The organism is Flammeovirga pacifica (genome assembly GCF_000807855.2).
GTDB lineage: Bacteria > Bacteroidota > Bacteroidia > Cytophagales > Flammeovirgaceae > Flammeovirga > Flammeovirga pacifica.
On sequence record NZ_JRYR02000001.1, the window covers coordinates 380,619 to 580,274 of the forward strand.

Sequence of the window (199,656 nt, forward strand, 5' to 3'; positions counted from 1 at the left end):
GAAAACACAATATCCTTTAAAATCGGAAAGAGAATCACAATCTGGGTTTTACTTTAAGAAAATTGATGGCCTAGAAATAGAAGGTCTTACTTTTAAAAGTGATTCTATATCCACCAAAAAAATAAATACGATTTTAACTGTAAATAGTGTTATCAGTATTGATTCTTGTACCAATGTATCCATCCATAATATTATTGCGGAATCTGATACAATTAAAGAATCCACTTTTGAAATGTATGCTTCTGCTAACCTGAAATTTAGAGGAGTACATCATGTAGTTATTGATTCTGTTTATTTAGAAGGAGCTTTTTCTAACATTGCCTTTACCACCAACGACAGTTCGACCAATGTGGAGGTAAGTGCTTCTACTTTTGAGCACTCTGCTTTTGACTTACTGGGAAGACTTCAATTGGGGGATAAATTCTATATTCACGATTGCGATTTTTTATCGAGAAGACATTTCGGGGCTACCAATCATATTTACTTGCATGGTAATCCAGTAGATTTAAAGTTACCTGAAGGATATTTGGGAGACGTTGTTATTCGTAACAATTACTTTAATGGAGAAAACTCAGCATCCAATACAAAATGTATCTATCTACAGTATTTTGATGATGCAATTATTGAAGATAATGATCTTCTAGGAGGTTATTACGCAATATTTGTCGTTAGTGGAGATTCCGTGGTCATCAATAGAAATAAAATTGTAACTGATGTCTATAAAAACATAGAATGTGGGGGGAATAATAAGTATTACCTAACAAATAATACATTCATATCACATAATGCTAGTTACAATATCCATGATCAGTATACTTACGAAGAATTAGTGATTGCAAATAACACTTTTTACAGACAAGAAATTCCCACGCATACAAGTGCATCATTTTTATACATAGATACTTTCCAAGGGGATTCATTGGCCATTGTCAATAACTTATTTGTGATGGCAGATACCCTAGACAATATCATTAGACTGGAAGATTTTAAACAAAATCTTGATACTTCCACTTTTACAATCGATCATAATGTTGTTGTGAAAAGTAATGATACGGCTCATTTTAATAAGTATTATTATTTCAGAAATATGGAAGTAGGAGACGATAATGATGTAGATTCTTCTTTTGTATCATTAGAGGATTGGCAAAACTTCCATCTCGCATCTGATCAAAATAGTTATGTTACCTCCACACATAACTTCACTTATTTACCTTCTCCAGCAACAGAAAGCCGACTTTTTATAGATTCAGCAGACTTCCATATGAATGATGGCACTACGTTTAGAAAAGGGACGTTCCTCAAAGATCTTCCAACAGATAGAGATGGAGACCCAAGAACGGAATTAGCCGGAGTGGATATCGGGGCAGATCAGTATTATCTAGGAACTCAAGTAGCGTTCGAAACATGTGATGAAGATCTCACCTCACAGATTACAGAAGGTCACAAAAACATTACATCTTACTTATGGTATTTCGGTGACGGAGCAACATCAATAGAAATGACTCCCACCCATACTTATGAGGCCATGGGAGAATATACTGTATCATTGGTTACATGCGATGTGACTAACTATTGTGATAGTGTATCGTTTAAAGTCAATATCGAAGATCAGAACTGTAAATTTGAAGATCCTACTTTCTCTCTCATCGATCAAACCTCATTTGTGGTATACCCCAACCCAACAAAAGGACACATCAATTTTAGTAGTTATGAAATAGCAGGCCCAGTAAATGCTCAACTAGTAGACATGAATGGTGCTATTTTATATGAAGGTTATGAAGAATTAAACCAATTAGGTACAGAAATCAGTCAAGTTTTATCTCAACTACAATCTGGTATTTATGTCCTTAAAATAGAACAGGAAGGAAATAACTACACAAAGAGAATTGTTTTAGGAGAGTAAGCGAGAAGTACTTATCTATGATAATTTCATTATCCTCCTCCATAGTCCAGCGTTTTGGGGTATGGGGGAGGATTTTTTTAGGGGTGAAAGAAAGTAGAGCAATGGAGTTTACATTATGTTTTTCCTCATCCATTATCAGCCCACGACTTAAGTCGTGGGCTGATGATGGATGAGCTTTGACTTCTTTCTCGTGCTTATGATGATGAAATATGAGAATTTAATTGTAGTTTAGAATTTTCGATTCATCATTCAAATTCTAACTAAATGCCTCATCAAAACAGTCAATTATGGTTTCATATTATTTGGACTACAAAAAATAGAGAACCGGTCTTTACAAGAGAAATGCTTGTTCATAAATTAGCTCCTCTCTTAATTCTTATTTCTAAAGAAAACGAAATAGACCTTCTATTTATGAATGGGTATAAAGAGCATTTGCATTGTTTAGTACGTTTAAGAAGTACACAAAGCATTGCTCGAGTAGTACAGAAATTAAAGGGAGTTTCAGGAAGAAGGATTAACGAACAGTGTTGGTTTCCTTTTGAGTTTAATTGGCAAGTAGGATATAGTGCTTTTTCGGTGAGTCCTGATAGAGTACCAACAGTAATTAATTACATCAAAAAACAATGGGATAAACATCAGAAGATGGATTTTTCTTCAGAATTAAATTATTTAGAACAAAATAGCCATCATCATCAGCCCACGACTTAAGTCGTGGGCTGATGATGATGTTTAACTGATTTAGAGCGTCTTTTCAGCTTTGACTTCTTGATAACAGTTCTCAAAATAGGTGATATCGTCCGGAGAATACTCATTAAAGAATTTTTTGATAGCATTCTTGGAAAGTAAACCGTTCCCTTGTTCTAGGTAATTAAATAAAAGAGAATAATGATGTTCTTCCATATCATATTGTGCTTTTACTTTCTCTTTGAAAGCATTGAAATGAAAAGTAAGAGTTAATTCATTAGGGATTAAAACTGTAATCGCGTAGTCAAAACATTCATATAAGAAAAGGCTAAAAGCTGTAGCATCAAAAAAGCGGTAATAAACTGCACTATCAGAAAGTACTTTAACATTTAGATCTTCTGTTTCTACCCAATCAATATAATCAATTATACTGTTAGAATAAGCACTTAAAACTTTACTATAAGCCTCAATATGGTAACGGATAGCAGCAGAAATTGGGAAAGTGCCGTTAGGTAGAGATATCTTTTTAAGACTAAGAATGTGATTAATTAAATAACGGTGAACTCTTCCATTTCCATCAAAAAAAGGGTGGATATTTACAAACCCAAATGCAACGGTAGCAGCAGCTATCATAGAGTCAAAATTACTATCACTTTCAACAAGCGATATTGATTTATATAACCCATTCATAAGGGGGGCTATATCTTCATGTCGAGCAGAAATATGTGAAGGAATGGGTTCGCCTGTTTCATAATCATGTTCACCTATAAAGCCACCTTCAGTACGAAAACCCAATTTATTGAATTTAGACCCCTTCATAATTTCTTGCTGTAATGACAAAAGAAAGGCATCAGTTACAAGGTGTTTTCCTGCTTTACGTAAAACTTTGGCAAATTCTTGTGCTCTTCGATTATTAATTTTTTCGCCTTCAATAATAAAAGAAGACTTTGAATCTTTTAGCAGAAGAGAATAAGCCATCTTTTCAATTAAGATAGTATTCGTATCAGAGGACACAAATAAAGAGGAAATGGAGAAACCTTTATATTTTTCAGTATATTTTACTATTTCATCTGTTTTAGTGGCTAAAGGACAGAAGTCTGATGTTCCAGGTAAGTTATTGATCACTCTATGTCTTTTAGAGACTATTCCTTCAGATAACCCAAACTGAATATTTTCATCTAATGCGTTGACATATTCTTTTCTGTATTTTAAATCGGGAATAGGAAGCGTTTTTTTCGAAGCAAACTCTACTAAAAACCAAATACGTCTTGCTGTTTCACCTGTATGTTTAATTTGAACAAGTTCAATAAGTTGTTCCTCTTCTAATTTTTGGGATAATAATGCGAAGAATAATAAATCAACACCTTCATTCTTTAATGCAAACTGTATATGATAAAATAAGGCTTCTAACATAGTAATGCCTTCGTTATCCTTAGGAAAGCCCTTTACCTTTTTATCATAAAGTGGAATAGGACTTTGCATTGGTAACTCAAATGTTTCAATAACAGCCTTATAGCCAATACTAAACATTCCGTTCTTTTCTTTTGTGAAAAATGGTGCGTTCATACAAGAATCTAGATTTATTTGTTCAAAAGTACAAATAAATGGTGCGTTTTTGTAAAATATAGTAAAAAATGGTGCAACTCCATCACAAGCCCATGACTTAAGTCATGGGCTTGTGATGGTAGTTCAGATAGAATAACATTCATTATTCTACGTGTGCATAAAGAGTGCACTTGTCAATTTTAAGTTTGTATTATCATTAAAGAAAAGGATATCCCATCATCAACCCACGAGTTAAGTCGTGGATTGATGATGGTGGACTAAGTTATGATTACTTATAAAGAAATATATTGATGCTCAAGGATTTGAAATACTTTCACAGGTAAGTGGCTATTTCCCTCAAGCTCAAAGTATTTTTATGAATGATGTGACTTTTGAAGATTTCTTTGAAGGTGATACTGGTACACCTTCTAAAATTGATTCTTTACCTAACCTAACTTTAGAAGAAGAGAAACTATATCGAAAAGTTCGATCAAATAATTATCGTTTAGAACGTGAAAAAATTCCTAATGATCATGTAATTAAAATATTAAGCAAAAAACAGTAAAATGATTATTTTAAAGGCGATTTTTTAAGAATACACAAATTTTGTGTGTTTGACTCATTAACTAAAGTCTAAAAAAATATTACGAAAATTTGAGTTCCCCCACAAAACAAAAAAACCGTCCCTACATTACTGTAAAGACGGTTTCTAGTGGAGTCGGAGGGAATTGAACCTTTTGTGTATTACCGTCTATTATTGTCTTTTTTATACTAAAAACGTAATATCTCTTCAAATTTATTGTAATATTGTTGATGGATATGGATTGCAAAACAAAAATGTTATCCCCAATGTTATCCCCTTTTTTTAATCTCTCTTTTTTATTCATTGGTTATTATGGCAACTGTAAAATTATATTTGAAAGACAAAAATGCTCATAAAGTAACAAAAGTTATTTGTGCAGTGTCTGACGGTAGAGGAGTTTTTATTAAAGTTCCTACTAGTGTGTCTGTAAATCCAAAACACTGGAGTATTAAGAATCAAAGAATCCTATCTGCGAATTCAAATGCAGTTGCTTTAAATCAACAACTTGAAAAATTTAAAAATCGTGTTTTCACTATTTATCTTGAAGCGAAAAATAATGGATTGCAAGCAAACTCAAAATATATAAAGGAACAATTACATCCTAAAGAGAATACAGTTACTAAAGAAGAACAGTTTTGGGATGTTTTCGATAATTATCTTGAATTAAAAACAAACTCTCTTTCAATTTCAAGTATTAAAAAGATAAAATCATTGAGAGTACATTTAAAGGGTTTTGAGGAAAAGAAATATATCACTTTTGATCTTGAAAAAATGGATCAGATGATTTTTGAAAGACTTCAGGATTATATGTATAAAGATGCAGATCTCAATGTTCAAACCACTGCAAAGTATCTTGGTTTGTTTAAGACTTTCTTGAATTGGTGTAAATCAATGAAGATTGTTGATAATGATGATCACAAACAATTTTCTCTAACTCATCAACCAGAAACATTAAAACCAATTTTAGATGATAAGGATATAGATAAGTTAAGAACTGTATCATTAACCAATAACTATTTAGATAATGCGAGAGAGTTACTTATACTTTCTACGTTAACGGGTCTTAGATTTAGTGACTATAGTAAAATTAATTTATCACAGATAAGAATAGATTCTGAAGAAAGAGAATATTTGGTATTAAGACAAACTAAGACTAATGAAAGGATAGAAGTCCCTTTAAATTCAGAATCCTCTCGTATTGTTCATGATCTTATTGATGGTAAAGTTAGAGCGATAAGTAATCAAAAGCTAAACCAGTATGTAAAAGAGGTCTGCAAATTAGCAGGTATAGATGACCTTTTTGAAGTGGATGAATTTAAAGGAACACAAAAAACAACTTATCAGAAACCTAAATATGAATTAATCACAACTCATACAGGAAGAAGAACATTTGCCACTCGTCTTTTATTAAAAGGTGTACCTACTAAAACAGTAATGAAGTTTACAGGTCATAAAGATGAAAGAAGTTTTTCAAAGTATGTAAACATACCTAAAGAAAAAGAAATGGATTTGGTACGTATTGCTTTAGGTTAAAACTAAAAACAATCTTAAAGTTTTAGTTAGAAAAATGTAGTTTAAAGATTATTTAGTCTCATCGCCACCAAGATTATCATTTTGAATCTGATAAATTTTGTCTAAATCTAAATGACTAATATGATCGGGAATTGGATCAGTAGGTAGTGAATCTATTGACATATCTGGGTCTAGAAAATCTTTAATGATATAAAACCCATTATGCTCCAATTGATTTCCATCGTCATCAGTATAACCATATCCTTTATAATTATCTTTTGGATAATCAAGTTCATACTTTTTAATATAACCTTTGATTTCAGTATAGGTTTTATTTAAGAACTCGACTTTATCCTTAATGTTAACTTTATTGTTTAATACATTATAGACATTTTCAAGGACTTTAGGGTCATTTTTTAAGCTTTCTAATGTGAAAATATCTTCACACATGCTTTTTAATCTATATTGGAGTCCATCAAAATATTCACCAATTTCATCATTAAGTTGGGTTATGTCATATATCAGCTTTTTAAGCTGATATATATCGTTGAATTGTCTTTGTAAATCACTCATTAAATCCATCATTTGGATAGATTTCAAAAGTTCTTTGTTATCTTTTGATAATGATGAAGAATCGAGGATAACTTTATATGTTAAATCAGTTGCAGTATTGAAGAAATTTTCGTCTGGTGGTGGGAAATCATCACCATAAAGGACATTTTTGTTTTCTCCAAAAATTATATATTTAAAATTACCTCCAGATTCGATTAAATACCTTAATAGAGCTTCAGTTGGTTTTTTTTTATCTTTTTCAACCGCAGAAATAAAAGATTGAGATACATTTAGTACTTCAGAGATTTCATTCTGAGTGATACTGAGTGCTTTACGGACTTTTTTTATCCTTTCACCATACTGAATATCCATAAATGTTTAAATTTATTTTGAAAAATAGAACCTAGGTTCTATTTTTGAACTTTAACGGTTGTTAATATATAATTAGAGTCTACTGAAAAAGTCAAAAAGCATCAAAAAAGTAGCTTTCAATACAATTAAGAGCTATTTGAATGAAAATTTCACAAAAAAAGTGCAAGGTGTAATCCCTTCATACGCTTATTTTAGGCTGTTTAACAAAAAAAAAGACTTGCACTTGATATTAAAACTAGCATTTAAAAGTCATTATATTCATTGATTATGATATAAATAAGCTGGTTTAAACAGATCTATGACTTTTTCAGTGAGCCATAATTAATACAAAAATAAGACAATCTTTTAATAGTTTATATATTTTTTTAATACAGGTTAAAAATGATAGAAAATCCTTTTGAAGCACTATTTCTAAAGCTAAGCTCTATTGAATCGAATACAAAAATTCTTTCTGAGAAAATAGACTCTTTAAGTCAAGAGTCTAAAGCAAACAATGACATGTTGACTATTCAGCAATTTTCTGAAGAGTATAATCTTTGTAGGTCAACGATTCACAAATTCATGAAAGATGGAAGATTAAAATATCATAAATTTGGTCGGAAGACTTTATTTAAAAGAGAAGATATTGAAAGATGTTTAATAACTAAAGGAAAACATATGTAATACTCTTTATTAAATTTAACCTGTGTATAAATAAAAAAGGTAAAACGACTGCAATCGTAATACCTTCAGATTTTATTTGTACACAGTACAATTATACTAGATGATAAAGTTAAACAATTCACCAGACTTGAACAATATTTCAAGTCTGGAAGATACTGTATTGCCCAAAAATACATTAAAATCAGAGGTGAAATACCCTTTTCCACTTTATGTATTTTCAAAGTATATACAAGAGACTCTATTAGAATTACAGGATGTATTTTCATTTGAGAAGCCATACACAGCGATGACAACACTTGTTGTTTTAAGTGTAATCATTGGAGGAAAAATGAGGGTGATTGTGAAAAATGGTTGGACTACAATTCCAAGTATTTATACAGCTATTATTGGTAACTCAAGTATTGGTAAATCGCCAGCTATCAAAATCATTTTGAAAGTGCTTACTTCTATTAATGAAAAAGAAATAGAAAGGTATGAAGCAAAGAAAGCAGAATGGGAAGCAGCTATTGCAGGAATGAATGAGACAGAGAAAAGGGAATTTATTTTAGAAAATAAAGAACCTACTCGTAAACGTTTAATCACTTCTGATGCTACACAAGAATCGTTATGTCATCTATTAGCTAAAGATTCTTTAGTGCTTTTTAAAGATGAGCTGATAGGTTGGCTAAAAAGCATGAATCAATATCGTCAAGGTGCTGATATTGAGTTTTTCTTGAGTGTATTTAATGGGCTTGTGGGTGAGGTAGATCGTGTAGGTAAGAATTTATATGTGAAAGATCCATTTCTTTCAATAATAGGAGGAATTCAACCTAGCATTTTGCCTCAACTTACAAAGAATGGAAATGGTGATAATGGATTTTTATATCGAATTCTTTTTGTCATGCCAGAGAGTGAGAGTGTGAACTACCTCTCAGAGAAAGAGCTTTCTAGTAATCGTTTAGATACGTTCTACAAGAAAATGGAAGGGTTGTATGATGCCTTACAGGACGAGGAAATGAGATATATTCCTTTATCTCAGGAGGCAAGAACCTACTTCATCAGTAGCTTCAATCATTATTTGAAAGTAGCATCTGAAACAAAGGATGATGCTATTATTTCCGCTTATAAGAAAGTTGGTGATTACATGCCACGTTTTGCATTGTTGCTTGAAGTGCTTCATCAATTATTTGATGATAAACTTGGCGTACATGTGGAGAGTATATCGTTAGCAAGCATGGAAAAAGCTAAATTGCTTTGTGATTATTTCATTGGAACCGCAAATGTAGTATTAGAGCAAACTCATGGTAAATCTACATTACAAGGTAATCATCAATCCTTTTTAGATTTGATACCTGAGAATACGCTTGTAACAACATCTGAACTTCATAAAATCGCAGAACAAGTGGGCATTAAAACGTCCAACGTCAAAAACAGAGTGCTCCCAAAATTACTTGAAAAAGGGATGCTGAAGAAGACAGATAAAAGGGGGGAATATATCAAAAACGTCAGCTAGTGTATACTATGTAGATTATGTATACTAGGGGTGAAAAATACTCATTTCAATATCAAAAACGCAGTTTTTCAAAGGAATGTTAGTCTACATTGTGTGTATACTATGATGTAGACTAACACCCAAAAATTAATTAATTCATTTAATATGACATTTTCAAATCAAAAAACATGGAGTATCCGGCTTGATACTCGAAGGGGAGATCACACCCCAAAGAAAGTGATATGCCCCAATTGTGGGAAGAAAAAATTAGTAAGATATTTCAATTTTGAAACCAATGAATACCTCCAAAATGATGAAGGAAGGTGTGACCGCCAAGAGAAATGTGGTTATCATAAAAAGCCTACTTATTCTAAAAATGATGTGATCTTTCGACCTAAAAAGATTACTGTCAAAGAAGAGTTTGATATCCTAGAGAAGCGGTTACTTTATCAGCAAAAAGGAGAAAGTCAGTTTAGTAATTCAATAATTAACAAATTCGGGACGGGTGCTTATTGGCATGTAAATACTCTCTATAATTTGAGTGCTTACAATTTCAAATCGAATCATTCTTTGGATGATGCAGTGATGTTCTGGCAAATCGATAAGCAGAACCGAATTCGCACTGCTAAAATAATGAAATACGACCAACAATTGAAACGAGTGAAGAGTGGATATTCAACGGATTGGTTACATAGTATTTTAATGAAAGAAGGAAAACTAAACTCAAACTTTCACTTAAAGCAATGCTTCTTTGGAGAACACCTATTGAATCAAGATTTGAATAAAACTATTGCTATTGTAGAGTCTGCAAAAACAACGTTACTGGGGGAACTTTGGAAGCCACAATATACATGGTTATCGACAGAAGGATTGAATGGTTTGACCCTTGATAAAGCAGAAGCATTAATAGGTCGAAAGGTAATTCTAATACCTGATTTTAGTGAACAATCCAGAGAACTATGGAAAGAAAAAGCAAAGGATATCCAATTGAAATACCAAGTGGATATACAGCTCTCAAACATAGGAGAATCATTAAATGACGGATCTGATTTAGCCGATCTAATCCTAAGTGACAAAGAAATAATCAATAGTATCAAACAACGTTTTGGCAACGACTTAATGCTACACCCTAAAAATATAGTAGGACTTTATAAACCACTGTTTAAGAGTGGATATTCATATTCTTTTATGGATATGCAGGATATTTTAAGTGGTTGTAATACAGGTGTATATCCTGTATATCCATGTATGGATAAAGTAATGGTCTCATTAATAGAATGGGGTTGCAAAGAAATAATTAATGATAACAAAATAATATTTTAAAATGAGAAAAATTGAATTAGCAAACTATATAAAATTGGTTGATAGTTATGCTGAATTATTAGAATCAAGACCTTATGGAATGCGTTATAAGGCACTCTACAAAACAGTTCATGTATTGGTTTATTTTCTACCAATTATGAGTATTTGCTCAGGAGTCTGGTTTGTGAAATCAACATTTGATTTACTCTTTCAGCCTATGGTTGCATTAATCACTTCAGGGATTGTGATATTGATTTGGGAGTATGCAAAGTCAGTGAGTATTTCGTCTTTGTTTCAATCCAAATACAGAAAAGAACCTATTGGTCTATTGACAATATTAGCACTGCTATTTAGTTTAGGAAGTATCTATTTTTCATGTAAGGGAATTGATCAATGGTATGTTGAAGTAAAATTGGATACGACTGAAATAACAGCAAACTATGCATCTGAAAAAAGTTCATTGGATAGTATCGCTGATACAAGGAAAAGTTTCTATGAAATAAAGCTTTTGCATTTGGATAAGGCAAGTAAGAAACGCTGGGGACAGATGCTTTCAAAGGAAGAAAATCTAAGGGTTTTACAGTATGAAGATCGTTTAAGACAAATTGATTTAAACCTTCAAAATGATAAAAAGAAGCTAGAAGACACCTATCAAACTAATCTTAAGAAGCTAAGGAATGAAAGTGAAGAACCTAGAATTATTTTGGTGATATTATTCCTTCTCATTGACTTAGGAATTGCATTTGGTTATTGGTTTATCGTCTACTATCAATATCAATCTGTCAATGAACTTTCCACGCTTATTAAAATAAAGCCAGATTGGAAAACAGCTTTGACAACACTACATCAAGAACTACATGACCATGACATAAAACATGGAAATTATAACGATAAAGGCGGTTTGCCTAGTACCGACCCTCTTTCTTCAATCAAAGAAAAAGAAGAAGCACTCTTGTCTGCAATACATAATGGATGCAGAGACATGAGGAAACTATGCAGTTTAGGGTTTAATCCCTCACAAGTTAAACAAGCTCTAAAGGAGCAAAACTAATTTCATTACAAATGGAAAAATTACAAGAACAAGTGATAGCCCTCTATGAAGAAGGGCTGTCCTATCGCAAAATTGGGGCAGAAGTAGGTTTGTCTCACGGAAAAGTAGGAGAGATCATAAGAGGAAGAGCCTCTTTGAAAGGAAATCCTCCTATGGATGGAACAGAACATGAACAGATTCATGATGATTTTGTTCCAACAGAATCGACTTCTAAGAAGTTGAAGAAAAAGTCTAAAAAAGACAAGGAAGCTAAAGCCATGAAAAAACAAATGGCTAAGATGCAAAGCGAGTTACAGTTTTATAAAGATGAGCTTGAAAAGAGTAAATCCAAAACGCAGGAGTTAAATGGTGCCTTAGAATTTCAAGAAAAAGAAGGAAAACTTCAACAAGAAATAATAGAGCACTTTGAAGAAATATTAGCTGTAGATGGAGTATCAATGTGCAATGAAGAGGTGTTGCATGTGTTTAATGAGCTTTGGGATTGGAAAAGGGAGGTCTCAGAAGCACCAAAACTCTTTAAAGCATTCAAAGAAGAGTATTTCCTCGTTGTCAAGCTTTCGGATTACTTTGAACAAGGACTAAGAAAATTTGACGAAAACAACTCTTTAGAGACAGTTAAGTTTAACTTCTCACCAGAAGTAGTAACAGAAATCGAATCATTCATTTAAAACCGAAAAACAATGCTTAATCTTTTTTTAAAGAACCATATCAATCAAGAAGAAGAATTCAACAACGAAGAGTCAATAGTAGATGTTGAAGCAGATCAAACGGAAATCATAGATGACACTTCAGAAGATAAAGAGTCAGAAGAACCACTTTCAGGAGGTTTTACAGATGATTATTACCGATTATTGGAGAAAAAAAGAAGTACAGAAATTTATATAAAATAGTACTAGCTTTTATCCCATTTTTAGAGCAGATTTTCCGCAAGGAGGTCTGCTCTTTTAGTTTTATACAGTTAGTCTACATTGAAGTATACACCGTAATGTAGACTAACTTTTATCTAAAAACTGTAAATACAGCTCAAAATTGAAGGTTTTGAGGAGTTAGTATACAAAATATACATAGTATACAGTATTTTTTTTAAACTTATTTAAAGATCTATTACATGATGAAGGAAATCAAAAATTATAAATCAATGACCTTATCAAAATCAAAACTTTGATGTTCTCCCAATTGTACATACCCCAATTGATTAGTGATCATTTGTGTATTTCCAATTTGAAAATCCATCATATTGCGGTGGCTATGACCGTATATCCAGTATTGAACTGTATTTTCAAGGATAAAATCTGTCTTATCAACACAAAATGCCTGATTTAAAATACTACCATAGAAGTCGGGGTGGTTACATTCTTTACTTGGTAGATGATGTGTAATGACGATCTTATTTTTAGGTTTATTAATTTCAGATTGAAGGAAATTAAAACACTTTTCATGTATGTCATTATACTTTTCAATATCTATTAATTCACCATTATATTTGATACGATGAAAATCATTCATTCTACGTTCGATGATGGTATTATGTGGTGAAACCTTAGACCAAAGCGTAGAAAAAATCAAGCGATAACCATCAATCACTGTAGAGTAGTTATTAACTAAATGAACATTGGGTAGTATATCCATGCAATAATAGTCTAGTGTAATACTTAAATCAAACCCGTTATAATATTCATGGTTGCCAGGAATCAAAAATACACGTTTAAATTGTGTGGATACTTTTTGTATAAAATCCAATTCAGCAAAGTCTTGATCTAAGTAATAGGTATCACCTGCAATAATTAATATATCTCCTTCAACTTCTAACGGATTTTCTTTTATCCATTTTCGGTTTTCCTCAAATTCAAGGTGTAAGTCAGAGCAAATTTGGATTTTCATAACGTAAAATTTAGGACTTAGTCTACATTGAAGTATACACCGTAATGTAGACTAACTTTGACTTAAAAACTCTAAATACAGTTCAAAATTGAATGTTTTGGGAAGTTAGTATACGAAATATATAGTTACCCCAATAGTTTGGACTGTCTAAGCGGAAAAGAAGGATCAACGTATTCTGGTATTCGCAGAGCGTAGAGATACTTTGGATGCCTTGCAGGAAAAATTACAAGCAGATTTTTCATTGAAAGAGGCAGCCATTAGAATGTTTCATGGTGGTTTGAATGATATTCAACAACAAGAAGCCGTAGAAGATTTTGGTAAAGAAGACTCTGCTGTTCGTTTGTTTTTAGCTTCTGATGCTGGTTCTCAAGGGGTCAATCTTCATTATTACTGTAATGTGATGTTCAATTACGACATTCCTTGGTCGTTAATCACTTTAGAGCAGCGTAACGGACGTATTGATCGTTTCGGTCAGCAAAATACACCTTACATTTATTATTTAGTCGCCAATTCTGGTTTGGATGGCGTAAAAGATGATCTTCATATCGTCAATAAATTAACAGACAAAGAAGAAGAGGTACATAGTACTTTGGGAGATGCGGGCTCTGTAATGCATCTCTACAATACAGACAAAGAAGTAGAATATGTTGCAGAAGCGATTACTGACAACAATCAGGCTTTTTTAGAGAAAGAAGAAACGTATGGATATGCACAGGAGGAAGAAGGAGATAGCTTTGATTTAGCAGCTTTCCTTGAGGAAGAAAGTACTCCATTAACGCTTCCTGATGCAAAAGAAGATAACAGAGGGGATGATATCAAATTCTATAAAGATGACGACGAGTATTTCCAACGTCTGATTGGTTATCTAATAGACAAAGAAATGCTTTCGGAAGAAGACATTCATATCGGTTCGGATAATATGATCTCCATAAGAAATACGGAGGCCTTACAAGATATATTGTATGATTTACCAAAAGAAGCGAAGCCATCTGTAGGTGAGTCGTATAAACTTACTACTGATAAAGAGGCAATACAAAGAGGTATTGAGGAAGCGAGAAGGAAAAAAGGAGAATGGCCCAAGTGGCAAGTGTTGTACGACCTACATCCTTTAGTGAAAGTTTTGATGAACCGTTTGGTGGGTAGTATTGATAAGGATTCTGCTTTGGCGATCAAAACCACTAAAGTTAACGAAGGGACATCGCACTATATTTTCCATGGGCAGGTTTCTAATGCGTTAGGGCAGCCCGTACTTTCAGAGTTCTTAGTAGTGTCTATAGGCACTATGGGTAATCTTATAGGTAAACCTATGGCCTTAGAAGATTGGTTAAGACAGCATCCTATCCATGAAGAAACGTATACAAGAGAGATTACAGAAGCAGACTTATCGAAAGTACAAGAGAACTTAGATATGGCTTGTATGATGGCAAAAACTCCTTATCTATTTGAAAAACAGACCAACAGACAGTTTGAGATGGAGGAGCGTATGAAGGAATATCAAGTGAAGTTGGAAGAGTGGAGAGAGAAATCTCATGCCACACTTGAAATGAAATTTGAGGAGACAAGCAGCACCATTTTAAAGCGTAAAAAGGAAAAAATGGATAAAGAGATCAATGCTATCTCTGATGAAACTTCTCAATATTTCAACGATATGGCTACCCTATCCAATGAACCTTATCTAAAATTGTTGGCAGTAGCCTTTCATTAATATTCCACGATTGAAATCGTGGGCTTATGATGTGAGAGGTGCATCAACAGCCCATGAATTCATTCATGGGTGAAGTAAAAGAAATAAACATCCCATCAACAACCCATGATTTCAATCGTGGGCGTATGATGGAGAAAAAATACATTATGCTAAAATTCATTCACAATCACGGAGATTTCTTCACCTCCAACTATTTTGATGATAACCTGATCAGTAAAGTAAAAGCAAAATCAGGGTATGCAGAAGAAGACCTTAAAGAGTTACAAAAAAAGGTAGGTCGCTTAAAAGAAGATTACTTTAACTTTAAGAAAGAGTACATCGGTTTACGCCGACCAAAAGATAAGATTAATGCCACGCACACGTTTCATACCAAGCTATTGAAAGCATTGGGGTATGAAGCTGAACCTAAAGATTACAACGAATTATTTTTATTGAACGATGATCAAGGTATTCCTGTAAGGCATAAGTTGTACAGAGCAGATCATCCACATTTGTTTGTGATGGAAATGCAAGCGATGGTGCAAGAAGGTGATGTGCCTCCTAAAGGGCTTTTCGAGCAAAAATACGTGGACGAAGACCCAGTAAACGACCAAGTGAAGTTGGAGTTTAATCAGCGTTCACAACGATATACTGCAAGCCAATGGGAAAATGTATTTACTGTTCCCGAAGATATTGATATTTCACCTGCCATTATAAACCAAGCCATAGGAGAGTTGTTTTTGTTGGATCAAAAAGAACGCCCTCAATATGTATTGCTCTTGGCAGGAAATCAGGTGTTTTTAATGCGTGATGACAAATGGGGCAGAGGAAGCTATTTACAGTTCGATTTGGAAATGCTTTTTGATGAAGCGACTAACAATAAAGGGTATTATGCCCTGTTGTACTTCATGATTTCCAAAGAGAAATTGGCTCCCGATGCAGACGTTATTCTGATGGATCAATTGGATGAAGAATCCCATAAAAGTGCTTATGCAGTAACAAAAGACCTAAAAGAAGGCGTAATAAAAGCCGTAGAAGGTCTTGCCAATGAAGCCGTATATTATCTCTCAAAAAACACATCATCAGCCCATGATTTCAATCATGGGTCACAAGATGTAGATGCATATCATGGGTCACCACGAATAAATTCGTGGGCTGATGATGGGAATACCAACGTGTCATTAAATGCAGACGACCTCAAAAACGATTGCCTTACCGTAGTCTATCGTTTGTTGTTTATTTTCTTTGCAGAATCTCGCCCAGAGTTAGGCATCCTCCCTATGGACGATGAAGTCTACAAGAAAGGGTATTCTTTAGATATGCTGCGCGATTTGGAGCAAACGCCCTTAAATACCGATGCTCACCGTAACGGCTACTTCTTCCACGATTCTATTGCACAACTTTTTGCTTTATTAAAAGGAGGTTACCGCAAAGAAGATGCTATTAATAAAACGGGCAACAACCGTAGTTTCTCTATGAAACCGTTGGATAGCCCAATGTTTGATGACGGGCATTTTAAAGTATTAGAAGGCGTTCGTTTCCGTAATTATGTATGGCAAGAGATCATACAGCAATTATCTCTTTCTCAGAAGCAGAAAGGAAAGCAGAGAGGTAGAATTTCTTATGCCAACTTGGGTGTAAACCAGTTGGGTAGTGTGTACGAGAGCTTATTGGCCTTTAGAGGTTTCTTTGCAGAAGAAGAAATGATAGAGGTACACAGAGCCAAGAAAGCCAAAGAGACTTCGGAGAAAGTAGTGCGTGAAGATGGTTCTTTCTTAGTGCCTCGTAGCCGTAGGGACGAGTTTAAGGAAACGGAAATCTACCAAGAGGAAAACGGAGAGGACAAAAGAATTTTACAGGGTACATTCTTGTACCGTTTGAGTGGGCGTGACCGACAAAAATCGGCTTCTTTTTATACACCGGAAGTCTTGACCCAAACCACTGTAAAATATACCCTAAAGCCTATTTTAGAACGATTGGAACAAGGGGAGATTCGTGCCAAAGATTTACTAGAAATGAAAGTGCTTGAGCCTGCTATGGGTGCAGCGGCTTTCCATAACGAAGTGATCAATCAATTGGCAGAAGTGTATTTGGAAACAAGGCAGAAGGAGAAGAGAGCCAATGATGATAAAAATTGGAAAGTACCTCCGGGCAACTACCAAGATGAACTCCAAAAGGTGAAAGCCTATATTGCCACCAACAATGTGTATGGCATGGATTTAAACCCTACTGCCGTTGAATTGGGGAAACTGTCGTTATGGCTCAATGTAATTCATAAGGGCATGGAACCGCCTTTCTTTGGGTATCGATTAGGGGCAGGTAATGCCACTGTAGGGGCTTGGTTGCGTGCTTATAAAAAAGACGATATTGAATTTATACCTGTGGGCAATACAGGTAAAAAATGGGAGAAAAAAGAATGGTGGGCCAAAGCACCCCGTAAACTTTCTTTCTTAAAAGGTGAAGGTACAATCAACCGTAAAACAGGAGAGGTGTATCATTTCCTTTTGGCAGATAAGGGCATGTTGGCAGCTGCAGATCATAAAGAATTGTCGAAACGTTTTCCTGAAGCGAGTAAAAAAGCCAAAGAGATGCGTTTGGAATGGTTGCTTCCTGCTAGAGCCGATGAACGCCAACGCTTAGAACGTATCTCTGCCAAAATTGATGCCTTATTGGTGGAATGGTCGGAACAACAAAAAGCTATCAATAGACTAACGGCTTCTACCGAAAAGATTTGGGGAATGCGTGAAAGTCATGAAGAACAAATGGCGTTGGATACCACCGACTACGAACAGAAAGAACGCCTCATACAAACGCGTGACCTGAGCAATTCTCCTTACCACAAAATTAAAAGGGTAATGGACTATTGGTGTGCTTTATGGTATTGGGATCTCAAAGATATTGAAGACCTCCCGACCCGTACACAATGGCTCACCGATATTGAAGCGATTCTTTCTCTAACCCATGATTTAAATCATGGGCTAATGACGGACGACATATCAACAGCCCATGACTTCAATCGTGGGCTAAGATCGAAAGCCTCCCAACGCGATTTCGAAAAACAGGTCCTCGACCAAGCCAAAAAGCTCAAAGCAGGACAGCTGACCATAGGACAGGAACACTCTTCGCTCCGACAAGAACGCATTGCCGAAATGGCGCAACGCTACCATTATTTCCACCCTCAATTGGAGTTTGTAGAAGTATTCCAAGATAGAGGTGGTTTTGATGTGATTGTGGGGAATCCGCCTTGGGTGAAATTAGAATTTGAAGAAAAAGGAGTGATTTCTGAAAAGAATCCAGAAGTATTAATTCGTAAAGTATCTGCTCCACAAGTAAGAAAATTAAAAGAAGGACTCTTAGCTGAAGATCCTCATTTAGCAGGTCTTTTTGATGAAGAATTGTATGAGTATCTCGGAGGTTCAGCCTTTTTAAATGCTTTACAAAACTTCCCATTATTAAAAGGGCAACAAACCAACTTATACAAATGTATTTTAGAAAATGCTTTTGGATTATTGGCACAACAAGGTTTTGCAGGTTTGGTGCATCCCGAAGGAACATATGATGATCCTAAAGGAGGAAAAATGCGTGAGGAGATTTACCAGAGATTGAAGTATCATTTCCAATATAAAAATGAATTATCTCTTTTTGCAGAGGTTGATCATCATATGATATTTGGATCACATGTATATAAAGGGAAATTAGATAATCAAATTGATTTTGAATCAATCAATAATTTATTTCACCCTAGCACAATTGATGCATCTTTTGTTCATTCAGGTAATGGAATATGTGAAGGGTTTAAGGTTAAAGATGATCAAACAGGTAAAATGTCTTGGAATGTAAAACCTCACAAAGACAGAATTATTCAATTCACAGAAAAACAATTAAATATTTTAGCTCAAACTTTTGAAAATTCATCAAATGGTAAACAAGCTAAATTAGTTTCTATTCACTCTAAACAGATCATTAATGTTTTAGAGAAGTTATCCAAGTTTGAAGGGAAAGTAGAAGATGTTCCTTTTGTTGTTTCTGAAGGTTGGCATGAAACCAATGCACAAGATAAAGGATGGATAAAAAGAGAAACAAAATTCCCTAATCTCCAAGAATGTGAATTAATTTATAGTGGCCCACATTTCTTTGTAGCAACTCCATTCTACAAAACACCATATGAAGTTTGTAAACTTAATTCAGATTACGACACCCTAAACCTAGAATCTACCCCAGAAGATTTCGTACCAAGAACCAACTACGTTCCTGCCGAAGACCTAAGACAATTTAGAAGTAGAATTAAAGGCTTGGAGAATGGGAAGGAGTGGATTGATGAGTATAAAGTATGTTTTAGTAAAATGCTTTCAATTGCAGGTGAAAGAACATTACAGCCAGCTATTATTCCACCTAAAGTATCACATATTTTTGGAGCAATTTCAATAATTTTTAAAGATGAGAAAAATATAATTGAATTATCAGGAATAACAGCTTCAAGCTTATTTGATTTCTTTGTTAAAACAATAGGGGCAGGTAATTTAACTGATAATAGATTAAGATCATTTCCTTTAGGAATAGATAAAAAATTCTATCCCCACCTAGCCCTTCGCACCCTCCTCCTCAACAGCCTCACCAAACCCTACGCCGACCTATGGGAACGCAACTACGATCCCACATTGAACAGCATGCAATGGAGTAAAACAGACCACCGCTTACCAAACTTCACCAACTTAAAACAAACATGGGAGTGGGCGACACCATTACGTACTTACTATGCAAGACGTTGGGCATTAGTAGAAATAGACGTCATCACCGCCATGGCATTAGGCCTCACTCTAGAAGAATTACAACTCATCTACAACGTACAATTCCCCGTCCTCCAACAAAACGAAGACGACACATGGTACGACCAAAACGGCAAAATCATCTTCACCTGTAGCAAAGGCCTCACAGGCGTCGGCATGGACCGTAAAGAATGGGAAGCCGTCAAAGACCAACAAGAAGGAACCGTCACGCATACCATTGAGAAATCAGAAATGTATAAAGGGGAGGAAGTGGTGTATTATGCTCCTTTTGAGAAGTGTGACAGGTTGAAGGATTATGAAGTGGCTTGGGGGTATTTTGAGGGGGTGTTTAAGTAAAATGATCGTTGGCCCACGATTGAAATCGTGGGCTGGTGCTGGGTGTTTATTGTTTGATTTATAGTTGAAATCGATAGACATTTAGTGTGAAGAAACGATTTGTGTTTATCAATTTTAACGCTATTTTTTTGGAAATTCACTTAAAAGTGAATTATTTTGAATTCAGATAAGTTATTAAAAGTGGGATATTATACTATTAATGAATTTCAAACGTATGAAAATGTAACCTACTATACTTTACAAGAAGTAGATGAAGAAGGAGAACCAATTGGTGATTCAGAGACAGACCAATTTATTGGGAGTTTTATGGATACCGAGTACCGTTCAAATATTCAAGAACTTTTTAAAAGTATCGAAATTATTGGAGAAGAATATGGGGCACTGGATCGTTTTTTTAGACATGAACAATCTGCCCATGGATTACCACCTCCAACATCGCTATTTTCAACCATTTTAAATGTTTCAGATGCAGAAATACCATTACGTTTGTATTGTCTAAGAGTAACAGAAGAAGTAGTTATCTTATTTAATGGTGGGAATAAAACAGCAGAAAAAGCACAAGATTGTCCCAATGTGGCACCACATTTTAATTTTGCGAATAGAGCTGCAAATAGTATTGATCAATTAATTCTATCAAGAGATATCCAAATCGATGGAAAAGATTTAGAATGCTCTGAAACTATAGAACTATAAAGTAAAACAGATATGCCAAGTAAATACCTTCAAGAATTAATGTCAGACATGCCCAAAGAGAATGAAATCTTTGTGGAACTGTCATTAGGTTTAATCAACCTTATCCATGAGGTTTTGGAGAAAAAAGGTTGGACCCAAAAGGATTTAGCCAAAGCTTTAGGCAAAAGAGAATCAGAAGTAAGCAAATGGCTTACGGGGTCTCATAATTTCACTTTTAGAAGTATTTCAAAGTTAATGGCCGCTTTAGACGAGAAGCTATTAGAAATACCTAAAATGGAAAAAGTATCAAATAATAAAGAAGTAGTATTTACAACAGTAGCATTTACTCCTTCAAAAAAATATTCAAAATCAGGTTTTAGTGTAAGGAAAAGGTCACAAACTACTTTTAGTGATCTCTCTCAAAAAGCATTTGATTTTCAAGCATCATAAAGAACAATGGAGAATAGAAATATACCCTTTCGGTTTGCAAAAATTGAAACAGATGAATTTGCTACCATAGAAGGGAATTTTGATGAAAGTAACGAGACCTTAGGGGTAGAAAATGGATACGATTTTGGTTTTAATGCCGATGATAAAGCGGTTGCTTTCACTTATAAATTAACACTTTTACAAGAACAACAACCTTTTCTTATTCTTAAAGTAACAGGTTTTTTTGAAATCGAGCCTAAAGCATGGGAAAATCAAATTGAACAAAAAGAGCAATATATTTTTCCAGTAAACTTATTACAACATCTACTCACATTAGTGGTAGGAACAACAAGAGGGATTATGCACACCAAGGTATCAGAACAACCTTACAGAGACTTTGTTCTACCTACTGTTAATGTCACTGAAATGATTAATGAAGATTTTGTTTTTGATAAAGAATAAAATTATTATAAAACATCAAGTAAAGATATAAATAGGCAGAAATATGGAATATTACGATTTTCTAAAAGAGAATTATAAAGAGGTTATACCTATTTGCATTTTTATAGCAACAACTACTTGGGGTGTTGCTTATTTTATTTTCAAAAATCAACTGAATACAAAATCAAGTACAATTGAAAACTTAAACACAAAAAATTTAACTTTAAAAGAAGAGCTAGAAAATCTAAAGAATAGTAATGATCAGTCTTCTTTACAAATTAATTATGAATACCCTAAAATTGATTTTAATGGTAAAAATATTTTGTGTAACAGTATTCGAACAGTAAAAAAAAGTGACCCATTATCAGTTTCTGCAATTGTACCAAAAGGTAAAACATTATCGGTTGAAATTACTGGACCAAAATCTCTATGTAAGGGTGATACGGGAGCTTCTTGGGGTTTTTCTAATAGCACAAATTGGTCACTTGATGATTATCATAAAGAGAATGGAGGGAGACAGATGATTGAAGCTCATGAAGGGATTGCGAAATCAAAATTTCACGCATTAAGGGATGGTCAATTTACTATAACTGTATTTGAAGGACAAGAATGTTGGACAAAAGGTTTGTTAGTAAATAATTGATTGAAGAGTTACTCAATGTCAATTGAGTGCAAATTTAACTATTGAAATCAAGAACTATTGATAAGGTGAATTCACCTATTTTTTTATATATTCGTAACACTAAAAAAACATCAACTTAATCAAACTATCATGCTCGTCTTTCATCAAGCAGAAGAAGTTAAAACCTCCATTATAGAATACCTAAAAGCCACTTTTAATTTTTCTGATAGAAAATTGAGGGAGGCTTTTTTAAAATTAATAGAAGATAAAGAAGAAGGACTGATAAAAGGACCTTATATCTCTTTACGTTTACCCTACAGGAAAGAGTTTGATGCAGAAATACCTTTAGATATTAAGCCTAGTTTTCCTCCTTTTAAACATCAATATGAATCTTTTTGTCGATTAACAACAGAGGAGGATAATGTTCCAAAACCCACTGTTTTAACTACGGGTACAGGTTCTGGTAAAACAGAGTCCTTCTTATTTCCTTTATTAGATTACTGCTATAAGAGAAGAGATACTTTTGGCATAAAAGCGATTGTAATGTATCCAATGAATGCATTGGCGACAGATCAGGCACAACGTTTTGCAGAAGAGATATACAAGAACCCTTTAACAAAGGGTAAGATACGCGTAGGTTTATTTATAGGCACTGGAGGAAAGAAAGATAATCTTCCCAAGGAGATGAGTAATGTAAAAGTAATTGAGGATCGTAAGACAATTTTAACGAGTCCTCCAGATATATTACTGACCAACTTTAAAATGTTGGACTTTGCTTTGATGCGTGAAGATTTTGCTTCCATTTGGAAACCTAATTTTGAAACACCAGACTTACTTAGATTCATAGCTTTAGATGAATTACATACTTATGATGGAGCACAAGGGTCAGATGTAGCTAACTTAATCAGAAGATTAAAGTTAAAGTTGAATTTACCTCAGGGGCAATTATGTCCTGTTGGCACATCAGCAACAATTGGTTCTGGTGAAAATTCAAAGCAGTTATTGGCAGAATATGCTACCAAAATCTTTGGTGAAACTTTTTCAGAAGATAGTATTGTAGGTGAAGATAGATATAATGAGGAAGAATTTTTCGGTGATAAGGAATTAAAACAAGGTTTACCAACTGCAAGTTTAAAAGATACATTACTGGCTTCTGATGAAACGTATGACACTTATATCCTTAGGCAGAAACGACTTTGGGGTATAAAACCAAGAGTTAATCCTCAGAAGTTAGGACAAGAGCTTCTAAAGTTTCAGATAGTAAAAGATATTGCAGCAATATGTAATAAAGGTATAAGAACGGTAGATACATTGGTGACTGAATTAGATAGAAGGAATTTGGATTTTTCATCTCTACCTTTCTATGATAACTTTGCGAAATTTTCACCAAAAGAAGGAGTTGTTTTATCATTACTTGCTCTTATTGCAGAAGCAAAAGCAGATAAAGATTTCCGTTTCCCTTTACTTGCTATTCAAGGTCAATTATGGATTAGAGAATTATCAGGAATTGGTAGAATAGTAGATGGTAATTCAAAATTTATCTGGAGAGAAAATTTTAAAGAAGAAGATGAAGAAGGTCGGAAATTACATCCATCGGTATCATTCTTTTGTAGAGATTGTGGACATTCAGGGTGGTTGATGACAAAGCCTGATACTAAAGATGCTTTTAATGCAAGTCCATCAGTTGTAAACAATAAATTTTTTAGAAAAGATAAAGAAGTTTGGCTTGTAGGAACAGAACCATGTACAGAAGAGTATAATCCTACTGATACCAGAGGTTACTTTTTAAATGTGCATACCTTAAAACAAGAAAGGAAAAAAGCAGATGATAACATAGAAATCTATGCTTATCAGAAGCTAAATAATAAAGAAAAATTTGAAAATAGATGTCCTTGCTGTAATGCAAAAGATACCATTGCAACTATCGGAACAAGAGTAAGTACATTATCTTCTATATCTACAGCACAGATTTTATCATCTGATTTAGATAAAAATAAAGAAAGAGATCGTAAGATGCTTTCTTTTGCGAATGGAGTTCAAGATGCAGCTCACCTTGCAGGGTTTGTAGAGGCAAGAAACTTCCGATTTACATTCAGATCAGCCCTCCAAAAGGTAATCAATGATTTAGATGAACAAGGGGAAGAGATAAATATAAAATCTTTATCTGATTCCTTTAAAGAGTATTGGAAAAAGAATGCGGATGATAAAACACCTATTGAAGCTTATCTGTACAAGTTCTTTCCATCGGATAAAATAGGTGATTTTGCTGTTAGAGATTTTAAGCTGAAAGAAGAAAAGTTTGATTACTCTTTCATCAAAGAATATGATCAAAGGGTTGACTGGGAAATTTGTAGTGAGTTTGGGTATAATGCAACCATAGGTAGAACGTTAGAGAAGACACAATCATCAGCTACATACTTTGACATAGATAAGTTAATTACTGCTTTTCAAGTAATGAAGCCTTGGTTGATTGAAAATAGAATGGAGTTACTTGAACAGGAACACTTTTTATTATTCTCTCTTGGTATTCTTCATCGAATGCGTCAAAAAGGTGCAGTAGATCATTCGTTCTTACAAAAGTTTAGAACTACAAAAAGTGATACTTTTAATTTGAATTGGGCTAGGGATGATAGGCACTTTATGAATAAAAACTTCGGGCCAAGTAGTAGAATTCCAAAGCTGATTAGTCCATCTAAAAAGTTTGATGTTTATGATAGCCCAATAACAAAAGGAAGTACTGCCAATTGGTTTCATACTCATTTTAGAAAAAGTATTTCCTCTAGATATGCTGTCTTTACTGATAATGTAGATGCTATCAATGATTTCTATTTAAAGTTTTTCGAAGTATTGACAGAGATTGATCTTTTAGATGTTAAAGAAGCTGATGGGTCTATTTTAAATTATGCTATAAAGCCTTCAGAAATCAAAATCACAAATCAAGTTCAAAATTATGAATGTGATAAGTGTGGGCATGAAATAAAACTCGGAGAAGAAGAGGATGCAGTTTTTGATAATACATCCTGTTTGAAATATAGATGTACGGGTCATTATATAGCTCAAGATGAAGTTCAAGAAGGTTATTATCAGAAAGTATACAATAGAAAAAGATCACCTAGGATATATGCCGCTGAACATACTGGTTTATTAGAGCGATCTAAAAGGGAACAAGTTGAATATTCATTTAAACAGCGTCCGTTTTTTAACTCTATTAATACTTTAATAGCCACATCTACTCTTGAAATGGGTATTGATATTGGAGATCTGAATGTAACGATGAACAGTTCTGTTCCCCCTCTTCCAGCCAATTTCTTACAAAGAGTAGGTCGTGCAGGAAGAAAGACAGGTAGTGCACTCATCTTAAATTTTGCAGGTAGGAAAGCTCATGATAAATATTATTATGAAGAGCCTATGAGTATGATGGCAGGTGAAGTAGGTACACCTGGATGTTATCTTGAAGCAAAAGATATATTAAAACGACATTTTCTTGCCTACTGTATTGATACATGGGTTAATAAAAAGGGAGAGGAAGCAAGAATTCCTAGCAAGATGAGAGTTTTAAAACTCTATACTCTTGATGTAAAGAGTTCGATCTTTTTCGGCAGAAAACTAATTAATTTTATTGCGGAAAATGAAAATGACTTAATAAATACTTTTAGAAGTACTTACCAAAGTAACGTAAGTGGCGAAGAAATTATTTCAGCATTTAATTCTCTTGAAAAACATGTTATTGGTGGTGATAGTAGCTACCTCTCTAAGCAAATTGAATTACATTTTAATAATGTTAGAGAGGAGATTAATCAACTTAACAAAAAGAAAGATGATATAATCGACGATATTAAAAGTAGAAAGTTAGCCAAAACAGATTCCGAATATGAAGAACTTTCAAGGGAGATTTCTAATATCAGAAGGACTATAAAGGAAATTAATGAAAGGTCTGTTATCGAATACATGACCAATGTAGGGTTACTTCCCAATTACGCATTCCCAGAAACGGGTGTGAATCTTAATGCCAATATTACATTTAAACAAAAAAGTAATGAGGTAAAACCTTTACCTCCCGAAAATATTGAGTTGGTAAGACCTGCAAGTAGTGCCATAAAAGAACTTGCTCCAGGTAATGTATTCTATACTCAAGGTCATAAATTAAAAATCACTGGACTGAATGTTTTAAGTTGGAAAGAAGAGGCTGTAGATATGCGTTTCTGCTCGAAGTGTGACCATATAGAAGAAACATATAATGCAAAAAATGAGGCTTGTCCTAAGTGTGGAGATGAATCTTTTGCATCCGTAACAAATACTCATAAATTCCTAAGATTAGAACGTTCAAGGTCTATAAATTGGGAAAAAGATACTCGACTAGATGATTCTTCAGATGATAGAAGTAATGCATTATTTGCATTAACAACCCATTTTAAATTTAAAGAAGATAGTTCGAGAGGAGCTTTTGCATTAAAGAAAATTCCTTTTGGTATAGAGCTATTTGAAGATGTAGAGATTACAACAGTTAATTCGGGTTTACCTATGAATTTAAACGATAAAGGTAGATCTGTAAAAATAAATGAAAAAGAAATTCCAACTTGCGGCTTCATAACATGTAAAAAGTGTGGAAAATCAACTCCTACAACGAAGCATGATTCCAAGCCTGGCAATAAAGAAGCGATTGATTATCATTACGGTTGGTGTTCTGAGAAAAAGAAGCCTTATAAAGGAGAGGTAGATGAGTTATTTGAAGAGGTGTTTTTGTACAGAAGAATGAATACAGAAGCAATAAAAATAATGCTTCCAGTACAAGATTTTGAGACCCTTGAACAAATAGCACTTTTTAAATCAGGATTATTGAGAGGTATTCAAAACTATTATGGAGGAAATCCTTCCCATTTATTCTTACAAGATTATCAAGAATATGATCAGAAAGTTGGAAGGATGGGACAGTTTTTAGTTCTATTTGATACCATTCCCGGAGGAACAGGATATTTAGGAAAACTTTTCCAAACAAAAGTATTCTCTGAAGTTTTAAGAGAAGCTTATAAAGCAATTAAAACATGTAATTGCCAGAATAATGGAAAAGATGGTTGCTACCATTGCGTTTATACTTATAGTAATCAATATGAGCAAGATCAGCTTAGCAGAAAAAATGCAGAGACTTTATTTGGCCGATTAATGTCATCTATTAATGACTGGGATCAATTGAAGGATGGCTTATCCAAAATACAAGATTCAGGTCAAATTGAAGAATCTGAAATGGAAAAGCGTTTTATTTCATTATTGAAAGAATTTGCTTTATCTGATGAGAAGAAAAAAGAAGGGTGGGACTTTCATACAAAAAGAGATAGTGGCTTTAGATATGAGTTAACTGTTAAGGACAATAATAAAGAATTTACTTGGGCAATTGATCCACAAGTTAGTCTGAGTCATACTGATGGAGTTAAAGTATCAAGTAAGCCTGACTTCCAATTTAGATGTATTCAATACCTTGAAGATGGAGTCAACAAACAAGAGGAATTAATTAACTTTCCTAAAATCAATATTTTCACTGATGGCTATCAATATCATGCATCAGATTCTAATAATATTTTTCATAAGGATATTCAGAAAAGAGATGCAATTTTAAGATCAACTTCTAATTATTTTCAAGTATACTCCTTTACTTGGAAAGACCTTGACTTGTTTAAAGATAGTCTTACAGATGCTTTTTTCAATGAGCATCTTTCTTCATTAAATAAACTATCTAAGAAAGTAAAAGATCAGTTTACTTCACCCAATGGGCTAGTCACCAAAAAGAATTCAATTGAACGATTCTTATTTCATCTATCGAACCCTGAAAGAGAATTTATTAAAAAAGAAGTTACCAATGTATTTATGGGATTTACTCCGTTTGTCCAAAATCAGATTTTTACTGAAGCTGAAGTAACTGAATATCTTTTAGGAAAAGATAGGAATGAATTAAAGTCAGAATCTACTAGTCAACCTTTTCTAATTACAAATATAGATACAGGTATTGATGATGTAGAATTAAGGTTGTCAATAGGTTTACCTAAGAAGAATACAAAATCTTATATTGATATAGTTGATGATAAGGTAATTAATATAGGTAAAGAAAACTGGGAGCTGTTTTGGCAATATTACAATACATTCCAGCCAATGTATGATTGTTTAATTGAACGAATCGAAACGGTTAAAGAAGATATCTTGGATGAGTCAATTATTGAAGATTACTCAGAAGAGTATCATAAACTTATTAAGTTTTGCCTTAGTAATAACATAACAGTAATGGAAGAAGGGTATGAGTTTGAAGATGATAATGGAGCTGTTTTATGTGGTGCTGAAATAGTAATTACATCTCCAATAAAAATTGCTCTATTACCTTTTGAAGGAGATGAAGAAATAATGAGAAATCAAGGGTATACAATTACTGAAACTATTGAAGAAACTATCAATCTTCTAAATTAATTAAAGTATCATTAGTCCATGGTTTCAATCATGGAAAATATAAGAAGAACATGAAATTATTTTTATACGATAAATTTTGGGATTCATTTATAGAGTTACCCAAACAAGTTCAGAAAGCAACGAAGACATTTATTGAAAAATTTAGGACCAACCCAAAAGGAGAGTCTCTTCATTTCGAACATATTAAAAATTTAAAAGATAAAAATCTAAGATCTGTTAGAGTTGATCAAACGTATCGAGCTATTGTACATCAGCCCGATAGAGGTGATATCTTTCATTTACTATGGATAGATCATCATGATAAAGCATATCGTTGGGCTGCAAATAAGATGTTTCAATGGAATGAGCACACTAATGCTTATCAAGTATATGAAACGAATGAGGTTAGTGAGTCTTTACCTAAGAATACGAATGATAGTACTCTCAAAGTGGAAGATACTTCTAATTTTATGGAATCTTATTCACAAGAACAGTTATTGAAAATAGGAGTACCAGAAATATTGATTCCAAGTGTTCATCAAATTAATGACCTTGATGATTTGGAGAAAATGCAGTCTCACCTTCCTGAAGATGTATTTGAAAATATCTTTACATTATTTGATGGAGGAGATATTGAATTGCTAATTGAGCAAGTGCAAGAAGGAATGCAAACTGTAGATGTTGGTGAAGATGATCACTCTGCAAATAACCAACGTTTCTTTATGCAAATCACAGCGGAAGATAATTTAGATGAAATTCTGTCTGAAGATTTTAAGAAATGGAAAGTGTTTTTACACCCATCCCAACGTAAGCTAGTCACTTCTGATTATAAAGGCCCAATTAAAGTAACAGGAGGAGCAGGAACAGGTAAAACGGTAGCTGCTATGCATAGAGCAAAGTATTTATTGAATAAGTCTTCTCAGTCAAGAATTCTATTTACAACCTACACAAGAAGCTTAACAGCAAACTTAAAGAAAGATATTAAGACATTAGGGATACAACCTTCTCAACTTAGAATTGAAAATATTGATAGTGTTGCTTCTGATATAGCAAGAGGTGAAGGAATTATACCATCAGATGCAAAAATCATTTATAATAATAGTGATGATTATAAAAAATTGTGGGAGGAAGTATTGGAACAAAATTTATCAAAATATGATGCTGATTTTCTTGCTTCAGAGTATTTAGATGTGGTATTATGGAATAATGTACAGGACGATAAAACCTATTTTAGAACACCTAGAACAGGACGACAAAATCGCCTAAATAGAAAAGAGAGAAAAGATGTTTGGGAAGTCATTGCTGCCTATCAACAATATTCCACTAAAGAAGGTTATTTCTTAAAAGAAGAAGTGATGAATAAGTTAGCAAATCATTATTCTTCAACTGAAATAAAACCATTTGATCATGTATTAGCTGATGAAATACAAGATTTTTCAAATGCAGAACTTCGCTTTCTAAGGAGTATTGTGAAGGAGGAATGTAATGATTTATTCTTAGTAGGAGACCCTCTTCAAAATATATATGGGAAAGCACTAAATTTCTCTAAATGTGGAATAAATATTCGAGGTAATAGATCAAAAAGGTTAAAGGTAAATTACAGAACAACTGAAGAGATTCGAAGAATGGCTGTGAGCTGTATTAAGGGAGTTACTTTTGATAATTTTGAAGGCGAAGAAGAAAAGAAGAATGGTTATGTTTCTTTAATTAAAGGAACTAAACCAACTTATAAAGTATTTAAAACTCCAGAAGAAGAACATAAAGAAATTACTTCACAAATTATTGAGAGTATAAAAAATGGAGAATTAGATTATAAAGAAATTTGTATTTCTGCATACAAAAATGACGACCTAAAGGATTTAAGAAAAGCTCTTCATAAAGAAAGTATTCCTTATTTTGAGCTTGGTAATAATACCGGAGATAAAGAAGGTGTCAATATTTCTACCTTCCATAACATGAAAGGATTAGAGTTTAAAGCAGTTTTTATTACTAAAATTTCAAAAGGAACTTATCCTTATAAGCCTTATAGATTCAATGATTGGGACATTTCTAAGCAAAAGAAAATGATCGCAAATCAAAAATCTTTACTCTATGTAGCTATGACAAGAGCAATTGCATACTTGAATATTAGTGGCGTTGGTGAAAGAATTGAAGAATTATAAAATATGTTCAGCCTACAATGGTATTAAATATATTACGAGTGTTGTATTTTTGTACTATTTTAATAAATCTAAGTATGTTTATTGATTGTTTCCGTATGACATTCGTAAAACACCCGTAAAAACGCACTTTTTACTGGTTTTGCCTCCGTGTTGCTTCCGTTATGATTACGTTATTACATCCGTGAAACAAGCTTAAAACGCAGGTTCTACTTTCGTTTAAATTGTACTTTTCAAATGCAATCTCAATTGGTTATTTAAAGTGCTCAGTTCTAAATTTGAAGATAAATAGCTGAGATCGGATGCTTTTGAGTTTAATCTTGCTTACAAGAAAGATTCAACCGATAAGAATAAGATGAGTTGAAGTATACTTCAAAATACAATTGAAGTATGAAATTGGAAAGGTAGTGAAGCTGGTCAAATAAATGTTATCCCCAATGTTATCCCTCTTAAACAAAAAAAACCGCCCTTACATTACTGTAAACGCGGTTTTTAGTGGAGTCGGAGGGAGTCGAACCCTCGTCCAGAGAAGTACTCTGTCAAGCCTTCTACATGCTTAGTTTCACTTAAATTTTCGAAATATACCCCGCCGGAAACAACCAAGATATATCCTTATCTGCTTAAGCTTCATCATCAACCCACAGTAGATATCAGACTAGATCTATGATTTCGGCACCGTCAAATCTCTGCCCAAAGATCAAGGCGGAGGACGATGTAGCTCGGAAACGCCGTTAGGTCACTTCCATTTAAGCCCATGTGTCTACAACCCTAAGGGAGACTAGGCAGCCATAGCAAAAGAATTGCCAACTGAATTTTGGAACTATCTTTTAAGGCTCTCATCCCATGAGCCTGCATGCTTATACTTGCAAAATAACAACCTGTCAAAACCAGTCGACCCCGTATGGGTGACCATTCCTTCATTTATGAAGGGATTGCAAATATAGAAGAATTTTTTGTATTCAAAAAAAAAGAAGAAAATAATATTAAGATGCAGATGATAGGTAATAACTAATAAATAATATTGGGAGATCAGGTTTGTTTAAATAAGAGGAGATATTAATTAGGAGTGAGGAGTGAGGAGTGAGGAATTAGAAACTAGAAGTTTACACAGTTTGTGGTACACTCCCTTTCATCCCCAACTCCTAATTCCTATCTCCTAACTTCTAATTCCCATCTCAAGTTATTACTTATTAGTTACCATAAAAACTCTCCTTAGCCCCAAATCCAAACTCCTAATTCCTATCTCCTAACTTCTAATTTCCATCCTCAAGTTCTTACCTATTACTTATTAGTTACAATAAAAGCTCTCCTTAGCCCCAAGTTCCAACTCCTAATTCCTATCTCCTAACTTCTAATTCCCATCTCAAGTTCTTACTTATTACTTATTAGTTACGATAAAAACTCTCCTTAGTCCCCAAATCCCAACTCCTAATACCTATCTCCTAATTTCTAATTCCCACCCCCAAGTTCTTACCTATTACTTATTAGTTACGATAAAAACTCACCTTAGCCCCAAATCCAAACTCCTAATTCCTATCTCCTAACTTCTAATTTCCATCCCCAAGTTCTTACTTATTACTTATTAGTTACAATAAAAACTCTCCTTATCCCCCAATCCCCAACCCCTAATTCCTATCTCTTAACTTCTAATTCCCACTCTCAAGTTCTTACCTATTACTTATTAGTTACAATAAAAACTCTCCTTCGCTCCAAGTTCCAACTCCTAATTCCTATCTCCTAATTTCTAATTCCCACCCCCAAGTTTTTACCTATTACTTATTAGTTACCATAAAAACTCTCCTTAGCCCCCAAGTTCCAACTCCTAATTCCTATCTCCTAATTTCTAATTCCCATCTTCAAGTTCTTACCTATTACTTATTAGTTACCATAAAAACTCTCCTTAGCCCCAAGTTCCAACTCCTAATTCCTAATTCCTATCTCCTAACTTCTAATTCCCCCTCCCAAGTTCTTACCTATTACTTATTAGTTACAATAAAAAATTTCCCCAATTAAAATTCTAAACTTCTCGCTTCTTTTTCTTTGCTTTTTATCGAATCCCTGCCTGTTTATGCTTGTTTATTAAAAAACACTGCATGATTTAACGTGTTTTATGTTATATAACAATAAATACTATTAAAAAATACAATTTGATTGCGCGTGTTTGTGCGTGTTGTTACGTTTGTGATGTACTAAAAACACTTATTAATAAGAGAGGCATATTAAACCAACTAAAAACAATTTTTATATGAGAAAACCATAACTATTTAAATGAGAGTGCTCACAGAAATTTATTGCTATAAATTGAGCACTATAATATAAACTAATCTTAGAGATCTAACTTTTATCATTACTGAAAATCATCACTACATTAACTCAGAGCTTTTTTAGAAATTGCTCTTTTCAGTAATCAAAATTAGACCAATAAAAAGGAAATGAGGCCACAAGCCGATTATTGAACATTACTATACTAATCAAACCAATCATGAATAGAATTTTCTTGATGCTGACAAGTTTTATCTTGTTTTCAGCAGGGGCTACCTATGCTCAAGAAAGAACAATCACAGGTACTGTAACAGATGCCAGTGATAAATCTGGACTTCCGGGTGTAAACATTTTAATTAAAGGAACATCACAAGGGGCGGTAACCGACCTTGATGGTAACTTTGCAGTACAAGTAGAAGAAGGCCAAAATACTTTGGTATTTTCTTTTATCGGTTATCAAACTACAGAGTTTAACATTGCAAATTCATCTAATGTAAAAGTAGCATTAGAGCCAGATGCTGAAGAATTAGAAGAGGTTGTTGTTACAGCCTTAGGTATTAAAAGAGAAGAAAGATCTCTTGGTTATGCCGTTTCTGAAGTAAAATCAGATGATCTTGGCGAAAACTCATCTGCCAATTTAATGAACTCATTAAACGGTAAAGTAGCAGGTGTACAAATTACTCCAGTTTCAGGACCTGCATCTTCATCTAACGTGACCATTCGTGGTAATGCAGTGCTTTCTGGTTCTAACCAACCACTATATGTAGTGGATGGAGTGCCAATGAGTAATTCAAATTTCGATAATGCCAGTGACCACGATAATGGTGGTATTGATACTGGTGATGGTCTTTCTTCTATTAACCCTGACGATATCGAATCGATGTCAGTATTGAAAGGACCTGCAGCAACAGCATTGTATGGTACTAGAGCCATTAACGGTGTGATTTTGATAACAACAAAATCAGGTGAAAAAAGAAAAGGTTTAGGTATTGATTTCTCTACAGGAGTTAACTTCGATGTAGTAGGAATTACGCCAACCATGCAAAATCAATATGCACACGGTACTCAAGGAGCCTTCCCTACAGATCCAAAATCATCTGAAGGTAACAGAATGTGGGGTCCGAGATTAACGCCAGGTATGACTACTGATAAATATTATGATGGCGTTGAAAGAACAGTTCAACACTATGATATTTATGATCAGTTTTACAAAAACGGTGTAACATTCAATAATAGTATTGCATTAACGGGCGGTAATGAAACTTCTAATGTTCGTTTCTCATATTCAAATATGAGTAACAGTGGTAACGTAGAAAATTCAACTTTTGATAGACATACATTTAACTTAAGAGGATCTACTAAAATGATCAACGATAAGTTGACATTAGATTCAAGAGTAACTTATACGCATCAGGAAGCCAACAACAGGATGTCTATGGGTAACTCAGTATACAACTACCAAAATGCATTGATGGGTATTCCAAATACTGTCAGCATGGATTGGATGAAAAATTACAAAGATGCAAACGGTCGTCCTGTTGGTCATAACCAAATTAATTCTAACCCATACTGGACAATGAATGAGGTGATGAACAAAGATAGACAAGATCGTATGTTAGGTATGTTAAGTTTGAATTATGAATTTAATGAAAACTTAAACTTAGTTGCTCGTGGTGGTACAGACGTTATCTCATTTAGACAAAACGTTTTAGATCCATTGTATACTCCATTGTATGAGCAAGGTAGAGCTTTCGAAAGAACGAACTTGAACACAGAAAACAACTTCGATTTCTTATTACAATATAGCAAGAAGTTTGGAAACTTTGATTTTAACGCAACAGGTGGTGGTTCATACATGTACCAATTGATGGATGCTACTGATGTAGGTTCTGTAAACTTCGTTTCTGAAGATCAACAACACCCAGGTGCTGGTTCTGAAAGATTTGTAGATTTCCAAAGATATGAAAGAGGTATCGCTTCAGTTTATGCAACTGCATCAATTGGTTATAAAGGCTACTTATTCTTTGATGTATCAGGTAGAAATGACTGGTCTTCTACATTACCTATTAATAATAACTCTTATTTCTATCCATCAGTATCTACTTCGTGGGTATTCTCAGATATGGATTGGAATACTCCTGATTGGTTATCATTTGGTAAGTTAAGAGCATCATGGGCACAAGTAGGTTCTGATACAGATCCATATAGCTTGTTCTTACAATATAATGTAAATGGTATGCAAGGTGGCGGAATGAATAGCGGATATTATTCAATGGGTGGCATTGAAGGTCAAATCATCCCTAACCAAAACTTAAAACCATCTATGTCTAATTCTTATGAATTTGGTTTAGACTTAAGATTATTTGATAACAAATTAGGTATTGATATCGCTTACTACAATCAAGTAGCTACCGATCAAATTCTTCCAGTAGATGTTTCTAATGCATCAGGTTATAATCAAGCTTTGATTAATGCAGGTGAAATTCAAAACAAGGGTGTTGAATTAATGATCAACTATTCTCCTGTACAGACAGATAATTTCCGTTGGGATATGATGGTTACAGCGGCATACAACGAAAACCAAGTAGTTTCTTTAACAGATGGAGTAGAGTCATACTTACTGATGCCAACTTCTGGATCAGTATCAGTACAAGCTATCCCAGGTCAAGCGTATGGTGTAATCATGGGTAAGACATACGAAAGAAACGATGCTGGACAAGTAGTTGTTGACGAAAATGGTCTTCCATTAGTATCTGATGAAGTATCAGAAATTGGTAATTCTATTCAACCTTGGATGGCAGGATGGAGAAACACATTCTCATATAAGAGCTTCTCATTATCAGTATTGATTGATGGTAAGTTTGGAGGTCAGATTTACTCACAAACAAATGCTTCTATGTATGCAAATGGTAAGCATGTGGATACAATTGAAGGAAGACACGAATTTTATTCAGGACAAGGATGGAACCCAGGAAACTTAGTTACTGAAAGTGGTGAGGCATTTACTGGATCTGTTGATCCGGAATTATATTACCGTCAGATGGCACTAATTGATGAGCAATTTATTTATAATGCTTCATTCATTAAGCTAAGAGAAGTTTCTATTTCTTATCGTATTCCTTCACAAAAGTTAGAGAGAACTCCATTTAGAAACTTATCGGTTACTGCCTACGGAAATAACTTAGGTTACTTATGGAGAAATACACCAAATATCGACCCTGAAGCATCATTTACTTCTGGTAACGGTCAAGGTATTGAAATGTTCAACATGCCATTACCAAGAACATTCGGTTTTAAATTAAATGCTAACTTCTAATCTAGATCCAATGAAAAAAATTATTATAAATATATTCGTATTGGCTTTAGTAGCCCTTACTTCTTGTACAGATCGTTTTCAAGAAATGAACGATAATGACTATACAAGTGGTGATATGGACCCTAAGTATCAATTCACTTTTATTCAAGCAAAAATCTTCTCTAACGGTCACGAAGGATATAGAGGTAACTTGATTATGGCAGGACCAATGTCAGGTTTAACTTCAAATCCTCAGTATACTCAAGGACAGGGTTTTAATAGAAGTGATTCATTTACAGAAGCTTCATGGACTTTATTATTCGGTGATATCACTAAAAACATCGAAGATATTAGAGTTCGTTTACAAGCAAAAATGGATAATGAGGGAGAAGAAAATACAGGTAAGCTAGCTCAGGTGGCTATCGTTAAAGTGATTAACTTCTTAAGAATTACAGCACTTTATGGAGATATCCCTTACTCAGAAGCAGGAAAAGGTTATTCAGAAGGGATTTTATATCCTAAATATGATACTCAAGAAGAGATTTTTGAGCAAATGATTGCTGAACTTTTAGAAGCTAGAACCAATTTAGCAGCGGGTAATTTATTCTCAGAGGATTACTATTACGGTGGTAATGCAGATAGCTGGGAGAGGTTGTGTAATTCATTATTGATGAAAATTGGTATTTACATGTCAGCAGGTAATGAATCTAGAGGTCAAGAGGTTTTTGCCGAAGCATATGGTACAGGTAAATATATCTCTGCTCTTTCAGAGTCTGCGATTCTAGAACACAATGAAAGTGATGGCCCTTGGGGACAAACAACAAATGGTTCTGGTGTAGCCAATGAAGGTAGAGTAGGTGGACAATCTTATCAGTTCTTCTCAGATAAGGCGTTGGTATCAATGCAGAAACTTCAAGATCCACGTATCTTCTGGGTAGCTTCACATATCGACAATTCAGGTTCTTCTACAGCAGCATTTGCCAATACATCAGAATATTCTAATTTTGATCCATTTGCTTACAATGATCAAGATGGTGATGAGTTTAAATATGTTCATTACAGAGGAGCAAAAGAAGGAGACCGTCCTGATGGTAACCGTGGTATTTATATGGTTGGTGATAATGTTGGATACTCAGCTTACACTATTACTGAAGTTGATGAATTCGGTAATTCTTATAATAACTTAGGTTATAAATTTAGCGAAGGTGGTCAATATGGTCAATTAGTTGCAGTTAGTCCTGCTACTATATTAAATGCCACATCACCTACTATTGTTTTCGGTTCTGATGAAGCACACTTTATGATTGCTGAAGCGGCACAAAGAGGTTGGGTAAGTGCAGATAAAATGACACATTTTAAAACTGGTGTTGAACAAGCAATTAAAAAGTATCCTACGTTCTTTGGAGGAGGAGATTACGTAACAAGGTTTATCGACTTGTACAAAGATCAATCTAACCCATCATATAACTGGGAAGATGAGGTGCAAAATTATGTAAGCACTGTAGCAAGTAACTTAGGATCAAATGGCGATCCTTTAGAGGCAATTGTTTATCAGCACTGGTTATCTCAAATTGGTAATGGTTACAACTCATTTGCGATCTGGAATAGAACACACTATCCATCTTTTGTGAAGCAAAATATTTCTGGAGAGGATAGATCTATTTCATTACCGGTAATGAATGTGGATCCGTTAAAAGATCAAACTGCTTCTAAGGTAGGTACACAAAATATAGAATTGCATACTGGTGGTATCACAAATGGTAATAGACCTGCTAGATTCCCTTATCCAAATAGAGAATTTACAGTGAATCCAACAAATGCAAATGATGCCGTTAGAAATCAAAATGATAATCCATCATCAGATTTCATCTCAGCAAAACAATTTATGAGCTTTTAATCGATGGTTTGATAAAAGTAATTTGATATAATCAGAGTAGTTCAAAGAATGTTATTCTAAGAATTCAGGTTATGGTCAAGCATTCAAAGGGTACCTTTTTAAGGTGCCCTTTTTGTTTATATCAAGAATAGTATATAATCCTTGAAAGAATCTTAGTGTAATTAAAAAAAATGGGAACAAAATGACCACTAAGGGTAGTTATCGTGTAAACCAATTATTACCAATGAGATATTTCCTGTTAATACCTATTTTATTATTTAGTTGCGAGGAGTATAAAGAAATAAACTCATTTTCATCGCAACATACTAACATCATCAGTGCCTCTGATTGGGATGTAGATTCCCTTTCATTGCACACAAATTACTCACTAGAACCTGGTAGTTACTCCACACAACTTGAATACGGTCCCGGTAAAGTTGATGTCAACTTTTACATTGAAGCAAGTAGTATTGGTGAGATAAAATGGCACAATACAAAACCTGTAGATAAGACGTTGGTTAAAAAGTATTTTGAAGGAAACGAAGATATTTTTTTTCTGACCAATACTACTGTTGGAGAATGGAAGTATAAGGAATACGAAGAAGTGTCTACAGTGGAAACTTTTACCCCAGGTTTTTTGATTGTGGGTGAACATCGTATAAAAACAAAAATATATGAAGACGACCCAACAAGGATTTATTGTACCTATGAGAATAGGACTAACCTTGGAGAAAGAACATATCGTTTTCAAATACAATTTTATTTAACACCTCATTAAATGCTGAAAACTTACTACTTACTTGATAAGTAGGACACCTCAAAAGAAGTGAGTTAATGTAAAATTAATTGATGTAGAATCTTATTTTTCTAAAGTATGCTTTCTTTAACTTTTAGCATGATTAATAATAATTTAAACCTCAAGTTTTTTGTACCTCATTTCTACCATTCCAGAGGCATATTGTTTGCTGGATATCAATTTGAATTTGGAGATTTTTCCAAAAGGAGAGAAGAGAGGGACGCCATTACCCAATACTACTGGAGCGATGAATAGTCTCATTTCATCAATTAACCCATTGTCTTGTAGTAAGGAGTTGATCTTGCCACCACCAATTAACCATATATCTTTATCCGATGGAAAATTCTTTAAAGAACGCACCGTACCCATAACATCTTCAGAGATAAAATCAATGTGATCTTCTTTTAACTTATCTCGATTTTTAGTGATCACATAATTTATTTTTCCTTTATAGGGAAAATCTACACCCATATTTTTGATATGCTGATAGGTGGTGTTGCCCATAATTGTGGTGTCGATACTTTTGTAGAATTCATCATAACCATAGTTTTCATCATTATGGGTGAATTCATCCAACCATTGGACCCCTCCTTTGGCATCAGCAATTTTGCCATCAATACTCATGGCGATATAGGTAATTATTTTTCTCATTTGATTTATTTTGGTTCTATGTTGAGTAAAAGAAACATTAACAATTTAATCATTTAAAGATAGAAATTAAAAATCGAATATTTTTGAACTTTTTCTCTTTTCTATAGTTAATAAAATATTGAATTAAACTACTAGGAAGCTTGTTTTAGTAGTTTTAAACTATAATTATATCAAGAATGTAATTAATAGTAGAAAATACACTAATTATTAAACATTACTGATCAACTTACGTATAAAATTTATATATTATTCTGAGAACTATTAAAAAAACACATATATATGAAGCCATTAAAATTCGGATCAATACAATTAATGCCCATTGCTCAAATAGGAGTAGTTTTAACTTTTGTGTTATTAGGTTTAGCCGCTTTTGCTAAGTATTATGTTCTATCATTAGGAATAGAAATACCACAACGTTATTACATATATGTACCTATATTAATTTTTAGTGGAGTTTGGCCTTTAATGATTAATAGAGGTATACAACCTAATCCCGAATTTGAGACGGAAAATTAGAAATATTAATATTCAAGATATACAAAGTGCTTCATCAATAATTAGGTGAAGCACTTTTTTTTATTTCTTATTTTGATGAGTTAAAGTTAGTAATATAGTTACCATTCCTCTTCATCCACTGTTTCATCATTTTTATAAATTGATGGAAGCATTATTTCTTTGTATACAACAAAAATTCGGAGTAAAATGATGGTCAAAATCGGTATGATTTCAGTCAGTAGTCTACTAAATCCAAAGTGATATAAAACGATATAAATACTTGCTCCCACACTACTTATTGTAGCATATATTTCTTTTTGAAATATTATTGGTATTTCATTTACTAAAATATCTCTAGAAACACCTCCAAATGCACCTGTAATGACTCCTAATATTATACAAATGATGTAAGGGAAATCAAACGTTAATCCTATTTGAACACCTGCCACTGAAAATAGCGCTAAACCTATGGTGTCAAATAACAATAGTGATGTTCTGAACCGGTCCAATTTGTCTTGGAAGATCATTGCACAAACAGCCCCAGCTAATATAAAATAGATATAACTAGGATCCTCCATCCAAAAAATATTCCTTCCTTCTATTAATACATCTCTTAATGTTCCTCCACCAACAGCAGTAACAAAGGCAACAATCAGTATACCAAAGGGATCTAGTTTTTTATTCATGGCCACTAGGGCACCAGAGATTGCAAAAGCAAAAGAACCTACCACGCCGATGTAGTAAATAATTTCGTTCAATGAAGTAGTATTTATGGTTAATTAATAAATGGCATTTCTAAGAATTTTATTTTTATAGAAAAAGCCATTGAAAATTCAGGGTGCAAAAATGAAATAATCTTTTATTTCATCAAATAAGTTACTAAAAGATTTACACAAAATAATTCTTAATATGTTGATTGTTTTTAATCCCCTTCATTAATCAAGATTAATGCTTAATAAATTATGCTATTACATATAAAATTTTGTTAGTTTTGTAAACTCAATGAAGAAGAGATTTGGGAATGACGAATAAGTGAATTCGTCAAACTTAAGTTAGAAAGGACGCAGCATGGCATACATCATATACGATACCGAAACCACAGGTTTACCGAAAAATTTTAATGCACCATTATCAGATTTAGAAAACTGGCCACGAGTAGTACAATTGGCTTGGCAACTTCATGATGATCATGGTAAATTAATTAAAGCACAAAATTTAATTGTACGCCCTGATGGATATACCATTCCATTTAATGCGACAAAGGTACACGGTATTACGACTGAACATGCTTTAGCCGAAGGTCATCCAATTGCAGATGTTTTAGAAGAGTTTAAAGTAGACTTAGCTAAAGCGGATAGGCAAATTGGTCATAACCTTCAGTTTGATATTAATGTAACAGGAGCTGAATATCTAAGGGCAAACATAGAAAGCAGTATCCTAGAAGTGGAGGTGATTGATACCATGAAATCGTCCACTGATTTTTGTGCATTACCAGGTGGTCGTGGTGGTAAGTACAAATCTCCAAGCTTAACAGAACTTCATAATAGATTATTTGGTGTTCCTTTTGCCGATGCCCATGATGCGGCTTATGATGTAGATGCTACAGCACGTTGTTTCTTCGGTTTGATTGAGCATGGGGTAGTTACTCCTATTAATGATGTGGCTGTTGAGGCGGTTATATATGATGCTCCTGAATTAGATGAAGCTAATTTTGCTTTTAAAACAGCTTCTAAAAATAAAGGTAGAGGATCTATAAGTAAAGAAGAAGGTTTAGCTCGTCTAAAAGATGTGCCATTTACTCATCTTCATACCCACACCCAATTTTCTATCTTAAGAGCAACTTGTACCATTGGTGATTTGGTAGCGCGTTCAAAAGAGGAAGGCGTGCAAGCAGTTTGCTTAACCGATCATGGTAATATGTATACTGCTTATCACTTTGTAAGGGATGTATTAAAAGCAGAATTAAAACCAATTGTGGGCTGCGAAGTATATATGGTGAATGATCGAAAGAAAAGAAAATTCACTAGAGATGATCCGGACAGACGCTCCAATCAGGTATTGATTGCTAAAAATAAAGATGGGTATCATAATCTGGCTAAATTATCTTCAGAAGGTTTTATTGAAGGAGCTTACACAGATAGAGATGGTACATATGCTAGAATTGATAAAGAAATACTTTTAGAATACAAAAATGATCTAATCGCTACAACTGGTGGGCTTCAGTCTCCGGTCAATAACTTGATATTAAATGTAGGTGAAGAACAAGCAGAACAGGAGTTTGTTTGGTGGTTAGAGCATTTTAAAGATGATTTTTATATAGAATTATGTCGTCATGGTTTGGAAGAAGAAGACCATGTAAACGATGTATTATTACGCTTTGCTGAAAAATATGATGTAAAATATTTTGCGGCAAATAATGTCTATTACATAGATGAGGAAGGTGCTTCAGCACATGATATTCTCTTGTGTGTAAAAGATGGAGAAAAGCAATCTACTCCAATTGGTCGAGGTCGAGGATTCCGATTTGGTTTCCCTAACCACGAGTTTTATTTTAAGACGGCTGATCAAATGAAAGAATTGTTTTACGATTTACCTGAGGCTATTGAATGTACCCAGGAAGTTGTAGACAAAATAGAATCTTATGTATTAGCTAGAGATGTACTTCTTCCTGCTTTTGATATTCCTGAGGAGTTTAAAAATGAGGAAGATGAGAAAGATGGAGGAAAAAGAGGAGAAAATGCATTCTTAAAACACCTTACTTATGAAGGTGCCAAAAAACGTTATGGAGAAATTTCAGACGATATTCGCGAACGTCTAGATTTTGAATTAAAAACCATTGAGAATACAGGATATCCGGGTTATTTCTTGATTGTACAGGATTTTACAACAGAAGCTCGAAATATGGGTGTATCAGTTGGTCCTGGCCGTGGTTCTGCGGCAGGTTCTGCTGTAGCATATGCTATTGGTATTACCAATGTGGATCCCATCAAATATGATTTACTATTTGAGAGATTCCTTAACCCCGATCGTGTATCCTTACCCGATATTGATATTGACTTTGATGATGAAGGTCGACAAAAAATTATCAACTGGGTAGTAGATAAGTATGGCTTTAATCAGGTATCGCATATTATTACTTATGGTACTATGGCAGCGAAATCATCTATTAAAGATACAGCCAGAGTAATGGACTTGCCTTTAAGTGATGCAGATAGAATTGCAAAATTAGTTCCCGATATGAAGCTGAAAAAGTTATTCGGTATGTCTGATGATCAATTATCAGAAAAGCTGAATAATGAACAAATTGAAATGGCCAATGCCTTAAAATCTATTTCAACAGAAACAGGTTTAGAGGGACAGGTTTTAAATACAGCAAGGGTCTTAGAAGGTTCAGTAAGAAATACAGGTATTCACGCCTGTGGTATTATCATTACACCCGATGATATTACTAAATTTATTCCGGTAACAACAGCAAGGGATGCGGATCTTCTAGTAACACAATTTGATAACTCTGTGGTAGAATCTGCAGGGATGTTGAAAATGGACTTCTTAGGTTTAAGAACCTTATCCATTATCAAAGATGCTATCAAATTAATTAAACAAAGACATGGAGTTGACATCGATCCAGATGATATTCCATTAGATGATAGAAAGACTTACGAATTATATCAAAGAGGAGAAACCAATGGTACTTTCCAATTTGAGTCTGCAGGTATGCAGAAACACCTTCGTTCTCTTAAGCCCGATGTTTTTGGTGATTTAATTGCCATGAACGCCTTGTACCGTCCAGGTCCTTTGGAATACATTCCGAACTTTATTGCTCGTAAGCACGGTGATGAAGAAATTGTGTATGATATTCCTAAAATGGATGAGTACTTAGCCGAGACCTATGGTATTACAGTCTACCAAGAGCAAGTAATGTTACTTTCTCAGTCTTTGGCAGGGTTTACAAAAGGTGAAGCCGATATGCTTCGTAAGGCAATGGGTAAGAAGATCTTTGCATTACTAGAGCAGTTAAAACCTAAGTTTATAGAAGGTGGTACATCCAATGGTCATGATCAAAAAGCACTTGAAAAAGTGTGGACTGACTGGGAAGCCTTTGCCGCTTATGCCTTTAACAAATCTCACTCCACCTGCTATTCTGTAGTAGCATTCCATACAGGTTATCTAAAAGCCAATTACCCTGCAGAGTATATGGCTTCTGTGCTTACTCATAATATGAGTGATATCAAAAAGGTGACTTTTTTTATGGAGGAATGTAGCCGAATGGGTATTAAAGTATTAGGGCCTGATGTAAACGAATCAGAATATAAATTCTCTGTGAACGAAGACGGTGCGATTCGTTTTGGTTTAGGTGCAGTGAAAGGTGTTGGATCAGGACCAATCAATGCTATTATTGAAGGAAGGCAAGAGAAACCGTATGAATCAATTTTTGATTTCATAGAAAGAGTTAACCTAAAAGCAGTCAATAGAAAGGTAATGGAATCTTTGGCCTATGCCGGAGCATTTGATGATTACCAATTTCATAGAGCACAATATTTCCATATCCCAGAAGGAGAGAAGTTCTCAGGTATTGATTTAGTTCTTCGTTATGGTAACCGTGTTCAAGCGGATAAGCTATCTGCTCAAGCCTCATTGTTTGGTGGCTCAGATGGTGGATCTGTACCGCCACCAAGATTACCTGAAGTAGAAGAATGGTCAAAATTGGTAGAACTTCGATTTGAAAAAGAAGTAGTAGGGTTCTTCATTTCTGGGCATCCATTAGATATGTATCGAATGGAACTAGAAAACTTCTGTATTCCGGTTAAAAATATTGATTTACACAAGCAACAGGAAATCAAGGTGGGAGGAATGATCACTGAAGCTAAGATTCTTGAAAGTAAAAATGGTAATAAGTTTGGTATATTTTCAATTGAAGATTACGAACAGATTACCCAAATGGCCATGTTTGGTGAGGCATTTAATAAACACCGTCATTTCTTAAATGAAGGAGACTTTGTTTGCGTGGTTGGCAATGTAAAAGAAAGCTATAGAGATAAAGGGAAGTGGGAGTTGAATCCAAAGAAAATTATGGCACTTTCTTCTGTAAAAGATCATTTCTGTAAAGGCATTGATTTATCTGTAGATGTAACGTCATTAACTGACGATACAATTATGGAATTGGTACATATAGTTGAAGAACACCAAGGTAACAGAGAGATGTCTTTAGAGGTATTTTCTAGAGAAGATAATATGGTCATTAATTTGTTTTCTAAGACCTATAAAGTGGACCCTTCAACAGAGCTATTAAATAAGCTAGATTTGCTTGAAGGAATAGAATATAGAGTGTTTTAACTTTTATTGAAAAAAAATATAATTTATTATATAAAGATTACGATAATGTAATATTTAAGTAATAAGTAGTTATGTAAGAAGAAAGTGTGAATTCACACGAAATATTATTCTAAGTTTTTTACTTTTTTTAATATTTTATATTGTTAATTAATGTTTGTGTAATAATTACGTTTAAATTTGTTGTAATATTCTTATTTTCAAAGAGTTCAAACTATTTGCATACAAAATAGATAGTTTTTATTATTGTATTGTTAATGATACAAAGATTATATCTATTGCAACAAAATTAATTATCATGAGCGAAGTAAAAATCGTCGCGGCTGCTGAAGCTGCTCTTACCAAATTAACGAGTCTAAATAAGAAAGGAGAATACGAAACACAAGTTAATGATCTAACTTGGGTATTAGCTTCATTCAAAAATGACGGTAACCCAGATGGTGTTTTTGAAAAAGTAGCTGAGGCACAAACTGTTTTAGCTAAACTTAAAGCTCAAAAACCAAGAAGTGTAGCAAAAAAACTAATGGATCAGCTTTCTGAAGCATTAGCTTAATACAACTTCTACTGAAAGGAATTTAAAGGTTATCATTTTGATAACCTTTTTGCATTTATAAACATTAGTATTTAGTATATTTGATGTATAATATCAATGATCATTAGACATGAAAAAAGTAATTAAATTTTTTGCAGTAGCAGCCACTGTTTTTATGATGAGCTGTGGAACTGCTACTTCAACTTCTGAGGAAGGATGCTGCGTAAAAGCGAATACAGAATCTTGTGCAACTTGTGAAAAGTGTAGCAATGGAGATAAGTCAGATTGTAAAATGAGCGACGAGACTGCTATGCACAAATGTTGTAAAGAAAAGATTGCTAACGGAGAAAAAGCATGCTGTTCAAAAGCATCATAAGTACCTGCTAGTATTCTAAAAGAATAATTAAAATCCATGTTGTATTGCCGATCAACTTTATGTTGATGAATTGGTGATATAACATGGATTTTCTGTTTTATAATTAAAATTAGTTAGAGAGGATGGAAGGTTTTTATTAAAAACAGCAGCAATAAATTTTATTACGCTTAAGTTATTTTTTATATTGTTGTACAATCCAAATTACTATGTATAAAAATTTATTACTCTTTCTATTTTTTTCTTCGTCTATTTTATTTGGGCAAAACTCTAAATTTGAATTTCATTCTTACGGAAGGGTAGGTGTTTCTTCATCAGTTTATGAAGAAAAAGTAGGCTCTCGGTTAAATTTAAGTCATCAGGGTGCATTGGGTGGTCGTCATGAAGAAAACGACTATATAGAAATGACGGTCGTAGCTAATATTGATGAAATATTTTCTATGGATGAGGATAAGCCCAATATTCGTTTCGTTTTAACAACACAATCTTTCTCTGGAAATAACACTTTTATTGCTAACAACACGGTCATAAATTTTGCAGAAATGTACCTTGAAGTATATGATACTTTGTTTAATATTCCTGTTTCTTTATGGGTAGGAAGTAGGTATTACAGAGATAAGAATATTGATATGGCAGATTATTGGACTTTTAATAACCTAACGGGTCAAGGTTTTGGATTTCAATACGGTAATACAAAAATAGCCTTAGTAAGTTCTTTGGTACTTCAAGATCAGCCTGGAAATCCATATGGAGATGAATTATACGATGATGGTCGACAAAAACATGTTTTGGCCTTACAACATAAGATACCTATCAATGAGAACCAATCCCTACACCTTTTAGGAGAATATCACTTTACAGGTTTAGATTCTTTAAAAAACCCTGCTTTTATAATAGATAGGGTCAGTGATTATGGTTTTGTTGGTGGTGTAATGCATCGCTATCAAAAGGGGAACTTTATTAATAACTCCTCCGCACGTTATGGTACTAGAATCGCCAATGGCCCAGGTGATGATGGTTGGTCATCAAGAACGTTCATCAATTTTGGTAATCCTAACTTAAAAGGGCAATATGATGGTGCTAAAGGATTAAATCTAACAGAGAACTTTGTTTGGGATATTAATCAAAAATGGGGTCTAATGGGATATGCTGCCTATAGATACGCTATTGGTGCTAGTTCTCCGGTATTTGTTGGGGATTCTAGACCAAATGAAAAATGGGATTTTACAATAGGTGTACGACCTCAAATATATTTATCCAATAAAATTCAATTGATATTAGAATATCATTACCAAATGAGAGACTATCAGGAGTATACTAACGGAATCGTTGGTTTTGATCCTGGTTTAGGGGTAATGAATAAATTTACTATTGCTCCCGTCTATGTTCCAACTGGAGAAAGGACGTTAATGGCTAGACCTCACATTCGTTTTGTTTATTCTTTAGCTTTCTATAATGATGTTGTAAAATCAAATGGGTTGTCTCAATTTTATGAAGCAGGAAATCAAGGGGATTTTGGTCAGTATATAGGATTGAAATCTGAATGGTGGTTTTAGAATATTGCCACCGATATATCAAATTATCGATGGCAATAAGGTGTGATTAAAGGCTTACACTTTCACCAATAGTTGGTAGTAATAATTCCTTTCCTTTTTTATCAAACTTTTCGATAGCTGCAGGTTTATCGATTACAATCGGAGGGAATGTATCATAATGATAGCCTAAAATCTTATCACATTCAATAAACTCAGAAGCAATGACTGCATCGTCTACTCCCATAGTGAAATTATCACCAATAGGGAGAATAGCTAAATCCAATTTAGGAGAAGTCATTGGTATTAGTTTCATATCATAAGTTAAAGCAGTATCACCAGCGATATAGATACATCCTTCTTTATTTGAAAGGACAAATCCACCAGGGTTGCCTGCATAAGTACCATCAGGTAAAACACTTGAATGAATTGCAGAAACATATTTAAGGAGGCCAAAATCGAAATTAAATTGTCCGCCATGATTCATCGGATGACCATTTAAGCCTTTTTCCCCATAATAAGATATAATTTCAAAATTAGAGATTAGTGTTGCTTTTGTACGTTCAGCAATGCTTTCTACATCCAGCACATGATCTTGATGGCCATGAGTAATTAGAATATAATCAGCTTCTAAGGCGTCAATATTGATATGGTTTGCTTTTTCGTTAGCAGAAATAAAAGGGTCAACTAAAAGTTTTTTCCCTTCAGTTTCTATCAATAAAGATGCATGTCCGAGATAAGTAACTTTCATAATTTAATAATTGTTAGCTTGAAAATTTTTGAATGGATACGTATGATTTTAAATAAAATATTAAAGAATAACCAAACTATGTAATGGTATTATAATTTATATTTGATATTCGGTTAATAATTTTTATTTTTATAAATATATAAATCAAAGCTTATAAATTAGGACTTCATTATAGTTAAATGATATTTTTTTATATAATGATTGATGAAATATCCTGCTTAAGTTCTCAAATTAAATCTATTTACTCAACATCAAAATGGAATATTATTTTGTTTATGATGCTCTCGACTATTCTTTGATTCTAAAGACCACTAAAAGAGCAATTTTAAAAAAAGAATTCAGTATTACACTTAATAATAATAAAGTAAAATTATTAAGAAGTAATCACCCTGTAATGATATTATCAGGTAGTAATAGTACAAGAAGACCTCTGTTTATATGTCAAAGCCCTCTTTCAGAGGAAGATATTGAAGGGTTATTCGTTAAATATCAATTAGATAAGTTTTATGTCAATATGGAGGAAGAAGTCGTTTAATCTATTTCGATAATTGGCTGAAATGCTTTTATACTAATTTTTACTTCTTGTTCCAAAACTAAGCTATCTGCAATTTCAGGGTTCGTAGTTACTTGAATGACTTCCTTGCCAATAAGCAAGGTGATAATCCCTAATACATCAACACATTTAATGTTGAGTACTTTTGCGTCTAGCCTAAATTTTCCTTGCAGTGGGCTTGGATTAAAATAGAGTAGTGGAGACGTGAGTTCTTTAGATTGACCATTCTCTATGGGTAGAACTTTATTGCAAAGTTTAAAAATCTCTGGAATATCATGACTAATCATTAATGTTGTAAGCTGAAATCGTGCATGAATTTTTAAGAGATAATCTTGCAGTTTACTTCTTAATGATGGATCAAGTGCTGATAAAGGTTCGTCTAGGAGTAAAATTTCAGGCTGTTGAATGACTGCTCTTGCGATGGCTACTCTTTGCTTTTGACCACCCGATAATTGATGAGGAAAGAGGGTTAGTAATTCCTTCAATCCCATGATAGTGATGACCTCTTCAGAATTATCCTCTTTTTGGTTTTTATTGGTAGCGTAGTTTAAGTTTTGCAGCACTGTTAGATGAGGAAATAATGCGAAATCCTGAAATACCATTCCTACTTTCCTTTTCTGTGGAGGAAGTGAGATGTTTTTAGATGTATCTACCCATTTTATTCCATTGACTTCTAAAAAAGTATTGTTTGCATCAATTAACCCAGAGATAATATTGAGAAGTGTAGTTTTCCCAGCTCCTGAAGGGCCAAAAATACCTATAAAGTCTCCTTGCTCAATGTTTACATCAAATGATACATGGAATGATGCCTCTTTAAAGAGATGATTAGCTTTAATTCGTATCATGGTTTTGATTTTTACGTTGAATGATAAACATAAAAAAGAGGATCAAAAAGGAGAAGATCAATAAAGTAATTGAATATTGATTAGCAGCAGTAAAATTCATCATTTCAACTTCATCATAAATGGCAATAGAAGCCACTTGAGTAACTCCAGGAATATTTCCACCTATCATTAATACAACACCAAATTCTCCGACAGTATGAGCAAAAGTCATAATACAACCTGTAAATATCGACTTTTGAATAAATGGTAAACTAATTTTATAAAAGGTCTGAAACTTGGATTTCCCCATTAATGCCGAAGCATGTAAAAGTTGTGGAGGTATTTTTCTAAATCCATTGACAATAGGCTGAAACATGAATGGGAAACTATATATGATAGAACCCACTACTAATCCTTCAAAAGAGAATAAAAGTTTTATACCCAAAGTATCTTTTAGGAAACTCCCAATAGGGTTATTAGGGCTAAAAGCTTGGAGTAAATAGAACCCTATAACAGTGGGGGGAAGAACAAGAGGTAAACTAAAAAGAGATTCAAGAAAAGAACTACTCCAATTAGAAAAACCACTAATTTTATAGCTTAGTGGAATGCAAATCACCAATAAAAATAATGTGGTGATCAATGCTAATTTAAAGGTGATGAGTAGGGGAAGCCAATTCATTTAATATTAGTTCATTAGTTTTAATAAATGCACATGCTTCTTCATTCAGTTGTAAATTTAAACGATGAAGTGAAGTGGAAGAAATAAGAGAAGAAATAGTACCTATAATGGTAGATAAATAAACTCTAGAAAGAACATCTCCTTCTTCAATTTTAATGATTTCACCCTTTATCTGATTTTGTACACTAATATCCTCAAGATAGTCTTTACCAAGAAAGACCTCTGAATCTTTAAAAAAAACTTCAACTTCATCCCCAATTTTGTAATTGACTTTGTTTATTTCGTGGTCAATTATCAAAGCACTGAAAATAACTTCACCAAGTTTGATTTTTAATTGATGAATATTCTCTTTGCCATAAATTTGATCTATTTTTCCTTTAAAACGATTCAATACTTATTCTTTATAACCATTAATTATTTTTTGACCTTCGTCATTCAACATCCAATTTAAAAATTCTTCTGCTATTTCTTCCTGATTATTTTTTATAACTACACCACCTTGCGCAATTGGACGGTAAAGAGAGGGGTTAACTTTTATCCAATGCCCTTTATTTTTCATAGCTTCAGAATTGACAATAAATAAAGAAGTAAACCCTACATCAACGGCTTGATTTACTATATATTGATTGATTTGAGAAATACTTTCCCCAAACACAATCTTATCTTTTATAGTAGATTTAGATAAAGCATCAGCACAAACCGACATTGCCGCAATACCATAAGGTGCTGTTTTGGGGTTAGCAACTCCTATTTTTTCTATTTTTGTATTATTTAGCATGTTGATTTCATTCAAATCATCATGTTTAGTAGACCACAAAACTAAAGTGCCGTAAGTGTATATTTTTGGTGAAGATGTAGTACGATCTTGTTCATATAACAATGTGGGGTATTTCATATCAGCACTAATGAAAACATCATACGGAGCACCATTATTTATTTGATGGGAGAGCTTGCCTGAACTACCAATAATTAATTCACAAGGGATGCCATATTTTTCAGTATAAGTATTTGATAATTCTTTCATCACAAATGCCATGTTAGCAGAAACGGCTATTCTCAATACTTTTTCCTGTGGTTTCTGACAACCAAATAGAAGTAGGAGAATGATGAAAGGTAAAGTGAATAGTCTATTCATATATAATTATTTGATGTTTAGTTGTGGTTATTTTAATATTAACAGTACCCCTTTTTAGGTATTTTGATGGTAAACTTTAGCGTTTATGATAAATTTTTTGCTTCTTAACACTGTCTACAACTTTATTTTTGACGGATTTATGTATTACAAATGTCTACTTACTAATATAGAAAAGCAATTATCATTTAACTGCTATTTCAAATATCCCGAAGCTCCCTTTCAATTTATTTTTGAGGAAGCGATTTTTACTGTCAAAAAAATAAGTAATAAAGTAGTAAATGAAGTGCCCCAAGGAGAGTTATTTATAAAAAGAAATAAGTTCTATTTAAAAGATGAAGCTGGTAATACTATTAAGCTATCATTTAAACATGCTCAAATTAAAGGGGCTTAGTCATCAAAACTCATTAGAAATTCATTTTCTCCCATTATAAAAATGGGAAATCCTTGTTCTTCATAAGCTTCAGCATGCTTAATTTTAGTGGACTTAAAGCCATTTCCAAATTTTTTAAAATCTTGTTTCCCCACAACCAAGTAATCTGTTTGAGGTGAAATCTGATCTGGTAATACATATCCGCCGACGTTTATCACCTTTTGCATGGCAGACTTTCTATTCATCTCACTCAATCTTCCTGTAAAGCACACTGATTTTTTATAAAATCTATGTTTAGGATCGGGTTGACTAGGACTTGCAAAAACATATTCTTTTTTTCTTTTATAGGGTCTTCCAGATCCATAAGAATTATATCCTTGACTACTAGATACAGTGCCAATTTTATGATCAAACTTTTGACTTAATTCTTCTAAAGATTTACACTGATGCTCCTTTAACATCTCAATACATATAATAGCAGAAGCCATTGCGTCACTTTCTGCATTATGGTGATTAAGTTGAATGTTAAAATGATTGGAGAGGTTTGCTAACCCATAACTCGTTAAACCCGGAAAAGCTTTTCTTGACATTACTAAGGAACAAAAGAAGTCAATAGTTGGCAGTGCTGTTCCATAAACATTCAGAGAACTTAAAAGAACGTTCATGTCAAAACCAGCATTATGAGCCACTAATGGATATTTTGTAAGTAAACCGGATAAGTTTCCCCACACATTGTCAAAAGTAGGGGCTTCCAAAGTCATTTCAGGAGTGATTCCATGAATAGAAATATTCTTATCGAAATAATAATTCGGAAAGGGTTGAATTAAATGATGTTGTGTATCTACTATTTCGAGATCTTCAACAACGGCTAATCCAATAGAACAAGAGCTGGTCTTTTTATCGTTGGCTGTTTCAAAATCAATCGCAATAAACCCCATAGAATTTTGATTAAAAATATTTACGTATCAAAAAATTAAAAATACAAATTTAAAACTACCTATATAAATATAATGTTTAGGTATTTTTTTTCATTTTAAAATGATGAAAAGGTTTTATAATGTATAATCCTCAAATTATCATGAAAAGCTATCAATTGTAGTCTTTGTTGAGTAATATTACACTTAATTTAACTGACAAACCATCTATGCGTAAAACTGTATTATTCTTTCTGATTATCATTACTGGATTTTCATTCGTAGTAAAAGCACAAAGTGACATCGACTTATCTGCAAAAGATACGGTTTATAAAAAGCAAATTACTGCTTTTCCATATCCGGCTTATGCACAAGAAACAAGTTGGGAATTTGGTGTGCTTTCTGTGTTTCAGTTTAAAATGCCAGATGCTACTTTTGGAACAAGACCCTCTAATGCAACTTTTATAGGTTTTTACACTTTAGAAAATCAGTTAAGATTAAAATTAGAACATACAATTTTTACAAAGAATGAAGATTGGTTATTTGAAGGTACATGGGAACATTCCAAATATCCTGAAAAGTATTACGGTATAGGAAGTAACAGTTCTGCTGATGATGAACAATTAGTAGACTGGAGTAAAATAGACTTTAGACAACAAATTCTTAAAAAGCTTTCTGATAAAATGTTTTTAGGAGTGCAATTAAGATATGCCAACTATTGGGATATAAGTCTTGGTCCTAAAAAAGATGGAACTCCAGGTGATGTGACTACTCTTCCAGGTTATGAAGGCGGAAGTGTTTCAGGTTTAGGGTCTACATATAAGTGGGATACTAGAGATTTAGTATTATCACCATCAAAAGGTTTTTTCATTGAGGGTAGGTTTGAGGTGTATCACAAATATTTAGGTAGTGATTATGACTTTAATGTATTGACTCTTGATTTAAGAAAATATTTTGATTTAAGTAAAGAAAAAGAAGGAACTTCTGTTTTAGCTTTTCAAGGTCTCACAAAGCAAACATTTGGAGAGTTAACCCCTTTTAGAGAGATGGCATTAATGGGGGGATTAAATATGATGCGTGGGGTTTACGAAGGGAGATATAGGGATCAAAAAATGATTGCTGCACAAACGGAATTTCGTCAATATTTATTTTGGAGAATAGGTATGACTGCTTTTCTTGCTACTGCTAATGTCTTTGATGAATATGGCAATTTTACGGGTCAAGATTTTAAAATTGCCGGAGGTGGTGGTTTAAGGTTTTTGATTAATAAAAAAGACAAAGCATCGATTCGTGTAGATTATGGAATAGGCCCAGAAAAAAGTTCTGGACTGTACTTAACTTTTGGAGAGGCATTTTAATAAAATTCATATTGATAATTTATCCAAAAATCAAGTATAATTTAATAGTTGTTTGAATTTTACAAGAATATTGAAATTATTTGAATTATAATGAAACTAAAAGATAATTAAGGTGTCATTGTGTATTCTTAGATTTATCCATTAAAAAATAAGTAAAATCAATACGTATATAGCCGTTAGCCAACTAATAAAGAGAGTTTTAGATTATTGTGTGAGTAATATACTTTTTTTTAAAAGTGGTATTACAAAATTACTTTTACAATTGATGGTACTATAGTATCAAAAAAGTACAATTTTTACAGTAAAAGGAGTAGTGTATCCTTTACTAATTTTTTTATATCAGTCAAGCAAAATCACACTAAATTTCAATGATTTTTTTTTATTAAAACTTACTTATAAAATGTTTGCTATTATCAATAAAAGGATATTTATTTGTTATAACGGAGGTGCTTAAAGTAATTTGCATTTTACTTTGGTGAAGAGGGAATCAGGTGTAACTCCTGTACTGTACCCGCAGCTGTGATATTATGAGAATGAATTTGTGAAATCCACTGCATATTTTATGTGGGAAGGGTAAAGTTCAATTATAATATAGTTTAGTCAGAAGACCTGCCTTTGTTTTGCTTGTGACCTCCATCGGGTGAATGGGGAGCATCAGAATTTGTCTTTGTATTTCTGTGTTTTATACAAGACATAATTGGATCGCTTATAAAGAATTTAAAGCATTGTGTTGTTGATGAATAACAATTTGCGTTTTCATCAGTTGTATAAAAAAATATCCAAAACAATGAGTTTATTAGATAAACGTGTAGCTTACAAACCATTTGAGTACCCAAAGGCTCAAGAATTCATAGACGCCATTCATCAAACATTCTGGATTCACTCTGAAGTGAACTTTGATGCTGATGTGCAACAATTCAAAACGAACCTAACAGATCAAGAACGTGACGTTATTGGTAACATTTTGAAAACATTCGCACAAACAGAAACTAACGTTCAGGATGATTTTTGGGGGGTGATAGGACAATTCATTCCAAAGCCAGAAATTAAAGCGATGGCTATAACATTTGCTGAAAATGAAGCAAGACATGCATCGGCATATGCACGTTTAAATGAATTATTAGATTTGGATAATTTTGAGGCATTCTTAGAAGACGAAACAGCAATGGAACGTCTAGAGATGCTTTCACAAGTAACTGTGGATAAAAATGGAAATGCAAAGCCTCAAGACTTACTTCAAAGCATTGCAATATTCTCTTGCTTTACAGAAAATGTAAACTTGTTCTCTCAGTTTGCCATATTGTTATCCTACAAAAAATTCAAAAATCAACTGAAGGGTATTGGTAACATCATCAAATGGTCTGCAAAAGACGAAAATTCTCATGCAAGAGCAGGTATGTGGTTATTCAATACTATGCTTGCTGAATATCCAGAGTTAAATACTGAAGAACTTCAAGAGAAAATTTACGAAGCTGCTAAAATTTCTCATGATGTAGAGGTACGTTTACTAAATGGTATTTTTGAAGACGGTGAATTAGAATTTTTACCGATTGAACATTTAGTTCATTTTATGAGAGACCGTTTGAATAAATCGCTTACAGAAATTGGTTTAAAACCAACTTTTGAAGTTGATAAAGAAATATTGAAAAAAATGCAGTGGTTTGATGAAGAGGTATTTGGTTTAGCCCATGACGATTTCTTTGCAGTAAGACCTACTGAATATACAAAGAAGACACAATCAGTTACCGCTGATGATTTATTCTAAATAAAATTGATACTTTAATTCCACACCCTCATATAATAACATGTCTGAAATTACATTAACTACCGAAGCCTCAAACCAAGAAGCGAATCCACATTGGATGACTAAAGAAGGTCTTCAAACTTTGCAAAACGGCTATTTACTTGAAGGCGAAACTGTAAGAGATGCTGTCACAAGAATCGCAAAAGCAGCAGCAAGTCGTTTAAAACGACCTGATTTTGAAAAAAGATTCTTTGATGCGATCTGGAATAACTATTTATGTCCAGCTTCTCCAGTATGGTCTAATATGGGAACAGAAAGGGGACTACCTATCAGTTGTTTTGGTAGTTATATTCCGGATAGTATTGCAGGTATTGGTTCTTCTTTGGGAGAGGTAATGATGATGTCTAAAATTGGTGGTGGTACATCAATAAATATGTCTGATGTAAGACCAAGAGGGGCGAAGATTACAAATAACGGGACTTCAAACGGTGTTTATCCGTTTTTAGAAATGTATGATTCTGTAATTAACGGAACGAATCAAGGTAGTACAAGAAGAGGAATGTTGGCTGCTTACTTAGATGTTGAACATGGTGACATCGATGAGTTTCTTACAATTAAAGACGTAGGAAAAAGTATACAAAACATTTTTATGGGTGTAACTGTTTCTGATGCTTTTATTGATAAGGTAAGAGAAGGAGACAGACGTTCTAGAGAAGTTTGGGCTAAAGTAATTAAGTCTAGAATCGAAAAAGGCATTCCTTATGTTATGTTTAAGGACAATGCTAATAATCAAAGACCAAGGTGGTACAAAGATCAAGGGTTTGAAATTAAAGCTTCAAATTTATGTTCTGAGATTATGCTTCCGTCTAACGATGAAGAGTCGTTTGTATGTTGCTTATCTTCTTTAAACCTAGTACGTTATGACGAGTGGAAAGATACAGATGTTGTTGAGACAGCTATCTTCTTCTTAGATGCCGTAATGGAAGAATTTATTGCAAAAGCTAAAGGCATAGAGCATATGCAACGTGCTGTGAACTTTGCTAAACATCATAGAGCTTTAGGTTTGGGTGTTTTAGGCTGGCATAGCTTCTTACAAAAGAAGAAAATTCCTTTTGTAGGTATTGCAGCTGATTCTTGGACGAGGATTATCTTTAAGCAAATCAAAGAGCAATCTATCAGAGCTTCTGAGAAATTAGCGAATGCTTATGGAGAACCTAAAGTGATGATGGATACGGGACGTAGAAATGCTACTTTGTTAACTGTAGCACCAACGACATCTAATGCATTAATTGCTGGTGGTTATAGTACAGGTATCGAGCCTTTAGCTAGTAACTACTATGTAATGGATTCTGCAAAAGGAGTGTTCTCAAGAAAGAATAAACTACTGGTAGAGTTATTAGAAGAAAAAGGAATGAACGAAGATGAGGTTTGGAAACAAATTTTAGCTGATGGAGGTTCTGTACAAAATATCAAAGGATTATCTGATGAAGAAAAAGAATTGTTCTTGACTTTCAAGGAAATCAATCAGATGCAAATTGTACGTCAAGCTGCCTTACGTCAACAATTCTTAGATCAATCTCAAAGTTTAAACCTTAACTTCCCTCCAAATACACCTGTAAAGGATATCAATGCAGTAATGTTGGAAGCACATGCACTAGGCGTGAAAACATTGTATTATCAAAGATCAGAGAGTATCCTTAGGACGCAAATGAATGTAACCGATGACGGTTGTGTTTCTTGTGAAGGATAATGAAAATAAAATATAAGAAAAAAGCTGTGTAGAAATACACAGCTTTTTTTATACTTATCAAAAATTTGATGGTATTAAATATTAGTAGTTAGTCCTATATAGCGTATTTAAAAATACACTATATCAAATGTTTTAATTTCTTGACAAGTACCCCTATACCCGTGAAGGTATAGGAGACTTGTCTATAAGTATGGCGGGAGAGTTTCCCCGCGCTCAAAAATGAGCCAAACTAATTAAAATCCAATAGTGGAAGTGTTTGGAATATCTCTCATACAGATTAAGATTTATCTTAATGAGTACTTCGTTGCATTTAGTAACGGAGAGAGTCTCTTTTAAATTAGATTGCTACTTATAATTAAGAAAGTTGAAGTGTAAACACTTCTTTTTTTTAGGGAATGTCAGGAAGATAAAACTTCCTGACACTATTAGCGAAACCATAGACAAAAGCTTCACTTATAACCCGCCATATATTTTACTTAATTGTACTTTTATAATATTGCTCTTTTAGATTGGACATAAAGAGTATTAGTAAATAGATTTCATTTCTTTTGTTGCGGCAAATAGTAGTTATTATTTGCTTTTTTCATTTCATTTTACATTACAATAGTACGATAAAGTATTTATTTTTACAAATATTATAAACTCAGTAGGATAGTGGTAAAATAACTAAAATTGCACTATTTGAATATATAGCCTGTTTTAGTGTATAATGTACAATTTCAATCGGTTTCGGATGGTTTCTGGGATGATATTTATATATAAAATAGGGGTGCAATCGGTTGAAAAATGGATGATAATTTCAATTTTATATGCTTATTTCTTTTAAAATTTGTACAATTCAAGTGTGATTTTTTTTTGAAAAAATATTACTTTTTTTGTTTAAGATTGTCTCTGCTAAATATTTACTATATCCTTTGAGGTTGAGGTACTTAAAATATGAAAGAGAAGCTTAGAATAGGGGAGATATATTAAGGTAAATAACAAAGTAGTGGGCATTCATGCTTAAAATAAACTGTAAAACAGATGAGAGATCTACTCATTTAAATCGTCTGGATGATGCTCAATATTATCATGTTCATCATGAGCATAAAAAAACACCATCAAACAAGGTCTGATGGTGTAATAGATTTATGCGAAAAAAGTATGAACTATGTACTTATAGTATATGTTAGCATCTAATATCCTGTATTCTGATTCAAATTTGGATTTGCTGCAACTTGAGATGGAGGAATAGGGAATAAGTATCTTTTTGATCCATCAGAAGGGAGTCCCTTAGATGGTAGCCAGAATTGATACTCATCTCCATTGTCATTCTCTCTTAATTCAAAAGCATCTGAATCATTTTCCATCTGTTTATTCTCCCAAACATCAAGATATTTTCCAAAGCGAATTAAATCTTGTCTTCTTACGCCTTCCCAGCATAATTCCCAACCTCTTTCCATCAGAATGAAATCTAAAACGTTTTGAACATCACCACTAGACAATAGCTGTGCATAATGTGTATTAGCATCAGCAACTGCTGCTCCACTTTTAAAACGTTGTCCATCTGTTCTTAGGGTATTGATTATTTGCATCGCTCCAGCTTCATCACCTTTTCTTGCAAGGGCTTCTGCATGCATTAATAATACATCAGCGTATCTCATAATAGGGAAGTCATTACCAGACCATCCTCCCCAAGAAACACCTACTGCACCAGCATCAGGCTCCCATTTCATAAGTCTAACACCCTGAGTTTTATTGGCATCAAATAGAGGTAATTCTGGCTCATGTTGAACAATGCTACCGTCTACCTTTTCAAACTCTGTATAGAATTGATCTTTTCTCAAATCATCATCATGAAAAGAAGAATAACGATTGGTCATAATAGAGAACCCATTCCATTTAGAAGGAACAGACCATTCCTTCCCTTTTACTTTGTAAGTATCATAATGCACACCCCAGCTATTACCATGATTACCTAGTGGATCATCAGCAGTATAAGTGATACTGAAAACATAGTCAGAATTAGTTTCTTCATTTCCCAGATTAAATGTTTCTAAGTAAGAAGAGTAAACACTATACCCTAACGTTTCCACTTTTGATGTATACTCTATTACTTTATCCAATTGTGCTGATGTAGGTTCGATAACAGTAGATCCATCTTGGAAATAAACACCTGCATTCAAATATATTTTAGCCAATAGGCCATAAGCTGCACCTTGACCCACTTTAGCATAAGCAGGGTTTTCAGGAAGTAAATCTTTTATGGCTTCAAGTTCATCCACAATAAATTGTGTAACTTCTGGTCTAGAAGAAGCAGGAGTATCGCCATCATGTAGAGAAACTAGAACTAAAGGAACATTACCAAACATGTCCATCAAAACGAAATAATAATAGGCTCTAAGGAAGCGAACTTCAGCTTTTGTTTTGATAATATCTTCAGTTTGTTCAAATGAATCTAATGATTCAATCAAACTATTTGCTCTTGCGATACCAGTGTAAGGAGCATTCCATAAACCAGGTAAGTGAGGGTGATTTGCATCCCAAGTATGGGCATTTAATTGAAGCCATTTTCCTCCATCGTACCAGTCACCACCTCTAGTAGGAACAAGTGTTTCATCAGAAGCTACTTGATTGAACCCCCAATAGTTTTCATGATGGTAGAAACTTCTTAAAGAAGCATATACGGGAGCGACTGCTGACGGTAAATTTTCGGGATTTTGGAAATATTCGTCTGTAACAGAACTATGAAGTTCTTCGTCAAGATTAGTACAAGAGGATGCTCCGATTAGTGAAGCCATTGCAAAAAACTTGATCCATTTATTTTTAGTCATGATTGTTTCGTTTTAGTAAAAAGAGAGATTAAAATTCAACTGATAAACCACCAATGAATGTTCTGGCAGCAGGGTAATTGTTGTAATCAATACCTACAGGAGGGACTTGGTTGCCAGCGGCAGGAGAATTCACTTCAGGATCATAACCAGAGTAGTTAGTAATCACGAATAAGTTTTGTCCTGATACATATAAGCGTAAATTCTTAATGTACTTTACCTCAGACATGTTGAAAGTATAACCAAGAGTTAAGTTTGACAGTCTTAAGAAAGAAGCATCCTCAATAAATTTTGAATTGTATTTTGTTGATCTGATGTTCTCATCTACCGCATTTTTCATCACATTATAAGTGGTTTGATCACCATAAAGATCATTTGTTGATGAGAATTCTAATGCTGTATTATTAAAGACTTGATGCCCAAAAGCTCCATTAAAGAAGAAATTAAAATCAAACTTCCCGAAAGTCATAGAGTTATTGATACCTAATGTCCACTTTGGAAGTGCTTGACCAAGAACATGTGATTCTTCAGACTCAATAGCATTTCCACTTTCATCTAATCCTTCGAATTTAGGACCATAAAAAGTACCGTAAGGTAAGCCTGCTTTGATCACTTGAGCAAATTGTCCCACTTGTCCACGACCACCTACAGCACCAGTAAGTATTTGATCATAATCTCCAATATTAACTACTTCGTTTTTGTTATAAGCCGCTACAATACCCGTTTGCCAAGTAAAGTTATCTTTTGAGAGGTTGACTGTATTTAATGAAAGTTCAATACCTTGATTTTTAACTTCCCCAACATTTTTAAGATACCTTTCTACTGAAGCAGGTTGAGATGCTTGTAATTCGAGTAATAAATCTTTGGTATTTTTTTGATAAAGATCTATTGTACCAAAAACTTTTCCTGCAAATAACTCATAGTCTAAACCAATATTGATTTGTGATGTCTCTTCCCACTTTAAGTCCGGATTAGCATAGTTGTTATAAGTAACTCCAGAACCAATGCCTACAGCACCGTAAACTTTATCACCAGATAACGTAGGTAAAGATCTATAGTTTCCAATTTCTTGAGAACCAGTAATACCCCATCCAGCTCTAAGTTTTAAATCACTAATGACATTATTATTACTTAAAAAGGCTTCTTGAGAAATTCTCCAAGCACCCGATACAGAAGGGAAGACACCCCATTTATTATTGTCGCCAAATCGAGAAGATCCATCTGCTCTAAGAGTACCCGTAAAAATGTATTTATCCTTAATACTCACATTCGCTCTACCGATCCAAGAAATAAGTTTATTAGACTCTTTGTTTGATCCAATGATTAAGGCTCCACTTGCTGCATTTAAATTGTATTCAGCAATCTCATCAATTTGAAACCCTGTAGCATTCGTACTATTTGACTCAAACCCAAAAGATTGATAAGTATAACCAGCTAAAGCATTTAGTTTTACATTACCAAAAGTTTTAGAATAGTTTAAAGTACCTTCAAATAGCATATTATGTAGGTTCATATTTCTAACGTCAGCATTTCCATTGCCATCGCCAACCCATTCAATAGTACCTGGTAAATAAGCATTTCTTTTTGCTGAGGTAAGATCGCCCCCTACATTGATTTTACCCTTTAGGCCTTCGATAAATTCGGCTTCAATAAAAGCATTACCTAAAACTCTTTGTGTATTCGTGAAATCTCTAACATTCGTTGCCATAATGTATGGATTCTTCTCTAATAAATTGGCAGAAGAATAGTCTTGCGGCAAGAGTGGAGACATACGAATCATATTGTTGATTACACCTCCATCTAATGCACCACCAACACCATAAGGAAGGTTGTTATTCTTGGTGAATGAACCCATCATATTGGCCCCGAGAGTGACTTTATCAGATAATTTTTGAGTGATATTCATACGACCACCAATTCTTTCCATTCCAGAATTGATCATGATACCGTCCTGATTTAAATAGTTTACAGAGAATCGATATTGCGTATTACTAGTTCCACCAGAAACACCTAAATTATGGTTTTGTGTCATAGCTTGTTGTGTCATGACATCTTGCCAATCTGTATTAGCACCCAAGTCTAAAGGGGTTGTACCCTCTGCAGCAGTTGCTGAACGATATTCATCAGCAGATAGTACACCAAGTTTTTTCGAAATAGTTGATACTCCAAAATAAGCATCATAATTGACCTTGGCAGTCCCTTCTTTACCTTTTTTAGTCGTAATGATAATAACACCATTTGCCCCTCTTGCTCCATAAATAGCTGTTGCTGAAGCATCTTTCAAAATATCAAAAGATTCAATATCGGCAGGGTTGATAGATGCTAAAGGGTTTTTTGGAGCAGAATTAGAGTAAACACCGGCTGTTCCAGGATCAGAAGATCTATTGTCTATAGGAAATCCATCAATTACATAAAGAGGTTCATTGGATGCTGTAAGCGATGTACCACCTCTTACACGAATACTCACACCTGCACCAGGTTCACCAGAAGATGGAGTCATTTGCACACCAGCAATTTTACCTTGAATCAATTGATCTGGAGAAGTCATAACACCTTGATTAAAATCCTCAGCTTTTACCGAAGACATCGCGCCAGTAACATCTTTTTTCTCCATCTGACCGTAACCAACAACCACTACTTCCTGTAATTGTTTGGCATCTTCTTTTAGATTGATCGTAAAAGTAGACTGATTATTTATAGAGATGACTTGATCTAAAAAACCGATATAACTTATCGTTAATGAAGTAGCATTTTCTGGGACAACAATAGAGAAATTTCCCTCAAAGTCGGTAGTAGTACCTTTAGATGTTCCAGTGACAATAACATTTACACCAGGGAGTGGGCCGCTACTTTCATCGAGAATTTTACCAGTTAGTTTTTTTTCTTGAGCATACAAAGTGGACGTAAATGCTATTGTCATTAATAGCATTAGACTGAAGAAACGTAATAATTTTTTCATTAGTAAATGTAGTTTTAAATGGACATGAAACGGACATGTTCAAAAAAATAGTTAGGACATGTTTGTGTAGTATAAAACATGTAGGAGCAGTTCTAGAATAACTCTTAGACAATAATCAATAGCAGAATAGTTAGAATTCATTTCATAGTTGCGCAGTAGATTGCTTTGTGATTGTCTTATACAATTGTAAGTCTTATAAAATTGAATTACAAATTGTTATCTTTTCATATAGGAGGCTTCTGAAGTAGTATTTTTGCATTATTTTTTGATAGATACTTTGTGGTGTTGCGTAAAGTTGCGATACATGTTGCGCAATCGGTTGTTTATTACAGCTAACGATTTTTGTTTTTTATATACATTGAATCACTAAACTGATTGCGCAACGGGTATAGTTAATTTAAAAGTGTATCAAATACTCTTATGTTTATTGTACAAAATGAACATTATAAAAAATGAAAAAAAAATGAAGATTCTTATGAATTTTGATGACTGAAAGGGGATTTCATTCAATATTATATGGTCTTTTATGCAATTTGTGTTTAATTTGCACTGTGCTTATCACGAATGACATAAGAGATCGGGCTCGTAGATGTCATGGCAACCGTTGCTCCCAGCAAAAGGTGCCAAATCCCGCCTCGGAGGTGTCCGAGAAAGATGAGCTATAGCATTCAATTGGGAATGGAAGTCTCAACAATAACTTTTAAGCACGTTTTATCTCTTTAATTAAAAGAGGATGTGAAACGTAACTTCAAATATCAGATGTCGAAAAAACTCCAAGAGTTAGCAAAAGAGCGTGTGCTCATCCTAGATGGTGCCATGGGTACCATGATTCAAAAACATAAACTAGGTGAAGAAGATTATAGAGGAGAAAGATTTAAAGATCACCCTTGTGATGTAAAAGGGAATAATGATATGCTTTCTATCACTCAGCCAGATATTATTCGTGATATTCATAAACAATATTTTAAGGCAGGAGCTGATATCGTTGAGACGAATACTTTTAGTGGTACTACTATCGCTATGGCCGATTATCAAATGGAGCCTGATGTTTATGAATTAAATTATTCATCGGCAAAATTAGCTAAAGAGGCAGCGGCAGAATACACTGAGTTAGAACCTCACAAACCTCGTTTTGTTGCTGGTGCTGTAGGACCAACAAACAGAACAGCATCCATTTCTCCAGATGTAAACGACCCTGGTTACAGAGCCGTTACTTTTGATGATCTTGTAGAAGCTTATTATTTACAAGTACAGGGACTTGCAGAAGGTGGTGCAGATACAATCTTAATCGAAACAGTATTTGATACATTAAACTGTAAAGCGGCTCTTTTTGCAGCAGATAAATATTTTACAGATTTTGAAGAAGGAAATGTAGTTCCTGCTTTTCCAGCAGGGAGAGAAGATGAATTTCCTAACTTATATAAAGGAGAGCGTTTGCCATTGATGGTATCTGGAACAATTACAGATGCATCGGGTAGAACACTTTCAGGACAAGTAGTAGAAGCATTCTGGAACTCAATCAGACATGCAAATCTATTTTCTGTAGGTTTAAACTGTGCTTTAGGAGCAGATTTACTTCGTCCTTACATTCAAGAATTATCTCGTGTAGCTGATGTTAATGTATCAGCTTATCCAAATGCGGGTCTGCCAAATGAATTTGGTGAGTACGATCAAACATCAGATGAGATGAGTAAAATCTTAGAATCATTTGATGGATTAGTCAACATCATTGGTGGGTGTTGTGGTACTACGCCTGACCATATTAATGGTATTGCTGAAACATTCAGCAAAGCTAAGGTGAGAGAAATTCCAACATTGGAGCCTTTCCAACGCTTAAGTGGTTTGGAGCCTGTTACCGTTAAACCTGATAGCATTTTTGTAAACGTTGGAGAAAGAGCTAACGTAACAGGATCTGCAAAATTCCGTCGTCTGATTGAAAACGGCGATTTTGAAGCAGCTATTGCAATTGCAAGACATCAAGTAGAAGGTGGAGCACAGGTGATAGACGTTAACATGGATGAAGGGATGTTGGATTCTAAGGAATGTATGACACGTTTCTTAAACCTTATCGCTTCTGAGCCTGATATTGCCAAGCTTCCTATTATGGTCGATTCATCGAAATGGGAAATCATTGAAGCTGGTTTAAAAACACTACAAGGTAAAGGTATTGTTAACTCTATCTCATTAAAAGAGGGAGAGGAAGACTTTATTCATAAAGCAACCGTAATTAAAAAATATGGAGCTGCTGCTGTAGTAATGGCGTTTGATGAAGATGGTCAAGCCGATAACTTTGAAAGAAGAAAAGAGATTTGTTCTCGTTCATATGATATATTAGTCAATAAAGTAGGTTTCCCTCCACAGGATATCATTTTTGACCCCAATATTTTGGCGGTAGCTACTGGTATTGACGAGCATAATAATTATGCTGTTGATTTCTTTAAAGGAACAAAGTGGATTAAAGACAATTTACCTCACGCATTAGTAAGTGGTGGTGTTTCTAACATCTCATTCTCATTTAGAGGAAATAATGGTGTTAGAGAAGCAATGCACTCTGCATTCTTGTATCATGCAGGTAAGGCAGGTATGGACATGGGTATTGTCAACCCAGGTATGATCGAGGTATACGATGATATACCAAAAGATTTATTAGAACGTGTTGAAGATGTTCTTTTAAACAGAAGAGATGATGCCACAGAACGTTTAGTTGATTTTGCTGAAACTGTAAAATCAAAAGGAAAGAAAAAAGAGGTAGACTTATCTTGGAGAGAAAACTCTGTAGAAGAACGTTTGTCTTATGCATTAGTAAAAGGTTTAGTCGAGTTTATTGATGAAGATGTTGAAGAAGCTCGTCAAAAATTTGATCGCCCAATTCAAGTAATCGAAGGTCCATTAATGGATGGGATGAACGTAGTTGGTGATTTATTTGGTGAAGGTAAAATGTTCCTTCCTCAAGTAGTGAAATCTGCTCGTGTAATGAAAAAGGCTGTTGCTATTCTAATTCCTTTTATTGAAGAAGAAAAAGCAAATAATCCTGAGATGTCTGCTTCTTCATCAGCAGGTAAAATCTTAATGGCTACTGTTAAAGGTGATGTTCATGATATCGGTAAAAATATTGTAAGCGTTGTATTGGCTTGTAATAACTTCGAGATTATTGATCTTGGGGTAATGGTACCAATGGATAAAATCATTAGAACTGCGGTCGAAGAAAAAGTAGATGTTATCGGACTAAGTGGTTTGATTACTCCTTCTTTAGACGAGATGGTGTATGTTGCTGAAGAATTAGAACGTCAGGAGTTAAATATTCCTGTACTAATTGGAGGAGCAACTACTTCAAGAGTACATACAGCTGTAAAAATTGATCCACAATATTCTGGATCGGTAGTACATGTATTGGATGCGTCGAAGTCAGTGCCAATTGCTTCTGCTTATACTTCTGAAAACAAAGAATACCGTCAAGAGGTCATTCAAGAGTTTAAGGATGAATACGCTGCATTAAGAATAACTCACGCAAAACGTCAGGGAGCAAAGAAATTAATTTCTTTAGAAGATGCTCGTAAAAATAAACTAGCGATTGATTGGGAGACTTCATCAATTTCTAAACCTTCGTTTTTAGGAACGAAAGTATATGAAGCATTTGATCTAGAAGAAATAGCGAAATACCTAGATTGGACTCCTTTCTTCCAAACTTGGGAACTTGCAGGACGTTATCCAGCAATTTTAAAAGACGAAATTGTTGGTCAACAAGCAACAGATTTGTTTAAAGACGCTAAAGCGATGTTGCAAAAAATCATTGATGAGAAATTGCTTCAAGCAAATGCAGTCATTGGTTTCTTCCCTGCAAACAGTGTCAATGATGATGATATTGAACTGTATCACTTCGAAGAAACAGATGTAGAATTACCTGATGCAGAACACCATCATTCTATTTTCTATAAAGAAGATCGTTCAAAGAAAACAGAATTACTTTGCCACCTTAGACAGCAAAATAAGAAAGCTGCAGGTAAACCTAATTTCTGTTTGAGTGATTTTGTGGCTCCTAAAGAAACAGGTAGAGAAGATTACGTTGGTGGTTTTGCAGTGACTGCAGGTATTGGTTTGGATAAATTAGTTGCAGAATACGAAGCTGATCATGATGATTATAATAGTATTATGGTCAAAGCTCTTGCGGATAGATTGGCGGAAGCCTTTACCGAATTGATGCACGAAAAAGTAAGGAAAGAGATTTGGGGATATTCAAAAGATGAAATCTTGAATAACGAAGACTTGATTGATGAAAAATATCAAGGTATTCGTCCTGCACCAGGTTACCCTGCTTGTCCTGATCATACAGAAAAAGACAAGTTATTCAAGCTTCTTGATGTAACCAATAATATTGGTGTAGAACTGACAGAAAGTTATGCTATGATGCCTGCTGCTGCAGTTTCAGGTTGGTACTTTGGAAATCAGGAATCAAGATACTTTGGTTTAGGCAAGATCAACGAAGATCAATTAAAAGATTATTCAGAAAGAGTGAACCGACCAGAAAGAGAAATGAAAAGATGGTTGGGTACTGTTCTTCTTTAAAAATAAAATTCAAGAAAAAAGTTTGGGTGTTTATCCAAACTTTTTTCTTTTACTGACATTTGTGTCTATTAAACATTTAGTCTTTTTTATTAGGACTTAATCCATTTAGCTTTTTACTTCTTATATAATTTTTTTATTTTCACTATTATAAATTATGTCTTCTGAAACATCAAGTTGTATCAAAGACATTACATATTGACCACCATATATTTAGACATAAATGAGCAGATTAGTATCACTGGAAAACGCCGTATTATCAGTTAAAATTTCAAGAGACGGAGCTGAATTACATTCAGTATATCATAAACAACATCAACAAGAATATTTATGGCAGGCAGATAAGGAAGTTTGGGGTAGACATGCACCCGTTTTATTTCCTATTGTTGGTCAAGTAGAAGAAGGATATTACGAAGTAGATGGAGTAACATATAAGCTTCCTCAGCATGGTTTTGCAAGAGATATGGAGCATAAGTTGGTTACTCAAGATGAATTGTCTTGTATTTTTGAACTGAGATTTGATCATACAACTATTGAAAAGTACCCTTATAAATTTGTTTTCAGAACAATTTATGAGATTAAAAATAATAAGTTAAGTATCACCTATCAGGTAGATAATCTTGATACAGAAACGATACATTTTTCTGTAGGAGCACACCCTGGTTTTAATACCAATTTTGTGAAAGGAACTTCTTTTGAGGATTATGTTATTGAGTTTTCTGAGCAAGAACCTTTTGAAAGATTACTTTTAGATAATGGTCTTAGAAGTGGGGCAATTGAACATGATGCGTTGAAAGGAGAAAAAATCCTTCCTTTAAAATACAATACTTTTAAAGATGATGCTATCATTATTGATCATTTCAAATCGGAATACCTAGATATTTATACAAAGAAAGATACTTCTAGAAAATTAAGAATTGGATTCAAAGATTGGCCTCTTTTAGGTATTTGGACTCCTGTAAGTAAGAATGCAGACTTTGTTTGTATTGAACCTTGGTACGGTGTAGCTGACTTAAGAGATGACAATCATAATTTTAAAGAAAAATATGCCAATCAAATTTTAGAAACAGGAAAAACTTTTTCTGCTACATTCACTGTTGAGATGATGGATGATGAGTAATATAGAAGAGGCTGTTTGGAGAGAGGTACAATCTGTTAAGGCACATCAAATAGGACCAAAGTATAAAATGAAACCGTCTACCATTTCTGAGATTTTTCAGGAGGTGGCAGGGAATCATTCGAATGCCGAAAAATTCGGCTTAAGAGAAATGATGAAAAACGGTCATGCTTGGGTTTTAGGAAGTATTAAATATGAAGTGAAGCAATGGCCTAAATGGACAGATAATCTTCATATTACTACTTGGGTATTTGATGTTCAAAAGTTATCCTCTCAAAGAAATTTTTTGATTAAAAATGATCAAGACGTGGAGATTATTAAGGGATCTTCGAATTGGTTTGGTATCGATTTAAAGAGAAGAAGACCAATTGTTATTGAAGAATTTATGGAGGAGGTGAAGACAAGAAATGATCTTGTTACCTTAGATAAGCCTTCAAAACTGCAACCTCCTTCATCACAAGATTTTGTGACAGAGCGGACAGTAGTTTATTCTGAACTTGATCCGGTAAATCATGTCAATAATATCAAGTACTTTGATTGGATGCTCGATAGTATTCCTTATTCTTTTAAATCAAAAAAATTGGTAGAAGTTGAAATCAACTACTTGTCTGAAGTGTTGTTAGATCAAAAAGTGAAGATCATTACAGAACAGCAACAGACCAAGAATAGTTATCACCTTATCACTGGAATTTATAGAGAAGACAAACCTGTCTGTATAATACATTCAAAGTGGGAAGTATAAAAAAAGAGATGCAAATACTTAATTTGCATCTCTTTTTTTTGATCAATTAAACCTATTTACAGCTTAGTTCATCCCTCCAGAACTATGTAATTTCCTTGCTTTTCTACCTTGGAACTGTCCACCAAAAGCATAAGAGAATGACACTCTATAAACGGGGCGTTCTTGTAAGTAATAAGTCTGTTCTTGAAAGTCACGACCATAAACATCTTTCGTAAATCCGCTATTGATGATATCATCAATTTTGAAAGAAATATTACCTTTCTTTTTAAGAATAGCTTTTTTTACAGCCAAATTCAAAGCGTATGTAGGCTGAGTAATATTTTGTGCATCATATTGTTGACCTGCATATCTACCCATGATCTGTATTGTAAAGCTTTTGGGCAACATAAATCTTGTATTCAATTTTGCTGTCCAGTTGATAGGATTCGCATCAGTTGGAACGGTAAATTCTTCGTTTTCGTCTTGAATTTCTAAGTAAAAGAAATTTAGATTTGCATCAATATTCCACCATTTTGCAATCTGATAATTGGCAGAAATAGAAGCTCCACCAGTGATTGAAGAACCTAAGTTGGCATAAGTATATACTGTTACATCATCTACAGAATCGTATCTAGAAACATTTCTAATAATGTCCGTACTGTGTCTAACATATAAACTAGTATTTAAACCTAGCTTTCCTTTATTTAAGCCATGGTCAAAACTGATAGAGTTAGTGTAAGAAGGTTGTAGATCTGGATTACCCACAGTTACCGTAGATGAGTTTGAACGTTGTTCTATAGGTAACATATTGAAAATACTTGGGCGATTAATTCTTCTAGAATAGCTTAGCCCTATTGTATTAAAATCACCCATTTTCTTTTGAATATGTAGAGTAGGGAACAAGCTTGCGTAATTGATACTGTACGTTGTGTCTTGACCACTTTCCGTTTTCACTTGACCTTCAATAGTTGCAATCTCACCTCTTAAACCTGCTTTGATAGAGTATGTTCCTAATGCAATGCTATAAGACCCATAAGCAGAATTAATGTATTGATCATAATCATAACTATAGTTATTAACAACACCTCCTAAGCTATTACTAATTTTTGCCGAAGCATCTAATAACTCTCCTTTATAACCAGTTTCTAAAGATGATTTATCATTGATTTTGTGTGAGTAATCCACTTTTAAAGAAGCATAGTTCCAATTGGCATCGGTGTTAACAGAAGAGTTTCTTTGTGTATCATTCTCTAGAGTAGAAGAGGTAGAGAAAGTAGAAGATCCACCATTGTAAAATGCATCACTTTCTAATGTTCCTTTTTTAAATTCTTTTCTATGATTTAAACTAAAAGAAGAACCACTTGCTCTATTATTTTGATCTCCAAATTCTTTCTGCGAGCTAATCACTTGATCGCCTTGTAGATTAGAATTAACGAAATAGTTTTTTTCGCCACCTTTCCAATCCCAAAGTTCAGCATAGAACGTAATAGTATTGGTAGAATCTAAGAAATAATCAGCACCTAGTTTGGTGTTATAATATCTACCATTTCTGATGTTATCGCCTTGTTGATCAAAAGAAGGAATACTTTGATCGGTATAAATTCGCTTTAAATCTTTTTTATTTTCAAATCTATTTTCCCCATAAGAACCTTGACCAAAGAAGTTGAATTTTTTGATACGGTAATTTAAACCTAAATAACCATTGTATTTTTCTCCTGTACCTGCACCAATATTTGCACTACCATTAAGACCTTTCATTTTGTCTTTTTTGGTGATAACATTGATAATGCCTGATAATCCATCAGGGTCATATTTGGCAGATGGGTTCGTGATTACCTCAATTTTTTCGATAGAACCTGCAGGTAAAGTTTGGAATATCTGGGCAGGATCAATTTGTGATGGTTTTCCATCAATAAGTACTCTTACGTTACTTTCTCCTCTTAGGCTGATCGCTCCATCAGAACCTACACTAATTTCTGGGATAGTTTGCAATACTTCAGATACTGAGTTTCCTTCAGCAATCATAGCATCACTTACATTCACTACTTTTTTATCAATAGATCGTTCGATACTAGTTTTTTCTGCACGAACTTCAACCTCTTCTAGTTGTTCAACGTTTTCACCTATTTTGATTTGTCCTAAATCAAAATTGATAGCATTGACATTAATTTCCTTTTTTAAAGTGGTATAACCAATAAATTGTACGACAAGTGTATACTTGCCAAAAGAAACATTCTTGATTTTAAAATTACCTTGATCATCCGTTAGACCACCACCTAAAGAGATATTTTCCTTATTGGTGATAGATACTGTTGCATAACCTACGGGAGAGTTATCTGCTTGATCAATAATTTGACCTTTAATTGTTCCTTTTTTGTCTTCAGGATTATTGTTTGAAAAGGCAAATGAAGGAAGGATAAGAAGTAGAATTAAATTGACACTAATGAATAGAGTTCTCATATAAAATAATGATGATTGAAAGTTATAATGCAAATTTAGAATTTTTAACTGACAATAATCATCACATTAACACATTATTATGAGATGTTTACATTGTCTATAAAAAAAGCAGGTAAAAGTGATTTTACCTGCTTTTTATCCTTTTTATGTAAATCAGAATAATTACATATTTTTAGAATCAACTTTATGATTAAGTCCTGGAGTGACATTCATATTATACCAAGCGAAACCAAAAATATCTGCATACTCCTCTATAATCATACTTGTTGGTTTTCCAGCACCGTGTCCAGCATTAGTGGCAATTCTAATTAAAACAGGGTGTTTACCTGCATCTTTAGCCTGAAGTTCTGCTGCAAACTTAAATGAGTGAGCTGGAACAACACGGTCATCATGATCTGCTGTAGTAATTAATGTAGATGGATAAGCGACACCTTGTTTTACATTATGATAAGGTGAATATCCTTTTAAATACTCAAACATTTCTTTAGAGTCTTCTGCGGTACCGTAATCATATGCCCAACCTGCACCTGCAGTAAACTTGTTGTATCTAAGCATATCTAATACACCAACTGCCGGGAAAGCTACTGCAGCTAAATCAGGACGTTGAGTCATAGTAGCACCTACTAATAATCCGCCATTAGAACCACCACGAATGGCAAGTTTTTCAGTAGAAGTATAACCTTCTTTTTTAAGATATTCTGCTGCAGCGATAAAGTCATCGAATACATTTTGTTTCTTCATTTTTGTACCTGCAAGGTGCCATTTTTCACCGTATTCTCCTCCACCTCTTAAATTAGGGACTGCATATACACCACCATTTTCTAACCAAACTACATTGGCCACAGAAAAGCTAGGTTGTAGACTTACACTAAACCCACCGTAACCGTACAATATAGTTGGGTTTTGTCCATCTTTTTTCAGTCCTTTTTTGTAAGTGATGATCATTGGCACTTTTGTACCATCCTTTGAAGCATAAAAAACCTGCTCAGAAGTATAATCGTTCGGATTGAATTTTACATTTGGACGAATATATTCTTTTGATTCTCCTGTTTTGATATTGTATTCAAAAGTAGTTGAAGGCATTGTGTAAGAAGTGAATGTATAGAACAATGTTTTATCCTCATCTTCACCATAGAATCCGGATGCAGTACCCACACCTGGCAATACCACTTCTTTTTCCTTTTTACCTTTTAAATCGTATTGGTAAACCTTAGAAATAGCATCTTTCATGTACTTAGCAAAAATCTTTTTACCTGAAGTACTAACAGATAATACATTTTCTGTTTCAGGAATTAAATCATTCCAATGTGCTCTTTCAGGAGCGTTTACTTTTGCAACTACAACTTTACCATTTGGAGCATTGTAATTGGTTTCAATCCAAAACTGCTTTTTATCAGAATAAATGATGCTATGGTTGTTATCAAAATTATCGACTAAAGTAATGATAGGAGCATTCTTCTTCGATAGATCTTGAATATATAATTCATTACCAGTAGTGTTTACCGCTGCTGTAATGACTAAATATTGTTGATCATCAGTAACATAAGCCCCTACATATCTTCTTGGAGTTTCGATGCCACCAAAAACAAGTTTATCCTCTTTTTGAGGAGTACCCATTTTATGGTACATTAATTTATGGTGCTGTGTCATACCAGACAGTTGAGAACCGTCTTTTGGTTGATCGTATTTGCTGTAATAGAAACCTTCGTTCTTTTTCCAAGCGATGTTAGAAAATTTGGCATTTTTTACCGGTGCTTCTACAATTTCTTTTGTTTTGGTATCGATTACATAAATGTCTCTCCAATCAGAACCGCCAGTAGAGGTAGCATAAGCAGCCAATTTACCATCAGGTGTAAACTTGATAGTAGAAAGAGACGTTGTACCATCTTCTGAAAAAGAATTTGGATCTAAAAAGATCTCTTCAACTTCTGAATTTGGCTTTTTACGGTACAAAACATATTGATTTTGAAGACCATCATTTTTATAAAAATACAACCATTCTCCATGTTTTCTAGGAGCAGTTATTTTTTCATAGTTCCAAAGTTCAGTTAACCTATCTTGTATTCCTTTTTTAAATGGAATCTTAGATAAAAACTCTTGTGTTACTTCATTTTCTGCAGCTACCCATTCAGCCGTTTCAGAAGATTTGTCATCTTCCAACCATCGGTAAGGGTCTGCTACTTTAGTGCCGAAGTATTCCTCTTCGACAACGTCTTTTTTTGTATCAGGATACTTGTGTTCCATATGTTTGTTGCAAGCAGTAAAAGTGGCTAAACTTGAAAAGAGGAAAGCCGATAGGATATTTTTGTTCATTTTTAAAAAGTATGTGGTTAATTTTGGCATAATTTATAATTGATTTAACAGGTATTCAAAAATCAACTCTTAAAAAAACTATAATTTCGCCTTTCATTAGTATAATATCATTCAGCCGTTTGAAGTTGGCTTGGTATTAAATATTAATGGAATGACTTTTTTAAGCGATTTATTAAAACTAACCAACTAATTCTAATGAAAAATTTATTGATTTGTGCAGTTTCATCTTTAATAGTATTATTTTCTTCAAACATTTTATATGCTCAAGATAAAGGAGGGAATATAGAGTTCTCAGGAAGTATAGGTCCTGCCTTTGGGTCGGATAAAACAAAATTTTATGGTAATGTTGAAATGAATTATTTCATGGCCTCTAATATGACATTAATGGGTGGCTATGAATATATAAACCAGGGGAATTTAATTTTAGGTTCTAGAGTATACATTGTACCTGAATTTCATTTTTCAATGAAAGGCGTACTTGTAAACACCACAGATTTTGCCTTAGGGGGAGGGTATTCTAGGTATATAGACCAGAACCTATCTTTACAGATTAATGGTGATTACTATTTTGGTAGAAATATTTTTGCTTTAAGTTTTGGATTGGGAATTAGACTGTAAGTACTTATTTATCCGTGGTTTATAGTATTTTTTTGGTAAAGTGATGTTAGAACTTACATTAAAGAATTAATTTGTTAAGGTATGGTAACTCTGTGTACTAAGTATGTTATCTTTATGTTGTACTACTAAATAACGAAATATAATAAGTTTTCTTTAAACAGATAGCCTAATAATTATTTCTTTCCTTATAACATCACATATGATGTGTAATTACACCTATTAAATTAATTCACATGTTAAAAAAAATACTAATGCTTCTTTTGGTATCCTTTTCTATGCATACCAATATCTATTCTGCTACAATAAATTGGACTGCTTCAGGCGATGGAAACTGGTCAGATGGTGCTAATTGGTCTTCCGGTTCTGTACCTGATGAAAATGATGATATAACCATTGATTGTGGTTGTACAGTTACTGCCACAAGTGATATCAATATTGGAGGGTCATTAACGGTAACATCAGGGAGTACTTTAGATTTGGATAACCTTTATGATCTTACTCCAAGTCAGAATGATGCTACGATTACAAATTATGGTACTATTCATAATGTTGTTGATCTTAAATCAAATCATGATGATATCGTAGTACATAATTATGGTTTCTTATCAGTCCAAAAGTTAGAAGACAAGCACGATGATCATAGTGCAATTTATAATAATTATACTGGGGGTGAGATAGAAGTGACTGTGAAAATTCATTTCCATGGAACATTTAATAATTTAGGTTTATTAAATGCGGATACCTCTGATAAGTTTGACTTACATGGAGCCACTTTCACAGGTGGAGGTGAAATTATTGCAAATAATATCAAGATTCATAAAGAAGGTACAAGCTATGCTAGAGTCGAGGATATGAAGTTTACTACAAGTAATGGGTGTAATGACGGTGAAACTGTAACATTTAATTTACTTGAGTATGATGACGTAAAAAGTGCAGATAATGGTACTGATGGTTTTAGCTTTGATCAAGATAACGTATTTATATGTGGGACGAATGCAGTTGGAGTAGATTTACCTGTTGAACTAGTATTTTTTAAAGGAAAAATATCCGATTCAAAAAATATACTTTATTGGGAAACGGCATCAGAGGAGAATAACTCACATTTTTCTATAGAACAGTCAACAGATAAACTTTCTTGGAATACAATTGGTGAAGTGAATGGTTCAGGTAATTCAAAATCTACTATTGAATATAGTTTTAATATTGATGAACCTTTACAAGGGGTAATACATTATAGATTAAAACAGGTCGATTTCGATGGTGAATTTGTCTATTTTGGTCCTGTTAGTTTATTGAATTCTCGATCTACCAAAACAAATGAGTTAACTGTTTTTCCTAATCCTGCAACAACTCATTTCAATATATCAAGCCCTTCAATGGAAATTGAGGTCAACCAAGTACAACTATTCAATAGTCATGGAATAAATATTACGAATAAAGTTAATTTTGAATCTATCGGAAAAAATCAAATTTCTGTTGTTTATGATGGTCTAGAAAGGGGTTTTTATTTTATTAATGTGAATGGTACAACTACTAAGATTTTAGTGAACTAGTAGAATTATCTAGAAGGTGTATTACTGATTCTATTTATTATCCCTCAGTCATAACTTTAAAAAGTTGACTGAGGGATAAAATTGTTATTAAAAGCCTAAGAATACTTTACCGATATTATCAATGACATCGGAGGTAGTGACAGATTCAATGCTCATTTGACTACTTGCATAGTCTCCCGCTTTTCCATGAATATATACTCCTAAAATTGCCGCTTCGAAAGGTTTATATTTTTGACCAAGTAAGCCAGTGATGATGCCTAATAAAGCATCTCCACTTCCGCCTTTGGCAAGGCCTGGGTTTCCTGTAGAATTAAAATGGATTTCACCATTCGGTAGACAAACAGCGGTGTTCGCACCTTTTAATATGATGATCACTTTTTTATCCTGAGCCATTTTTGAAGCGGCTTCTAATCGATCAAAAGAATTGATGAAGTGAATATCAGCAAGTCTTTCAAACTCACCAACATGAGGTGTAAGAATAGAATTTTCAGGAATGATATCCCACCATTCTTTATTTTCAGAAAGTAAATTAAGAGCATCAGCATCTAAAACTATTGGTTTATCTGCATCTTCGATTATTGAACGAATCGCTTTTTTGGTTTGCTCATGCTTACCAATACCAGGTCCAATACCAATTGCTGTGTAGGGTTTTAGTAAAGTTGATGCAACAATATGATTTCTAGAAGGATCTGCAATACACATCGCTTCTGGACAAGTAGCTTGCAAAATCTCATAACCACAAGAAGGTACTATTACTGAGGTTTTACCTGTACCTGATCTTAAAGCAGATCGAGTAGCTAATTGAATTGCACCAATCATACCTTTACTTCCTCCAACTAAAAGAACATGACCAAATTTCCCTTTATGGTCAAATCTTTTTCTAGGTTTATATATTTTATGTGCTGACTGAGAAGTTGTAAAATAAAATTTGGAAGTCGTTTCTTGAGCATAGTTCTTATCGAGACCAATTTTCACGATGTGTAATTCACCAACATTTTTTTCGTTTTCTGGGAATAACATCGAAAGCTTAGGTACTTCAAGACTAAGTGTTATATCAGCTTCTATAATACTATTAAAATGTGTAGAATAATGATCGGTGTAAAGTCCAGAAGCAATATCAATGGAGATGACAGGTTTTTTAGATTGATTAATCGTTGTGATAACATCTAAGGTGATCCCTTTTGGAGGTCTAGAAATACCAGAACCAAAAATACAATCAATCACTACAGTGTCTTCCTCTAAGTCGGGAATGTCAGCAACTTCTTTGATATGCGAACAATTGATCTTTTTTGGTAAGTGTTCTAAATTTTCAGTAAAGTCTGCTGATGGAGTATCTCCAAAATGTACCACATATACTTTTACATCAAATTGTTCATTGGATAATAGTCTTGCCATTACCAAACCGTCTCCACCGTTATTACCAATACCGCAAAATATACTAATGTTCCTGTAATCGCTACAGTTTTCGAGATACCAATCAGTTAATTTTGTGGCTGCACGCTCCATTAAATCAATACTTTCAATGGGCTCATGTTTAATAGTGTATTTGTCCCAATCTCTTATTTGTTGTGCTGTATATAGTTTCATGTATAGTTTTTGACAGTTGTAATCAATGTTCTTCCTAGTATAATTTAAAAAGAAAACTTTTAAAATCGTATCAAACGACATTAAAATTTTGTGTATTTGCTGTAGTTTATTTTCTATAGGGAATATTTGATGTAATACATTTAAAATCAACATTAATATTGATCATTATTTATGGAAGTTAAACAAATGTGAATAAATTGTATATGACATTAATTAGGTAGTTCTTGGTCTTAAATAAGTATTAAAAACGATTACCTTTACGTTAAATAAAGGATATGAACTATAAAATTTACTAGATAAAGATGAAAAAGATATTATTTATTGCCCTTCTATTTGTATCACAATTTATTGTAGCTCAAGATAAAGTTGCCGTTTTTGATATGGATGGTACTTTAATTTCTGAATCACCCAATTATGCTTTGGCTGAGTTTGCAAAAGAGTACAGTATGAATCAAATTGAAACTATTGAAGATTTAGTAACTGAACTAACAAAATTAAGTGAGAGCCCTAAGTATAATAAATACTTAAAATCGTTTTTTAAGAAAAATGACATTCGTGTTTACCCTCACATGATGGATGTGGTAGATAGCCTAAAGAAAGAAGGTTATAAACTTGTGATCTGTACAGGATCTGAGGTTCGTTTTGCCAAAGAGGTAAATAAACGTTATTTTAATAATGCTTTTGATGTTGTTATTGGTTCTGAATTTAGAGCTGAAAAACTAAAAGCAAAAAATATCAATATTAACGATAAAGAAGGAAAAGTTGATAATTTAAAATCACAAGGGATTATGCCAACAATAGTTTATGGTAATTCTCATGGCGATTTTGCAATGATGAAATACGCTGGTAACGGTGTACTTGTTATCCATGATGATAAGGAGAACAAGGAATTCGATAAACCAGAAGAATATATTAAAGAATGTAAGCAACTAGGTTTTAAAACACTTTTAATAAGTGATTGGAATTTAGAAAATGAAGAAGCTTGGAAAAAGTAATCCATTTATGTTTCATAAATAAAAACACCTCCATCAATATTTAAATTGATGGAGGTGTTTTTTTATCTATAATAATGGAATTAAAGATTTGAAATCACTGACTTTTGATTTTCAAATTCACTCATCATTTGCTCAACTACCTCAGCAGCACTAGGTACATTCTTAATCTGTGATGAAATTTGTCCAATTTCTATTTCTCCTTCGGCTAAATCACCTTCGAAGATACCGCGTTTAGAACGTCTTTTTCCTAATAATTCTTTTAACTCATCAGTAGAGGCACCTCTTGCTTCAGCTTCAGCTACTCTTGTGTAAAATTCATTCTTTACTAATCTTACTGCAGTAAGGTCTTTTAAAGTGAGTACAGTCTCACCTTCATCTACTTCAACAATTTTATTTTTAAAATTATCGTGGGCAGATGATTCTTTAGTGATGGCAAAACGAGAACCTACTTGTACACCTTCGGCACCTAAAGCAAAAGCAGCCAACATTCCTTTTCCTGTACCGATACCACCAGCCGCAATGACAGGAATATCTAGTTGTTCGGCAATAGGTGGAATAAGACACATTGTAGTAGTTTCTTCTTTACCATTATGTCCTCCAGCTTCAAAACCTTCAGCGACAACAGCATCAACACCTGCATCTTGAGATTTTACGGCAAATTTTAATGAAGAAATAACTTGAGCTACTTTAATGCCATTAGACTTTAAAAAGCCTGTGTATTTTTTTGGACTACCTGCAGAAGTAAATACTACGGGTACTTTTTCGGCAACAATAATTTCCATCAATTTATCTACTTCAGGATAGAAGAGAGGGATATTTACACCAAACGGTTTATCTGTTGCTTGTTTACATTTTTGAACATGCTCTAAAAAAGTTTCAGGATGCATAGATCCAGCTCCAATTAAACCTAATCCACCAGCATTACTTACTGTAGAAGCTAATTTCCAGCCACTACACCAAACCATACCTCCAGAAATAATAGGATATTGAATGTCAAAAAGTTGACAAATTCTATTGTTTTTCATCTTCATATTGATTGTGTTAATAGCGGGAATTTAATCATTTTTTGATCACAGAATAAGGACAATTATCAACATATTCAATTTTAACACCTAAAGGTGATCCATAAATAAATAGAGGGTCTTGATCATGTATTAATTAATCTTTTATCAAGTATTTTTCTGGAATAGGATGTTCTTTGCTCTCATTTGTCCAAAGGATATTCGTTACCCACCAACGTCCATTCAATTCAATCATTTGATAACTCGAAATACCTCTTCCGTTTTCACCTTCAGAGTCTTTTGCCTTAAAGCTTTCAAAGACTTGAGCAATACCTTTGTATTGATCAATTACTCTAGAAATGTGTTTTTCTGAATAACCTTCTTCATAATAAGGATCAGTAATCAATTCTAGAAATTCATTTAAAGTAACCGTTTCAACAAAAGTGGTATCAGTATCTTGCATTCTGATGGAAAATTGAGCAGTTGGAAGAAAAATAGTTCTAATTGCTGCAGTATCCATTTGTTCCCCTTTGCTTATAGAGATCTGTTCGAGTAATTCGTTTAAAACTCCATCAATAGTTTTGAAAGAGTTTTTTATTTGACATGTTCCGTAAAGTGAGGAAAGAAGTAAAGTAATGAGGAATAGGTACCTTTTCATAGTATTGTGTCTTATCTTATTAATTAAGGTAATAGACACAATACAAATGAAATAGGTGGGTTTTAAGTTGTCTGTTAATCAAGTTATTTATAGTGTTATCAATAGTCTTCTACCGACCATTAATAAGAGTTTCTTACTTTTTACAATAGTTTTAATTGTTGATAGTACAAACTTATTGAGGAAGAACGTAATATTGATACGTTCAAAAAAAGAATTGATTTTTTTATGGGAAATAAAAAACACCTCCTACTAAAATGACCATTGACCATAAAATAGGAGGTGTGTATTATGAGTGAATTTTAATCATTCAATTCTCTTTTCCATTGATGATAAAATGAATTTATTTGTTTTTCCATACCGATAGAACTGCTTCTTCCATGCCCTGGGTGGATAAGCATATGAGCAGGCTGTTCATCAATCAGTTTGATAACGGATTTTTTTAAATCTTCAAGGTTTGCTGTTGGTCGATCCCATTTTCCAACTGACGCTTCGAATAAAGTATCACCAGTGTATAGGTCATGCCCAATTTTAAAAGTAACGCCTCCAATAGTATGCCCTGGGCAATGGATCACAGAAATTTGTTCCTTCCCTAAAGGGATAATGGTATTTTCATTTATCTTGATGATTTCCATTTTTGATAAATCATACCTTTTGTGTTTATGAAAGAAACCAAATCCATTTAGATCATCATTCATTAAAACTTCATATTCTATTTCATGAATATATATAGGCACATCAAAGCAATCTAAAGCTTCCATATGATCAATATGAGCATGAGTTAGAAGAATACCAATGACTTCTAATTTTTCTCTTTTAATGTAATCTTGAATTTTATCTTTTTCGTAACCTGGATCTATGATAAAGCATTTGCCCTCTCTATCCAAGATATAACAATTGGTGATAAAATCACCCGAAACAACTAATTTTCTTATAGGATATAATTTCATATTTCTTCCAATGGAAATTAATGGTATAACACTTATTTCAATAATTGATTTTAAGATCAATAGCCATTTTAAGAATATCTTGGATAAGTACTAGATCTAAATCTTGATTTGGATTGATAGGAAGAACTTTCATTTTTTTTCGAGTTCCTGATTCTAATTTATGATGCTGAAGTAATTTTCCATCGACAAAAAGGATGTAGGGCTCTTCCGTTTTTTTATCCTTCCATAAATAACATAAAGGTTTTTTTTCAATACAGAAGCAAGGCATACTATATTTAATTGTTTCCTCTATTTTGGGGTTTGCATCAATTATGATCGATCGAAGGGCTAGATAACAGCTTTTATTGGGTTCTTTCTGTTGGAGGTAGAAATGTTCTTTATCATTCATTTCTAAAAATAAATTTAAATAATTCATTTTAAAAGTAGGATAGAATAAATCTGATAAGGTTAGTTGTTTAAATATTGAAGTATCCTAAATGAGAAAGAATGGAATAATAAAAAAAGCTCATCATTTTATATCAATGATGAGCTTTTGAGTTTTAAAAAGGTTATGATGCTGCACAACATTTAGTGGTTTGACACCTACAATATTTTCTATTATAAATATGTAAAATTATGAGCACCATAGTGGGTAGGTATATAAATTCTTCCATCAGATGTATTAACTGTAATTTCTCGTTGATGAGAATGAAAGCTAAGAGGGACCATGTTATCCACATTGCAGGTTTCATCCAATGGCTACTCGTATTTTTTGTAGACTGGAAAACGGCAATAAATGAGATAAAAAGAAAAATTGGATCAATGACTTTCCACCAAATAGGGAGGTGAGCTCCACAACTTGCTGCACAAGAACCGACAACAAACAAAAAAGGTGTAGCCACACAATGTATCAAACATATAAAACTTGCAATGGCACCAAATTGATCAGAACTATTTTTAATGATTTTCATAAATATATTTTTGCGACACAGTTGCAAAAGTAAATAAAAATTGTCAATAATCAACATTAAATTATCCTAATGGTAAGTGTGATTTATTGAGATTATATGATGTAATCTTCTATTGAGAGTTATTTATCAACTTGTTTATTAGTTCTTTATATCCAAAAGTACAATCAAATAACTACTAGTGACACCTGAATTAAAACAAAAAATTATTCTTGTAAAACGAAATATTGATTATGAAATCACATGATCAACCTTTAAATTAATTTGAAATGAGTTAAAATATAGAATAATGAAAATATTAAACTTCATCACTTTAACTATCACATTGATTTTCTTCTGTTCAAGTGCAAAAATTGAAGAGGATAAGAAATTAACTAAAAAGAAAAAACAACCTAATATTATCTTAATTTATGCTGATGATATGGGAAGAGGAATGTTGAGTTCTTGGGGACAAAAGCATTTTACAACACCCAATATCGATAAATTAGTAGATGGCGGGATGAAGTTCGATCATGCCTATGGAAGTAACTTTTGTGCGCCTGCCCGTGCAAGTATGATTACCGGTATGCATGACTGCCATAAGCAAAATGAATATTATACTTTAACTCGCCCAGGCATTTGGCTTAAAGACGCTAAAGACGTAGATGTCGATAAGATCGAAGAACAAATTCATGAAGTTGCACCAACTAGAGAAAATGAGGTGTATTTAGCTACTGTTGCTAAAAATGCAGGATACAAAACTGCTCAATTTGGGAAACTTGAGTGGGGTTTTGCAACAACACCTGAAAGAATGAAAAATCATGGATGGGATGATCATTATGGTTTTTATGACCACCGTCGATGTCATGGTTTTTACCCACCTTTCCTTTTTGAAAATGGTGAATTGATAGAAATTGAAGGCAATACACATGCAGATTGTGCAGTCACTCCTAAAAAAGAGACTCCAGAAAATTTCAAAATTAGATGGGATTTTACCGGGAAGAAGCAATATTCTGAATATTTAATTTTGGATAAAATGCTTCAATACATGGATGATAATAACCCTAATAAAACGGATCAACCTTTCTTCTTATATTATCCGACACAATTACCTCATGGTCCCGTACAAGTGCCTGAAATTGATAAGGAATTGATTAATGCAGAAGGTTTAACATCCTTAGAAAAGGAATATGCTACTATGGTAAAAATCTTTGATACCACTGTAGGACAAATTTACGACAAGTGTGAAGAATTGGGTATTTTAGAGAATACGATCATTATTTTATCTAGTGATAATGGACATGAAGTACATTATGAACAGGATGGGAGAACTTTTAGAAGGACAACCAGAGATGGAAAGCCAATTGATAACATCACAACTAAATTTTATAGTGACGAAGGAAACGATGTATTTGATGGTAATAATGGCATGGCAGGGTTAAAAAGAGACAATTGGGAAGGTGGTGTAAGAGTACCTTTAGTTTGGTATTGGAAAGGAAAAATAAAATCTGGAAAAACCTCTAATCAGTTGGTAAATAACTATGATATCATGAACACTATAGCTGATATTATTGGTGTTGATCAAGTAGAAGGGAAAGATAGCTTTTCTTATGCCAATACACTTTTAAAGGGAAAAGGAAAAGAGAAAGACTATACTGTGTTTGCTTCAAAAATAGGTCCTGCAATTGTAACTAAAGAAGGTTGGAAATTACGTTATCACATTAAAGATGATGTTTTCCAATTGTACAATATCAATCAGGATTATAGAGAAGAGACGGTATTAAATAATCAATATCCAGATAAGGTTGCTTCTCTAAAATCTATTCTATTAAAAGAATGTGATGGAGATTATAATAATGGTGGATATCCTCAATTTTTTGAACCTGATCCAGTAATTAGAGCAAGGAAAGCCAAAAAGAAACTCAAAAACAAAAAGAATTAGTTGGATAAAAAAAGGTTGTCACATTTAAATGCATGTGACAACCTTTATCTTTAGAAAAGGAGTTTACAAAATATATTTAAACTCACTTTCAGTAATTATCTTTTTAAAGTTATTGGTATTCAATAATTCGAAAATAGCCGCCTTTTTATCGTCACTTTTTTCATAGTAGGATTGACAAATTAGATACCCCATTGTATATCCTAGATTACTCGGTCGATCATGGATTGCACCACCATTATGCATCCAATTAGATAAGTCTGTACTGTAAGCATCATTTTTCAGTTCTTGAATGATAAACTCGAAGTTCTTTTTATTATTTAAATAGTTTAAATTTTGCTGTACCCCAGGACTTGGAGTCTTATTTTCTGATAGGATAGAAACAAGAAAATCACAAACACCTTCCTCTATAATCTTACCTAGCACTTTATTAGCATTTTCATGATCAGAATACGATTGCTGAAAATGCATCAACTCATGTACTAAATCATAAGACATATTATCAAACTCAGTAATAGAATTTTTTTGCCAATCATTCAGATGCTGTAATGGCATACTATCTGATTTTGCAAACATAGTTACACCAATAAATAATCCTAATTCAGTTAAGGTTCCAGAACTATTGATTAAATCAGGGACAATGTAAGTTTTAGGAAATACTGCTTTAGGATATAACTCCGAAAACCTTACCATCATTTCATTAGCGTTGCGTGCTACTTTATCCAATTGATTTTTAGAAATATGTTTTTCAAGATATTGGTAGTAGTCCGAGTTATTTTCAATCATAACTCTTTTCATATTCTCTACATTTTCATAACGAATATGGTAGTAATCTTTTAAGGCATAAGATCCTTCACAAATATAATTTGATAAATACTGATTTGCGTTTTGTTTATCATGTATTGATTGATCAAAATATTTCCAAAACCTGTCAGTAGGAGTGGTCAAAATTTCGAAGTTCTCTATATTTTCGTTTCTCTTCTGAATGATCTGAAGTAAAGAATCGACTTCATTTCTTAAAGTAATATTATTCCCCCCTTTTTCAATGCCTAATTTTTCTAGAATGATAGGGTCATTCATCCCAAAATCAATCGATCTCTTAACAGAGAGCAATGCACTATCTATTTGATTGCCTTCTCCATATTGCCATGCAGAATAGAAAAATAGCTCTGATGATTGATTACTTTCTCCAGCCTTATAATAGAGTTGACCTGCTTTATTATGTTGTCCTATTTCTCTTAATGAATCACATGTAGTTCCAATTTTACCAATATCAATTAACTCACAACTATTATTATTTATTTGATTTTTACAGCCGATGAACAGAAAAAGTAAAGGAATGAGAAGAGATATATTTATTAAGAGTTTCATTATTTACGTATTTATAATTTGATGAATACTAAAATTAACATCAGAGTATTCGATCAATTTACAAAAAAAAGAGCCAAGAAGAATATCTTCTTGGCTCTTAACACTTATAGTTTTGACAAAATTTCTTAGTTGAAAATGAAGTGGAATGGTCCTACGCCAGCCTCTTGATTTTCAAATTTTGGAGTACCTGTTTCAGAATAAATACTGTAGTAACCAGCATTTTCGAAATCAGGAGTGATTGCAACATAAATATCTTTTGTAGCAGGGTTTTGAGCAACACCTGTAAATCCTTCACCAGTAATGATTGTAGATGAAGACTTATCAGCTAAATTCATTTCAACAATTTCAGTTTTTGTTGAAGGCCATGATTCAGCACCAATTACGAATGCTTTTGTACCATTTTCTGAAATGTTTACAAAACCATCGCTACCAATACCTTCATAACTAATTCTTGCAGAAACTTCTGTGTAATCACTGCTTAATTTAATTAGACCTTTGTTTGCTGCTTCAGCAGGTAAAGACCATGTCTCAGAAGCTGAAACCCAAACATTGTTAGCATAATCAAGTACAAAATGCTGAGGTACTGCATTTACATTGATGATTGTTGGTTCTGCATCAAGGTCAGAAACATCATAAACTTCAACATTGAAAGATGCAGAACTAGCTACAAATAATTTTCCATTGTGGAATAGAATTCCTTCTGGACTTAAACCACAGTCAATGCTTTTAGTAACTTCTCCTGTAGATAAATTGATAACTAATATTTTAGGATTAGCGTATGAATAATCTGGTTGTTGTTCACCCCACATCGTTACATATGCAGTGTTACCGTCAAATGCTGTATATCTTGGGTTGTGAACGTTTTCTTTGATTTCGAAATTCATTTTTAATGTTTGAGCATTAGCAATGATAATTCTATCTGAAGCAGCTGCATTGATTACTGTAACAGTACCGTTAGAAGAGAAACCTTCAATTAGCCCTAAAACTTTCTCATTGTTAGCAGACTCAAAAGCACCTTGAGAAACTGTAGTATCTTCATCTACGATACTAACACCAGTAATAGAAGATGTATTCGGCTTACCAAAAGCTCCTGCATTACTTAACTGAAAACCAGATTGTCCAGGTACATAAGGTGCAGCATCTTTATCATCTACACATGAAGTAAATACAAAAGCTACTAACGCAAAAAGGATTGAAAATTTGTAAAATTGTTTCATTTTAGATTTCTATTTTTAAAAAGTGAAATTGGCTTTCATCATATAATTTCGCCCAGGCATAGGGTACTCTTCGTAATTCTGATAAGCCTCGTCTGTTAGATTATTGACTTTAAACGTGATTCTTAAAGCCGTTTTATTAAATTGAATCGATTTGCCTACAGCTGCATTAAATACACTAAAGGCATCAAGATTATAATAATCATTTGATGTTGTACGTTTACCAATTGCCTGATGATCAACATTGATAAACCATTTGTGATAATTCAATGTGACATAGTTTTTAAATTGATTTTTTGGGACATAGATTAATTGTTTTTCTTTATCCATATTCTGAGCATCGGTAAAAGTATAACTTAAACCAACTGCCCATTTTAATCTATGATTCGAATGGTAGTTATCTAATTTTGCAGCAGACTCCACACCAAAAGAACGAGCATTCTTTACATTTTTGGCATAGGTTGGATTACCTGGAACCCATAGAATTTTATTAGAAGTTCTTAAATAGAATCCAGTGACATTTAAGTTAAATCTAAGGCTGTTTGATGTAAGCGTATAATCTCCTCCAAGATCAACATTGTAACCATCTTCAGGCTGTATATTACTGTTGGTTTCACCTCCCCAATAGCGTTCATTAAGAGTAGGAACTCTATAACTTCTACCAACAGAGCTCTTTATGGTTAGCTTATTTTTTTGATTATCAATTGCTAAGTAAGTGAGGTTAGCAGAAGGGGTGAAAGGAGCCACATAGCCAGTTACCCAAGTTTGTCTAATAGTTGCTGAAGCAGAAAGTCGATCATTAAAATCATATCTTATTGCCGCAAACAAAGAGCTTCTTGTTTCGGTTGTATTGGCTGCATAGGCGTAAACATCTGGCCAAATATGATTTACTGTACCACCTAATAGTAAAGTAGCTTTATCACTTAAGGATGTTTCTGCTCTATAATCACCAATAATTCTTTCAGAGGCTATTTTTGATTCTCCATTAAGAAGATAATCATTTACATAAGCTACACTTGCATTATGCGTCCATTTTGTCCCATCAATTTTATAATTTAATACCGCTCTAAAATTCTCATTGGAAAGAGAATCATATCTAGAAGGGTTTAAATTATCACCCATAATTGGCTGTATCTCTCTTTCGTCTTTTGTATACCAAAGATTTAAAGATATTTCTGAATTGGCTGTAGGTCGAAAATGACTTTCATGAAGAACACCAAAATGGTTAAAACCTGCATTGTTTTGTGTTTGTTCTTCTTTTGCATAATCGTTGTAAAAAGTATAATCATTGTCAGCACTTTGATATAAAATGGCAGATTTGTGTCTCCATTTATCATTACCATATTGTGCTTTGAAACCATAAAATTGCTGATTAAAACTACCATAAGCAGTTTGTAATTCAAAACTGTTTTTTTGATTCCATTTGATATTATCCTGAAGTAAAATAGCTCCACCAACAGCCCCTGAACCATATTGTGCACTACTAGAACCGTATTGCACATCAATATCATCAAAGTAAAAAGTATTAATGGTAGACATATCAGTTTGACCTGTTGTCATACTATTTAGGTTGATCCCATGCCAAACAATAGCTGTATTTTCAGGAGAAGAACCACGCATAGATATTGTAGATAACTGCCCCGCTGCTCCATATTCTCTGATGTGCACACCAGCTTTATCCCTTAATAGGTTAGCCAAAGAACCATCGTTAGCCAAAGCCAATTGAGTACTGTCAAAAGACTGTATATGTGTCCCTTGACTATAATATTTCATTGTTTTTGCAGTAATCTCAACTTCTTTTAATTCTCTATCAGGCAATTGAAATTCATCCTGAGCAAATAAAGAAATAGAAGAGAAGAGAAATACTATTGAGATAATTCCCTTAGTCATTATTTTAATTTCTGATAAAAGTATAGTTGATGGTCAGCCAATAATTCTGGATGAAATATTTTGATTAAATCAGCAATAACGATTTCAGGATGTAAGTTGCCTGTCGCCCAATAATCGCTTGCTAATCCACCTCTCATTCTTTTATTATGATTGTAGACTTCTCCATTTTTAAAGGCATCGAACTGACCGTAACGAATGTCTTTATTGATGATATCATTTAAAGAGAAAGTCGAACCTGTATTGATCCAAATTTTAGCATCTTTACCTTTTGCATAAACAGCTTCAAGGTCTAGCTGTAAACTACCTGTCTGATCTGACTCACTCCAAGGGTACGTCGCTTTACTTTGTTCTAAAGCTTTCGCTAAATAAGAAGCACCTCCCGGTACAGACCACATCCCTTTATAAGGTAATCCGGTTAAAACTTTTGGAATTGATGATGCCTTTTTAGCAATGTTAATATAGGAGTTAAAGTCAGTTTCAATCTGATTAAAAAGACTGTCTGCTTTATCTTCTTTATTAAGTAGTGCACCAAATAACTTTACCCATTCTGCTCTCCCTAACATATCATTTTCTTGCCAATCGGTATTGGATAAAATAGGAATGCCAGCTTTTCTTAAAACAGGAAATGAATTAGACGTAACGGTAGAATTACCTACCACCATCACAAGATCTGTTTGAGCCAAGATAATTTTTTCAGAATTATCAGTGATATCGTATCCAACAGTAATAATTTTACCATTATCCATTCTGTCTACGATTTCTTGACTATACATATAAGTTTTATCTACATATCCTTTGATGGCGTCAATAGCTCCTAACTCTTCCATCATTGTGGTTTGAGAGGTAGTAGTCGTGACCATATTTTGAATAGGAACACGTATAACTTGTGAAGTAGTGAATTCTTGTGGTATGGATTGACCCTTTTGTAGAAGAACAAAAGAGGTTTTTTCTTCATTAAACGGATTAATAAGGTGTAAAACTTTATAGTTTTCCTTATAGTCTAAAGAAAAAGTTTTAGCGTATTTAACTTGAAGGGGAGTTGAAGTAACACCTTGAGAAGTACTGTAAGTAGCTGAATTTGATTGTGTTTGACAGCTAAAAATAACTATCGATAATACTCCAATTATTGAGAGTATACTAAAATAACGTTTCATTTGTTTTACTTTACACCCGAAGAATAATTTCTAACAAAAGATATCCTGACTTCTCTTTACTGTGAGCCTTCCCGGTATTACCCAGTGACTTACCACAAACCTATTAAATAGGAAAAGTTACAGTAGCGGGGACTGTTTTGGAGTTACACCAAATTCCCTTTTGTTATTGCAAATATGGAAGAAGAAAAATTAGAAACCAATTTCAATGTAACGTTTATTCAGTGATTGTCATCATTTGTAAAGATGATTTTTTTATAATTTGGTATGAGAAAAATACCATAAAAAAAAGAGGAGAAATAAAATTAATTATTAACTCCTCTTAGTAAATCATTTATTTGATGAGTTGACCGATCTCTTTTTCAGTAATTAAGGGTTTCAAGCCGGTAATTCTTTTGATGATAATTCCATCTTTGACAATAAATTGAGTAGGAAAACCTTCAATATTTAATGTTGTTTTTAATGTCGAAAGGTGTTCATCTGTTACTCTGAAATGTTGAACATTTTTGTCTATGTCAATATTACTAATGCTTTTTTTCCAGTTAGCAATAGATTGATCAAAAGAAAGGTAAACGAATTTAATAGTAGAGTCTTTGTATTTTCTAGTTATTGGAGGGTAATCTTCTTTCAAAGCTTTTTGACAGAACCCACACCAGCTTACCCAAATATTTATTACATATATTCCATCATCAAAACTTTTTGATAGTTCAGTACCTTCAATATTAGTAACTGCTATTTCTTTAGGAAATTCTTTTTGTTCAAAACCCTTTCTAAGTTTCGCCAAACCAGTAAGTTCTTTTATTTGTGATGATGACGGGTATGTGTTTTTAAAGATTTCAACAGATGTATTAAATGAGTCATTACTTAATGTATCATTGTAATAATGGTATTTTGAAAGGTATTCAAAAAGTACTTTTTCTTGAAGTTCTTTATTCTTTATCACATCATTATTGATCTCTTGAAACCTTGCCAAGTTAGTATTTGATGTATGATTGAAACGTCCTTTTTCAATGCTACTAATATTTTCTTCAACAATAGTAATTTGAGTATGAATACTTTCTGCAATGTATTCCGCTAGGACAGGACTTGAATAGATCTCAGTATCATTTAAATCAAAATATTTTAATACAGAAATGAGATGATTTCTATTATTTGTTCTAACCGTATCAGGAAATTTCTCCGTGTAAATAGTATTAGATTCAATCCACAAAGCAATTACATTTCCTTTACTTTCATTGATATAATCTTCAGATAATTTTCCTTTGTAAGCAATTAGGGTATCTGCCATATTGGTAAAAACAGCTTCCAATAATTGATTAGAGGATGTAAAGTCTTTGTGGTTCGCAAGGTTATTGATGATATTCGAACTCTCATCAATCTGTTTCATGAAAGTATAATGATAATTTAAACTATCTGAAATTTCTTCCCTTTGTTTATCGAAATAATAAGGGTCAAAATAGGTCGTTCTTATCTCCTTTAATTCATTTTTTATATCCTTGTGATTTTGATGACTATATGTACTTCTTTTTAATAATTCACGTGTTTGTTTGTATTTCATGAAATCACTTATAGCCACATTCTTACGTTGGTCTTCAGTTCTATTTTTAAAATAACTATTGTATTCTATTCGAATTGAATCACGTTTATCGTATAGACTAGTATAGGACATCTCTTTTTGATTGATTAGTTCGGAGTATTTATTGCTATCGATCGATCTAAACTCCCAATACGCACCATTGTATTCCGCAAAAGGTGATTCCATATCTACCCATAGGGCAACTTTATCGGATAGTCGAAAAGTATTACCTGCATTTAATGAATACCCTTCAGCTGTGCTGAAATTTATAATATCTAAATGTCCCTCATAAGTGGTTTTGGTTTTTGGATCGTCATAAACTAATTGATAGTCTACATCTTGAATATAGTTTTTACCATCTCTATAAACGAGTTGTATTCTGCCTTTTGAGTTTTTTCTATTACGGATATAAGGATAAACATTATAAAAATCATCTTTACTTAATGGAATGAAAAAATCATTACTTTCAATTTTGATGACTTCATAATTCTCACGAATAAATAATTTACCAGACCCTTGAATTTTTGAATTCACACTTTTGTATGTGAGTACATAAATCGATGATCCTTTTTCAGAATAAAGGTCTTCCAATTCATAATCAAATGAGCTATGATTAAATAAAGGTCCATTTTTTATGATATTCCAAGTGTACCCTAATAAGAATTTAGAGCGAATAAGGTTGCTATTTCTGTAAAAGTCTTCAGTTTCTTTAATGTTTCCACCTTTTTCTAATTGTCTTTTTTCTTTTTCATTGAGGTTAGACAAATCCCAAATTTCATCATAATTCCAATTGTGATTTTTATTCTCTCGGAGTTGATCAAATAGTAGATTGTAAATACCAATATAAGCAGTGATTTCGTGTGTTTTTTGATCGAATTCATTAAAATAAATGTCACCACTTCCTTCCAAACCAGAAATAAATGCATCATTCTGATATTTCAATTCAGCATAGTAAAATTCGCCCAGATAGGGAGTTTGTCTAAACTCATTTTTAAATTTCTTGGAGGTATTTTGAATGATTTCTTTTACCGTCGGCATCTTTGATTTGACGACAACTAAATCCAATTCAGTAGCATTAGCTTTAAGCTGAATATCATTGCTCATCATCAAAGAAAGCTTTGAGATAGGAATGAGTTTTTTCTCATAACCTATACAGGATACTTCTAAAGTATCTTTTAAATATTCGGTATTAATTGGGAATCTAAAGAATCCATTTGTATTTGTTGCTGCACCAATAAATTTCCCTTTAACCGCAACATTAGCAAAGGGAATAGGAGAGTTGTTACTTTGGTCTGTTAGTTTTCCTTTTAAGTCTTGAGCAGTTAAAAGAGTACAGGTAAACAAACCTAGTAAGAGCAGATAGATTGATTTCATTTTCTTGTTAGTTAGTCTTTGGTCTACAAATTTACTCCAAAGAAATAGTTGAAAAATTGATCTTTAAGTCATTAGATCAGGAGCAAATATAATAAATTAATTAAGTCGCGCAACAGTAATACCTGTATTCAGTTTACTGTTTTTCAGCCATTCAGCAAGAGGCTTATCTGTTATTACCACTTTGCCTTTTGATTGTGAAGCATGAAGCAGGTAGATTCTTCCATCTTCTTTACGGAGAGCTAATCCAACGTGAGCAACATCTAATCCTTTTACATTACAGACTAAAGCGATGATATCTCCAGATTGGATTTTTGATTCAACTTTTGAAATATCTTTAATATAGATTTGAGATAAAGGAGTTTGGTTAAGATCATCTTCGATTAATCGTATAGCACTAATTGCTGAATCATTTTTTACTAATTGATCATATGCAGTAATATGAGTACTCATAAAATCAATGTTTTTATCATAAGTCTGTCCACCTATTTCTACAGTAATGTCTTTTACAATTCCTTTTGCTTGATTATTTCTTACCCAATCAGTAAAATAATGAAGCCTAGAAGTATACCCTTTCAACTTTCCATTTCGATAGCGAATGTGTTCAAGTATACTTGCATAATGTTCTAATGTTCTATATTTTTCATTCTGATCACCAGTATATAATTTTGTGAGAGCAATCATATTTTCCACAAAAGTGGTACAATCGAAACCAGTAAAATTAATAACCACCGTTTCCTTCTTAATATCTATATCAAGTGTCTTTTCCATGTAGGGCTCTCCAAGAAAAGTTTCTGCTATGCTTGTTATTTTTTGAGAAGGATTTAAACTATCTAAATCAATTTTATTTAAAGAATCAATTTTAGTTTCGAACGCTTTTTTATTGGGAAGACTGCATGTAACTTGACACTTCCCATAAAAAGTGATAAATAAAAGGCAAAATGTGACAAAGAATTGTTTAGACATATTATTTTTTAGCAATTTTGTGGACAAGCTGAATTTACATAAAACTTCAATAAAGCTGACAAATAAGTAGCAACTTCATTAAAGTAGTATAAAGTTAACTTTTGCTTTCTTGAATTCAACGTATAAAATTACATAAGGATGTTTAATAAAACGCTAACAATTTTTATTTCATTCATTTTTTTAGGTTTATCTACTCTTTTCGCTCAAGATATAAGTGATAACCCTGATAATGATAAATATATTGGACAATTTAATGGTGAAGGGAAACGTCATGGATCTGGCACTTACACTTGGGAAGACGGAACTGTTTACCAAGGGAAATGGAGAAATGATCTGATGGAAGGACGAGGAACTTTAAAATTTGCCAATGGAAATAAATATGTAGGTAACTTTTTTAAAGGTCAACCATTTGGAGCAGGTGTATATACTTGGGCCAACGGAGATATTTACCAAGGTGGGTTCTTAGATGGGAAAATGCATGGTAGAGGAGTTTTAGTTACCGTAAATGGAGAACGACATGAAGGTACTTGGAAAAATAATCAAGTAGATGGGGAAGGACAACATTGGTACCCTAATGGAGCACAATATATAGGAGAGTGGAAGTTTGGCAAAAGACATGGTAAAGGAATCATGTTGTACCCTAATGGAGATACCGAACAAGGTGAGTGGAGAGAAGATGAATACATTCCATGTGACTGTGTACGTCAGTCATTATCTGTAGAAGATTCTTATAATGAATCGGAAGCAGTATTTATTGCCAAAGTTTTTGAAGTTGAAACTACGGATGAAGGATATGATAGAGTTGGGTTAGTAGTATCTGAGTATTGGAAAGGAGCTTTATATCCTAAAAGAAAGGTATACATTAGAGCAGGTTATAGTTCATGTGATTTTGTGTTTTTTGAAAATGAAGAATATTTAGTATATGCTCGACCATATGATTTCGATAAGTCATTGTACTATCCAACAAAATGTTCTAGAACAATGAGTCTTCAAATACCATTAGCACAAAGAGATATTGAAACTCTAAGAGCTATGTCTTGTAACTTCGATGAAAATGACAATAGAAAAGTATCTTTTGATTTTACTGATGATCCTGTTTGTGGTTGTGATGGAAAAGATTACAAAAATCCTTATCAAGCCTACAAAGGTTTAGTAGGACATTGGTGGGCTGGAACTTGTGAAGAAAAGAAGATAAGAGATGAAGAACTTCGTAAAAAGAAATACAAGATCAAAGTCGACATCAAAGAGGAGAAGAAAGTAGAGGAGAAAGAACAAAAGAAACAGATGTATAACTATGTCGAAGAAGATTAATTCATAAAAGAAATAATAATTCAGAAAAGATGCTTAACTTCAATTGAGCATCTTTTTTTTATTCAAAAACTAAGCAAATGGGATTATTTAATACCCTAATGGGTAATGTGTCTTCTCACGATATTGAAGACGTAAAAGAACAATTTGGTTTTGTTCTAGCTTCTGACGAAGAATTTGTGAGCGCCTACAAATTAGTAAGAGATCAATGGATTTTTACTAATAAGCGACTTATCGTAGTCGATAAGCAAGGGATCACAGGTAAAAAATCGGAACTTCTATCTATTCCATATAAAAATATAGAACTATTTTCTATGGAAACTAAAGGTAACTTTGATGCAGATTCAGAATTAAAAATCTGGGTAAAAAGACTTCCTGAACCTTTAGAAACTAAATTTGGTAGCGATAAGGATGTAAAAGAGGTGTACCGACTACTTTCGGAAGGTACATTGTAATCTTATAAAAAAGCAAAGCCACTTGAGTTACATAATACCCAAGTGGCTTCATAATTTTAATATCTTTTCTATTTCATGGTTGAAATAGTAAACCTTACAAATTTGTCTTTGATTGCCATGTATTCATTGACAATAATATCTAACTTTTCTTTAAAATAACTGTATTTTTCAAACGTATCGTCAGTAACTATTGTATTGTTGTTCATGGTTAATAATGAATCGTCAAAATCGTCAATCTCAGCAAGTATATTATTAATTTTCCCAACTATTCTTTCATTATTTATTTTGAAAGTGTTGAGTTTTTGTTGCTGGTATTCATCAACTGATCTTGTTAAATACAAGTCAATACGATCGTTTGAAAGCTTTATCTCATTAATGTAAAAAGTAATCTCATTCGTCCAGAATTTGATTTCAGATTTTACATCAGAAATATACTTTAGCAAACTGATGGTCATATTTTTTTATTTTTTGTTATAGTATAAACAAACGACGGTTTAATAAATCAGTTGCTTTCATTAATCTTTATTTTTGATTTTTCGATTCTTTCTAATTTATTTACAATTGTTATCATTTAAAATGCTAAAAAAGGGACTTTTTTTTAACCTTAGGCATTTTTGATTATTTTTTTACCAAGTAGTTAATTTTTCTCATCGTTTAATTTTTATCTATGAATAACTTAAGCACTATCATCTTAGGTTTATGCCTTGCTGTCATTATGTTAGGTATGGGCTTGTCTTTAGTACCTAATGATTTTAAAAGAATAGTAAAGAAACCACTTCCTGTTTTTTTAGGTTTAGTTTTACAAATTATAGGTTTACCATTGGTTGCTTTTGGTATTGCTTATGTTTTAGCATTACCTTCTTTTATTGCTGTCGGATTAATGATTCTAGCGGCCTGTCCGGGTGGACCAACTTCTAACTTAATTACACACTTAGCTAAAGGAGATACAGCATTATCAGTGTCATTAACAGCTATCAGTAGTTTCTTGACAATTTTGACAATACCATTTGTAATCAATTTTGGGACGTCATTTTTTATGAGTCAAGATCAGAATATTATGCTTGATGTACCAGAGACAATCAAAAAAATTATGATTGTAAGTGTTGTACCAATTGTATTAGGAATGACGATTAGAAAGTATCTTCCTAATTTTGCGCATAAAATGGCAAAACCAACAAAAATTGCTTCAGCCGTTATATTAATAATCATGATTGTAGGTATTGTTGTGAAAGAAAGAGATAATGTGATTGAGTATTTTTCTCAAGCAGGAATCGCTACGTTGGCTTTAAATGTTATTACTATGTTGATGGGTTATGGAGTGAGTCGTTTGTTTAAATTAAATAAGGCACAAGCTACATCTATTTCTGTGGAGACAGGTATTCAAAATGGAACAATGGCAATCACGATAGCAATTGGAATTATGAATAGAGTAGATTTATCCATTGCTGCAGGTGTTTACTCATTAATTATGTTCTTCACTTCTGGAGCAATCATTTTTCTCTTTTCGAAAAGAAATGAAAAAGAAGAAGAAGTTTCTACTTTAGAATCTTAAAAATGATTTTTTAAAGGTATCAAATTAGAGTTACTAGGCACTTTATATCAAATAAGTTTTAAATATGATATAAAGTGCCTAGTATTTTTTTTGAAATACATCAAATTTCAAATTAAATCTATTATTTTCGCAGATTGAAATTATGTAGCTTATGGTAGCTATATCAAAAGAATAAAACATTCGATAATGCAAATTCTTAGTGAACAGGAAGTACTCCGTAGAGAGAAAAGACAACAAATAATGGATCTTGGAATTGATCCATATCCAGCGGCAAAATATGACGTAAACGTTTCTGCTAAAGATATTTTAGAAAACTTTGAACGCAGACCAAACGATTATGGTACAATATCTATTGCTGGTCGTCTTATGAGTGTTCGTGAAATGGGTAAAGCCTCTTTTGCAGAACTTCAGGATGCATCTGGAAGAATTCAGGTGTATATTGCTAGAGACGAAATTTGTCCAGGTGAAGACAAGACGATGTACAATAAGGTGTTCAAGAAACTATTGGACCGTGGCGACTTTATTGGAATCGAGGGTTTTGTATTCAAAACTCAAGTTGGTGAAATCAGTATTCATGCTAAAAGCTTGAAGGTTTTATCAAAATCTTTGAAACCTCTTCCTGCTGTTAAGACTACTAAAGACGAGGACGGTAACGAAACTGTTCACGATGCATTTACTGATCCAGAATTAAGATACCGTCAACGTTACGTTGATTTGGTTGTTAATAAAGGCGTTAAAGAAACGTTCTTAAAAAGAACAAAGATCATTAATGCTATGCGTAAATTCTTCAATGATCACGGTCATTTAGAAGTAGATACGCCAGTATTACAAGGTATTCCTGGTGGAGCAGCGGCAAGTCCGTTTATTACTCACCATAATGCTTTGGACATTCCATTGTACTTAAGAATTGCCAATGAGCTTTATTTAAAGCGTTTGATCGTTGGTGGATTCGATGGTGTATATGAGTTCTCTCGTAATTTCCGTAACGAAGGTATGGATAGAACGCATAACCCTGAATTTACAGCTGTTGAAATCTATGTAGCTTACAAAGATTACAACTGGATGATGGAATTTACTGAACAGTGTTTAGAGCATGTTGCTGTTGCTGCAAATGGTACAACGGAGGCTAAAGTTGGAGAGAATGAAATTTCATTCAAAGCACCTTACCGTCGTGTGACTATGGCAGAAGCAATTATGGAACATACAGGTAAAGATATCAATGGTAAATCTGTTGAAGAATTACGTGTTTTCTGTGATGAATTAGGCATCGAGCACGATGAAACAATGGGTAAAGGTAAATTGATTGATGAGATCTTTGGTGAAAAATGTGAGGGGAACTATATCCAACCAACATTTATTACTGATTATCCTGTTGAGATGTCTCCATTGTGTAAGCGTCACCGCGATAATCCTGAATTAACAGAACGTTTTGAGTTAATGGTTAACGGTAAAGAAGTAGCAAATGCTTATTCTGAGTTGAACGACCCAATTGATCAAAGAGAGCGTTTTGAAGAGCAAATGAAGTTAATGGAAGCAGGTGATGACGAAGCAATGTTTATCGACCAAGATTTCCTTAGAGCATTAGAATACGGTATGCCTCCAACATCTGGTTTGGGTATTGGTATTGACCGTCTTGTAATGATGTTAACTAATAATGCCTCTATTCAAGAAGTATTATTCTTCCCTCAAATGCGTCCTGAAAAATGGCCTGAGGCTTCTTCTGAAGAATCATGGACAGCTATTGGTGTTGAAAAGGATTTAATTCCTGTGATGCACAAATTAGGTTTCTATATGATTGAAGATCTTGCAGATAAAGTTGCTGGTAAACTTATGAACGATTTTATCGGTATGAAAAAGAAATTGAAATTAAAGCAGATACCAAACCCTTCTAAAGATTTGGTAGAAAGCTGGATTTCTAAAGCAGCGGCTAAATCAGAGTAATTGATATAAAGATTATTCTTTATTCAGAATATAAAAAAGCGATGGATTTCTTCGGAAGTTCATCGCTTTTTGTTTTTATTTGAGGTAATATTAATTAACTGAATAATCATTCATATATAAAATATAGAATGATATAGACCAATAAACATAAACACATCATATGAAAAACATCTCTGTAATTGGTTCAGGGACAATGGGTAATGGTATTGCTCATGTCTTTGCACAAAGTGGTTACAAAGTATCCTTGGTTGATATTTCGAATGAAGCATTAGAAAAAGCACTAAAAACGATCAATAAGAACCTAGATCGATTGCTTGCAAAGGAGAAGATATCAGAAGAAACCAAAAAAGCTACTCTTGATAATCTATCTACTTACACAGACATGAAAGAGGGGGTAAGTAATGCAGATTTAGTGGTTGAAGCTGCTTCTGAAAATATAGATATCAAATTGTCTATTTTTAAACAGTTGGATGAACTTACTCCAAGTCATACCATTTTAGCTTCAAATACATCCTCTATTTCTATTACAAAAATTGGAGCGGTTACAAAACGTCCAGAACAAGTAATTGGGATGCATTTTATGAACCCAGTACCAATGATGAAATTGGTTGAGGTGATCAATGGTTATTTAACATCAACAGATACAACTGATGCTGTTGTTGAAATGTCTAAATCCATTGGTAAAGTACCTGTACCTGCTAACGATTATGCGGGTTTCGTAGCTAACAGAATTCTAATGCCAATGATTAATGAAGCGATTATATCTCTTCAAAATGGAGTAGCAGGAGTAGAGGAAATAGATACCATAATGAAACTGGGTATGGCTCACCCAATGGGGCCTTTACAATTGGCTGATTTTATTGGCTTGGACGTATGCTTATCTATTATGAGAGTATTACAAGATGGCCTAGGTGATGATAAATATGCACCAAGTCCGTTGCTAGTAAATATGGTAGAGGCAGGGATTTTAGGAGTAAAATCAGGAGAAGGTTTTTATGATTGGGTCGAAGGGAATAATAAATCTTTAGTAGTATCTAAAAGGTTTAAATAGACATGAGATAGACTATAACGTTCAATTTTTTTTCAAAAAAATAGGTGATCAATTCTAAAATTGATCACCTATTTTACATTAGAAAAGCTTATTATTTTTGGCTGGCATTATAGGTATCTAATATTTTACCTAATTTTTGAACATCAAATATCTGCCAATGATTTTCCACCTTTCTTAATTTTATCACAAGATCGTTGACTACATCGGTGTTGTCTAACTGAATTTGTAACGTCAAACTTGCTTGTGTATCAGAAACGTCTCTTGTTTTAATTCCTTTGTAATTTGCACCGTTGCCATTAGCTAAAGCTAAAAGACCGATTACATCGGCACTAACTCCTTCTACTGTATTTGGTAAGCTTATATCACCTGAAAGTATGCCATTTTCAACTTGTTCTTTTACAGCAGAGATAATGGCAGGTTTCATCATTGCTAATAACCCAATAGAAATATCCATTTCGCCGTTATTTTTATCTAATTGATAAGCAACGTATTGATCTACAATGCTTTCTAGAACGGCATCAGTGTCTACATATTTATTAAATTCTTCAACATTTTTATTATCTATTGCATTTTTTATTTCTAAAAAAGTCACTTCCGGAGTATCTTTCATAGAATACATATACATACCACCTCCAAGGATGATAATAAATATTGTAATTAAAGCTATTGCTAGTTTTTTATTCATATCTAGATTAATTGAGGGAAACTATTTTGATGAGAAAATATGCAATAATCCTGCTACAGGTGTGTAGAACAATAATATTTCTGGATTTTCCATCAAAGTATCTACGACCGAAGATACGGAAATATCTAATTCCTTTTGTTTATCAACCTCAGGTTTAACTAATTCTAATTGTTTCTCAAATTCTTTAGGATATTCCTGTTCTTTTGTTAACTCTTTTTTAAGTTGATTAAAACTGTTGAAATGTTGTTTAAAAATGATAGGCCATAATGCTGGGAAAAATTTAAAAGCTCTACCAATATTTTTAGTATTTACTTCTAATAAGTCCATCAAATTATAGGGTTTTTGACCATAAAGTTCAACTGCCTTATCTAATTCAATCTGCATTTGATCATGAATCTTTTCGCTTAATTCATATATTTCCTCTTCCGAGATATCCTCAATATTTTTTTCTCCAATCATTTTATAAGGACTAATTCTTTTTCCTCTCACAAAAGTTAAATTAGCAGGGAAGGCAAAATAGAATAGCCAAGGTTGGATAGGTATCATTGTAGTCATGAAACCAAGCGGTAAAAATGGTATACCCAACTTTTGAACAAAATCATTGATTATAGAAACACTGTAACTAAAGGGGTTGATATATTCTCCATTAACAGTAGCGAAAGGTATAATGTCTGTTTTATACTTGATACTCATTCTAAGAGTAGAAGTAGCCAATCTCTGAAGCGTATATTTATTATCAAACCCTTTACCAATACCAGGAACACCTTCGGGGTATACTAAAACATTACTTGCATTGGTATGCATAGCTGTTTCGTAATTCAGCCAAGTAGCGTCTAAAGCACCTAGTTTTTTCCAGAAATTAGGAAGAATAAAAGGATTCATAAACTTACTTCTAGATAGGGCAGGGGCTGTAATCGCTCTAACAGAATTTTTTAGATTAAAATCACTTTTTTCGAAAAGTCCAGAAACAAAAGAAATGGCATCCCAAGGGAAAGCCATTCCAGAATGATTACTCGCATAAATTAATGGAGCATCGGGGTTATTTCTTTGTGGTAATTCATCAAAACCTATAAACTTAATTCTAAAGTAACCATCATTAATAAATTGAATAAGTAATTTACTAATACTGTATGCGTACCCCATATCAAAATGATCATCTAAAATGTGAGCATTTTCTTTAATTTCTTTTGGAGCATTATCATTAACTAAAGAAATACTATGATTTTTTTTGTCAACCATCTGCTTTTTAAGTTCCGTTTGAGGTAACATATAAATAGGTTTTAAATTTACCTGTATGGTCTTGTTTTGATCATACAAATAATCCTTTCAACATATTCAAATGTACATATAAATGAATAAAGTAAAAAAAGGATACTAAGAACATTACCTTATTAAATATTCATCGACATGAAATTTCCATAACCGTTAGTCAACTGACCGTAAAAGAAAACGTCAACAGAGACTAAAGCAAAGATTATTACAGCTAAAGCAGCAAAAGCATTTTGAACTAACATCTTTCTTAAAAACAGTTGGTAGCATTTAAGAATAACAGCAACATTAGCAACGATTAAATAAATAGTAAGGAATATAGTCATAACAATAGTGTTTAATTTTTTTTAAGAGCTACCTAATTAAACCGCGTTTGATTAAAGAAAGTTTAACTATTAGTAATAATATTTGTGAACGTGATTTTGAACCGAATTATGACTTAAGTTGCTTAACAATTATTTAAGAATGTGTATTTTTATTGTTACATTGTAAAAGTAACTATTCACTTATTATTGATAACCAAACAGCACATGAATCAAATATCATCTAATATGGATATTGTAGAACTCAGTAAAGCACAGAAGAAATTTGCCGCAAAAATGCTCAACCCTTTTAAATTTAGGGTGTTTACTTTAACTCAAGTCCCTTTGGGATTTATTGCAGGTATGAAGCTAGAATCTTTAGAAGGTAAGGTATGTGAAACTTCATTGCCCTATAAATTTTTGAATAAGAATCCTTTTAAGTCAACATATTTCGCAGCTCAAAGTATGGCAGCTGAATTATCAACAGCTGCACTTGGTATGTTGCATTTAAGTGATCATTTAAAAACTATAGCTTTCATTATAGTAGATATGGAAGCTAAATTCGTAAAGAAAGCCACTGCTAAAGTAACATTTACTTGTGAAGATGGAGGGTTAGTTCAAAAAGGAATTGAGAAGGCGTATTCATCAGGTGAAGCCGTAGAAGTGAAAATGAAAACGGAAGGTAGAATGCCAGATGGACAATTAGTATCGACATTTTATTTTACTTGGTCATTTAAAAAGAGAAAATAAGAGCAAAAAAAAAGCAGATCATAATTGATCTGCTTTTTCTAGTGTTGTGTGTGCGATTGTGTGTTTCAAACAATCAAGAGACGTTCTCAAAATCTCCTGATCTAGCATTGTGTTATTACTATATTGTTTATCGGTATTACAAAAGAAGTAAAAGTGTAGTTATTACGCAAATCATTAGTGTATTTTTTACATTTATGGTTCATTTTTTAACATTTTTAAACATATTTAGTACCCTAATGCCCTTCCATCGCCTCTTTTAACATCAGAAGCACCTTCTATCGTAGAATCATTTACAATTAAAATACAATCCATTTTACCCAATTGTTCCGTTTTTTCTAGTTGATGCCCCATCGATTCTAACTGTTTAATTGTTGTAGTGTTTAAAGCACCATCTTCATAATAAATTTTATCAGGAAGCCATTGAGAATGGAATTTTTTAGCATTAACTGCTTCTTGCATACTCATTCCAAATTGTGTTACATTCAAAATTGTTTGTAAAACAGAGGTGATAATAGTTGATCCGCCTGGCGTTCCTACTACTAGAAATAGTTCATTATTTTTTAGAACTATACTTGGAGTCATACTGGATAACATTCTTTTCTCTGGAGTGATTTCATTAGCCCTTCCACCCACTAAACCAAATTGATTAGGAACCCCTGGTTTAATACTAAAATCATCCATTTCATTATTTAAGAAGAAGCCAGCATTTTCTACATATAATTTACTACCGAAATTTCCGTTGAGAGTAGTGGTAATAGAAACTGCATTTTTGTATTTATCTACAATAGAAAAGTGAGTGGTTTCAAAACTTTCAATTGTTTGTACACTTCCTGCTTTAATTTCTTGAGAAGGAGTTGCTTTATGAGGATCAAAATTACTTAACCGACTTTTAATATAATTGTCAGAAAGTAACCACTCTTGAGGTACATCTATAAAATCAGCATCTCCGAGATGTGTTGATCTATCTGCATAGGCCCTTCTTTCAAGTTCTACTAAGGTGTGTACCCATTCGACATCATTAAATGACATTCTGAAACTATCAATTTCATCTAAACTCTTTAAAATTTGAGCTAAAGCTATACCACCAGAAGAGGGTGGAGGCATACTAATTAACTGAAGAGAGTCTTGAAAGGAAACCTGAACGGGCTTTCTCCATTTAGAAGAATAAGCATCTAAATCATTTTGTTGGATAATACCCCTGTGTTTTTTCATGGATTGAAGAATATGTTGTGCTATTTCTCCTTTATAGAATCCATCTCTTTTATTTTTTTGAATGATTTTTAAGGTATTTGCCAATGATGTATATATGATACGCTCTCCTTTTTTCCATGTATTATTTTTAGTAAAGGGGATAGGCCTTAAATTTACTTGTTGGAAATCAGTGATATATTGATTGATTTTGTTTGCTTCAGCTTCTGTTAAAACAACCCCTTCTAAGGCTAGATCTATGGCTGGTTGTAATAAATCTTCCCAAGGTAGTGATCCAAGCTTTTGATGTATTTGAACCATCCCATCAACAGTTCCGGGTACTCCTATGGCCAAAGCACCTTTTAATGAAAGATCTTTGATTGGATTTCCTGAATCGTCTAAATACATATTTTTAGAAGCTAGTTGAGGTGCTTTTTCTCTAAAATCTAAACTTCCAACTTCAGCATTTGATTTTCTATACACCATAAATCCACCACCTCCAATATTGCCTGCTCTTGGGTAGGCAACAGCTAATGCAAATTGAGTTGCAATTGCGGCATCAAAAGCATTACCACCTTTTTTTAAAATGTTTAAACCAATTTGAGAAGCTAAAGGATGAGCAGTTGAAATCATGGCTTGAGAAGCGATAGTTCCAACTTCTTTTTGATTCGATTTTTTCTTGTGGGAACAACCGCAAAATAAAATGAGTACGATTATGCAGTAAAATTTATTCATTAAGCTAAAAAATATTAGGATTATGGTTAGAATCTTAAAAAAGATCAAGTTAAATATAACTTTTCCACCTTATATTAATATGATTCTATAAAAGGTTATAAATTGCAAGACAATCAAAATAATACGTACAAAATTCTAGGAATTTATAGATAGATTATGAGTCTGGATATACGCAAAGTAACGACAAAAAAAGATCAAAAGGAATTCGTAAATATCCAATTTGATTTATATAAAGGAAGTAAATATTGGGTGCCCCCAATTAAAAAGGATGAATTATCTATATTTTCTTCAGATAACCCATTTGTGAAATTTTGTGATACAGAATTTTGGCTAGCCTATAAAGATGGAAAATGTGTAGGTAGAATAGGTGCGATCATCAACCACAAGTATAATGAGAAAGCGGACGAAAATAATGTGCGTTTTACTAGGTTAGAATTTACTGATGATAGAGAAGTAGTTCAAGCTTTATTAGAAACTGCTGAAAAGTGGGGTAAAGAAAAAGGAATGACTGGTATTGTTGGACCTTTAGGATATACCAACCTTGACCATCAAGGTATGATGATCGAAGGACATGATCATTTACCGTCAGTTGCTTCAGAATACCATTTACCTTATTATAAGGAACATTTAGAGGCTTTAGGTTATGATAAATTAGTCGATTGGATTGAATTTAGATTAACATTAGATGAAGAAGTAATTGAGAAAGGTAAAAAAGGTGCTGCTCTTTTGATGAGAAGAACCAAAACCAAAATTATTTCATTCAACTCATCAGATGAATTAGTAGCCTATGCAGACGATATATTCAACTTATTAGGAGAGTCATTTAAAGATCTTTATAGTGTTATTTCTTTCGATAAAGATATGGTAGAATACTATAAGAAAAAGTTCTTGAAATTATTATCGCCTAAGTATGTGAAGGTATTATTATCAGAGGAAGATGAAATGATGGGCTTTGTTATTGGCATGCCGTCATTATCAAGAGCACTTCAGAAAGCAAATGGTAGTATTTGGCCTTTCGGATGGTATCATATACTTCAAGCATTGAAGAAAAATGATACATGTGATTTCCTTTTAACAGCTGTTCATCCAAAACTTCAACGTTTAGGTGGAGGAGTAATGTTAGTTGGTGAGCTTCAAAGAACAATGCAGGAGAACGGAATCAAATACTTGGAAACTACAGGTATGTTTGAAACCAATCAAAAGGCAATTCAAAACTGGAAAAATTACGATCATATACAACATAAAAGAAAACGTTGTTTTACTAAAGCATTGTAATTTCTAGTAGAAAATATAAGAAAAGGTGATCTGATGGTCACCTTTTTTTATATCTAATAACAAAGTAAGATTAAATGTGCTCTAAGCGTATAATTTCTGCTTTATATTCATTTTCCCATGTAGATCTATACCATTGAGCAGCATCTTTACCAACAAATCTCCAATGCCAAGCCTCTTTTCTGATTTGACTGTCTTTTCTAAAGTAATAAGAAGGTATCCATCCATACTCATGGGCATGCGTTAACAGCCATAAGAAAAGCTTTGTATTTTCACCGCAATACCTGATGTCTATTGTGGTTAATAAATGATGTTCCGAATAGCCAGGTTTTTCAGCATGTTGATCACCGTACTTATTCATCATGTAAACCTGAGTACTTTTATTTCTGTAAGATGATTTAATATTGATAATAGCATTGTGGATACTCCCTGCTTTTTTCATATCAATATAAGCCTGATAAGCAGGTAATATCAGTTTATCATTATCAACGTCTACATATTGATATTTATCTAACCGAATATATTCTAAATAATTAAATGGTATACCTATGGGTAAATTCATGAAATCATAATAGATATATTTCGGGTCAATATCGATACCTTCTTTTTGAGCAACATAGGTACTTAAATTTACTCTTAACTTCCAGTATTTTTGAAGTGGATCTTTAGTACTGTCTTGAGCGATTAAAGAGTAGGGTAGAAGGAAAAGTAATAAAATGTGTTTGTAGTTTTTCATATACATATAAAAAAAGGGTAAATCCGAAGATTTACCCTTAAATATAAAATCTATATTTTCAATCTACAATTATGCGTTGTAGATGTGAGCTACTAGATCAAGAACTTTGTTAGAGTATCCGATTTCGTTGTCATACCAAGATACAACTTTAACGAAAGTATCAGTAAGAGCGATACCAGCGTTAGCATCAAATACTGAAGTTTGAACCTCACCAATGAAGTCGTTAGAAACAACCATATCCTCAGTGTAACCAAGAACACCTGCTAATTCACCTTCTGATGCTTTTTTCATTTCAGCACAGATTTCAGCGTAAGTAGCTGGTTTTTCTAAGTTTACAGTTAAATCTACTACTGAAACGTCTGGAGTTGGAACACGGAATGCCATACCAGTTAATTTACCGTTCAATGCAGGAATTACTTTACCTACAGCTTTAGCAGCACCAGTAGAAGAAGGAATGATGTTTTGACCAGCACCACGTCCACCTCTCCAGTCTTTCATTGAAGGACCGTCAACTGTTTTTTGAGTTGCAGTAGTTGCGTGAACTGTAGTCATTAAACCGTCTTTGATACCCCACTTGTCGTTAAGAACTTTAGCGATAGGAGCTAAACAGTTAGTAGTACAAGAAGCGTTAGAAACAACATCTTGACCAGCATATTCGTTGTTGTTTACACCCATAACGAACATTGGAGTTGCGTCTTTAGAAGGAGCAGACATAACAACTTTCTTAGCACCTGCAGTGATGTGCTTACGAGCAGTTTCGTCAGTTAAGAATAAACCAGTTGATTCAACAACTACTTCAGCGCCAACTGCGTCCCACTTCAAATCTTCAGGGTTACGCTCAGCTGTAACGCGAACAGTTTTACCATTAACAACTAAGTTACCGTCAACGATCTCAACTGTACCGTTGAAACGTCCGTGAGTTGAATCGTACTTTAACATATAAGCCATGTACTCAACATCGATAAGGTCATTGATACCTACTACTTCGATATCTTCTCTTTCTACTGAAGCACGAAATACAAAACGTCCAATACGACCAAAACCGTTGATACCTACTTTAATTGCTGACATAATTGTTATATAATATTAAATTAATAAATAATTTTTTTCTAACTATTTGTATAAACGACTTTGAACTTTAATTGTTCATATCATTTACACTTGCAAACATATATTAGTATCTTCTGTTATGGAATGATATTAATCATTATTTGTGGTCAATTTCATTACTTTTTCATTTTTGTTAAGTGTATCAAATACTTTTAAATCAACCTTTTAAGGTGTAAAAAAAGGTATTTACGATCTTTTGTGGTCGTAAATACCTAATAATGAAAGACTACAATTAAGTGTAGATTGTCCGGTTAATGCAATAGATACTTTATAAAATCTTATTTACTTGTTTAGATTTAAAATTGCGATTAACTATTGTTTGGCAAATTTCTTTTTTGTTTTGATTTTTTATCTCCGAATATAAAATCAACCAAGCTTCTCACTTCTCCATCTTTATTAGCTTGTTGGAATCTTTTATAAATCTGGAAGTGTTTTTCTGGATCTACATTGAATTTATCCTTGCCGTCTTCTAATTTCATTTTAGATCGATGAAATAGCTGACGACAGTGATCTGCTTTTTTCTTAGCAATATCAGTGATCTCATTATAATTTAAATTGAAGGCCTCTTTAAGAAGGTAGACTCCAAGTTCTGAGTCATTCAATCTTTTCATCATATTCTTTAACCCTTCAGAAATTTCTGAAGCCTTATCACTAGACCATTGATCGAATGGATCAAAATGAAAATTGTGAGTGATATTAGACCAATTATCAACTAAATGTTCTTTTTTTCTTTTTAAAGCGTCAAGATGATTTAGGCAAGTATTGGTGATTGTTTTTATTAAATAATTCTTGATGTCTTCGATCTTTGAAAGGTCTACTCTCATGATCTTCAAGAATGTTTCTTGTACCATATCTTCCGCGTCGCTTGCGACACCAAGGATTCTGTAGGCTACAGCATACAATAGTGGCCTATATTCTGTTATGGCTTGTTCTGCTGACATAGAGTTACAAGTGATAGTATATTATTTAGTTTATTCCATTTAGGAATATCATATCTTAAATTATTGGTCGCAATTTAATGAATTAATATTTGATTTAGAACATGATTATCGATAATAAATACAATTTCTAAATGAATTAATACAATTGTCATCTATGGGTAATAATATCAATATTTAGGGCTATAAAAGTGAATAATTATTCATTATTTGAATAATTATATTTTGATATAAAGAGTAGGATATCTTGATAAAACACAAAAAAGAGTTTATGGAAACCACAAACTCTTTTATCATAACCCAAAAACTAACTATTACTCTTTTATTTTATATATCTTAACTCAATTGATATTGAGGTGTTTTCTTTAATTGTTTATAATTATAAAAACGGCTGTTAATAATATATGTTGACTATATCGTGCTAATAAAGTTAAATATTTTAACATTTTATTTTGAGTCATAAACCTTGAAAAACCGAAACAATAAAAGAGCTAGGAGAAACTCCAAGCTCTTTTTAACATAACCCAAAAACTAACTATTACTCTTTTATTTTATATATCTTAACTCAAATTAATTGAGGTGCTTATTCTTAATAATGTTATAATTAAAAAAGCGAATAATTGTGATTCTGGTTGAGTTTTAGGTGCTAATAAAGTTAAATATTTTAACATTTTATTTTGAGTCATAAACCTTGAAAAAACCGAAACAATAAAAGAGCTAGGAGAAACTCCAAGCTCTTTTTATATAACCCAAAAACTAACTATTACTCTTTTTTCTATATATCTTAAAATCAGTTCAACTGATTGTGAATATCTATTCATTTTATATTAACATATACGATGTTAAATGTGTTTGGTTGAGGTATTTTTACTAACAAATTTTAATGATTATATATCAATTTAAAACAAAAAAGAGCTTAAGGAAACCCTAAGCTCTTTCACCCAAAAACTAACTATTACTCTTATCTTTCTATATATCTTAAATCAAGATAACTTGATTGTGAATGCGTATTCATTTTATAATTTAATTAACGTTGTTTTTATTAAGTAGTTACACGTTTATTGTCAATAAGGTTTAACATAATACCAAACTATTTATACAAAAAAGAGCTTAAGGAAACCTTAAGCTCTTTCACCTAAAAACTAACTATTACTCTTATCTTTCTATATATCTTAAACCAGGTTAACTGATTGTGAATATCTATTCATTTTATAATATAATTAACGTTATTTTTATTGAGTAGTTTCACGTTTATTGTCAATAAAATTGAACATATTGAAAATTGAAATAAGCAAAAAAAGAGCTTAGGAATATCCCAAGCTCTTTTCAACCCAAAAACTAACTATTACTCTTTTTTTCTATATATCTTAAATCAGATTAACTGATTGTGAATTTCTATTCATTTTATAATATATAAAACGCTCAAAAAGAAGATTAGTTACTCTTTTATTGTAAACAATATTTAAATTTTCAAATAATTCTTAGATAAAAAAAGAGCTTAAGGAAACCCTAAGCTCTTTTCAACCCAAAAACTAACTATTACTCTTATCTTTCTATATATCTTAAAACCAGCAATTCTGGTTGTGAATTCTTATTTTTTTTATAGTAATAGAAACGTAAATTATGAGGAGAGGTTTCTAATAAAATGTCAATGATGTTTAACATATTTTCAGATGGAACTAAAACAAAAAAGAGCTTAAGGAAACCCTAAGCTCTTTCACCCAAAAACTAACTATTACTCTTATCTTTCTATATATTTTTAAACCAGATTAACTGATTATTTATTCAATTTATATTAACATAAACGGTGTTAAATGATGCTTGGTTTCTTATGTTTTGCAAACAAATTTTAATGTTTGTGTGTTATTGTCAGTATTTAGAATGATGGTAAAAAAAGAGTAAGGAGATACCCCTTACTCTTTTATCATAACCCAAAAACTAACTATTACTCTTATATTTCTTGACTTGATATCAAGTGTGTTTCAATATTCAATGTTACAAATATACAAGCTTGAAAAATCGAAGTAAACTTTTGATTTTTAACAAATTGTAATGTCAATTAATGATTGTAAAATCTAGAATATTGCTTGCACTTCTTTTTTAAGCTCGTTTAGAGCTAATACGGTAGGAGTTGCCTCCTCAGAAATGCTTTTCTCTAAAATTACTTTCGCTAAATCCAGACCAGTGGCGTCAGCAGGAAGTTCTTTAGCAGAGTTATTAATAAAAGAGATAGATTGTTCTTTTGCTCCTCTAATCATTTCCCATAAATCCGGGGAAATATAGATTTGCTGTGATAGGTTATGGTTAAATTCTTCTTTGATTGTCATAATCAAGACCTGTTGCGTAGAAATTGCATTGAATTCCTCGTAATTCGTTCGGTCTAATATTTCTGTGTAAGAAATCCTTTCTAAAAATAATGCTAACCTCTCATAAGCTTGTAGCTTTAAAGGTAAGGTCTGTTCTTGTTGATCGGATTTCATTTTGATTGATAAAGTGTCATATTCCTTCTGAAGGAACATTTTCACGATATAAAATGCACTTAAAAGTACTATACCCGCAGGGACAGTAAGTTTTAATAATTCTATTAATTCTGTCGTCATAGTTTAAAAAAATTTTGATGCAATATTAGTAACCTCTTTTGTGTATATCAATATTTACAGACTAAGATTGATAAAAACCTTTATTTTAATCAATACTAACACATCATTATACTTTATTCTCCTTTGATTTACATTCAAGGTAATACTAAACGATTGCACCCGGTTTTATAGGGATATTAAATTTTTTGATGATTGATATATTTATTTTCACTAGTAAGGAATAGAATTCCTTGTGTATTCATTATCAATTGCCCGATTCTAAATTCAAATATTATGCTATTTGAAATACAAATGCTTATTTTTGATTCTTTATAACAGAAAATAACCAAATGCTATAGGATAGTTATTAATATCTTTTGCAACTTCATCCTATACTAGAGATAGAAATGTTATGTTTTTTCAATCTGGGAGAGTCTCTCACTAATCTGAGGTAATGACTTATCAAATTAATTTTAAGAATTATGTTGTTTTGCAGGGAGTATTTATTTGCTCAAATTATACTTGTATTCATATCATGTGATATATATGCTCAAGGTATATTAGATATGAAAATAGAAAAGTCTCCACATCAACATTTAATATTAAATCTTGATTCAAATGAAACTTATGAAAGTATTTTTATAACATTGATCACTGATGATGTAGGATTAGTAGAAGTAAATAAATTTGTTCAAGACTTTGATAGTGATTCACCTTATATTTTTGTATATCTAAACGGAAAAACAAGTAAAGTTTTTTTAGAAAGTTCTACTATCATACCATTAGAATTACAAGAAAACTCTACAATTGTTAAAATCAGAGGGTATTATTATAATTCCAGTATTGGATATTCTAAAATATTTGAAAGGAAAATATAATTGAAAACAATAGGTAATGTTTAGTCATTAAACGTTAGTACCTAACTGTTCTGGATTTTTAGTGCTAGCATTATCTTGAACTAAAATATTGAAGAAGATGATGTCTTATTACTATAAAACAAGCCAATCTATTTGAGGATAGATTGGCTTATCTTGTTTACTATATTATGTTTTGTAAAATCAAATTACTAATTCGTTTTTCTATATAATAACACTGCTAATGCATTGATGATAATCCCATAAATTCCAATAATGAAAAAGTTCATTTTTACATCGGCCCAAGAAGCACCCTTTAAAAGAACATTTCTCATTATTTCAATAAAGTATCGAACAGGATTTAATAGAGTAAGGTCTTGAGCCCAACCAGGCATATTCTCAATAGGGGTAAACAGTCCACTTAAAAGCACAAATACAATCATAAAGAACCATGCTATAAACATGGATTGCTGTTGTGTATCAGATAGAGTAGAAATAATTAATCCTAATCCTAGCACTACTAGTAAATAGATCATCGCAAAGGCAAAAACAATAGAAAGTGGTCCTTGAATTGGAATATCAAAAACTAGTTTAGCAATTGATAAACCTAGACTTAATACAAACATTCCAATACACCAAAATGGAAAGAGCTTTCCAATAATAAATTCTGCTTTTGTAATAGGCGTTACATTCAATTGCTCAATCGTCCCAATTTCTTTTTCTTTTACAATGTTCATGGAAGTGAGGAAAATACCAATCATACTTACCAAAAGGACTAATAGGCCAGGAACCATATAAAATTTATAGTTTAGGCTGTTGTTGTACCAGTTTAAATTGGATATATTTATTTTCAATCCATTTTTTAATAAAAGACCTTTTTCTTGAAGGTAATTATCTTGGAAATCACGAATGATAGATTGTGCATAATTCACAGACACACCCGCTGACATACCATCTATTGCATCGACTTTGGCAGAAAGCTGTGTGGGCTGATGATGAATGATATTTTTCTCAAAATCTTGAGGAATCTCTAAAATAATGACAGCTTCACCCGTCTGTAAACTTTCGCCATTATCAGCATCATAAGGTGTGTTTTGAAGTATATTAAAATAGCTTGATGAAGCATATTTTGAGATCAATTGTTGTGAAAGCGAGGATTGATCTTTATCAATAATTTCCATATTGATATTATGAACATCGAAAGTTGCTGCAAAAGACAATACCATTAATTGCATAATGGGCATCAAAAAAATGATAGGAAGCATTCCTTTGTCTCTAAATATCTGTTTGAATTCCTTTTGAAGAATAAATTTAAATCTCTTCATAATTAACCCAGTCTAATATTAAATCTTTTGATACTCACACCTACGAGTACCACAAACATTCCTGCTAGTACTAATGTCTCTTTAAGTATTTCTGAAATTGTTGCTCCTTTTAACATCAATGCCTTAATAATGATATTGAAGTAAGTGGCAGGAATTACTTTGGTTACCATTTGTAAGGGTAAGGGCATGTTGTGTATAGGAAAAATAAACCCAGATAATAGCATGGTAGGTAAGAACAAAGCAAATAAAGAAATCATTAAAGCCAGTTGCTGAGTTTTTGCAACCGTTGAAATAAAAATACCTAATGCTAACACTACCAGGCAATACAACAGAATTTCGAAAGTGATTAATCCGAAATGGGCTAGAATTGGAACTCCAAAAACAAACTTCCCTAGGAATAAAATGAAAACGGCTATACTAAATGAGAGCGCTAAATATGGGATCACTTTACCTAAAATTATTATTGAAGGGTGCATGGGTGATGCTAATAAAACTTCCATAGTACCGGTTTCAATTTCTCTTGTGATAGCAATTGATGTCATCATAGTACAAATCAACATCAGTATTATGGTAATTAAACCGGGTACAAATGTATAGGCCGATTTTAATTCAGGATTATACCTCATCTGAATTTCTGTATTGATTTGAATAGGAGGACTACTTCCAAATGTTTTTTGTGCATTCTCGTACAAGAAAGACTGAATTTGACCTTCTAAAAAGGCTCCAATTTGAGTCCCTGTATTTGGATCTGAAGCATCACAAATGATCTGAACTTTAGCTTCTTTATTTTTTAAAATATCCTCTTCAAAATGGGGTGGTATAACGATTGCCGCTTTAATTCTACCTTTTTTAAAGGATGTATTTATGGCTTCTTCATTCTCTAATATTTCATCAACTTTAAAGTAAGATGTAGATAAAATTTTATTGACCAATTGATGACTTGACACCTCTTTAGATTGATTTAACAGAGCAACTTTTACTTCTTTGATTTCAGTTGAAATGGCAAATCCAAATAATACAATCTGTACGATAGGTATCCCAAATAATATCAATAGGGTTCTCTTATCACGAAAAATGTGATAAAACTCCTTTTTTATAATTCCTTTTAAACGATCCATCACATTATTTTAAATTGTATTGATCGCCCCTAGCTAAGTGAATGAATACTTCATCCATATTCTGAGCGTTAAATTCTTTCTTCAATTCTTTGGGTGTTCCATACCCATGAATTTCTCCATGAACCATCATAGAGATTCTATGACAATACTCTGCTTCATCCATATAATGGGTAGTCACAAATACAGTCATCCCTTGATCTGCTTTTTCATAGATCATTTCCCAAAATTGTCTTCTTGTAATTGGATCTACACCACCTGTAGGTTCATCTAAGAAAACCACCTTAGGGTTATGTAGAGTTGCAACAGAAAAAGCAATTTTTTGTTTCCATCCTAAAGGAACTTCTTTGAGTAACTTTTTTTTGATGTTCCCTAAGTCTAATCGTTCTATAAGTTTTTCTCCTCTCTCTTTTATTTGTGTATTTGATAATCCATAAATACCACCATAAAACGTGATATTTTCCATTAAAGTAAGATCATTATACAAAGAGAATTTTTGAGACATGTAACCAATATTTTTCTTGATTTTCTCTTGTTCTGTGAATACATCGTACCCAGCAACTGTTGCCGCTCCAGAAGTAGGAGACAGTAAACCAGTCAGCATTCTCATTGCTGTACTTTTACCGGCACCATTCGCACCCAAGAAGCCAAATATTTCCCCTTTTTTTACATCAAAAGTGATTTTATTGACCGCAGTAAAATCTCCAAATGTTTTGGTTAATTCTGTTGATTCTATAATCTTTTCCATAACTCAGAGATTTAATTTTTATTCATCAAACTGATAAACACATCTTCAATAGTAGAGGCTGTTTTTCTAATTTGAATAGAAGTTAAACCACTTTCTTCAAGATACAGTTTGATATCACTTTCAATATCTGTTGCTCTAGCATCTGTATAATGTACTTCTTCTCCGAAAGGGAAAACACTATCAAAATGAGTGTATTCTCTTAGTTTTTTGATCAGTTGATAATTCCCTTCATGACATTGAATAGCATATAAAGTCTTGTCAAAAGCTTTTGATATATTTTCAGGCAGATCAACGTTGAGAATTTCACCTTTGTCGATTAAAGCGATACGATCACATAAATTGGCTTCGTCCATATATGGGGTGGAGACAAAAATGGTGATATCGTGATGATGAAGCTGTTGGATAATATGCCAAAATTCTTTTCTTGACACAGGATCAACACCTGTAGTAGGCTCATCTAAAAAGAGTATTTTCGGATAATGAATCAGGGCAGCACATAAAGCTAACTTCTGTTTCATTCCCCCAGATAATGCACCTGCTTTCCTTTTTTTGAAGGGCTCTATCTGTTGGTAAATATCTTTAATAAGATCATAACTCTTTTCGATGGTTGTACCAAAGATATTGGCAAAGAAAGAAAGGTTTTCTTCAACTGTTAAATCTTCATAGAGAGAGAATTTTCCAGGCATATAGCCAATATGATTTCGAATAAATTGATAATCTGATATAGGAGATTTCCCCATCACTTGGACTTCTCCTTCATCAAATAAAAGGAGGGAAGTGAGGATACGCATTAGGGTTGTTTTTCCTGCACCATCAGGACCGATCAAACCAAATATTTCTTTCGGTTTTACCTCCAAGGAAATATTTTTTAAAGCTTGTACTTCCTCATAGTTTTTTGATAGATTTCTTATGCTAATCATCACATTAGAAATTTATTTCAGCTGGCATTCCTATTCTAAATTTACCGTTTTTATTCTCTACTTTCACTTTAAAAGCATAGACCAAATTTACTCTTTCTTCTTTTGTTTGAATAGTTTTTGGAGTAAACTCAGATTTAGCAGATATCCATTCAATTTTACCTTTAGTGGTGTGCATTTCTCCATTACTGTTATCCGTCATTATAGTAACTTCCTGACCCACTTTTACATTTTCCAATTGACTAGCAGAAGCATACGCTCTCACTTTTAAGGTAGAAAGTTTGGCAATTTTGAATAGAGGTCTACCATAAGAAGCAATTTCAGAAGCTTCCGCATATTTTTCCAGTACAATTCCATCAATAGGAGACGTAATCTTAGATTTACTGATTTGTTCATTTATGACATCAATCTTTTTACTTAGAGGCTCGTACTGAGACAATGTAGCTCGATTACTGTCTTTGATTTTTCGTTTCGTGGCAATCAGTTGTTTTTCATTAATTGCAATGCCTGCGTTAATCTCATCTAATTGTTGTTGTGTGGCAACTTCAGCTTTAAAAAGCTTTTCTAAGCGATCTTTATCGTTTAATAATTTCTTGTGTTGTTCTTCATAAACAGCAATTTGTTCATGAATACTCATCACTTTAGAACCAAGACTTCTGATATTTGCTAGCACTTCTTCTTTTTGTAATGTTAACATCACAGTATCAATTACACCAATGTGTTGTCCAGCTTTTAATCTGTCACCTTCTTCAATCTCAAATTGTGTGAGAGTACCATTTCCTTCCGCAGAAACAATGACTTCTACAGCTTCAAAATTACCATATGCATCAGATTTTTCTTCATTGATGTTACATGAGAAGATGATTGAACTGATGCAGAGTAAGACGATATATTTTAAATTAATTTTATTCATGGTTTTTATATATTAAAGTTGACCTTTAATCATGGCTAATTGATAATTGGTATGAAGTAATTGTAATTCGTGAGAAGATAAGTTGAGCTTTGCATCAGACAATTGATTAATGGCCGTTACATATTGTGATGAGGTAGCAGCTCCATTATCTAATTTACCTTTTGCTCTTGTCAGGTTCTTTTCTTGAATTTTAATAATCTCATGATCCTGAATAATCAGCTGTTTTAATTGTTCTCGATTTCCTTCCACCTGAGCTATTTGAGAAGCAATATTTTTATCAAAAGTTTCCTTTTCGGTGTTGATTACTTCTTTTTGAATTTGTATGACTTGTCTTTCTTTTTTGTTTTTGCCAAAGTCAAAAGGTTGCCATGCAAAACGAAGTCCCACTTGATAATAAAAATCTCCATTTATTTCGAAGAAGTTATAAGGGTTGGGCGTGCCATAACCTCCAATACCATAAGCATAGATTTTAGGAAGTCTTTTGGCTTGAAGAAGATTCGTACTAGATTCCGTTTGTTTAGTTTGTAAACTAAACATCTGAAGTTCAGGTCTTAAAATCGCCTCATTTTGAGAAGCTATCACAGGTCTTTCAAGAGCAATATTTTGCCATTCATTTTCTCTTTCTAACCAGACACAAAGTGCTTTTAAAGCACCATTTTTTTGTGCTTTCACTGAATACAGCTTCTGTTGAGCTTTATAATACTCAACTCTTAATTGATCGGAAACACTAGGAAGAATGGCTCCTTCTTTTTCTAAAGCTTCCACTTCTTTTAATTGATTTTCAATTTCCTTAATTACTCCCTCTTCCAGCAGTTTTTCTTGTTCCTGATAGTTAAGAGCAGAAAAATAAATGGAAGAAACGGTTTCTTTAATACTGTATTTCTTTACTTCGTTTTCTTGTACTTTTAAAGCGTACTCATTTTCTTTTTGAGTTACTTTTTTGTTTTTGATACTACCATCATAAATCGCATACTCCACATTAGCATAAGTACTCCATTGTGTATGCGGTATGTCCGGAAATATTTGTGTCTGACCAACTAATGGATCAACAGGTGAGATCACATCAGAAAAATAACCGACTTGCCCTTTAATAGAAAATTCAGGTAATCGACCTTTATTTAATCTCTCTTTTTCTGTCATCAACATTTTTTCATAGATTTCCTGTTGTTGATTGATAGGGTGTTTTTCTATCGCTTCTTGTTCAGCTTGATCAAAAGTGATGATAGTTTGTGCTGATAGGGAAGAAGAAAGCAATACAGTTAAAATGAACAGAGATAAGTTTATGTATACTTTCATTTTTTTATTCCATCTAAAATGATTTTCGGTAATTCTAATTTTCTTTTTTCAAGGTATTCATCAAATGATTCTCCAGCCACATCTGTCAAAGAAGATACCAAAGGTTTTGCGATAAATGGAAATACACAAGCGGCAATAACTGAGGTTAATACCTGCACTGGATCAACCACTTTATATTTATCGCTACTTTGTAATTGCTTAGAAAATTGATCAATAAGTTTTTTGACCCTTTCCTCAATAAAAAAAGGTAAATTATTACGTTGTAACTCACCTACCATAAATGCGATCATATCAGGATTTTGACGTAGTCGATCTATATAGCTATTCACGAAAAATTGAATTTTTTCTTCCAGTTCCATTTCTGAGGAGAGTATTTCTATGAGTGGAACTATGGTCTCAACACTCACTTGTTTAAAGACCTCTTGAAATAGAGTTTCTTTATTTTTGTAGTAATAATGTACTAAAGCTTTGTTCACTTCGGCACGGTCAGCAATTTCTTGCATTCTAGCTCCATTTTTACCTTTTTCTTGAAAAACGGCTCTTGCAGATTGTATGATTTTTTCTTTGGCTTCCATATGATTAACCTTTTGGTTAAGTAAAGTTAACTAAATGGTTAGTTAAATCAAAAACTGATCATAATTTTTTTATTTTATTTAATGGTATTTATTAAAAGGACTCATTATCAGTTGATTTGAATAATTGATAAAGTTATTATTTGTGTTGGGTACAGAAATATCCTCACCGATATGTCTTATATTTAGTATTAGGAATAATAGTTTCAAAAAAAATAAAATCACTTTAGATAATGCAATACAAGTTTTTTGGTAAAACAGGCCTTAAAGTATCTGAACTTTGTTTGGGTACAATGACTTTCGGTGAAGATTGGGGAACTGGAACAGATAAATATACATCGCAAAAAATATTTGATGCTTTTGTAGAAAAAGGAGGTAACTTTTTTGATACGGCAAATTTCTATACCAATGGAACTTCAGAAAAATATTTAGGTGAATTTATACAGAAGAATAGAGAACATCATGTGGTGGCGTCAAAATACACTTTAATAGAAAATGCAGATCATCCCAATGGATCGGGCAATTCGAGAAGGAATATGATGAACACTGTTGAAGCATCCTTAAAAAGAATGAATACTGATTACATGGACATTCTTTGGTTGCACATGTGGGATGGGACTACTCAGATTGAAGATATCCTTAGAGGAATGGATGATTTGATTTCTCAAGGGAAAGTCTGTTACATTGGTATTTCAGATACACCTGCATGGGTGGTTAGTCAGGGTAATACGTACGCAAAACTTAGAGGTTGGGAACAATTTGCTGGTATTCAGGTCGAATATTCATTAATTGCTAGAGAAGTAGAACGTGAGCTGATTCCAATGTCAGATCATTTTGATATGAGTGTTTTAGCGTGGGCTCCTCTGGGAGCTGGCATCCTTTCTGGTAAGTACAATAAAGGAATGATTGACCAAGGAAGGCTATCAGAAAATAGTGTCAAATTTACTGATCATAATTTAAATATAGCTAGAAGGGTAGAAGAGTTTGCCAACGAAATTGGAGCAACCACTTCACAAGTCGCTTTAAAATGGCTGATGAAGAATAATCAAAAAGTCATCCCTATCATCGGTGCTAGAAAAGTAGAACAAGTGCAACAAAACCTAGGTGTCTTAGATATTGATCTAACAGAAGATATGATGACTGAATTGAATAAGATGAGTAAAATTAATCTTGGTTTCCCTAATGAGTTTCTACAGCAAGATAATGCTAGAAATTATTCTTTTGGAGGCTGGTATGATAAGATTCAGTTTTAAAAAAGAAAGGTAAGTAGATGAACTACTTACCTTTTTTTGTATCCTTTTTTTATACCGGCTTTATCCGATTTAAATGATTTTTTCCTTTGATATGGAGTTAGATTCTCGTTACTAAACTTTTTCTTTTTTACTACAGGTTTATCCTCAATGTTTAGATGTTCATAAATAAACTTTCTCTCGAGTTCGATAACACCACCAGATTTTAATTTTCTGATTCTTAATTTCTCTATCGACAGACGGATTAAACGTAAGGTAGGGAAACCAACAGATGCTGTCATTTTTCTCACCTGTCTATTTTTTCCTTCATGAATAGTTAATTCAATAAAAGAAGTTGGAATATTCTTTCTAAAACGAACAGGAGGATTACGCTCTTCTAAATTTTCAGGTTTCTTTACCTTAATACATTTGGCTGGAAGTGTAGTGTAATTTGATTTGTTGACAGAAATTACGGTACCTTTTTCTAACTTTTTAATGGCTTCATCAGTGATATCACCATCCACCTGAACTAAATAAGTTTTAGAGTGTTCAAATTTTGGATGAAGAAGCTGATGATTTAATCCTTTATCATTCGTAAGAATTAATAAACCTTCACTATCTAGGTCCAATCGACCGACAGGATATACATCAGTAGGAAATTTTCCTAGAGATTTAAGGGTTGGTCTACCATCCGCATCAGAAAATTGAGGGAGTACACCAAAGGGCTTATTAATTACAAAATATTTATTGTTCATATTTAAATAAATGCAGGGGTTCCAGTAATGTCAGCACCAAGAATTAAAAGATGAATATCATGAGTTCCTTCATAAGTAACAACTGATTCAAGATTCATCATGTGTCTCATAATAGGATAATTACCCGTAATACCCATTCCACCAAGTATTTGTCTTGATGTTCTAGCAATATTTAAAGCCATTTCAACATTATTTCTTTTTGCCATAGAAATTTGTGCAGTAGTGGCTTTTCCTTGATTTTTTAACTGACCTAAGCGCAAAGCTAACAATTGTGACTTAGTAATTTCAGTTAACATTTCTGATAATTTTTTTTGAGTCAATTGAAAGCTACCTAAAGTCTTATCAAATTGCTTTCTTTCGGATGCATATTTAACCGCTGTTTCATAACAATCCATTGCTGCTCCAATTGCACCCCAAGCAATCCCATAACGAGCTTGATCAAGACACATCAATGGTACTCCTAATCCATCTTTAAGGGGCAATATATGATCTTCAGTTATAACTACATCATCAAATACTAATTCCCCAGTAACACTGGCTCTTAATGACCATTTATTGTGAATTTCGGGTGCTGAAAAACCTTTCATTCCTTTTTCAACAATTACCCCTTTAATTCGTCCTTCTTCATTCTTTGCCCAAACAACAGCTATATCTGCTATAGGGGAGTTGGTAATCCACATTTTACTTCCAGTAAGAATGTAATGATCTCCCTTTTTGATTAATTTAGTTTCCATTCCATTCGGATTAGAACCATGATTAGGTTCTGTTAAACCAAAGCAACCTAAGAGCTCACCTGTGGCTAATTTTGGAAGGTATTTTTCTTTTTGTGCTTCGTTTCCAAACTGTTCAAGAGGAAACATCACTAAAGAGCTTTGTACGGAAGCGACCGATCGCATTCCAGAATCTCCTTTTTCTATTTCTTGCATAATTAATCCATAGGTGATGTAATCTAATCCGCCACCTCCGTATTTGGTAGAAACAGAAGGTCCAAAAACACCCATTTCACCAAATTTTGGAATTAATTGAGAAGGAAATGTACACGCCTGTGCGTGTTCTTCTATGATTGGAGTAATCTCTTTTTGAACAAACTGATGCACGGAATTTTGTATCATTTGTTGTTCATCAGTAAGCAAGTCTTTAATTGAATAATAATCAGTCATAGGTGTTGATTGGTTATAGATTAAAATAAATACCAATATTTTTAATTATTGTGTGATATTCTATTCTAAAATTACGGAAATTTTGAACATTTTTTTAACTTCGTGCTTCACTTAAATTAATTAATGATGGCATTCGACGTAGTAGGAAAGTTAGAAAAGATATTCGATGCTCAGCAAGTTTCTGAGAGATTCAAAAAAAGAGAGTTTGTTCTTTTAATTCAGGATGGCGCATATCCTCAATATATTAAGTTTCAAGCAACTCAAGATCGCTGTAATCTATTGGATAGTTTTAACGAAGGAGATGATGTAGCTGTCACTTTTGATTTAAAAGGTCGTCCTTATGATAAAGGTGGTGAAGTAATGTATTTCACTAACTTAGAGGCGTGGAGAATTCAGCAAGCAGCTGCATTCCAACCGCAAGCACAACCACAATATGGAGCTGCACCGTCTACACCTGCACCAACATCGCAGGCTCCGACAAGTACACCAGTACCTACAACACCAACAGAAAATATAGCTTCATCAAATGATGATGTAACAGATGACCTTCCATTCTAGAAAGTCTCTTATATAATGAAAGCCACTCCAAAAGTAGATCTTATGGAGTGGCTTTTTTATTTAATTGTGATTTTAAAGAAGGTTTGTTCTGTTCAGGCATCTACTATATCGTGTTAAAATCAAAAAAGGAATCAACTTATAGTAAATAAATTGATTCCTTTTTTTATGCTGACTTTAGATTATCTCTAACCGTTTTGTGCTTTTTTTAATTTTTCAGCTTTGATCTTATCATAAGTACTGTTTCTCAAAGGAAAAGTTTTCTTGTAGGTCAAACATTTCCAACCCCATTCTAAAGGACCAAATTTGAAATATTTTAACCAGAAATAACTGTAAGTTACTTGGAATGCGTAGATCAAAACTGCCAAAGTGAAAATTGGAGCTAAGTTCATTTGCCCTCCAAGACCAAATCCTATTCCGTAGAAAATAACAATACCAATAAAAGTATGCGATAGGTAATTTGTAAATGACATCTTACCAACAGCTGTTAATGGGAAAAAGATGGTTTCACCCCATTTTGTGTAGTAGATGATAGACAATAGAGAAGCATAAGAAATTGCTAAACATAATTGTCCAAATACCATAATTGCTTTATAAGCTAAATCACTAGGAGTAGCAGCAAATAATGCCATAGATCCACCAATATGATAACCTATAAAATGACTGATTGCACCTACAGTAAAAAATCCGAAAAAGATTTTCCAAGATCTACCTACTACAGTAAAGAAATCTTTTGATTGTAAATAGAAACCAAATAAGAATAAACCTAATACTTTAAATGGTCTACCAGAAGGTAAGAAATCAAACCATCTCCATACTACATTGTGTAAATTCTGTTTGAATGTTACTAATAGATTACCACTCTCAAAAGCAGCTACCACAGAGGCAGGGTCTTGATCCAAGTAAGTCTTTTTTGCTAATGATTCTTCTGGTGACATCCATCCTGGAGCGACCATCATAACTATAGCATCGATAACCAATGGAAATGCCATTAAGCCAATCGACCAACCTAATATTTTATTTGAAGGTAGATTTCTAAATTGTATAAATACAAAAGCCATCATGCCGTATAACATCAGAATGTCTCCAGACCAGAATAGCATATGTATAAAGCCAAATAGAATTAGAAAGCCTAATCTTCTTTTATATACTTTTAAAAATGCGTCTTGATTATTTCTTTGTCTATCATATTGAATATAAAAACCTACTCCAAATAAAATAGAAAAGATACTATAGAATTTAGTATCAATAAAGAAACTTAAAAGTGAATATAATGTGTCATTAAATTCATGATAAGGTAACTGTTCTAAAGTAGTAAAAGGTGTAAACTTAAATAGACTCCAACTAAGGATATTCGCAAATAAAATTCCTAATATTGCAAAGCCTCTTAGAGCATCAATTACTCCAAGACGCATGTTACCTGTAGTTGGGCCGATAGTAGATGTTGGTGTAGTTTTTTCCATTAATGCAGTTTTTATTGATAAATCTTAATGATTCTGTAATTTTATATTAGTACTTTATGAATCGTTCCTAATCAGTGCTTAGTTACGATTCAACTGTTAACATAATTCTTGTTTTAACAATAATGAACACACCGAAGTCTTTTTTCTCACATTTTAACATAAAAATTATATTTTTTATGTTGTTCATAGGTCATTTATGCTCAGCCCAAGAAACTGAAAAAAAATATTTTGACACCTCTTGTTGGACATTTTGGAATGTAGATTATCAAATGAATAATGGTGATTCTTTGTTTTTTGAAGGAAATACAAGGTCTTCAGCTTTTGATAGCTATATAGTAGATGGATTAAAAATGAACAGAGCCCATGTGATGTTGGGGTATGCTCATAAATTAACTCCAAAATTGTATGTAGGAGGTTCGATTAGATCCGTTTTTGAACCCAATTGGAATGTCTGGTTTTGGAGAGCCTTTTTTCAACATAATGGACAAATAGGAGGCAAGTTAGATTTTCAGAAAAGGTTGTCCTATGAATATGTTACTCCTCATGAATTGGAAGATAAACCTGGTGAACGATCTGAATATGGACGATTTGGTATATGGGCTTTATTAGGTAAGAATTTTAAGATTGGACAATCTAATTTTAGAGCCGAATTTTCTTATGAGCTTTTTATTCATACTCAAGACGAAACTTCTGAAGACCGATTAGTAGATTTAAGTAGACTAAGAGTCGATTTTTATTATCAGTTGAATGATAATATTCGATTGGGAGCCTTTGCTATGCGTAATACAGAGTTTTACTTTGCTCCATCTACCTTACCACAATATGATGAGGATGGAAATGTTATTCAGCCTGGAAAACCAGAAAGAAATTTAAATTTGATTACACCAGTATACGGTTTGACTTTTAAATATAGTATTCGACAAAAAGAGGAATGTAATTGTCCTGGTGAAAAGAAAAGAAGAAAAAAATAAGGATTGATTTTTCAACCAATCCTTTTTAAAATATTTCATTTATTTTAAAGCTCTACCAAAAACAAGGTTTTTTCTTTGTACTCTATCCAAATCTTTTTTATTAAGGGTAAACATACCTTTCATTAATGATTTGTAGTAATACTCATAAGCCTTTTCCATATCACCCTTTCTTAGGTGATAATCTCCAATCAATTCATATGCCTCAGCATTATCATTAATTTGAATTGAAGCATCCAACCATTGTTTGGCGAGTTCTAAGTCTGCATTCCAATTAATATTAAATGATGCAGCTTTATTTAGTATATACCAATCCCCTTTTTCAGCAGAATTAACCATTTTGATTAATTTAGACATCTTATCTGATGTGGGAGCATCTTCAACATTTGCAAAACTTGAAAATGAGAAAAGAGTGATAACAGCGATAGTGATAATAGTTTTCATGATTTTTAATATTTAGGGAGAAAGAAATTAATTTGACACATTACAATTGATTGTATATATAAATCTATGTTAAGCTAAATGATTTAAATATTATCATTAGAATATTTCGATTCATTATTTAGTGCTTGACCGAAGACTAAAGTTTTTCTTTGTATTCTTTCGAAGTCACTTTCATTTAAGGTAAAAACACCTTTAAGTAAAGCTTGATGATAATAATTATATGCTTTTTTCATATCACCTTTTCTTAAATGGTAATCACCGATTAACTCGTAAGCTTCTGGATTATCATTAATTTGAATTGAAGCATCTAACCATTGTTTAGCGAGTTCTAAGTCTGCATTCCAATTAATATTAAATGATGCAGCTTTATTTAAAGTTTGCCAATCATCTTTATCGGCTTTATTCACCATTTTGATTAACTTAGACATCTTATCTGATGTTGGAGCTTCTTCCACATTAGCAAAGCTAGAAAAAGAGAATATTGTTATTAGTACTAGAGAGAAAATAGTTTTCATTATTTAATAATTTAGAGAGTAAGAAAATTAATTTGACACATTTAACAGTTATTCGATATTTATGCCATAAATTCATAAGTGTATGATTATCAGTGTATTATACTGTAAATTAAAGTATTGTTGCAAATATCAACTGTTCATTATCGTTCGTCTAATTTGATTTTTTTCTATTTTAGTACAGTATTCGCAAATATTTAATAATCTTATTTTTTTATATAAAAACTATTCATGAATAAAATAAATAAGGCAGCTAGTATTTCTATATTGATTGTAGTGATTGTTGCATCATTGATATACTTAAAAAGTATTATTGTCCCTTTGATACTTGCTGCTATTTTTTGGCTAATTGTAGTGGAGGTAAGGACAATGATTGGTAAAGTAGCTACATTAAGAAATATCAAAATGCCTGTTTGGCTTCAAAACCTATTTGCCACCTTAATGATCTTTACTATACTTTTTTTAGTAGTGAAATTATTAAGTTTAAGTATGCAGAACTTATCTGAAAGTATGACTCATTATGATGGAAACCTTCAAAAAATGGAGGAAAAAATTAATAAGTTATTTGATATTAATGTAACACATTCTCTTAATAAGATGGTTGGTGACACTAACTTCACTAATTTATTAAGAACAGTATTAAGTTCGGTAACCGATTTGTTTGGAAATGCATTTACGATAATATTATATATTGTTTTTCTATTATTGGAAGAAAGCGGGTTTGGTAATAAAATAAAAGCAATGTATCCTAACATCAACGATCAAAATAATGTTGTTTTAATGTTAGAAAGAGTAGGCAAAACGGTTAGTAGTTATCTTACTTTAAAAACCTTTGTTAGTGTAATTACTGGAGTTTTAAGTTATATCGTCCTTTTAATTGTTGGTATTGATGCTCCTTTCTTTTGGGCTGCCATTATCTTTTTACTAAACTATATTCCAACAATTGGATCTTTAATCGCTACTTTGTTTCCATCATTATTTATTATAATTCAGACTGGAGAACCGAGTGTAGGGTTGATAGTTTTACTTGCAGTGGGTGGAATACAGGTAGTCATAGGTAATTTTGTAGAACCTAAATTAATGGGCAATTCTTTAAATGTTAGTAGTCTTGTTGTGCTGATTGCTCTAGCTTTCTGGGGCACTCTCTGGGGTGTAATAGGGATGATTCTTTCTGTCCCAATTACTGTATTAATGATAATTATTTTTGGAGAATTTCAAAGCACAAGAAAAATTGCCATTCTCCTTTCTGAAGATGGTAATATAGGAGCTCCTAAAATTAATAATCAAAATAAAGAGGAATAAATAAAGAGAGGTGGTTTTATGAATTAAAAACCACCTCTCTTTTTTTATATAGTTGTATATATAACTTATGATGCAATGCTCATCAAATAGGCACAGAGCATTGCTCCATAAGTTCCTAAAGCATACCCTAAAACAGCTAATAATACACCAACAGGTGCTAATGAAGGGTGAAAAGCAGAAGCGATAACAGGTGCAGATGCAGCACCGCCAACATTGGCTTTACTTCCAACTGCTAAGAAAAAGAAAGGTGCTCTTATGATTTTCGCTGTTACAATCATAATAAACACATGAATAGCCATCCAAACTAAACCAACAACAAGTAATCCAGGATTATCCATCGTTTTTGTAACATCCATTTTCATTCCTATAGTAGCAACTAAAATGTAAATACAAACACTCCCTAATTTTGATGCTCCATATCCTTCAAGTTCTTTGGCTTTAGTGAAACTAAGTATAACACCTAAAGTAGTTGCTATTAATACGAGCCAGAAAAATTTACTACTCATTACACTGGTTGAAGGGTCTGCAACATTTGAAGAAATGTAACTACTTAAGTTATCAGCACTAAAATGAGACAACCCAACAATCCCAAAAGCAACACCTAAAACAACGATGTAATTCGTTAAAGTAGGGTTTTTACTAATTTTATTCTGATATTCTTGTACTTTAATTTTCAAGTCTTCAATAGCAGAAGAATCCGCTTTTAACCATTTATCTATTTTATCAGTTTTACCGATACCCATCAATAAAATAGCCATCCAAATATTGGCAACAATAATATCTACTGCCACAATACCTGAATATAGAGATTGATCATATTTATAGATTTCTAACATGGCAGCTTGGTTGGCTCCTCCTCCAATCCAACTTCCCGCAAGTGTAGCAAGACCTCTCCAAGCTTCTTGAAATCCAACACCGTTAAATGTTTCAGGTGAAATAGCGGAAACAATTAAAATAGCTAGTGGCCCACCGATAATAATACCTACAGTACCTGATAGAAACATTATTATACTTTTGGTACCAAGATTAATTATACCTTTTAAATCAACACTAATAGTCATCAATATTAAACTGGCAGGAAGAAGATAATTCTTTGCCATTTGGTATAAATTGGAATGCTCAGGGGATATTATGTTTAATGTACTTAAAATGGAAGGTAGGAGATAACACATTAAAAGGGGAGGGAAGATTTTATAAAACTTAACCCAAAGTCCACTTTTAAGTGAAGATGTATAAAATACGAAAGCTAAAACGGCCATCAAAAGGCCAAAAACAGTCGCATCATTAGTGATAAAAGGCATATTTATGTTTTTGTGTTTATATAATCATACAACATTACAAAAAAACAATGAATTAAATAAAAACCCTTCATTAGAAACTATTTACATTTTAATACTTGACATGTAAAATAGTTTGGAATACATTTGTGAATGAATGATCATTCATTAATATAAAATCTATCAATTTAGTTTAAAAAAGAATACAAAATGAAAATTAAAGCTATAGTATTCTATTCATTGGTTTTATTAATTGGTTGTAAGCCTTCTCTTTTTGGACAAGAAATAAGTAGAAGGGATATGGCAGAAAAAGCAATCAATTATTCTCACCTTTTAAAGATCAAAAGGAATGAGATTAAATCTACAGAATACGATAAACAGCGAGCAATGTACACCTATATTCCTAAAGTAGGGGTAAAAGGTGGATATGCTTATTTACTAAATGATCTAACTATCAACAGAGATATTACTGACTTAAAATCTAATGGATTAAACTCTCTAACAAATGCTAAACAAGGTATTGTCAACGGAATAGGAAGTTCTGGTCTTCCTCCTTCTGCAATTGGTATTATGGAGCCAATAGTAGATGGGGTATTTAGCAATTTAAATGGTTTAGTAAATCAAATGCCTAATGAAGTTTCTCTTTCTTTAAGAGATAATCATTTATGGTTTTATGATGCTTACGTGGAAATGGTGATTTTCTCTGGATTACAGGCACCAAATTATGCTAAAGCTGCTGAAGCAAAAGCAGAAGCACAAAGGGCAATGATGGAAAAAGATGAGCACGAAATCATAATAGAGGTAATGGATTATTATGATAAGCTAGCTGTGATCAATCAATCGATGAAGGTATTGGAAGAATCTCAAAAGAGGTTGGACAAGCAGACTCTCTTTGCAAATAAAGCCAAGGAGGTAGGATTGGCTACTGATTATGATTTAAATAAAATTCGAATTGCCGAAAAAGATATCACTGCTAAAAGAATCGAACTTGTTGCATCTAAAGATTTAGTCCTTCAAAAATTAGAACAAATGACAGGACTTCCAAAGGAAGACATAAGTAGCATATCTCCTTCTTTAGACATTTGGTTTGTCGATGAAAACGAAATTAATCTAGGAAATAGAGCAGAAATTAAAGCCTTAGATCATTCAATAGAGGCTTTAGAAAGAAAACATAAAGCAGAACAATTTACAGCTTTACCTCAAGCCAAGGCTTTTGCACATGTAATGCAAGGTGGTTCTAATTTAACTTCTGTTGATCCTGTACCTTTTGTTGGGGTTGGAATGAAATGGGAGATTTTTGATGGTTTACAAAGAAAACGAGAAGTACAAAAATCAGCGTTAAATGTAGCTTCTATGAGAGAGAAAAAACAATATGCTAATGAGATGGTAGTTCTCGATTTTGAAAAGAAAAAAATGGAATGGAGAGTAGCTACTCAGATGGTGGATGTAGCTTATCAAAAATTAGATGGCGCTCAAACAGGCTTAAAAATTAGATCAGAAGAACTAAAAAATGGATTGGCCGATGTGAATGATATTCTTTTGGAAATTTCTGATTATGAAAAAACACAATTAGAATACATTCAGTCTATAGCACATCAAAGACATACAGCTATTGCCTTACTAGATGCCATGGGAGCGTTGAATTTAGAACACATCAAAAACTAGAAAAAACATTATGAAAAATATAATATTAATTGGGTCTTTAATAATGATAGCTTTTGGTTGTTCAGAAGCACCAAAACAAGACAATCTATACAAAGGGAAATTAAAAAGAGAAGTGGTATATGTGGCTTCTAAAGTTCCTGGTCGAGTACTTGAAATGAAAGTAGAAGAAGGCCAACAAGTAAAGGAGGGAGATACTCTTTGTATTATCGATTTACCAGAAGCTGAGGCGAAGCTAGATCAAGCATTAGGAGCTGTGAAAGCAGCAAAAGCACAATATGAAATGGCCTTTAACGGAGCCACAAAAGAACAATTGGAACAAGTTGATGCGGCATATAATGCAGCAGAAGAACAATATAAATTTGCCCAAAAAAGCTTTAATCGTATTGAGGAGATGTATAAGGATTCTTTAATTTCTTCTCAAAAATATGATGAGGTTCGCACAAAATATTTAATGGCTCAAGCAAAATATGAAGGAACTTCTGCTAAAAAAAGAGAAGTGATTTCAGGTGTTCGTAATGAAAAACAAAGAATGGCATTAGGACAACTAGAAAGAGCTAAAGGTGCTTTGAAAGAGGTGAATATAGCTTTAGGGGAAAGATATATTATTGCTCCAAAAGCGATGAGAGTTGAATCAATTTCTCTTCAACAAGGGGAGTTAGCTTTACCGGGATATTCTATTTTTACAGGATATGCTGAAAATACAACCTTTTTAAGATTCGCTTTATCTGAAGAAGAAGTTTTAAAGTATCATTTAAATGAAAAAGTGACGGTGCAATTAGCATTTGATACATCTATTCAATTAAAAGGAAAGGTGGTTAGTATAAAAGAAGAGATGTCTTATGCGACTAGAAAGTCGATGAATCCTAATTACGAAATTGATCAATCTTTATATGTATTAAAGATTCGTCCTGATAATATGAAGCAAGCTGAAAAGTTGTTGACCAATATTACTTTAGTAATGCCTAAAAAATAGATCATGAAAGAATTTAAATCATTTTTCAAGCTTGTAAAAAGAGAGTTAAAGTTATTCTTTTCAAATGATGTACTTGTTGCGGTATTTTTTGGGGCTCCAATTTTCTTTGGGCTTTTAGTAGGGTTCACTTATCAACAGGCATCTGTAAAACAACTGAGTATTGCAGTAATAGATCAAGATAATAGCCCTTTGAGTCATAAAGTAATTGATGCTTTAGATGAAAACTTTTATCTACAAGTAGATCAAATTAGCTATTTAGAGGAGGATGTTAAACATGATTTGCCAAAATTTGAGGCCATAGTGCGTATCCCCAAAGGGTTTGAAGGAGATATTAATTATAAGCGTCATCCACATATTCAAGTAGAGGTGAATGGAGCCAATATGATTACAGGTAACTATGCTAATATTGGTATTAGAACTGTTTTAGGTACATTAAATGCTGGAATAGAGATTTTAGGGTTACATAAATCAGGAATCCCATTGGAAACAGCGAAAGAACAGTGGGAAGCATTTTCTGTTGATGATACTAGGTATTTTAATGCTACATCTAATTATCTAACATTTATATGGCCGGGTATAATTGGAGCAGTTTTACAGCAAGTGTTTCTATTGGCAATGGCACTAACATTTAGTAAAGAACATGAAGAAAATACATTTGGAGAAATAGCTTCTATTACTACTAATCCTTTTACTGTATTTTTTGGGAAAGCTATTCCTTATTGGATCATAGGTGTAACGTTATGGATTGGTTTACAGTTAACACTGTTCCCATTATTTAAATTACCTATGCCATCGAATTATGGGGTTTTATTGGCTATTACTAGTGTTTTTATACTATCACTTACTTGTTTAGGAGTTTTAATTAGCTGGTTACTTCCATCTCAATTAAAAGCTACTGAGGTACTGATGGTAATATCAACACCTAGTTTTATACTTTCTGGATTTACTTGGCCATTAAATGCAATGCCGGAGTGGATTCAGAATATTTCCAACTTAATTCCTTTGACTCATTTTCTACATGCTTTACGTAAAGTATTACACTTCGATGCCAATTATTCAGATGTGATACTCGACGTTCAAAATATGCTGATTATAGCTTTAATATCATTTGTTGTAATGTTGATATTGCTTTACAGGAAATTAAAGGCAACAAAACTAGTTGATTAAATTGATAAATTGGACACCTTCGATATTTTATTGAAGGTGTTTTTTTATAAAGTAATTTCAAAATTTAACCATTGTTGATTATCCCAAATATCAGTATGAGCTAAGTTAGTAGTAGAATAAGGAGGGGTTAAAAATATCATCCCATTACCATAAAAATTAAATTGATAACTTTTATTTTTTGGAATATCACTAATATTAAATCTCTTTTCATAATAGTTTTCGCTTATTCTTTCCATTTTTATTCTTTGATGTTCTTGAGGAAGAAAAGAAGCATAAAGGAACATATTTTTAAAAGTAAATTTATCTGCAGTTGTTCTTTCCCAATAAGTATATAAATCTTTTGATTTAATTTCTACAAAGAATACTACTTCATCACCTTCAATTCGATAACCTTTAATATTTCTTTTTCCAGGAATTTTATAGGTAAAGTTATAGTGTCTCAAACCAGTATAATGACCTAATTTATTGTAAGCATAAAACGGTGGGTTCACCCAATAATCATCGACAATAAATTTAAATTCACCCCAATTATTGATGTTTTCATCAATTTTAAAACCTTTGACAAAAATATTACCCTGTCTTTCCATAGTGTAATATTCCGTCCATTCATTAAAGCTTCCTGCTACTTCTACTTTACGAATAACATCAGGATCATAGAGTGCTTTAATGCCTTGGTTGTCATTAATTGTGGAATAAATGGTTGGATCAAATACGAAAAATATAGAATCGCCTTTAATTTTATAACCCACTTCGTATTCTGTATCAATAATATACAAACACCATATTATATATGATCTCAGAAGCTCATTTTCACGAAAAGGCTCCATGTGAAAGTTTTTTGATTCATTAAAGGTAGGAGTAGCAGCATATCGATCATTGATCACAAATAGAAATTCTCCGCCAAACGGAACAATATCTTCCTTATGGAATGTAATCTCCCAGTGATTGTTTTTTTTGACTAAAGTATATTTATCATCTTTTTTATATTGACTGAAAGTGCCAATTACTTGAACCTTTTCAATAGTTAAACTCTCTTTTTTTATGAAATATTTTTTTGTTTCTTGAAAATGAGGAGCCTGTGGAGTTTCAAAGAAATTAGTTCCTTCCAAATCAATAAAATTGATGATTTTATCCTCATCAAACACAAAAGAAATACTATCTTCAGTGAGCTCAAAACCAATTAAGTCATCTCCTGTAGAAAACATTAAGTTATAATGTGATTCTTCGCATGAGAAAAAGAAAAATGATATCAATACAATACAGTATCTCATATTTTTAATCCTTTGATGACCATATTACCTTGAGTCAACTCATTTATTATTTCAGTTTTATTACTGCGGCTTATAGATATTAAATGTTTATCGATTAATATACAGTTCCCTTCAATAGCATCTACAGCGTCTTTATTGATAATAAATGATTTTTGTACTTTAATAAAGTTATTTGGTAAATGACTTTGTAACTCTTTTAAAGTTAGATGGGTAAGGTATTTATGATTGGTCGTTACAATATTGATATAGTTATTTTGAGCTTCTATGATCTTAATCTCATTAAACCATATTTTTTTTATTTGTTGATCTACTTTAATAAAAATAAACTCGACATGATCCGTATTTTCTTTTAGATATTGTTCTTTTGCTTTTAAACAGCTTTTGTAGAATCTATCAAAAGAAATGGGTTTTAATAAATAATCTAATACATTGATTTCATACCCTTCCAAAGCATACTCAGTGTAGGCAGTGGTTAGAATCATGATGGGTGGATTTTTAATTGATTTGACCCAATCGATTCCGGAAAGGTAAGGCATATTGATGTCACAAAAGCAGATATCTATAGAAGTTGAATCTATAATTTCTTGGGCTTCCATGGCAGAAGAAGCAGTAGCGGTTAATTCTAGAAATGGAATTTGTTCTACATAACTAGCTAAACCTTCTCTTGCTAATTCTTCGTCATCAATAACAAGGCATTTGAGTTTAGAATTTGATGTTGGCATAATAGACATTATTCAGTTGAAGAGTATTAAATTCTTGGGCATCACCGTAAAGTAAATGAAGTCGCTTTTTGATATTAGATAATCCAATTCCACTATATTTTTTGTCTTCTTTTAGTGAAATAGAACTTTCATCTACTGAGTTTCTTATTTCAAAGACACATGAATTATCTTTTTGTTGCAAATATAGTCGAATAAAATTGTCTTCTTTTTTATTTTGGGAAACATATTTCATTGAATTTTCAATGAGGGGAAGAAACAATAGGGGTGGGATTTGAAAATTTTTATCTTCTATTTCTATTACCTTTTCAATAATTACATCTTCTCGTCTTCTAAATTGTTGAATTTTGAATAGATGATTTAGGTAATCTACCTCTTTTTGGATTGGGACAAAATTTTGCTCGCATTCATATAATTGATAACGAAGCATATCGCTTAACGTCATTAATAGTTCTTGTGCTTTTTGTGGATCTTTGACGATTAACCAAAAAATAGAATTTATAGTATTGAAAAGGAAGTGAGGGCTGATTTGTCCTTTTAAAAAATTTAGTTCAGCTTTCGTTTTTTCGAGAATAAGTTGTTGTTTATTCCTTAGTTGTTTTAAATGTTCAAAAACAATTTCTATTCCGGCACCTACACCAAAGGGGAAGAAAACTATAATGAAATCATCGGCAGTGATGACAACACGATTATAGGATGGTATATAATAATTCCACTTTAATTCCCATAAGATTTGATTATACAGAAACACTAAAGTGATGTAACCACCAATTACTAATAATAAAGCAAGAGAATAATTCTTATGCTCTATCAATTTTATACAAAAGTGAACAATTACGACAGAACCAATACATAAGGTAATTGCTTTTAGAAAATCTATTAACATGAAATGGTATAAACCTAACCATTGCCCTTGTTGTATAAAGTAATCGTTATATAAATACAGAAGAAAGAAAACTAATGTATAAATGAAAATTGAAGTTAAATGCGTTTTTTTTAAGTTCATGTTTATTAATTTTCTTTCTTCTGTGCAATTTTCTTAGTAGAAAAGTTTAAAATCTTAAAAACTAAGATAAATGATTTTATTCAAATCTATCTAATGAAGAATTTAAATTACATGCATCTGTATATAGAGTTTTCTGATATTGATCTTGTAAATCATCATCAGTCACAATGAATAAAAATGATAGGTTACTACTTAAATTATTAGAACTGTAGATTGCATTATAATCGCCTACGCTTAAATCTTTAGTTATTTTAAAGTTATAATATAAAGTGTGGGAGGCAATTCTTCCTACAGTACCTTCTTGAATTAAATTGTTGTCGCTATCATATATTTTGACTTGTAGTGTTTCCACTGGAGTACATGATCCAAGATCATTGTTTGAATTAATGTGTAATGAAAGAATACCTTTTTCTTCATCATCATTAAGAGATACATTACTTTGACCGGATAAATTGATAGGGGTGATTCCACCTTGATCATTGTTATCACTCGCACAAGAAAAAAATAAAGAAGATAATAATAGGGTAGATAAAATGAGGTTAATAGTTTTCATAAGTCATATTGGGTTAAGAAAAGAAAGAAATTAGGTAGCTAAAAAAAGCTTTAAAATAACAAGTATTAAAAACGTTGGTGTAAACTTTTCGCTTATTTAAATAGGCTTTATTTCATGTTTACACCAAAGTCTTTTTATATAGGAGTATAAAAGAGGTTTATATTAAAGAGTATAATTTACCTCCTCGAAGTAATTATTGTGCACTACAAGAAGATACATAAACTACTTCATTGTCTATTTCTGCATCCTTTTCGAAATAGAATGAAGTGCTCTTAATAATACTTTGAGTATCACTGTTTTTGATTTGTAATTTAAAAGTACCACTTTCAGAATTTAAGTAAGTTCTGTACTCATATTCTACATAGTTAAGAGTAACAGTTTTAGTTTCAATAATAGCATCAGTTTTTGCATCTATTAAAGAAACTACAATTTCCTCTGAAGGAGAACAATCACTATCTTCTAACTTAATAGAAACATCTAAGTTAGCATTTGGAGTACTTTGATCTGCAGGTTGCACTTGATTATCATCATTGACATTTAGGCTAATTGGAGAAATACCACCGTTACCTGCATCGTCAGATGCACAAGAGAAAATAGTCATTGATAATAAAAGACCAGCTAATAGTTTTAATTGAGTATTCATAAAAAAGATTTTTATAGAGTAAATATTCGTTTTAATACACTTCATAAAATTCAATAATCTTAAAGATTTATATCTTAAAAATTTGGTGAAGTGCTTGATTCAAAGGGTAAAAAGAAATAGGATGTAATTATACTTTGCTACTAGTAATACAACTATCATATCGTAATGTTAGATGAACAACTTGATTGTTATCACCCGATACAATCAGTTTTTGAGAACTAATGATTTTATCTGTTTCTTGATGGTACAATTAAATTGATAAATCCCATTCGGAAAATCTTCAAGCATTTGATAAGTAACTTCTTTGCCTGTAGTAGTGATAGGCACATTTACTTTAGTTACTTGATAAACATCTATCACCCTTAATTGAAATATATTTGTGTTATCACACTTACCTTCATCAGGTTGAAGTAAAATAATATATTTATTACTGTTGGATTGATTGGTATTGACATTATTAGACACTTGACCTTTCTGGTTTTGAATGGGTCCTTGATAAAAACCAGGAGGAGGTTCATCCAAAAATAAATCACAGGAATAAAGGCATAGAGACAAGAGGAGTAATCCTACTCGTTTTACAATAGTTCTCATAAATTATTAATAGTTAATTATGTTTTATACCAGGCTTCCTTGGGTAATTGATGCAATAACTTGCTTTTTAAGTGGTCTACTTATATTGAATAAGGAATCGTTGATAACAACAGCATTTCCCTCAATAGCTTGAACACAATTGATATTGACGATAAATGATTTCTGAATCCGTATAAAAAGATCTTTAGGAAGAACCTTTTCAGCATCTTTTAATTTCATCAGAGAGGTGTATTTCTTCTTCTTTGTGATAATGTTGATATAATTATTTTGCGCTTCAACATATAAAATATCATCAAAGAAAACTTTATTAATACGATTATCTGATTTTATAAAAATGCTTTCAGCTTGGAGAGCGTTATTGGATTGACTTTTTACTTTTTTGATTTTTAGAGCCGCTTTGTAAAAACGGTTGAATTCCATAGAAGATAAAAAATCTAGGGCATCATTATCAAATGCAGGAGCTGCATCTTTTATATCGTCAGATAATAAAATAAATGCAGGACATGTAGATTTAGATGCAATCCAATCTAATCCTTTTATATAGGGTAAATGGGCATTAATGAAAATCACATCAAGTAAATGAAAATGGCTTGAAGCATCTGCCTCTAAAGGAGAAGCATGCACTTCTTTTAACTCAAGAAAGGGAACTCTCTTGATACAATCCATCAAACTTTTTTGATTTGATTCATTAGCATCCAAAATACCACAATAATATTTTATTTTGGAACTCGGGTATGGCATTATGAGATGATTATTATGTTGTCAGAGGTAAAGAAAATTGGGGTAAATACTGATCAACATAGATACTTTTATAATAATGAATAGATCTAAAGCAGGGGCAATGGGTTAAAGTAGTGATACATAATAAGTTATTTATAAAATCAAATTAAGTATAAATTCAATTTTTTAAAAGTGTTATTTACGAAAAGCATAAATTTATGTGTGAAATGATAAAAGGACACCCTAAGATGTCCTTTTACTATTTTTTATAGTCGATTTATGATGACTAGTTTTGTTTACCTGCCAATAAATAAAGTGCTGCCATTCTTGTAGCTACACCATTTTCTACCTGATCAAGTATAATTGCATTTTCACAATCAGCCACATCAGAAGTGATTTCAACACCTCTGTTGATAGGACCGGGGTGCATTACAACAATCTCTTTATCTAAAGATTCTAGTAACTCTTTGTTTAAACCAAAGTGTTGAGAATATTCTCTTACCGATGGGAAATTTTTAACTAATTGTCTTTCCATCTGAATCCTTAGCATATTGGCTACATCACACCATTCTAATGCCTTTCTTAAATCATGCTCTACTCTAACACCTAATTGATCTATATATTTAGGGATTAATGTATGAGGACCACAAACCATTACTTCAGCACCTAGTTTTTGAAGGGCAAAGATGTTAGATAATGCTACTCTAGAATGAAGAATGTCTCCAACTATCACTACTTTTTTACCTTCAACTGTACCTAATCTTTCTCTAATGGAATAGGTGTCTAAGATAGCTTGAGTAGGATGTTCGTGAGTACCATCACCAGCATTTAAGATAGTAGCGTCGATATGATTGGCCAAGAAATGAGAAGCACCAGGGCTAGAATGTCTCATAACAATAATATCTACTTTCATAGATAGAATATTGTTGACGGTATCTAATAGTGTTTCTCCTTTTTTTACCGAACTACCACTTGATGAAAAATTGATTACATCTGCCGAAAGTCTTTTTTCTGCTAACTCAAATGAAAGTTTTGTTCTTGTAGAGTTTTCGAAGAAAATATTGGCAATGGTGATATCTCTTAATGAGGGTACTTTTTTGATAGGTCTATTGATAACCTCTTTAAATTGATCAGCTGTTGAGAAAATTAATTCCAAATCTTCTCTAGTGAGGTCTTTAATTCCCAGTAGGTGCTTCGTACTTAACATTATCTATATTTTTTCTTTCTTCAGTCTGAATCTAAAAAAAACGGCAATCTATTGAAAGCCGTTAATATCTATTGATTGATAAGCCATAAATTATCATCTTCATGACCATCTTCTTTCCACTCTGCAGTGATATATTGTGATTGAATAGAGTTGACTACCTTTCCAACATAAGAAGGTTCAATAGGTAAATCTCTACTATATTTTCGATCAATGAGGCATAAAAGTTCGACTTTACTAGGTCGGCCAAAAGCCATCATTGCGTCTAAAGCCGATCGAATAGATCTTCCAGTAAAAATTACATCATCTACTAAAATCACTTTCATATTTTCTATTAAAAAAGGGATTTCAGTCTTACTTGGAGTAAGAATATTTTCTCTTCTACGGAAATCATCTCTATGGAAGGTAATATCTAACTGACCACATGGGACATCAATATTTTCCATTGTTTTGATTTTCTGTTTTATTCTTTCTGAAAGAATAATTCCACCTTGTTGCAACCCAATAATTACAGTGTTGGAAAAATCACCATGATTTTCAATAAGTTGCTGACTCAATCTACTGATAGTGATATCTAGTAATTGACCATGTAAAATACTTACTTTTGCCATTTTATCTTTAGAAATTGAACAGGAATTGTTCCCTATTTATTCTATCTTACAAGTTTACAAATTTTCTCTTAAATTGCTGTAAAAACCTTGCATATTGATGAGTTCTTTTAACGATTTACAATGTCTGAATAAATGATGTTTCTCTTCTACAGGTTTTTCTGCTAAAGTATCAAAGTCTACAAATACCATTTTTTCAAGTATTTGTTCTTCCATTTCAGGGTCGTAACCTAATTTTAATGAGCCTCCAACTGCTTCTACGAGAAAAAACAATTCGATGCCATGTAGGGGTAAATCATGAAACTCATGAGTGAAAAGGTGCTTTTTTAATTCAACCTTCAAACCTGTTTCTTCTAGAAATTCTCTTTTAAGAGCATCATCTACAGTCTCACCATATTCGAGACCACCTCCTGGAGGTGCCCAAAATATACCATTTGGACCAATTCCTTTGTGTACAGCCATCAAGATTTTATCATCTTGTACTAGAACACCACAAACTCTTACTCTTAATTTGTGTCCAAAAGTTTTTTCAACTGCCTGATCATTTTTCATAACCTCGAAATTAAGAAAAACTTAAGTGTCATAAAATTATTTTTATCGACATTAACTCTGGAACAAAAAAAAAAGTACTTGATGTATCAAGTACTTTTCTTAAGATTAAATTTCTTTATAAAGTGTAAGATCAATAGGTTCTTCTCCTAAATCCAATGTTTTTGTGATTGGATCTCCTTTACTATCGAAATAGGTAAGCTGATAGCTTTTTCCTTTTTCTAAGTAAAATTGAAGAATGTCATTCATATCTTTTAAAGGACCAGCAGTTTTACCGCTGTCTATTATTTTTCTATCTGCTGATATAGTAACATCAGATTCTACACGATTGTTACTAATTAACGTACAAGCTTTGTTTTTGAACATTTTTATACGAACAGCCACTTTACCTTCTTGACCTTTATTGTTTGCTTGTTCTTTGTTCCATAAATCAATATATCTTTCAGTTACATTGTGTGCGTGAACATATTTGATATCATAATCCCAAACAAGAGGGAATGCATATTCTGCAGGTTTCCAAGATGAAGCATAAATCCAATTTTTAGCTTCCTTTGTATCTGCAACACCAGCATCTGCTAAGAACCATGATTTGTCTAATCCTGAAGGGTAGTATTCAGTAAAGTACCATTGACCATTCAGCCATACTTCGTTCCAGTTATGATTACCTTCCTTTGTCGTCCAGTTGGGTGTTCCCGCTAATCTAGTAGGGATACCTACACTTCTGAATGCATCTGCTAATAATACAGATAGTCCAGAACAAGAGGCTAATCCTTGATCAATTGATTCATATGGAGATTGATCTGGCTTTTCACGTTCCGTCGAATACTTCACATTTACAACATCAATAATTGTATCATTGATTACTGTAATTGCTTCTTCCATTGTTTTACAATCTTTAACGATAGGGGCAAAACGATTGTAGAAATCTTGTCTCCAATCATCTCTTCTTTCATTCATTAAAGCATAAGGTATCACATCATTATAGAATACAGAATCAGGAACTTCTGCAGCCCATTTAAATTCGTTTCTTGCTTTGTATGCTAGATTTACATTATTGATAAGGTATTCTGAAGATAATGTTTTTAGATCTCTCTCTGGCATATATGCAATCAAAAAGGCCATCGCATTGACTTGTTCTTGAGGCATTGCATCAATTGCTTTTTGTAATTCGTTGCTATTAGATCCTGCTTTAGCTAAGGCATTGTTTAATGCTTGTTGATATTGTTGATCAATCTTAGAAGATGGAGTACATCCAAAAATCAATAATAAACTCGAAATAACGAGTAATAACTTTTTCATTTTCACCTTGATAATTGATTGTTTAATTAATGACATTAAATTACAATTATTTCGTGTTTTTGAGTGTTTATGATTGTTATTACTTATTAATGAGGGGGTAAAAAGAAAAAGGATGCATGTTTTTGCATCCTTTTTTAAAATTTTAGTAATTGATGTCGAATTTAAAATACTTCGGCAATCAATTCTTCAAATTCTTTTGTGTCTGGAGAAGGAGCAAAACTATTAATTAGTTTCCCATTTTGATCAATTAAAATATATCTTGGAAGTGTGTATACTTTATAATTAGAATAGAATTGATCTACCTGTGATGTCCAAATATTATTGACATCATCTTGTTTTGAATAATCAATATACTCTTTCCAATCTTGTTGATCACGATCTACTGATAAAGAGACGAAATCTATATTTTGGTCTTTATATTTTGATCGTAGCTTTTTAATCTGTTTTTGTTGTTTATCAGAGTTCTCATTCCAAGTTGCCCATACATCAATGTAAACTAATTTCCCTTGATGTTTTTTAAGATCAAAAATCTCTCCTTCGGCATTAAAAGCATGAATAGAAGGAGCTACACTACCGTCTTTCATCCCAGAATTATTTTTAAGAAGATCAACTAATTCGTGCTTATGAGAAAAGTTGGAGTAATCGTGTAAATATTGATACAGAGATGCTTCATTGTTATCAGTTAAGCCTTGGTTTGTAATGGCTTCACTAATATTTGAAGCCAATAATTTACGTTTGATTCTTATATCAATATCTAACTTTTCTATTTCTGTAGTTCTTAACGCAAAATAGTATTCTCCTGATAATTGGAAAATATCATCATTTAAATAAATCACATTAAGATAAGCAGGGATATAATAAGATAGGTAATTAAAGTTTTCTCTATAAAGTTCCTCAGTAATATCTAAATCAAAGTTTTCGATAGCGAACTGATCTTTTAGAATAAAGCTTTCATCTCTTGCATACCCAACTTGAATGGCGTGTTTTATATTTAGAAAAGCAAGATCTATTGTAATAATGCTCTCTAATGTTTTTTTCTGATGAGGCGATAAATCACTACCTACATACCCTAATAATTGCTTTTGTAAATCAATAGAAATACTATCAATAGCGTCTTTTGGTATTTCTTTAAAAGGATTATTTTCAATAAAATGGTCAAAAGCAGATTGCATATCAAAAAGAGATTGATTGTATTTCGCTAAATGTCCTTCAAACTGAAATAAATTATCTTCGGTTCTATTGATGATAATCTCTCCTTTAGGTTGAGCAAAAAATTCGATTTCAATGTCTCCATCTTTTAATGTAACGAAGGCATCTTTTGGTAAATCATAAATTAAACTATTGCCTTCTCTTGTAGTAGGTATCTCAATTTCTGAGTGAGAAAGGGTACTATTAATTACTAATTTAAGATCATCACTAATAGCATTTTCATAAGTGATAATATTTTCTTTGCTTGAGCAACTAAAAATAAGGGTAGTCAGAAAAAGAATATAGTAGTATTTCATTGCTTCAGAGAAGTTATATTAAAGTTTATAGTCTATACTAATCATAGAATTATTATGCCAACTTTTATAATTAATCCATGATTGAGCTTCATGAGATAAAGAGAGATTTAATTCAATTTAAATTGGATATACCTTTAAGAGAAAAGGCATAAAAAAACGGATACATTGACATGCATCCGTTTTCAATATAATTGGTAGCGATTAAACTACTACATTGACAATTCTCTTTGGAACGAAAATGAACTTTTTAATAGGCTTATCTTCCACCCATTTTTGTACAATTTCGTTAGCAAACACTGCTTCTTTAGCTTCTTCTTGAGAAATATCAATTGGTAAATCCAATTTTACTCTCATTTTACCATTGATAGAAACAGGATATGTATGAGAAGCCTCTACTAATAATGATGCATCAAAAGCAGGGAATTCAGCATTAATAATTGAATCTTTTTGCCCTAGTGCAGCATGCCATAACTCTTCAGAAATATGAGGAGCAAAAGGAGATAGGATAATTAATAATTTCTCCAATACTTCTTTCTTATAACATTTAGCAGCAGCTAATTCGTTTACACATACCATAAATGCAGGAACGGTAGTGTTCAAGCTTAGGCTTTCCATGTCTTCACCTGCTTTTTTGATTGCTTTATGAAGAATCTTTAAATCAGCAGGAGTAGCTTTTTCGTCTACAACAACTAGCTGTCCAGCATCGTTGTAGAATAATCTCCAAAGCTTACGAAGGAATTTCCAAACGCCGTCAATACCTTGCATCGACCATGGCTTAGATTGCTCAATCGGTCCTAAGAACATTTCGTATAAACGAAGTGTATCAGCACCATATTTTTCAATCACAACATCTGGATTTACAACGTTGTATTTAGATTTTGACATCTTTTCTACAACAGAACCACAGATGTATTTGCCATCTTCTAAGATGAACTCAGCATTGGCATAATCTTGACGCCATTCTTTGAACTTATCAGTATCAAGAACATCGTTTTCAACGATATTTACATCCACATAAAGTGGTTGAACTTCATAGTCTTTTTTCAAACCATGAGATACAAATTGGTTGGTTCCTTTTACTCTGTAAACAAAGTTAGAACGACCTTGAATCATACCTTGGTTCACGATTCTTTTGAATGGTTCCTCATGACTGATGAAGCCCATATCAAATAGGAACATGTTCCAGAATCTAGAATATAATAAGTGACCAGTAGCGTGTTCAGTACCACCAACATAAAGGTCTACTTGATTCCAATATTCAGCAGCTTCTTTTGATACGAAAGCCTCTTTATTTTGAGGATCCATATAACGTAAGAAGTACCATGATGACCCTGCCCAACCTGGCATTGTAGTTAATTCGTAACCAAACTTATCATCAAATTTCCAGTCTTTAGTATTTCCTAATGGAGGATCTCCTTCAGGAGTTGGTAAATATTTCTCTACTTCTGGTAAGTCCAAAGGAAGTTGAGAATCTGGAACTAATTGAGGAGTGTCATTTTCGTCAAAATACACAGGCACTGGCTCACCCCAATAACGTTGACGTGAGAATACAGCGTCACGAATACGGAAGTTTACTTTTGCCTTACCTTGTCCGGCAGACACTAATTTATCGATAGCTACTTTGATTGCCTCGTCTGACTCTAAGCCATTCAAGAAACCAGAGTTGATCATTTTACCTTTTTTGACTTCAGTAGGATCTTCCATGTCTTCAGTTCCTTCAATCACTCTTACGATAGGTAAACCGAAGTGATTAGCAAAACGGAAGTCACGATCATCTGAAGAAGGAACGGCCATTACTACACCTGTTCCATAACCAGCTAATACATAATCAGCAATCCAAAGAGGAGTTTTTTCTCCTGTTAAAGGATTGGTTACATATGAACCAGTAAACACACCAGAAACAGTTTTTACATCTGATTGACGTTCTCTTTCTGATCTATTTTTTGCAGTTTCAACGTAAGCATCAACTGCTTCTTTTTGCTCTGCAGTAGTTAATTCAGGAATCAATTCATGCTCAGGAGCAAGTACTACATAAGTAACACCATAAGTGGTATCCACTCTTGTTGTAAAAGCAGTTAATGTAATATCTTTATCAACTACTTTAAAATCGATTTCACAACCAATAGATTTACCAATCCAGTTACGTTGCATTTCTTTTAATGCATCCGACCAGTTTAGTCCTTCTAAGTTGTTCAATAGACGATCAGCGTAAGCTGTGATACGCATCATCCATTGTTTCATTTTTTTACGCTCAACAGGGTGTCCACCTCTTTCAGAAACACCATCTTTTACTTCGTCGTTGGCTAAAACAGTACCCAAAGCAGGACACCAGTTTACCATTGCTTCAGATAAAAATGTCAAACGATATTGAAGTAAGATTTGTGCTTTTTCATTTTCTGAATAAGCTTTCCATTCTTCAGCTGTGAAAGGAGTAGAGTTATCGTCACATTCAGCATGAATACCTTCTGTTCCTTTAGCTTCAAAGTGAGCAATTAACTCTGCAATATCTTTTGCCTTATTAGCGTCTTTATCGTACCAAGAATTAAATAATTGTTGGAAAATCCATTGTGTCCAACGGTAATAATCTGGCGAAGAAGTCTGAACTTCACGATTCCAATCAAAGCTGAAACCGATTTTATTCATCTGACCTTTAAAAGTACTGATATTTGCCTCTGTTGTAATTGCAGGATGCTGACCTGTTTCGATCGCATATTGTTCTGCAGGAAGACCAAATGAGTCAAATCCCATTGGATGTAATACATTGAATCCTTTTAATCTCTTAAATCGAGATACGATATCAGATGCGATATATCCCATTGGGTGACCAACGTGAAGACCAGCTCCAGAAGGGTAAGGGAACATATCCAATGCATAAAACTTTGGCTTATTTTTATCAACATCTACTTTATAAATGTTGTTGTCTTGCCAATACTTTTGCCACTTAGGCTCAAAATCATTATGATTAAATTCAGACATACTGTATGTTGTATTCTAAAAAATAAAATTCTCTATTTCGTTTGTTTTTCGTGTTTCTTCACAAAAAATCAAGCAAAGATATAAATAATTACGGTTTGATAAATGTAATCACTGATGGAATATCAGATTTTCAAAAAAGAAAAAAATAAACGTTAATTATAAGACCTCTTTGATGATAAATTTTCTACCATTAAAAGTAATCTCCTCTTCTTTGGTTTTACCCACAAATAAACGACCTATGGGAGATTGGGCAGAAAGAACAAATACTACTTGATTTTCAAATTTAACCTGACCAAGACTAACAGATAAGTAATATAAACCAACATTCGTAACAACTAAACTTCCTGGTCCTACACTTGTGAGTTCAGATTCTTTGAGTTCTTCCATGACTCTTAACAACTGAAGGTTTTGAGAAAGTTGCTCACCCATTTTTTCTTTTTCTAAATGAGCCATAGCTCTTGCTGTATCATGCTTATCCCCAGCTGTACTTCGGGTTTCGGCATTGGCAGAGTTTTGAGCAGAATTCATTGCTTCTTCTGCAGATTTTATTTTTTGAATCACTATTTCTTTACAGTGACTTTTGAGTCTCAATTTAAAGTCTTTGTCCATGGATTAATACGAGAATTTTCTATTGACTAAATTCTTAATTTGGTTAAATATAGTCATAAAAAAAAGGCCTACCGAAGTAAGCCTTAATCTATATGGGATGTTTACTTTTTTATTTTTCAGAAGTAGTTGTCTCTTCAGAAGTTTTGATTTCTACTTCTGAGAATATATCTACCTGTCCTCTAATTAAATCTTGAAGTGTTTCTCTTTCTCTAATTAAATGAGGTTGACCATTAAATACTAATACTTCAGCAGGTCTAAAACGTGAATTGTAGTTAGAAGCCATACTGTAAGAATAAGCACCAGCATTTTGGATAGACAGAATATCACCTACCTTGATTTCGCTGATTTTACGATCGTATCCAAATGTATCTGTTTCACAAATGTAACCAACAACATCATAAACTCTTTTAGGAGCAGAAGGATTTGATACATTTATGATATGGTGGTACGCATCATACATCATTGGACGAATAAGGTGATTTAATCCTGAATCAACTCCTGCGAATACAGCAGCAGGTGAGTGCTTTAAAACATTTACTTTAGTTAATAAATGTCCTGATTCTGAAACCAAGTATTTACCAGGCTCAAACCAAAGCTCTAAATCACGTCCGTAGTTTTTACAGAATTCTTTGAATGCTGCAGACATTTTTTTCCCTAACTCAGGAATGTTGGTTACAATATCATCTTCTTTGTAGGCTACTTTAAACCCTGAACCCATATCAATAAATTGAAGATTCGGGAAATCTTTAGCACAGTCAAACATCACATTGGCTGCCATTAAGAATACTTCAGAATCTAGAATGTCAGAACCTGAATGCATATGTAAACCAACAACATTGATATTGTGACTTTCAACAACTTTCTTTACATGTGACATTTGGAAGATAGATACTCCAAACTTAGAACCGATATGTCCTACTTGAATTTTAGCATTTCCGCCCGCTGTAATGTGTGGATTAATACGAATAGCACAAGGGACTGTATTGCCGTAGACATCTCCGAAATGTTCTAAAACAGCAATATTATCTATATTGATAACAACACCTAAACTAACTGCTTCTTTGATCTCGTCAAAAGAAACAGAATTGGGTGTAAATAATATTCTTTCTTTAGGGAAGCCAGCTTCAACACCTAGCAATACTTCCTGAATTGATACACAATCTAAGTCAACACCATATTCTTTTACTAACTTAAGGATACTTAGGTTAGACAAAGATTTCATTGCGTATTTAATACGTAAGTTCACACCAGAAAAAGAATCTCTTAAAGTTTTTATCTGTTGGATGATCTTATCAGCATCATAAACATAAACTGGAGTTTGAAATTGTTCCACAATCTGTGTTACAGGTACGCCCTGAATGGTATATTCTGAATTAGTTAATTCCATTTTCGGAAATTATTGTATGTGATAATTTTACTATTTAACAAAAGTAGAGAGATTTTTGTACTACTCCATAATATTTGATTAAATTGACAAAAATAACAACGATTGTTTTAAATATAACATTCGGTATTTTATACAACTAGCATGAGCAAATTTTTTCTATTAACCGTACTGTGTATTACCATTCATTTATCAAAAGCTAATGCACAATCTGATTTTGAGTTATTAAAATCAATACATACAGAAGATAAAAGTTATGTAATTTCTAATTACAGTATTCATTCTGCTTTGGGTATGCTATCATTATGTACGGAAGGGGATGCTCAACAAGAAATCCTACGTTTCTTTGATGTTGATTCTGAAGGAGCTTTGGTAAAGAATCATCAGAAAATCACATCAATATTAAATAGCTTTAATAACGAATTTTCAATAAATAATGGCTTATGGATGGATAAGCCCTATCATTTGCAATCGAATGTGAAAAAAGAGTTGATCAACTATTATCAGCTTTATTTTAAATCCATTTCATTCAAGAACTCCGAATTGGTAAAATCAACAATAAATAATTATGTGAATGATAAAACGGAGGGTAAAATTAAAGAAGTGGTCTCAAAAGTAGAAAAAGATGATAAAATGCTACTTATAAATACGGTTTTAATGAGAGCAGCTTGGAAAGATCAATTTCAGGAAAAAAATACCAAAGAAGGGGAGTTTTTCTTAGAGGATGGTACCACAATAAATATTAATTATCTCTCGGATTTAAATAGAAAAGCATTTTGTTTTAAGAACGATACCATAAACGTATTGAAGCTACCTTTTGAAAATGATAAAATGGAATTGATGTTGATTTCATCAAATGTATTCTCTATGAATGAATTACTTTCTAGTAGTATAAATAAAAATACTATATCAGCTCTTGAAGCTAAGATGAAAGAAAAAGAGGTGTTCTTTAAAATGCCAAAGGTGAAAATTACTTATACTAAAGATATCATTCCAGAACTTAAAGGAGTGGGGTTAAACCATATTTTTTTCCCAGGTCAGGCGGGATTTACTAAAATGGTGAAGCAAGGAGGCGAAAATTTATATGTTTCTAAAGTGATGCATGAATCTATTATTGAATTTAATGAATGGGGAACAGAAGCTGCCGCAGTAACCTCTGTAAGTATAAGTCGTTCTGCATTACAACCTGAGAAAGAAGAATATTATTTCAATCAACCTTTTATCTTTCTGATAAAAGAAAAAGCAACCGATAGTTATTTATTTATGGGTGTATATCAAGGGAAATAAAAAATCCCAACCACAATTAATTATTGTGATTGGGATGAAAAAATTAGTAGCCAAGCTAATGTTTAGACTATAATTAATTTTTTATCGATTCAGGAAGAATGTCTTTATTTATTTAAACAGATGTCTTCATATTTCTTATCAATCTCAACACCTAAAGCTTTTGCCTTCTGGAATACATTACATGCTTTGTATTTATCTCCCTGTTGGAAAAATAATTGTGCTTGAGTATAGAATAATTCAGCCTTTATTTGAGAATAATTATCTTTAAATCCCTTCGTTTGACTAAAATCATCTGCTTTAACTAAAGCAATTTCGATTTGAAGTAAAGCACTATTTACTTCTCCTATTTCAGCATATGCTAAAGCTTGTTTATTTAGTACCGCAATAAATTCTTGGTGGTTTCCTTCCGTTTCATCAAACGATTTGATATATAAATCATATTGTTTAATGGCTTGAACCTTCTTTCCATTATTGTTATGGATATCACCCATTAATAAATAGGCTGAAGGATCAGGGTGAGTGTTATTGCTAGTGGGTAAGGTAGAAGAAACCATATAAGCATTGGCATAATCCATTGCCTGATATTCACCATTAACGCCTCTTGCTGTTAATGTTTTAGAGTTTAATTGCTGGTGTTCTGAATAAAGTAAGGCCATCCTTAAATTGGCTTCAGAGTTACCTAATGCTAAAGATTTCTTATAATGTTTTTCTGCTTTTTGAGGATCTGCAATAGTTTGACATTTGCCATCTTTATAAATATCCCCTAAATACAACTCAGCTTCAGCACTATTTTGGTCAGATGCTTTGTTTAACCAATTAATTGCAACGGCTTTATCATCATTATAATAGTATTTGCCTAACATTAATTGTGCTTCCACATCTCCTTGATTTGCTCTGTATGTTGCATATTCTAAATCTGAATCATCTAGATATTGGGCAACATTTATTTTTTCTAATTCTATAGAAGCAGATGTAATGCCATGATTTGCGGCTTTTATATACCACTTTACAGCTCTTTCTTCACTTTTCTGAACACCACGACCTTCAGCGTACATCTTACCTAGAAGGTATTCTGCTGTATCAGATCCTACATACGCGGCTTGTCTTCTCCATTTAAAAGAAGAACTCCAGCTTTGTTTTACAGGAGTTGTGCCATTTGCATAAATATCAGCTAAAGTGAGCATAGCCGGTTGATAATCTTGCAAAGCAGCTCTCTGACACATTTCTAAAGCTTTCTTTTGATTTTGGTTCTGATTATATATTGAATAAAGCTTGTATTGTGCCTCCGCATTATTCATTGATATTGCTTTATACTTTAGAAAGTCAATGTTATCATCTTCCATTAAAGTATTAGGATCCATGTCTCTTAAAATCATATCAGCCTCACGAATACCTTCATTGGCTGCTTTTAAGAAATAAGTACAAGCAAGTTTGGCGTCTTTAGTTTGATTTAATCCATCTTTATAAAAAAGACCAACTTCATAGGCTGCTTTAGCATTACCGTTATCAGCAGCTTTTTTGAAATAAGAAAAGCTTTTTTCTAAATCTTTTGGAACATCATTTCCTTTCAAATATTTCATCCCAAGCATATAATCAGAGGCAGAAGAACCATTCTGACTCATATATTCTTGGTAATTGATATCGCTATCTTTTTGATTGTAATTGGAAAGGTTTAGTTCTTCTAGTTTTCCTTTGACAGACTCGTCGCCATCTTTCCAAGCTCGTAAATAATAGAATATGGCAGAATTCAGGTCTTTAGTGACATGCTTACCTTCAGAGTAATAATCTCCTAATTCTACACTCGCTATCTGGGAGTTGCCATCAGAAGCTATTTTTAAAAGTTTGATAGTAGATCCATAATCTTGTTTTTCTTTTTTGATTTTAGCTAAAGCCATTGATGCATCAACATGGCCAAGAATAGCAGCTTTTTCATAATAAGAGGCTGCTCTTTTCATATTAATTTTTTCGATCTCTCCTTTTTGATAAATCAAACCGAGCTGATAATAACTGTCAGCGTCATTATTAAATTTTGCTTGCTTTTTTAATTGATCAATATCTTGACCAATAACATTTGAACAAACCAAAATAAAAAGTAAAGAGATGAAATTTATTGTATAATATTTATATTTAGTCATTCTATTTTCTATACTCTGCAAAAGATAGGTTATTATACTATACATCTATAACTATTGCAATGGTCATTTTCTTATATTTGAACATGATTTTTTTTAAAAAAGTCGAAAATCAATAAAAAACATTATCAATTATAAATGAAATTTGAGTTTTCCTACTTCCCTATACTACCAATTCTATGCTTAATTTGTTTTTTTAATAGTAAACTAATTGCACAGGATTCTCTAGGGACTTCATTTAAAAAAGGACGAGTTCTTTTGTCATTATCTTCTTCAACAGATGCTATCAATTTTTATGATCAATCTATTAAGTCTCCTGTAAAAGGTGTACAAACAGGTTATGATATTAAAACTGATGCTCATTTTTTTGTAAAGGACAATTTTAGTGTTGGGGGACGTTTAGAAATGAATAAAAAGAGTATTGATAACCTTGTAGCTACAAGTCAAGAATATTTTAAAATGAGTTTAGTGTTTAGGAGGTATCTTACTAAAATGAGCAACGGTGGGATTTACCCTGAAGCTATGTTGACCTATGGAAGAAATTTTGTTGAGACAAGTTATTTACAGCCTCCTGCTCCCGTAGATCAATCATTTAATGGTAACGTAATAGGAGGTGGTCTTGGCGTTGGTTTTACTTATTTAGTAAAACAACATTTCGGAATTGATATCGGTCTTAATTATAATATTTATCGTTTATTCGGTGAAATTGATGATAGAGTACTTTTGTCTAAAAGTAATACTGAGTATACCGAATTACATGTTTCTTTTAGGGTGGGTTTTGTTATTTTGCTTCACGATAAAAAAATCTGATGATTAAAAAGTTATTATACCTATTAATATCAATATTGCTCTTTGGTGTAGAGGGAAATGCACAAAAGTCAAAAGAAAATTTTTTGATAGAGACAGACACGATAAAGTTGACGAAGTCCACTCAAATTATTGGTCTTCCCATTGTTTTTTATACACCAGAAACAAGCTTTGGAATTGGTGGGGGGTTACAGTTTTTTTACTTAGATAAAGTAAATAAATTCAACCTACGCAAAAGTTCAATGATGATTGATGTAATATATACTGCAGAAAATCAATTCTTCATTGACGTTAATCCCAAATTGTTTTTCAAAGAAGGGAACTACTATCTGGATGCAGCTTTTAAGTATAAAATTTTTCCCAATTCATTTTGGGGGATAGGTCCAAATACTCAGGAAAGTAATAAGGAAGGTTACAATATGAGTACTATAATGGTTAGGGGAGACATTTTAAAACGTTTACCCGAATCAGATTTAAATTTCGGTGTCCAATACAGATTTCAAAACGATACCTTTTTAGAGAAAGAAGAAGGAGGAATGATGGACTCAGATTCAATTCCAGGTAGTGAAGGAGCAATAGTTAGCGCTTTAGGTTTTGTATTTAATTATGATGATAGAGATAATATATTTTCTCCAAATTCAGGAAATTACTTTCAAATGAATACCTGGTTTTCAAGTATTGTGTTAGGAAGTACCTATTCTTTTAATAAATATATTGTAGACCTCAGAAAATATTTCTCTCTGAATGATAGAGTGATCTTAGCAACGAGAGCCTATTTAGAAAACTCTTATGGGGAAGTTCCCTTTCAGCATCAATCTTGGTTAGGTGGTGGAGATAGGATGAGAGGTTATTTCAGAGGGCGATATATTGATGATCAATTATATACTTGCCAAGTAGAAATGCGATTTAAAGTTCATAAAAGATGGAGGGTAAATGCATTTGCGTCCTTTGGAGAAGTAGGTCCAACCGTTTTAGATTTATTTGATGGATTGAAATTTTCTGGTGGTGGCGGAATTCGCTATAAATTCTTAAAAGAAAATGACACCCTTATCCGATTGGATGTAGGTGTCAACAGAGATCTTGGTACAGGAATCTATTTTGGTGTCAACGAGGCGTTTTAATCATAAAGAAATTCAAAGGCACTTCTATAAGCACCAATTTCATTTACAAAATCAAACATCTCACTAAAATACTTATTCCTAGTAATGGTAGCAGAGTCACCAATCATGACAAGCTTTTTCTGTGCTCTAGTCATAGCTACATTCATTCTTCGAGCATTGGCTAGAAATCCAATTTCACCATCTGCGTTTGATCTTACCATACTGATATAGATAATTTCCCTTTCTTGACCTTGGAAAGAATCTACTGTGTTTATATTGATTACTTCTTTAAATTTTTCTTTTATATCTGATTGATACAAAGCTTTTCTTAATACTTTTACTTGTGCAGAGTAAGGTGTAATGATTCCAATGTTTGCAGGAACACTCTGAAGTTTTATCAAGTAATTTTGCAGATGCTTGATTAATAAGTTGGCTTCGTCAATGTTATAAGTACTCAAAGATTCAGGATCTAATTTCTCTTCATAGCCAGTTCCAGCAGTATCAATAAATTCTAAAGGAAGATCGTCATCAAACATCTTCCAATGTTTATTATCCTCATTAGCTATAAGTTGGTTATCATAGAAGTATTGAGACGAGAACCGCATGATGTCTTCATGCATTCTATATTGAATTTTCAACATTTTGTCCACCTCTTTTTTATCAATAATACGTTCAAAAAGAGTATATTCAAGCCCTTTTTTAGCCGCTTTTAATGATTTAATGGTAGGAGGAAGTTGTTGATGATCTCCAGCAAATATTAATTTATCCGCCTTTAAAACAGGTATCCAACAAGCTGCTTCTAAAGCTTGCCCAGCTTCATCAATATATGCAACTTCAAAACGTCTACCTCTGAGCATAGGTGTTGTAGCACCAACAAGGGTACAGGCGATTACTTGAGCATTATCAATCACATCTTTTGAAATGTATTCTGATAAGGAACGAATTTCTTTTCTAAGTTGATTGGCTTCTTGATAAAGTTGTTTTCTTTCTCTTTTTTGATCAGACCCGAAATTACGTTTGAATTTTTTTGCTGCGTCTCTATGTAAAGTTTCTTGTTGTTTTACAGCTTTTAGTTCCTTATATCGTTGGTGGTTTTTGATTTTAACATCTAATGTTTGATTGATGATTTTATCATCAACTCTAGCAGGATGCCCAATTCTGACCACGTTGATTCCTTTTTCAGCTATTTTCTCAGCTAAAAGGTCTACGGCTGCATTACTAGGGGCACAGACTAAAATTTGTTTCTTCTTTTTCAGTTCTTGATGCACACATTCTACAATAGTAGTTGTTTTACCTGTACCAGGAGGGCCGTGTATTACCCCAATTTGCTCTGAGGCTAAGACATGCATTAACGCGTCGTTTTGACTCTCATTTAGTTGTGGTAATTGATATGGAAAGATTTTAGAAAGAGTAGGCGTTTTATCACCTAAAATAATTTCTTTCATTTTAATCAAATCCTTGTCCTCAGAAGTCATGCAAATGTTTAATGCACGATTCATCTCTTTATAGGTACTTTCATCAAAAAGTAATTGAATCCCTAATTTTCCATCATGCAACCAATCAGGTTCTTCGTCTGCATTTAATGTGAAAGCTATTTCGTTACTTTTTACATAATTGATTACAGCTTTTGAATTGTCTTTTGCTTCTATGTTATTTCCTGCCTCTGAAAAAAGAGCAATACTTTTACCGGTAGAAAAGCTATGACTTTGAGAAATAGTACTATCTCTAGAGATTTTGATCACAATACGATCACCAGAATCATAACTTATATTTTCAAGTTTTACAGGATACCAGCAGACACCTTTTTTCTTTCTTTCTTCTACAGAAGTATCACTCATTAATTTCTGATACTGATCTAAATCTTCTTTCCTTTCTTCCTCCAGTAAATCAATCTGTAACTTAAAATGTTCTTTTATATTCATATTTTTTTGATGACGTGCAACCTTTACTTTTCCCTTATGTCTTTGGAATGTATTTGATAAAACAATAATGTAAAAAACGGTGTGCAATTCCGAACACTTGCGTTCGTGTATGAGACACATAATTATTGAATTATCAAAATTTAGCTTAATTATTTGAAATATTTGTTATTTACTAAACGTATCTCTATAATTGTTTCAAATATCTTCAACCTGAAGTCAATTTAAAATAATATTTTGATGAAGCTCAGGTTTAAAAAGGGTTTTTTACTAGTGTCAACTATTTAACTTCCAAAAGATTTATTTTGTAAGAACCCTAGTGTTAAATTAATAAATATCGAGTCAAAATTTACATACTCTCAGGTTTTGGCGAGATAAAAAAGTGTCAAATTATTAACAAGATGAAATTAACAACTATCATTTTTGGACTATTATTAGTTCATGGACTGTCTTTTGGTGCCAATAATTTTAATGGCAATGAACCAAATGCAAAAGGAGCTATCTATGGTAAAATTTATGACCTCTCCACAAAACAACCACTAAGTTATGTGTCTGTTGGTTTGTTAGATCAAGAGAACAAAACCGTAACAGGTGGATTAACTAAAGAGGATGGATCATTTATTTTATCAAAGGTACCTCATGGTAAATATCATTTAATCGTACAATTTGTAGGATATAGTAAACTACAAAAAGAGGTGGAAATCAACTCTAAAACATCCAAAATTGATATTGGTGATATACATTTGGAAGCAAGTGTAGAAGAGTTGGATGAAGTTGAAATTGTTGGAGAAACTCAACTTATAGAAAACCACATTGATAAGAAAGTGATTAATGTGAGTAAGGCAATGATTGCAAATGGTAATTCCACTTCTGAAATTTTAAATACCTTACCCGAAATTAATGTAGGGGCAGATGGATCGATTTCTTTAAGAGGAGATAACAATGTACGTGTTCTTTTAGATGGTAAACCTTCTCAACTAGATATTGGTCAATTATTGCAATCATTACCTGCAGATGCAATTGAAAAAATTGAAGTAATTACCAACCCATCTTCAAAATATGATCCTGATGGATTGTCAGGTATTATCAATATTGTGACAAAGAAAGATGCATTAAAAGGTTTGAATGGTAATTTCAACTTAAATGCAGGTAGTAACAATAAGTATTCTGGGTATTTAGGTTTGAATTATCGTGTATCAAAGTTTAATTTCTTTGCTCAGACTTATATGAGTGATGATGAATGGGACAATACAAGAGAAATGACAAGAACGTTTGAAGATGAAAATATCAACAAGTTCTATCAAACGGAAAATATGAATGAAAACAGTGGTTATTCCATGTACAAAGGTGGTTTTGATGTTTTCTGGGATTCTACAAATACAACCACTTTATCAGTACAAAAATGGCAATGGAAGTCAAATAGCTTATCAGATTACAATGGTTTTCATATAGATGATAATGATCAAATTGTAAGTACTGAGTACCAAAGGGGACGAAATTATAACCTTGGTGGAGGATATAATTTTAACATCAACCACAGGAAAGATCTAAAGAATGGTGAATTAGAGGTAGATCTATTTGCTAATACTGGTGAAGCTGAGTTTACTCCAGAAAATGCTTATAAGCAAGGTGAAGATTGGGTGCCATTAAATAGAAATGGTAATAACGCCAATTGGTTCTATGGATCGTTTCAAACAGATTACAACCAAACTATAAATGAGAATTCGTCTTTTGAAGCTGGATACAAAGGAGAAGTGTTGAAAGCTAAATTAGATATTGAAAATATTAATTACGTATCAGATGATTCATTAATTTATAGTTACCCATATGAAAGTCAGATTCATGCCATGTATGGATCTTATTCTCTGAAGTTAAATAAAACAAGAATCAAAGTGGGATTGAGAGGAGAAGTAGCTCACATGGAAGGTAAGTTAGATCAAAATGCTGTGACTGATACTTCTTTTGTTATTGACTATGCTAGTTTATTTCCGAGTATTCATATCAAGCAAAAAGTAGGAGAGAAGAGTACTTTTGGCGTCAGTTATTCAAGAAGAATTAAAAGACCTGATGTTATGCAGTTGCTTCCTTCGGAGATGTCTTCCAACCCAAAAAGTGTTGTGATTGGTAATCCAGGTTTACAGCCTTCTTATACCAATTCGATGGAGTTGTCTTATAATTATATGGGGACAGGAAAAGTGAGTGTGAATGCAGCGGCTTACATGAGACATAGTACAAATATCATCCGTGAAGTATTAGATTATAGAGAAGAAACGGATGTTACAATTACTACTTTTGCCAATTTAGGTGAATCAATGACAGGTGGTGTTTCTTTATCATCTGATTATAAGATGTTGAATTGGTGGAGTTGGAATGGTTCTTTAGATTTATACTATTTAGATATTAGCGATGAAAATCAAGAACTGACTATTCCTGTAGAAGGTTCTCCATTAAACTGGTCAGCTAAGATTAATACGAAAGTAACTCCTATGAAAGGATTGACATTACAGTTGATGGGGCGTTACATAGCCGATAAATATGATGCTCAAAGAATTACGCAACCTGCTTACTCAATGGATTTAGCCATTAAGAAATCAATATTGAAAAATAAAGGATCAGTGAATTTTAAAATCAATAATTTACTGTACAGTGGTGAGTTGAGAACAGTATATGGTAATGGATTCCAAGAATTTGTAAACTATCAGCAAGAAAGCCCAGTATATAGAGTCTCATTCTCTTATGCCTTTGGTGGCCAATTTCAAGGTAGACAAAAAAGAAAATTATCTTCTGGAGGAGGATTATAAAATACAGTAATAAATAGATGAAAAAAAGGCTAGAATCAATTTGTTGAGACTAGCCTTTTCTATTTTATTTTAAAGATTTCCATCCACCGGCATTGTATACTTCCTTTACACCAGCTTTTTTAATCATACTCAATGCTCTAGAAGCTCTAACACCTGATTTGCAACAAACTACAAGTGGTGAGCCTAGTTTTAATACTTGTGGCATAAATTTATGAAGTTCATCCACAGGAATATTAATAGCTCCTGTTGGGTGACCTGCCTCAAATTCACCTTCTGTTCGAACATCTAAAATTGCAGCACCATTGGCTACTAATTCTTTATAATTGACCTTAGGGCCTAAACCAAATAATTTTCTTATAAATCCCATAGTAATAATGTTTTTATCAAATATAAATGCTCGAAGTTGAAAGCTTTGTGATAAATGTTACTTTAAAATAACTTTATTTCTTCCTAAAGTGACAGTACCAAGTTTTTCTAGTTGTTTCAATAATCTAGAGATCACTTCTCTTGATGTGTTGAGATTAAGTGCAATTTCTGAGTGAGAAACATGAAGTTCCTTACTTTCTTTTATATCACTTAATTTATGTAGATAGTTTAATAATCTTTCATCCATTTTTTTAAAGGCAAGTTCATCAATGGCTTTTAATAAGCCATCAAACCTAACTTTATAAGCCTTCATAACAAAGTCTCTCCATTCTGGGAAACGAAGCATCCAATTGTCAATTATTTTAATAGGTACTTTATAAACTAAAGCATCTTCTTCCGCTGAAACTCTTACTGCACTTTCTTGATACATCATAGAAATGGTACATGTTTCCCCATATTCTAAGTAGTATAAAAATATTTCATTTCCTTCTTCATCTTCTCTTGTTACTTTCAGTACACCTTTTGTAACAATAGGGACGAAGTTCATTTCTTCGTTTAGGTCAATTAGAAATTCGCCAGACTTGATCTCGACAACTTCTCCATATTCTAAAAATTCTTTTTGGATAGGGTGGTTCTTGTCGGTGTTAGGGAAGCTTATCTGAATAAATTGTTGTAGTAAGTTTTGCATTTTGATACACTCTTTATATATGATGGATTTATCATATGACAAATATACACGATCAATTTAATTCAAGTATAATTATTAGAGCATATTTGTAATAATTCAAATATGCTCTAAAATCTAAATATCAATGAACTATTTCTTACGAGTAGCCCAACTCCAAACTAGTCTAGCATCTCCAGTAGAGAAATTATTCATTCTATCCAATTCTGATTGGTTTTCGAACTCAGGACCAAATTCTTCATCCATTGTGATGAGGCCGAAGTCTCTATCTTTAATATTAGCTAGTATTTTTCCTACTTTTTGTACAGCCTCTTGTCCAATGACCAACCAAGGATTACTTCTACCCAAAAGATTAGTTACCTGACCGAAAGTGTCTTTACCTAGAGCATTTTCAACATCAGATAGAATTTGACCTGCGTCTCTCATGTTTTCCCTAGAATGTCTTAGAAAAACTCTAACTTTAACTCGTCGATTTTCGGGCATTGGTCGATCAAAAACAAATAAACCATCTGCTCCGACTGCATCTTGGGGTTCAAAATAGATTTTATTTTCTGCTCTTGGTTTAAGTTGAATTACTCCATGATTTTCATTTGGTACAGTTGTCATTACCCATTTATCTTTCTCAGTAGGGTGTTCTGTAAGAATGACAAAATATAGCTTCCATCTTTTTTTAGAGCGTAAAATTTCTAGTTCTTCAAATTCTAATAAAATTTCTTCCATAGAGTAGTTTGTTTTTGTCTGTAATTATATTAATTAAATTAAGGTACGCTTTAAGTTAGTGATATTTAATGTATTTCATTAACTTTTCACTTTCAAATTATATATCATGACGAAACAAGAAGTAATAGACCAATTAGACATGACGCCACACCCAGAAGGTGGATTTTATGTGGAGACTTATCGTTCTCATAAGACAGCGTTTGTCAATAAAAATGAGCTAGAGAGAAATATCTCTACAGCTATTTATTACCTTTTAGGAGAGGGAGATTATTCAACTTTTCATAAATTGAAATTTACAGAACTTTGGCATTATCACACTGGTTGTCCTGTTGAGGTTGTAGAAATTACTCCAAAAGGAGAGTTGATTAAAACAATTGTAGGGATAGGATTAAAAGAAGGTCAACAACCTCAATATGTTATTAAAGGAGGGAATTGGTTTGCCGCAAGACCTTTAACTAAATCATCAGAAGATTATGTACTTGTAGGCTGTACTGTTGCCCCAGGTTTTGAATTTGAAGATTTTGAGATTGGATTATATGATAATCTAATAAAGGAGTTTCCACAGCATAAGGAAATCATCTCTTTATTTAAAAAATAAACTTCATACTTATTGTAGAAGTTATAAAATAGTTGGAAGGAAAATTTCAAGTTGTTGTTTCTTATTCTTTGTAAACGATACTTGGTATTTTCCTTTTAATTTTTCAATAATTTCTGAAGTGATGAATAAGCCTCTAGAATAATCATCATGGATGAAATTGATAGACATCGATTTATCAAAGCCATTATTAGAAGCAGAATAGTCTCTTGGCGAAACATTATCAGTAAATATGATCATCACTCCTTTCTTATCCTCTTTTATCTCTATTAATAATTTAATCTCTATATCTCTAGAAACTAATTGAAGTAAGGTAGTAGATATGTTTTTGAATAAAAGGTCAATTCGAGTGCTATCAGAATAAAATTCAACATTTTTCATGTTGTTCATGATTGATAATTGAATATTATACCCTGACTGATTTAAAAACTCTTCAATAATATCAGTGATATTTTCAAATTGAATAAGAGAAGTATTTAATTCTGTTTGTTGATTATAGTAATAAGCAAGTATTTTTTGAAGATGCATATCCTGTGTCCAAATCGTATCTTCTAAATGTGGTAGAAGGTCTTTACTGTTTTTTGGACTCCCTTTCATTAATTGAATAATTCCTTGGATAGTGGTTAAAGGACCTCTAAGATCATGTGCTGCTCTATAAATGAAGTGATCTAATTTTTCTTCAATCTTTTTCTGATTGGATATATTTAAAAAGACGGCATTTAAACCAATAACTTTCTTTTCTTCAACAATAGGAGACAAGAAAACCTCAATTGCTTTCCACTCTTGATCATATAAAATTTTAAAAGAGGCATGTGATGTAGACTTTGTATCTATTACTTCTTTTTGGAAAGATACAATGTCTTTTCCTGCATCATTATTTATAATCGAACTTAATGTACTTCCAATTTGGTCTGGAGCTAAAAAGTTAGACAGTTGTCTTTGATGCCCCGAACCAATCCAAGTAAGTTTTAAGTCTATATCAAATTGACATAACTTAATTTTAGAGTTATCAAGGATAGCTTCATACCTTTGTTCATTATTTTTTAACTCTTCTTTCGCCTTTTTTAAGGCCGTTAAGTCTTTAATAAAACAAACAATATAAGGAGAGTCATCGTCAGATGATACTATGGAAGCAGTTATTTCAACAGGTATTAATGCCTTATTTTTTGTAATTATTGTCACCTCTTCAATCAAATGTTTCGTCTTTTTAAGTTTGTCTAAAACAGTTTTTAAATGAGGTTGAAGTTGTTCTGGTATAAAATCTTTAAAATGTGCTTTCAAACACTCATTGGTGTCAAATCCTGTCATTTTAGAGAAGGCAGGGTTAGCATACATTAATTTTTTATCGAACGGATCTATCCAAATTATACCATCAATAGAGTGGAAGTATGTATCTTGAAATCTTTTTACTTGAAGCTCATGTTCATTGTTGTGACGAATAAACGAGATATTTACGTAAACTTCATCTATGTAAAAAGGAGTTATTTTAACATCAAAAATAAGGGGTTTTCCATTGAAAGAAACGGTAAATTCAAAATTGACAATATCCTGTGTATCAATACTATTTTGTATGTTTTGTTTTAATAATATTTGATTTTTAGGAGATAAACCTACAGCAATAGATCGCCCTTCTTCAAATGTGTGATTACCTTGAAGGAAGTTTTTTGAGATAAACTTGACATTACCTGTTCCAGTGACTATTAGGTAGTGTTCAAGGTTGCTCTGAGATTTAGCTTTGGAAATATGTCTATTTTGAAGTAAAGCTTGCATCAAACTTTAGGAAAGAATACAATGTTGATTTATTATTTAATATCTAAATATAGTTAATAATTTTAAAAATTAGCTTCAATTCTTAAATAAAAAATAAAAGCAATTTAAATTCAAAATCAAAAAAATTATTTTTCATTATAAATATTACATAAGTAATTGATTTTCCTTAATTACTTAATTTGATTTAGGTGTTGCCAGCAAAAGCCACTTTCATCATCTGTTTTTCTTTTGCACCTTGTTCCTTTTTTTGTTGTACCATGACATCGACCATCTAGATGTATTACTGTATTCGTTGAATTTGGTTTAGTTTGACTTGTATTTTTGGTTACTTTAGATTTTTTTCTTTCCGAATAAAATGGCCAAAAAGTTAAATTTACATTTTCTTCAATTTGATCTTCTAGTTCATCAGGAATACCACTGAATAAGTCCATTCCTGTTCTATTCTCTAAGGAATCAATACTAACTACATAACTTTTTAAAGGGGATGAAGAACCTTGATTGGGGAGAATAAAACAAATAGCTTCATAAATTTCATTGTCTTCATCTACAAAAAGAGCGACTTTGTAATAATAGTTAGGAACACTCACTTGATTTTTACCAATGGTCTTTAATCCATCTTCTAAAATTGGCCCTGTTATAATATATAGGCTTTTTAAATCGTAGGCCCATACTCTAAACTGTTCTTCTAAATTTTTCCATACCCCTCTATTAAACTCTGCAACTTGAGGAGACATGTTTGATAGGTAAAAACTTTCACTCATGGCAGAAGTATTGAAAGACATATCTGCAGCTGGAGCCAGATGACCTCTGTCATAGCCTGATCCTTTATAATCGGTAAGGTCAGCTGAATATGTAATCACGTTATGATCTTCTCTGAAGTCGTTACTTCTTTGTGCAGCTTTGAATAGTTCTTTTTTAGTGAGTTCATAAGCTACCCATGCCGCTTGTTCATGATCTTCGTTATAACCAATTGTAAAATAATTATGTTCAATAATTTGGACATTATGGGCTTGCCCTGTAGAAGTAGGTAGCCATTCAATTGGAAAATCATCTAAATTCTGAGCAAAAATATTTTGATTAAAAATTAATAAAAAGGGTAATAAATAGGTATAATATTTTTGTAACATGGATGGAAGTGAATATTGAAATTTGCAACAAAAATATTTTTTTTCAGGAGAAAAGGTGAAAATATTTAAAAATATTTTGACTTATTAAAATCTTTTCGTCAATTGAAAATCAGTCTAAACATAAGAAGACTATAATTTACTGTTTATAACTGCTTTTATTAATACTTTTAAACTTGTTGGTTTACTGCAAGTTCTTTACTTAACACTAAAATATGACTTCAAATTTTAACCCTAGACCTTTATTGAAAAAGGATCTACAATACATGCTACAAGAAAACCTAATGGGGGATTTAGGAAAACTTCTATTTGAAAAAAGTTTTACAGAAGAAAATTATCAAAACTATAAAGAGTATTCAAATGGAGTGCTTAATCTAGATCTTTTTATAAAATCAAATTCTGATGTAAAACCTAACAATTATGGTTTTCTTATTCTGCATGAAAATAATTATAAACATCGTTTAGATGATTTAAAGAATGCACTGCAAACATGTAATTATTTATATATCATTATTGATCTCAAAAAGAGAAATCATTTATATGATTTATTAATCGAAGAAAATTTAGAGGAGATTGGAATTATTGGTACACTATCAAGTTATCAATTGGATTTATGTAGAAGAGCTAAATGGCGTAAATCTGAAAGGGAGTTGATTTAGTTTAAAGGTAAAACCTTTAATATGTTAACAATGCTCTTATGTCTGTTATGTAATCATAAAAACACTATAATAAGTGTAAAGATTTATTTTAGTGGAAAAATAATTTCCAAATTGGGTATGGATTTACGTTAGTACAATCTAAGCGAATATCCTGTAAAACCTAATTTAGAACCATAGTCTTCATTATTGAGGATTATGGTTTTTTATTTATGTATTATAATTTACAGAAGTTCTGTATTGGGGTTCCATTTAACCTTATCTAGATCTTGTATTTGATTATCAATAATCTCAATTCCTTCGTTTTCTAGTAAAGTTTGCATTTTATTGGTTTCATCAAAATGATGTTTGCCAGTTAAAAGGCCTTTTTTATTTACTACTCTATGTGCAGGTACATCTTCTAGCATGTGAGAGGCGTTCATCGCCCAACCCACCATTCTTGCTCCATTTTTACTGCCTAGATATGCTGCAATATCACCATAACTTGCCACTCTACCCTTTGGGATTAATTTAACTACTTCCCAAACATCTTGAAAAAAGTTATTATTCTTTTCCGACATTATCTCCAGCATTTAAAATATTATTGTAAGTAGTTTGATAAATGAGTTGTCCATAGTTCTTTAACCAAGCAATAACTTCTTCACTAGTTTCAGAACTATAAGGTTGATATTCTATGCCAAGATCCTTTGTTTTATTTTTAATCATATCAACGATAATAGGTAGATTTTGCTTTAAGTTTTGCGACAATTCCTTTAGCTCTGCAACACTGGCTTTTGCGGCATCTGTAGCGGCTTTTTGTAATGCTCTTTCTTCTGCTAAGACATCTTGTTGTAATAATTTTTCAGATGACATTTCTATAGAATCGACTTCTGAATCAAAACTATCAGTAAAGGAATTCTGTTTCTTTTTTTCTAAAGTAGTGAGTTGTTCTTTTAATTTATCATCAAATCGTTTAGATAATTCTAAGCATTGTTCTTTTTCAAAAATAGTCATAGTAACCCAAGTTTTTCCAAGGTAACTTTCCCAAAGTAAGGTATCACTTGGGTTTAACATCATTTGAGCAATTACTTCGTCTTTAGAAGTTAAAGATTGTGCATTTGATATAAATGGAATCACTAAGAGTAAGAAAAAGAACTTAATTATTTTCATATCTTGATAAATAATATATTTTTAGCGTGATAAGGTTGTTAATAAACGTAGTATTTGATTATTTTTAAAGTACAAAAATACTACCATTATTGAAGTGAAAGAGTTCATTAAAATCTCTATCTTTTATATTGATGGCATTATTATTTATGATTAAAAAAAATAAAGAGGGTTGTTGTGCTCTTTGTGAAAAAAATACGACACTTACTTTTCATCATCTTATTCCAAAAAGCAATCATAAAAATAAATGGTTTCGAAAAAACTTTGAATTGAAAGAAATGAGAGAGAAAGGAATTATGGTTTGTAGAAAATGCCATAGTTTTATTCATAAATCTCATTCTGAAAAAGAATTGGGTAAAAACTTAAATTCTCTTGAGAAACTATTGGAAGAAAGACAAATTAAAAAGTATGTGGATTGGGCAAAAAAACATTAATTTATGTATAAAATATTATTAGTAAAACTATCGATATTCTTGTTGTTGACGTCATCTTTATCAGCACAAGATCTTGAAGTCCCTTCACCCAAAAGGTATTTAGAAATAAGTCCATTAATAAATTCATATAGTGGTGATCTTGGTAGATTTAATCAAATTAATGGAGGTGTTAATGCAGCTTTGGTGTTTAATAAACCAAGAAGAGGGAACTTCAGATTAGATTTTACTTATATGTATGTGCAGGCTAGTCGATTGAGAGGTGCCGACTATGTGCCCCCTTTAGAAGAACCTATTCCTAATGATTATTTTCAATCTCACACCATCAACTTTTCCTTATCATATATGTATAATATCATAAATAAGGATAATTTTAAATTATATATATCACAGGGTTTAGGTTTGTTTTATTACGACCCAATGGATGAAGAGGGGAATAAATATATAGAGAATTTTTCAGACAATGATAGAGGGTTTTATATGACTAGAAATGCTAATGAGACCTATACCAATTTTACAATGTCATTACCAACACGATTGGGTATTATGTATTATTTTCCAGGCAACTTTGGTGTCGGTTTAAGTAGTACTTTTTATAATCCACTGACTGATTATCTGGATAATATTTCTGATTTTGGAACAGTGAAAGGAAACGATAATTTAATGAGTGTCAACTTTAATTTTCATATACCTTTACAATATCAAAAGCTAAAAAAATAGAAGAGTTATTCTTCTATTTTAGTTAACATGTTGTCCTCGTCTACTTTTCTGTAAAAACAAGAAGTTCTAGGCTGATTGTCTTTGTTTTTAGTATGACAAGCTCCTTTACCCATCATTTTTACTTTGTACAATAGTGCATCTTGATCACAATCAGTTAGGATTTCTACCATTTTAAGGTATTCACCAGATGTTTCTCCTTTTGTCCAAAGTTCATTTCTTGATGTACTCCAGAAAGTGGCCATACCTTTCTCCATCGTGACCTTAAGAGATTCTTTATTTCCCCATCCTTGCATCAAGATTTCCATAGAGTCTACATCTTGTACAATCACAGGTACAAAACCACCTCTTTTCTCAAATTGAATATCAAGTAATTTCCCTTCTTCTAATGCTTTTTTATCCATAATTTAAAATTGTAATGTGAAATGTTGTTTTGGTTGTTTTTTTCTAAAAAAACATAATCCTAGTTCATATAAATCAACACTTATGCCAATACGGTCGTTGCTTCTAATTTCTGACCAAGCCTTCTTCATATCGTTCGACCAGTAAATATCATCAAAAACAAATAAAGTATTTTCATGTGAATAAGGTAAACATAATTCAAAATATTTAATTGTTGCCTCATATGTGTGGTTCGCATCAAAATAGACCAGGTCTAAAGGTCCTATTGAAACTAATTCTTGAGGAAGTACACTGTCTATATTGCCTATTATTGAGCGAATATTCTTGAATTGTAATTGGTGAAATATATTTTGGGCTTGTTGTGCAGTAGCAGGACAGCCTTCTATGGTGGTTACATTGATATCTTTAGCACTACTACATAAATAACAAGTAGAAATTCCCAATGATGTACCAAGCTCTAATATATTTTTATATTTATATTGATGGATTAGCTCGAATAAAAACCGTCCTGTTCTTGGAGAACAAAGAGAATATTTAGCAATAGATTGAATAGATCTGATCTTAGATTTATTTTTCTTTGATCCAGCTCCTAAATCTTTTATTTCTATAGTTCCATTATTTGCTAACAAATGTTGCCTTTCTTCTTCAATCTCATCGAAAACATAATAATGTTTTTCAGGTTCAATGATCTGAGTATAAAGGTGGTAGATAAAAGGGGAATGTAGCCCATGTGCATTCCCTGCGGTATATTTGTACTTTAGAAAGTCTAAAACTTGCATATAGTGTTAATTAATAGTTCATTATTCCCCGTTAGTCCTTATCTTTGCGCGGATAAAATGCGAACTTCTTCGCAAATATCTCAAAAGAAATAATCTTCTGAAACAAGAATTGTAATATAAATGGGTTTAAAATGTGGTATTGTTGGTTTACCCAATGTAGGTAAGTCAACACTCTTTAATGCTTTAACTAGTGCAGAAAATGCTGAATCTGCGAACTTTCCATTCTGTACAATTGATCCAAATGTAGGTGTAGTAACCGTTCCGGATCCTAGAATGAAAGAATTAGAAAAATTAGTAAATCCTCAAAAATCGATACCTACAGTAATCGAGTTTGTTGATATTGCTGGTTTAGTTAAAGGTGCTAGTAAAGGTGAAGGTTTAGGAAATCAATTCCTAGCTAACATTCGTGAAGTTGATGCAATTATTCACGTAGTAAGATGTTTTGATGATCAAAATATCGTTCACGTAGCTGGTAAAGTTGACCCAGAAGAAGATAAAGCTGTAATTGATATGGAGCTTCAGTTGAAAGATTTAGAATCGATCGACAAGAAGTTACAAAAAACAGTAAAAATGGCTAAAACTGGTAATGCAGAAGCCAAGAAAACAGTTGCATCTTTAGAGAAATTTAAAGCACATTTAGAATCTGGTGAAAATGCTAGATCTTTTGATGGTACTGAAGATGACTGGGAAGAAGTAAAAGATTTATTACTTCTTACTGCAAAGCCTGTGATTTACCTTGCTAACGTTGATGAAGAAGGTATCAACGAAGACAATGAGTTGGTGAATCAAATGAGAGCAATTGCTGATAATGAAAATGCACAATTAATTAAAGTTTGTGCTGCTATTGAAGAGCAAATCTCAGGTTTAGAAGATGAGGAAGAAAAAGAAATGTTCTTAGGAGAATACGGACTGAAAGAATCAGGTCTGGATCGTCTAATTAGAGCATCTTACACTCTTCTTGATCTAATTACTTACTTTACTGCAGGTGTTAAAGAAGTGAGAGCATGGACTATCTGTAAAGGATGGAAAGCACCTCAAGCTGCAGGAGTAATTCACACAGATTTTGAAAAAGGATTTATTAGAGCAGAAGTAATTCATTACGCAGATTACGTTCATTTTAAATCTGAATTAGCTTGTAAAGAAGCTGGTAAACTTTCTGTGGAAGGTAAAGAATATGTAGTTGAAGATGGAGACGTAATGCATTTCCGTTTTAACGTATAAATATTTTGACACCAATTCCAATAATATTGGGATTGGTGTTATTTTTATTATACCCAATTTTATTAATTATTCTCTTTTTAAATAATTGATTAAAAGAGAATTACGCCCAAGTCTATTAATCCTCCTATTTTTTTGTAAAAGCAATCAAATTGATATCTCAATAATTTGATTGTTTTATGTTTCGTTAAACCTAAAAATAATTGGTCATATATTCGATTTACATCTATTTACTTTGTATTTTCGTGGATTGATAGTCTATTACAAAAAGAATTTATTGATAAATGGACAGTGTTCAAGCAAAGAAAGATAAGCCTACAGTACTTTATGTAGATGATGAACAACAAAACTTAGTTTCTTTTAGAGCTGGTTTTAGAAAAGTTTACAAGGTACTAATTGCAAATAGTGGGGACGAAGCTTTAGAAATACTTAAAGAAGAAAGTGATAATATAAGTGTGGTTATTTCTGATCAAAGAATGCCGAAAATGACTGGTGTAGAACTCTTCGAACAAGTAAGAGGTTTATACCCAGACATTATGCGTATTGTATTGACGGGATATAGCGATGTTCAAGATATTATTAATGCCATCTCTAAAGGTGAGGTATACAGATATATTACTAAACCTTGGAATAGAGACGAATTGATGGTAACTATAGATAATGCTATTGAAGCGTATAGTTTAAAGGTGGAGAATAGAAGATTATTCTCATCTTTACAAGAAGCTAATGAGCATTTAGAAGAGAAAGTCAAAAAGAGAACTAAAGCCCTTCAAAGACAAAATGAAGAGTTAATAGAACTTGATGGCGAAAAAAATCATTTGATTGGTATTGTTGCACATGATTTAAAATCTCCATTAAGTCAAATTGATGGACTTATCGAACTAATGAAGTTCGATATGGAGACATTTTCTTCTGAGCAAAAAGAATACGTTGATTTAATTCAACTTTCAATCAAAAAACAAGAAGAGTTAATTAGCCAAATTTTAGATTTAAATGCTTTAGATTCAAAAGCATCAAATTTAAATTTAAAAGTGCATGATTTATCCTCTCTAGTTAAAGATGCTGCTGAAAGGTTTGAACTGACAGCTGAAAAGAAAAAAATAAAATTAGAAGTTTCTGTTGAGGAAAATCAATTCGCTAAGGTGGATGAAACATATTTTGGTCAAATACTACAAAATTTGATTTCAAATGCGGTGAAATTCTCAGAAGAAGACAAAAAGATTTATATCTCAATTCAACCGGACGAAGATTCGTACCAAGTTCATGTAAAAGATGAAGGTCCTGGATTGAACGAAAATGATAAAAAGAAACTCTTCGGAAGATTCCAAAAATTATCTGCTAGACCTACAGGTGGTGAACACAGCACAGGGTTAGGTTTGTCTATTGTCAAAAAGATGGTGGAAGATATGGAAGGTAAAGTTTGGTGTGAATCTGAAGTAGATAAAGGAGCAGATTTTATAGTCTCCTTTAAACAAGAAACTGAAGCTTAATCATCATAAAAGAATCTTTATCTACTAGGGTAAAGATTCTTTTTTGTACAACAATAGAACAATTCTATTTCCAATGAGTTCTTATTGGAAACAATTTAGATTATGAAAAAAGGAGTTTTACTAGTAAACCTAGGTACCCCAGACAGTCAGAAAACCCCTGATGTACGAAAATATCTTAGAGAATTCTTAATGGATGAAAGAGTGATTGATATCCCTTTCTACAAAAGATGGCCTCTAGTAAACCTAATTATTGCTCCATTTAGAGCCCCTAAATCAGCAAAAGAATATGAAAAAGTGTGGACAGAGAAAGGTTCACCTTTATTGTTATATGGTATAGAGTGTAAAAGACTATTACAAGACAAGTTAGGACAGGATTATGCGGTTGCTTTAGGAATGAGGTACCAAAGTCCTTCTATCGAGTCTGCTCTTTTTGAATTGAGAAGTCAAGGTGTAAAAGAGATTGTAGTATTACCATTATTCCCTCAGTATGCATCTGCAACTACAGGTTCTGTGATGCAAAAGGTGATGGAATTAGTAAAAGGTTGGCAAATTGTTCCTGATGTTTCATTCGTTCAGCATTACCATAGACATCCTTTGTTTATAAAAACATTTGCAGAATTAGGGAACAAATATTTGAGAGAACGAGAATATGATCATGTGTTATTTAGTTTCCATGGTCTTCCTCAAAGACAAATTGTAAAAGCAGGAATTGATACTTGTTGTAAAGCAAAGGGAGAAACGGAATGTGTAAATAAAATGTATGGTAAAAATACATTTTGTTATAGATCTGCTTGTTTCGAAACGGCCGATTTGATTGCAAAAGAATTGAAATTAGAAAAAACACAGTATAGCGTTTGTTTCCAATCTAGATTAGGGAAAGATCCTTGGATTCAACCTTATACAGAAGATGTAATTATCAATATCGGAAAAGAAGGTAAGAAAAATGTTTTAGCTTTCTCTCCTGCATTTGTAGCCGATTGTTTAGAAACTACTGTTGAAGTAGGGGAAGAATACAAAGAGATTTTTGAGGAAAACGGTGGTGAACATTGGCAACTTGTCGAAAGTTTAAATGATCATCCACAATGGATAGATTGTCTATCAGATTTAGTTAAAGGGAATGAAAGTCAAGTCGAAGAATTAAAGACTTATTGATTTCCATTGAATAGATATATTAACGTCCTGCTGTTTTTTGATTTCTTCAAGATGCTGTAGGACGTTTTCTTTTTCAATCTTTTTTTCCTTTAATTCATCAATACTTTCAATGAATGATAGATCTTTTAATAAATCTTTTACTAACGAGGCATTTTTCTCATTTTCTATTGAGATTACTAATTTTGTCATGATCGTAATGTAGGTTATTAAATTATTCGGATGTATCTTATATAATAATTACGCAAGCAGTAGCTTTACGTTAATCTGTGACAATTAATATTTCTAAATCGACAAGATTACGTAAGCTTTTTTTAAAAACTGTAATCAAATATGCCTGATCAGACTAAATTTAAGATCCTGAAGCTACTCTTAAGGCTTTATCGAACGATCTTCACTAACCATAAAAATTGGCAATTTCACCTTCATAATTGGATAGAAAAAAACTTACCGTTCTTTGAGATGGTATTAGGTGTATTGGCTTTATTTAGTTTGGTATATACTCAAGGTTTCTATCATGAAGAAGCCGAATTATTTCATTTTATTCGGTATGATAGGTGGTTAGCAACTACCTATTCAATTTTGATTGTTGTGAAATTGATCAATGTAAAAAGAAAAAATATCGATTTCAGAGAATATATAATTGACATATTCTTTCTCTTACTTTTCATTTTTATAATCACATATCGAATTACCTTTTTACATGAGTATGAGTTAAATACCGAAAATTCAGGATGGGTAACCTATACAGTAATTGTACAAGTAGCTATGATACTTGCTTCTATGGTATCGTTTTCTAATAATAGAAATTACTGGCTCTTTTTTACAACAAATAGTACTGCAATGATATTTGGCTCTTTACTCGCCATTATTATTATAGGTACATCTTTACTTATGCTGCCTACATCTACCAACACACCAATCTCTTGGGTAGATGCTCTATTTACAACTACTTCAGCTGTTTGTGTAACAGGTTTAGCACCATTTAATGTATCAGAAGTACTGACTTTTAGAGGACAAATGGTATTGATGGTGTTGTTTCAAATAGGGGGATTAGGGATTGTTACACTGACTACATTTATAGCATTGTCAATTCAGAAAGGAGTAAAGACAAAAGAAGAAATGATTATTCAAGATATGATGGAATCTGAAAGTATTAGCTCTACCTCAAGAATCTTGAAAGGTATTGTTAGTATCACCCTAACTATAGAAATGATTGGGGCTATTGCTTTATACTTTGCATGGATAGATCTTGATTTAACTACTTCAGAACTTATTTTCGCATCTATATTTCACTCAATATCGGCCTTTTGTAATGCAGGCTTTTCAATATTTCCAGAAGGTTTACAAGGAGCAGCATTCGCTACCGATTGGTTTTCATCTTCTATTATTATGTTATTAATTATAGTAGGAGGCTTAGGTTTTAAAACCTATAGAGAAATGATTAGCAAAAGAAAAAAGAATCGGAGACATTTATCTTTACAATCTAAATTGTCATTAAAAATGACAGCTATGTTAATTGTTTTAGGTACGGTAGGTGTCTTTTTTACAGATTATGATTATTGGATGCAAAAAAGCGGAGGAGATATTTTACTTCAGACTTTATTTACCAGTGTAACCTGTAGAACAGCTGGTTTTTCTGTTGTTGAAATAGGTGATTTATCGCATGCAACGATTATGATGATGATCTTACTAATGTATATCGGTGGTGCTCCAAATTCAACTGCAGGTGGTATAAAAGTAACCACTGTGGCATTACTATTTTCTTATTTTTGGGCCTTAGTTAGAGGTAAATCTACGGTGAATATAGGATGGAATACAGTGCAAAAAGCAAGTATTAGAAGAGCAGTAATTGCTTTCATGGTCTCCATACTTATTTCTTTTGTGAGTTTATTTATCTTAACCCTATCAGAAAAGCATCTCGATTTAGCAGATATTACATTTGAATTCTTTTCTGCATTAGGAACTGCTGGTTTGTCCAGAGGAATTACTGCAGATTTATCTATAGTTGGAAAATTAACCATCTCATTTGTGATGTTTAGTGGTAAGATTGGACTTTTTACCCTTGTGTCACTTTTAGGTGAAGATGAAGAAAGTTTTGAATACCGTTATCCTGAATCCCCTATTTTAGTAGGTTAGTCATGAAGAAAGTAAATAAAAGATTTGTATTAATAGGCATGGGTGCATTTGGTGTTGAAGTAGCCAAATCATTACGTGATAACAATGAAGACCTGTTGATTGTGCTTCATAATCAATATGATAGTTTTAAAGATTCTAAAGATTCATTGATCAGCTTAAAAAAGTTAAGAGAAATGGGATTTGAATATTTGTATGAAACAGATACTACAAATCCGATGGCATTAAAAAAACACATTAAAGAAACTGATGCTGTTATCTTATCTCATGGTCAAAATTTTGAGACTAAGTTATTAACTATTGAAGCACTTAAGGATATTGGTGTACATGAGATCTATGCTCGTGCTACAAGAGATATACATGCAAGAGTATTGAATAAAATGGGTATCACTAGAGTTATTTTTCCTGAGAAACAAGAAGGGAAAAGATTTGCTTTGGAACTGCTAAATAGAAAAGCCCTTACAATCGATGAAGTATCTCCAGGAGTTTATATCAGTGAAACAAAACTACCAAAGTCCTTCATTGGAGAAAGTGTAAGGAAGCTTAGATTTAGAGATACAATGCATGTATCAGTGATCTGTTTAAAAGAAAACTCATCGACTTGTTACTTAGAAGGAGAGGAAAGAATAATAATCCAAGATTTTAGAGATATTACACTTACTGATCGTCATACATTAGTGATTGCCGGAGGTAAGGAAAGAATTAAACATGTAGTGAGTATGGTCGAGAATTAATCTTGATTCACTGTTAAAGAAGAAACTAAATGATTTAAATGGTCAAATTGTTTTTCAAGGTCAAAATGTTCAACACAAGTTATTCGAGCATTTTGGCCTTTTTCTTTTAATACCTCTTCAGTGGTTTGACAAATCAATTTTAAATGTTGAGTCAGTTGATTGTAATCTGAAGGTGATGATACCCAACCACAGTTAAATTGACGTACTATTTCGGCACCTTCTCCTTCGCCATGATAGATGATTGGTAGACCTACACTCATACTCTCATATAGTTTTGCAGGTAATGTTCCTTTTACATAATTGATTTGGGAAATCAAAGCTAGATCATACTGCTGCAATACGTCAGGTACTTCTTGATAGGGAATAGAAGTGTATAAGTTAACGTTTTGAAGTTGTTTCTTTTGGATGATATTTCGAATATTTTGTGCATCCACTCCATCTCCATAGATATGCAGTTCAATACCCAATTGATCAAAATCGACTTCATCAATTAATTTAGAAATACCATGTGCTACACCTAAAACACCCATGTAAACTATTCTAAACTGATCTTTTTTAATCCAATCTTTTTTCTGTTGAAAAACAGAAGTAGCTGCACCAATTCTATAAATTTCAGGAGAGCCAAACCCTAGTTGCTTAATATATTTTTGCGACTCTTCGGATTGTGTGATTAAAAGGTCTGCTTTTTTATAATAATATTTTTCTAAACGATGTAATAACCTATAAGTCAGAGACTTTTTAGATAAACCATTGATATCAACCATAGCTTGAGGCCATAGATCACTAACGTTTAAGATAAGTTGAATACCGTATAATTTTTTTGCGATAAGCCCAAAAATAGGCAAAGAAATAGGTGGGGTTTGAATCAATAATACTTCAATCCCTTTTTTCTTGATAATAGGTAATGAAGACAACATACTGATAAGCATACTGCTCATACTTATCAGACGAAAAACCATATTATTTTTCTGGGAAGGAAGTAACCAATGACGTATTACAGATACATTGTTCTCTTGATAGCTATTTTTCCAAGTAAATAAGTCTTTTATAGAAACGTTACCTTTTGGATAATAGGGGTGAGAGGTGAAAACAGTGACATTATGCCCCTTTTTTGCAAATGTTGTTGCTAAATATTCAAATTGATGTGGAGCAGCGCCAAAATCGGGAGGATAGCAATGTGTAACCACTCCTATCTTTTTAGAAGTTTTATTTAATTGCTTGTGTAATTTTTCTTGTATGTTCTCTGTGTATAATGTCATTTAACCCTTCCTAGCGATCTACTTCCCCCATAATAATATCAATTGACCCCATGATCACAATCAAATCTGATAAAAGATTGCCTTTACCTAATTCTGGCAATACACTTAAGTTACAAAAACAACAAGAACGAGCTTTTAAGCGTTCAGGAATATCAGATTTTCCGTTAGTACGCATAAAAAATCCCAATTCTCCTTTAGGTCCTTCAGCTCTAGCATAATAATCCATTGCTTTAGGTCTAATTTTCTTAGGTACAAATTCTTGTGGATCAAAAGTTCGATCTCTTTTATGATCCTTCGTTAACTTTTGAACACATTGTTCAACAATTTTGATAGATTCAAAACACTCTTCTACACGTACATAAGTACGATCCCAACAATCACCAACACTTCCCATAATACCTTTGCCAACAGGAATGTCGAAATCTAATTCTGGATAGACAGAATAACCATCTACTCTTCTAAGATCGTGAGCTAAGCCAGAACCTCTTAAAACAGGACCGGAAGTAGCATAGTCTAATGCTGTACTCAAAGGTAGAACACCAACATTGGCGGTTCTTTCTACAAAGATCTTATTATTGATGACCATTGTTCTGAATTCTTCCAATTTTGGTTTTAAGTAAGTGATAAATTCTAAGCACTTTTCTTCAAAACCCACTGGAAGATCATAATAAAGACCACCTACCCAAATGTAATTGTAAAGCATTCTAGCGCCCGAAACCCATTCGAATAATCTTAATATATGCTCACGGTCACGCATCATCCATAAGAAAGGAGTGGTGGCGCCAGTATCTAATACATAAGTACTTACAGCTATAAAATGAGAAGCAATTCTATTTAATTCGGCACATAGTACTCGAATGTACTCTACTCTTTTTGGAATCTTATCAGTAATTCCCAACATTTTTTCAACTCCCATAGCATAGATGTGTTCCGAGTTCATCGAAGCCACATAATCCATACGATCGATATAAGGGATAATTTGCTGGAAGTTTAGATTTTCAGCATGTTTTTCAAAACATCTATGCAAATAGCCTAAATGTGGAGTAACATCTACTACATATTCACCATCGGTAAGCACTTCCACCCTAAGAACTCCGTGAGTTGCAGGGTGATGAGGTCCGATGTTGAGAACCATTTCTTCTGTACGTAAGTTCTCTTTATTGTAGAAGTTTTTAGATGAATTCACTAGGTGATTTTCATCGTATTGATATTGAACCTGTCTTTTCTCCATCAAAAAATTTGCTGTTTGTCAAATAGATTTATTAACAAAAGTCGTTAATAATCCTTGAAAAATAAAAACTGATTACAAAGATGAAAAAAAAAGAAATAAAAATGATCCAAAACATCAGTTTAGTTATTAATGATAAGAAAATAAGTCTATTTTTGTCGATGACTTATATGACTTCAGTTGGAAGTCATGCCTATGGGCCATTTCACTTTTTTCGAAATGGGTAGTAGTAACATTTTTGACGCACTTTAAATCGTTTTTTAAGATGGGAACACCACAAGACGAAACTCAAAGTACTGAGTTAAACGAGCAAAACTTGACAGAAGAAACAACTTCACAATTTGATGATGTAGCAGACATGGATGATGTTGCAGATTTCGGAGATGATGAAGCCACAACTGTGGAAGAAGAATTACAAGAGGATAAAGATTTCTCTGGTTTCAGTAAAGAAGAATTACTTGCTGAAGTTCAGAAAATCGTGAATTCATCTGATGTAGTTAAAGCTGAAAAAGTATCTAAGAAAATTAGAGAAGCTTTTGATCCAATTGTAAAAGGAGAAGAAAAAGCTGCAAAAGCAGAGTATTTAGAAGCAAACGGTAATACTGAAGGTTTCGAATACCATAATGCGGATGTAAAATCATTCAATGATGCATTTTATGCTATCAAGAATGCAAGACGCCAGCATTTTGAGCAGATGCAGACAATGAGAGAGGATAACCTGAAGAAGAAAAGAGCTATCATCAATCAAGTAAAAGAATTGATTGAAAACACTGATGATAAAGGTGTGATGCAAAAAGTAAAAGATCTTCAGAAGGAGTGGAAAGCAACAGGTGCAGTACCTCAGCAATTTGCTGATGAAATATACAAAACTTACGGGGCATTATTGGATCGTTTCTATGACCAAATGTCTATTGAGTTTGAATTAAAGGAGTTGGATAGACAACATAATCTAAAAGCAAAGAAAGCCCTTATCGAAAGAGCTGAGAAACTTTTAGAGGTAGAGAATATTTCTGAAGCAGTTGTTTTATTAAACAACTTGCACGAAGAATTTAGATCTATCGGACCAGTTCCTAAAGAAGAAAGAGACACTATTTGGAATGCATTCAAAGAAATCTCTGACAAGATCTATGAAAAGAAAAGACAATACGCAGAAGAGTTTAAGGTTGTTTTAGATCAAAACATGAAACTTAAGCAAGCACTTTGTCTTAAAGTAGAGCCATTCTCAACTTTTGATACTGACCGTATTAAAATATGGAATGAAGAGACAAAACGTCTTTTAGAAGTACAAAAAGAATGGGAAGCAATTGGTCCTGTACCAAGAGAAGTAGCTTCTGGAATTAACAAACAATTCTGGGCTAACTTTAAACAATTCTTTGCGAACAAAAATAAATTCTTTGAAGTATTAGAAGCACAAAGAGCTGAAAATCTTGATAAGAAAAAGGTTTTAGTAGCTAAAGCTGAAGAATTAAAAGAAAGTTCTGATTGGAATGCTACAGCTGATGCTTTAATCGCTCTTCAAAGAGAATGGAAAGCAATTGGACCTGTTCCTGAGAAATTTAGAGATTCTGTATACCTTGAGTTCAAAACTGCTTGTGACGCTTTCTTTGAAAGAAAGAGAGACAAGAGAAAAGAAGAAAACAAAGAGTATACTGAAAACTTAAATAAGAAAGAAGAGATCATTCTTGAATTGAACAAATTGACTGAAGATGAGTCTAAATTTGATCAAACACTTCTTGATGAAAAAACAGCAGCATTCTTTGCTATTGGTTTTGTTCCAAGAAAAGAGAAAGATGCTATTGTTGATAAATTCGTTGCTGCAGTTGAAGCTTATGTTGCTACTGCTGAAGAATTAGACGAGAAAGGTAAACTACAGGCATTAGCGGGTATTTTTAATAAAATCCCTGCAGGTGGTAGAAAGTTCAGAAACCAAGAGCAAAATATCAGAAACAAGATTAAAACTCACGAAGATGATATTGCTTTATGGCAGAATAACTTGGCGTTCTTTGCTAATTCGAAAACTGCTGATAAATTATTAGCAGAATACAATGGTAAGATTGAAGCTTCAAAAATCGAATTGAAAAAATTAAAAGATCAATTGAGAGTGATACAATCAATCGAAGATTAATCTTTTTAGATATTAATATAGAAGCCTTACAATTAATTTTGTAGGGCTTTTTTATGCGTGACTACTGCACTGTTCTTACCTAATTTTACCCTATTAATATTAAACCTAATATTTTATATGAGCAAAGATAATTTAATTAAAAAATTTTTGTTAGTCTTAGTTTGTACCCTTTTTGGCTGTTCTGCTAATACTCAAACAAAAGAAAAACTACAGCAAACTGATTTCGATATTGAATCTGTCAATAATAATGTTACTAGTAATGAAGAGGAGACAATCTCTGATGATATAGAAATTGAATGGGACACGGCTTGGAATGTTATGACTAAAGAAGAGCAAGAAGATTTATCCCTTTATGGTTACGATACTTCAGATACTTTTATCGAGTTTGATCAGAAAACCATTGACACAAGAATACTTCAACATATTACTAAAGGAAAAGAATATACTTCAGGAAAGAAATATTCAGACCGTTTTATGATTATGGTCGATATGGGAATTCATTCAGGAAAAAATAGAATGTTTGTCTATGATTTAAATCAAAAGAAAGTAATCAAAAAAATGTTGGTGTCACATGGGTGTGGCGACCATACTTGGGGAGTAGATTATACTAGAAACAATCCTAAGTTTAGTAATGTACCCAACTCTCATTTATCATCGTTAGGTAAATATAAAATAGGAAAAAGAGGGTATAGTAATTGGGGAATTAATGTCAATTATAAGTTACATGGCTTAGATGCTACGAATAATAACGCTTTCCGTAGGGTAGTGGTTTTGCATTCATGGAATGATGTAACAGATGAAGAGGTGTACCCTGATGGTGCTGTAGAAGGATATGGATGCCCTGCAGTATCTAATAATAATATGAAATATCTCGATAGTCTATTGAAAAAAGAAGATAAAGCGGTACTGATGTGGATCTATCAGTAATTTAGCATTTTTTAATTGTTTGAACTGAAACATTTATAGTAGAAAGTAGGTATAAGTAATTAGAAGTTAGATGAATACGCTTAGTAGATAATAAAAAATTGAGAGAGAGTTAGATAGTGAACACCTCCCTGTTGTTACAGAGAGGTGTTTTTTTATTAATTCCTATAAGTCTAAGTTCATTTTGATTCCGGCTCTAAACCATCTTCCTGGTTGAGGTATATTTCCGAAATCGTAATATTCTACATTGAAAATGTTTGACGCTTCAGTATAGAAATACATCATTTTGTATTGATAGCTTAAACGTAGATCCACTGTAGCAAATGGTTTGTAATCTGTTTCTTGTGGATTGAATTCTGCATCATATGCTGTATAACTACCGTTTCTATCTTGGTAAATAAACTTCCAATCTGCAATCAGTTGGTCTAAGAATACTTTATGTTTCACTCCTAAAGTGACTTTATGATTTAAATGATCTAAAGCATAGTTAGATACCAAAGAATCAGCAGCAGCTTTATCCACATTTAAACCTAAATAATTAACACTAACTGTTTTGATGAATGAACTTTTACCCGTTAACTTTTCAATATTAAATTGAGAATTAAAAGTTAGACCTCTAGTATCTAGTTCTGTTAGGTTTTGAGCTTGCCATTTATCTTCTGAAGGATATTTTACCCAATCAATAATGTTTTTACCATATCTTACAAATAAAGAAGCACTTGCGTGATACCATTTATTATCCAGCTTAGCACCGATTTCATAAGTGGTTGCTCTTTCTTCTTTTAAATCAGGGTTACCATTGTTTGTGGGTCCTTGATAATACAAATCCGTGTAAGTAGGAATACGCATAGCTGTATTAGCCGTACCAAATAACCTTAGGTTATCTGTAAGTGCATAGGAAAGGTCAATACCTGGGAAAATATCAAATCCATCATCACCAGATTCAGCTAGTTGAGTATTGTAATTAAACATCAATCCTGCTGAAGCTGTAAATTTAGAAAGAACAACATTGTGCTCTAAGAAAATAGAATAGTTATATCTTTCTTTCCCTTTAGTATAAGCTGTATTATCTACTCCATCAATTGATATTGGATCATCAAGATCTTCTCCTAAAACATTACTAAGAATTCCCTCATAACGTGCATCAAAACCAATAGATGTTTTACCTAATTTTGATGGGATTATCGTGTTTATATTAAAGCCCATTGCATCCATTTGATGGTAGTTATGGTTAGTATACCAACTAGCAGGATTATCTCTATACAATTCAAAACGATCGTAGGTTCTATTCCAATAGATTGTAGGGCTTACCTTAATTTTTCCTTTATTTGTAAACCTTAAAGAACCATGGTAAAGTTTATTTCTTTCGTATTGATTAGGGTATAAAGGAGTATAAAAAGAATTAGCTCCAAACCCCTTGTCAGAAATACCTGCTGTTAAATCAAAAGTACCAGCATTCACATCATAGCTACCATGGTAGTAGAAAGTGACATCCTCAAAGTCTGTATTGTTTACATATCCATCACTTTTTTTATAAGATCCAGTGATTAAATGTCTTGTCTTACCAGAAGTTAAATTTACACGACCTGTATATTTTTGTAAGCCATATTCACCAGCCATAACATGACCATAAATATTATTTTTATCCAAAGGTTTTGTTTGAACATTGATTGCCCCTGTAAAAGCATTAGCACCAAATACTCTAGAAGCAGGCCCTTCCAATACTTCAACAGCATAAGCTGCCTCCATGTCTACAGGTAAAAATAAGTTTAAGTGGCCTGTCTGAGGGTTGTTCATATTGACACCATTTAATAAGATTAATGATTGATCAAAAGAACCACCTCTAATATTAACGTCTCCTTGTACGCCAAGAGGTCCTCTAGAACGCATATCAACACCTGCAACATAACTTAAAACTTGGTCGAAACTCTGCGCAGGCATTGCTTGAAGTTGCTCACTATCAACATAAGTGACAATTCTTGCTTGTTCTGAAAATGTTTGTGGTACTCTACCCGAATTAATAGTTACTTCGTCTAAGTAGAATTCCGATAGTTTAGTTGAATCTGTTTCTTGAGCATGAGAAAAGAAACTTATCAATCCGAAAGTGAACACACAGTAATACTGTAAAATTGATTTCATAAGAATAAATAATCTGAAAAAATGAAATAATAAAGAGAAGGCAATCTTGCAAGAGGAGTTGCAGGCCTTAATGCACTTTAAAATGATTAAAGTGAGAATGAAAATAGAAAATTAGTCAATGAAAGGGTCATCATCCTGTTTTTGTAAACCGATTAGTAAAGGTTTAGGATGATGTGAAATCACACATGGAGAAAGAGCGATCGTTTTTTTTACCACACATATTTTAACCACCTTTTTCAAGGTGTTAAATACAGAGTATTTTTTTCGCGACCATCTTTTAAAAAAAACCATAAAGTGATTATTTCAACTTTTTTAAGACATAAAAACGTAATCTTAAAAAAGCGTTCTTGATAGCGCAAATTTAGGAATCAAAAGGATAGTAACAATAAGAATTAGTATATATCGACTGTTAATAAATTTAATTACTCATGTCGTATATTTTTTGTTTCAATACATTAAAGATATCACCCATTTCTAGACGATCAGCATCTTTTGTATTCAAATTAATTGATTGTTGATTTTGATTTACAACTTCTACAAATTTAATTTTCTTAAACGTATCAGTTGATTTAAGATTTAGGCTTTGTGTAGCCTCAAGCATTAAATCAAATAATTGATTTTCTGAATAAGTGCTTGCTTCTACAGTTTGATTCTCTTGATTAAAAAGGTTTTTGATTTTACTTTTTAATGATTTTGAAACAAAATTCTCTACTTTTCCATTAGTTTGGAAAACACTAGAAGTTAATAGGATGTTATTTTGTCCTATTGCCAATTGAGAAAATAAGGTAAATAATATGATTGATAATAGATGTTTCATAGATTTAGTTTGTTTGATTATTAGCTTTCTATATCGAAGGCAAAAATAATGAATAGATATGAGATTTTAAGTTGATGTCAAACAAATTTATGCCTTGTTAGAATTTATTAAAACAAATATATAATGATCGTAGTTACAGGAGGTTCTAAAGGAATCGGAAGAGCCATTGTTGAGAAATTTTCTAAAGACGGATTTGAAGTTGCTGTTTGTGGTAGAAACCTTGAATCTTTAAAAACTTTGAAGGAGGAATTAAAGGGAGCAGCAGAAATTCATATTTTCCAAGCTGATGTTTCTAAAAAAGAGGATTGCACTAAGTTTATTGAAGGTGTTAATGCTCTAAATAAACCAATAGATATCTTAGTAAATAATGCTGGTGTTTTTGTACCTGGCTCTATTCATGATGAGGAAGAAGGAGCGTTTGAAATGATGATGCAGACGAATATGTATTCAACATATTATATCACTCGTGGCTTCATTAATAAAATGATGGCCCAAAAGAAGGGGCACGTTTTTAATATTGCTTCTGTAGCTTCTTTTATGGCTTATACTAATGGAGGATCTTATGCTATATCAAAGCATGCTATGTTAGGGTTTTCAAAATGCTTGAGAGAAGAAATGAAACCTCATCAAGTGAAAGTAACATCTGTTATGCCAGGGGCTACATTTACGGCAAGTTGGGAAGGTGTCGACTTACCAGAAGACCGTTTTATGAAAGCTAATGATATTGCTGAATTAGTTTATTCTGCTTATAATTTATCTCACAGTGCTTGTGTAGAAGATATTATCGTGAGACCTCAGTTAGGAGATATATAAATGATTAATGATGATATTTATATCATTGATTTGATCTTTAATAGGGGATACCTCTTATTTATTATCTAAAATTGGGTTGAAGTACTAAACAAAAAAACCTCTTGAAAGCTAAGCATTCAGGAGGTTTTTTTATTGATATTTGTGGTTATTTATCAGTACATAACTGGTCATATACATAGACATGCTCTGCAAAGTCTTTCCATTGGAATTTATCACCTGCGTAATATTTTCCGAAAATGTCTGGGCACTTAGTGAAAATAACTTTTTGACCTTCTTTTTTGTATTTTTTCTTTTCGATTTCAATTGCTCGATTAGAACCTGTATCTGTCACTAAATAGGATTTATCAATACCTCCAGTAACTTTTACACCTGCAATTCCAATACCACCAGTTTGTTTGGCATTGGGGTCTTTGTACACCTTAACAACATGATCAAATCCTGGGTTAAGTAATTGCATTAATGCAAATTTGTTTTTCTTACCAGGTAATAAGGCTTGTTCGTAATAAACATATTCTTGATCTACTACATCTTCAAAGTTTCTACCAGCGAGTTCTTTTATAGAACCAGCAGTCATAGACTGTTCGAACTTAAATAAGTCCTTTGGTTTTACAGCAAATTCTTTGATGTCTGCAGCCTTAAATTTAAACTTTTCACCTTCCGCAGTTTTAATTGTTACAGATTTTAGAACATTATTGGTGAGAGATGCGGTGCTTACTTTACCTGTGATTTTAGTACCATCATTTTTGACTACATAGGCTTCTTTTGATTGTACCATACCGTTAACAGATAAAGCAGGTACGAACGATTGAGCGAAACTAATCGTTGTAAAAAACAACGAAAGTAGGGCTATTAGACTACTTTTTTTCATTAGATATATTTTTTAAAAATATTAATAGGTAACTTTAATAACGTCAATAAATCTAATTAGGATAAGGATTTGATGTTTAAAATGTTTTTAATTCTTAATATAGTTCTTGAGATTCTGAAAAAAATAAAACTACAGAAGTGAACAATTTGATATTTTTCTTGATGTGAAAATAGTTGAAATAAAAAAAGCCACTCTTTAATAGAGAGGCTTTCATTTCATTTCTTCTTTATATTACTCAGCAGGTGCTTCTGTTGGAGCCTCCGCAGGAGTTTCAGGAAGTGTAGGTACTGTCATTTCAGTAGCACTTTCTACACTGTTAGAAGTTTTAATGTTTGCATTATTGTCATGAGGAATAAACATGTTTACACCAATCGACAATACTGCAAGAGAGATAGCCAATGCCCATGTAGCGTTTTCTATCCAACTTGATGCTCTTTTTGCACCCATCATTGAGCTACTTGCAGCTCCCATATCTCCTGTAAATCCTCCACCTTTAGAGTCTTGTGCTAAAACTAATAAAATTAGTAAAACACAAACAATGCCGATAAGGATTATAAAAAATGTCATCATTGTATTGTGAAATTAATGCTTTATATATTAATTCTGTTTTAAGAATTCAATTCGTTCTGCAAAGAAACTAGCTTTATTTGGATTTTTCAAGATAAGATGTTGATAAATTGAGATTGCATCCTCTTTTTTTCCTTGTCTTTCCAATAATTTAGCATAACTCTCTGTTTGTGGCGTTGAAAAACCCTCTAAATTCACTTCTGTTAGATCAATTTGATCTGAATTTGAATTTTTGTCATCAACATTTTTTTGTGTTAATGTTGGTGAAGTGCCAATAAAGTGATTGATGATGTCTTTTTGATGTTCCTTTTCGTTGACTTCTATTGGATTGAATTGAGTGAATTCAACGATGTTTTCATCATTCATTTCATCTACATTCTGTAAATAGTCCTCGTCTTTAATCGTTTCATCAAATGCATTGATATCATAACTTGGAAAAGTATATTCTTCAATACCATCATCAAAATATTTTGACTCTTCTGAATCATTCTTCTCAGTAGTTAAAGTTTTAGTGTCTTCATCTTCTTTTAATTCATCACTTAAACCATTAACTATTTCATCTTCTGACTGATTTTTTGTTTGAAGATAGCCTTGGAACCTATTCATCATCTCTTCTTCACTAAGAATATTGTCTTCTTGGTTTTCAGGAGAAGAAATAGGAGTTTCATCTTGTTCAGAAAGGTCAAACTCTTCAATGAGGTCAAAACCGCTATCCTCTTCATTACTTGATGTAGGTACCTCATTGGTATCGTCTTCTATGCTACTTTCAATAGGAGCTGAAGACTCCACAGGTTCTTCATCAATAGGTTTCCCCGCTTGCATTGCTGCAAGTTCAGCAAGTATCTGATCAGCCACACTGGTTTCTACAATATTTTCGTCTGTAGTAGAATGATCTACGTTTTCAAGATCATTTAGTATTTGACTTGCTACGTCTTCATTTTGTTCATCAATATTCGATTCATTTGAATCTAAAGTATCAACGATATTTACTTCCTCAGTGTTTTCTGTTTTTTCTTCTTCAACAATTGGATCAATTGTTATATCCTCTTGTTCAAAAGTGGACTGCACTTCTTCTTCTTCAGGTTTTATTTCATCTGAAACAGGTTGATGATTGTCATCCATTAAGATATCCAATGTATGATGATCATCTGATTGAAATTCTATTCCACTTGTATCAGGCAGATTGATATCAGAATCAAAAGAGGTATCTAGAAAAGATTGTAATGAGGGTCTATGCGCAACATATGCTGCTGCCTTTTTTACATACTTTGCTTTACCTTCTTCTGCCTTAGCTAAAAGAACATATAAAGCAGAGAAGTAAGGATATTTTTCGATAGCTGTCTTGATATCTTCTATATCCCTATATGAAACCGATTGAGGATTCTTGAGTAATGATTCTATTTGAGGTAGTTCCACTGTCAAAGAAAAAATATATGTAGTGATGGGGGATAAGTAAAAAAATGGATATGGAAGATTACTCATCCATATCCAAATATACATTTTTTTACCAATCTGCGAGTGCTTTTTGGAAAGTATCGTAAATAATCTGCTCAAATATCACATCAATTGCTTCCGTTTCTACAGATTGTACGGTTTGGTTACCACTAAAATCATAGAAGAATGAGAAGCCTTGTTCAAAACTTTTTTCATCATCATAGTTATTGATGAAGTTAGTTTTTACTGTAATAGTGAGTCGTTGTTGTTGCGTTTGTTGTGTTTCACCACCACCAGGAGAAACAGGTGTTACTCTATACCCTGTAATGGCTCCACTAAATTCTATGTCTCCTTTTTGACCTTGTTCTGCAGGTAATAAAGAAGTATTTCGAAGGACATATTGAGTAAAATCGTCTGTAAATTGGAAAGCCATTGTTGCAGGGCCATCACCAGCTTCATTTACATAGGGTTCAATAGAAAAAGTTTTAATTCTAGGGTCAATATTTACCCCAGAAAAAGTAAATCTAACTCCTGTACAAGCAGAAATAACAACTAACGGAAGTAAGATTAATAATTTATAATGTTTGAATTTATTCGTCAAGTTCATATTGTTTGATTTTTCTATATAAGGTACGCTCAGAAATACCAAGATCTTGAGCTGCATACTTTCTTTTATTATTATTTTTCTGAAGTGCTTTTATAATTAACTCCTTTTCTTTCTTTTCGATAGATAATGATTCCTCTTCCTCATCTACCTCTACCATATTATCAATATCATAAGTGTTATTTTGATATTCATCATCACTAGTAATAATGATTGGTTGATTGTCCTGAGTAGGACGAGGAGGGGTGTAACTTGTTGGAGTAGGATTTTGTCTAACAGTTAATGATGTTTCTGCCGCAGGTGTTGTAGGTGTAGCAGCTTTTTTGTCATCCATAACACCATTAAACAATTGGGGGTGGTCTTGAAGTACCGTATTGATATTTGTATTTCCTTTCGCTAATTGAAGAACTATCTTCTTTAGATCGGTCATATCTTGTCTCATATCAAAGAGTACTTTGTAAAGTAGATCTCTCTCGTTTAACCCCGCATCTTCCTTTTCTAAAACAGCCAATTGATTGTTTCTTGAGGGAAGATATTTTAGCATGGTGTTTTTCTCAACAACTCGTTCTAATTCTAGTGCAGACATTTGCTCCGCTAAATTTTTAAGTTGTCTAATGTTACCCGGGAAAGGAAAGTTTATAAGAATCTGTTTAGACTCAGAAGTTAAGCTCAGTGGCTGTACATGGTATTGTTCTGCAAAATCAGTAGCAAATTTCCTGAAAAGCAATTCAATATCATTACCTCTTTCTCTTAAAGGAGGTACTTGGATCGGCACGGTATTCAAACGATAATATAGATCTTCTCTGAATTTGCCCTTTTGTACATTTTTAAGAAGATTGACATTAGTAGCAGCAACGACTCTTACATCTGTTTTCATCACTTTCGATGAACCCACTCTAATAAATTCTTTATTTTCTAGCACTCTTAGTAAACGAGCTTGTGTTTCCACAGGCATTTCACCAATTTCATCTAGAAAGATAGTACCGCCATCAGTTACCTCAAAATACCCTTTCCTAGCTTCGTTAGCTCCTGTAAAAGATCCTTTTTCATGGCCAAATAATTCAGAATCTATTGTGCCTTCAGGAATAGCTCCACAGTTAATAGCGATAAACTTACCATGCTTTCTAGCACTTAATTGATGTATGATTTTAGAGAATGATTCTTTACCAGATCCACTTTCACCTGTAATCATTACTGTTAGATCTGTAGCCGCCACTTGAGTAGCTACCTGAATAGCATGATTTAAGCTTGGTGCATTACCAATAATTCCAAATCGTTGTTTAATTGATAATATTTCTCTGTTCTCCATAATTTATATCTCAAGTAATCCTATTTGGTCTATTAAAGATGACTAAATGTCATGTCAAAATTACAAAAATATAATAGGAAAGAAAACAGAAAGGATTATTTATGATTAGAAAGGTTTATTAAAAAAACAAAACAAAAACGATGTTAAACTAATATAATTACGAATTAGAGTTGATTCTTATCTGAAACCTGTGTTATATCTTTACTGCACGAATCAAAATATTTCAATTTATTTTACTGGTTAGAGTACTATCTTATTAAAACTGTTTTTATCATGTCAATCGAATTAAGATCATCAAAGCTATTGGTAGCTTTATGCCTTAACAAAGGCAAATCTATGCAACAAATATCAAAATTATTAGGGTTGCCTCTATGTTCATATGATTTGAACAAAATAGCTCAGAAATTGAAAGCAGATGGAATGCTTACAAACCTTGAGGTGAGTCCTAAAGGAATTTTTGCTGAGCCTACCGAACAAGCTATGGAAAGAGTGAATGTTTACGCAGCTTAATTAATAGCTTATGACAACAAAGTTACTATAACAAAAAAATGCCAGTGATCAAATCACTGGCATTTTTTATTTTAACTCCATCTATATTCGGCTCGATCACCTAGTTCATGTTCGATCTCGAGTAGTCGATTATATTTTGCTATTCTCTCACCTCTACAAGCAGAACCGGTCTTTAAATGACCACCATCCATTGCTACAGCAAAGTCTGCAAGGAAGGTGTCTTCTGTTTCACCAGATCGATGTGACAGAAAATATCTCCATCCAGCATCTCTACACATTCTAACAGCTTCAATAGTTTCGGTGACAGTGCCAATCTGATTTAGTTTAATTAAGCAAGAATTAGCTAAATTTTTCTTGATACCATCTTTGATATATTTAGTGTTTGTGACAAAAATATCGTCACCAACAACTTCTATTTTATCGCCATATTTTTTTGTGAACTTTTTAAACCCCTTATAATCTTTTTCAGCAAGTGGGTCTTCCCATAAAATAATAGGGTATTTTTCTAACCATTCACCTGCTAGATCAATAATGTCGTCAGAGGTGACTTTACCTTTACCAGACCAAACCAAATTATAATTGTCCTTTAGATTTGTGCAGAATGAATTTGCTGCATTATCAACAGCAATCGAAAGGTCTTTACCGGGTTTGAAACCTGCTTTTTTTATTGCTTCAATAATTAGCTCAATTGCAGCTTCATTACTTTCACAATCGGGGGCAAAACCACCTTCATCTCCAACACTAGTAGCCAGTTTTCTTTTCTTTAAAATACTCTTTAAAGTATGAAAAGTTTCTGCAACATATCTTAGACCCTCAGTAAATGTAGGTGCTCCATGTGGTACAAGCATAAACTCTTGAAAATCGACACTGTTATCAGCATGCTCACCACCATTTAAGATATTCATACAGGGAACAGGTATTCTCACTGCATTTGTCCCACCAAGGTATTGATAGAGTGGTAGGTTAAGAGATTTCGCTGCTGCTTTTGCAATTGCCATAGAAACACCTAAAATAGCATTGGCTCCAAGTTTGGATTTGTTTTCCGTACCGTCCAATTCAATCATAGTGTAATCTATGTCTTTTTGCTTTGTTGCATCCATACCAATCAGAGCATCAGCAATAGTAGTATTTACATTGTTGACAGCTTTCAGGACTCCTTTACCTCCATAGCGTTTGTCGTTATCTCTAAGTTCTAAAGCTTCATTTTGACCGGTTGATGCGCCAGAAGGGACACTAGAAAATTCTTTCGTGCCATCAAATAGTTCTACGTATACTCTAAGCGTAGGATTACCTCTAGAATCAAGGATTTCTAAGGCATAAATTTCTTCAATAAGGGTTTCCATTATTAATTGAGTTATTAGTTATTGGGTTTGAGTCAATTAATATACTAATCTATACTCTTAAAACACAGAATTATGTTATTATTGTTAATTAATTAATATCACTTTTAAGTACAATGAAACTAAAACTAAAACTCTTTTTATTGTTTCTATTGATTCATTCAGGTATTTCTGCTCAACAACTTCTTGAAGGTAAATTACTTGGAAAATGGAAGATCAATGAAATACAAATGGATTATAAGTCCTTAGGATTAACTCAAGAAGAATTTTTTGAAGTGAAGAGACAAATATCAGGTCAGAGTTATCATTTTTTTGAGGATAATAAACTAATTATTGACTTACCACAATATGGAATTACTTGTCAAGGTTTTTGGCAAATTATCGATGATATTTTAGTCATTAATTATAATGAGGAAGGTGAGGATGTAGAAGAAATGTATATGTACGAGGCAATCACAGATGAAGATTTACTACTGTATCAACCTGCTGATGAAAACGGTAAGGGATTTTATAAAATGTATATTGAAAAGAAAAGTCTTTAATTTCCGCAGTGTCTTTGTACTTGATAACGTCCTTCTTTTGATCCTAATTTTGCAGCTGTTTCCCAAAATAAACAGGCTCTATTTACATCTCTCTGATCTAAAAAGTAGTTCCAACCCATATAATAGTTGGCCTCTTTTTTATAAGTAGGATCATGTAATATAACTGTAAACTGATCTTTGGCGGCATTAAACTGCTTCGCATTCTGATAAGCAATCCCTAAATTTAGAATAGTTTTATTCTCGTATCCTAAAGTGTTCTTTGATTTTTCTAATGATTGAATTGCTCTCTGATAATCCAATTTTAACTCGGAGTAAGTGAGTCCAAGCCAATAATAAACTGCAGTGTTATTAGGGTTGTATGAAATTGATTTTTCTAGGTAGCCGATGGCTTTATTACCCAATTTTCGTTTGTAATAAGCTATTCCTAGATAACAATAGGCATCTGAAGCTATTTTTTTATCTTGTTCATTGATCTTAAATAACTGTGGTTCTAATATATCTATCGCATTATTAGATTTATCGATATTAATATATAAACCAGCAGTGATGATATCGGCAAGAATTGGAGATTCATGTTGATGTAAAAATTCTATTTGTTCTTTTACAATTGCATCATGTCTCAATTCGAGGTTTAGTTTTGCATCTTCATACGTAGTTGCAGCCAGTTTACTCTGGCGTTGGACGAAAAAAGATATTAACCCAGCTATAACTACTGTAAAAGCACCAACCGTTAATGGAACAAATAATTTATTTGTCTTCTTTTCTCTTGAAATAAATTCTTTCTTCTCTTGTGCGTACTCTTCTCTTTTCTGAGTTTTATATTGTGTTTCTACGGTATCAGTGTAGGTTTCATTCGTAAAGGATGTTACTGAAATACCATGATCGTAATGAAACTTTTTACTTTCGTCACTTAAAGTCTCATAAGCTTCATTAATTATTTTAAACCTTTCACTCTTTTCAGGATCATTTCCATGAATATCAGGATGAAATTTTTTGGCAAGGGATAGATAAGCTTTTTTTATTTGACGTTTGTCTGATTGTTGATCTATACCTAATATATCGTAGTAATTATTTCGCATCTAAATTGTTATTCAATTAATTCTCTGGGTAATAAAATCATGAAAGCTACTTCACGTAAAAAGTAGAAATATTGATAATACATTCAGTTCACTAATTCCCTGTTGCTGAAAATTGTGTGGCAAAAATACAATATTTTACTTAAAGGCTAACTGAAATTGTCTTAATTCAGTTCAAATTTTTACAAAAAAAATGATACTAAGTGTTGCCTAGTATCATTTTTCAAGAATAATTTATACAAATGAGTTATTTCAATAAGAAATTGAAATCATCAGAAGGTTCTAATTCATAAGGAGTTTTATCTTTTTCAAAAACTCTAGCAGAAAGAGTTCCTTCTAAAGATATCTGATCTCCTTGTACATGTAACCAAGATCCTTCTCTTAGGCCTACGACAATTTGGTCGTTATATGCATGGAATTCTTTAATTCTTGTTTCTCTAGTTTCACCCATGTGTTTTGAAGAAGGATCTGGATCTAAATAATGTGGGTTTAAATTAAATGGAACCAATGCTAATGCTTCTAAAGAAGAGGGGTGAACAATAGGCATATCATTCGTTGTATTAACAGTTAAACCTGTAATATTAGAACCTGCACTTGTACCCATATATCTTAATCCCTCAGCTACTTTTTTACGAATACTAGGGATAATGTTTTGTTTTTGAAGTTGATCCAATAATACAAAAGTATTACCTCCACCAGTAAATATGCCTTCTGCAGCTTCTATTGCTTTTTTTGGATCTTCAAATTCATGTAAACCTTTCACTTTGATACCGAACTCAGCAAATTTGTCTTTAGCAACTTTAGTATATTCATCATGTGAAATTCCACCAGGTCTTGCGTAGGGGATGAAAATAATTTCTTCGATTGATTTAAAGAAGGATTGAATGGAAGATTCACAGTAAGCTAAATATCCTTTACCGTGTACAGTTGAGGTACTGACAATTAATAGGTTTCTTGTACTCATTTTTTATTTAATTGATAATGTTAATAGGTAGATCACCTTAGTTTTTTATACTAAGGTGATGCTAATTTATGCTTTGACAAAAAAGCGTTTCAACCACGATTGATCCGCATTTTTAATCCAATTTTTTCTATACTCGCCTAGATTGGGTACTGTATTGTCAAATATTTTTGTGTCAGGTTGAATTGTGTTTTCATTAATTAATGATTTTGCTTGATTCATTGGGAATGTTTTTACTTCATTACCATCATCATAAGCAACATTAGTTCTTTCAAACAATGACACAGAAAATTCTTCTTCAAATTTTCTGATTAAACCGACACATTTATCAATGGAACAGCCAGAAGCAGCAGAACTTTCTTCATCAACTGCTATCACAATAAATATATCTTTTACGATCTCAAAACTACTTTGTAAATCACTTCCGTGAGCATTCCAAGTATCTGTAAATTGTTTTAAAGCTTGAGATATAACACTACTTTCTTGTGAAGTAAATTTTCTATTAGATTGATAGATCCAAAGTCTTGAACTATCTGATAAATTCGATATTGATGTATACATAATTAAAATTTTATGCAATATAATTGGTAAAATTGGAAATACTGATTCCAAATGAAAAAGACGAAAACAATAATTTGCTTTCGTCTTTAATATTTAAACTAAATATGATGTAGGAATGTTTATAAGCCTTTTGCTTCAGCGACCATTTCAGCTAAATCAAGAACTTTAACATCTTTCTCTTTTTCTTTGTTTTTGATACCATCACTAATCATAGTCATACAGAACGGACAACCAACTGCTACTACTTTAGCGTCTGTTTCTAAAGCCTCTTCTGTACGCTCAATATTGATATCTTTATTACCTTCTTCAGGCTCTTTAAACATCTGAGAACCTCCAGCACCACAGCATAAACCGTTGGTTTTACAACGTTTCATTTCTACTAAATCAGCGTCTAATGCTTGAATCACGCTTCTTGGTGCTTCATACACATTATTTGATCGCCCTAAATAACAAGAGTCGTGGAATGTAATTTTCTTTCCTTTGTATAGTTCACCTCCTTCAAGTGTTAAACGACCTTCATTAATTAAAGATTGTAAGAATTGAGAGTGGTGCATTACCTCATACTCACCTCCAAGGGCAGGGTATTCATTCTTTATAGTGTTGAAGCAGTGGGGGCAAGCTGTAACGATTTTTTTAATTTCATAAGCATTAAGCACCTCAATATTTTGCATTGCTTGCATTTGGAATAGGAATTCGTTTCCAGCCCTTCTTGCCGGATCTCCAGTACAGCTTTCTTCCGGTCCTAATACTGCAAAGTTAACGTCTACTTCATTTAATATTTTTACAAAAGCCGTAATGACTCTTTTATATCTATCATCGTATGACCCAGCGCAACCTACCCAAAATAACACTTCAGGGTGTTTACCTTCAGCGACCATTTCGGCCATTGTTGGGACTTTTAAGAAATTATTTTCAGCCATGTGTGTTTAGATTATGCGTCTTGTTTTTGTTTTTCTGTTTTTTCAACTTGTCTAAGTTCTTCACCCCAATTGAATCTATCGCTTGCAGCAAAAGCCCATGGAGCCTGGTTGTTCTCAATGTTTTGGAATACCATATTCCATTCTTGAGGTGTTCCAGATTCTTCCATTGCTACATAACGTCTCATCTCAAGAATAATATTTAGAGGGTCAATGTTTATAGGACAAGCTTCTGCACAAGCGTTACAACTTGTACAAGCCATTAATTCTTCTTTCGAAATAAAGTCGCCATACAATAATTTCCCATCATCTTGGAATGTTCCATTATTAGCATCAATATTTTTACCCACTTCATCCGCTCTGTCTCTCACATCCATCATCACCTTACGAGGTGAAAGCTTTTTACCTGTGATGTTAGCAGGACATTGAGAGGTACAACGACCACATTCTGTACAAGAATAGGCGTTCATTATATTTCTCCATGAGAGGTCTTGTACATCTTTAGCTCCGAATGTAGGCATCTCATCAGATTCACTGCCTTCTACATTTTCTACAGGCATACCAAGCATGATTTTTACTTCATTAGTCACAGATTCCATATTATCCATTTTACCTTTAGGTGTAAGTCTTGCAAAGAAGGTATTAGGGAAGGCTAAGAATATGTGTAAGTGTTTAGAGTAAGTGACATATACTGCAAAAGCAAAAATGCCAAGAATGTGCACCCACCATGCTGTTCTCTCAATGCCTATAAGCGTAGTCTCTGAGAAGTTACTGAATAAAGGGACAAGGAATTGTGACACAATAAATGCACCTACTTGCGGATAATGATCGCTACCTAAACTTTGAAGAGCTGCATCAGAAGCATTCATAGAAAGTAACATACTCATAAGAATTACCTCAGCATATAGGATGTAATTAGCATCTCTGTAAGGCCAACCTTCCATTTCTTTCATGTGAAATCGTGGTATTCTTAGTGCATTTCGTCGTACTAAGAAGATTAAACAAGAAACAGTCACTAATAAAGCCATTACCTCAAAGAAACTGGCAAGGAAATAATAAACACCTTGAGGTATGATATTCGAAAATAATCGATGCTGTCCGGTAACACCATCAAGTACTATTTCTAAAACTTCAATATTTATTAAAAGGAAGCCAGCATATACGGCAAAGTGTAAAAGTCCAACGATAGGTCTATCAAACATTTTTTGTTGTCCAAAAGCCAATCTCATCATGTTGCCAAAACGCTTTCCTTTGTCTTCTTGTTCTTCTATTCCTTTACCTAAATTAATATTACGGTAAATGAACTTCGCTCTTTTGGATACTAAAAAACCTGTATATCCGATTGCGGCGACAAAAAGAAGTTGTTGCACAATCTGTATCATAGTGTTGTATTTTATGTGTTTATGTTATCTAAATAACTCTCCGATAATAAAAAATGTTATGCATGCAGAGTATTTTATGCTAATAAAGTAGTTTAATAGGAGATTTACAAATATTTACTATAAGTTACCCTTACTAAATTACACTTTGTGAGAATATAATAATAATAAGATTCTGAAATAAAGTGCTTTTTACACTTATTGAGAATAGTTCTAAATTGATTTCATACAAATTATCAACTTATTCTAATCGATACATTGATTTGTTGTAATATCTTTATTTTTTTTAATGTCCTGTTTTTTCGTTGTACTTTTAAGTTATTTCAGATGAATAGTTGAATTGAAAACTATCAAATCAAATTTATTTTATCAATGAGCATTCTAAAACATTACTTCTACATATCTCTCTATTTTCTCTTACCACTTCAAGTTTACTCTCAGGCTGATAAGTGGGAAAGAGTGACTTTATCAGATTATGAAAATAAAAAAATTAGGTATTCAGATTTTGTTTATGACCCTAATGTAAGAACAGTACAACTCTATACATTAGGTGGAAATACCATCAATAAACAATTAAATTTACCTATTACAAGCTTACAAAAGAGAGTTCCTATATTATTAGAATTCGATGTCTTTGGGGATGATGCCGATTACTACGAGGCAGAATTGGTGCATTGTAATAGAGATTGGACGCCCTCTGAATTACAGCCCATAGAATTTATGAAAGATTTTAATTCATTTAAGTTAAATGACTTTGATTTTTCGATGAATACAAGAGTACCATTTGTTCATTTTAAGTTTCAGTTACCTAGCGTTCAGATGTCTGGTAATTATATTATAAAGGTGTACAGAGAAGGGAAAAAACAAGATTTAATTATCACTAAACGGTTTATAGTATCTGAAGAATCGGCTTCTATTGGAGCATCTGTAGAAGATAGAATTGGAGGGCAGAGAAGGTATCAACAACAAATAAACGTTTTAGTAAATTATAGAAACTTAGTATCGGTTAATTACAAAAGAGATTTTAGTGTTTGTATTTTGCAAAATGGTAGATGGGATAATGCTTTAGAAAATTTAAAACCCAGATTTATTAGAGGGCATGAGAATGTCTTAGATTATTCTTACACTAATGGAGAAAACTCATTTATGGGATCTAATGAATTTAGAGTATTTGAGACAAGTAGTATCAATGGTGGTGGTCCATCTAATTCTTCTACAGATGTGCTAAAGAACTTTAATAGGGTACGTTTACACTCTGATCTTGTAAGAAATGGTAAAGCATTTAATCAGCAACAAAACGATTACAATGGAGGGTATGTGATACATTCTTTTGGTAAGCAAGAACCTTGGTTGGAATCGGATTATATGGAAGTAGTTTTTAATCTAAAAGCAGATGCACCTTTCCAAGGGACAGTATATGCATATGGTGCTTTTTCTGAATGGCAACTAAATGATGAATACAAATTACTATATGATGCATCTAAGAAAGCATATGTAGGAAGTGCTCTCTTAAAGCAAGGTAGATATGACTACATGTACACCGTTTTAGATAATTCACAAACTAAAAGAGATGACAGAATAATAGAGGGTAGTTTTAACTTAACAAAGAATATTTACAACATTATTGTGTATTACAGAGGGCCTGGAGATCGAGCTGATAGGGTAGTGGCAATAAAAAACATAAATACAAACCGATGATAATTAATGTGTTTACATTGGTTAGCATAAAAAAGTTAGTAACAAGTTTGCGAATTAAGCAAAATACACCCACCTTTGCACCGCATTAAACAAAAACGCTCCTGTTGAAGGGTACTCGGGATGTAGCACAGTCCGGTTAGTGTACCTGGTTTGGGACCAGGGGGTCGCAGGTTCGAATCCTGCCATCCCGACCAATAAAGAACCTTTATTAGGATGGTCCGATAGCTCAACTGGATAGAGCAACTGCCTTCTAAGCAGTAGGTTCCAGGTTCGAGTCCTGGTCGGATCACGTTTTGTTTAGTGCCTTCCTTATGGAAGGTTCTTATCGGGATGTAGCACAGTCCGGTTAGTGTACCTGGTTTGGGACCAGGGGGTCGCAGGTTCGAATCCTGCCATCCCGACAACTAAGAACCTTTAAAGGATGGTCCGATAGCTCAACTGGATAGAGCAACTGCCTTCTAAGCAGTAGGTTCCAGGTTCGAGTCCTGGTCGGATCACTGAAATATTAAAGCCTCCTTATGGAAGTTTCTTCGGGATGTAGCACAGTCCGGTTAGTGTACCTGGTTTGGGACCAGGGGGTCGCAGGTTCGAATCCTGCCATCCCGACACGAAGAATCTTAAGGATGGTCCGATAGCTCAACTGGATAGAGCAACTGCCTTCTAAGCAGTAGGTTCCAGGTTCGAGTCCTGGTCGGATCACA

Annotated in this window: 162 protein-coding genes, 6 tRNA genes, 1 other RNA gene, 1 pseudogene and 3 riboswitches; of the genes and pseudogenes, 78 read left to right on the plus strand and 92 right to left on the minus strand. The window is 32.8% G+C overall.

Translation table 11 applies throughout. The annotated features are described in order from the left end of the window. Both NH26_RS01485 and tnpA read left to right on the plus strand, forming a co-directional pair. Positions 1-1,903 (plus strand): PKD domain-containing protein (locus NH26_RS01485; protein WP_199880220.1); only part of this gene is annotated, 1,903 nt, incomplete at its 5' end. Positions 1,904-2,167: 264 nt separating this feature from the next. Next, positions 2,168-2,611: an IS200/IS605 family transposase gene (tnpA, locus tag NH26_RS01490; RefSeq protein WP_052432202.1), complete on the plus strand. Its 444-nt coding sequence runs from the start codon at positions 2,168-2,170 to the stop codon at positions 2,609-2,611. Between the two features lie 30 nt (positions 2,612-2,641). Here the strand turns inward: tnpA and NH26_RS01495 are convergent, their stop codons facing one another. Then, a complete protein-coding gene (locus tag NH26_RS01495) occupies positions 2,642-4,153 on the minus strand; it encodes a Fic family protein (protein ID WP_044226915.1) in 1,512 nt (503 codons plus the stop codon). Positions 4,154-4,439: 286 nt separating this feature from the next. On the opposite strand from NH26_RS01495, the gene NH26_RS01500 reads away from it, so the two are divergent. Beyond that, on the plus strand, positions 4,440-4,697 hold the full coding sequence (locus NH26_RS01500) for a DUF2220 domain-containing protein (protein ID WP_262494295.1): 258 nt from the start codon (positions 4,440-4,442) through the stop codon (positions 4,695-4,697). 330 nt (positions 4,698-5,027) lie between these two features. Continuing rightward, positions 5,028-6,248, plus strand: coding sequence for a site-specific integrase (locus tag NH26_RS01510; protein WP_044226906.1), 1,221 nt, complete (start codon positions 5,028-5,030; stop codon positions 6,246-6,248). A gap of 48 nt (positions 6,249-6,296) precedes the next feature. Here the strand turns inward: NH26_RS01510 and NH26_RS01515 are convergent, their stop codons facing one another. Further along, entirely contained in the window at positions 6,297-7,151 is an 855-nt protein-coding gene (locus NH26_RS01515) for a helix-turn-helix domain-containing protein (RefSeq protein ID WP_044226903.1), read from the minus strand. Positions 7,152-7,532: 381 nt separating this feature from the next. Here NH26_RS01515 and NH26_RS01520 point away from each other — a divergent pair, with 381 nt between their 5' ends. From NH26_RS01520 to NH26_RS01545, 6 genes are all read left to right on the plus strand, one after another. Continuing rightward, positions 7,533-7,814: a helix-turn-helix domain-containing protein gene (locus NH26_RS01520; protein ID WP_044226900.1), complete on the plus strand. Its 282-nt coding sequence runs from the start codon at positions 7,533-7,535 to the stop codon at positions 7,812-7,814. 100 nt (positions 7,815-7,914) lie between these two features. Further along, complete coding sequence (locus NH26_RS01525) at positions 7,915-9,306, plus strand: DUF3987 domain-containing protein (RefSeq protein WP_044226896.1); 1,392 nt, start codon at positions 7,915-7,917, stop codon at positions 9,304-9,306. A 144-nt stretch (positions 9,307-9,450) separates the two neighbouring features. Next, complete coding sequence (locus tag NH26_RS01530; protein ID WP_044226893.1) at positions 9,451-10,608, plus strand: DUF6371 domain-containing protein; 1,158 nt, start codon at positions 9,451-9,453, stop codon at positions 10,606-10,608. Position 10,609: 1 nt separating this feature from the next. After that, positions 10,610-11,638: a hypothetical protein gene (locus NH26_RS01535; RefSeq protein WP_044226890.1), complete on the plus strand. Its 1,029-nt coding sequence runs from the start codon at positions 10,610-10,612 to the stop codon at positions 11,636-11,638. 11 nt (positions 11,639-11,649) lie between these two features. After that, positions 11,650-12,306, plus strand: a complete 657-nt coding sequence (locus NH26_RS01540; protein ID WP_044226887.1) for a hypothetical protein — start codon at positions 11,650-11,652, stop codon at positions 12,304-12,306. A gap of 12 nt (positions 12,307-12,318) precedes the next feature. After that, positions 12,319-12,528 carry a hypothetical protein gene (locus NH26_RS01545; RefSeq protein WP_044226884.1) on the plus strand — a complete coding sequence of 70 codons (210 nt, stop codon included), beginning with the start codon at positions 12,319-12,321 and terminating at the stop codon, positions 12,526-12,528. 238 nt (positions 12,529-12,766) lie between these two features. On the opposite strand, the gene NH26_RS01550 is transcribed toward NH26_RS01545, so the two are convergent. Beyond that, positions 12,767-13,519, minus strand: coding sequence for a metallophosphoesterase (locus tag NH26_RS01550; RefSeq protein WP_044226881.1), 753 nt, complete (start codon positions 13,517-13,519; stop codon positions 12,767-12,769). Between the two features lie 169 nt (positions 13,520-13,688). Between NH26_RS01550 and NH26_RS01555 the strand changes: the two are divergent. The 8 genes and pseudogenes from NH26_RS01555 to NH26_RS01590 all read left to right on the plus strand — a co-directional run. Beyond that, a pseudogene (locus NH26_RS01555) lies at positions 13,689-15,224 on the plus strand (helicase-related protein); the annotation flags it as partial. Between the two features lie 53 nt (positions 15,225-15,277). Continuing rightward, positions 15,278-20,326: an Eco57I restriction-modification methylase domain-containing protein gene (locus NH26_RS01560; RefSeq protein WP_199880221.1), complete on the plus strand. Its 5,049-nt coding sequence runs from the start codon at positions 15,278-15,280 to the stop codon at positions 20,324-20,326. 156 nt (positions 20,327-20,482) lie between these two features. Continuing rightward, complete coding sequence (locus NH26_RS01565) at positions 20,483-21,019, plus strand: hypothetical protein (RefSeq protein WP_044226878.1); 537 nt, start codon at positions 20,483-20,485, stop codon at positions 21,017-21,019. A 12-nt stretch (positions 21,020-21,031) separates the two neighbouring features. Beyond that, on the plus strand, positions 21,032-21,448 hold the full coding sequence (locus NH26_RS01570) for a helix-turn-helix domain-containing protein (protein WP_071397051.1): 417 nt from the start codon (positions 21,032-21,034) through the stop codon (positions 21,446-21,448). Positions 21,449-21,454: 6 nt separating this feature from the next. Beyond that, positions 21,455-21,889 (plus strand): hypothetical protein, encoded by a 435-nt coding sequence (locus NH26_RS01575; RefSeq protein ID WP_044226876.1) that lies wholly within the window; start codon positions 21,455-21,457, stop codon positions 21,887-21,889. Between the two features lie 43 nt (positions 21,890-21,932). Next, on the plus strand, positions 21,933-22,511 hold the full coding sequence (locus tag NH26_RS01580; RefSeq protein WP_044226873.1) for a hypothetical protein: 579 nt from the start codon (positions 21,933-21,935) through the stop codon (positions 22,509-22,511). Positions 22,512-22,640: 129 nt separating this feature from the next. Next, positions 22,641-28,940 (plus strand): DEAD/DEAH box helicase, encoded by a 6,300-nt coding sequence (locus tag NH26_RS01585; RefSeq protein ID WP_052432200.1) that lies wholly within the window; start codon positions 22,641-22,643, stop codon positions 28,938-28,940. 50 nt (positions 28,941-28,990) lie between these two features. After that, on the plus strand, positions 28,991-31,081 hold the full coding sequence (locus NH26_RS01590; protein WP_044226869.1) for a UvrD-helicase domain-containing protein: 2,091 nt from the start codon (positions 28,991-28,993) through the stop codon (positions 31,079-31,081). A gap of 490 nt (positions 31,082-31,571) precedes the next feature. On the opposite strand, the gene ssrA is transcribed toward NH26_RS01590, so the two are convergent. Beyond that, positions 31,572-31,977: a transfer-messenger RNA gene (gene ssrA / locus NH26_RS01595) on the minus strand. A 1,583-nt stretch (positions 31,978-33,560) separates the two neighbouring features. Between ssrA and NH26_RS01600 the strand changes: the two genes are divergently transcribed. From NH26_RS01600 to NH26_RS01610, 3 genes are all read left to right on the plus strand, one after another. After that, positions 33,561-36,656, plus strand: coding sequence for a SusC/RagA family TonB-linked outer membrane protein (locus NH26_RS01600; protein ID WP_044226866.1), 3,096 nt, complete (start codon positions 33,561-33,563; stop codon positions 36,654-36,656). A 10-nt stretch (positions 36,657-36,666) separates the two neighbouring features. After that, on the plus strand, positions 36,667-38,532 hold the full coding sequence (locus NH26_RS01605) for a SusD/RagB family nutrient-binding outer membrane lipoprotein (RefSeq protein WP_158021860.1): 1,866 nt from the start codon (positions 36,667-36,669) through the stop codon (positions 38,530-38,532). A gap of 223 nt (positions 38,533-38,755) precedes the next feature. Next, positions 38,756-39,289, plus strand: a complete 534-nt coding sequence (locus NH26_RS01610) for a hypothetical protein (protein ID WP_139262794.1) — start codon at positions 38,756-38,758, stop codon at positions 39,287-39,289. A 132-nt stretch (positions 39,290-39,421) separates the two neighbouring features. On the opposite strand, the gene NH26_RS01615 is transcribed toward NH26_RS01610, so the two are convergent. After that, positions 39,422-39,958, minus strand: coding sequence for a dihydrofolate reductase family protein (locus NH26_RS01615; protein ID WP_044226859.1), 537 nt, complete (start codon positions 39,956-39,958; stop codon positions 39,422-39,424). Between the two features lie 279 nt (positions 39,959-40,237). On the opposite strand from NH26_RS01615, the gene NH26_RS01620 reads away from it, so the two are divergent. Continuing rightward, a complete protein-coding gene (locus tag NH26_RS01620) occupies positions 40,238-40,474 on the plus strand; it encodes a hypothetical protein (RefSeq protein WP_044226855.1) in 237 nt (78 codons plus the stop codon). Between the two features lie 98 nt (positions 40,475-40,572). Here the strand turns inward: NH26_RS01620 and NH26_RS01625 are convergent, their stop codons facing one another. Then, positions 40,573-41,211, minus strand: a complete 639-nt coding sequence (locus NH26_RS01625; protein WP_199880222.1) for a trimeric intracellular cation channel family protein — start codon at positions 41,209-41,211, stop codon at positions 40,573-40,575. Between the two features lie 310 nt (positions 41,212-41,521). On the opposite strand from NH26_RS01625, the gene dnaE reads away from it, so the two are divergent. From dnaE to NH26_RS01645, 4 genes are all read left to right on the plus strand, one after another. After that, positions 41,522-45,787: a DNA polymerase III subunit alpha gene (gene dnaE, locus NH26_RS01630; protein ID WP_044226852.1), complete on the plus strand. Its 4,266-nt coding sequence runs from the start codon at positions 41,522-41,524 to the stop codon at positions 45,785-45,787. A 295-nt stretch (positions 45,788-46,082) separates the two neighbouring features. Then, positions 46,083-46,337 (plus strand): hypothetical protein, encoded by a 255-nt coding sequence (locus NH26_RS01635; protein ID WP_044226849.1) that lies wholly within the window; start codon positions 46,083-46,085, stop codon positions 46,335-46,337. Positions 46,338-46,446: 109 nt separating this feature from the next. Continuing rightward, positions 46,447-46,692 (plus strand): hypothetical protein, encoded by a 246-nt coding sequence (locus NH26_RS25210; protein ID WP_139262797.1) that lies wholly within the window; start codon positions 46,447-46,449, stop codon positions 46,690-46,692. A 206-nt stretch (positions 46,693-46,898) separates the two neighbouring features. Then, positions 46,899-48,245, plus strand: a complete 1,347-nt coding sequence (locus NH26_RS01645) for a carbohydrate porin (protein ID WP_044226844.1) — start codon at positions 46,899-46,901, stop codon at positions 48,243-48,245. Between the two features lie 46 nt (positions 48,246-48,291). On the opposite strand, the gene NH26_RS01650 is transcribed toward NH26_RS01645, so the two are convergent. After that, positions 48,292-48,972 (minus strand): metal-dependent hydrolase, encoded by a 681-nt coding sequence (locus NH26_RS01650; protein WP_044226841.1) that lies wholly within the window; start codon positions 48,970-48,972, stop codon positions 48,292-48,294. A gap of 256 nt (positions 48,973-49,228) precedes the next feature. Between NH26_RS01650 and NH26_RS01655 the strand changes: the two genes are divergently transcribed. Then, a complete protein-coding gene (locus NH26_RS01655) occupies positions 49,229-49,507 on the plus strand; it encodes a hypothetical protein (protein WP_044226838.1) in 279 nt (92 codons plus the stop codon). Here the strand turns inward: NH26_RS01655 and NH26_RS01660 are convergent. The 4 genes from NH26_RS01660 to modA are packed head-to-tail and all read right to left on the minus strand — an operon-like array spanning position 49,504 to position 52,163. Beyond that, on the minus strand, positions 49,504-50,370 hold the full coding sequence (locus NH26_RS01660) for an ATP-binding cassette domain-containing protein (protein ID WP_044226835.1): 867 nt from the start codon (positions 50,368-50,370) through the stop codon (positions 49,504-49,506). The genes NH26_RS01655 and NH26_RS01660 overlap by 4 nt on opposite strands. Next, complete coding sequence (gene modB / locus NH26_RS01665; RefSeq protein WP_044226832.1) at positions 50,357-51,028, minus strand: molybdate ABC transporter permease subunit; 672 nt, start codon at positions 51,026-51,028, stop codon at positions 50,357-50,359. The genes NH26_RS01660 and modB overlap by 14 nt, the downstream gene beginning before the upstream one ends. Beyond that, positions 50,997-51,419: a TOBE domain-containing protein gene (locus NH26_RS24960; protein WP_052432199.1), complete on the minus strand. Its 423-nt coding sequence runs from the start codon at positions 51,417-51,419 to the stop codon at positions 50,997-50,999. Before NH26_RS24960 ends, modB begins: the two co-directional genes overlap by 32 nt. Positions 51,420-51,422: 3 nt before the next feature. After that, complete coding sequence (modA, locus tag NH26_RS01675; protein WP_044226829.1) at positions 51,423-52,163, minus strand: molybdate ABC transporter substrate-binding protein; 741 nt, start codon at positions 52,161-52,163, stop codon at positions 51,423-51,425. Positions 52,164-52,302: 139 nt separating this feature from the next. Between modA and NH26_RS01680 the strand changes: the two genes are divergently transcribed. Then, positions 52,303-52,554, plus strand: coding sequence for a hypothetical protein (locus tag NH26_RS01680; RefSeq protein ID WP_199880223.1), 252 nt, complete (start codon positions 52,303-52,305; stop codon positions 52,552-52,554). On the opposite strand, the gene NH26_RS01685 is transcribed toward NH26_RS01680, so the two are convergent. Continuing rightward, a complete protein-coding gene (locus NH26_RS01685) occupies positions 52,551-53,471 on the minus strand; it encodes an exonuclease domain-containing protein (RefSeq protein WP_044226824.1) in 921 nt (306 codons plus the stop codon). The two genes, NH26_RS01680 and NH26_RS01685, sit on opposite strands and share 4 nt — an antisense overlap. 206 nt (positions 53,472-53,677) lie before the next feature. On the opposite strand from NH26_RS01685, the gene NH26_RS01690 reads away from it, so the two are divergent. From NH26_RS01690 to NH26_RS01700, 3 genes are all read left to right on the plus strand, one after another. After that, the gene (locus NH26_RS01690; RefSeq protein WP_044226822.1) at positions 53,678-54,805 is read left to right on the plus strand and encodes a BamA/TamA family outer membrane protein; all 1,128 of its coding nucleotides are present in this window, start codon (positions 53,678-53,680) and stop codon (positions 54,803-54,805) included. A 427-nt stretch (positions 54,806-55,232) separates the two neighbouring features. Continuing rightward, positions 55,233-55,436: riboswitch (cobalamin riboswitch) on the plus strand. 156 nt (positions 55,437-55,592) lie between these two features. After that, on the plus strand, positions 55,593-56,570 hold the full coding sequence (locus NH26_RS01695; protein WP_044226819.1) for a ribonucleotide-diphosphate reductase subunit beta: 978 nt from the start codon (positions 55,593-55,595) through the stop codon (positions 56,568-56,570). 40 nt (positions 56,571-56,610) lie between these two features. Beyond that, positions 56,611-58,299 (plus strand): ribonucleoside-diphosphate reductase subunit alpha, encoded by a 1,689-nt coding sequence (locus tag NH26_RS01700; protein ID WP_044226817.1) that lies wholly within the window; start codon positions 56,611-56,613, stop codon positions 58,297-58,299. Between the two features lie 1,175 nt (positions 58,300-59,474). Here NH26_RS01700 and NH26_RS01705 read toward each other — a convergent pair. Both NH26_RS01705 and NH26_RS01710 read right to left on the minus strand, forming a co-directional pair. Then, the gene (locus tag NH26_RS01705) at positions 59,475-61,112 is read right to left on the minus strand and encodes a RagB/SusD family nutrient uptake outer membrane protein (RefSeq protein ID WP_044226814.1); all 1,638 of its coding nucleotides are present in this window, start codon (positions 61,110-61,112) and stop codon (positions 59,475-59,477) included. Positions 61,113-61,140: 28 nt separating this feature from the next. Further along, positions 61,141-64,068 (minus strand): SusC/RagA family TonB-linked outer membrane protein, encoded by a 2,928-nt coding sequence (locus tag NH26_RS01710; RefSeq protein WP_044226811.1) that lies wholly within the window; start codon positions 64,066-64,068, stop codon positions 61,141-61,143. A gap of 552 nt (positions 64,069-64,620) precedes the next feature. Further along, a riboswitch (SAM riboswitch) is annotated at positions 64,621-64,729 on the plus strand. A gap of 98 nt (positions 64,730-64,827) precedes the next feature. On the opposite strand from NH26_RS01710, the gene metH reads away from it, so the two are divergent. The 3 genes from metH to NH26_RS01725 all read left to right on the plus strand — a co-directional run bounded on the left by metH (position 64,828) and on the right by NH26_RS01725 (position 70,487). After that, positions 64,828-68,631, plus strand: coding sequence for a methionine synthase (gene metH / locus NH26_RS01715; RefSeq protein WP_044226808.1), 3,804 nt, complete (start codon positions 64,828-64,830; stop codon positions 68,629-68,631). Between the two features lie 220 nt (positions 68,632-68,851). Further along, positions 68,852-69,748, plus strand: a complete 897-nt coding sequence (locus NH26_RS01720; RefSeq protein WP_044226806.1) for an aldose 1-epimerase family protein — start codon at positions 68,852-68,854, stop codon at positions 69,746-69,748. Further along, a complete protein-coding gene (locus tag NH26_RS01725; protein WP_044226803.1) occupies positions 69,738-70,487 on the plus strand; it encodes an acyl-[acyl-carrier-protein] thioesterase in 750 nt (249 codons plus the stop codon). The genes NH26_RS01720 and NH26_RS01725 overlap by 11 nt, the downstream gene beginning before the upstream one ends. 63 nt (positions 70,488-70,550) lie before the next feature. Here NH26_RS01725 and NH26_RS01730 read toward each other — a convergent pair whose 3' ends face one another. Both NH26_RS01730 and NH26_RS01735 read right to left on the minus strand, forming a co-directional pair. Continuing rightward, entirely contained in the window at positions 70,551-72,926 is a 2,376-nt protein-coding gene (locus NH26_RS01730) for an outer membrane beta-barrel family protein (protein WP_044226801.1), read from the minus strand. Positions 72,927-73,088: 162 nt separating this feature from the next. Further along, positions 73,089-75,239, minus strand: coding sequence for a prolyl oligopeptidase family serine peptidase (locus NH26_RS01735; RefSeq protein WP_044226946.1), 2,151 nt, complete (start codon positions 75,237-75,239; stop codon positions 73,089-73,091). A gap of 195 nt (positions 75,240-75,434) precedes the next feature. On the opposite strand from NH26_RS01735, the gene NH26_RS01740 reads away from it, so the two are divergent. Both NH26_RS01740 and NH26_RS01745 read left to right on the plus strand, forming a co-directional pair. After that, positions 75,435-75,857 carry a hypothetical protein gene (locus NH26_RS01740; RefSeq protein ID WP_044226797.1) on the plus strand — a complete coding sequence of 141 codons (423 nt, stop codon included), beginning with the start codon at positions 75,435-75,437 and terminating at the stop codon, positions 75,855-75,857. A 233-nt stretch (positions 75,858-76,090) separates the two neighbouring features. Next, a complete protein-coding gene (locus NH26_RS01745; protein WP_139262800.1) occupies positions 76,091-77,410 on the plus strand; it encodes a T9SS type A sorting domain-containing protein in 1,320 nt (439 codons plus the stop codon). 87 nt (positions 77,411-77,497) lie between these two features. Here the strand turns inward: NH26_RS01745 and NH26_RS01750 are convergent, their stop codons facing one another. Then, positions 77,498-78,997: a bifunctional ADP-dependent NAD(P)H-hydrate dehydratase/NAD(P)H-hydrate epimerase gene (locus tag NH26_RS01750; RefSeq protein WP_044226943.1), complete on the minus strand. Its 1,500-nt coding sequence runs from the start codon at positions 78,995-78,997 to the stop codon at positions 77,498-77,500. A 302-nt stretch (positions 78,998-79,299) separates the two neighbouring features. Here NH26_RS01750 and NH26_RS01755 point away from each other — a divergent pair, with 302 nt between their 5' ends. Further along, on the plus strand, positions 79,300-79,992 hold the full coding sequence (locus NH26_RS01755) for an HAD family hydrolase (protein WP_044226791.1): 693 nt from the start codon (positions 79,300-79,302) through the stop codon (positions 79,990-79,992). Positions 79,993-80,072: 80 nt separating this feature from the next. On the opposite strand, the gene NH26_RS01760 is transcribed toward NH26_RS01755, so the two are convergent. The 5 genes from NH26_RS01760 to NH26_RS01780 all read right to left on the minus strand — a co-directional run bounded on the left by NH26_RS01760 (position 80,073) and on the right by NH26_RS01780 (position 83,605). Further along, on the minus strand, positions 80,073-81,017 hold the full coding sequence (locus NH26_RS01760; protein WP_174549700.1) for an NAD(P)H-dependent flavin oxidoreductase: 945 nt from the start codon (positions 81,015-81,017) through the stop codon (positions 80,073-80,075). A gap of 133 nt (positions 81,018-81,150) precedes the next feature. Next, the gene (locus NH26_RS25715) at positions 81,151-81,651 is read right to left on the minus strand and encodes a hypothetical protein (RefSeq protein WP_044226784.1); all 501 of its coding nucleotides are present in this window, start codon (positions 81,649-81,651) and stop codon (positions 81,151-81,153) included. Between the two features lie 299 nt (positions 81,652-81,950). Beyond that, positions 81,951-82,598 carry an MBL fold metallo-hydrolase gene (locus tag NH26_RS01770; RefSeq protein WP_044226940.1) on the minus strand — a complete coding sequence of 216 codons (648 nt, stop codon included), beginning with the start codon at positions 82,596-82,598 and terminating at the stop codon, positions 81,951-81,953. 37 nt (positions 82,599-82,635) lie between these two features. Next, positions 82,636-83,013: a DUF1801 domain-containing protein gene (locus tag NH26_RS01775; protein ID WP_242427292.1), complete on the minus strand. Its 378-nt coding sequence runs from the start codon at positions 83,011-83,013 to the stop codon at positions 82,636-82,638. A gap of 133 nt (positions 83,014-83,146) precedes the next feature. Further along, entirely contained in the window at positions 83,147-83,605 is a 459-nt protein-coding gene (locus tag NH26_RS01780) for a MerC domain-containing protein (protein WP_317040944.1), read from the minus strand. 229 nt (positions 83,606-83,834) lie between these two features. On the opposite strand from NH26_RS01780, the gene NH26_RS01785 reads away from it, so the two are divergent. Further along, positions 83,835-85,466 carry a sulfatase-like hydrolase/transferase gene (locus NH26_RS01785; protein WP_071397052.1) on the plus strand — a complete coding sequence of 544 codons (1,632 nt, stop codon included), beginning with the start codon at positions 83,835-83,837 and terminating at the stop codon, positions 85,464-85,466. A 63-nt stretch (positions 85,467-85,529) separates the two neighbouring features. Here the strand turns inward: NH26_RS01785 and NH26_RS01790 are convergent, their stop codons facing one another. The 6 genes from NH26_RS01790 to NH26_RS01810 all read right to left on the minus strand — a co-directional run bounded on the left by NH26_RS01790 (position 85,530) and on the right by NH26_RS01810 (position 95,002). Continuing rightward, positions 85,530-86,834, minus strand: a complete 1,305-nt coding sequence (locus NH26_RS01790; RefSeq protein ID WP_052432195.1) for a hypothetical protein — start codon at positions 86,832-86,834, stop codon at positions 85,530-85,532. 125 nt (positions 86,835-86,959) lie between these two features. Continuing rightward, positions 86,960-88,051 carry a YncE family protein gene (locus NH26_RS01795; RefSeq protein ID WP_044226779.1) on the minus strand — a complete coding sequence of 364 codons (1,092 nt, stop codon included), beginning with the start codon at positions 88,049-88,051 and terminating at the stop codon, positions 86,960-86,962. A gap of 15 nt (positions 88,052-88,066) precedes the next feature. After that, entirely contained in the window at positions 88,067-89,938 is a 1,872-nt protein-coding gene (locus tag NH26_RS01800; RefSeq protein ID WP_044226776.1) for a TonB-dependent receptor, read from the minus strand. Next, a complete protein-coding gene (locus NH26_RS24965) occupies positions 89,938-91,092 on the minus strand; it encodes an ABC transporter substrate-binding protein (RefSeq protein ID WP_044226772.1) in 1,155 nt (384 codons plus the stop codon). Before NH26_RS24965 ends, NH26_RS01800 begins: the two co-directional genes overlap by 1 nt. A gap of 18 nt (positions 91,093-91,110) precedes the next feature. Continuing rightward, a riboswitch (cobalamin riboswitch) is annotated at positions 91,111-91,302 on the minus strand. Positions 91,303-91,423: 121 nt separating this feature from the next. Next, positions 91,424-94,039, minus strand: coding sequence for a carboxypeptidase-like regulatory domain-containing protein (locus NH26_RS01805; RefSeq protein WP_044226769.1), 2,616 nt, complete (start codon positions 94,037-94,039; stop codon positions 91,424-91,426). A 96-nt stretch (positions 94,040-94,135) separates the two neighbouring features. Next, a complete protein-coding gene (locus tag NH26_RS01810; RefSeq protein WP_044226767.1) occupies positions 94,136-95,002 on the minus strand; it encodes an N-acetylmuramoyl-L-alanine amidase-like domain-containing protein in 867 nt (288 codons plus the stop codon). Between the two features lie 138 nt (positions 95,003-95,140). Here NH26_RS01810 and NH26_RS01815 point away from each other — a divergent pair, with 138 nt between their 5' ends. Then, entirely contained in the window at positions 95,141-96,313 is a 1,173-nt protein-coding gene (locus tag NH26_RS01815; RefSeq protein ID WP_052432194.1) for a hypothetical protein, read from the plus strand. Between the two features lie 77 nt (positions 96,314-96,390). Then, positions 96,391-96,765 (plus strand): PH domain-containing protein, encoded by a 375-nt coding sequence (locus tag NH26_RS01820; RefSeq protein WP_044226765.1) that lies wholly within the window; start codon positions 96,391-96,393, stop codon positions 96,763-96,765. 68 nt (positions 96,766-96,833) lie between these two features. Here NH26_RS01820 and NH26_RS01825 read toward each other — a convergent pair whose 3' ends face one another. Further along, positions 96,834-97,220, minus strand: coding sequence for a hypothetical protein (locus tag NH26_RS01825; protein WP_044226762.1), 387 nt, complete (start codon positions 97,218-97,220; stop codon positions 96,834-96,836). Positions 97,221-97,432: 212 nt separating this feature from the next. On the opposite strand from NH26_RS01825, the gene NH26_RS01830 reads away from it, so the two are divergent. The 3 genes from NH26_RS01830 (at position 97,433) to NH26_RS01840 (ending at position 101,309) form a co-directional block, all read left to right on the plus strand. Then, positions 97,433-98,317, plus strand: a complete 885-nt coding sequence (locus tag NH26_RS01830; protein ID WP_044226759.1) for a bile acid:sodium symporter family protein — start codon at positions 97,433-97,435, stop codon at positions 98,315-98,317. A 186-nt stretch (positions 98,318-98,503) separates the two neighbouring features. After that, positions 98,504-100,258, plus strand: a complete 1,755-nt coding sequence (lysS, locus tag NH26_RS01835) for a lysine--tRNA ligase (RefSeq protein WP_044226757.1) — start codon at positions 98,504-98,506, stop codon at positions 100,256-100,258. Between the two features lie 160 nt (positions 100,259-100,418). Further along, positions 100,419-101,309, plus strand: coding sequence for a 3-hydroxyacyl-CoA dehydrogenase family protein (locus tag NH26_RS01840; protein WP_044226755.1), 891 nt, complete (start codon positions 100,419-100,421; stop codon positions 101,307-101,309). A gap of 91 nt (positions 101,310-101,400) precedes the next feature. Here the strand turns inward: NH26_RS01840 and NH26_RS01845 are convergent, their stop codons facing one another. The 3 genes from NH26_RS01845 to NH26_RS01855 form a co-directional block, all read right to left on the minus strand. Next, positions 101,401-101,994, minus strand: a complete 594-nt coding sequence (locus tag NH26_RS01845) for a DUF2939 domain-containing protein (protein ID WP_044226752.1) — start codon at positions 101,992-101,994, stop codon at positions 101,401-101,403. A gap of 21 nt (positions 101,995-102,015) precedes the next feature. Beyond that, positions 102,016-103,263 (minus strand): lysophospholipid acyltransferase family protein, encoded by a 1,248-nt coding sequence (locus tag NH26_RS01850; RefSeq protein ID WP_052432193.1) that lies wholly within the window; start codon positions 103,261-103,263, stop codon positions 102,016-102,018. A 122-nt stretch (positions 103,264-103,385) separates the two neighbouring features. Continuing rightward, positions 103,386-103,589 (minus strand): hypothetical protein, encoded by a 204-nt coding sequence (locus NH26_RS01855; protein ID WP_044226749.1) that lies wholly within the window; start codon positions 103,587-103,589, stop codon positions 103,386-103,388. Between the two features lie 204 nt (positions 103,590-103,793). On the opposite strand from NH26_RS01855, the gene NH26_RS01860 reads away from it, so the two are divergent. Further along, positions 103,794-104,315, plus strand: a complete 522-nt coding sequence (locus NH26_RS01860; protein WP_052432192.1) for a DUF4442 domain-containing protein — start codon at positions 103,794-103,796, stop codon at positions 104,313-104,315. 225 nt (positions 104,316-104,540) lie between these two features. On the opposite strand, the gene ggt is transcribed toward NH26_RS01860, so the two are convergent. Then, positions 104,541-106,238, minus strand: a complete 1,698-nt coding sequence (gene ggt, locus NH26_RS01865; RefSeq protein WP_044226747.1) for a gamma-glutamyltransferase — start codon at positions 106,236-106,238, stop codon at positions 104,541-104,543. A gap of 156 nt (positions 106,239-106,394) precedes the next feature. On the opposite strand from ggt, the gene NH26_RS01870 reads away from it, so the two are divergent. Continuing rightward, positions 106,395-107,513 carry a hypothetical protein gene (locus NH26_RS01870; RefSeq protein ID WP_044226744.1) on the plus strand — a complete coding sequence of 373 codons (1,119 nt, stop codon included), beginning with the start codon at positions 106,395-106,397 and terminating at the stop codon, positions 107,511-107,513. Positions 107,514-107,583: 70 nt separating this feature from the next. On the opposite strand, the gene NH26_RS01875 is transcribed toward NH26_RS01870, so the two are convergent. From NH26_RS01875 to NH26_RS01890, 4 genes are all read right to left on the minus strand, one after another. Continuing rightward, positions 107,584-108,246: a M15 family metallopeptidase gene (locus tag NH26_RS01875; protein ID WP_158021863.1), complete on the minus strand. Its 663-nt coding sequence runs from the start codon at positions 108,244-108,246 to the stop codon at positions 107,584-107,586. A 69-nt stretch (positions 108,247-108,315) separates the two neighbouring features. Further along, on the minus strand, positions 108,316-109,317 hold the full coding sequence (gene gap / locus NH26_RS01880) for a type I glyceraldehyde-3-phosphate dehydrogenase (RefSeq protein WP_044226738.1): 1,002 nt from the start codon (positions 109,315-109,317) through the stop codon (positions 108,316-108,318). A gap of 347 nt (positions 109,318-109,664) precedes the next feature. After that, positions 109,665-110,297, minus strand: coding sequence for a sigma-70 family RNA polymerase sigma factor (locus tag NH26_RS01885; protein WP_052432191.1), 633 nt, complete (start codon positions 110,295-110,297; stop codon positions 109,665-109,667). A gap of 2,072 nt (positions 110,298-112,369) precedes the next feature. Next, positions 112,370-112,894 carry a DUF7935 family protein gene (locus NH26_RS01890; protein WP_044223653.1) on the minus strand — a complete coding sequence of 175 codons (525 nt, stop codon included), beginning with the start codon at positions 112,892-112,894 and terminating at the stop codon, positions 112,370-112,372. Between the two features lie 545 nt (positions 112,895-113,439). On the opposite strand from NH26_RS01890, the gene NH26_RS01895 reads away from it, so the two are divergent. After that, complete coding sequence (locus NH26_RS01895; protein WP_139262802.1) at positions 113,440-113,751, plus strand: hypothetical protein; 312 nt, start codon at positions 113,440-113,442, stop codon at positions 113,749-113,751. 188 nt (positions 113,752-113,939) lie between these two features. Here the strand turns inward: NH26_RS01895 and NH26_RS01900 are convergent, their stop codons facing one another. From NH26_RS01900 to NH26_RS01930, 7 genes are read right to left on the minus strand one after another with little or no spacing between them, the layout of a single operon-like run. Continuing rightward, positions 113,940-115,052: an ABC transporter permease gene (locus tag NH26_RS01900; protein ID WP_044223657.1), complete on the minus strand. Its 1,113-nt coding sequence runs from the start codon at positions 115,050-115,052 to the stop codon at positions 113,940-113,942. Positions 115,053-115,054: 2 nt separating this feature from the next. After that, positions 115,055-116,170 carry an ABC transporter permease gene (locus NH26_RS01905; protein ID WP_044223659.1) on the minus strand — a complete coding sequence of 372 codons (1,116 nt, stop codon included), beginning with the start codon at positions 116,168-116,170 and terminating at the stop codon, positions 115,055-115,057. A 4-nt stretch (positions 116,171-116,174) separates the two neighbouring features. Beyond that, positions 116,175-116,915, minus strand: coding sequence for an ABC transporter ATP-binding protein (locus tag NH26_RS01910; protein WP_052432007.1), 741 nt, complete (start codon positions 116,913-116,915; stop codon positions 116,175-116,177). An 11-nt stretch (positions 116,916-116,926) separates the two neighbouring features. Beyond that, positions 116,927-117,835: an ABC transporter ATP-binding protein gene (locus NH26_RS01915; protein ID WP_044223661.1), complete on the minus strand. Its 909-nt coding sequence runs from the start codon at positions 117,833-117,835 to the stop codon at positions 116,927-116,929. A 4-nt stretch (positions 117,836-117,839) separates the two neighbouring features. Then, entirely contained in the window at positions 117,840-118,745 is a 906-nt protein-coding gene (locus tag NH26_RS01920; protein ID WP_044223663.1) for an HlyD family secretion protein, read from the minus strand. A 12-nt stretch (positions 118,746-118,757) separates the two neighbouring features. Further along, positions 118,758-120,041: a TolC family protein gene (locus tag NH26_RS01925; RefSeq protein ID WP_044223664.1), complete on the minus strand. Its 1,284-nt coding sequence runs from the start codon at positions 120,039-120,041 to the stop codon at positions 118,758-118,760. Next, a complete protein-coding gene (locus tag NH26_RS01930) occupies positions 120,038-120,616 on the minus strand; it encodes a TetR/AcrR family transcriptional regulator (RefSeq protein ID WP_044223666.1) in 579 nt (192 codons plus the stop codon). Before NH26_RS01930 ends, NH26_RS01925 begins: the two co-directional genes overlap by 4 nt. 230 nt (positions 120,617-120,846) lie before the next feature. Between NH26_RS01930 and NH26_RS01935 the strand changes: the two genes are divergently transcribed. After that, positions 120,847-121,866 carry an aldo/keto reductase gene (locus tag NH26_RS01935; RefSeq protein WP_044223668.1) on the plus strand — a complete coding sequence of 340 codons (1,020 nt, stop codon included), beginning with the start codon at positions 120,847-120,849 and terminating at the stop codon, positions 121,864-121,866. 26 nt (positions 121,867-121,892) lie between these two features. Here NH26_RS01935 and NH26_RS01940 read toward each other — a convergent pair whose 3' ends face one another. Then, positions 121,893-122,597, minus strand: a complete 705-nt coding sequence (locus tag NH26_RS01940; RefSeq protein WP_044223670.1) for a pseudouridine synthase — start codon at positions 122,595-122,597, stop codon at positions 121,893-121,895. Positions 122,598-122,599: 2 nt separating this feature from the next. Continuing rightward, positions 122,600-123,757: an acyl-CoA dehydrogenase family protein gene (locus tag NH26_RS01945; RefSeq protein ID WP_044223672.1), complete on the minus strand. Its 1,158-nt coding sequence runs from the start codon at positions 123,755-123,757 to the stop codon at positions 122,600-122,602. A gap of 126 nt (positions 123,758-123,883) precedes the next feature. On the opposite strand from NH26_RS01945, the gene NH26_RS01950 reads away from it, so the two are divergent. Further along, entirely contained in the window at positions 123,884-124,315 is a 432-nt protein-coding gene (locus NH26_RS01950) for a DUF3127 domain-containing protein (protein ID WP_044223673.1), read from the plus strand. Positions 124,316-124,500: 185 nt separating this feature from the next. Here the strand turns inward: NH26_RS01950 and NH26_RS01955 are convergent, their stop codons facing one another. Then, entirely contained in the window at positions 124,501-125,775 is a 1,275-nt protein-coding gene (locus NH26_RS01955; RefSeq protein ID WP_044223675.1) for a DUF418 domain-containing protein, read from the minus strand. A 176-nt stretch (positions 125,776-125,951) separates the two neighbouring features. Between NH26_RS01955 and NH26_RS01960 the strand changes: the two genes are divergently transcribed. After that, complete coding sequence (locus NH26_RS01960) at positions 125,952-126,746, plus strand: DUF2490 domain-containing protein (protein ID WP_044223677.1); 795 nt, start codon at positions 125,952-125,954, stop codon at positions 126,744-126,746. 39 nt (positions 126,747-126,785) lie between these two features. Here NH26_RS01960 and NH26_RS01965 read toward each other — a convergent pair whose 3' ends face one another. Together NH26_RS01965 and NH26_RS01970 are read right to left on the minus strand one after the other, a co-directional pair. Beyond that, on the minus strand, positions 126,786-127,187 hold the full coding sequence (locus NH26_RS01965) for a hypothetical protein (protein WP_044223679.1): 402 nt from the start codon (positions 127,185-127,187) through the stop codon (positions 126,786-126,788). Between the two features lie 83 nt (positions 127,188-127,270). Then, on the minus strand, positions 127,271-127,702 hold the full coding sequence (locus NH26_RS01970; protein ID WP_044223681.1) for a hypothetical protein: 432 nt from the start codon (positions 127,700-127,702) through the stop codon (positions 127,271-127,273). A gap of 228 nt (positions 127,703-127,930) precedes the next feature. On the opposite strand from NH26_RS01970, the gene NH26_RS01975 reads away from it, so the two are divergent. Continuing rightward, a complete protein-coding gene (locus NH26_RS01975; protein ID WP_044223683.1) occupies positions 127,931-129,001 on the plus strand; it encodes an AI-2E family transporter in 1,071 nt (356 codons plus the stop codon). Between the two features lie 65 nt (positions 129,002-129,066). Here the strand turns inward: NH26_RS01975 and NH26_RS01980 are convergent, their stop codons facing one another. After that, positions 129,067-130,302, minus strand: coding sequence for a DUF819 family protein (locus tag NH26_RS01980; RefSeq protein ID WP_044223686.1), 1,236 nt, complete (start codon positions 130,300-130,302; stop codon positions 129,067-129,069). A gap of 186 nt (positions 130,303-130,488) precedes the next feature. Here NH26_RS01980 and NH26_RS01985 point away from each other — a divergent pair, with 186 nt between their 5' ends. Genes NH26_RS01985 through NH26_RS01995 form a run of 3 tightly spaced genes read left to right on the plus strand, consistent with a single transcriptional unit; the run spans position 130,489 to position 134,083 of the window. Next, positions 130,489-131,943: a TolC family protein gene (locus tag NH26_RS01985; RefSeq protein WP_044223688.1), complete on the plus strand. Its 1,455-nt coding sequence runs from the start codon at positions 130,489-130,491 to the stop codon at positions 131,941-131,943. A 10-nt stretch (positions 131,944-131,953) separates the two neighbouring features. Further along, positions 131,954-132,916 carry an HlyD family secretion protein gene (locus NH26_RS01990; protein WP_052432009.1) on the plus strand — a complete coding sequence of 321 codons (963 nt, stop codon included), beginning with the start codon at positions 131,954-131,956 and terminating at the stop codon, positions 132,914-132,916. A gap of 3 nt (positions 132,917-132,919) precedes the next feature. Then, positions 132,920-134,083: an ABC transporter permease gene (locus tag NH26_RS01995; protein WP_044223691.1), complete on the plus strand. Its 1,164-nt coding sequence runs from the start codon at positions 132,920-132,922 to the stop codon at positions 134,081-134,083. Positions 134,084-134,127: 44 nt separating this feature from the next. Here the strand turns inward: NH26_RS01995 and NH26_RS02000 are convergent, their stop codons facing one another. From NH26_RS02000 to lysA, 15 genes are all read right to left on the minus strand, one after another. Further along, positions 134,128-135,354 carry a hypothetical protein gene (locus NH26_RS02000; protein ID WP_139262805.1) on the minus strand — a complete coding sequence of 409 codons (1,227 nt, stop codon included), beginning with the start codon at positions 135,352-135,354 and terminating at the stop codon, positions 134,128-134,130. Then, positions 135,351-136,076, minus strand: coding sequence for a LytR/AlgR family response regulator transcription factor (locus NH26_RS02005; protein WP_158021864.1), 726 nt, complete (start codon positions 136,074-136,076; stop codon positions 135,351-135,353). The genes NH26_RS02000 and NH26_RS02005 overlap by 4 nt, the downstream gene beginning before the upstream one ends. After that, positions 136,057-136,959 (minus strand): sensor histidine kinase, encoded by a 903-nt coding sequence (locus tag NH26_RS02010; protein WP_044223697.1) that lies wholly within the window; start codon positions 136,957-136,959, stop codon positions 136,057-136,059. The genes NH26_RS02005 and NH26_RS02010 overlap by 20 nt, the downstream gene beginning before the upstream one ends. Before the next feature lie 196 nt (positions 136,960-137,155). Further along, positions 137,156-137,632: a hypothetical protein gene (locus NH26_RS02015; RefSeq protein ID WP_044223699.1), complete on the minus strand. Its 477-nt coding sequence runs from the start codon at positions 137,630-137,632 to the stop codon at positions 137,156-137,158. Positions 137,633-137,825: 193 nt separating this feature from the next. Next, positions 137,826-138,275, minus strand: a complete 450-nt coding sequence (locus NH26_RS02020) for a hypothetical protein (protein ID WP_044223701.1) — start codon at positions 138,273-138,275, stop codon at positions 137,826-137,828. Positions 138,276-138,479: 204 nt separating this feature from the next. Beyond that, positions 138,480-138,866: a hypothetical protein gene (locus NH26_RS02025; RefSeq protein ID WP_139262808.1), complete on the minus strand. Its 387-nt coding sequence runs from the start codon at positions 138,864-138,866 to the stop codon at positions 138,480-138,482. Between the two features lie 24 nt (positions 138,867-138,890). After that, complete coding sequence (locus NH26_RS02030; RefSeq protein ID WP_158021865.1) at positions 138,891-139,532, minus strand: LytR/AlgR family response regulator transcription factor; 642 nt, start codon at positions 139,530-139,532, stop codon at positions 138,891-138,893. A gap of 340 nt (positions 139,533-139,872) precedes the next feature. Further along, complete coding sequence (locus NH26_RS02035) at positions 139,873-140,793, minus strand: aspartate carbamoyltransferase catalytic subunit (RefSeq protein WP_044223706.1); 921 nt, start codon at positions 140,791-140,793, stop codon at positions 139,873-139,875. A 68-nt stretch (positions 140,794-140,861) separates the two neighbouring features. Further along, positions 140,862-141,401 (minus strand): bifunctional pyr operon transcriptional regulator/uracil phosphoribosyltransferase PyrR, encoded by a 540-nt coding sequence (gene pyrR, locus NH26_RS02040; protein ID WP_044223708.1) that lies wholly within the window; start codon positions 141,399-141,401, stop codon positions 140,862-140,864. A gap of 54 nt (positions 141,402-141,455) precedes the next feature. Then, the gene (locus NH26_RS02045) at positions 141,456-141,950 is read right to left on the minus strand and encodes an NUDIX domain-containing protein (protein ID WP_044223710.1); all 495 of its coding nucleotides are present in this window, start codon (positions 141,948-141,950) and stop codon (positions 141,456-141,458) included. Between the two features lie 105 nt (positions 141,951-142,055). Next, positions 142,056-143,246: a transglutaminase-like domain-containing protein gene (locus tag NH26_RS02050; RefSeq protein ID WP_044223960.1), complete on the minus strand. Its 1,191-nt coding sequence runs from the start codon at positions 143,244-143,246 to the stop codon at positions 142,056-142,058. Positions 143,247-143,407: 161 nt separating this feature from the next. Further along, positions 143,408-144,751 carry a TlpA family protein disulfide reductase gene (locus NH26_RS02055; protein ID WP_044223712.1) on the minus strand — a complete coding sequence of 448 codons (1,344 nt, stop codon included), beginning with the start codon at positions 144,749-144,751 and terminating at the stop codon, positions 143,408-143,410. Positions 144,752-144,952: 201 nt separating this feature from the next. Further along, a complete protein-coding gene (gene leuS, locus NH26_RS02060) occupies positions 144,953-147,727 on the minus strand; it encodes a leucine--tRNA ligase (protein WP_044223714.1) in 2,775 nt (924 codons plus the stop codon). Positions 147,728-147,883: 156 nt separating this feature from the next. Then, complete coding sequence (locus NH26_RS02065; protein WP_044223717.1) at positions 147,884-148,336, minus strand: hypothetical protein; 453 nt, start codon at positions 148,334-148,336, stop codon at positions 147,884-147,886. A gap of 109 nt (positions 148,337-148,445) precedes the next feature. Then, positions 148,446-149,723 carry a diaminopimelate decarboxylase gene (gene lysA / locus NH26_RS02070; protein WP_044223719.1) on the minus strand — a complete coding sequence of 426 codons (1,278 nt, stop codon included), beginning with the start codon at positions 149,721-149,723 and terminating at the stop codon, positions 148,446-148,448. Positions 149,724-149,864: 141 nt separating this feature from the next. On the opposite strand from lysA, the gene NH26_RS02075 reads away from it, so the two are divergent. Beyond that, entirely contained in the window at positions 149,865-151,007 is a 1,143-nt protein-coding gene (locus NH26_RS02075; RefSeq protein ID WP_044223721.1) for a serpin family protein, read from the plus strand. A gap of 104 nt (positions 151,008-151,111) precedes the next feature. On the opposite strand, the gene NH26_RS02080 is transcribed toward NH26_RS02075, so the two are convergent. Beyond that, the gene (locus NH26_RS02080) at positions 151,112-153,142 is read right to left on the minus strand and encodes an SEL1-like repeat protein (protein ID WP_044223722.1); all 2,031 of its coding nucleotides are present in this window, start codon (positions 153,140-153,142) and stop codon (positions 151,112-151,114) included. Between the two features lie 135 nt (positions 153,143-153,277). Here NH26_RS02080 and NH26_RS02085 point away from each other — a divergent pair, with 135 nt between their 5' ends. Next, the gene (locus NH26_RS02085; RefSeq protein ID WP_044223724.1) at positions 153,278-153,949 is read left to right on the plus strand and encodes an outer membrane beta-barrel protein; all 672 of its coding nucleotides are present in this window, start codon (positions 153,278-153,280) and stop codon (positions 153,947-153,949) included. Continuing rightward, complete coding sequence (locus NH26_RS02090) at positions 153,949-155,067, plus strand: BamA/TamA family outer membrane protein (RefSeq protein WP_044223726.1); 1,119 nt, start codon at positions 153,949-153,951, stop codon at positions 155,065-155,067. The genes NH26_RS02085 and NH26_RS02090 overlap by 1 nt, the downstream gene beginning before the upstream one ends. Here NH26_RS02090 and NH26_RS02095 read toward each other — a convergent pair. Then, positions 155,064-156,968: an AAA domain-containing protein gene (locus tag NH26_RS02095; RefSeq protein WP_044223962.1), complete on the minus strand. Its 1,905-nt coding sequence runs from the start codon at positions 156,966-156,968 to the stop codon at positions 155,064-155,066. The two genes, NH26_RS02090 and NH26_RS02095, sit on opposite strands and share 4 nt — an antisense overlap. Positions 156,969-157,366: 398 nt before the next feature. Between NH26_RS02095 and NH26_RS02100 the strand changes: the two genes are divergently transcribed. Beyond that, entirely contained in the window at positions 157,367-159,766 is a 2,400-nt protein-coding gene (locus tag NH26_RS02100; protein ID WP_044223728.1) for an outer membrane beta-barrel family protein, read from the plus strand. A gap of 64 nt (positions 159,767-159,830) precedes the next feature. On the opposite strand, the gene NH26_RS02105 is transcribed toward NH26_RS02100, so the two are convergent. The 3 genes from NH26_RS02105 to NH26_RS02115 form a co-directional block, all read right to left on the minus strand. Then, entirely contained in the window at positions 159,831-160,133 is a 303-nt protein-coding gene (locus tag NH26_RS02105) for a rhodanese-like domain-containing protein (RefSeq protein ID WP_044223730.1), read from the minus strand. A 57-nt stretch (positions 160,134-160,190) separates the two neighbouring features. Beyond that, on the minus strand, positions 160,191-160,820 hold the full coding sequence (locus NH26_RS02110) for a Crp/Fnr family transcriptional regulator (protein WP_084812034.1): 630 nt from the start codon (positions 160,818-160,820) through the stop codon (positions 160,191-160,193). Between the two features lie 129 nt (positions 160,821-160,949). Further along, positions 160,950-161,537, minus strand: a complete 588-nt coding sequence (locus NH26_RS02115; protein ID WP_044223732.1) for a hypothetical protein — start codon at positions 161,535-161,537, stop codon at positions 160,950-160,952. A 106-nt stretch (positions 161,538-161,643) separates the two neighbouring features. On the opposite strand from NH26_RS02115, the gene NH26_RS02120 reads away from it, so the two are divergent. Continuing rightward, positions 161,644-162,135 (plus strand): cupin domain-containing protein, encoded by a 492-nt coding sequence (locus NH26_RS02120; protein ID WP_044223733.1) that lies wholly within the window; start codon positions 161,644-161,646, stop codon positions 162,133-162,135. Between the two features lie 21 nt (positions 162,136-162,156). Here NH26_RS02120 and NH26_RS02125 read toward each other — a convergent pair whose 3' ends face one another. Beyond that, the gene (locus NH26_RS02125) at positions 162,157-163,902 is read right to left on the minus strand and encodes a PAS domain-containing protein (RefSeq protein ID WP_044223735.1); all 1,746 of its coding nucleotides are present in this window, start codon (positions 163,900-163,902) and stop codon (positions 162,157-162,159) included. A 170-nt stretch (positions 163,903-164,072) separates the two neighbouring features. Then, positions 164,073-165,029 (minus strand): DNA/RNA non-specific endonuclease, encoded by a 957-nt coding sequence (locus NH26_RS02130; protein ID WP_071397056.1) that lies wholly within the window; start codon positions 165,027-165,029, stop codon positions 164,073-164,075. A gap of 212 nt (positions 165,030-165,241) precedes the next feature. On the opposite strand from NH26_RS02130, the gene NH26_RS02135 reads away from it, so the two are divergent. After that, positions 165,242-165,685: a hypothetical protein gene (locus NH26_RS02135; protein WP_044223737.1), complete on the plus strand. Its 444-nt coding sequence runs from the start codon at positions 165,242-165,244 to the stop codon at positions 165,683-165,685. Positions 165,686-165,906: 221 nt separating this feature from the next. Here the strand turns inward: NH26_RS02135 and NH26_RS02140 are convergent, their stop codons facing one another. Continuing rightward, the gene (locus NH26_RS02140; protein ID WP_044223739.1) at positions 165,907-166,242 is read right to left on the minus strand and encodes an MGMT family protein; all 336 of its coding nucleotides are present in this window, start codon (positions 166,240-166,242) and stop codon (positions 165,907-165,909) included. Then, positions 166,226-166,831 (minus strand): hypothetical protein, encoded by a 606-nt coding sequence (locus NH26_RS02145; RefSeq protein WP_044223741.1) that lies wholly within the window; start codon positions 166,829-166,831, stop codon positions 166,226-166,228. The genes NH26_RS02140 and NH26_RS02145 overlap by 17 nt, the downstream gene beginning before the upstream one ends. Positions 166,832-166,977: 146 nt before the next feature. Between NH26_RS02145 and NH26_RS02150 the strand changes: the two genes are divergently transcribed. Beyond that, positions 166,978-167,262 (plus strand): hypothetical protein, encoded by a 285-nt coding sequence (locus NH26_RS02150; protein ID WP_044223966.1) that lies wholly within the window; start codon positions 166,978-166,980, stop codon positions 167,260-167,262. A 3-nt stretch (positions 167,263-167,265) separates the two neighbouring features. Next, positions 167,266-167,979, plus strand: coding sequence for a hypothetical protein (locus NH26_RS02155; RefSeq protein WP_139262811.1), 714 nt, complete (start codon positions 167,266-167,268; stop codon positions 167,977-167,979). Positions 167,980-167,984: 5 nt separating this feature from the next. On the opposite strand, the gene NH26_RS02160 is transcribed toward NH26_RS02155, so the two are convergent. Both NH26_RS02160 and NH26_RS02165 read right to left on the minus strand, forming a co-directional pair. Further along, entirely contained in the window at positions 167,985-168,380 is a 396-nt protein-coding gene (locus tag NH26_RS02160) for a phosphoribosyl-AMP cyclohydrolase (RefSeq protein ID WP_044223742.1), read from the minus strand. Between the two features lie 3 nt (positions 168,381-168,383). Further along, entirely contained in the window at positions 168,384-169,157 is a 774-nt protein-coding gene (locus NH26_RS02165) for an O-methyltransferase (protein ID WP_044223744.1), read from the minus strand. Positions 169,158-169,277: 120 nt separating this feature from the next. Between NH26_RS02165 and ychF the strand changes: the two genes are divergently transcribed. The 3 genes from ychF (at position 169,278) to hemH (ending at position 173,017) form a co-directional block, all read left to right on the plus strand. Then, entirely contained in the window at positions 169,278-170,378 is a 1,101-nt protein-coding gene (ychF, locus tag NH26_RS02170; RefSeq protein ID WP_044223746.1) for a redox-regulated ATPase YchF, read from the plus strand. 281 nt (positions 170,379-170,659) lie between these two features. Continuing rightward, the gene (locus NH26_RS02175; RefSeq protein ID WP_044223748.1) at positions 170,660-171,865 is read left to right on the plus strand and encodes a hybrid sensor histidine kinase/response regulator; all 1,206 of its coding nucleotides are present in this window, start codon (positions 170,660-170,662) and stop codon (positions 171,863-171,865) included. A gap of 102 nt (positions 171,866-171,967) precedes the next feature. Then, the gene (gene hemH / locus NH26_RS02180; RefSeq protein ID WP_044223751.1) at positions 171,968-173,017 is read left to right on the plus strand and encodes a ferrochelatase; all 1,050 of its coding nucleotides are present in this window, start codon (positions 171,968-171,970) and stop codon (positions 173,015-173,017) included. Here the strand turns inward: hemH and NH26_RS02185 are convergent. Continuing rightward, complete coding sequence (locus NH26_RS02185; RefSeq protein WP_044223753.1) at positions 173,003-173,206, minus strand: hypothetical protein; 204 nt, start codon at positions 173,204-173,206, stop codon at positions 173,003-173,005. The two genes, hemH and NH26_RS02185, sit on opposite strands and share 15 nt — an antisense overlap. Positions 173,207-173,347: 141 nt before the next feature. On the opposite strand from NH26_RS02185, the gene NH26_RS02190 reads away from it, so the two are divergent. After that, complete coding sequence (locus NH26_RS02190) at positions 173,348-175,153, plus strand: TrkH family potassium uptake protein (RefSeq protein ID WP_052432013.1); 1,806 nt, start codon at positions 173,348-173,350, stop codon at positions 175,151-175,153. Positions 175,154-175,155: 2 nt separating this feature from the next. Next, positions 175,156-175,884, plus strand: a complete 729-nt coding sequence (locus NH26_RS02195; RefSeq protein WP_044223755.1) for a potassium channel family protein — start codon at positions 175,156-175,158, stop codon at positions 175,882-175,884. On the opposite strand, the gene NH26_RS02200 is transcribed toward NH26_RS02195, so the two are convergent. Together NH26_RS02200 and NH26_RS02205 are read right to left on the minus strand one after the other, a co-directional pair. Beyond that, positions 175,881-177,143: a glycosyltransferase family 4 protein gene (locus NH26_RS02200; RefSeq protein WP_044223756.1), complete on the minus strand. Its 1,263-nt coding sequence runs from the start codon at positions 177,141-177,143 to the stop codon at positions 175,881-175,883. The two genes, NH26_RS02195 and NH26_RS02200, sit on opposite strands and share 4 nt — an antisense overlap. 10 nt (positions 177,144-177,153) lie before the next feature. Then, positions 177,154-178,374: an NADH-quinone oxidoreductase subunit D gene (locus tag NH26_RS02205; protein WP_044223758.1), complete on the minus strand. Its 1,221-nt coding sequence runs from the start codon at positions 178,372-178,374 to the stop codon at positions 177,154-177,156. Between the two features lie 262 nt (positions 178,375-178,636). Here NH26_RS02205 and NH26_RS02210 point away from each other — a divergent pair, with 262 nt between their 5' ends. Continuing rightward, a complete protein-coding gene (locus NH26_RS02210; RefSeq protein WP_044223760.1) occupies positions 178,637-180,496 on the plus strand; it encodes a DUF349 domain-containing protein in 1,860 nt (619 codons plus the stop codon). 117 nt (positions 180,497-180,613) lie between these two features. Then, positions 180,614-181,423 (plus strand): murein L,D-transpeptidase catalytic domain-containing protein, encoded by an 810-nt coding sequence (locus NH26_RS02215; RefSeq protein WP_052432014.1) that lies wholly within the window; start codon positions 180,614-180,616, stop codon positions 181,421-181,423. A 162-nt stretch (positions 181,424-181,585) separates the two neighbouring features. Here the strand turns inward: NH26_RS02215 and NH26_RS02220 are convergent, their stop codons facing one another. Both NH26_RS02220 and NH26_RS02230 read right to left on the minus strand, forming a co-directional pair. Continuing rightward, positions 181,586-183,559, minus strand: coding sequence for a TonB-dependent receptor plug domain-containing protein (locus NH26_RS02220; RefSeq protein ID WP_052432015.1), 1,974 nt, complete (start codon positions 183,557-183,559; stop codon positions 181,586-181,588). 418 nt (positions 183,560-183,977) lie between these two features. Next, on the minus strand, positions 183,978-184,376 hold the full coding sequence (locus NH26_RS02230; RefSeq protein ID WP_044223763.1) for a hypothetical protein: 399 nt from the start codon (positions 184,374-184,376) through the stop codon (positions 183,978-183,980). Between the two features lie 123 nt (positions 184,377-184,499). Between NH26_RS02230 and NH26_RS02235 the strand changes: the two genes are divergently transcribed. After that, the gene (locus tag NH26_RS02235) at positions 184,500-185,189 is read left to right on the plus strand and encodes an SDR family oxidoreductase (RefSeq protein ID WP_044223765.1); all 690 of its coding nucleotides are present in this window, start codon (positions 184,500-184,502) and stop codon (positions 185,187-185,189) included. Positions 185,190-185,334: 145 nt separating this feature from the next. Here the strand turns inward: NH26_RS02235 and NH26_RS02240 are convergent, their stop codons facing one another. From NH26_RS02240 to NH26_RS02260, 5 genes are all read right to left on the minus strand, one after another. Continuing rightward, positions 185,335-186,057 (minus strand): hypothetical protein, encoded by a 723-nt coding sequence (locus NH26_RS02240; protein WP_071397058.1) that lies wholly within the window; start codon positions 186,055-186,057, stop codon positions 185,335-185,337. A gap of 231 nt (positions 186,058-186,288) precedes the next feature. Further along, complete coding sequence (gene secG / locus NH26_RS02245) at positions 186,289-186,624, minus strand: preprotein translocase subunit SecG (protein ID WP_052432016.1); 336 nt, start codon at positions 186,622-186,624, stop codon at positions 186,289-186,291. A 30-nt stretch (positions 186,625-186,654) separates the two neighbouring features. Further along, complete coding sequence (locus NH26_RS02250; RefSeq protein WP_139262814.1) at positions 186,655-188,124, minus strand: hypothetical protein; 1,470 nt, start codon at positions 188,122-188,124, stop codon at positions 186,655-186,657. Positions 188,125-188,128: 4 nt separating this feature from the next. Further along, the gene (gene lptE, locus NH26_RS02255; protein ID WP_044223774.1) at positions 188,129-188,665 is read right to left on the minus strand and encodes an LPS assembly lipoprotein LptE; all 537 of its coding nucleotides are present in this window, start codon (positions 188,663-188,665) and stop codon (positions 188,129-188,131) included. Continuing rightward, positions 188,649-189,971, minus strand: coding sequence for a sigma-54 interaction domain-containing protein (locus NH26_RS02260; RefSeq protein WP_044223776.1), 1,323 nt, complete (start codon positions 189,969-189,971; stop codon positions 188,649-188,651). Before NH26_RS02260 ends, lptE begins: the two co-directional genes overlap by 17 nt. Positions 189,972-190,244: 273 nt before the next feature. On the opposite strand from NH26_RS02260, the gene NH26_RS02265 reads away from it, so the two are divergent. Further along, positions 190,245-190,481 (plus strand): hypothetical protein, encoded by a 237-nt coding sequence (locus tag NH26_RS02265; RefSeq protein ID WP_044223778.1) that lies wholly within the window; start codon positions 190,245-190,247, stop codon positions 190,479-190,481. 71 nt (positions 190,482-190,552) lie between these two features. Here the strand turns inward: NH26_RS02265 and eno are convergent, their stop codons facing one another. After that, on the minus strand, positions 190,553-191,824 hold the full coding sequence (gene eno, locus NH26_RS02270) for a phosphopyruvate hydratase (protein ID WP_044223779.1): 1,272 nt from the start codon (positions 191,822-191,824) through the stop codon (positions 190,553-190,555). 113 nt (positions 191,825-191,937) lie between these two features. Here eno and NH26_RS02275 point away from each other — a divergent pair, with 113 nt between their 5' ends. Continuing rightward, the gene (locus tag NH26_RS02275) at positions 191,938-192,363 is read left to right on the plus strand and encodes a hypothetical protein (RefSeq protein ID WP_044223781.1); all 426 of its coding nucleotides are present in this window, start codon (positions 191,938-191,940) and stop codon (positions 192,361-192,363) included. Here NH26_RS02275 and NH26_RS02280 read toward each other — a convergent pair. The 5 genes from NH26_RS02280 to NH26_RS02300 form a co-directional block, all read right to left on the minus strand. After that, a complete protein-coding gene (locus NH26_RS02280) occupies positions 192,360-193,442 on the minus strand; it encodes a DnaJ domain-containing protein (protein WP_044223783.1) in 1,083 nt (360 codons plus the stop codon). The two genes, NH26_RS02275 and NH26_RS02280, sit on opposite strands and share 4 nt — an antisense overlap. Before the next feature lie 244 nt (positions 193,443-193,686). Further along, positions 193,687-194,403: a dipeptidase PepE gene (pepE, locus tag NH26_RS02285; RefSeq protein WP_044223785.1), complete on the minus strand. Its 717-nt coding sequence runs from the start codon at positions 194,401-194,403 to the stop codon at positions 193,687-193,689. 66 nt (positions 194,404-194,469) lie between these two features. Continuing rightward, complete coding sequence (locus NH26_RS02290) at positions 194,470-194,961, minus strand: hypothetical protein (RefSeq protein ID WP_044223787.1); 492 nt, start codon at positions 194,959-194,961, stop codon at positions 194,470-194,472. Positions 194,962-195,080: 119 nt separating this feature from the next. Continuing rightward, positions 195,081-195,881 (minus strand): (Fe-S)-binding protein, encoded by an 801-nt coding sequence (locus tag NH26_RS02295; protein ID WP_174549701.1) that lies wholly within the window; start codon positions 195,879-195,881, stop codon positions 195,081-195,083. A gap of 11 nt (positions 195,882-195,892) precedes the next feature. Next, positions 195,893-197,260 (minus strand): (Fe-S)-binding protein, encoded by a 1,368-nt coding sequence (locus tag NH26_RS02300; protein WP_139262817.1) that lies wholly within the window; start codon positions 197,258-197,260, stop codon positions 195,893-195,895. Positions 197,261-197,629: 369 nt separating this feature from the next. Between NH26_RS02300 and NH26_RS02305 the strand changes: the two genes are divergently transcribed. From NH26_RS02305 to NH26_RS02335, 7 genes are all read left to right on the plus strand, one after another. Then, positions 197,630-198,955, plus strand: a complete 1,326-nt coding sequence (locus NH26_RS02305) for a type IX secretion system plug protein (protein WP_044223789.1) — start codon at positions 197,630-197,632, stop codon at positions 198,953-198,955. A 116-nt stretch (positions 198,956-199,071) separates the two neighbouring features. Further along, positions 199,072-199,149, plus strand: a tRNA-Pro gene (locus tag NH26_RS02310). Between the two features lie 21 nt (positions 199,150-199,170). Beyond that, a tRNA-Arg gene (locus NH26_RS02315) sits at positions 199,171-199,244 on the plus strand. A 37-nt stretch (positions 199,245-199,281) separates the two neighbouring features. Beyond that, a tRNA-Pro gene (locus NH26_RS02320) sits at positions 199,282-199,356 on the plus strand. 22 nt (positions 199,357-199,378) lie between these two features. Beyond that, a tRNA-Arg gene (locus tag NH26_RS02325) sits at positions 199,379-199,452 on the plus strand. Positions 199,453-199,486: 34 nt separating this feature from the next. Then, a tRNA-Pro gene (locus NH26_RS02330) sits at positions 199,487-199,561 on the plus strand. Positions 199,562-199,580: 19 nt separating this feature from the next. Beyond that, positions 199,581-199,654 (plus strand) — tRNA-Arg (locus tag NH26_RS02335). Positions 199,655-199,656 lie beyond the last annotated feature (2 nt).

Bases quoted from the DNA above. Each gene is read 5' to 3' on its own strand.
- tnpA (WP_052432202.1), top strand. From the start codon at position 2,168: ATGCCTCATCAAAACAGTCAATTATGGTTTCATATTATTTGGACTACA.
- NH26_RS01495 (WP_044226915.1), bottom strand. From the start codon at position 4,153: ATGAACGCACCATTTTTCACAAAAGAAAAGAACGGAATGTTTAGTATT.
- NH26_RS01510 (WP_044226906.1), top strand. From the start codon at position 5,028: ATGGCAACTGTAAAATTATATTTGAAAGACAAAAATGCTCATAAAGTA.
- NH26_RS01515 (WP_044226903.1), bottom strand. From the start codon at position 7,151: ATGGATATTCAGTATGGTGAAAGGATAAAAAAAGTCCGTAAAGCACTC.
- NH26_RS01520 (WP_044226900.1), top strand. From the start codon at position 7,533: ATGATAGAAAATCCTTTTGAAGCACTATTTCTAAAGCTAAGCTCTATT.
- NH26_RS01525 (WP_044226896.1), top strand. From the start codon at position 7,915: ATGATAAAGTTAAACAATTCACCAGACTTGAACAATATTTCAAGTCTG.
- NH26_RS01530 (WP_044226893.1), top strand. From the start codon at position 9,451: ATGACATTTTCAAATCAAAAAACATGGAGTATCCGGCTTGATACTCGA.
- NH26_RS01535 (WP_044226890.1), top strand. From the start codon at position 10,610: ATGAGAAAAATTGAATTAGCAAACTATATAAAATTGGTTGATAGTTAT.
- NH26_RS01540 (WP_044226887.1), top strand. From the start codon at position 11,650: ATGGAAAAATTACAAGAACAAGTGATAGCCCTCTATGAAGAAGGGCTG.
- NH26_RS01545 (WP_044226884.1), top strand. From the start codon at position 12,319: ATGCTTAATCTTTTTTTAAAGAACCATATCAATCAAGAAGAAGAATTC.
- NH26_RS01550 (WP_044226881.1), bottom strand. From the start codon at position 13,519: ATGAAAATCCAAATTTGCTCTGACTTACACCTTGAATTTGAGGAAAAC.
- NH26_RS01560 (WP_199880221.1), top strand. From the start codon at position 15,278: ATGAATTCATTCATGGGTGAAGTAAAAGAAATAAACATCCCATCAACA.
- NH26_RS01570 (WP_071397051.1), top strand. From the start codon at position 21,032: ATGCCAAGTAAATACCTTCAAGAATTAATGTCAGACATGCCCAAAGAG.
- NH26_RS01575 (WP_044226876.1), top strand. From the start codon at position 21,455: ATGGAGAATAGAAATATACCCTTTCGGTTTGCAAAAATTGAAACAGAT.
- NH26_RS01580 (WP_044226873.1), top strand. From the start codon at position 21,933: ATGGAATATTACGATTTTCTAAAAGAGAATTATAAAGAGGTTATACCT.
- NH26_RS01585 (WP_052432200.1), top strand. From the start codon at position 22,641: ATGCTCGTCTTTCATCAAGCAGAAGAAGTTAAAACCTCCATTATAGAA.
- NH26_RS01590 (WP_044226869.1), top strand. From the start codon at position 28,991: ATGAAATTATTTTTATACGATAAATTTTGGGATTCATTTATAGAGTTA.
- NH26_RS01600 (WP_044226866.1), top strand. From the start codon at position 33,561: ATGAATAGAATTTTCTTGATGCTGACAAGTTTTATCTTGTTTTCAGCA.
- NH26_RS01605 (WP_158021860.1), top strand. From the start codon at position 36,667: ATGAAAAAAATTATTATAAATATATTCGTATTGGCTTTAGTAGCCCTT.
- NH26_RS01610 (WP_139262794.1), top strand. From the start codon at position 38,756: ATGAGATATTTCCTGTTAATACCTATTTTATTATTTAGTTGCGAGGAG.
- NH26_RS01615 (WP_044226859.1), bottom strand. From the start codon at position 39,958: ATGAGAAAAATAATTACCTATATCGCCATGAGTATTGATGGCAAAATT.
- NH26_RS01620 (WP_044226855.1), top strand. From the start codon at position 40,238: ATGAAGCCATTAAAATTCGGATCAATACAATTAATGCCCATTGCTCAA.
- dnaE (WP_044226852.1), top strand. From the start codon at position 41,522: ATGGCATACATCATATACGATACCGAAACCACAGGTTTACCGAAAAAT.
- NH26_RS01635 (WP_044226849.1), top strand. From the start codon at position 46,083: ATGAGCGAAGTAAAAATCGTCGCGGCTGCTGAAGCTGCTCTTACCAAA.
- NH26_RS25210 (WP_139262797.1), top strand. From the start codon at position 46,447: ATGAAAAAAGTAATTAAATTTTTTGCAGTAGCAGCCACTGTTTTTATG.
- NH26_RS01645 (WP_044226844.1), top strand. From the start codon at position 46,899: ATGTATAAAAATTTATTACTCTTTCTATTTTTTTCTTCGTCTATTTTA.
- NH26_RS01650 (WP_044226841.1), bottom strand. From the start codon at position 48,972: ATGAAAGTTACTTATCTCGGACATGCATCTTTATTGATAGAAACTGAA.
- NH26_RS01655 (WP_044226838.1), top strand. From the start codon at position 49,229: ATGGAATATTATTTTGTTTATGATGCTCTCGACTATTCTTTGATTCTA.
- NH26_RS01660 (WP_044226835.1), bottom strand. From the start codon at position 50,370: ATGATACGAATTAAAGCTAATCATCTCTTTAAAGAGGCATCATTCCAT.
- modB (WP_044226832.1), bottom strand. From the start codon at position 51,028: ATGAATTGGCTTCCCCTACTCATCACCTTTAAATTAGCATTGATCACC.
- modA (WP_044226829.1), bottom strand. From the start codon at position 52,163: ATGAATAGACTATTCACTTTACCTTTCATCATTCTCCTACTTCTATTT.
- NH26_RS01680 (WP_199880223.1), top strand. From the start codon at position 52,303: ATGTATTACAAATGTCTACTTACTAATATAGAAAAGCAATTATCATTT.
- NH26_RS01685 (WP_044226824.1), bottom strand. From the start codon at position 53,471: ATGGGGTTTATTGCGATTGATTTTGAAACAGCCAACGATAAAAAGACC.
- NH26_RS01690 (WP_044226822.1), top strand. From the start codon at position 53,678: ATGCGTAAAACTGTATTATTCTTTCTGATTATCATTACTGGATTTTCA.
- NH26_RS01695 (WP_044226819.1), top strand. From the start codon at position 55,593: ATGAGTTTATTAGATAAACGTGTAGCTTACAAACCATTTGAGTACCCA.
- NH26_RS01700 (WP_044226817.1), top strand. From the start codon at position 56,611: ATGTCTGAAATTACATTAACTACCGAAGCCTCAAACCAAGAAGCGAAT.
- NH26_RS01705 (WP_044226814.1), bottom strand. From the start codon at position 61,112: ATGACTAAAAATAAATGGATCAAGTTTTTTGCAATGGCTTCACTAATC.
- NH26_RS01710 (WP_044226811.1), bottom strand. From the start codon at position 64,068: ATGAAAAAATTATTACGTTTCTTCAGTCTAATGCTATTAATGACAATA.
- metH (WP_044226808.1), top strand. From the start codon at position 64,828: ATGTCGAAAAAACTCCAAGAGTTAGCAAAAGAGCGTGTGCTCATCCTA.
- NH26_RS01720 (WP_044226806.1), top strand. From the start codon at position 68,852: ATGAGCAGATTAGTATCACTGGAAAACGCCGTATTATCAGTTAAAATT.
- NH26_RS01725 (WP_044226803.1), top strand. From the start codon at position 69,738: ATGATGAGTAATATAGAAGAGGCTGTTTGGAGAGAGGTACAATCTGTT.
- NH26_RS01730 (WP_044226801.1), bottom strand. From the start codon at position 72,926: ATGAGAACTCTATTCATTAGTGTCAATTTAATTCTACTTCTTATCCTT.
- NH26_RS01735 (WP_044226946.1), bottom strand. From the start codon at position 75,239: ATGAACAAAAATATCCTATCGGCTTTCCTCTTTTCAAGTTTAGCCACT.
- NH26_RS01740 (WP_044226797.1), top strand. From the start codon at position 75,435: ATGAAAAATTTATTGATTTGTGCAGTTTCATCTTTAATAGTATTATTT.
- NH26_RS01745 (WP_139262800.1), top strand. From the start codon at position 76,091: ATGTTAAAAAAAATACTAATGCTTCTTTTGGTATCCTTTTCTATGCAT.
- NH26_RS01750 (WP_044226943.1), bottom strand. From the start codon at position 78,997: ATGAAACTATATACAGCACAACAAATAAGAGATTGGGACAAATACACT.
- NH26_RS01755 (WP_044226791.1), top strand. From the start codon at position 79,300: ATGAAAAAGATATTATTTATTGCCCTTCTATTTGTATCACAATTTATT.
- NH26_RS01760 (WP_174549700.1), bottom strand. From the start codon at position 81,017: ATGAAAAACAATAGAATTTGTCAACTTTTTGACATTCAATATCCTATT.
- NH26_RS25715 (WP_044226784.1), bottom strand. From the start codon at position 81,651: ATGAAAAGGTACCTATTCCTCATTACTTTACTTCTTTCCTCACTTTAC.
- NH26_RS01770 (WP_044226940.1), bottom strand. From the start codon at position 82,598: ATGAAATTATATCCTATAAGAAAATTAGTTGTTTCGGGTGATTTTATC.
- NH26_RS01775 (WP_242427292.1), bottom strand. From the start codon at position 83,013: ATGAATTATTTAAATTTATTTTTAGAAATGAATGATAAAGAACATTTC.
- NH26_RS01780 (WP_317040944.1), bottom strand. From the start codon at position 83,605: ATGTTGATTATTGACAATTTTTATTTACTTTTGCAACTGTGTCGCAAA.
- NH26_RS01785 (WP_071397052.1), top strand. From the start codon at position 83,835: ATGAAAATATTAAACTTCATCACTTTAACTATCACATTGATTTTCTTC.
- NH26_RS01790 (WP_052432195.1), bottom strand. From the start codon at position 86,834: ATGAAACTCTTAATAAATATATCTCTTCTCATTCCTTTACTTTTTCTG.
- NH26_RS01795 (WP_044226779.1), bottom strand. From the start codon at position 88,051: ATGAAACAATTTTACAAATTTTCAATCCTTTTTGCGTTAGTAGCTTTT.
- NH26_RS01800 (WP_044226776.1), bottom strand. From the start codon at position 89,938: ATGACTAAGGGAATTATCTCAATAGTATTTCTCTTCTCTTCTATTTCT.
- NH26_RS24965 (WP_044226772.1), bottom strand. From the start codon at position 91,092: ATGAAACGTTATTTTAGTATACTCTCAATAATTGGAGTATTATCGATA.
- NH26_RS01805 (WP_044226769.1), bottom strand. From the start codon at position 94,039: ATGAAATCAATCTATCTGCTCTTACTAGGTTTGTTTACCTGTACTCTT.
- NH26_RS01810 (WP_044226767.1), bottom strand. From the start codon at position 95,002: ATGTCTAAACAATTCTTTGTCACATTTTGCCTTTTATTTATCACTTTT.
- NH26_RS01815 (WP_052432194.1), top strand. From the start codon at position 95,141: ATGTTTAATAAAACGCTAACAATTTTTATTTCATTCATTTTTTTAGGT.
- NH26_RS01820 (WP_044226765.1), top strand. From the start codon at position 96,391: ATGGGATTATTTAATACCCTAATGGGTAATGTGTCTTCTCACGATATT.
- NH26_RS01825 (WP_044226762.1), bottom strand. From the start codon at position 97,220: ATGACCATCAGTTTGCTAAAGTATATTTCTGATGTAAAATCTGAAATC.
- NH26_RS01830 (WP_044226759.1), top strand. From the start codon at position 97,433: ATGAATAACTTAAGCACTATCATCTTAGGTTTATGCCTTGCTGTCATT.
- lysS (WP_044226757.1), top strand. From the start codon at position 98,504: ATGCAAATTCTTAGTGAACAGGAAGTACTCCGTAGAGAGAAAAGACAA.
- NH26_RS01840 (WP_044226755.1), top strand. From the start codon at position 100,419: ATGAAAAACATCTCTGTAATTGGTTCAGGGACAATGGGTAATGGTATT.
- NH26_RS01845 (WP_044226752.1), bottom strand. From the start codon at position 101,994: ATGAATAAAAAACTAGCAATAGCTTTAATTACAATATTTATTATCATC.
- NH26_RS01850 (WP_052432193.1), bottom strand. From the start codon at position 103,263: ATGTTACCTCAAACGGAACTTAAAAAGCAGATGGTTGACAAAAAAAAT.
- NH26_RS01855 (WP_044226749.1), bottom strand. From the start codon at position 103,589: ATGACTATATTCCTTACTATTTATTTAATCGTTGCTAATGTTGCTGTT.
- NH26_RS01860 (WP_052432192.1), top strand. From the start codon at position 103,794: ATGAATCAAATATCATCTAATATGGATATTGTAGAACTCAGTAAAGCA.
- ggt (WP_044226747.1), bottom strand. From the start codon at position 106,238: ATGAATAAATTTTACTGCATAATCGTACTCATTTTATTTTGCGGTTGT.
- NH26_RS01870 (WP_044226744.1), top strand. From the start codon at position 106,395: ATGAGTCTGGATATACGCAAAGTAACGACAAAAAAAGATCAAAAGGAA.
- NH26_RS01875 (WP_158021863.1), bottom strand. From the start codon at position 108,246: ATGAAAAACTACAAACACATTTTATTACTTTTCCTTCTACCCTACTCT.
- gap (WP_044226738.1), bottom strand. From the start codon at position 109,317: ATGTCAGCAATTAAAGTAGGTATCAACGGTTTTGGTCGTATTGGACGT.
- NH26_RS01885 (WP_052432191.1), bottom strand. From the start codon at position 110,297: ATGTCAGCAGAACAAGCCATAACAGAATATAGGCCACTATTGTATGCT.
- NH26_RS01890 (WP_044223653.1), bottom strand. From the start codon at position 112,894: ATGACGACAGAATTAATAGAATTATTAAAACTTACTGTCCCTGCGGGT.
- NH26_RS01895 (WP_139262802.1), top strand. From the start codon at position 113,440: ATGAAAATAGAAAAGTCTCCACATCAACATTTAATATTAAATCTTGAT.
- NH26_RS01900 (WP_044223657.1), bottom strand. From the start codon at position 115,052: ATGAAGAGATTTAAATTTATTCTTCAAAAGGAATTCAAACAGATATTT.
- NH26_RS01905 (WP_044223659.1), bottom strand. From the start codon at position 116,170: ATGGATCGTTTAAAAGGAATTATAAAAAAGGAGTTTTATCACATTTTT.
- NH26_RS01910 (WP_052432007.1), bottom strand. From the start codon at position 116,915: ATGGAAAAGATTATAGAATCAACAGAATTAACCAAAACATTTGGAGAT.
- NH26_RS01915 (WP_044223661.1), bottom strand. From the start codon at position 117,835: ATGATTAGCATAAGAAATCTATCAAAAAACTATGAGGAAGTACAAGCT.
- NH26_RS01920 (WP_044223663.1), bottom strand. From the start codon at position 118,745: ATGAATAAAATTAATTTAAAATATATCGTCTTACTCTGCATCAGTTCA.
- NH26_RS01925 (WP_044223664.1), bottom strand. From the start codon at position 120,041: ATGAAAGTATACATAAACTTATCTCTGTTCATTTTAACTGTATTGCTT.
- NH26_RS01930 (WP_044223666.1), bottom strand. From the start codon at position 120,616: ATGGAAGCCAAAGAAAAAATCATACAATCTGCAAGAGCCGTTTTTCAA.
- NH26_RS01935 (WP_044223668.1), top strand. From the start codon at position 120,847: ATGCAATACAAGTTTTTTGGTAAAACAGGCCTTAAAGTATCTGAACTT.
- NH26_RS01940 (WP_044223670.1), bottom strand. From the start codon at position 122,597: ATGAACAATAAATATTTTGTAATTAATAAGCCCTTTGGTGTACTCCCT.
- NH26_RS01945 (WP_044223672.1), bottom strand. From the start codon at position 123,757: ATGACTGATTATTATTCAATTAAAGACTTGCTTACTGATGAACAACAA.
- NH26_RS01950 (WP_044223673.1), top strand. From the start codon at position 123,884: ATGGCATTCGACGTAGTAGGAAAGTTAGAAAAGATATTCGATGCTCAG.
- NH26_RS01955 (WP_044223675.1), bottom strand. From the start codon at position 125,775: ATGGAAAAAACTACACCAACATCTACTATCGGCCCAACTACAGGTAAC.
- NH26_RS01960 (WP_044223677.1), top strand. From the start codon at position 125,952: ATGTTGTTCATAGGTCATTTATGCTCAGCCCAAGAAACTGAAAAAAAA.
- NH26_RS01965 (WP_044223679.1), bottom strand. From the start codon at position 127,187: ATGAAAACTATTATCACTATCGCTGTTATCACTCTTTTCTCATTTTCA.
- NH26_RS01970 (WP_044223681.1), bottom strand. From the start codon at position 127,702: ATGAAAACTATTTTCTCTCTAGTACTAATAACAATATTCTCTTTTTCT.
- NH26_RS01975 (WP_044223683.1), top strand. From the start codon at position 127,931: ATGAATAAAATAAATAAGGCAGCTAGTATTTCTATATTGATTGTAGTG.
- NH26_RS01980 (WP_044223686.1), bottom strand. From the start codon at position 130,302: ATGCCTTTTATCACTAATGATGCGACTGTTTTTGGCCTTTTGATGGCC.
- NH26_RS01985 (WP_044223688.1), top strand. From the start codon at position 130,489: ATGAAAATTAAAGCTATAGTATTCTATTCATTGGTTTTATTAATTGGT.
- NH26_RS01990 (WP_052432009.1), top strand. From the start codon at position 131,954: ATGAAAAATATAATATTAATTGGGTCTTTAATAATGATAGCTTTTGGT.
- NH26_RS01995 (WP_044223691.1), top strand. From the start codon at position 132,920: ATGAAAGAATTTAAATCATTTTTCAAGCTTGTAAAAAGAGAGTTAAAG.
- NH26_RS02000 (WP_139262805.1), bottom strand. From the start codon at position 135,354: ATGAGATACTGTATTGTATTGATATCATTTTTCTTTTTCTCATGCGAA.
- NH26_RS02005 (WP_158021864.1), bottom strand. From the start codon at position 136,076: ATGCCAACATCAAATTCTAAACTCAAATGCCTTGTTATTGATGACGAA.
- NH26_RS02010 (WP_044223697.1), bottom strand. From the start codon at position 136,959: ATGTTAATAGATTTTCTAAAAGCAATTACCTTATGTATTGGTTCTGTC.
- NH26_RS02015 (WP_044223699.1), bottom strand. From the start codon at position 137,632: ATGAAAACTATTAACCTCATTTTATCTACCCTATTATTATCTTCTTTA.
- NH26_RS02020 (WP_044223701.1), bottom strand. From the start codon at position 138,275: ATGAATACTCAATTAAAACTATTAGCTGGTCTTTTATTATCAATGACT.
- NH26_RS02025 (WP_139262808.1), bottom strand. From the start codon at position 138,866: ATGAGAACTATTGTAAAACGAGTAGGATTACTCCTCTTGTCTCTATGC.
- NH26_RS02030 (WP_158021865.1), bottom strand. From the start codon at position 139,532: ATGGATTGTATCAAGAGAGTTCCCTTTCTTGAGTTAAAAGAAGTGCAT.
- NH26_RS02035 (WP_044223706.1), bottom strand. From the start codon at position 140,793: ATGTTAAGTACGAAGCACCTACTGGGAATTAAAGACCTCACTAGAGAA.
- pyrR (WP_044223708.1), bottom strand. From the start codon at position 141,401: ATGGCAAAAGTAAGTATTTTACATGGTCAATTACTAGATATCACTATC.
- NH26_RS02045 (WP_044223710.1), bottom strand. From the start codon at position 141,950: ATGAAAAATGATCAGGCAGTTGAAAAAACTTTTGGACACAAATTAAGA.
- NH26_RS02050 (WP_044223960.1), bottom strand. From the start codon at position 143,246: ATGAAAAAGTTATTACTCGTTATTTCGAGTTTATTATTGATTTTTGGA.
- NH26_RS02055 (WP_044223712.1), bottom strand. From the start codon at position 144,751: ATGAAATACTACTATATTCTTTTTCTGACTACCCTTATTTTTAGTTGC.
- leuS (WP_044223714.1), bottom strand. From the start codon at position 147,727: ATGTCTGAATTTAATCATAATGATTTTGAGCCTAAGTGGCAAAAGTAT.
- NH26_RS02065 (WP_044223717.1), bottom strand. From the start codon at position 148,336: ATGGACAAAGACTTTAAATTGAGACTCAAAAGTCACTGTAAAGAAATA.
- lysA (WP_044223719.1), bottom strand. From the start codon at position 149,723: ATGGAATTAACTAATTCAGAATATACCATTCAGGGCGTACCTGTAACA.
- NH26_RS02075 (WP_044223721.1), top strand. From the start codon at position 149,865: ATGAGCAAATTTTTTCTATTAACCGTACTGTGTATTACCATTCATTTA.
- NH26_RS02080 (WP_044223722.1), bottom strand. From the start codon at position 153,142: ATGACTAAATATAAATATTATACAATAAATTTCATCTCTTTACTTTTT.
- NH26_RS02085 (WP_044223724.1), top strand. From the start codon at position 153,278: ATGAAATTTGAGTTTTCCTACTTCCCTATACTACCAATTCTATGCTTA.
- NH26_RS02090 (WP_044223726.1), top strand. From the start codon at position 153,949: ATGATTAAAAAGTTATTATACCTATTAATATCAATATTGCTCTTTGGT.
- NH26_RS02095 (WP_044223962.1), bottom strand. From the start codon at position 156,968: ATGAATATAAAAGAACATTTTAAGTTACAGATTGATTTACTGGAGGAA.
- NH26_RS02100 (WP_044223728.1), top strand. From the start codon at position 157,367: ATGAAATTAACAACTATCATTTTTGGACTATTATTAGTTCATGGACTG.
- NH26_RS02105 (WP_044223730.1), bottom strand. From the start codon at position 160,133: ATGGGATTTATAAGAAAATTATTTGGTTTAGGCCCTAAGGTCAATTAT.
- NH26_RS02110 (WP_084812034.1), bottom strand. From the start codon at position 160,820: ATGCAAAACTTACTACAACAATTTATTCAGATAAGCTTCCCTAACACC.
- NH26_RS02115 (WP_044223732.1), bottom strand. From the start codon at position 161,537: ATGGAAGAAATTTTATTAGAATTTGAAGAACTAGAAATTTTACGCTCT.
- NH26_RS02120 (WP_044223733.1), top strand. From the start codon at position 161,644: ATGACGAAACAAGAAGTAATAGACCAATTAGACATGACGCCACACCCA.
- NH26_RS02125 (WP_044223735.1), bottom strand. From the start codon at position 163,902: ATGCAAGCTTTACTTCAAAATAGACATATTTCCAAAGCTAAATCTCAG.
- NH26_RS02130 (WP_071397056.1), bottom strand. From the start codon at position 165,029: ATGTTACAAAAATATTATACCTATTTATTACCCTTTTTATTAATTTTT.
- NH26_RS02135 (WP_044223737.1), top strand. From the start codon at position 165,242: ATGACTTCAAATTTTAACCCTAGACCTTTATTGAAAAAGGATCTACAA.
- NH26_RS02140 (WP_044223739.1), bottom strand. From the start codon at position 166,242: ATGTCGGAAAAGAATAATAACTTTTTTCAAGATGTTTGGGAAGTAGTT.
- NH26_RS02145 (WP_044223741.1), bottom strand. From the start codon at position 166,831: ATGAAAATAATTAAGTTCTTTTTCTTACTCTTAGTGATTCCATTTATA.
- NH26_RS02150 (WP_044223966.1), top strand. From the start codon at position 166,978: ATGATTAAAAAAAATAAAGAGGGTTGTTGTGCTCTTTGTGAAAAAAAT.
- NH26_RS02155 (WP_139262811.1), top strand. From the start codon at position 167,266: ATGTATAAAATATTATTAGTAAAACTATCGATATTCTTGTTGTTGACG.
- NH26_RS02160 (WP_044223742.1), bottom strand. From the start codon at position 168,380: ATGGATAAAAAAGCATTAGAAGAAGGGAAATTACTTGATATTCAATTT.
- NH26_RS02165 (WP_044223744.1), bottom strand. From the start codon at position 169,157: ATGCAAGTTTTAGACTTTCTAAAGTACAAATATACCGCAGGGAATGCA.
- ychF (WP_044223746.1), top strand. From the start codon at position 169,278: ATGGGTTTAAAATGTGGTATTGTTGGTTTACCCAATGTAGGTAAGTCA.
- NH26_RS02175 (WP_044223748.1), top strand. From the start codon at position 170,660: ATGGACAGTGTTCAAGCAAAGAAAGATAAGCCTACAGTACTTTATGTA.
- hemH (WP_044223751.1), top strand. From the start codon at position 171,968: ATGAAAAAAGGAGTTTTACTAGTAAACCTAGGTACCCCAGACAGTCAG.
- NH26_RS02185 (WP_044223753.1), bottom strand. From the start codon at position 173,206: ATGACAAAATTAGTAATCTCAATAGAAAATGAGAAAAATGCCTCGTTA.
- NH26_RS02190 (WP_052432013.1), top strand. From the start codon at position 173,348: ATGCCTGATCAGACTAAATTTAAGATCCTGAAGCTACTCTTAAGGCTT.
- NH26_RS02195 (WP_044223755.1), top strand. From the start codon at position 175,156: ATGAAGAAAGTAAATAAAAGATTTGTATTAATAGGCATGGGTGCATTT.
- NH26_RS02200 (WP_044223756.1), bottom strand. From the start codon at position 177,143: ATGACATTATACACAGAGAACATACAAGAAAAATTACACAAGCAATTA.
- NH26_RS02205 (WP_044223758.1), bottom strand. From the start codon at position 178,374: ATGGAGAAAAGACAGGTTCAATATCAATACGATGAAAATCACCTAGTG.
- NH26_RS02210 (WP_044223760.1), top strand. From the start codon at position 178,637: ATGGGAACACCACAAGACGAAACTCAAAGTACTGAGTTAAACGAGCAA.
- NH26_RS02215 (WP_052432014.1), top strand. From the start codon at position 180,614: ATGAGCAAAGATAATTTAATTAAAAAATTTTTGTTAGTCTTAGTTTGT.
- NH26_RS02220 (WP_052432015.1), bottom strand. From the start codon at position 183,559: ATGAAATCAATTTTACAGTATTACTGTGTGTTCACTTTCGGATTGATA.
- NH26_RS02230 (WP_044223763.1), bottom strand. From the start codon at position 184,376: ATGAAACATCTATTATCAATCATATTATTTACCTTATTTTCTCAATTG.
- NH26_RS02235 (WP_044223765.1), top strand. From the start codon at position 184,500: ATGATCGTAGTTACAGGAGGTTCTAAAGGAATCGGAAGAGCCATTGTT.
- NH26_RS02240 (WP_071397058.1), bottom strand. From the start codon at position 186,057: ATGAAAAAAAGTAGTCTAATAGCCCTACTTTCGTTGTTTTTTACAACG.
- secG (WP_052432016.1), bottom strand. From the start codon at position 186,624: ATGACATTTTTTATAATCCTTATCGGCATTGTTTGTGTTTTACTAATT.
- NH26_RS02250 (WP_139262814.1), bottom strand. From the start codon at position 188,124: ATGTATATTTGGATATGGATGAGTAATCTTCCATATCCATTTTTTTAC.
- lptE (WP_044223774.1), bottom strand. From the start codon at position 188,665: ATGAACTTGACGAATAAATTCAAACATTATAAATTATTAATCTTACTT.
- NH26_RS02260 (WP_044223776.1), bottom strand. From the start codon at position 189,971: ATGGAGAACAGAGAAATATTATCAATTAAACAACGATTTGGAATTATT.
- NH26_RS02265 (WP_044223778.1), top strand. From the start codon at position 190,245: ATGTCAATCGAATTAAGATCATCAAAGCTATTGGTAGCTTTATGCCTT.
- eno (WP_044223779.1), bottom strand. From the start codon at position 191,824: ATGGAAACCCTTATTGAAGAAATTTATGCCTTAGAAATCCTTGATTCT.
- NH26_RS02275 (WP_044223781.1), top strand. From the start codon at position 191,938: ATGAAACTAAAACTAAAACTCTTTTTATTGTTTCTATTGATTCATTCA.
- NH26_RS02280 (WP_044223783.1), bottom strand. From the start codon at position 193,442: ATGCGAAATAATTACTACGATATATTAGGTATAGATCAACAATCAGAC.
- pepE (WP_044223785.1), bottom strand. From the start codon at position 194,403: ATGAGTACAAGAAACCTATTAATTGTCAGTACCTCAACTGTACACGGT.
- NH26_RS02290 (WP_044223787.1), bottom strand. From the start codon at position 194,961: ATGTATACATCAATATCGAATTTATCAGATAGTTCAAGACTTTGGATC.
- NH26_RS02295 (WP_174549701.1), bottom strand. From the start codon at position 195,881: ATGGCTGAAAATAATTTCTTAAAAGTCCCAACAATGGCCGAAATGGTC.
- NH26_RS02300 (WP_139262817.1), bottom strand. From the start codon at position 197,260: ATGATACAGATTGTGCAACAACTTCTTTTTGTCGCCGCAATCGGATAT.
- NH26_RS02305 (WP_044223789.1), top strand. From the start codon at position 197,630: ATGAGCATTCTAAAACATTACTTCTACATATCTCTCTATTTTCTCTTA.